Origin of the sequence: Marinobacter flavimaris (assembly GCF_002933295.1) — a bacterium.
Taxonomy (GTDB): Bacteria; Pseudomonadota; Gammaproteobacteria; order Pseudomonadales; family Oleiphilaceae; genus Marinobacter; species Marinobacter flavimaris.
This window is the reverse complement of record NZ_PSSW01000006.1, coordinates 1-230,686: the sequence shown is the minus strand read 5'-3', so window position 1 is coordinate 230,686 and position 230,686 is coordinate 1. Positions and strand designations below refer to the sequence as shown.

Here is a 230,686-nt window from a genome sequence, read left to right as displayed (position 1 = left end):
GATATCCTGGTGATCGACGAGGCCTCGATGGTGGACGTGGATCTTATGGCGTCGGTGTTTGATGCCCTGCCCGCCAACGCCCAGCTGATCCTGTTGGGCGACAAGGACCAGCTGGCCTCGGTGGACGCCGGTGCGGTACTGGGGGAGCTGTGCCAGCGGGCGTTGCTGGCGCATTACACTCCGGAAACTGCCCGGTGGCTGGCCGCCTTGGCCGGAGGCGAGATACCGGAGTCACTGGTGGACGAAACCGGCCAACCCATGGATCAGGCCGTGGCCATGCTGCGCAAGAGCTACCGGTTCCGGGAGGACAGCGGTATCCGCGCCTTTGCCGAAGCTGTGAATACCAATGCGCTTGATAACGCCATGTTGCGCCAGATCCGGCAAGCAGAATTCGACGATGTCATTTTGCTTAACAGCCGGTCGAAAAGTGGGGATACGGAAGACACCCTGGACCTGGTGTGTCGACATGCCATCACCGGCTCACCCGAGGCATTCCGAAATGCCGGGCAGGGCCGGCAAGTGAATGGCCAAAGCCTGCCACCACCCGTTGGTTACCGCCATTACCTCGAACGCTTGCAGAATCATGGCCTGAACGAAAACAGCCCCCGCGAAGACTGGGATGCGATGGCGGTGCAGCTCCTTGAAGCCTTCAGTGACTTTCAGGTGCTCTGTGCCCTGCGCAAGGGCCCCTGGGGCGTAGAAGGCCTCAACGACCGGATCGCAAAGCAGTTACTGGCTGAAAAACTGATCCCGCGGGCCGAGGGCTGGTATGAGGGCCGGCCTGTGCTGATTACCGGCAACGACTACAACCTGGGCCTGATGAACGGCGACATTGGCATTGCCGTCAACGTGCCCTGGGATCGGACCGACACCGGTGAGCCCCGCTATACCCTGCGGGTGGCGTTTCCGGATAGCGACACCGCTGGCGGTATTCGCTGGATCTCGCCCAGTCGTCTGCAGCAGCTGGAAACCGTGTACGCCATGACGGTGCACAAATCCCAGGGTTCGGAGTTCAACCACACCTGCCTGGTCTTGCCGGACCGTTTGAGCCCGGTCCTGACAAAAGAGCTGGTCTATACCGGCATCACCCGCGCCAGAAACTGGTTCAGCCTGATTGTTGGGGACATTCCGGTGCTCAGGGAGGCCGTCTCGCAGCAGGTCTCCAGGGCCTCAGGTTTGGCGCTCGCACTTGTGGAATCTACTGACTAATGGGTATCGCCTCCAGCTACATGTTCTTATATGATCGCCGGGAACTCTCTGACATGCAGTACGTGGAATGCCCTCTCATTCTTTTTATCTTCAGCAAGACGAAGCCTCACGTCTAAAAACCATTCTGGAAGGGACCGGCGCCGGAACCTGGGAATGGAACGTCCAGACGGGGGAGACGATTTTTAATGAGCGCTGGGCGGAAATCATCGGGTATTCGCTGGAAGAACTTCAACCGGTGTCCATTGACACCTGGATGAAGCACGCCCATCCGGACGATCTGGCTCTCTCAGAGCAGAAGTTAACGGCTCATTTCCGCGGCGACTCCGAGTATTACGAGTGTGAAGCCCGCATGCGTCATCGCGACGGCTATTGGGTTTGGGTCCGAGATTATGGTCGCCTCGTCAGTCGGACACTTGAAGGTGAGCCCGAGTGGATTTCCGGAACGCACATAGAGATCTCCAGCAGCAAGCAGTACGAACAGAGGCTGGAGCAAATCAAGGCTGAGCAACAGCAAACGATCCAGCGTTTTGAAAAAATGGCGTCGCTCTTGCCGGGTGTGGTGTTCCAGTTCGAGATCAAACCGGACGGAACCATGACGTTTCCCTATGCCAGTGCCGGCATTGAACGGGTCTATGGCGTGACGCCTGAGCAGGCGCTCGCCGATGGGACTATTGTATTCCAGGCCATTCATCCAGAAGACCGCGGCTTTGTTGAACAGACCATTAACCACTCGAAGAAAAGCGGCGAAAACTGGATCTGTGAATATCGGGTTATAAACGAGGGCGTGGTCAGCTGGGTTCTGGGCCGTTCCAAACCGGAATTCAAGCCGGACGGTACGGTCATCTGGCACGGCGCGATCCTGGATATCACCTCCCAGAAAACGCTTGAAGAAGAGCTCCGACAGACATCAACCACTGACGATCTCACAGGTGCAGCCAATCGGCGTCGCTTCACCGAGGTGCTGTCCTGGGAGTTTGAGAGGCTGAAACGGAACGGCGCCGGCTATGCGGTCGTACTCTTCGATTTTGACTGGTTCAAGAGAGTGAATGATCATTACGGGCACCACGTTGGTGACCTTGTCCTGAGGGAGACTGCCCACCGCATCAAAAATGAACTGCGTACGGGCGACACGCTGGGGCGAATCGGTGGCGAGGAGTTTGCCGTGCTCTTGCCTCAGTGCGACGAGAACAGTGCCAGGCAATTTGCAGAACGCCTTCGCCGATCCGTTGAACAATTGCGGTTCATTGGCTTTGATGAACTGCGGGGCACCATAACCTGCGGCGTTGCCATTTCCGACCGGACTGACGAAAAACCCAGCCAGATTCTGGTACGTGCGGACCAGGCGATGTACCGGGGCAAGGCTCAAGGCCGCAATCAAGTGGTCGTGTTTGACTACAACGATCAGGATTCCGGCTGAATTTCGGTATCCCCGCCATCAGACTGGTGTTGCTGGAACCACAGCCGGGCGTAGTGCCCGTTCCGGGCCAACAAATCCTGATGGTGTCCGCTCTCCACGATTTTTCCGCCCTCCATCACAAGGATGCTGTCCGCATCCATAACAGTGGACAGCCTGTGGGCAATCACTAGTGTTGTCCGCCTTTGGCTCACTTCCTTGAGCGCCGTAAGGATGGCCTGCTCCGAGAGTGAATCCAGGGATGACGTAGCCTCATCCAGGATCAGCAACGGCGGGTTCTTCAGAATCACCCGGGCGATGGCCACCCGCTGTTTCTCGCCGCCGGAGAGCTTGAGGCCACGTTCGCCGACTTTGGTTTCATAACCCTCCGGCAAGCTGTGGATAAAGTCTTCCAGGTGAGCCATTCGAGCCGCCCGGTACACCTCTTCCTCGGTGGCTTCCGGCCGGCCATAGGCCAGATTCCGGTAAAGGGTATCGTTGAACAGCACCGTATCCTGAGGCACCACACCAATCGCCGAGCGCAGGCTGTCCTGGCTCACCTGCCGAATGTCCTGGCCGTCGATCCTTATGGCGCCCTGATCGACGTCGTAAAAGCGGAACAGCAGGCGGGCGAGGGTGGACTTGCCGGCGCCACTGGCTCCCACCACGGCAATCTTGTGGCCGGACGGGATGGAAAAATTCACATCCTTCAGAATCGGGCGGTCCGGTCGGTAAGCAAAGTGGATGTGGTCAAACTGCACTTCGCCCCTATTCACGGCCAGCTCGGTAGCATCCGGAGCATCTTCAATCGCCGGTTTGTCCGCCAGCAGTTTGAACAGGCGCTCGACATTCACCAGTGCCTGCCGGATTTCGCGATAGACAAACCCCAGGGCGTTCAGGGGAATGAACAACTGGAGCAGGTAGGCGTTGATCATGGTGAAGTCACCGAGGGTGATCTCACCACTGGCCACTTCCCGGACCGCCATGGCCATGATCACGATCATCGCCAGACCAATAATCAGTGCCTGACCGGAGTTAAGCGCGGCAAGGGACAACCGGTTTTTCAGCCGGGCCTGTTCCCAGTCGTCCAGATCAACGTCGTATAACTGCGCCTCATAGCGTTCATTGTTGAAGTATTTGACGGTTTCATAGTTCAGCAGGCTGTCTATGGCCCGCGAGTTCGACTGGTTATCCCGGGCATTGGCTTCGCGCACGAATTTGGTCCGCCACTCGGTAATCTTGATGGAAAACACCACGTAGACCACCACGGCCACCAGGATCGCCAACACGTAACCCACGTTGAACACCACGAACAGGATGCCGGCGACCATCAGGATTTCCAGGAGGGTTGGCACAATGTTGAACAGGGTAAAGCGCAGCAGGAAGCTGATGCCGTTGGTGCCCCGCTCAATATCCCGGGCCAGGCCACCGGTCTTGCGGTCCAGGTGGAAGGCCAGTTCGCGCTGATGCAGGTGCTCGAACACCCGCAGGGACACCCGCCGCATGGCCCGCTCTGCCACCCGCGCGAAGACCGCATCCCGAAGCTCGTTGAACAGGGTGGCGCCAAAGCGCAACGCCCCGTAGGCCACTACCAGGATCACCGGGATCCAAAGCAGCATGTCCGCGCCCCGGTTCTGGTCCAGATAGTCGACGATGTATTTCAGGGCGATGGGCGTGGCGACGGTGGCCAGCTTGGCCAACACCAGCAAGGCCAGGGATAAGGCCACCCGGCCGCGGAATTCGGCGAGATAGGGCCAGAGGCCTGAAATGATTTTCCAGTCCGGTTTATGATCTGCCGGGTAATCGTTGTCGGCGTAGGCTCTCAATTCATGTTCCTTCCGCTTCGGAGTAGTCGAGCGCGCGGGTGGAGCAGCTTGCCAGGACACGCTGTAAATACGTCCCTGTACGCTCGGCGAAAGCCATCCCTGGCTTTCGACGGTCCTGGCAAGCTGCTCCACCCGCACGCTCTTGCGTAGCTGTATGATAGGTCTTGTATGGAGTACAAACCGTATTGTTAGCGGAGTCTACAGCACCCCGTATCCAGGAGGCACATCATTAACACTCGTCACCGCAAGGCCCTGAGACTGGTCATCGACTTTATCAGCCCCTATCGCCGGGCCGTCGCAGGTGCCCTGGTGGCGCTGATTTTTACGGCCGGTATTACGCTCGGGTTAGGGCAGGGTTTACGTATTCTTGTCGATCAGGGATTAGCCACCGAGTCGCCGGAGAATCTGGCCAGAGCCATCGGTCTGTTTTTCATCCTGGTATTGGGGCTCGCATTTGGCTCGTTTGCCCGGTTCTATCTCGTGTCCTGGATCGGCGAGCGGGTGGTGGCGGATATTCGCAAGAAGGTGTTTAACCACCTGATTGATCTTCATCCGGGCTTTTTCGAGCAGAACCGGGCCCTGGAAATCCAGTCCCGGTTCACCGCCGATACCACGGTTCTGCAGTCGGTGATTGGCTCCACGGTTTCCATTGCGCTGCGCAATGCCCTGATGCTGGTCGGGGGGTTGCTGCTGCTGTTCATCACCAACGCCAAACTGGCGAGCATTATTCTGCTGGGCTTTCCCCTAGTGATCGCGCCTATTCTGTTCTATGGCCGGCGGGTGCGGGCTCTTTCCCGTTTAAGCCAAGACCGGGTTGCCGATGTTGGCAGTTACGTGGGCGAGAACCTCACGCAGATCAAGACCGTTCAGGCCTTCAACCATCAGCCCCACGACCGCAAATATTTTTCCGAAGTGTCTGAACGGGCGTTCGAGATCGCCCGCCAGCGTATCCGTCAGCGCGCCTGGCTGACCACACTGGCCATTTCCCTGGTGATGGGCGCTGTGGGCATCGTTATCTGGATAGGGGGCCTGGACGTTATTCACGGCCGGATCAGCCCGGGTGAGCTGGCAGCCTTTGTCTTCTACAGTCTTCTGGTGGGTGTTGCTGCCGGCGCCATCAGCGAGGTCATCGGCGAGTTGCAGAGGGCTGCGGGGTCGGCGGCGCGGCTGTTTGAACTGCTGCAGACGGAGCCGGCGTTTGAGCGCAAAGAGTCGACGCTGAAACTGCCTGAACACGTGCAGGGAGCAATCCGGATTGACCGGCTCAGCTTCAGCTATCCGGGGCGGCTGGAACAGCCCGCGCTTACGGATCTTACGCTTGAAGTTAAAGCTGGCGAGACCCTGGCCCTGGTGGGCCCGTCCGGAGCCGGCAAATCCACCCTGTTTGATCTGTTACTGCACTTTTACCAGCCGACAGGGGGCCGAATTCTGATCGACGGTCTCGACACGGCCGAGCTGTCTCTCGATGCCCTGCGCCGGTGTTTTTCACTGGTGCCTCAGAATCCCGCCCTGTTCCATGGCACCGTGGCCGACAATATCCGCTATGCCCGGCCCGATGCCAACCAGGAGGATGTCGAACGGGCTGCGAAAATCGCCCATGCCCATGATTTCATCCAGAGCCTGCCAAAGGGCTACGAGACGCCACTCGGGGATGCTGGCCTGGGCCTGTCCGGTGGCCAGAAACAGCGTCTTGCCATTGCCCGCGCGCTGCTGGCCGATGCCCCGATCCTGTTACTGGATGAAGCTACCAGTGCCCTGGATGCGGAAAGTGAAAACCTGATCCAACAGGCTATGCCGGCGCTCACCGCCGGGAGAACCACCCTGGTGATTGCCCATCGACTGGCCACTGTCCGGGACGCTGACCGTATTGCGGTATTGGACCAGGGACGCCTGCTGGCAGTAGGCAGTCACGAGGAGTTGATGCGCCATAACGCCCTCTATCAGCGCCTCGCAAAACTGCAGTTTCGGGACGATGCCGCCTGAGGGAGACAATAGTCGGTTTGTTTCCTGTGACCGTACTACTTACACTGGTAGGTGAAACTTTCGAACCTGAACCCAGGGAGAATGGCAAAGTGAGCAATAAAGAATTGCAGGCACTCAAAGAACGCTACGTTGCGGCGGGCGCGGCAAGTCCCAACGAACAGTTTGCCGACCATGCAACGAATGCAGAGCTGTGGGATGCAGACGGCAAGCGCATGATCGATTTCGCCGGCGGCATCGGCGTACTGAACATCGGCCATCGCCACCCGAAGGTGGTGGAAGCGGTCAAGGCACAGCTGGACAAGCTGATGCATACCTGCCAGACGGTTATGCCCTATGAGGGCTACGTGAAACTGGCGGAGAAGCTCAGCGGTGTGGTTCCTGTGCGTGGCCACGCCAAGGTAATGCTGGCCAACTCCGGTGCCGAGGCCCTGGAAAACGCCATGAAGATCGCCCGTGCAGCGACTGGCAAAACCAACGTCATCTGCTTCGACGGTGGTTATCACGGCCGGACCTTCTACACCATGGCCATGAACGGTAAGGCAGCGCCGTACCAGACGGATTTCGGCCCCATGCCCGGCACCGTTTATCGCGCGCCTTATCCGGTTCCGTACCACGGGGTCAGTGAAGATGAAGCACTGCGTGGCCTGAAAATGGCCATGAAAGCCGATTCCCCGGCCCGCAACACCGCAGCGATCGTTATCGAGCCGGTGCTGGGTGAGGGCGGCTTCTACGCGGCTCCGACCAGCTTCCTCAAGGAAATCCGCAAGATCTGCGACGAGAACGATATCCTGATGATCGCAGACGAAGTGCAGAGCGGTTTTGGCCGGACCGGCAAGATGTTTGCCATCGAGCACAGTGGCGTTGAGCCGGATCTGATGACCATGGCCAAGAGTATGGCTGATGGCATGCCGATTTCCGCCATCGTCGGTACCGACAAGTACATGGACGCGTCCGGCCCGAACTCTCTGGGCGGCACCTACACGGGCAGCCCGACCGCCTGTGCAGCAGCCCTGGCCGTATTCGACGTGTTCAAGGAAGAGGACATTCTCGGCAAGTCCCAGGCGCTGGGCGAAAAACTGAAGCAGCGCTTCAGCCAGTGGCAGGAACAGTTTGCCCACGTCGACAATGTGCGCAACCTCGGTCCCATGGCTGCGTTTGAGCTGGTGGAAAGCAAGGAAAGCCGTACGCCCAAGCCGGAACTGGCAGCGGCGGTAACCAAGAAGGCGAAGGAGAAGGGTCTGATTCTCCTGAGCTGTGGTATGTACGGCAACACCTTGCGGTTCCTGATGCCGGTCACCATCGAAGACGAGGTGCTGGAAGAAGGGCTGGCGATTGTGGAAGAAAGCCTCAAGGAAGTGGGTGCCTGATCGGCGCTGACGTTCAAGAAGAAACAGAAAAGCCGGGCATAAGCCCGGTTTTTTTATGCCCGTTTGGAAAGCGTCTATTCAGTCAACCCGCCGCTTCTGTGTGCGGTGACGGCGGTTACGTCCACACTTGGATTCATCGTATACTGCCCAGACTACTCCGGCAGTGCCTTCCGGCCTGCTCCAGTTTCACCAATCAGGCTAGAACATGACGTCTCCGAGCTCCGCCAACGTTCCGGACCACAAACCAAGGCCCTGGGTCGACTTGCTGGTCAGCATTATCATTCCATCCGTTATCCTAATGAAGTTCAGTGGCGAAGAACATCTGGGCAGCGTGAACGCACTGGTCATCGGCCTGGCGTTTCCACTGGGCTGGGGGTTGTTCGAACTGATCAAGTACCGCAAGAAAAACTTCATTGCGGTACTCGGTCTGGTCAGTGTCGGGCTGACAGGCGGCATTGGCCTGCTTGAGCTGGATGCGGGTTGGTTAGCCATCAAGGAAGCCGCGATTCCCGCGATCATAGGTCTGGCGGTACTGGCTTCCACACGAACCAAGTACCCTCTGGTACGCACCCTTCTGTATAACCCGAGTGTTCTGGATGTCGATAAGATCCACAAAACCCTTGAAGAACACAATCGGGTTGAGGAATTCGAGGCCCGCCTGCTCAAGGCGAGTTACTTCTTTGCGGGCACCTTCCTGTTTTCATCCATCATGAACTACGTGATTGCTAAATGGATCGTGGTCAGCCCGTCCGGTACCGAGGCGTTCAATGAGGAGCTTGGTCGGATGACCCTGGTGAGCTATCCCATGATCGCCATTCCTTCCATGATTATGATGATGTTGATCTTTTATTATCTCTGGCGCACCATCCGCCGGCTGACCGGGTACACGCTGGAAGAGGTGATGGCACCGCATCTGGCGGAGAAAGAGAGGGAGCGAAACGAATCGTCGGAATCGAGCACCGGTAAATAAAACCTCCGGTGGATCGTTGCCGCACGGGATCGAAAACAAAAAAAGCGGCGAAGGCTTGAAGCCTTCGCCGCTTTTTTTTGTGCCTTTTGGACGGTTGTGATCAGACGTCCAGGTTGGTCACTTCCAGGGCATTGGTCTGAATGAAGTTACGACGCGGTTCGACATCGTCGCCCATCAGGGTTGTGAAGATCTGGTCTGCCGCAATGGCGTCTTCGATCGTCACTTTCATCATGCGGCGGGTCTCCGGATCCATGGTGGTTTCCCACAACTGCTCCGGATTCATCTCGCCAAGACCCTTATAGCGCTGGATATTCAGACCGCGCTGGGCCTCTTTCATCAACCAGTCCAGGGCACCTTCGAACGACAGCACCGGCTGCTTACGCTCGCCACGTTGGATATAGGCGCCGTCTTCAATGAGGCCATCCAGGGTTTCACCCATGCGGGCGATCGCTGCGTACGAGGATGATTCAAAGAACTCATGGCTGAATACATGCTCGTAGGGAATGCCATGCACGTAGATGGTTACCTTCGGCAGGTACAGCGCCCGCTCGGTATCCTTGGTGACCGAGAAGGTGTATTTGGTACCGGTGCGGGTATCCAGGTCCAGGCCATCACCAAGACGCGCAACCCAGCGAGCCACGGAAGCTTCTTCCTTCAGATGCTCAGGCTTGAGCGTGACGTTCTGGAGCATCTGCTCCAGCACCTTTGCCGGGTAGGCCCGGGACAGTCGCCCAATCATGTTCATGACCGCCTGGTAGTCCTTGACCATGGTTTCCAGAGCGGAATCCTTGATCGCCGGGGCTTCCGGGTTCACATAGAGCTGGGCACCTTCCAGAGCGGTCTGGGTGAGGTAAGCTTCCTTGGCCTTCTCGTCCTTCAGGTACTGCTCCTGCTTGCCACGCTTGACCTTGTAAAGCGGCGGCATGGCGATAAAGACATGGCCACGCTCGATGATTTCGCGCATCTGACGGAACAGGAAGGTCAGCAGCAGTGTCCGGATGTGAGAACCGTCCACGTCCGCGTCGGTCATGATGATAATGGAGTGGTAACGCAGTTTATCGGGATTGAATTCTTCCCGGCCGATACCACAGCCCAGAGCCGTGATCAGGGTGCCCACTTCTGCAGAGGACAGCATCTTGTCAAAGCGGGCTTTTTCCACGTTCAGGATCTTACCTTTCAGCGGAAGGATTGCCTGGGTCTTGCGGTCACGGCCCTGTTTGGCGCTACCACCGGCCGAGTCACCCTCCACAATGTAAAGTTCGGAAAGGGCGGGGTCCTTCTCCTGGCAGTCGGCCAGTTTGCCGGGCAGACCGGCGATATCCAGGGCGCCTTTGCGGCGAGTCATGTCACGCGCCTTTCGAGCGGCTTCACGAGCCCTGGCGGCTTCCAGCATTTTGTTGACGATGAGTTTGGCTTCGTTCGGCTGCTCCTGCAGGTACTCCGCAAAACTCTGGTACAGCTCCTGCTCAACCGCGGTCTTCACCTCGGAGGAGACCAGCTTGTCCTTGGTCTGTGAGGAGAACTTCGGGTCCGGAACCTTGACGCTGATGATGGCAGTCAGGCCTTCCCGGGCATCGTCACCGGAGGTCGCAACTTTCGCCTTCTTGCCCAGACCTTCCTGCTCGATATAGTTATTGAGGGAACGGGTCAGGGCCGCCCGGAAGCCCGCCAGGTGTGTGCCGCCATCGCGCTGGGGGATGTTGTTGGTAAAGCAGTAGATGTTCTCCTGAAAAGCATCGTTCCACTGCATGGAGACTTCCACCGCGATACCGTCTTCGCGCTCGCGATTAAAATGGAAAACGCGGTTGATCGGGGTCTTGTTGGAATTCAGATGCTCGACAAAGGCGCGCAGGCCACCTTCGTACTCGAAGACTTCTTCCTTGCCAGAACGCTCGTCGGTCAGACGAATGCGCACGCCACTGTTCAGGAACGCGAGCTCACGCAGACGCTTGGCGAGAATGTCGTAGTGGAATTCAATGTGGGTAAAGGTTTCCGGCGAGGGAATGAAATGCACCTTGGTACCCGATGCGTCGGTCTCGCCGACGGCTGCCAGAGGTGCATTGGGAACACCGTGGGTGTAGGTCTGCTCGTAAACCTTGTTGTCTCTACGAATGGTCAGGGTGAGGGTAGAGGACAATGCGTTCACCACCGAGACACCCACGCCGTGAAGACCGCCGGACACCTTGTAGGAGTTATCGTCGAACTTACCGCCGGCGTGCAGCACGGTCATGATAACTTCCGCAGCCGAAACGCCTTCCTCTTCATGGAGGTCCACCGGGATGCCACGTCCGTTGTCTTTCACGGTTACCGATTCGTCCGGGTGGATAATCACACCAATCTCTGAGCAGTAGCCCGCAAGCGCTTCGTCGATGGAGTTATCCACCAATTCAAAGACCATGTGGTGCAGGCCAGTGCCATCATCGGTATCCCCGATGTACATGCCTGGCCGCTTTCGCACCGCATCCAGCCCTTTCAAGACTTTGATACTGGAGGAATTATAGTTCGATTCACTCATTCGGAAACTCCTGAAGCGTGATAGGCCGGAGCATTCTTTGCTCTTCGCACCGGTCTTATTCTTCCGTCAATTTGCCATGTTCCACGTGGAACAATCTGTAATCCGGTGCATTACCCTCGGGCCAGAGCTGATCCACCATAGGACGCTCAATCGACGTGATAAACACCTGACAACGTAATGCCTGTAACCTGATAGCCAACATGGCGCGATGGCCCTCATCCAACTCGGCGTTAATATCGTCGAGCAAAAAGGTCACCTGCTTGCCCATGTCACTCAACACCATGCCTTGGGCAATCTTCATCAAAATCACCAGGGTTTTCTGCTGGCCCCGGGAGAACGTTTCGGCAACAGGCCTGCCCTGAAACTTCAACCGGATGTCTGCGCGATTCGGACCATACAATGTGTGCCCGACTTTTCGCTCCTGATCTCGATGGTCTACCAGTAATTCTGCCAGCGGCCGACTGACATCCCAGCCCGGGTAATACTCGAGCTTCAGACCTTCGGTCCAGGGTACCTCTACTTCCCGAACCAGCTTTTCAAAAGCCAACTTGAACCGGCCAAAGGTGCCGGCACGGGCCTCAGTAATGCGCTCACTCAGGGTAGCGTACTGATGATCCCAGACACGCATTAAAGCTTCGTCTAGTCTACCATTTCTCAGCGTTTGATTCCGCTGTGATGTCACTCTCTGGCATTGTTGCCAGAGAGATCCAAAGGAAGGTTCCACGTGGAACACTAACCAGTCCAGAAACTGACGCCGCTTCCCGGGTCCACCTGCCACCACATCAAAAACACCAGGATCGATCACAGATACCGGCAGATGCTTGGCGAGGGCAGAAAGACTCCTGACCGCCTCACCATCCACCCGTAACATCGTTTCCTTCTGACCCACATCCCGGGATATTCCCAGGCGATGCACCAGATCGGTCTCGCTGCCATGCCTGCGTGAGTCCAACCCATGATCGAGACCACCAAACACCGTCAGCCGTTGTTCGCCATGACTCACCACTGCCTGGTGTCTGTTCACCCGAAACGAACGGCCCAATCCCAGATAACCGATGGCTTCCAGCACGCTTGTTTTGCCGCTTCCATTTTCTCCGTAAAGCAGATTAAACGACGATGAAAAGCTGATCGGCGCCGACGACAGGTTGCGGAAGTTCTCAGTCTGGAATTTTACAAGCGCCATAGAAAAGCAGACTCGAAGGGGACGAGGGCAGGAACCAACACAAAACCCTTTAACGAAAAAGGCAGCGTTACCTTCCCGTCGGTAACGCTGCCCTAGTGTACAAAAGCCAATCGCTCAAGGCGACAGCCTCAGTGGAGCATGTTCAACCGTTCGTCCATGAACACATCCATTTCTGGTGCAAGGATGTGAACATAGCGATCGAAATACAGGAACTGTTTCAGTAGCAAAGCGAATTCCCTTGGAAAATGCAGGCCATGGCTTTCGCCGATCTTAACCATATCCATCAGGATATGATTAACATCGTCTTCTGCCTGCTCCGCCTCATAGGGAACCTCGTCGGGCACCATTCGGTCCATCTGCTGGTAGAGCCGTCTCAAATCGCTGGCCAGATCATCTACCCGAACCGTCTGGCGGGTAATACCGATGCGGATCATCGCGTCGGCCATTCCCTCGAAATTCCCAACCATAACGGCTGAAATAAAATCGCTCACCGCCTGCCAGGTATCCGGCTTGATACGACCAACAATTCCGAAGTCAATAAAACCAACCCGACCGTCCTTGAGAACCATCAGGTTGCCGGCGTGCACATCCGCGTGGAAAAACTCACATTGGGTCAAACTGGAAAACCAGGTGTTCATGGCGGTGATCAGGGTACGCTCCGGATCACGGGCGTAACCGCGGATACTTTCCAGATCGGTCAGGGACACACCGTGGAACCGCTCCATGGTCAGGATCCGCCGGGTGCTGCAGTGTTCGAACACCCTCGGTACTGCCGCATCTTCATTATGGGTATCGTGCAGAAACTCCCGGAACACCTTCAGGTTGCTCGCTTCCTTGATGAAATCGCACTCTTCCATCATGGTCCGCTGGATTTCCTCGACGATACCGGACATGGAGGTCCAGGACAGTTTTGGCGCCAGAATTTCCAGAATACGGGCAGACAGGTACAGGAAGTTAAGATCGGTTAAGAGAATGTTTTCCACACCCGGCTTCTGAACCTTGATCACCACTTCTTCACCGGAGACCAGACGCGCGGCGTGAACCTGGGCAATCGATGCCGACGCCAGGGCCACCGGATCGATTTCCGAATAGACTTCCTCCAGGGGCCGACCAAGCTCTTCCCGGATAATTCTCTTGATCACACCAAAGGGCAGGTTGGGTGTTCTGTCCAGGCAGTGCTGGAACTCCTCGACATACTCCTTAGGGAAAAACGTCGGGGAGCTGGCAATGAACTGTCCCAGTTTGATGTAGGTTGCACCGAGGGATTCAAACGTCTGCCTCAGCAAGCGCGGCGTTGGAGGGCGATCCCCCCGAAGCCAGTTGATCCCGGTGCGCCCGAGTACCGACACAGTCTGGCCAATCCTGAAGGCGCCTTTGATTCCATTCGTTACGGTACTCATCAATCTCATCTCCTCCTACAGCCTCATGGGCATGACAACATAGAGGCAACGGTTATCGTTTTGCGCCTCTATCAACGCACTGCTGTTCGGATTCGACAGGGTTATTTTTACCTGGTCCTCATCCAGCGCGTTCATGACATCCACCAGATAGCCTACATTAAAACCGATTTGCAGGGATTCGCCCTGATAGTCCACCGGCAGCGCGTCTTCGGCCTGTTCCTGATCCGGGTTGTTGGCAAATACCTGGAGTTCATTGGATGCCAGGTTCAGGCGCACGCCGCGGATGTTCTCGTGGGACAGGATGCCCGCCCGTTGCAGGGTGTTCTTCAAGGTGGCGCGGTCCGCCAGGACGATCTTGTCGCCCCCGCGCGGAATCACGCGATTGTAGTCGGGGAATTTGCCTTCAATCAGTTTCGAGGTGAAGGTATAAGACCCCACCGTCGCTCGCAGGTGGTTATCGCCAATAACCAGGGTCACCGGTGTTTCCACATCATCGAGCAACCGGGCCAGTTCCAGTACCCCTTTGCGCGGAACAATAACCTGACGCAGCTCCGGGCAATTGGTGGCCAGTTCCAGATGTGCCATGGCCAATCGATGGCCGTCGGTAGCTACCGTCCGCACATGGTCCTTGTCCACTTCCAGCAACAGTCCGTTCAGGTAATAGCGCACGTCCTGCTGAGCCATGGCGAACGCCGTGGCATCGAGCATCCGGCCGAGTTCTTTCTGGGGCAATTCCAGACGGAAGCTCTCGTCTTCGTCTTCCACGTTCGGAAAGTGCTCCGCCGGCAGGGTCGACAGGGTAAAGTGGCTGGCGCCACACCGCAGGTGCAACCGATCGCCTTCAAGCGACAACTCCATCGGCGCCTCGTCACCCAGGGCCCGGGAGATATCCGACAGCTTGCGGGCCGGGACGGTAATCCGGCCGGGCTGATCTACATGCACCGGTGTTACCCGCGCCACCAGTTCCACTTCCATATTGGTACCGGTCAGGGTCAGGGTATTGTCCTCGGCCACCAGCAACACGTTGGAGAGCACGGGCATGGTCTGTTTCTTTTCCACCACGCCAGCAATGCTTTGCAGCGGGGTAAGCAGGGATTCACGGCTGATCGTCAGTTTCATGGCACTCAGCTTTCTTTATGTTGGAAGGGTGAATGTTGTTCGCCAACGCCCGGCATCAGGTGGTCAGCAGTCTCATAAAATTCTGATAATCCTCGCGGATGCCCGGATCAGTCTCCTGCAACTCCACGATTTTCTTGCACGCATGCAATACGGTGGTGTGGTCACGCCCGCCAAAGGCATCACCAATCTCCGGCAAGCTGTGATTGGTCAGCTCCTTCGACAACGCCATGGCGACCTGCCTTGGCCGGGTCACCGTTCGAGTCCGGCGCTTGGATAGCAGATCGGCCACCTTGATCTTGTAATATTCCGCCACCGTGCGCTGAATGTTGTCGATGCTCACCTGTTTCTCGTGCAGCGCCAACAGGTCTTTCAGGCTCTCCCGGATAAACGGCGGAGTGATTTCAGAGCCGGTGAAGTGAGCATTCGCTATCACCAGACGAAGCGCGCCTTCTAGCTCCCGAACGTTTGAACGAATCTTCTGGGCAATAAAAAAGGCCGCTTCGCTGCTAAGCTTAACATTGGCCTGATCGGCCTTTTTCATCAAAATGGCAACCCGCGTTTCCAGTTCCGGCGGCTCTACCATCACCGTCAGGCCCCAGCCAAACCGCGATTTGAGTCGCTCTTCCATATCCACAATTTCTTTCGGAAACCGATCGCAGGTAACGATTACCTGCTGCCCGCCTTCCAACAACGCATTAAAGGTATGGAAGAACTCTTCCTGGGAACGCTCCTTGCGGGCGAAGAACTGGATATCATCAATCAACAGCGCATCCACTGAACGGTAATAGCGCTTGAACTCGTTGATGGCGTTAAGCTGCAATGCCTTCACCATATCGGCAACAAAACGCTCCGAACGGAGATAGGCCACCTTCGCCTTGGGGTTACGACGGACAATTTCGTTGCCGATCGCATGCATCAGGTGTGTTTTACCAAGACCAACCCCGCCGTACAAAAACAGAGGGTTGTAGGCTCCACCCGGATTCTCGGCCACCTGCATGGATGCGGCACGGGCGAGCTGGTTGGATTTGCCTTCCACAAAGGTTTCGAAGGTGAACCCCTCGTTGAGGAAGCTCTGGTGTTTGATGTCACCTTCAACCTGAACCGGACGCCGCTGGGTGTCACTCTTCGGGCGCACGGATGGTGTGGATGCAACGGTGGCGGCCACCCCTTTTTCTTCTTCGGTTACCCGGCTGCCGGCCTCTTCCTGAACCTGACCGTTAACGCGGGCAGGTGTTTCCGACCGTTTGACCGGTTCGCCTTCACGGGGTGCGGAACCCACTTTCATATTGACCCGGGGCGCCTGCCCACCGTTCAGATCCTTAAGCACCTCTTCGATACGTCGCAGGTACTTTTCGTTTACCCAATCCATGACAAAACGGTTTGGGGCGAACAGCATCAACTGCCCCTCCCGGTGATCGGACTGCAGGGGCCTGAGCCAGGTATTGAACTGTTGTGCGGGAAACTCGTCCCGGAGTACTTCAAGACATTGATGCCACATACTGTTTGGCACGACAGCCTGCTCCCGATAACCCTGAAATGTCTCTGAACGGACAAGGGACTTCCTGTCCTGTGAGATGACCCCGAATTCTAACCCGACCGGCCCTCCAGTGAAAGGGCTAAAGCCAGTTCATGAACAGCCTGTGGAAATTTATTTCTTTATATTTCAATTTTTTACGAACTTACCTACAACCTTGTGTACAGAAAATTCCTACAATGAAAGTTACCCACAGCCCTGTGTGTACAGCCCGGGTTTAACCCTGTTAGGAACCACGGGATACAACCGGGGATAACTTTGAACCTCGCTTCGAAAACGACTTACCCACATTTCACCCTGCCATCGTCCACAGATCTCAGGGCGCCTTATCAATACCCTTATAAACCGCCCAACGAACTGTTTTTCTGATCTTTTCTTCGCTTATCCACAGAAACCTGCGGTACTAATAACAGTAATAATTAATCCTTAAAAGAATTCTAAAAAGACTTACTGAATTTATTAGCTGACCTGGCTGATTCCGAATTTCGGGCATGCGCACAACCCCCTAGCAATAAGCATTGAATTCCCACCGGTATTTGCATAGAATGCCGCTCCTGTTTTGGCTGTTCATTTTCCAGCCAGTTACTGAATTTCCAACTTACGAATTGTGAGATCATCACCATGAAAAGAACGTTTCAACCAAGCGTCCTGAAGCGTAAGCGCGTTCACGGTTTCCGTGCCCGTATGGCCACTGCCAACGGCCGCAAGGTTATTTCCCGTCGTCGTGCCAAGGGTCGCGCACGTCTGTCCGCGTAAGCTCTGATTGCCTCATGAAGGCTTTGAGTTTCCCGAAATCGCATCGTCTCTTGCGACCTGCTGATTACGGCAAAGTCTTCAACGACGTGCAGCTGAAAGTTCCACACCGGAATTTTCTGATCCTGGCGACACCGAATAACCTCGGTCACGCCAGGATCGGTTTGATCTTCTCGAAGAAAAACCTGAAGCTTGCAGTCCAGAGGAACCGGGTAAAGCGACAGGTCAGGGAAAGTTTCCGTCACCAGACGGATCTGCCCGGCCTCGACCTTGTGGTTCTGGGACGCCAGGGTCTGGTTTCCCTGGACAACCACTCGGTTCGGGCATCCATGGACGACCTCTTACGCCGTCTCAGGAAAAAGTACGCTCAATCTCAGCCATCCCGGGCAGCAACATCGGACACTGTCGATCGAGGAACGGGTTAATGCGCAAGCTTCTGCTTCTGCCCATCCGCTTCTACCAGTATGCAATCAGTCCGCTGATGGCCAGTCACTGCCGCCACTACCCCACCTGCTCTCAATACGCCGTTGAAGCCATAAACCACCATGGCGCATTTAAAGGATTATTTCTCGCAATCCGGCGTCTGTTAAGGTGTCATCCCTGGGCGGAAGGCGGTTATGATCCTGTACCGGGAACGACAGAACCCCGGGCTCCGGAAACCGCAACAGCCTGCGTACACGCTGATCACTCCCATACAACAACCCAGACCAGACAGTAACTCTATGGATATTCAACGCATCGTATTATTTGCCGGCCTGGCTATTGTCAGTTATCTGATGGTGCTTGCCTGGAATGAGGATTACCATCAGCCGCCCGAGACGGCTCAGGTCACTGAATCCCAGCCTTCCCAAAGCGCTGGCAGCATGGCCAATACAGACAATATGGTGCTTCCGGAGGACAGCTCCGCTCAGGTTAATGGCGATGGTGAGTTCACAACTCCGGAGACCGGTCAGGCTGTCGTCAGTTCAACAGAAACCACCACCAGCGTTAGCGATCAGTTCATCACGGTTCGCACCGATGTCTACGACCTGCAGATTGATCGGGTCAGTGGCAACCTGGTGAAAGCCCAGCTGCTCAATTACGACAAGTCCCTGAACAGCAAGGCACCGCTAACCCTGCTGAACAACACCCAGAATCGCCTTTATGTACTTGAAAGTGGACTGATTGGTCGTGATGGCCCGGACAGTCGCAAAAACGGTTCGGCTCCGGTCTACAGTGCTGACGCTGCAAGCTATGAACTGGCGGAAGGCGACAATCAGCTTCAGGTAGATCTGACTTACACCTCTGATAATGGCGTCCAGATCACCAAGCGTTATGAATTTGAACGCAACAGCTACGAAATTGGCGTCAAATATCTGGTTGAAAACCAGTCGAGTGAAGAATGGCAGGCCAATTTCACCGGCAAGATCGTCCGGGATCAGTCCCCGGACCCGACCTCCCAGACCAGCATGGGTATCCAGGCCTTCCTGGGTCTGGTCATCAGCTCCCCGGAAGATCCCTACGAGAAGTTTGATTTCGGAGACCTCCAGGAAAACCAGATCAATCAGTCGGTTACCAACGGCTGGCTGGCCTTCCTGCAGCACTACTTCCTGTCGGCATGGGTACCGGAGCGCGATATTCCCGCCCAGTACCAGACCACGCGCCGTGGCCCGAACTATGTAATGGGCTTTGTTTATCCGGCTACCAGTGTGGCGCCGGGCGAAACCGCAGAGATCGGTGCCCGGGCCTACGTTGGGCCGAAGATCATTGAACGCCTTGAAGGCATGGCTCCGAACCTCGACCGTACCGTTGATTTCGGCTGGTTGTTCTTCATTTCGCTGCCGCTGTTCATCATTCTGGACTGGTTCCATAGCCTGGTTGGCAACTGGGGCGTGTCCATCATCCTGCTGACGGTTCTGGTCAAGGCGGTGTTTTTCCATCTGTCCGCTACCAGCTACAAGTCTATGGCCAAGATGCGGGCCGTTGCGCCTCAGCTGACCCGGCTGAAAGAACTGTACGGAGACGACCGGCAGCGCATGTCCCAGGAAATGATGGCGTTGTACAAGCGGGAGAAGATCAATCCGCTGGGTGGCTGTCTGCCCATACTGGTACAGATGCCGGTGTTCATCTCCCTGTACTGGGTTCTGTTCGAGAGTGTTCAGCTTCGTCACGCGCCATTCATGCTGTGGATTCAGGATCTGTCGGTCATGGACCCGTACTTCATCCTGCCGATTCTGATGGGTGCCAGCATGTTCCTGCAGATGAGTCTGAACCCGACGCCTCCGGATCCGATGCAGGCCAAGATCATGAAGATGATGCCGTTGATCTTTACGGTCTTCTTCCTGTGGTTCCCGGCAGGTCTGGTTCTGTACTGGCTGGTGAACAATATTCTGTCCATTGCCCAGCAGTGGTACATTACCCGCAAGATCGAAGCAGAAATGGCCGGCAAGAAGCACTGACCGGTGCCCGAACCGACCCGGCAAAGGCTCCTGTATGGAGCCTTTGTTGTTTTCAGCCTGTGGAAAAAGCATGAGCCAGAGTTCTGACACCATCGCAGCCATCGCCACCGCACCGGGACAGGCCGGAGTTGGCATTGTTCGTATCTCTGGGCCCAAGGCCCTCGCCATTGCAAAAAAGATGCTGGGGTTTGAGCCGAAACCGCGATATGCCCATTACGGCCCCTTCCATGACAGCCATGGCGAGTTAATAGACGAGGGCATCGGCCTGTTTTTCCCCAACCCCCACTCGTTCACCGGCGAAGATGTGTTCGAGCTTCAGGGGCACGGTGGTACGGTGATTCTCGATCTTCTGCTCCGTGAGGTGTGCAGCCAGGGTGCAAGGCTCGCCCGGCCCGGCGAGTTTTCCGAGCGGGCGTTTCTGAACGACAAACTGGACCTGGCCCAGGCCGAAGCGATTGCCGACCTGATTGAAAGCAGTTCGGAACAGGCGGCCCGCTGCGCGGTTCGTTCGATGCAGGGTGTGTTCTCCAGGCAGATCGAGGATCTGGTGGAGGCGGTCACTCATCTGCGGATCTACGTGGAGGCGGCGATCGATTTTCCCGAGGAGGAAATCGACTTCCTGGCCGACGGCAAGGTGGCCAGTGACCTTCAAAACCTCCTGGAGCGGCTCGGGAAAATCCTGGCCGAAGCCCAGCAGGGGACCATTCTGCGGGACGGCATGAAAGTGGTCATTGGCGGCAGGCCAAATGCCGGGAAATCCAGTCTGCTCAATGCCCTGGCTGGTCGCGAAGCGGCCATTGTTACGGCGATTGAGGGCACAACCCGTGATGTCCTGCGGGAGCATATCCACATCGATGGGATGCCCCTGCACATTATCGATACCGCCGGCCTGCGGGACAGCCCGGACGAAGTGGAACAGATCGGTATTGCCCGGGCCTGGGAGGAAATCCGTCAGGCCGATCGCATTCTTCTGATGGTGGATGCGACTACCACCGAGAAAACCAGTCCCCATGAAATCTGGCCGGATTTCATCGACCAGCTACCGGCCAACGCCCCGGTGACGGTGATACGGAATAAGGTGGACCTCTCTGGTGAAACGGTCGGTATCAGTGCCGAAGATCACCAGAGCGCGCCGGTGATCCGTTTGGCAGCAAAGTCTGCCGAGGGCCTGGAGATACTCCGGGACCATCTCAAACAATGCATGGGGTTTGCCAGCACCACAGAAGGTGGTTTCCTCGCCCGGCGCCGCCATCTTGATGCTCTGGAGCGCGCCCAGGCCCTGCTGATCCAAGGCCAGAGCCAGCTGGAGGGTTTCGGTGCCGGCGAGCTTCTGGCTGAAGACCTGCGTGCCGCCCAGGATAGCCTGGGCGAGATCACCGGGCATCTGACGCCTGATGAGTTACTGGGCAAGATCTTCAGCAGCTTCTGTATCGGTAAATAGCGCTAACCGGTCTTCCGGCGTTCCTCGGAGGTAACTGGCATCAATGCCTCAGTGCTGGTGCGGTTGCCCAGGAAATCCGGGCGCGGTTTGTTGCCGCAGAATGGGGCCTGGAGCTGGTTTTCCACACTGTTATAGACGAAAAACAGGTTGCTGCGCGGCCAGGGCGACATATTGGCATTGGAGGCGTGGAGCGTGTTGCACTCGAAGATGATCAGCGAGCCGGCAGGGCCGGTTGGCGCTTTGATACCGTAGTCATCCGCCATGGCTGCCAGGTCCCGATTGTTGGGAACACCCAGTTCCTGTTTTTTCAGCGACGACTGGTAGTTGTCCTCCGGTGTGCGGCCAACGCAGGGCACAAAGGTCTTGTGGGAACCGGGAATGAGCATCAGGGGGCCGTTGAAAGGCGTGTTGTCGGTGAGGGCGATGGAAAAGCTGACTGCCCGCATCCGTGGCATGCCGTCCTCGGCGTGCCAGGTTTCAAAATCCGAGTGCCAGTCAAAACCCTTGCCGTGGAAACCGGGTTTGAAGTTGATCCGGGACTGGTGGATGTAGGCTTCACTGCCCAGAAGCTGACGCACCATGGCCAGAATCCTGGGATCCCGGGTCAACCGGTCGAATCGGTCCGACAGTTCGTGAATGCCAAAAATCGAGCGGATTCCCTGCTTGCCGGGTTCTGTAATGGTGCCTTCTGAGCGCAGAATGCTTTCATCGTCCTCATAGCCCCGCAAATCCTCCCGGAACTGGCGCACCGAGGCCTGGTCGAGAAAACTGTCGAAGACCAGAAAACCGTCGCGCTCGTACTGTGCCAGCTCAGTCTCACTCAGTGGTCCGTCGGAACGGTCCGAGCCGCTGCTGTGCACCACGGGATCCTGACGTTCAAAGCTTTTGGTGGGGCGTTCCAGGCGGGTGGGATAAAAGTCGTCAGTACGAGTCTCCATATTCGAACCTCCTTACTTTTATTCGAGAAATCAGAACATTTCTATTTAATTCAGTGAGTTAATAACTCCAATGCGGAAATGCACCTGTTAGATGGGTTCAGGCGGACGTATTTCAAGGGCAAAAAAACCCGGGCCGAGGCCCGGGGATAAGGTGTACCGGATACTCTACCCGGTGAAGGCCAGATCTTCGGCGTCGAGCTGCATCAAGTTTTTGCTAGGGCTGAGCATGCTGGTGGCGTGGCTCTGGGCCCGGGGCAGCAAACGTTCAAAATAGAACTCGGTGGTGGCGAGCTTGGCCTGGTAAAAGCCGGTGGATTCCTCACCACCGTTATCGAGTTTATCCACAGCCACCGCAGCCTGACGCAGCCAGATATAGGCCATGGTGACGTAGCCGCTATACATCAGGAAATCGTAGGATGCGGAACTCACCACATCGCGATCCTTGCGCGCCGCGAGCATGATACGGACGGTCAGCAGGTTCCATTGCCCGGTCAGCTTGAGCAGTTCCAGAGCCCAGGGCCGTAGCCGTTTATCGGTGAGATGCTTACGGGCAAAATTGGCAATGTTCAGGGTGAACTCGCGCACCGCGCCGCCCTGGGTCATCAGCAATACTTTTCGTCCCAGAAGGTCCAGCGCCTGGATACCGGTAGTGCCCTCGTACAGGGTGGCGATGCGGGTATCCCTGACAATCTGCTCCATGCCGTGTTCGCGGATGTAACCGTGGCCGCCAAAAACCTGGACCCCCAGGTTGGCCGCTTCGCAGCCGAGTTCAGTGAGAAAGCCCTTCAGAATTGGCGTCAGGAAGCCGAGTTTGTCATCGTACTTTTCCGCCTTTTTATCGTCACCTTCGGTGAATCCCTCGACCATGTGATCGGCCAGCCGGGCCGCGTAATACAGCATGGCCCGACCGCCTTCGGCGATGGCCTTCTGGGTCAGTAACATCCGGCGCACATCAGCATGATGGATCAGGCTGTCGGCGACCTGGTCCGGCTCTTTCTTGCCTGAGAGTGCCCGCATAGAGCGCCGATCTTTTGCATAGGTCAACGCCCACTGATAGGACAGCTCCGCCGGCCCGACGCCCTGAATGGCGGTGCCGATGCGGGCGGTGTTCATGAAAGTGAACATGCAATTGAGGCCTTCATTCTCGGGGCCAATGAGAAAACCGGTGGCGCCATCGAAATTCAGTACACACGTGGCCGAGGCCTTGATGCCCATTTTCTTTTCCAGGCTGCCGCAGACGACACCGTTGCGCTCACCGACATCGCCGTTACTGTCGGGCAGGAACTTGGGTACGATAAAAAGGCTGATGCCCCGGGTGCCCTTGGGGGCGTCGGGCAGACGGGCCAGCACGATGTGGACAATGTTCTCGGTCAGGTCGTGGTCGCCAGAGGAGATGAAGATCTTGGTTCCGGTAAGCCGGTAGCTGCCGTCGACCTGTGGTTCGGCTTTGGTCTTTACCTGGCCCAGATCGGTGCCACACTGGGGTTCGGTCAGGCACATGGTGCCGGCCCAGTGGCCCTCCGTCAGTGGCGCAAGGTAGGTCTGTTTCTGGTCTTCCGTACCATGAAGGAAAATCGTGTTCATGGCCCCCAGGGACAGCCCCGGATACATGGAGAAAGGCCAGTTGGCGGTACCCATCATTTCCTGTTTCAGCAGTCCCATGGACGCGGGAAGGCCCTGGCCGCCGTATTCCTCGGGCGCTGAGAGTCCCTGCCAGCCCCCCATGGCGTACTGCTGGTAGGCGTCCCGGTAACCGGCGGGTGTGGTGACTTCACCGTTGTCCAGTTTGCAGCCTTCTTCGTCGCCAGAGAGGTAAAGTGGGCTTAGCACCTCTTCACAAAACTTTCCGCATTCGCCGAGTATCGCGTCCACGATATCGGGCGTGGCGTTTTCACCGCTGGTCAGGGTGGCGTAATGACCCGGGTAATCGAACACCTCGTTCAGCAGGAATTTCATGTCGCGCAGGGGTGCTTTGTAAACCGGCATAGCGGAATCCTCTGTGTCTTTCTCAACAATCTTGGGTGGGCAACCACCGTTCGTTGCCTTGTGTTTTACGCCAATACCCGGGCACTGCCATTGACGAAAAGCACCGGGCAGACTGTCAGAATGGACAATTGGCCGAGATGACGTAGCAGAGATCGTGGATTCCGGGTAATGATCGCTAAAGAGGGTTTCGGCGTATTTCCTTGCGCCGAGGACCCCCACATATTCCTGTTCAGAGAGTGTAAAAGTCATGCAAAGCCTGTTTACTGAGATATCGAAACGCCTGTCGACACCTATACTCTGGGTATTGTTTTCGGCACTGCTGCTCAGTGGCTGTGCCAGTCCCTCGCTCGAGGACTACGCCGACCGCACGCCAGAGCTGGTCCCTGAAGAGTTCTTTACCGGCGAACTTTCCGCCCGGGGGGTGGTCAAGAATTTTTCCGGTGAGGTGATTCGCACCTTTGATGCGGATATCAGCGCATCATGGGATGACGAGGGCGTGGGCACCCTGGATGAGGTGTTCCGTTTCGATGACGGCGAAGTGCAGACCCGCGTCTGGACCCTGACTCCCGCGGAAGACGGCTACCATGCTGACGCCGGTGACGTGGTTGAACCCGGAACCATGCGTTGGAGTGGCAATGCAATTCACATGAATTATGTGCTCCAGGTGGCCTATGGCGACGGTACCCTGGACGTACGCATGGATGACTGGATGTACCTGATTACGCCCGACACGTTGATCAATCAGACCACCATGAGCAAGTGGGGAATCGACGTGGGCGAGGTGGTTCTGGTCATCCAGAAAAAGTAACAGACGACTAACCTGACCCCGAAATACCTGGAAATCCTATGTGGAAACAGTGGTTGATTGCGTTGGTACTGGTGGCTGTCGCTATCGGCGGCGCCTTTGTGTATCAGAACTTCGATGATGGGACCGCCGCCCAGAGCGGCCGAGAACGCCCCGCCAGCGCCGTTAACACCATGCTTCCGCAGATGGAGGCAGTACGGGATGTGGTCAACGCCGTTGGCAGTCTCAAAGCCCTGAACGCGGTGGAACTGACCACGGAAGTCAGTGGCCGGGTGGTGGAATTGAATCTGGAAACCGGCCGCCGGGTGGGGCAGGGCGACGTCCTGTTGCGGCTTGATGATCGCCAGGCCCGGGCAGACCTGCAGGTGATCGAGGCGCAACTGGCGGATGCCCGCCGACAGCTTGAAAGGGCAGAGCGGTTGCGTTCGAACAACAGTATTTCCCAGTCCCAGGTGGATCAACTGAGAACGTCAGTCGATGTCGCCGAGGCTCAGCGCCAGTCAGCTCAAGTTCGTCTGGAAAACCACCGGATCGAGGCGCCGTTCGCCGGTGTGGTCGGGCTGAGTGACATCAGCGTCGGCGCCTATATTACTGCCGGGACCTCGGTGACTACTCTGGATACCACCGACCGTATGGAACTGGGCTTTTCGATCCCGGAGCGTTTCCTGGGGCAGGTGAGTCTCGGGCAAGAGGTAAGGGGCGCATCGCCGGCCTATCCGGACCAGACCTTTTCCGGTCAGCTGGTGGAGTTGGGTTCCAGGGTCAGTGAGTTGAGCCGTTCGCTGCCTGTCCGGGCACTGATCGATAACCCGGATGGTTTGCTCCGGCCGGGACAGTTCATGTCTGCGACGCTTACACTCCGGCAACGGCAGGCGCTGGTAATCCCCGAGCAGGCGGTGATGATCCGGGGTGATGAACAATATGTGTTTGTGGCTGAAGACGGTGTGGCCCGGCGTGTTTCGGTGAGCCTGGGCTCGCGCATGCCCGGTTTTGTGGAAGTTTCGAACGGTTTGAGCCAGGAAGACCCGGTGATCGTGACCGGTCAGGACCGGCTCAGCAGTGGGGACCGGGTTCGGGTATTGGAAGACGACAAAGCCATTCCCGAGAACCGTTTTATTACGGCCAGGGAGTCGTAACCGGTGGTCCTCTCCGACGTCTCCATCAAGCGGCCGGTGTTCGCTACGGTCCTCAGTCTTCTGATCGTTGTGTTCGGTCTGGCAGCCCTGATGGGCCTGCCGGTGCGCGAGTACCCGGATATTGACCCACCCGTTGTTTCCATCTCTACCGACTACACCGGCGCCGCGGCCGAGGTGGTGGATACCCAGATTACCCAGGTGATCGAGGGTGCCATCAGTGGCATTGAGGGTATTCGGTCGATTGAATCATCCACCGAGCAGGGCGAGTCCCGAACCAGTATTGAATTTACCACCGCCCGGGATGTGGATATTGCCGCCAATGATGTCCGTGATGCGGTGTCCCGGGTGGCCAACCAGTTACCAGACGAGGCCGATCCACCGGTGGTGCGTAAGGCGGATTCCGATGCACGCCCGATGATGTGGGTGACCCTGCGCAGTGATGTCTGGGACAGTGCCGAATTGAGTGACTTTGCCGACCGGGTCCTGGCGGACAGGTTGTCGGTACTCGATGGTGTTGCCGACGTGCGTATTGGCGGCGAACGGCGCTATGCCATCCGGGTCTGGCTGGACCGCGAACGTCTTGCGGCCCGGGATATCACCGTGGCGGAAGTGGAACGGGCCCTGCGTGCCAACAACGTGGAGCTGCCTGCAGGATCGGTGGATTCGTCCACCCGGAATTTCACCGTGCGGGCCGAGGGCCGGCTGTCGAACGTGGAACAGTTCCGGGAGCTTGTGGTTCGCCGGGATGGTAATGATCTGTTGCGCCTGGGCGAGGTGGCCAATGTCCAGATGGGTGTGGAGTCGGATGTGAGCCGCCTGCGCGCCAATGGCCAGACCGCCATCGGCATGGGGATTATCCGCCAGTCCAAGGCCAACACCGTTGCGGTTTCCGATGCCGTCCGCGCCGAGCTGGAGAAGATCCGGGAGACACTGCCACCGGAAGTCACCATCGCGGAAAGCTACGACGAATCCATTTTCATCCGGGCTTCCATCAAGGAAGTGGTCACCACGCTCGCCATTGCGGTGTCACTGGTTATCCTGGTTATCTTCCTGTTCCTGCGCTCCTGGCGGGCGACTCTCATTCCCGCGGTGACCATTCCGGTTGCGGTGATTGGTGCCTTTATCGGTCTGGGCTTCCTGGGTTTTTCCATCAACGTACTGACCCTGCTGGCGGTGATTCTTGCCATCGGCCTGGTGGTGGACGATGCCATCGTGATGCTGGAAAACATCCAGCGCCGGATTGACGAGGGCGAGCCCCCGTTGCTTGCCGCCTACCGGGGCGCGAAGCAGGTTGCCTTCGCCGTGATTGCGACCACTCTGACCCTGGTGGCGGTGTTCGTTCCCATCTCCTTCATGGGCGGCAACATTGGCCGATTGTTTGCCGAATTCGGCTTTACCCTGGCGGCGGCAGTGGTGTTTTCGAGCCTCGTGGCCCTGACCCTGGCGCCGATGCTGTGTTCAAAGTGGCTCAGGCACAGCCCCGAATCGGCAGAAGGTCATCGTCTCTGGGCCGCCAGTGAAAAGGTCCTGAATGGCCTGACCAATGGTTATCGCAGGTTGTTGGAGTTTTCCCTGAGGCAGCCGGGATTGTTACTGGGCCTTGGACTTGTCGGGCTGGTCATTGCCGCCGTGGTGTATCCGAAATTGCCTCAGGAGCTGGCGCCGACCGAAGACCGTGCCGTGATTATCATGCCCACCAGCGCGCCCCGTGGCTCAACGGTGGAATACACCGACCACTACGTCCGCCAGGTGGAAGAGTCATTGCTGCCGTATCTGGATGAAGGCATAGCCAACCGCCTGCTTGCCATCGTCGGGTTCCGTGATGAAGAGGACAACGCGTTCATGATCATGGGCCTGGTGCCCTGGGAAGATCGGGAGATCAAGCAGCAGGAAGTGACCAGCGAAATCCGCAAAAAGTTGGCCGATGTGTCCGGCATTCGAACCGTGGCCGTGAACCCGCCGGGTCTGGGTCAGCGGGGGTTCAGCCAGGCCGTGGAGTTTGTGGTGGCCGGCCCGGACTACGAATCGGTGCAGGCCTGGAGCCAGGAAATCGTGGAGCGGGCCAAGGAAAACCCCAATCTTCAGGACCTGGATACCGATTTCGAGCTGACCCGGCCGGAACTGCGGGTAAACATCCACCGGGAGCGGGCCGCGGATCTGGATATCACGGTAGAAGACGTGGGCCTCACCTTGCAGACCATGCTGGCTTCCAGGCAGGTAACCACTTACATCGATCGAGGCCGGGAATACGATGTAATCATTCAGGCGGAAGACGCCAACCGGGCAACGCCCGAAGACCTGGGCCAGATTTTCCTGCGGCCCCGGGAGGGCGGTAACCTGATCCCATTGCAGGCACTGGTTTCCGTGCAGGAAATCGGCGCCAACCCGGACCTCCGCCGCATCGACCGCCTGCCCGCTGTGGTGATCAGTGCATCTCTGGCGGATGGTTACGACCTGGGTTCGGCATTGACCTACCTGAACAACCTGGCTGTGGATAACCTGCCGCCGGAAGCCCGCGTCAGTTACAAGGGCCTGAGCCGGGAATTCCAGGAATCCTCGGCGGCAATCTACGTTACCTTTGCGCTGGCTTTCGTCATCGTGTTCCTGGTGTTGGCAGCCCAGTTTGAAAGCTGGATACATCCGTTGATTATCATGCTGTCGGTGCCGCTGGCGGTAACCGGGGCTCTCCTGGCGCTCTGGTGGACGGGTATCAGTCTGAACATCTACAGCCAGATCGGCATCATCATGTTGCTGGGGTTGATGGCCAAGAACGGGATACTGATCGTGGAGTTCGCCAACCAGCTCCGGGACAAGGGTTACGAGGTGCGGGAGGCGATTCTCGAAGGCGCCTGTCTGCGTTTCCGTCCGGTACTGATGACTACCATATCGACGATTTTCGGTGCCGTGCCACTGGTCATTGCCACCGGTGCGGGTGCCGAGAGTCGGGCTGCGATTGGTATGGTCATTCTGGGCGGGCTGATTTTCGCCACCACGCTGACCCTGTTCATCATTCCGGTGCTCTACAACCTGTTGGCCCGGTTTGCCAAGTCTTCCAATGCGGTGGAAAAAGAACTGGAACGTCAGGCGTCCGGACAGGCGGGCGGCACGGGATTGGCCGCCGCGCCACAGAAACGCGCCGACGATTTCTGACTGACCGGATGATTACAGGGTGGCCGGGAACTCCAGCTGGCCGCCAAACATCTCATCCGGATGTATGTCGACGCACAAGACCTGTTGCCCCGGCAGCATTGTTGACAGGGTGACGGTACGTTTTGCATCCGGCAGACCGACATAGGGCCGACAGCTGCTGATGTGCTGGGGCCGTTCCAGGGCATTCCGGAAGTACTCCCGGTGGGTCCATTGAGCGCCGGCGGAATGATACAGCGGATTGAACTTTCCGCGATGAATGTCCGGATTGGCGCGGGCAAGGTTGCCTTGCTGGATGCCCTGTGGATTGAGCAGGAAGCAGCGTTTCACGCCATCCACTTCCAACAGCTTGTTGCAGGCGGTGCTGAACGGCAACTCCCGGCTCAGGGAATGGCAGGCTTCGAGAATTTCGAAACGCAGAAGGCGGAAATAACTCTCCTGATCCCGTATGTCCTGGGCTGATGACTCGCTGGAATCGGCAATGATGCGTTTTAGCGCCTGTTCGGTCAGCTCCGGCTCGTGTTGTTTCAGGTTGGACGGCCTTGCGAACAGGAAGCCCTGCAGAAGATCGGCCTCCGTTTGCAGGGCAATGTGAGCCTGGGTGTGGTTCTCGATCCCTTCCAGAAGCACGAGGCTGCCGCTTTCGCGGATCATCTTTACCAGACTCTCCAGCAGCATTCGGGCGCGACTGTTGTTCTCGGCGTTTACCAATAGGCTCCGGTCGAGTTTCACAATCAGCGGATTGATGCGCCACAGGCGCTCAAAATTGGAATCGCCCATACCGAAATCGTCGATAGCGATCTGAAAGCCGTGTGCTTTGGCCTTGAGGATGAATTCCAGAAGTGCGGCTGGGTTGTCGGATGCGGTTTCGACCAGTTCCAGAACCACTTTCTCGGGATCTATTCCGCTACGCTTGCATTGCAGAGCAAGCTTCTCCAGGGAAGCTTCCGGATGGATGCAGGTACCGGGATTGATATTCAGGAACAGCCAGACGGCCTGGGAGCTGGCCGCAAAGTTGTCCAGGTGAAGCTGCAACAGATGCCGGTCCAGCTCCGGTGTCTGGTTGTTTTTTTCGGCCTGTTCGAAAAGCGTAAACGGAGAGACACTCTCATTATTCTTTCTGACCCGGACCAATGCCTCGTAGCCAACCAGTTTTCGATGGGTTGGGCTCAGGATCGGCTGGTAAACAGAACTGAAATCATAGTCGTCGATGATCTTGGGAGTCCTGGATATTTCGGCTCCGCGATAGATGCGCCTTGGAAGTCGGACTACGCTGCTCATGGTCAGGAACCTTTATAGTGCCAATAATCCAGCCATCCTGGCCTGATAAAATAGTGTCTGAACAAGGAGACCAAGCGAATTGCGTACCAGACGGCCAAAAATCAAGCGTTTAAATATGCTTAACCCCGTCAAATAAATGAACATGATTGCCGCTTTCTACGCTACCGCACCGGATCCGGGCAGATTTTCGGTCGCAATGCCGGCAACGCACCAAAACAGGGTTTCTTGATGCCATCGAAAAGTCAGTTCCGTTTGCTTGGCCAACGCCGGTTCCTGCCGTTTTATCTGACCCAGTTCTCTGGCGCTTTCAACGACAATCTGTTCAAGAACGCGCTGCTGCTGCTGATCACCTACAGTGCCGGCGGTTTGATGGGGTTGTCGGTGAATGTGGTGGTTAACCTGGCCGCTTTCCTCTTCATACTGCCGTTTTTCCTGTTTTCGGGTATTGCCGGCGAGATGGCGGATCGCTACGAAAAATCCCGAATCATCCGGAATGTGAAGCTGGCGGAAATTGTCATCATGGCCGTTGCCGCATTCGGACTGTGGTTCGGCTGGTACGAGTTGTTGCTGGTTCTGCTGTTCCTGATGGGTACCCAGTCCACGTTCTTCGGTCCGGTGAAATACGCGATCCTGCCCCAGGTGTTGGCGGACGATGAGCTGGTGGGCGGCAATGGCCTGGTTGGTATGGGCACGTTTGTGGCGATCCTTCTGGGCACCATTGCGGCGGGTCTATTGATGGGCTTTGAGATGGCGGCCCGGCTGACGGCGGTTGCCGTTTTTGTCATGGCGGTGTTCGGCTATCTCGCGGCGCGTCAGGTTCCGGTGACCGAATCCGATGGTTCCGGTGTCAATGTCCGTTTTCGCCCGGTGCTCGAAACCTGGAAACTGATGGCTCTGGCGGCCGAGCGCCGGCAGGTGTTGCTGGCGGTGCTGACGATCTCCTGGTTCTGGTTCCTTGGAGCCGCCTATCTGACCCAGTTTCCCAATTTTGCCCGCACCAACCTCCTGGGTGACGAGACCGTGGTGACCCTGTTATTGGCCATGTTCACGATCGGCATTTCTATCGGCTCCATGATGTGCGAGCGACTCACCAAACACCGCATTACCCTGTCACCCGTGCCCTGGGGCGCCCTGGGGCTGAGCCTGTTCGGAATAGACCTGTATTTTGCGGTGCCGGATGATCCCATGGCCTCCACCTGGTGGACCCTGTTGACCGATCCTGTCTATCTGAGGGTTTTGATGGATCTGGTCGGTATCGGGATTTGCGGCGGTCTTTTCATCGTGCCTCTGTACGCCTTTATCCAGCACGAAACGCCACGGACCAAACGTGCCCGTATCATTGCTGCGCTGAATGTCATTAATGCTTTGTTCATGGTGGTGAGTGCCCTGGCCGGAATTGTGGTGCTTGGTGTGTTGGAGGTAAGCATTCCGGGGTTTTTCCTCCTGCTCTCGCTCCTGAACGGGTTGGTGTTGCTGGTGGTCTGGCGGCTTCGACGAAAAACAGCCGGCAGTTCTGTGGATAATTAGTTGGACAACCTACGGAAAGCCTCTGGATTACTTTCTGTAAAATACAATAAAACAATAACTTAAGTGTTTTTTTAGGGTGATTAATAAGTAGTCTTGCATGTGGATAACTTTCTTGAAAACTTTTCTGAGAAGAGTGATCCAAACCCATGAAAAGCCGTAGGTTTCGGTTTTCCACTATCCATTTAACGCTCGGAAAAGTCCCCTTTGAGCCCTGACCAGGCCACTGCCGCTTTCAACGTGGTTCGTCTCTGGTTAAAATTTGCACATCCTGACTGCAATTTCCCGGGTGAAGCGTTATACTCGCCGCCCGATTTTATCCCCCGATTTCCGAGGTGAGCTGTGGATTTTCCGACCCGTTTCGATGTCATTGTCATTGGTGGTGGCCATGCCGGTACCGAGGCCGCGCTGGCGGCTGCGCGCATGGGTTCCCAGACCCTGCTGCTGACCCACAACATTGAGACCCTGGGCCAGATGTCCTGCAACCCGGCCATCGGCGGTATTGGTAAAAGCCATCTGGTAAAAGAAATCGATGCGCTTGGTGGTGCCATGGCCGAGGCCACGGACAAGGCTGGCATCCAGTTCCGGGTCCTTAACAGTCGCAAGGGACCGGCCGTGCGCGCCACCCGTGCCCAGGCTGACCGTGTGCTTTACAAAGCCGCCATCCGCCATACCCTGGAAAGCCAGCCGAACCTGACACTGTTCCAGCAGGCGGCGGACGATCTGATTGTGGAAAACGACCAGGTGACCGGTGTCGTGACCCAGACCGGTATTCGCTTCAACGCCAGGACCGTGGTGCTTACCACCGGTACTTTCCTGGGCGGCGTTATTCACATTGGTATGCAGCACCATGCCGGCGGCCGTGCCGGTGATGCGCCGGCCAATGCCCTGGCACAGCGCTTGCGGGAACTTCCGTTCAACGTTGGTCGCCTTAAAACCGGCACGCCGCCTCGCATCGACGCCCGGTCTGTGGATTTCTCGGTGATGCAGGAGCAGTGGGGGGATGACCCCACCCCGGTGATGTCCTTCATCGGCAGCCGTAGCCAGCATCCGGAACAGGTTTGCTGCTACGTGACCCGGACTACCGAACAGACCCACGATATTATCCGCAGCGGTTTCGACCGTTCGCCGATGTTTGCCGGCAGCATCGAAGGTGTGGGCCCCCGCTACTGCCCGTCGATCGAGGATAAGGTAAACCGCTTTGCCGACAAGGATTCACACCAGATCTTTGTAGAACCGGAAGGCCTGACCACCAATGAGCTCTACCCGAACGGGATTTCCACCAGCCTGCCGTTTGATATCCAGTTGGCAGCGGTGCGTTCGATTCCCGGTTTTGAAAATGCCCATATCACCCGGCCGGGCTACGCCATCGAATACGACTACCTGAATCCGCAGGACCTGCGCCATACCCTGGAAACCAAGTTTATCCAGGGCCTGTATTTTGCCGGCCAGATCAACGGCACCACCGGCTATGAAGAAGCGGGCGCCCAGGGCCTGCTGGCCGGGATCAACGCTGCCCTGCGGTCGCAGGAAAAAGACGAGTGGTACCCGCGTCGGGACGAGGCTTACCTGGGTGTGCTGGTGGATGACCTGATCACCATGGGCACGTCCGAGCCCTATCGCATGTTTACCAGCCGCGCCGAGTATCGCCTGATCCTGCGCGAGGACAACGCCGATCTGCGTCTGACCGAAACCGGTCGCAAGCTCGGCCTGGTTAATGATGAGCGCTGGCAGAAGTTCAATGACAAGCGCGAGGCGATCGCCACCGAGCGCAGCCGCCTCGAGGCCACCCGGATTCACCCGAATACCGAGGCCGGTGAGCGCGCCAACGGCTTTCTCAAGCAGCCGATGACCCGTGATCAGTCCCTGGCAGAGCTGCTGCGCCGGCCCGAGATTGTCTACAGCCACATTGCCGAGATCGGTGCCGAGAAAGCCGAAGATCCGGTGGTCGCGGATCAGGTGGAAATCGAGATCAAGTACGAGGGTTATATTTCCCGTCAGACGGATGAGATTGAGCGGCTCCGTAAAAACGAGAACACCGCCCTGCCGGTGGATCTGGATTATGACGTCATCGGCGGCCTGTCCAACGAGATCAAGCAAAAACTCAAGACCGTGCGGCCGGAAACCGTGGCTCAGGCCTCACGTATCCAGGGTGTGACCCCGGCGGCGGTGAGCCAGATCCTGGTGCACCTGAAAAAGCGCGACCTGCTGCGCAAACAGTCGGCCTGATCCGCGCCCATGACCAAGTCACTCTGGCACGGCCAACTCCGGGATGGACTGGCCACGATGGGCCTGTCCCTGGATGAGGATCGGCAGGAAAAGCTGCTGGCTTTTCTAGGCCTGCTTAGCAAGTGGAACCGGGCTTACAACCTCACGGCTGTGCGTGATGAGCGTGTGATGGTGTCCCGGCAACTGCTCGACAGCCTGAGCATTCTGCCGTGGGTAACGACGGACCATCTTCTGGATGTGGGCGCCGGCGGCGGCCTGCCCGGTATTCCCCTGGCGATCGCCCTGCCCGAAAAACGCTTTACCCTGCTCGACAGCAACGGCAAGAAGACCCGCTTTCTCAACCAGTGTGTGCTGGAGCTCGGCCTGAAAAATGTCGAGGTTGTTCACGGGCGCGCGGAAGATTGCAATCCTCCGGAACCCTTCAGCCAGATCAGCAGCCGAGCCTTTACCGCGCTCGAGAATCTGGTGAGCTGGTGCGGTGATCTGTTGGCAAATGAGGGTGAGTTCCTTGCCATGAAAGGTCAGTTTCCGGATGATGAAGTGTCTGCCCTTCCGGCTGGCTGGCAGGTAACATCCAGCCATTCCCTGGACGTACCGGGCGCCGATGGCGACCGCCACCTGCTGGTGATCGCCCGGACCGTGAATTCCCGGTAGTTTGGCAGTCCAATTTCTGAACCGGTAACCCATAAACAAGGAGGCAGGACATGGCGCGCGTGATTGCAGTGACCAATCAGAAAGGCGGCGTGGGCAAAACCACCACCTGCGTCAACCTTGCTGCCTCCCTGGCCGCCACCAAGCGTCGGGTGCTGCTGGTGGATATGGATCCCCAGGGCAACGCCACCATGGGCAGTGGTGTGGATAAAAACGCCCTGGAACTGTCTGGCTACGACATGCTGACCAAGCGCGCCAGTGCCGCCGAGGTGATCATTCCCGCCGAGGCTTCCGGCTTCGATATCCTTCCGGCCAACGGTGACCTGACGGCGGCCGAAGTGGAACTGATGAACGAAATTGGTCGCGAACACCGCCTGAGACTGGCGTTGAACACCGTTCGTGATAATTACGATTACATCCTCATCGATTGTCCACCATCGCTCAGCCTGTTGACGGTGAATGCCCTCTCGGCGGCAGACTCTGTGCTGATTCCCATGCAGTGCGAGTACTACGCCCTTGAGGGGTTAGCGGCGCTGATGAACACCGTTGAGCAGATTCAGGAAACGGTCAATCCGAATCTGCAGGTGGAAGGCATTCTGCGTACCATGTACGACCCTCGCAACAGCCTTACCCTGGACGTTTCCGGCCAGCTGAGCGAGTACTTTGGCGACAAGGTGTATCGTGCAGTGATTCCCCGCAATGTCCGTCTGGCCGAGGCCCCCAGCTATGGGGTTCCGGCCCTGAAATACGACCGCGCCTCCAAGGGTGCGATCGCCTACCTGGCCCTGGCCGGCGAAATGGTACGCCGCCACGGTTCAAAAAAGACATCCGCGCCGGTTGCGGTGTAACATACCGCCCTGTCACTCACTTAAGCACAACGATATTCAACGGGAAGAATGACTGACACCATGGCGGCGAAGAAACGAGGTTTGGGTGAACGTGGACTGGGCGCCCTGCTGGCGGGCTCCAAGGTCAATCTTGACCAGGAGCTGAAAGACCACGACGGTGAGCTCCGCGAAGTTCCCATTGATCTGATCCAGCGCGGCCGGTACCAGCCCCGGCGCGACATGGATCCCGCCGCCCTGCAGGAACTGGCAGATTCCATCCGCCAACAAGGCGTGATGCAGCCGGTGGTAGTTCGTCCCATCGCTGAAGGCCGTTACGAGCTGATCGCCGGTGAGCGCCGCTGGCGGGCCACCCAGATGGCCGGCCTGGACAGCATCCCTGCCATCATCCGGGATGTCCCCGATGAAGCCGCCATCGCCATGGCGCTGATCGAGAACATCCAGCGTGAGAACCTCAATCCCATTGAAGAAGCTTTCGCTCTTCAGCGCCTGCAGGACGAGTTTGGCCTGACCCAGGCCCAGGTGGCCGAAGCCGTGGGCAAATCCCGTACGACTATTACCAACCTGCTTCGACTGATCGGTTTGTCCGAAGACGTTCGTATTATGCTCGAGCATGGCGATCTGGAAATGGGCCATGGCCGGGCAATGCTGACCCTGGCGCCGGAACTGCAGATGCAGGTGGCCAAACAGGTGGTGGCCAAATCCCTGTCGGTTCGCCAGACTGAAGCCCTCGTACGACGGGTGCAACAGGAAACACCGGACAGCAAATCCCGGAAAAAGGGAGTGGTGGACCCCAACATTCGCGCGCTCCAGGATGACCTGGCGGAGCGATTGGGTGCACGAGTGTCCATCGATCATGGCCAGCGTGGCAAAGGCAAGCTGGTGATCGAGTACAGTTCCCTCGACGAACTCGACGGCATCCTGGGCCACATCAAATAAAATCGTCGGGGTTTTGTGGGTCGTCCGACCCCCCTACGAAAGTTCGTATCTGGTTACGTACACAACATGTAGTGGTGAAAAACTGAACGGCCGTCTATTTGTGACGAAAATTGCCAAAACCCAGTTATTACGCCGCTTTTGACGGATCAGCCGGTTCCCGGTTTTGTTGATTCGTGCACATTGAACACATATAATCTGCGGCGCTCGTGTCGGTGTATTTGCTTACTTTTTAAACGACATCGACCGAAAAGCACCGTACTTCCGGAACGAACATGACGAAGGCAGCTTCAGGCGGCATTGGCCGTCCACCCATCGCACGATGGTTTGTTATAGAGAGTGTGGTACTTGTCTTCGTCAGCCTGGCGTTTCTCTTGCGAGGCGAGGTTTCCGGTTATTCAGCGCTGCTGGGTGGACTTATCTTTCTGATCCCCCATGGTTATTTTGCGCTCAAGGCATTCCGCTACGCCGGCGCGCGGTCTGCCAAGAAGATCATGACGTCTTTTTATCAGGGTGAGGCCGGCAAGCTCATCCTGTGCGCCATCCTCTTCACGATGGTGTTCAAATGGATTCAGCCGCTTGATATTGCGGCACTTTTTTTAACATTTGCGATCATGCTGGTCACCAACTGGTTGACACCGCTTCTGGCGGGCAGCAATACGCAGCAAAGCTAACTGGACCTGGGAAACCGTTATGGCAGGAAGTGCATCCGAATATATCCAGCATCACCTCCAGAACCTCACCTACGGTAAACTTCCGGCAGGCTATGAGCGTGCCGACGGTACCGTACTTCAAGATGCAACCTGGACGCTGGCTCACACCGGCAGGGAAGCATCCGACATGGGCTTCTGGGCTCTGCACATCGATTCACTGGGCTGGGCAGTCGCCCTCGGTGCCCTGTTCCTGTTTATTTTCCGCTTGGCCGCCAAGCGCGCCACCTCAGACCAGCCCGGCGGGCTCCAGAACTTTGTTGAAGTGATGGTTGAGTTTGTCGATCAGAGCGTCAAGGAAACCTTCCACGGCAAGAACAAGGTGATTGCGCCGCTATCGCTGACCATCTTCTGCTGGGTATTCCTGATGAACCTGATGGACCTGGTGCCGGTAGACTTCCTGCCCCAGCTGTTCCACCTGATGGGTCTGGAATACATGAAGGTCGTTCCGACTACGGATGTAAACGTAACTCTGGGTATGTCCCTGTCCGTATTCGCTCTGATCATCTATTACAGCCTGAAAGTGAAGGGCGTGGGTGGCTTCGTTGGTGAGCTGACCCTGCACCCCTTCTCTTCAGACAACCTGTTCCTGAAGATTTTGCTTGTCCCGATCAACTTCCTGCTGGAAGGCGTGAGCCTGATCGCCAAGCCGATCTCACTGGCGCTGCGTCTGTTCGGTAACCTGTACGCAGGCGAGCTGATCTTTATCCTGATTGCACTGCTGCCGTTCTGGGCACAGTGGGCACTGTCTGTACCCTGGGCGATTTTCCACATTCTGGTTATCACCCTGCAGGCATTCATCTTTATGATGTTGACGATCGTGTACCTGAGCATGGCTCACGAAGACAGTCACTGATCGGACACCATTAAGCCGTAGTTCTAAACCCTAAACCCTTAAACTGAAAAACCTAACTGAAAACTGGGAGTTATCATGGAAACTGTAGTTGGAATGACCGCTATTGCCGTTGCACTGCTGATTGGCCTGGGTGCCCTGGGTACTGCGATTGGCTTTGGTATCCTCGGTGGCAAGTTCCTGGAAGGCGCTGCGCGTCAGCCGGAAATGACCCCGATGCTGCAGGTTAAAATGTTCATCGTTGCAGGTCTGCTGGACGCCGTAACCATGATCGGTGTTGGTATCGCACTGTTCTTCACTTTCGCCAACCCGTTTGTCGGCCAGATCGCCGGTTAATCGAGTCGCCAGAGCCGGGGTTTTGCCCCGGTCAGATGATTCTTAACAAAACAGGCGAGAGGTGAAGACGTGAACATTAATTTGACGATGATTGGTCAAGCCATCGCGTTCTTTATCTTTGTCGTCTTCTGCATGAAGTACGTGTGGCCGCCAATCATGGCCGCACTGCAGGAGCGTCAAAAGAAGATCGCTGACGGACTGGCTGCCTCAGACCGCGCTGCGCGCGATCTGGAACTGGCTCAGGAAAAGTCAGCTCAGGAACTGCGTGAAGCCAAGCAGCAAGCTGCTGGTCTGATTGAACAGGCCAACAAGCGCGCGGCCCAGATTGTGGAAGCATCCAAGGATGACGCCCGCAAGGAAGGCCAGAAGCTGATTGAGCAGGCCAAGGCCGAAATTGAACAGGAGCGGAATCAGGCTCGTGACGCTTTGCGTGCAGAAATTGCCAGCATTGCCGTTGCCGGTGCCGAGAAGATCCTGGAAACCTCTGTCGATGCCTCCAAGCACAACGAGATGTTGGAAAAACTGGCGGCAGAACTTTAAACGACGAGGTTCATCATGGCAGAACTGAGAACGCTGGCCCGTCCCTACGCAAAGGCAGCATTTAGTGCCGCTCAGGAGCATGAACAGCTGGCTGAGTGGTCCAAGGTGCTGACGATCGCCGGGCAGGTCACCGCGAACAAAGACATTCGACAGCTTCTCGCGAATCCGGGTCTGGAAGAGCAGAAGAAGGCTGAACTGATTCTGGAGGTCGCTGAAGATGGCGTCACCGATCAGGTCCGCAACTTTTTCGCTGTACTGGCTGAAAACCGCCGGCTGACTCTTCTTCCTGAGATTGCAGCGCTCTTCAACACGTACCGGGCTGATCTGGAGCGCACTGTTGATATCGAAGTTACCGCGGCTTTCGAGCTGACGGACGAACAGCAACAGAAGCTCGCCCAGGCACTTTCGAAGAAACTCGAGCGGCAAGTGTCACTCGCAGCGTCATTGGACAAGTCTCTGATTGGCGGCGTGATTATTCGCACCGGCGATCTGGTCATTGACGCATCTGTACGCGGAAAGCTGACCAAGCTGGCCGACGCTCTGGGCTCCTGATTTCAGCACAAGGTTTGAGGATATTGGCATGCAGCAACTGAATCCATCCGAGATCAGTGACATCATCAAGAAGAGAATCGAGAAACTCGACATCTCTTCCGAAGCAAAGAACGAAGGTACGATCCTGTCGGTATCCGACGGTATCGTGCTGATCCACGGTCTGGCCGACGTTATGTACGGCGAGATGATTGAATTTGCCAACGGCACGTTCGGCATGGCTCTGAACCTGGAGCGTGATTCCGTTGGTGCGGTTGTGCTGGGTGACTACGAAGATCTGGCTGAAGGCCAGAAAGTTCGTTGCACCGGCCGCATCCTGGAAGTACCGGTTGGTCCGGAACTGATGGGCCGTGTGGTCGACGCTCTGGGTAACCCCATCGACGGCAAGGGCGACCTCGGTACCGACCTGACCTCTCCGGTCGAAAAGGTTGCACCGGGTGTTATCGCTCGTCAGTCCGTTGATGAGCCGGTTCAGACTGGTCTGAAGGCAATCGACACCATGGTGCCGATCGGTCGCGGCCAGCGTGAGCTGATCATCGGTGACCGTCAGATCGGTAAGACCGCTGTCGCCATCGACGCGATCATTAACCAGAAAGACACCGGCATCAAGTGTATCTACGTTGCCGTCGGTCAGAAGCAGTCTTCCATTGCCGCCGTTGTGCGCAAGCTGGAAGAGCACGGTGCCATGGATCACACCATCGTGGTTGCCGCCGGTGCCGCCGATCCTGCAGCGATGCAGTTCCTGGCTCCGTACTCCGGTACCTCCATGGGTGAATACTTCCGTGACCGTGGTGAAGACGCCCTGATCATCTATGATGATCTGTCCAAGCAGGCTGTGGCTTACCGCCAGATCTCCCTGCTGCTGCGTCGTCCGCCAGGCCGTGAAGCATACCCGGGTGACGTATTCTACCTGCACTCCCGTCTGCTGGAGCGTGCGTCCCGTGTTAACGCTGATTACGTTGAGCAGCTGACCAACGGTGAAGTGAAAGGCCAGACCGGTTCCCTGACCGCTCTGCCGATCATTGAAACCCAGGCTGGTGACGTATCCGCGTTCGTACCGACCAACGTAATCTCCATTACCGACGGTCAGATCTTCCTGGAAACCAACCTGTTTAACTCCGGTATCCGTCCGGCGATGAACGCCGGTATCTCCGTATCCCGGGTAGGTGGTTCGGCCCAGACCAAGATCATGAAGAAGCTCGGCGGTAACATCCGTCTGGCTCTGGCCCAGTATCGTGAACTGGCCGCTTTCGCACAGTTTGCTTCCGACCTCGACGAAGCAACCCGTCAGCAGCTTGAGCACGGTCAGCGTGTAACGGAACTCATGAAGCAGAACCAGTACAGCCCGATGTCTGTGGCTGAAATGGGTACGGTTCTGTTCGCAGCCAACGAAGGCTTCCTGGACGACGTTGATGTCGACAAGGTAGTGAAGTTTGAAGCGCAGATGCTCGACTGGATGCGCTCCGAGCAGAAAGACCTCCTCGACAAGATCAACGAGAAAGGCGATTACAACGACGAAATCGCTGCCGGCCTCAAAGCTGCACTTGAGAAATTCAAGACCACTCAGAGCTGGTAAGAAAACGGGCCTGCGGCAATTGTCGCGGGCCGCTTTTCGTAGCAACGAGTGTCTAACTTGAGAAGGCAGTGAGTTATGGCCGTCGGCAAAGAAATACGTAACCAGATTTCAAGCATCAAGAGCACGCAGAAAATCACCAGCGCCATGGAAATGGTGGCTGCGAGTAAAATGCGTAAGGCTCAGGAACGCATGCAGGCAACTCGCCCGTATGCCGACAAGATGCGTCAGGTGATCGGGCACATTGCCAAGGCGAATGCTCAGTACAAGCACCCGTTCATGGTCGAGCGCGAGGTAAAGCGCGTGGGCTATATCGTGGTGTCAACTGATCGTGGCCTCTGTGGTGGTCTGAACATCAACCTGTTCAAAGCGCTTGTCCGTGAAATGAAAGCGTGGAAAGAAAAAGGAGTGGAAACCGATCTGTGCGCCATCGGGCAGAAAGGGGCTTCCTTTTTCCGGAGCTACGGCGGCAATGTCGTCGCGGCGCTGACCCATCTGGGGGACAGCCCGAGCTCTGAAAAACTCATCGGCAACGTCAAGGTTATGCTGGATGCGTTCTCGGAAGGCAAGATCGACCGTCTTTATGTGGTCAGCAACGAGTTCGTCAACACCATGACCCAAAGCCCGAAGGTCGAGCAGCTTCTGCCCCTGCCTGAGAGCGAAGACGAAGAAGAGATCAAGAACCAGTGGGATTATCTCTACGAGCCCGATGCCAGGCAGATCCTCGATGGCCTTCTGCCACGTTTTATTGAATCCCAGGTGTACCAGGGTGTGGTAGAAAATCTGGCATGTGAACAGGCAGCCCGGATGATCGCCATGAAGAGCGCAACTGATAACGCCGGTAGCATTATCGACGAGCTTCAGCTGGCTTATAACAAGGCGCGTCAGGCAGCCATTACCCAAGAGATATCGGAGATTGTGAGCGGCGCCGCTTCGGTCTGATCCGACCCACAATCCAACTGGTTTTATTGACTATCAAGATAACGAGGAACCGAGCATGAGTAGCGGACAAATCGTTCAGATCATTGGCGCGGTTATCGACGTGGAATTCCCACGTGACTCCGTACCCAAAGTATATGACGCACTGCTGCTTGAAGGTGGCGAAACAACTCTGGAAGTCCAGCAGCAGCTGGGTGACGGCATTGTTCGTACCATCGCCATGGGCAGCACCGAAGGCCTGAAGCGTGGCCTGAAAGCAGAAAACACCGGCAACCCGATTTCGGTACCGGTTGGTACCCAGACTCTGGGCCGTATCATGGATGTTCTGGGTCGTCCTATCGACGAAGCCGGCGAGATCGGCGAAGAAGAGCGTTGGGCGATTCACCGTAAGGCACCGGGCTATGCCGATCAGGCAGCGTCTGCGGACCTGCTGGAAACCGGCATCAAGGTTATCGACCTGATCTGCCCGTTCGCCAAGGGTGGTAAGGTTGGCCTGTTCGGTGGTGCCGGTGTTGGTAAAACCGTAAACATGATGGAGCTGATCAACAACATCGCGAAAGAGCACTCCGGTCTCTCCGTATTCGCAGGTGTTGGTGAGCGGACCCGGGAAGGTAACGACTTCTACTACGAAATGAAGGAGTCCAACGTTCTCGATAAGGTTGCCATGGTTTACGGCCAGATGAATGAGCCCCCTGGAAACCGTCTGCGTGTGGCCCTGACCGGTCTCACCATGGCCGAGAAGTTCCGGGACGAAGGTCGTGACGTACTGTTGTTCGTCGACAACATCTACCGTTACACCCTGGCAGGTACCGAAGTATCCGCACTGCTCGGCCGTATGCCGTCTGCGGTAGGTTACCAGCCGACTCTGGCTGAAGAGATGGGTCAGCTGCAGGAGCGTATTACCTCCACCAAGAACGGTTCCATCACGTCCATCCAGGCGGTATACGTACCGGCGGATGACTTGACTGACCCGTCGCCTGCAACCACCTTCTCGCACCTGGATGCTACCGTTGTACTGAGCCGTGACATCGCTTCCAAGGGTATCTACCCGGCGATCGATCCGCTGGATTCCACCTCTCGTCAGCTGGATCCGCTGATCATCGGTCAGGAGCATTACGAAGTGGCCCGTGGCGTGCAGACCAACCTGCAGCGCTACAAGGAGCTGAAAGACATCATCGCCATCCTGGGTATGGATGAACTGTCAGAAGAAGACAAGCTGACTGTAGCCCGTGCCCGTAAGATCGAGCGTTTTCTGTCCCAGCCGTTCCACGTTGCTGAAGTATTCACCGGTTCCCCCGGTAAGTACGTTTCCCTCAAGGAAACCATCAGCAGCTTTAAGGGCATCCTGAATGGCGACTATGATGAACTGCCCGAGCAGGCGTTCTACATGGTTGGTACCATTGAGGAAGCGGTCGAGAAAGCGAAGGAAATGAAGAGCAAGGCAAAGAGCTAATCTGAGCCGACGCATTTGTTTCCGGATCGATCAAAGAGGCAACTGACATGGGTATGACCGTGCATTGTGATGTGGTAAGTGCCGAAACAAAGATCTATTCCGGATTGGTGGAAATGCTGATCGCAGCGGGCTCTGAAGGTGACCTGGGTATTGCCCCGGGTCACACCCCACTGCTGACCCAGCTGAAGCCGGGCCCTATTCGGATTATCAAGCAGGGCGGTGAGGAAGAAATTCTTTACGTGTCCGGCGGGTATCTGGAAGTCCAGCCCAATCTGGTGACTTTGTTGGCGGATACCGCTGTTCGTGCAAAGGATGTGGACGAAGCAGCCGCGCTCGAAGCTCAGAAAGAAGCCGAGAAAGCACTTGCCAACAAGACTGGTGAATTCGAGTACTCCCGTGCCGCTGCAGAGCTGGCCGAGGCTGTTGCCCAGCTTCGTACCATCCAGCAGCTGCGTAACAAAATGCGCTAAGCATTTCCGTTTCGGGTTTGCCGAACACCGAAGCCGCATCCTGAGCGGCTGGAAGACCAACGTGTTGCGTTGGCCGTCCGGCCCTGAAGGGTGCGGTTTTTTTATTTTCAGCATTCAGAGAGTAAACACTCCGGGAGCCTGACTTTTCCATGAGCCCGCTACACGTCGTCATTCTGGCCGCTGGCCAGGGTTCCAGAATGAAATCCGCACTGCCAAAGGTGCTGCATCCGATTGCCGGCCGCCCTATGCTTCATCACGTGATCGACACCGCCAAACAGCTTGGCGCCGAGAGGATCCATACGGTCATAGGTCATGGTGCTGACAAGGTTCGGGAAACCACCGATGAGGCCTCGGTAAACTGGGTCACCCAGAGTGAGCAGTTGGGTACCGGCCATGCTGTGGCTCAGGCCCTGCCGGATCTTCCCGATGACGCCCGTGTTCTTGTGCTTTACGGCGATGTGCCTCTGACTCGTCATGAGACGCTCGACGGATTGGTTGGGACACTTGATGACCACACCCTGGGTTTGTTGACCGTCACCATGGACAATCCCCAGGGATACGGACGGATTGTCCGGAGTGCTGATGGCGACGTGCAGTCGATCGTCGAGCAGAAAGACGCCTCTCCCGAGCAGCAGCAGATCCGCGAAGTGAACACCGGGATACTGGCGGTGTCGGCGAAACACCTGAAAACCTGGTTGCCGACGCTCTCCAACAGCAACGCCCAGGGCGAATATTATCTGACCGACATCATTGCCATGGCGGTGGAACAGGGTCTCCGTATTGCGGTGTCCCAGCCGGAGAATCCCTATGAAGTCCAGGGAGTCAACAATCGCCTGCAACTGGCTGAACTGGAACGCTGGTTCCAGCGCCAGCAGGCTGACCGGCTGATGACAGAAGGAGCGACACTCGCGGACCCCTCCCGGATAGATGTCCGTGGCGAGCTGAGTATCGGCAATGACCTCTGGATTGATGTGAACGTGGTATTCGAGGGCAAGGTCAGCCTTGGCAGTAATGTATCCATTGGCCCCGGTTGCGTCATCAAGGACGCCACCATTGCAGATGGCGCGGAGATCAAGGCCAACAGCGTGATTGAAGGGGCCGTAATTGGCGCCAGCGCCCAAATCGGGCCGTTTGCACGTATCCGGCCGGGCACGGAACTGGCGGCCAACACCAAAGTGGGCAACTTCGTGGAAACCAAAAAGGCCATTGTGGGTGAGGGCAGCAAGATCAACCATCTCAGCTATGTGGGTGATGCCTCACTGGGCCGTAATGTGAATGTGGGTGCAGGAACCATCACCTGTAATTATGATGGTGTGAACAAGTACCGGACGGTGCTCGGCGACGGGGTCTTTGTCGGCTCCAATACAGCCCTGGTTGCGCCGGTTACCGTTGCGGCCGATGCCACCATCGGTGCCGGGTCCACCATCACCCGTGATGTAGCCGACCACGAACTGGCCGTCGCAAGGGGCCGGCAGCGCAATATCGCCGGTTGGGAAAAGCCGAAGAAACACTGATACAAACGATCAACAGACAGGTAGAACAGCATGTGTGGAATTGTAGGCGCCGTTTCGGAAAGGGACGTTCAGGGTATCCTTCTTGAGGGTCTGCGCCGTCTGGAATACCGGGGATATGATTCGGCCGGTATGGCTGTAATCGGTGGCGACCACAGTGTCCAGCGCGCTCGGGAAGTGGGTAAAGTTGCCGCACTCAGCGATGCCATGGAAGCAAACCCTCTCGCGGGCCACCTGGGCATTGCCCATACCCGCTGGGCAACCCATGGCGAGCCCTCTCAGATCAACGCCCATCCGCACATGTCCGGCGACCGGCTGGCTATTGTCCACAACGGGATCATCGAAAACTATCAGGAGCTGCGTGAAGAATTGCGGGCTGACGGTTTCGAGTTTACGTCCCAGACCGATACCGAAGTCGTCGCGCACCTGATTGAGAAACACTACCGCACACTGGGTAATCTCCATGATTCCGTGCGTTCGGCGATCGCCCGTTTGCGTGGAGCCTATGCCCTGGCGGTGGTACACGCCGACGAACCGGAGCACCTCGTGGTATGCCGTGAGGGCAGCCCCCTGGTCATTGGTGTGGGTATTGGCGAAAACTTCATCGCGTCTGACCAGCTGGCGCTGCTGCCAGTGACCGACCGGTTCATGTTCCTGGAAGAAGGCGATATCGCCGATATCCGAAAGGACGCCATTGCCATACTCGATCGCGATGGCAGCCCCGTCGAGCGGGAGGTAACCCGCTTTGAGCACGGCACCGACTCGGCGGATAAGGGCGAGTACCGTCACTTCATGCTCAAGGAAATCTACGAGCAGCCGAAAGTGATCAAGGCCACGATGGAAGGTCGGGTTACCAAGACGCGGGTGCTGGAGCAGGCCTTGGGTACTGAGGCCGCCAACCTCTTGGAGAACGTTCGCCACGTCCAGATCATTGCCTGCGGCACCAGTTACCATGCCGGTATGGTGGCCCGTTACTGGATTGAGGAACTGGCGGGCGTTGCCTGTTCCGTGGAGGTGGCTTCCGAATTCCGCTATCGCAAACACGTGATCCAGCAGGACACCCTGTTCCTCTGTATTTCCCAGTCCGGCGAAACCGCCGATACCCTGGCGGCCCTGCGTCAGGCGAAAAAAGCAGGTTTCCGGGCAGCATTGGCCATCTGTAACGTGCCGGGCAGCTCCCTGGTTCGCGAATCCGACCTGGTGATCATGACCCAGGCGGGACCGGAAATCGGCGTGGCCTCTACCAAGGCGTTCACCACCCAGCTCACGGCTTTGCTGATCTTTACCCTGGCCCTGGCCCGTCATAATGGGCTGCCCGAGGAGCAGGAAGCTGAAATCGTCGAGGCTCTTCACCTCGTGCCTGGCCAAGTCAGCGATGTGCTGGCCCTGGATGGCGAGATCGCCGAGATGTCCAAGGCATTCATGGATAAGAACCACAGCCTGTTCCTGGGGCGCGGTTCCCAGTTCCCGGTGGCTCTTGAAGGTGCCCTCAAGCTCAAGGAAATCTCCTACATCCACGCCGAGGCCTATCCTGCCGGCGAGCTCAAGCACGGCCCCCTGGCCCTGGTCGACAGCGAAATGCCAGTGGTCACTGTCGCTCCCAACAATGACCTGGTTGAGAAGCTGAAATCCAACCTGGAAGAGGTCCGGGCCCGCGGCGGTGAACTGTTTGTCTTTGCTGATAAAAAGGCCGACGTCAAAGCGGAAGAGGGCCTGCACGTGATGCAGATTCCGTCAGTGCATCCGATTACCGCGCCGATCGTGTACACCGTGCCACTGCAGCTGCTGTCCTACCATGTGGCTGTGTTGAAGGGTACCGATGTGGACCAGCCGCGGAACCTGGCCAAGAGCGTCACTGTAGAATAGCCCCGCAGGCCAGCAAGGCCTTGATCACAGAACAAACGTTTTCTTGTATTTCACGATAATGATAATTATTATCATTATCGTGAATAAACAAGGAGAACGTGATGGAATTTCTGTGTCCCAATCACCGCCAACAGTTCGCGGACCTGCCGCTGGAAGAACGCAAAGACCTCTGGCTGTTCTGGATGGAGAATGCCCACGACTGCAGTGAGCAGGGGCAGTGGCGGGATGTTATCTCGCTGGCTGGCAGCGCCTTCGATCTTGCTTGCCTGCACGGGCCGCGGGATGAATCCTGCATGCACATCGAACTGACTCTCTCAGCCATACTGGTCTCCCGGGCCCTTTCCGATCGCGGTGAGCGGGCCGGTATGGACGCGGTGATTCTCCGGGCACTGGAGAGCCTTCAGCACCCGGACCATGCCGCCCCCATCGACGGTTGCTGTGATATCCACGACTGCGTTTCTGTGCTTATAGATCCTTCACGGCACGCAGACTTTTTTGCTGACTACCTGAACTGGCCCTCCTTACCTTTCGTTCCACCGAAACGGGCAACTATGGTACGGACGCTCCATTGACCTCGTAACCGGACAAACACAGGCACAGTTAGCAGACCAGGTTGGATAGGCGTGGAGTGGGCAGGTTGCACACATTCAGTCAGGCAGATTTCGAACGTTTCGGGCAGCTTTACGACATAGAATTTCGGTTTCCGGCCATCCAGGGCGACACCGGAAGTGATGACCGTATCGTTGCCCGGGGTGAGATTGCCGAGTACAGCCTGGCTTCGGGTTTTCGGTTTACGTTTTCTTCGCTTCAGGTGCTCCAGGCGTATGAATCAGTCTCTTCTGGTCATGCGCCGTTGCTTGTGCTGGTCGTTCTGGATGGCACCGTTGAGCTTACCCTCGGGTCGGTCGAACACGTTCTGTCATCGGGTAATGCTGTCAGCATGCAGCTGCACCCGGACTATCCGTTACGGGCGCACCAGCCTGAGCAAGAGCATCTGCAAATTGTGGCACTCGCTTTCGACCCACGCGGCGCAACATTGGACCACGTCTCCTCCAGCTTACAAGACCTGACCATTCTTCCCAGGGTTCCCCTGCGTCAATGGAGTGTGCCCCACCCGTTCGAGGAGTTGCTGCGGACCCATGCACGCCTCACGATGACCGTCGCCCAGAAAAGCCTGGTTTTGGAGGGCCTCGCGCTGCAGCTTGCCGGATTGGGTCTGGCAGGCGACGAGCATGAATCCCCGGATGCTCCGGTGGTTCCGGTCCAGCAACGTCAGCGACTTGAGCTCGTAAGGCAGCATCTGGAGTTCACCCCGGACCATGACCACACCCTAAAGGACCTCGCACAGATGGCTGCCATGAGCCCAAGCGGCTTGCGAGCGAAATTCCGGGCGATGTACGGCGTGCCGGTGTTCGACTATCTCAGAAAATGCCGACTTCGGTTGGCAAAGCATTATCTGGAGCAAGGCTTCAGTGTTGAACAGAGCGCGAACAGGGTGGGTTACACCCACGCGACCAATTTTTCGACGGCGTTTCGCCGAGAGTTCGGCTTTTCTCCCCGACAACGGGCGGCCAATCACAAGAAATAGCATTGCGCATAGGTTTTTTGGCTTCTGGAATACCAAAGCTCGGATCTAAACGACAATAATTCGCATTACACTTAAACTTGTAAAGCGCGTTGTTTGGAGCTGATCAATGAATTCGTTACGTGATAATCGCCAGTACTTACTCCCGTCCGGCCTGGCCTTGGCCATAGCCGGGGTTCTGGCAAGCCCGATACTGTACGCGCAGGAAGCGAATATTACCGAGCTGGATGCCATTGAAGTATCGGCAGATGCCGCCGAACCGAGCGGCACCGCACCGAGTGATGGCTACACCGCAGAGGCGACCGTTACCGGCACGAAAACAACCACCAACGTGGTTGAAACGCCCCAGTCCATTTCCACAGTCACAGCGGATCAGATCGAGGACCAGAACGCGGCCAACCTGGGCGAAGTTCTGCGTTATACAGCCGGCGCCCGAGGCGAGACCTTTGGTTTCGAGCCGCGCACCACGTTTCTGAGAATACGCGGCTTCGATGTGGCCACCAGTGGCTTGTTTCGTGACAACCTGAAACTGGCGAACCCCGGCTTTGCCGCCGGTTACAGCCTGGAGCCCTATGGCGCCGAGCGCATTGATGTGCTCAAGGGGCCTTCTTCCGTTCTGTACGGACAAGCGGGCCCGGGTGGGTTGGTGAACTATGTGTCCAAACGTCCTACTTTCGACACCCGTCGAGAAGTGCGCGTTGAGGCTGGTACCAACGATCTGGTCCAGGGCCATTTTGATATCAGTGGGGCGGTGAACGACAGTGATACCCTCGCGGTTCGCCTGGTGGGCCTGGTTCGCGACAGCGAAACCCAGGTGGATTTTGTCAACGACGACCGAAAGTACCTGGCCCCCAGCCTGACCTGGCAGCCCACGGACGCCACCCGACTGACGGTATTGGCGCACTGGCAGTACGACGATACCCAGCCATCTCAACGTTACCCGTTGCAGGGCACGTTGGAGCCAAATCCGAATGGCCCGATTCCTGACAACCGGTTTACCGGCGAGCCAGGGTACGATGCCTATGAGCGTCGCGAGAGTGCCATTGGTTACGAGTTTGAGCACCGCATCAATGACCAGATAGTTCTGCGTCAGAATGTCCGGGACTACCGTAACGATGTTGACGACCAGACCATCTACACCACCGGTTTGCTGGCGGATCAGAGAACCATTACCCGGTCGCGCTTTGACAGTTTCGGTCGCATTGACGGACTGGTCATGGATAACCAGCTGCAGTTGACCGCTCAGGCGGGCGCGGCAGAGCACACGGTATTGGTCGGCCTGGACCATCAGGATATCGATGTGTCATCCCGGCAGTTCTTTGGGGCCGCCAGTAACCTGGACATCTATGATCCTGTCTATGGGGCGCCTGTCCCTGATGCCCCGTTGTTTAAAGACGAGGACGGACAACTCAAACAGACCGGCATTTACCTTCAGGATCAGATCCGGGTAGACCGTTGGACGGTTTCCCTTGGCGGCCGGTATGACGTGGCCCGTTCCGAGACACTCAATAATCTCACCGGCGCCACAGCTAGCCGGGAAGACGAGGCCTTCACTGGTCGTGCCGGTGCCAGTTACCAGTTCGCGAATGGCTTTGCCCCTTATGTGAGCTACATGGAGTCGTTTCTCCCCACCACAGGTACCGATGCGGCCGGCAACCCGTTCGAGCCCGAAACCGCACACCAATATGAGGTGGGCGTAAAGTACCAGCCCAATACGGACACGCTGGTGACACTGGCCTGGTTCGACCTGACCCGGGAAGACTACCTGACCACCAACCCATCGACCTTCGCCAATGAGCAGAAGGGCGAGGCCAACTCACAGGGCCTTGAGATGGAAGCGCGCACCCGTCTGTTCCATGCGCTGGATGTGATCGCCAGCTATAGCTATACCGACGCCGAGATCACCAAAGCCAGCAATCCGGTGGAAGAGGGCGAGCCGCTGGAATACACACCGGAACATGAAGCGGCCTTGTGGGGAAAATACAGCTTCCGGGGCGGCATGCTGCATGGCCTGGGGCTGGGTGCCGGCGTGCGTTACATCGGCGAGAGTTTTGGCGCGGCGTTCAATGCGGATAATTCTGCCCTGGAAGTACCGGATGTCACCCTGGTGGATGCTGCGATTACCTACGACATTGGCCAGGTGTCGCTGGGGCTGCATGCCCAGAACCTGCTGGACGAACAGTATGTAGCAACGGCTTTCGACAGCTCCGGTACGTATGGCACCCGTCGTGAAGTGACCGGTTCCGTTACTTACCGGTTCTGATTGCATTATCCTCCCGGCGCAGGGACGCGCCGGCTCCGACCCATTTTCTCAACAGACCCTATCAGTGTCCTTCCCCCAGAACATTTGTGTATTTTTTTCACAAAGCGACCTCACAGCCACGCAAATCGGTTAAAATACGCGCGCTACATCTTTGTTGATCAAGTAATACTACGAAGATATCTGTGTTGATCAGCGCCCATTCCCCATTTGCTTGTTAGTAAGACCAAAATCGGTCTTCATTTTGTACCTTTGGCCCATACCCCGGTACGCAAATATCAAGGAAGATGCGGGCCTGCTGGCACACAATACCAATAACCCGTTTTCTCAGAAGATTTCCGTAATGCCCAATACCGTTATCTCCGGCTTTACCCACAACTTCCTTGGCAAGGCGCCCGTCTGGTACAAGCAGGTGATCCTGCTGTTTCTTGTCGCCAACCCGATTGTCATGTGGACCCTGGGGCCCGGAACGGCCGGCTGGCTTCTGATCGCAGAGTTTATTTTTACTCTTGCCATGGCCCTGAAATGTTACCCGCTTCTGCCGGGTGGCCTGCTGGCGGTAGAGGCATTGCTGATTGGCCTGACCACGCCGGATGCAGTGTATCTGGAAGTGCTAACCAACTTCCCGGTGATCCTGCTGCTGATGTTCATGGTGGCGGGCATCTACTTCATGAAGGAACTGCTGCTGGTGACGTTCACCCAGATTCTGGTGGGTGTGCGTTCCAAGTCGGCGTTATCGTTGCTGTTCTGTAGCGCAGCAGCACTGCTTTCGGCCTTCCTCGATGCACTGACGGTTACCGCGGTTATTATTAGCGTGGCGGTCGGGTTTTACGCGGTTTACCACAAGGTGGCCTCCGGCAAGGGCTACCAGCACAAGGACCACAACGCGGGCAGCGATGACGAAGTAATCGAGCTGCACCGTGAAGATCTGGAAAATTTCCGGGCGTTCTTGCGCAGCCTTTTGATGCATGGTGCTATCGGTACCGCGTTGGGCGGCGTTGCCACCATGGTAGGTGAGCCCCAGAATCTGTTGATTGCCAAAGTCGTGGGTTGGGACTTTGCCGGTTTCTTCCTGCACATGGCGCCAGTGAGTTTGCCGGTATTGGCGGCTGGTTTATTTACCTGCTGGGCCCTGGAGAAGCTGCGTTGGTTTGGCTACGGCGGGCGTTTGCCCAAGCCTGTGCGTCAGGTGCTGGAAGAATTTGCGGAGAACGAGCGGACCAAGCGGACCAAGGCTGATCAGGCGGCTCTCTGGGTACAAGCCTTTGCCGCCGCGATCCTGGTGGTGGGCCTCGCTTTCCATCTCGCCGAGGTCGGCCTGATTGGCCTGCTGGTCATCATCCTGATTACCTCCTTTACCGGCGTTACCGACGAGCATCAAATTGGCAAGGCCTTCCAGGAATCCCTGCCGTTTACCTCGCTGCTGGTGGTGTTTTTCGCGGTGGTTGCGGTGATCCACGAACAGCACCTGTTCAAGCCGATTATTGATTACGTGCTGTCGCTTCCGGAAGCCCGGCAGCCTGGCATGTTCTTCATTGCCAACGGCGTGCTCTCAATGATCAGCGATAACGTCTTCGTAGCGACTGTTTATATCAGCGAAGTCAAACAGGCTCTGGATGCAGGGGCCATCAGCTACGAGCATTTCCAGAAGTTGGCAGTTGCCATCAACACAGGTACCAACCTTCCCAGCGTTGCGACTCCCAATGGCCAGGCGGCTTTCCTGTTCCTGCTGACGTCTGCCATAGCGCCGCTGGTTCGGCTGTCCTACGGCAAGATGGTGGTGATGGCGTTTCCCTACATGCTGGTAATGGGCGGTGTTGGTCTGTACATGGTTATCAACCATATTTGACATTATGTTCGGATTTTTGCGGGCGGTGTCAGTGCAGATCTTTCCGGGTCTGTTAATCTTTGGCTAAACAGACCCGAACAATACGGATTCCATGCCCAGAAACTGCCCGGTCCATTCTTCCCGACTCTCTGAAGCCATGCATTTGACCGTTGTCCGGCTTTGGATATTGCTGGTAGGTTTATTATTTACGTCCGCCTCCCTTGGCGCGTCGGAATCCGTAAACAAGACTCTGCGCATTGCCTATGTGGAGTTTCCCCCCATTACCTATCAGGCCAGCGATGGCCGCCCTGCTGGCAGCTTTATAGAGCTTACCCGGAAGATCGCTGTGGAAGCGGGTTACGAGCCGGAATTTCTCTTCTTGCCCATCAGCCGGGTATACCTGTATCTGCGCAACGGTAGAATTGACGTTTGGCCAGGTTCGGCCAACGTTCCTGCCCTTAACGGTGAAGTTCTTGAGACCTGGGTCACTCCCCTCGCGACCCAGCTCAGTGCCTGGTATCTGGAGGGAACCGAACCACTTACACATTTTGATCAACTGCAGGGCAAGACCGTCATCACGATAGGCGGGTACACCTATGGAGGGCTCTTGTACTGGCTGGAGGCGGAAGGTTCGATTGACGTCACCCAGGCTCCAAACTATCGGGCTGCTCTGGAAATGCTCAAGCTTGGCCGAGGCCATTACCTGTTTGGGCATCGGGATCCGGTCGTGGAAACCCTGACCATGCCCAAAGACGAGAAAATCCGTGAATCGGCGATCCGTTTGAGGAATCTGACCTGGCTGTTCTCGCTGGCCAATCCCCGGGCAGCGATCCTGCGGGAAGAGTTCAATGATGCCTACATCCGTCTGGCTGAAAAGGGTGAAGTGCCGCCGATACGAAACCTTGGAGAAAGCTTTGTGATCCCCGGATTTCCCGAGCAATACCGTTAGTAGTGTTCAGGGCTCAGGAATCCGGGTTCAGAAGGATGTCCCCATACCAGGCCGTGGCCTTTTCACCGGTGTTGTCCGAATCCGACATGATGGCAATGCCCACGACCGGTGGCGGTTCCTCGCCAAACGCTTCCCGATAATCGGCCATGATATCCCGCTCCACCGTGACCCATTCGCCGACCTGTTCTGATCCGGAATTCACGGCAATCATCATGGTTTTCTCGGTGTACGGGTTGGGCACAATCTCGCCCTTCGGGAGAGTATTGGCCCAGATGTAGTTGAGGGCATTGCCCGGCAGGGACTCACCGAATAACACCTCGACTGTCTTGCGTTTGGCGCGCTCGAAAAACCCCGCCTTCTCGGGCTGGAACTCGAACGCCACATAGATTCTGGCCGGGTAATCGTCCCCGGACTTTTCCCGGGCATCCCCGTTTTCGAAGACATTCGAGACCTTCCAGCGCCATTGCAGAATCAGCGAATCGGTTGGCTCCAGCCTGACCCGTGCGATCAGTCCCGACGCACCGCCGTCCGTGGTCGCCCGCACGACCTGCTGACCGTATTCGGTTGTCAGTTCATAGCGGCTGAGCTGATCTATCTTGGGGAATTCCAGAGGCTCCCAGCCATCATTCAGGGACTGCATTTCCGAGAAAGGTGTGAGCGGGGATGGTGTCTGTGCCAACAACAGCCCTGACAGGCCCATCAGAACCAGCACTGATAAAAATGTGGCAGTCTTTCTCATCGAGCTTCTCGCTTTCAAGATCACAGTACCCCGATGGACAGACGCTATGAGCAAAAGTGCCCGAGGCCATTACTGGATTGCGAGCAAGCGGATTGCACTGGCTGCGGCCGCCGTCCGGTTTTCTACGCCCAGTTTCCGGAATACCTGCTCCAGGTGTTTGTTAACGGTTCGGGGACTCATATCCAGGATCTGGCCTATCTCCCGGTTGGTCTTGCCGTTCGCGATCCAGAGTAACACGTCGGATTCTCTCAGTGTCAGCTCGAACCGTTGCCGCAGGGCTGCTGTTGCGCTGTTCTGGTTCTGTGGTGTTTTCAGCCGCAGCAGGTATTCCCGGTTATCCACAAGGGCAAGAAACTCTACCGTTCTGTCGATGCCCATGATTTCGACTGGCATGCTGTGGCCCGGCTCGGGACGGTGGCCCAGCCATTCCTCCAGTCTGGCACGTACCTCGGGGAATTCGGGATGCGCTGCGTCGGGCAGGTACTGGCAAACCTGTGGCGTGCCCCACAGCAAGTTCGCCTCGCGGTCCACCGCAAACAGGTTCTGACCGGCCGTATCCAGGGCGCTACGAGCACTGCGGGTCATGCGGGCGTTCGTCAGGTGTACATCCATTCTGGCCAGAAGTTCGGTGGTGTTAATCGGTTTGGTCACGTAATCCACGCCACCGGCGTTGAGCCCCATAACAACGTGCTCGGTATCGCTTAGACCGGTCATGAAGATGATAGGAATATCGGCGAACGCAGGGTTCTCTTTCAATCGACGACAGGTTTCAAAGCCGTCCATATGGGGCATCAAAGCGTCCATCAACACCACATCCGGGGTGATGTTCTGGCTTATCGTAAGGGCCTGGTTTCCTTCCAGCGCAACGAGCACCGTCATACCTGCCTCTTCCATGGCATCGTTGATCATTCGAATGGAGTCGACTGCGTCATCTACGACCATCACGACAGTCTTCCGGTCATTATGAAGCTTCATGTTCGGCTACCTCGAGTAGTTCAAGAATTTTCTCAAACTGGAAATCGTTGGTGAGTCTGGTGAGCTCAATCGCAAAGGGTTCGGCCGCCTCGCCGCTGTGTTTCAGGTCATGCAATGCCTCAAGCAGGCCTTTCCGGTGTCCGATCCGGGCCAGAGTGGCCAGAGCCAGGCGATGCTCCATTTTGGGTAAAGGCAAAACGCCATGGTCGGGTGCTGGAATAGCCGCCATGGGATCCGGGCTCTTATCGAATCGCCAATTGAGATCCAGCACGCTGGCAATGGTGTCGAGCAACAGGTTCAGCCGAACCGGTTTGATGATGTAGCCATCGTGCAGACGCGGTGAGTCTGCGGCGTGGTGGCCCTCGTTAGCGTCGGCAGAGACCATCACGACAGGCATGGTGTGCTTGTGCTGTCGTAGCATTGCCAGGACTTCCCAGCCGCTTTGGCCCGGCATGGACACGTCGAGAAGCACAAGGTCAGGGCGTTCAGCCTCAATGGTTGCCAAAACCTGCAGAGCATTGCCAAGATCGACGATTTCAAAGCCCAGTGGCGAGAGCATGGCCCGCATGACCTGGCGGTGGGACACATCGTCATCCACCAGCAGTACCTTTCGCCGCGAACCGTGGTAACCGTAGATGCGCTTGGCCGGCATTGATATCGAGCGGGGTGTCGAAGAATGCAGGCTTGATAGCATCAGACTGACCCGGAAGACACTACCCTGGCCCGGTACACTCTCCAGCGAGATATCGCCACCCATGATTTCCGTGAGCAGGCGGGTAATGGTCAGACCCAGGCCTGTGCCGGCCCGGCTTTGCCCCGGTGTCCGGATACGTTCGAAGGGTCGGAAGATGCGTTCCACATTCTCAGGGGCTATGCCTTCCCCGGTATCGCGTACGGTGAACTCGGCGACCTGACTGCGATAACGCAGGGTCAGGGAGACGCCGCCCCGATCCGTGTATTTGATGGCGTTGGAGAGAAGATTGATCAGAATCTGGCGCAGCCGCTTCTCATCGGTGGTGACCATTTCCGGAAGCGGGTTGGGGCAGTGGTAATCGAAGGCCAGGCCTTTATCTTCTGCCTGCAGGCGGAACATGGTCACCAGTTGCTCCATCAACAGCTCTATTCGAACCTGATCGCGGTGCAGGTCCAGGCGGCCAGCCTCGATCTTGGAAATATCCAACAGCCCCTCTATCAGATCGGCGAGGTACTCACCGCTGCGGCGAATGACGCCGAGGGCTTCCTTGCGGTGGGAGGGAATGGTCTCGTCGTTTTCCATCAACTGGGCATAGCCGAGGATGGCATTGAGCGGGGAACGGAGTTCGTGACTGATCCCCGTCAAGTAGCGACTTTTCGCCCCGTTGGCGGCCTCCGCCTGTTCCTTTGCCTGCTGAAGAGCCTGGTCGGTCCGTTCGTGGGCGACGATCTCTTCCATCAGGAGGCGATTCTGGCGACGGGACTCTTCCTCGGCCACCACCCGGCTTTCGTGGGCGAGCACGAACAGCCAACAGATCACGCCGGTCACGATCACCAGAATGAAGAACACCTTCCACAGGGTTACCGATAAAAGAATGCCTTCAGCGGGTGAAGCGACCGGCGTCTTGAAATAGATCAGGGACAGCAGCAGGCCGGAAAGGCCGTTGATGAGCACCAGCAGGCTCAGAAAATGCCCGAGCCTTGAGCGCAGACCGGCCAAGACCGGTTTTGGCATCAGGCTCCCGAGAAACTGATTGAGCTGTTCCTGATATCCGGCCCCCGGTTTGCAGGCGTCTGCGCAACGGGCATCGAGTGAACAGCACAGTGAACAGATGGTGCCGTCATACGCGGGACAATGGGTGAGATCTTCCGGTTCGAAGTGATGTTCACAAATCGTGCATTGCACGAGCTGATGGTCAGTAGCGATGGGGACGAATGGCCGTGCTGTGTAGAAACGGCCACCGGTTTTCCAGGCGATCAGAGGCGCCATGATCAGCGCGACTCCCATGGCGATAAAATGGGACAGAGCCTCCGGATAGACGCCCAGTATGCCGGTGTGGCAGATGATTCCTACTACAGAGGCCGTCAGCATGGCACCAACGCCGACCGGGTTGATGTCGTACAGGTGGGCACGTTTGAACTCAATGTGTGCGGGACTGAGCCCCAGTGGTTTGTTGATCACCAGATCCGCCACCAGCGAACCAACCCAGGCAATGGCGACGATGCCATAGAAACCCAGGGTTTCCTCCAGCGCCCGGTAAACACCCAGTTCCATCACCAGCAAGGCAATCGCGACGTTGAAAAACAGCCAGACAACTCGTCCGGGGTGGCTGTGGGTGAGTCGCGAGAAGAAGTTGGACCAGGCGATGGAGCCGGCATAGGCATTGGTAACGTTGATCTTGAGCTGGCAAAGAATGACGAAAATGCCCGCCATCGCCAGGGAGATCTCGGGCGAATGGGTAATGTAATTGAAGGCGATCAGATACATCTGGGTAGGATCAGCCGCCTCCGAGGCGGTAACGCCCTGTTTCAGGGCAAGAACCGCAAGAAAGGAGCCCGCCAGGATTTTCAACATGCCGATCACAATCCAGCCAGGTCCGCCTGCCATAACGGCGGCCCACCAACGTCGCTTTTCCCGGGCATTGCGGGGTTCTGGAATGAAGCGCAGGAAATCCACCTGCTCGCCGATCTGGGCAATCAATGAGAACACCACAGCCGCCGCAGCCCCGAACATAACGATGCTGAAGCCACCGGAATCAACCGGGTTAAGTCCCTCGAACTGTGTCCAGTCGCTGACTGAAGAGGCATCGGCGTAAACAATAAAAACAAAAGGCACCAGTTGGAGAAAAATGAAGGCTGGCTGGGTCCAGACCTGGAACCGGCTGATCGTGGTGATCCCGTGGATTACAAAGGGAATGATCACCACGGAGCAAATCAGGTAGCCGAGAACCAGGGGAACCCCGAACAGCATTTCCAGCGCCATGGCCATGATGGCGGCCTCGATGGCGAAAAAGATAAACGTGAACGAGGCGTAGATCAGCGAGGTGATGGTGGAGCCTATATAGCCAAAGCCGGCACCGCGAGTCAGCAGGTCAATGTCGACGCCATAACGGGCCGCGTAGTAACTGATCGGGATGGCGGTGAGGAAGATCACCAGACTGACGGCCAGTATCGCGGCGACCGCATTGTCGAATCCGTAGTGGAGGGTAATGGAGCCGCCGATGGCTTCCAGTGCCAGAAAGGAGATGGCGCCCAGGGCTGTGTTGCTTACCCGGGCCGCGGACCAGCGCCGGGCACTCTTGGCGGTAAAGCGAAGCGCATAGTCTTCCAGGGTCTGGTTGGCTACCCACTGGTTGTAGCTGCGCCGAACCCGAAAAATATTCTGTCTTGCCGCCATGACTGCCTTGCCTTTGGTGTTTGAGTGCCCCGCGTTAGTGCAGCTTCAAGCTGAAATGCACCGGATGAGAAAGCCGGAACAATATCCGTGCCATAGACCGGTGCAGGAATGTTCTTCTTCTGCATGCCTGCGTTTTTAGCCTGTCCTGTTGGTTACAGGAATGCGTCAAATGACGTAGCGCGCTGGGGCGATTGCCGAATGGGCACCTGTACGGGTGCCGAGCAGAATGATTCTCGTGGGCACTGTGCTTTCGAAGGGAAGCGCGGATCCGGACTTCAAAAACTGCGAGGAATCACCATGGATACGACAGATCAAGCCGCCAACGGGCGGTCGTTCGGTAAGGGACTGGGGCTGAAAAAGAGCCTGATGACGCTGGCGGCTTCCGTCATGCTTGCGACGTCGGCACAGGCGGCAGTGCCGGCCACAGCAGAGGTCAACACGACTGGTCTGGCGGTGACGGATGACACCGTTACGGTCGGCATTCTGCACTCCATCACCGGCACAATGGCGATCAGTGAGATTGGCTCGGTTCAGGCGGAAAAGCTGGCTATTGACCAGATCAACGCCTCCGGTGGTGTCCTGGGCCGCCAGATTGAATTCGTTCAGGAAGACGGCGCCAGTGACTGGCCGACCTTCGCTGAAAAATCCCGGAAGCTACTGCGCCAGGACAACGTTGCTGCGATCTTCGGCGCCTGGACCTCGGCTTCCCGCAAGGCCGTTCTCCCGGTTATCGAGCAATACAACGGCATGCTCTATTATCCCACCTTCTACGAGGGTCTTGAGCAGTCGCCCAACGTGGTCTACACCGGCCAGGAAGCGACCCAACAGATTCTTGCCAGTATCGACTGGGCCGCAGAAACCAAGGGTGCCAAAAGCTTCTATCTGCTCGGATCGGACTACATCTGGCCCCGTACTTCGAACAAGATCGCCCGCAAGCACATCGAGGACAAGCTGGGCCTCAAGGTCTCTGGCGAGGAGTATTATCCGCTGGGTCACACCCAGTTCAACTCGGTGATCAACAAGATCAAGCTGCGCAAGCCGGACGTGATCTTTGCCTCGGTTGTCGGTGGCTCCAACGTGGCCTTCTACAAGCAGATGAAAGCGGCCGGTATCGATTTCACTGATGAGAAGCCCCTTCTGCTGACCATCTCCGTGACCGAGGACGAAATCCGCGGTATCGGCGGTGAGAACGTGGACGGCATCTACGCCTCCATGAAGTATTTCCAGAGCCTCGATAACCCCAACAACAAGGAATTTGTTGCGGCCTTCAAGGAAGCCTACGGCGATGACATGGTCATCGGTGACGTGACCCAGGCGGCTTATCTCGGCCCATGGCTGTGGAAAGCTGCGGTTGAAAAAGCCGGCTCATTCGACATCGACAAGATCCGTGAAGAATTCGCAGGCATTGAGTTCACCAAAGCGCCAGAAGGTTACGTGCGCATCCACGAAAACCATCACCTGTGGTCCAAGACCCGTATCGGCCAGGCTCAACCTGACGGCCAGTACAAGGTTGTCTACGAGACCGAAGAACTGATGGAACCGGACCCGTTCCCGGAAGGCTACCAATAAGCCCGGACTGCTGGCGCCCCCGGGCGCCAGCATCCGTTGCCTCTGAACACAAGATTAAGGGTTTGAAGGGTAAGTTGGTCTAAAGGGGAGTAAGGGTCATGTTTGATGGCTACACCAGCAGTGAGTTGATGTCGATATTTGCCATGCAGGGGTTTGCCGGGCTCTCCCTGTTTTCAGTGTTCGTACTGATGGCATTGGGCCTGGCCATCATCTTTGGTCAGATGGGGGTGATCAATATGGCCCACGGGGAGTTCATGATCCTCGGCGCCTACACAACCTACCTGACATCCGGTTTTTTCCAGTCCTATCTGCCGAGCCTGTTTGGCGGCTACTTCTTCGTCGCCATGGTTCTGGCTTTCCTGATTTGTGCTGCCCTGGGGGCATTCGTCGAATGGCTCATGATACGGCGACTCTATCACCGACCACTGGATACCCTTCTGGCCACCTGGGGTCTGAGCCTGATCATGCAGCAGGCTTACCGATCCATCTTTGGCGCCCGGGAAGTGGGTGTGGACCTGCCCGAGTGGATGATGGGGGCGATCCAGGTGACTGACCTGGTGGAGCTGCCCATCAACGGCTTGTTCGTGATGATCATCGCGCTGTCCATTGCCGTGGGCGTGTATTTCCTGATGTACCGATCCGGCTATGGCAAGAAAGTGCGGGCTGTGGTTCAGAATCGCCCCATGGCTGAAGCCGTTGGTATCAACAGTGCCGGTATCGACCGAGCCACCTTTGCTCTCGGGTGTGGCATCGCCGGCGTCGCGGGTGCTGCCTTCACCATGATCGGTTCCACCGGTCCGTCCTCTGGCCAGGCTTATATCGTAGACACCTTCCTGGTGGTGGTGTTTGGCGGTGCCCAGAGCCTGATCGGCACCATTGTGTCCGCCTTCGGTATATCCCAGGCCCAGTCCACCATGGAGTTCTTCCTCAGTGGTTCCATGGCCAAGGTGCTCACCCTGCTGGTCGTCGTCGGCATCCTGATGCTGCGTCCAGAAGGACTCATGGCCCTCAAGGTCCGTCGCTAGGAGATTGTCATGAAGAGTTCATCCCCATTGAAATGGTTTGCCACCCGCGAGGGACTGTATTTCGTCGCACTGGCCGTGTTGCTGGTGGTGCTTTTGCCACTGGCGCTGGACCCATTCCGCCTGAACATGGTGGGCAAGTACCTGACCTACGCCTTTGTCGCCATTGGCCTGGTGATGTGCTGGGGCAAGGCCGGCATTCTCAGCCTGGGCCAGGGTGTGTTCTTTGGCCTTGGCGGCTACTGTATGGCCATGTTCCTGAAGCTGGAGGCCTCCACTCCGGAGGCCACCGCCATCCAGTCCACCCCCGGCATCCCGGATTTCATGGACTGGAACCAGCTCACCGAGCTGCCCTGGTTCTGGGAACCGTTCCACAGCTTCTCCTTCACCCTGCTTGCGGTGATCGGTGTGCCGGTTCTGCTGGCGTTCGTTATCGGCTTCGCCATGTTTACCCGGCGGGTGGGGGGCGTGTACTTCGCCATCATCACCCAGGCCATTGCCGCAATCCTGACGATCCTGATTATCGGACAGCAGGGCTATACCGGCGGTGTGAACGGCATTACCGATCTGCAGACGCTGAACGGCTGGGACATCCGCACCGATGAGGCCCGGACCATCCTGTACTTTGTCTGTGTTGGCATGCTGTTCCTCTGCCTGTTTGTGGCGCGCCTGGTCCAGAACCGGAAGCTGGGCCGCATCCTTGTGGCCATGAACGCCCAGGAAAACCGAGTGCGTTTTTCCGGCTATGACGTTGCCGCCTTCAAGATCTTCGTGTTCTGCCTGGCAGCGGCTTTTGCCGGCGTCGGTGGTGCCATGTTCACCCTGATTGTCGGCTTCATGTCGCCGTCGTTCATCGGCATCGTCGCTTCCATCGAGATGGTCATCTTCTGTGCCCTGGGTGGCCGGTTGTCCATCCTCGGCGCGGTCTACGGTGCCTTGCTGGTGAATGCCGCCAAGAGTGGCTTCTCGGAATCCTTCCCGGAACTCTGGCCGTTTGCCATGGGTGCGTTGTTTATCGGTGTCGTACTGGCCTTCCCGAACGGTCTGGCCGGCCTGTATCAGACCTACGTCATGCCTCTGGAAGACAAGATCTTCAAGCGCAACAAGGGTGCACAGCTGGAGGCCAAGCCCGCGGAAAAAGCCGCAGAGCCGAAGCCGACCGCTGAGAAGACTCCTGATTACGATCCGATGATCGATTCCTACAGCCCGGAGAAATCGTGATGAGTGCAGCCAAAAGCAAAAGTGGGGATTTCCTGCTGGCGGTCGAAGGCCTGACCGTGTCATTCGATGGCTTCAAGGCCGTGGATGACCTGTCCTTCTACCTCGATCCCAAGGAAATCCGGGTCATCATCGGCCCCAACGGTGCCGGTAAAACCACGGTTCTGGACCTGATCTGCGGCAAGACCAAGGCCACGTCCGGCTCCATCAAGTTTGACGGTAAGGAGCTTACCAAGCTCAAGGAGCACCAGATTGTTCACTCGGGTGTGGGCCGGAAGTTCCAGACCCCGTCCGTGTTCGAGGACCTGACCGTCTTTGAAAACCTTGAAGTGTCCTACCCAAAGGGACACAGCGTGATGGGCGCCCTGGGATTCAAGCGCGACGCGGAGGTGATCAATGCTGTGGAGGAGGTGGCTGAAACCATCTTCCTGACCGAGGCCCTGAATGAGCCGGCTGCATCGTTGAGCCATGGCCAGAAGCAGTGGCTGGAGATCGGCATGCTGCTGATCCAGAAACCGGACCTGCTGATGCTGGATGAGCCGGTAGCCGGGATGTCCGTCACCGAGCGCAAGAAAACCGCCGAGCTGCTGAGGGTGATTACCAGGGACCATACGGTATTGGTGATCGAGCACGATATGCAGTTTGTCGGTGATATCGCTGACCGGGTCACGGTCATGCATCAGGGCAAAGTTCTTTCCGAAGGGTCCATCGAGCACGTGAAATCGGACCCGAAAGTCATCGAAGTCTACCTGGGGCACTGATCATGCTGAGCATCAAACATCATTCGGTGGCCTACGGCCAAAGCACCATCATCGATGACCTCAACCTCGACGTGGCAAAGAACGAAATAGTCGCCGTGGTGGGGCGAAACGGCATGGGCAAGACCACGCTGATGAAATCCCTGGTGGGCATGACCCCCACGCGAGGCGGTGAGGTCAGCCTGGATGGGAACGACCTTTCCGGCCTGAAGAGCTTCCAGCGTGTGCGCGCCGGAATCGGTTTCGTGCCGCAGGGGCGGATGATCTTTCCGACACTGACGGTACGGGAGAATATCGAGACCGGCCTGGCCGCCGTGGGTGAGAAGAAGGTACCCGAGGACCTCTACGAGATGTTCCCGGTACTGAAGGAAATGCAGAACCGGCGTGGTGGCAACCTTTCCGGCGGTCAGCAACAACAGCTGGCTATTGCCCGGGCACTGGCCACCCGGCCCAAGGTGCTGCTGCTTGACGAACCCACGGAAGGTATCCAGCCCAACATTATCAAGGAAATTGCGCAGACCCTTCGGCGCATCCGGGATGAGCGGGGCCTGTCGATTGTGGTGTCGGAGCAGGTTCTGAGCTTCGTGATGGATGCGGCAGACCGGATCCTGGTGATTGAAAAGGGCGCGATTGTGCACGAAGAGAGCCGCGAAGAAGCGGATCAGGACAAGATTGCGAGCTATCTGGCGGTTTAACGAGGAGCAGAACGATGAGACACGGTGATATTTCCAGCAGCGACGATACCGTCGGCGTGGCGGTGGTGAACTACAAGATGCCGCGGCTGCATACCAAAGCCGAGGTGTTGGACAACGCCCGCAACATCGCTGACATGATCAAGGGTATGAAGGTCGGCCTGCCGGGCATGGACCTGGTGGTGTTCCCGGAATACAGCACCATGGGCATCATGTACGACAACGAGGAAATGATGGAAACCGCGGCCACCGTGCCCGGTGACGAAACGGCCATCTTCTCCGCCGCCTGTCGTGAGGCGAACACCTGGGGCGTGTTTTCGCTCACCGGAGAGCGACACGAGGATCACCCCAACAAGGCGCCGTACAACACCCTGGTTCTGATCAACAACGAGGGTGAGGTCGTCCAGAAATACCGCAAGTGTATCCCCTGGTGTCCGATCGAGGGATGGTATCCGGGTGACACCACCTACGTCACCGAGGGGCCAAAGGGCATGAAGATCAGCCTGATCATCTGCGACGACGGCAACTATCCCGAGATCTGGCGCGATTGCGCCATGAAGGGGGCGGAGCTGATTGTTCGCTGTCAGGGCTACATGTACCCGGCCAAGGAACAGCAGGTGATGATGGCCAAGAGCATGGCCTGGGCCAACAACTGTTACGTTGCGGTGGCCAACGCCGCCGGATTTGACGGCGTGTATTCCTACTTCGGCCACTCCGCGATCATTGGCTTCGATGGCCGTACCCTCGGGGAATGCGGTGAGGAAGACATGGGCATTCAGTATGCCCAGCTGTCCGTAAGCCAGATCCGTGATGCCCGTGCGAACGACCAGTCCCAGAATCACCTGTTCAAGCTGCTGCACCGGGGCTACACCGGTGTGCATGCCTCCGGGGACGGCGACAAGGGCGTGGCCGACTGTCCGTTCGAGTTCTACCGTACCTGGGTGATGGACGCCCAGAAGGCGCAGGAAAACGTGGAGGCCATGACCCGGAAGACGGTAGGTACCGCCGAGTGCCCGGTGGGCGAGCTGCCGTTCGACGGCAAGGAAAAATCCGCAGGGGCCTGAGCCCGGGAGGCGTTCATGCCGTTTATCAACGAACGGCTGGAAGCCAATCGGGAAACCATTGAAAAGAACCGGGCCGCCTCAGGCCCGGTTCGTGCTTCCCGGTTCCGCTTCGAGCCCGAGGCCGTGATGGCCAGACTGCGGGAAAATATCGTCGGCCAGGATGAGGCCCTGGCCGCCATGGAATCCATGCTGGTGCGGGTGAAAGCCGATATCGGCGAGGACAACCGGCCGCTGGCGGTGCACCTGTTCCTGGGTCCTACCGGCGTGGGCAAAACCGAAACCGTGCGCCTCATTGCCGAAGCCATCCACGGTAATCGCGATGGGCTGTGTCGTATCGACATGAACACCCTGGCCCAGGAGCATTACGCGGCTGCCCTGACTGGTGCACCGCCGGGCTACGTGGGCAGTAAGGAAGGCCACAGCCTGTTCGATCTGGACAAGGTACAGGGCTCGTTCAGCAAACCCGGCATTGTGTTGTTTGATGAAATCGAGAAAGCCAGCAAGGAAGTGGTGCGCACGCTGCTGAACGTGCTGGACACCGGTCGGCTGGTGTTTCCCTCCGGTAACCGGGAGATCGACTTCCGCAACACCCTGATCTTCATGACCAGCAACGCCGGTGCGCTGGAGGCGGAGACGTATGAGCAGGGCTACCAGCGGGGCTGGCGCCGCTGGCTCGGTTTATCACCCGGCAACGGCGAGGCCATTCGCGATACCGCTCTGCGCCGGCACTTTGACCCGGAATTCCTCAACCGGATTGATCAGATCCTCACCTTCAACCGACTTACCGACAACTGGCTGGAAGCCCTGCTGGACATTGAGCTGGCGGGCCTCAATCGCCGGTTGTCCAAAAAGCACGCCGAGCTGTCGCTGGCGCCTGAGCTGCGAGAAGAGCTGTGCCGTGGCTACGACGCTCGCTATGGCGCCCGGGAACTGCTGCGGGCTTTTCGCCAGCGGCTGGAACCCGCCGTTGCCCGGGCGTTGCTGGCGTATCCGGACTGCCGCCGGTTTGAAGCCGGCCTGCAGGGCAGGACGGTCACGGTGCACCAATACGTCGAATGACGTAGGCACCGGGGGCATTTCGCGAATACCTCACCGGCACGGGATTCCGGATAGTAAAGGCGTTACCTAATCGTGCAAGCCAACACCAAGGAGCGCCCGTTATGGCTGAAACCATTATCAAGATCGATCTGAACAAGTCGGCTTATGAGAACGACAAAATCCACAACCGCTGGCACCCGGACATTCCGCTGGTAGCCACCGTCAAGCCGGGGGACGATTTTATCGTCGAGTGCTACGACTGGACCGGCGGCCAGATCAAGAACGACGACAGCGCCGACGACGTGCGCGATGTTGATCTCAGCCAGGTTCACTTCCTGTCGGGACCGATCGGGGTCGAGGGCGCAGAGCCGGGCGACCTGCTGGAAGTCGACATCCTCGACATCGGCACGTTCGAAGAGAGCCAGTGGGGCTTTAACGGGTTCTTCTCCAAGCAGAACGGCGGTGGCTTCCTGACCGAACACTTCCCGGAGGCCCAGAAATCCATCTGGGACTTCAACGGCATGTTCACCAAATCCCGGCACATTCCCAATGTGGAATTTGCCGGCCTGATTCACCCGGGCCTGATTGGCTGCCTGCCCTCCAAAGAATTGCTGGATACCTGGAACAAGCGTGAAGCCGGACTGGTCGCGACCGATCCGGAGCGTGTGCCGGAACTGGCAACACTGCCCAATGGTGAGACCGCCCACATGGGCCAGATGACCGGTGATGCGGCCAAAGCTGCCGGCGCCGAAGCCGCGCGTACCGTGCCGCCCCGTGAGCACGGTGGCAACTGTGACATCAAGGATCTGTCCCGTGGCTCGAAGGTGTATTTCCCGGTGTACGTGGACGGGGCCGGCCTTTCCGTAGGCGACCTTCACTTTAGCCAGGGCGACGGCGAAATCACGTTCTGTGGCGCCATCGAAATGGCCGGCTGGATTCACCTGCGGGTAAACCTGATCAAGGACGGCGTGAAGAAGTACGGCATCAAGAATCCGGTATTCAAGCCCAGCCCGATCAAGCCCCGTTACGACGACTATGTGATCTTCGAAGGCATCTCCGTAGACGAAGACGGCGGCCAGCATTACCTGGACGTGCATGTGGCTTATCGCCAGGCGTGTCTTAACGCCATCGAATACATGACCAAGTTCGGTTACACCAAGGCTCAGGCCTACGCGATTCTGGGTTGTGCTCCGGTGGAAGGCCACATCAGCGGCGTGGTGGATATCCCGAACGCCTGCGCCACGCTCTGGTTGCCGACGGGCATCTTCGACTTCGACATTAACCCGTCCGCCGATGGTCCGCAGAAGAAAGTCAGCGGGGGCATGGACGTACCGCTGTCGAAAGATAAGGAGTAATCGCCATGCCCGTGTATGACTACAAGTGCCGTGAACATGGCCTCTTTCACACACTGGCCACCATGGAGGATGCGGCCAAGCCGGCGCAATGCCCCACCTGCAAGGCCATGTCGCCGCGGGTGATCGTATTGCCATCCCACATTGCCGCCATGGACCCGGCCAAAAGGGCGGCCGAGGACCGGAACGAGCGGTCCCGGCATGAGCCGGTGTTTTCCACCGCAGACCGAAGGGCGAATGATAAGGAGCACAGTCGCGCCTGCGGCTGTGGCTCTCCGAAACCCGGAAAGTCCATGCTGTTCTACACCGCTGACGGGAAGAAGATGTTTCCCTCCATGCGGCCCTGGATGATCAGCCACTGATTGGCTAAGTTGAGACTGTCACGTGTTTGGCCCCCTCTCCGGGGCCTTTTTTATTGCTTCAGGTTGTCCCTTCCGAATATCGTGTATATAGTGTTTCTATCCTTGGTCAAATACCAGATGTAGTGATCAGTGCGTAACCAACTCGGTCAACGTGTGATCATCTCAGCCATTCTGGTATCGGGAATCCGGTGAGACTCCGGAACTGACGCGCAGCGGTATTGGGGAACAAGCGTGGCATCAAGACACTGGTGAAAGCCGGGAAGTCGCCACACGAGGCCGAATCGAACGATTCACGCCCCTGAGTCCGAAGACCTGCCAGGGATGAAGGAGCCTTACGGCTCCCAACTGCACCTTCGCGACCCAGGGTGAGCAGACCGGTTATGCCCAGCCATTCCCATGGCGAGGTGTGCCCCTGCGTACGCGATGGTTAAAGGAACTCAACGCGTATTCAGGAGAACACTGCATGTCTGCCTCAGCCCTGGCCGAACCCCGGCCAACCTCGCACACGGACACCGAATCCCTTCAGGTCATCAAGCGCAACGGCACGCTTGTGGGCTTCGACCCCTCGAAGATCAGCATCGCCGTAACCAAAGCGTTCCTCGCTGTTGAGGGCGACACCGCCGCCGGTTCCGCGCGTATCAATGACGCGGTACACCGGGTGACCGACCAGGTCATCCAGGCGATTAGCCGTCGCCTGAAGGCCGGTGGCAAGGTGCATATCGAAGACATCCAGGATCAGGTGGAACTGGCCCTGATGCGGGCCGAAGAACAGAAGGTGGCCCGCGCCTACGTCCTGTATCGGGAAGAGCATGCCCGCGAGCGCGCCCGCCATGCGCCGGTTGAGGCGCACCCCCATCTGACGGTGAAAAAGACCAGTGGCGAGATTGCTCCGCTGGATCTGGGCCTGATGAAACTGCAGGTGGAAAAGGCCGCCACAGGGCTGGAGGGCATCGACGGTGATTCCCTGGTGGACGATGCCCTGACCAACCTCTACGACGGCATCGCCGAGGAAGACGTGCTGTCGGCCCTGATCATGACGGCCCGCAGCCGGATTGAGCGGGAGCCGGACTACAGCGCGGTCACCGCTCGTCTACTGCTGGAACAGCTGCGTCTGGAGAATGCCGCCGCGTTGGGCCTGCCCATCAGTCTGCCATTGGCTGAGATTTATCCACAGGCACTGAGCGCCTTTGTCGAAGCGGGAATCCGGTACGAATTGCTGGATGACGCTCTGGCCGCCTTTGATCTGGAGCGCCTGGGTGCCGCCCTTCAGCCGGAACGGGATCTGCAGTTCGGCTTCCTGGGTCTGCAAACCCTGTACGACCGTTACTTCCTGCACTGGAACAAGGCCCGCCTGGAATTGCCCCAGGTATTTTTCATGCGCGTTGCCATGGGCCTGGCCCTGCGCGAAGATGACCCGAATGCCCGGGCCATCGAGTTCTACAATCTGCTGTCGTCGTTTGACTACATGGCGTCCACACCCACGCTGTTCAACAGCGGTACCCGCCATTCTCAGCTGTCCTCCTGTTACCTGACGACGGTGGGCGACGATCTTGAAGACATCTACGGCGCCATCCGTGATAACGCCATGCTGTCGAAATGGGCTGGCGGTCTGGGTAACGACTGGACGCCAGTCCGTGCGCTGGGCTCCCACATCAAAGGAACCAACGGCCAGAGCCAGGGCGTGGTGCCCTTCCTGAAAGTAGTCAACGACACCGCCGTGGCGGTCAACCAGGGCGGCAAACGTAAAGGTGCGGTGTGCGCCTACCTGGAAAGCTGGCACCTGGACATCGAGGAGTTCCTGGAACTGCGCAAGAATACCGGCGACGAACGCCGCCGAACCCACGACATGAATACGGCCAACTGGGTGCCCGATCTGCTGATCGAGCGCATGCGCGAAGACCGTGACTGGACCCTGTTCTCCCCCAGCGATGCGCCGGATCTGCACGACCTGTACGGCAACGCCTTCCGTGAACGCTACGAGCATTACGAAGCCCTGGCAGAGCAGGGCAAAATCAAGCTGTTCAAGAAAATCCCGGCCAAGCAACTCTGGCGCAAGATGCTCACCGTTCTGTTCGAAACCGGCCACCCCTGGATCACCTTCAAGGACCCGTGCAACCTGCGTTCCCCCCAGCAGCACCAGGGCGTGGTGCACAGCTCCAACCTGTGCACCGAAATCACCCTGAACACCAGTGCCGACGAGATTGCCGTGTGCAACCTGGGTTCCGTGAACCTGACGGCTCATATCGCCAACGGCGAGCTGGACGTGCGGCGTCTGGAACAAACGGTGAACACCGCCGTGCGCATGCTCGATAACGTTATCGACATCAACTACTACGCCGTGCCCCAGGCCCGCAATTCCAACCTTAGGCATCGCCCGGTTGGCCTCGGCCTCATGGGATTCCAGGACGCGCTCTATCAACTGGGCCTGCCGTATTCCAGCCCGGAAGCGGTTGAGTTCGCTGACGTTGCCATGGAGCAACTCAGCTACTTCGCCATCCGCGCCTCAGCTTCGCTGGCGGGTGAGCGAGGTGCCTATGAGAGCTATGAGGGTTCACTCTGGCAGCAGGGTATCCTGCCCATCGACTCCATCAACCTGCTCAAAGAGAACCGCCGGGAAGGGGACCTCTCTGTAAACACCAACGCCCGGCTGGACTGGTCGCCGATACGCGAACTGATCACGAGAAACGGCATGCGCAACAGCAACGTGATGGCCATTGCCCCGACGGCGACGATTTCCAACATCGTGGGTGTGTCCCAGTCCATCGAGCCGGCGTACCAGAACCTCTTCGTGAAATCGAACCTCTCCGGCGAGTTCACGGTGGTGAATCCCTCCCTGGTCCGGGATCTCAAGGCCGAAGGCCTTTGGGACAACGTGATGGTGAACGACCTCAAATACTTCGACGGCAGCGTTCAGCAGATCGACCGCATCCCGAATGATCTGAAAGCGCGATACGCCACCGCCTTTGAGATCGACGCAAGATGGCTGGTGGAAGCCGCGGCCCGGCGCCAGAAATGGCTCGATCAGGCCCAGAGCCTGAACCTGTACATGGCCGAGCCCAGCGGCAAAAAGCTGGATGCCCTGTACCAGCTGGCCTGGGAACGTGGGCTGAAGACCACCTATTACCTGCGCTCCCTGGGTGCCACCGGCGCTGAAAAAACCGCTCCGGTTGCCGCGCCCCAACCCCAGGTGTGCAGCATCGACGATCCGGACTGCGAAGCCTGTCAGTAACTGCTTACTTAACGATTTCGAGGCAAAACCATGCTTGATTGGGACGACGAACCAAAAACTGAATCCAAAGCGGCGCATCCCGGCGCCCCGGCACCGGTGAACGTGGACGACAAACGAGTCATCAACGGCGAAACCGACATCAACCAGCTGGCACCGTTCAAGTACCCCTGGGCCTGGGAGTACTTCATGAACGCCAACAAAAACCACTGGACCCCCCTGGACGTGAACATGGCCCAGGACGTTCACGACTACCACCACCGGCTGACCGCGCCGGAAAAACATGTGTACGAGAACGTGTTGGCCTACCTCACCACTTCCGACATCCTCGCCATGCGCAACATCGGCCTGGCGGTGATGGAGAAGATGAGCGCGCCGGAACTGCAGATCTACCAGGCCCGCCAGGTCTACGAGGAAGCCATGCACACCTGGGCCTACCAGCACTGCATCGAAACCCTGAACCTGGACCAGAGCGAGATCTACAACCGTTATCGTGTTGTGCCCGCCATCAACGGCAAGATCCAGATCGCCAACCGCCGGCTGGATGCGGCCATGCGGCCGGACATGAACCTGCGCAACAAGGACGACCTGCAGGAATTCATCATGTCTTACCTGTTCTTCGCGGCGGTGTTCGAAGGCACCTGGTTCTACAACGGCTTCAGCCCCATCTTCGCCCTGCAGCGTCGAGGACTGATGCGAGGCACGGGCGAACAGCTTCAGTACATCCTGCGGGATGAGGCCATGCACTTCTCATTCGGCCTGAAAGTGGTCAACCAGATCGTGGAAGAGGAGAACATCACCTTCGACCCGAAGGCCGTGCGCGAGATGTGGGACGAATCCGAAGCCGCCGAGAAGGCCTATTCGGACTACATCCTGCGAGACCCGATTCTCGGTTATTCGGCCGAGTACCACAGCGAACAGTTCCGATTTGTGGCCAACCGCCGTGCCAGGACGGTACGTCTTGAAGAGCCGTTCCCCGGAGCAAAGAACGTCTCGCCTTGGCTGGATGAACAGGCCACACTGCGCAAGGAAAAGAACTTTTTTGAAACCCGGGTGATTGAGTACCAGACGGGCGCGCAGCTAGAGTGGTAAATTCGGCCGAGCAGCCGGAGTGATATGCCCTGTGTTCGCATGAATCTGTGATCCGAGCAGGGCGTATAACCTTGGGCCTGGCATGAATTTCTTCAGAGGTAACGTTGGTGAACAAACGCAGTCTGAAAGCCCTCATCGCGCTGTGGTGCCTCGTTTGCTCGATGGGGTTGCTGGCTTTGCCGGCTGTCTCCGTGGCAGAGGGTACACTGAAGTTCGCGTTTGCCGACAATTCAAAACCTTACAGTTTCTCTCAGGATGAAAAGGCAGCCGGGCTATTTCCGGAAGTGGTACGGTTAACTTTCAGTTTTATCCCCGACTACGATATGGCGAGCGCGGTGATGCCGTGGTCGAGGGCGCAGTACAACCTCAGGTTGGGGCTGAACGATGGCCTCCTCACCTATCCGTCGAAGGAGCGACAGAACTACGCAGTCTTTTCAGCGGGGCCGCTTTTCATTCAGGATTTTGGCCACCTGGTTTACTCGGCTGAAAACCCCAATAAAGACCTGATCGAATCGGCCTCCAGCTTTGCTGACTTGTCCGGTTTGAAGGTAATCGTCGAAAAGGGCTCTCAATGGGAAGAGAACAATATACCAGGCTATCTGGAGCGTGTTCCCGGTCGGGACAGTGAGACGATGATGCATCTCCTGATGTTCCGGGAAGCCGGGGATTTTCTGGTGCAGCCCGCTGAAGACGCCCGTTTTATTGCAGGGAAGCTGGGCTACACCGAAAACCTGAAGATTCGCAAGGTCGATTTTATTCCAAACTCCATGATCCCTTTCCATCTTGGAGTTTCGCGCCAGCATCCATCCGCTAACGATGTGATCAATCAGGTTGATGCAATCATGCAAAAGCCGGACTTTCAGTCACAATTGACGACTCTGATCAGGAGTTATCGATAAGGCTGCACGGGCTAGCTGCCCGGCATCTTTATGCGGCCTTCACCGCCACCCGGGTACCATTAAACGCCGCATTCCCGGTCAGTGCGTCAATGCGCCCGGAATCAGTGACGTCGTTCATGCTCACGCCGGGTTGTCCCTCGGCGATCGACATGGCGGTGTCCGTCCGGTTATGGCCCCAGCCTTGGGGCATGCTGATCACACCCTCGAACATATCGTCGTCGATTTCCACCGGCAGGTTGATGCTTCCGGAAGCCGACGTAACCGTGGCCAGTTGTCCGTCTTCAAGCCCGATTTTGAGGGCATCTGACGCGTTCATCTGTAACGTGCACGGGTTCTTGCCCTTGACCAGGCGGTGGGAGTTCTGGGTCCAGGTGTTGTGGCTGCGAGGCAGGCGGCGGCTGATCAGCGTGAACGGATAGTCGCTGTTCTCATCTGCCTGCAACAGGCCCGAGGCATCCAGGCGTTTCAGATCCTTCAGGTATAGCTCGGGGGCAATGCGGATCTTGCCGTCCTCGGTCTGGATGCGCTGCGCCAGGCAGGGCTGCAGTGGTCCCAGATCCACACCATGGGGGTTGGCTTTCAGGGTCTCCAGGCTCATGCCCTCTTTTCCGTAGGCGCCGTGTTTCAGGCCCAGATCCAGCATGGCCTCCGGCGTAACACCATCGTCTTCCAGGCCCGTTAACTGCAGGGCCAGATCCCGCAGAATCTCCCAGTCGTGTTTCTGGTTCGGCGCTTTCTCGAACATCGGTTCCGAGAACTTGGCGGTATTGCGAACGGCGAAAGAGTTGAAGAACACATCGAAGTGCGGCACTTCCAGCCCGGTTGTGGCCGGCAGGATGATGTCGGCATGGCGGGTGGTTTCGTTCAGGTAGATATCCACCGACACCATGAAATCCAGGGCATCGAAGGCGTCTTCCAGTCGGGCTCCGCCGGGCGCCGAAAGCACCGGATTGCCGGCGATGGTGATCATCGCGCGGATCTGGCCCTCGCCCGGGGTCAGGATCTCATCAGCCAGGGTAGCGACCGGGAATTCGTTGTTGAAGTAGGGCAGTTTTCGCACCCGGGACTCGTAACGGCCATAGGAACTCGGCTTGCCCTTTTTGTCCCTGACAAGATCAAAGGCCGGCTGGGGGAACATGGCGCCACCGCGGCTATCGAAGTTGCCGGTGAGAATGTTCAATACATTGTTGAGCCACTGGCAGAGGCCGCCGAACGACTGCGTCGAGGCGCCCATGCGGCTGTAGCAAACGGCGCTCTTCGCAGCTGCTATCTCCCGGGCCAGCTCGCGGATGGCCTCTGCGGTCATACCACAGGCTGCCTCCACGGTTTCCGGGCTATAGGGTTTTACGGCCTCGGCCAGTTGCTCCAGCCCGTCGATCCGGTCTTCCAGGTGGCCAAGGGTAACCAGCTGTTCCTCGAACAGGGTGTGGACCATGGCCAGCATGAACAGGGCATCGGTTTCCGGGCGGATAAACAGGTGCTGGTTGGCCTTTCTCGCGGTCTCGGTACGCCGTGGATCAACCACCACCACCTTGCCGCCGCGTTGCTGGATGGCCTTCAGGCGTTTGCCGACGCCAGGGGCGGTCATCAGGCTGCCGTTGGAAACAATCGGGTTGGCACCAATGATCAGCATGAAATCCGTATGGTCGATGTCCGGCACCGGAATCAGCATGCCGGCACCCAGCATGTAATTGGAGGCCACGTGGTGTGGTAACTGGTCCGCCGATGCGGAGCTGTAGCGGTTATTGGTGCCCAGCGCCTTGAAGAACCGCGGCAGCATGATGGCGTTGCCAAAGTTGTGGGCGTTTGGATTACCCAGATAAACCCCGACCGCATCCTGCCCGTGTTCCTGCTGGATGCCGCGAAACCGCGAGGCGATTTCCTCGAAGGCAGCTTCCCAGCTGATCTCCTGCCAGCCGTCCGCGGTGCGCTTCATGGGTGCTTTCAGGCGGTCCTTGTCATTGTAGAAATCCTGCAGTGCAACGGCTTTCGGGCAGATATGGCCGTGGCTGAACGGGTCGTTGCTGTCACCCTTGATGGACAGGATCTCGCTACCCCGATGCTGGATTTCGAGGCCACACATGGCTTCACAGATGTTACAGGTGCGGTAATGAGTCTGGGTGTCGGTCATGGCAAACACTCGGTCCGGATATTGTCGTTATTGGTTCCGGCAGTGTGGCACAAGCCGGCGGAAAATCAGACGGTCATAATTCACATAAAACCGGTCGATCCCGCCAAATAATGTTTCTCTCGGTGCCCGAAAGACAGGCCGGAATTTCATCGTACAATAGCCCCATGGCTAAAACCTTTTACCGTCGGGGCCCGGACCATCGAGCCGGAGCGCCGGTTACCTTTCTCGACGTCCGCCGTCGTTTCCAGTTTCGTACCATCGAGATTGGCCGCTGGGTCACCGAGCCGGAAAAACAGCGCAGTGCGTCGCTGTTCTACGATGCCCTGTGCGATCTGATGACCATTCTTGGCGGCACCGAGTCTCTGGTGTCCCTGCGCGGCACCCTGGCGTTGCAGTACGGCATTGGCGGCCGGCCCGGCGTGTCGGCCCATTACACGCCGGCCACGCGCAGCTTCTCACTGGCCAAGAATGCCGGGCCCGGCAGCATCGCCCACGAGTGGTTTCACGCCTTCGATCATTACATCGGCGAGAAACTTTTCGGCGAGGCCCACAGAGGCCAGTTTGCCTCGAAGCTCTGGCTTGGTCGTGACGACGCTGTGCGGCATCCGCTGAATGATCGACTGCAGGCCTGCTTCAAGGCGATTCTGCTGGACGAAAAAGGCGCAGAGCCCAGCGAGCTCTTCCGGTGCTCGGTGAGGGCGGACAAAGCGGCAGGAATTCAATATTTCAGCTTGCCTGAAGAGCTTTGCGCCCGGGCGTTTGAAGCGTTTGTGCAGGATGCAAACGTGAAGAACGCCTTTCTGGTGAGCGGAACCCGAGAATCCGAAGACGCAAAACTGGGGCTCTATCCGGTTGGCGCGCAACGGGAAAGAGTCAACCGCGCGTTTCACCGTTATTACACGTCTCTTGGCCGGGCGCTTCGCTTGGCAGAGGAGTAAACGTCTCCTCGGCCCGTGACTTGTCTTCCAACATCCAGCCAGGCTTTGAGATCTTCAAGTGAATTCGGTGGGCAGATCCAGTAGCCCTGGAGCATTTCCGCTCCGAGAGATTCAAGGAGGTGTGCCGATTTTTCGGTCTCAATGCCTTCGGCAACCACCCGATAACCCAGGCCCTGGCCCATACTGATGGCGGTTTCCACAATCATCCGGGCGCTGTCGCTGGACTCGATGTCCTGCAGCAGGGTGCGGTCCAGCTTTATTTCGCTGGCGGGCAGCTTCTTCAGGTAGGAGAGTGAGGAGTAGCCGGCGCCGAAGTCGTCAATTGAGAGCTTGAGCCCGATCGCCGTCAATTCATTCAGGGCTTTCAGGCCCCGGTGTGGATCGTCCATGGCCGCGGTTTCGGTGAGTTCGATGATGACCTGTTCCGCCTGTAGCTGATATCGCTTTATGCGGGTTTCAAACAGGCCAATCAGTTCTGGAGAACTGAGATCGCGAGCGGAGATATTCACTGAGATGGTCAGCTCCGGATCAATCTCGTGGAGTGCTTTGAGATCGTTCATAGCCTGATCCACCACCCAGCGAGTCAGGTGTTTGATCACACCGGTTTTCTCCGCCATGGGAACGAAGTCGATCGGTGGCACCCAGCCCCGGTCCGGGTGATGCCAGCGGATCAGGGCTTCCACACCCACCACTTTACCTGTCGCCAGGCTGATTTTGGGCTGATAGTAGAGCTCGGTCTGATTGTGGTGCAGTGCCTCCCGGAGGTCGGACATCAATGTCAGCCGGCTTTCGTCATAGATGTCATCCTTGCGGGAATACAGGCCGGTTTGATAAGGGCCATGAGGCGCCATTTCCATGCCGACATGGGCATTGCGGATCAGCAGAGCGGCTTTCTTGCCATGTTCCGGATAGCTGGCGGCACCGAACCGGGGATTGGGCTCTATGGCGATGTTATCCAGCAACACGGGTTCCGCCAGTTGTTTAAGTGCGTTATCCAGCGACTGGAAGTCGTCTGCCGTTTTACTGACGTTCACCAACAAACCAAAACTGTCGCCAGACAGCTGATATACCCGCTCATCGTTCCCACGCGCATCGACGGTTTGATGAACCATGGGCAGGCCTGAGGCCAAACGGGTCATCTGCTCTGCCATGGCCTTGAGCAAACGTTCGCTACGGTCCAGGCCCAGGGTCCGGTTGATTTCCTTGAGCTGCGTTATCCGGGTAACGCCCACCATGAAGCGGCCGTTGGGGTTCTGCCGCAATTGCTCATCCACCATCCATTCGAATCGGTTCCGGTTTGGTAGCCCGGTCACCGGGTCATGGGTCAGTGCTTCATTCAATTGGGTCTGGGCTTCGTTGCGGGCCTTCTGTTGTTTGAGGATATCGGCCTGAGCCTGGATTTTCTGTTCCCGTTCCCGGTATAGGCGGTCGGCGAGGGCAAGCGTGAGAATGAAAGCCTCGAGCCCGGAGCCGATCTGCATGGCGTACTCGGTAAAGAAATTCTCCGGCAGCAGGCCCAGGGCCCGCCCCGCCGTTGCCGAGACCCCTATCGTAAGAGGTGTCCAGGCGATCGTGAAGAACACCCCGGCCCTGACACCGGCAGCCCAGGCCACAGGGCCGGCCACCAGGAGCAGTGAGAAGAACGCGAACGCGGAAACGGCCGCCACCCGGATACCGGTGTCGTAATCCAGCAGCGGCGCAGATAGGAAAAACAGCATTTCAAACAAGAGCATAGCCTGCAGGGCCCGGTACAGCCTGGGGCTGTTAGAGCGAACCTGGAGGAACTCCATGCAGAAAAGTATCGAAAACATCGCCAGGAATGGCATCGACAGCAGAAGCACATGCGTGTGAAGAAACGGTGCGCCCGGGTAGATGTGCTGAAGTGTATAGCCGCGCACAGCGGCGAAGAACAGGAAGTAGCCGGAAATGGCCAGGGCGTAGTACAGGTACAGCTTTTCTCGCAGGGTCAGGAACACGGCCAGGTTGATCAGGATGATCACTGCCAGACTGCCGTAATAGAAAAAGTGCAGCTTCTGCTCGTTGGCAGCGGCCTCGTAAAAATCATTCTGTTGCCAGATCTGCAGCGGCACCACGATCGTGCCCTGGGTGGCGACCCGGATATAAAGCGTTTTCGAGGCGTCCGGGGCTACATGGAATCGATATAGCATGTTGGGATGGTCGACATCCCTGGGGTAGAAAGAGCGGGTGTCCCCGGTGGCGAATTCTCGGAGCAGGGTGCCGCCGGAGAGCTCGTGAAACACCACGTCATCAAGCTGGGAATAGCCCAGCTCTGCAATCAGAAGCTGGTCGCGGCCGGTCTGGTTTTGCACCTCAACCCGCAGCCAGTAGGCGGAATCGGTAATCCCGAAGGTGGCCTTACCCGATGGATTGGTCTGCCAGGCGCGATCGGGAAGGGCGCGAACATCGGCCAGTTCCGCTTCGGCGCTGGCGTCTTCCCAGTACTGGAAATGGCTTTCAATCGGTTTTTCTGAGGCAAGTGTGACCGGGGCGCTATTCGCATGCGCAAACTGCGACGTGAAAGTCGCCAGACTCAGTAAAAAGATACGCAGAGCAGTGCTGAGGATCACCAACAGTAGACCCCGTTATATCGCCATCAGGCTTTTTTATTTTCCTGATCATCAGCTTAACAGCCTTTCTTCACCGGAAAAGCCGAGAACCAATATTTAATGTAGCGAAATGTCTCATATCTGCAGATTCTCCGCCTTGCCCACCCGTCCTTTTGTGCTCCCCGTAGCCCTCAAGCACCTGTCTCGATAGCGGCCCATCTGCTACGTTGAAAGGAGACATTCATTCCCAAGGAGGCCTCTATGTTCGTCGCTGAAAAAGCAACCGGGCACCTGATCGAAGTTCTGGATACACAGGCGCTGTTTGATCCCCATAGCCAGCAGGTGCGAGGCAGCCTCCATTACGGAGAGGAGGCGCAGGATCCTGAATTGTTTAAAAAAGCCGAACTCGCATTTCCCTCCGGTGAAGCGCTTCCTGTGTGCTGGACAGACCCGGATTACCGTCGCCATAGCTGATATTTGCTTGCCCTTCCTGCCGTCACAACCGCGCCATATCAGAGTGGCGCGAGGCTTCCCTGCTTTCTGATCAGGTTTGAATTCCCCGCCTCGCTTCTGTAAGATTTTTATTAATTGAACGTTCAATTAATAAAAAGCAGGGCTGATTGGTGCTGCTTTTCAACACCGGAAACAAGACGAGTAACCGAAGCCGCCATGCCAAAAGTTGGGGTCAAAGACACACGCAAGCAGCAGCTGATTGAAGCCACCATGCATTCGATTGCCGAGCTGGGCATGCAGAACACCACCATTGTGAGCATCAGCAAACGGGCGGGCATGTCCTCCGGGATTATCAGCCATTATTTCGGCGGCAAGCAGGGTCTGATTGAGGCGGCCCTGCGTTATCTGCTCGATCAACTGGGCAAGGAACTGCGGGAGCGCATGGCCAAGACCGACCGCTCCCCGGAACAGCGGCTCAATTGCATCATCGAGTCGAACTTTTCCGAGTTTCAGCGCTCGGCGCTGGCGGCCAAGACCTGGCTGAGCTTCTGGGCCCGGTCGATGCATGAGCCGGGGCTCAAGCGGCTGCAGAAGATCAACAACGCCCGGCTGTACAGCAACCTGCGATATTCCTTCGCACAGGTGCTTGAACCGGCTGCGGCGACCGAGGCCGCCCGGCAAACCGCGGCAATGATCGATGGGTTCTGGTTGCGCAGTGCCCTGAGCCTGGACCCGGCAGAGAGTTTTGAAGCCGGTGAGCGGCTCTGCAAGAAATTTGTCCACGAGACACTGGCGCAGGCAACCGCCTGAGCCGGGATTGATTCGAACGGCCCACAAGGCCTGAAGACACCGAACTGAGGTTAATTACCGACTATGTCTGCATCTCTTCCTGTTGTTCAGAATTTCGTCCATGGCCGTTTCCTGGCCAACAGCACCGGCGAAACCTTCCCTGTGGTGAACCCGGCCACGGGTCAGGTTATCTACGAAGTGGAAGTGGCGGATGAATCCGTGCAGCAGGCCGCCATTGAAAGTGCCCGCGCCGGTTTTTCCGAGTGGTCTGCCATGACTGCCATCGAGCGCAGCCGGATTCTGCTTCGGGCGGTTGCGCTTCTGAGAGAGCGTAATGATGAATTGGCTGCCGCAGAGGTGCGCGATACTGGCAAGCCCTGGCAGGAAGCAGAAGCCGTGGATGTGGTCACCGGTGCCGATGCGGTTGAGTTCTTTGCCGGCCTGGCACCCTCCATCGAAGGTAACCAACAGGACCTGGGCGGTGATTTTTACTACACCCGCCGGGAGCCCCTGGGCATCTGTGCCGGCATTGGCGCCTGGAACTACCCGATCCAGATCGCCTGCTGGAAATCCGCGCCGGCCCTGGCCTGCGGTAACGCCATGATCTTCAAGCCATCCGAGGAAACCCCCATGGGTGCGGTGAAGCTGGCGGAAATCTTTACCGAAGCGGGCGTGCCGGCGGGCGTGTTCAACGTGGTGCAGGGCGCCGCCGAAGTTGGCCAGTGGCTGACCCACCACCCGGAGATTGCCAAGGTCTCCTTCACGGGAGAAGTGGCCACCGGCAAGAAGGTGATGGCAGCGGCATCCTCCACCCTGAAGGACGTCACCATGGAGCTGGGCGGGAAGTCACCGCTGATCATCTTTGACGATGCGGATCTCGAGAACGCCATTTCCGCCGCCATGGTCGGCAACTTCTACACCCAAGGTGAGATCTGCACCAACGGCACCCGGGTGTTTGTTCATGAAGATCTGTACCCGCGCTTTATCGAACGTCTGCTGGAACGCACCCGCAACAATATCAAGCCTGGCGACCCGATGAATCCGGACACCAATTTCGGCGCGCTCATCTCCGCAAAACACCGGGATCTGGTGCTCGATTACATCGCCAAAGGCCTGTCCGAGGGCGCTACTCTCAGCCACGGCGGTCGGGCCTTCGAGCCGGAGGATTCCAAAGGCGGCTATTTTGTGGAACCCACCATTTTCACCGACTGCACCGATGATATGACCATCGTAAAGGAAGAGATTTTCGGGCCGGTGATGTCGGTTCTCACTTTCCGCGATGAGGACGAGGTAATTGCCCGCGCGAATAACACGGATACGGGGCTGGCCGCTGGCGTATTCACCAACGATATCCGTCGGGCGCACCGGGTCATTCACCAGATTCAGGCCGGCATCTGCTGGATCAACAGCTACGGCGCCTCCCCGGCGGAAATGCCGGTGGGCGGCTACAAACTCTCCGGCATCGGCCGGGAAAACGGACGCGAGACCATCGCGCATTACACCCAGATCAAGTCGGTGTATGTGGGGATGGAAGACCTCGACGCTCCGTTTTAACCCCGAAGGCCACAGAGGAGAACGCGTATGACAGAAAATCGATACGACTACATCATTGTGGGTGCGGGTTCCGCCGGTTGTGTACTGGCCAACCGCCTGACCGAGGACGCGCGCCACCGGGTGCTGCTGCTGGAAACCGGCGGCAGCGACAAGAGCATCTTCATCCAGATGCCCACCGCCCTGTCCATTCCCATGAACACCAAAAAATACGCCTGGCAGTTCGAGACCGAGCCGGAGCCGTTCCTGGACAACCGCCGCATGCACTGCCCCCGGGGCAAGGTGCTGGGTGGTTCCTCCTCCATCAACGGCATGGTGTATGTCCGTGGCCACGCCCGGGATTTTGACGAATGGGATTCCGAGGGCGCTACCGGCTGGCATTACCGCAACGTCCTGCCCTATTTCAGGAAGGCCGAGACCTGGGCCTTTGGCGGCAATGACTACCGGGGCGATAAGGGCCCGCTCGGTGTCAATAACGGCAACAACATGCAGAATCCGCTCTATAAGGCCTTTATCAGGGCGGGTTCCGATGCCGGGTATTTCGAAACCGACGATTACAACGGTACCCAGCAGGAAGGCTTCGGCGCCATGCACATGACCGTCAAGAACGGGCGTCGCTGGTCCACCGCCAATGCCTATCTGCGCCCGGCCATGGAGCGGGATAACCTGACCGTGGTCACCCATGCCCTGGTGCACAAGGTGCTTTTGGATGGACGGGATGGCAAAACCGCCACCGGTGTCCGTTACGAGCAGGGTGGCAAGGTACACGAGGCGAAGGCCGCCGAAGAGGTCATCCTATCGGCCGGCTCGATCGGCTCACCCCATCTGCTCCAGCTGTCCGGGATTGGCAAGCGTGAGGTACTGGAAAAGGCTGGTATCGAGGTAAAGCACGAGTTACCAGGCGTCGGTGAGAACCTGCAGGACCACCTGGAGTTCTACTTCCAGTACCGCTGCAAACAGCCGGTGTCGCTCAACGGCAAGCTGGATTGGTGGAACAAGCTGAAGATCGGTGTTCGCTGGATTCTCCGCAAGGACGGCCTGGGCGCCACCAATCACTTCGAGTCCTGTGGCTTTATCCGGTCCAAGGCCGGCGTCGAGTGGCCCGACCTGCAATATCACTTCTTACCGGCAGCCATGCGCTACGACGGTAAAGAAGCCTTCAACGGAGACGGATTCCAGCTGCACATTGGTCACAACAAGCCGAAAAGTCGGGGCTTTGTGCATGTGCAATCGGCCGACCCGAAACAGGCACCGACCATCCGCTTCAATTATCTGCAGCACGAGGCAGACCGGGAGGGCTTCCGGGACTGTGTGCGCCTGACCCGGGAAATCATCAACCAGCCGGCCATGGACGAGTACCGGGGAGCGGAGATCCAGCCCGGTGCCGAGGTCCAGACCGACGAGGAAATTGATGCGTTTGTCCGCCAGGCGGTGGAGAGCGCCTACCACCCGTCCTGCTCCTGCAAGATGGGCACCGACGAGCTGGCGGTGGTGGACCCGGAGACGCGGGTTCACGGTATCCGGAATCTCAGGGTGGTGGATTCGTCCATCTTCCCGACCATACCCAATGGCAACCTGAATTCGCCCACCATCATGGTGGCCGAGCGGGCAGCCGATCTGATCCGGGGCAGGGAGCCCCTGCAACCCTCTGACGCGCCTGTGGTAATGGACGACCAGTGGCAGACACGTCAGCGACCGGGACAGGCAAAGCGCGCGCTCGCATAGCGCGTCGTCATCCCACCCGGGCGTGCAACGCGCCCGGGGTTTTGCAAGCCCTCAGGATTTCCCTATCAGCGCGACGGTGTTCTGCCGTTTTCGGGCGCCCGATAGGCAAGTCCTGGGTTTGTGTCCGATTCGAAAGAAGCAGCGCTTACCAAGTAGAGGAGGAACACCCATGCTGTTCATTGCAAAGAAACAAAGTAACCGGAGGACCTTATGACACTCTGGTTATCTGCAGGTCTGATCTTCACCTTCGCCGCCATTGTGCTGATTTTGTACAAATGGTGGGACATCCAGTGCATCGGCGTGACGCCCGTCCGCACCTTCACCTTTATCGCCATCCTGTTCACCTCCGGTCTGGATGTGGGGCTGATCATGTTCCCGCTGACCGAGTTCGGTGGCTATGGCGATCTGTCTGCGAACCCTGAGTACGGCTTTGCCAACCCCCTGGCTATCGAGTTCGGGTTCTGGGCGTTCCTGATCTGGGGCTTCTATTTCCTGACCTGTTTTTACTTCGCGATCATTGAGCCGCGGGTGCAGTTCTTTGAGATTCCGTTGGTAAAGGTCGTAAATAACGTGGTGATCATCGGCACCTGTGCGTTTACCGCCTATCTGCTGCTGGTGAATCTGCCCTGGTACCTGCCCATGCTAGGTGATGGCGAATCGGTGGTGCCAGCGTTCTACTTCATTGTATTTGCCTCGATTGCGCTGGCGGTCTATTCCAGCTCCAAGATCAAATATGTGCGCATCCTCAGTCTGGGCTCGAGCCTGTTGTTTATTGCCCTGATCGTGGGCATGTGGTTCCGGGCGTTTGTTATGGGCGCGGGCTCACCGGCAGACTTCTTTGGCACCGCCGGATTGATCGGCGAGTACTTCGCCAACATCCACCAGTTTGCCCTGCCGATCAACGACTACCACGAGTTCTACCTGTTCTGGTGGTTTGCCTGGAGCATCATGATCGGCCAGTTCACCGTCCGTTTCGTGAGCGGTATCCGCACCTGGCAGCTCTTGATTGCCATGCTGGTGGTACCGTCCATCGCCATTGGTGTCTGGTTTACCGTGCTTTACCACTACCACGCGGAAGGCCTGCAGATTGCGGCGTTCACCAATCTCGCCATGATTTCGGTGGGTGTGTTGATGGTGGTGAACTCACTGGATTCGCTGATCCGTCTGTACACAGACAACCTGAATCTCACCGCCCAGCGCCTGGGACGGGTGAACTATGTGGTGTTCAATTTCCTGGCGATGGTTGGTCTGACCATGCTGTTCCAGCTGGATTTCCTGCGGATTCAGTGGGTTGGCGCCCTGGTGATTGCACTGTATTTTGGCTGCTTCGTCTATATCCTGGCGAACAAGCGGGCAGAAGTGGCTGCCATTAAAGCGTCACCGAAAGAAAATATTCTGGACTTTGGAAAGATTGAACTGGCTGGTTAAGACCCCATAAACGGGGTGGCGGAAAAATTCCCTTCAGAAGCCAGAGATAGGTTTTTTCTATCCCTGGCTTGGGAATTATCAATTTTATCCGCATCGCCGATATCCGTACTGTGGGCGCCACAAATTCATTAACTTATGAATCCATCAACAAGGAGTTCTTTAATGGGCATCATTAACAGCGAGATCAAACCGTTCAACGCTACCGCCTTCAAAAACGGCGAGTTCGTTGAGATCAGCGAAGCAGACGTGAAAGGCAAATGGGCGGTATTTTTCTTCTACCCGGCCGACTTCACTTTCGTGTGCCCGACCGAGCTGGGCGACGTGGCTGACAAGTACGAAGAGCTGCAAAAGCTGGGCGTTGAAGTATTCTCCGTGTCTACCGACACGCACTTCACCCACAAGGCATGGCACAGCAGCTCCGAGACCATCGGTAAGATCAACTACTACATGGTTGGCGACCAGAACGGCACCATCACCAACAACTTTGGTGTGATGCGCGAAGGTCAGGGCCTGGCAGACCGCGCTACCTTCCTGATCGATCCGGACGGCGTTATCCAGGCGATGGAAATCACTGCTGAAGGTATCGGCCGTGACGCTGACGACCTGATGCGCAAAGTGAAAGCCGCTCAGTACGTTCGCAAGAATCCTGGCGAAGTATGCCCGGCCAAGTGGAAGGAAGGCGAAGAAACGCTGACTCCGTCACTGGACCTGGTTGGCAAGATCTAAGCTCTCCGAATGGAAAGCTTGGTTACAAAAAACCCCGGAAAATCCGGGGTTTTTTTATGTCTGACGAAAAAGTGAGGTTCAGAGAGCCTCTAGAATGGTTTCGGCGCTGGTCTCGTCCAATCCCTGGGCGTCGATATTCAGCAGCTCAACCTTGCCGTCATTCACGATCATGGCGTAGCGCTGGCTACGAATGCCCATGCCGTTCGCGGTCCGATCCTGGGTCAGATCCAGAGCCTTGGCGAACTCTGCCACGCCATCAGCCAGCATGATGATCTCTTCGGCGTTGTGGGCCTTGCCCCAGGCGTCCATTACAAACGCATCGTTCACTGATGTGCAAACGATGCTGTCGATGCCTTTGGCCCGCAGTTTGTCGGCATTTACCACAAAACCGGGTAAATGGGCGGCTGAACAGGTGGGGGTAAACGCGCCGGGTACGGCAAACAGAACGGCTTTCTTGCCGGCAAAAAGTTCACTGGTACGGACTTTCTCAGGGCCTTTTTCGCCCATTACCTGAAGTTCGATGTCTGGCAGGGTATCACCCGGCTGAATTGGCATTGCTGTGGTCTCCGCTGTTGTCCTTGCTGAAATAGTCGGCACCCCGGGCCTTGAGGCGATAGAACTCTTCAATTACGCCGGCCATCGCCTCGGCACAGTAGGGCCGCAGACCACTTAATACGAGCCGTTTGGTCACTTCGCCCACTGGTGTGTGATCGGCGGTCAGACGGTATTCCAGGAGAACGTTACCCCGTTTACCGGCTGCCTCCAGGGTGGCGTTGTGCAATTCCAGCCCGGGCGAGGGCAGATCCAGATTCTCCAGGGCCAGGCTCATGCTCTCGTACATCACCATGGGGCGATCAGGATTGAACATCACCCCGTTAGACTCCATCAAAGGTTTCAGGGTATGGGGAAAGTTCTTGCCGGAGGCCGCCACATAGGCACGGGTGATGGTCTCGATCAACTCCTCATCCCGGGTTGTCGCGCCACTGCGGGCCACCTCGATATAGACCTTGCCGGCATCGTCACAGACGTCAATGGTGTTTTCGGTTTCAACGAACTTGAGCGGCACATTTTCTCCAAGCAGGCTGCGGAACCGGAAGGTCATATTCTCCGACAGCCCGAACCGAGCAAGCACAATGGCGAAAAGCAGGTCTCCTGGAACGCAGAAACGGCGGGCATCCGGGTCGTGGATGGGATTGAAATCCCCCGCAATTTCCTTGGCGAACTGGCTTGCCTGCAGGGCGGAAATTACGACGTGTCCGTCCTGGACGGAGTGGAAACGGTCTAGAAACATGCTTTGCCTATTCTGGATACCAGAGAATGATGTTGCGACGATATGACAACATCATACTGCGGCAGGCTTTCGGTGGATATGCGCTATTGGTCAAGCCCCGAGCAGCGGTGAATCTGGAGGTATAGCAAAGCCCTATCAAACAGTTTGGGTCAATTAATTTGAGCATTGAGTGGCGGGGCCGTATTGTTGCACCAACTCAACTTAACCACCGTATTTGATTCAAATACTTAGTTCCGAAATTTAAAGGAGAAGTCAGACTATGTTGGATGCCAATATCAAGGAACAGCTCAAGGCCTACATGGACAAGCTGCAGCAGCCGATTGAGCTGGTTGCGGCCTATGACGACAGCAAGAAGTCCCAGGAACTCCGGGAGCTGCTGGAAGAGCTGGAGCCGATGTCTTCCAAGATCAGTCTCCGCACTGAAGAATCCAATGACGTGCGTCGTCCGTCCTTCGCCATCAACCGAGTAGGCACCGATATTGGCGTTCGCTTTGCGGGCATCCCCATGGGCCACGAGTTTACTTCCCTGGTCCTGGCCCTGCTGCAGGTGGGTGGTCATCCCTCCAAGGCGTCCCAGGATGTGATTGAGCAGATTCAGTCGCTGGAAGGTCGGTTCGAGTTCGAGACCTACTTCTCCCTGTCCTGCCAGAACTGCCCGGATGTGGTTCAGGCACTGAATCTCATGAGCGTGCTGAACCCGAACATCACGAACACCTCTATCGATGGGGCCCTGTTCCAGGATGAAGTGGAGCAGCGCGAAGTCATGGCGGTTCCCAGCGTTTACATGAACGGTGAGCCCTGGGGCCAGGGCCGTATGACCCTGGAAGAAATTGTTGCCAAGCTGGACACCAGCTCCAGCGAGAAAGACGCCGAGAAAATCAATCAGAAAGACGCCTTTGAGGTCCTGATCATTGGTGGCGGCCCGGCTGGCGCTTCTGCTGCTATCTACGCTGCGCGGAAGGGCATTTCCACCGGCATCGCGGCCGAGCGTTTCGGTGGCCAGGTGGCTGACACCATGGGCATTGAGAACCTGATTTCCGTACCCTACACCGAGGGTCCGAAACTGGTGGCGGCCATGGAGCAAAACGTCAAGGAATACGACGTGGATATCATGAACATGCAGCGCGCGGAGAAGCTGATCCCGGCGTCACGCCCGGGCATGCTCCACCAGGTAAGGTTGGAAAACGGTGCCACTCTCAAAGCGCGCAGCCTGGTGCTGTCCACCGGTGCCCGCTGGCGCCAGATGGGCGTTCCGGGAGAGGAAGAGTACCGCAACAAGGGTGTGGCCTACTGCCCGCACTGCGACGGCCCCCTGTTCAAGGGCAAGCGTGTTGCCGTAATCGGCGGTGGTAACTCCGGTGTGGAAGCCGCCATCGACCTGGCCGGCATCGTGGGCCACGTGACCCTGATCGAGTTCGGTGCCGAAATGCGCGCTGATGAGGTCCTGCAGAAGAAACTGCGCAGCCTTAAGAACGTGGAAATCATCACCTCCGGACAGACCACGGAGATCACCGGTGAAAACGGCAAGGTAAATGGCCTGAACTACACCGACCGTAAGTCCGGTGAGCAGCACCACATCTCACTGGAAGGTGTGTTCGTGCAGATTGGCCTGGTGCCCAACACCGAATGGCTCAAGGGTGACATCGAACTGAGCCAGCACGGTGAGATCATCGTCAACGATCGCAATGAAACCTCCATACCGGGTGTCTTTGCGGCGGGCGACGCGACCACCGTGCCCTACAAGCAGATCGTGATCTCCATGGGCGAAGGTTCCAAAGCCGCCCTCAGCGCCTTTGACTTCCTGATCCGCAATTCTGTGGACGAGAGCGAAGACGAAGCGGCGTAATCGACTCAACGCCGCCTGATTAGAGAGAAAGGCACCGGAGCGATCCGGTGCCTTTTTCGTTTCCGCTGAACATTCCCTCCCGAACTGAGACATTGGTTACGGATCTATGCTTGTCTGTTACACGACAGCTCGGTAGCTTAGGCCCCGCGAAAGCGAACGTTGCCAGATCGTCCAGAGGGTTGTTCATTACATGAAGTCCTTTCCAGCCCGCTTCCTCATCGGTTTCCTGCTCCTGTTTACAGGTCCTTTGGCAGACGCCGGCACCCGACCAAGCGTTGTTTTTCTTTCCCCGGACGACTCTCGTTTCTGGCAACTGGTGGCCGGTTTCATGGAGGCAGTAGCGGAGGATCTCGAGGTTGACCTGGAGGTTCAATACGATCGGGAGAGTCATCGATTCAGCTACCTTCGCATGGCGAAGGACGTGCTGAGCCGTGAAGAGAAGCCGGACTACCTGCTGTTCATGTGCAAGGAGCATGTTACCGAATCCATGCTCAGGCTCGCGGATGGGGCCGGTGTAAAGACGTTTACCTTCAATACCGATGTGCCTGACGCCGCTCGAGCCAGCATCGGTATGCCCCGAAGTGTCTTGTCGGGCTGGCTCGGCCATCTTTCGCCGGACAATATTGCCGCCGGCCGTTCTCTGGTAACGCTGCTGGGCAAACAGGCCGAACAATTGGGGCTGGCCTCCGGCCCCAGTATTCCCATGGTCGCTCTCTCGGGAACCCTTGATTCGTCTGCCACCAAGGACAGGAATGGAGGGCTGCTGGCGGCTGCGGTCCAGCAGCGCAGCGAGCTTATGCAACTGGTGTACGCCAACTGGAGCGGAGCCCTGGCCCGTGAAAAAACGGAAGTCCTGCTGAAACGCTATCCGGAGACTGTTTCCATATGGAGCGCCAGCGATGGCATGGCACTGGGGGCCATTGAAGCTGCCCGGAATGCCGGCCGGGTCCCGGGGCAGGATCTGCTGGTGGGCAGTGTCGACTGGCAACCCGAAGCCCTGGATAAAATCCGGTCCGGGGAGTTGCTGGTCAGCCTGGGCCGGCATTTCATGGGTGGTGGGCTTGCCTTGCTCCTGCTGCATGATTATCACCATGGCCGGGATTTCGATGATATGTCACCGGATTATGTGTTCCGCTACAAGCTGGAACCGGCAACCCGTGACAATATTGATCAGGTACAGCGCATTGCGGATCCGGAGAATTGGAGCAGTGTGGATTTCCGGCAGTTCAGCCGTGTTGGCGAGACTGAGACTGCGAAGGCCGTGCCTGATCCGGATGCCGTGCTGGATGCGATCACTGGAGCGCTGGCAAGGCAGGAAACGGGCTCGGTAGCGAGCAGAGAATAAGGCCTTCGCGGATTCGAGCAGGCTCTAGGGGCTCGATATATCCTGCACCAGACTGCCTTTCGGAGCTTCAGGCTCCTCTTCTTCGGCAAAGAGATGACTGTAGGCCGCCCGGACACCAGAGACGATAAACTCATGGGGCACGTCGTCGAACAGGCCGTGGTCGTTCACATATTCCATGTGCGCGTGGCCATCCTCGGTGTACTCCTGGAACATGGAATCGTGCACCCCATCGAATTCCAGCGGCTCCACCTTCATCAGCTCGCACAGTTGCCGATTGAACGCCGGCGTCGCCTTCACCCATTGGCCATTCAGGAACAGCTCGATATACCCGTGCATACGGAAAATGTCCGACCGCAGCCATTCGATCAGTTTCGGGCTTGAGAGATGGTTGCGTACATCGGCCAGGCCGAGGCGGCTGGGAACGCCAATCGAGCGAGCTGCCGCGCCCAGGAGAACCGCCTTTGGGATGCAGTAGGTTTCGCCGCTTTCCAGAGCGTAGCTGGCACTGAACGTGTTGGCATCGGTCCGGAATACGTAGGGGTTGTAGCTGATGCTGTCACGAACAGCGAGATAGAGCGCCTTGATCTGCTCCACCGGCTCATCAGGAACTCCCTCCAGCTCTGACTCGATCCAGGCCTGCAGCCGGGGATGGTCATAGTCAAAAAAAGCGGTGGGCTGGAGATAGCGTTCCATAGTCATCAGTCCGGTCTCGGGATCAGACTCTGATCGTGCTCAATTGGCAATGCACAGGCAATGGCGGTTTCCGCCAGAACGATTGGGGAAAGTGCTCAGAGCATGGGGTTTGCAGTCTAAAGGTCCCGCATTAATTCGTAGGTGCACATATTCACCGCTGAGGCCAGGTTCAGGGACTCGATCTGCCCCTGGCCTTGAATGCTGTACGACACCGCCTTCAATTGATTGAGGGCCTCCCGCGGCACGCCCCGGGCCTCGTTGCCGAACAGATAACAGTCGTGTTCCCTGAAGCCCCGGGATGCCATCGAACCGCCATTGAGGTCGAGGCAGGCCAGGCTCTGGTATCGGTCGGGAAGGCTTGTCAGAGCAACGTCGGTTTCAAGAGGGACGTGAAAGAGCGCCCCCATGCTGGCTCGCACTACCTTCGGGTTGAAGGGGTCGACACTGCCCGGGCTCAGCAGACATCGGAAACCGCCGAACCAGGCGAGGGTGCGCAGTATCGTACCGAGGTTGCCGGGGTCCTGAACCTCATGCAGGTAAATCGTTTTTTCCCCGGGCACCGGTTCAGCCGGGCGCTCCGGCATGGGCACCACCGCAAGAATCCCCTGGGGTGTCCGGGTGTCGGCGAGCTGTGCCATCTGGCGATCGCTGATGGCATGGGTTCTGAACGGGCTTTGCCAGTGCTCATAGGCGCTGGTGGCGTAGAGCTCCGAGGCTTCAAGAGCAGGTTGGCGGGCCGCGGCTTTCTGCAGCTCAAGAACCAGGTGCTCGCCCTCAACGAGGTAGTGGCCAAACGACTGCCGGTACTTTTTCTGGTGCAGCTTTTTGATGTCGGCCAGATTCACGAGGGCGGTCTCCCGTCAGGTGGGCTTGGTGGGTTCTGAAAAATCACAGGATGCTGGCCGGATTGTACGTGTGGCCGGCCCGGTTGTCAGGATTTTGCCGCCGCCCGGCGCGGCACGTACAATTAGCGCCTGGTTTTCCCGTTTTGAAGAGACCCCATGGCCCGATCCAAAAGCAGTAACCGCTGGCTTGAAGAGCACGTAAACGACCCCTTCGTGAAACAGGCGCAGGTGGACGGCTACCGCTCACGTGCCAGTTACAAGCTTCTTGAAATCAACAAGAAGGACCGGCTGATCCACCCTAACATGGTGGTGGTGGATCTGGGTTCCGCCCCCGGTGGCTGGTCCCAGGTGGCGGCCAAACTGGTGGGCCACAAGGGCCGCGTGATTGCCTCCGACATCCTGCCCATGGATGCCATTGCCGGCGTGGATTTTATCCAGGGTGATTTCACCGAGAACGATGTGTTCGAGTCGATCATGGCCACCCTGGGCGATGACCCGGTGGACGTGGTGATTTCCGACATGGCGCCGAACATCAGCGGCGTGACCGTTGCCGACCAGGCCGCTTCCATGTACCTGGTGGAACTGGCCCTGGACATGGCAAGCCAGGTACTCAAGCCCAAAGGCAGCTTCCTGGCCAAGGTGTTTCAGGGCGAAGGGTACGATGAGTACCTGAAATCGGTCCGTGCTGTCTTCGACAAGGTTGTGGTGCGCAAGCCGGATTCCTCCCGCTCCCGCTCCCGGGAAGTCTACATCCTCGGCAAGGGCTTCAAGGGCTGATTCAGCCTGCAGCCCGGTCGAACCCCTGCATGACGTTGACCGCATTGACGCCGATGGCATCGACGTCGTAACCGCCTTCCATGGTAAAGACGGTTGGTAGTCCAAGCCGGGCAAGTCTCTGGCCCAGGGTCAGGTAATCGCCGGACGTCAGCTTGAAGAACGAAATCGGGTCTTCTTCGAAGGTATCAACACCCAGGGCGACCACCAGGGCGTCCGGCTGGAATGCCTGGATCCGCTCGCAGGCCTTCTCCAGCCCCTCACTCCAGACGCTGTAGGGGGTGTTGGGCGGGTAGACCATATTCAGGTTGTAGCCTTCGCCGACGCCCTCGCCGGTCTCATCTTCAAAACCGAGAAAATGCGGGAACACCAGGTCCGGATCGCCATGCAGGCTGATGGTCAGCACGTCGTTGCGATCGTAGAAAATCGCCTGGGTGCCGTTGCCGTGGTGGAAGTCCACATCCAGCACGGCGACCTTGCCATAGCCCTGGTCACGAAAGGCCTGGGCCACGATGGCGGCATTGTTGAAGAAACAGTAACCGCCGAACAGATCGGCGTGGGCATGGTGTCCGGGTGGCCGGCACAGGGCAAAGGCGGCACGTTCACCCCCGGCCACCAGTTTCTGGGCGGTCAGGGCCACATTGGCTGATGCCCGGGCGGCTTCCCAGGTGCCGTCTGAAATCGAGGTCTCTGCCGCAAAGCTGTAGTAGCCCAGCCGGCCGTCGATGTCTTTCGGCAGCCGATGGCGCATGCCGCGCCCGGCCCAGACCGCCGGGATGGCTTCCCCTGGTTTGCCGGCCGCCAGCCATTCCTGCCAGCAGGTTTCCAGGAAAGCCACATACTCGGCCGTGTGCACCCGTTTGACGGGTTCCAGACCGAATTCTTCCGGTTCCAGAATCTCTCCAAGGGCCTGATCCTTCACCCGTGCCAGGATGGTTTCGGCACGGGAAGGCTTCTCGTGGGGCTCGATCAGCAGTCCGCCGTCCAGTTCGGTTTTGACATGTCGGCGGCTGTGCAGGGGAGAGAATACGGTTTTCATGGTCGGGGACAGTCCTGGCTCAAAGGTGCGAATTACTTTGGCACACGGTGCTCCGTGGCTCAGTTCCGGTAATTATGACAGGCTGAAGCCTTTTCCGGGGAGAAGGCATTTCCGTTATGGCAACAAACAGATACACCGTTGAACAATGACTGAATTTATCGCGGATATGACCCTCGCCGAGGGGCTGGGCCAGGTGTGCGGTCTTGTTGCGCTGGGTTTCTGCATTGCCGGCTTCGCCAACAAGAACGACGACCGGCTGATGGTGCTGCTGATTTCCGCCAACGTTGCCTTTGCCCTGATGTTTGCGTTTTTCGAGAGCTGGACGGCATCGGCACTGACGGTACTGGTGATCCTGCGCATTACCCTGGCCCGCAAATACCAGGGCAACTGGCCCATCATGCTGGGCATGCTGGCGGTCAATCTGGTGGTTGCCTGGGCGACCTGGAAATCGATCACCGACGTGTTCCCCCTGGCTGCCGCGGTTTTCGGCACCGTTGGCATGTTCATGCTCCGGGGTATTCCCCTGCGTATCATCCTTGGACTGGCAGCACTGGCCTGGATGCTCAACAACATCGTGATCGGCTCCCTGGGTGGCACCCTGGCCGAGGGTATGGTGCTGGTCACCAACATCATCACCATCATCAGGCTCTATCGGCTGCAGAAGAAATACCCCGATTTCACGCCCGGGAGTTGAACGGCGTTGCGGGTCGGCGGTTTCGCATCTCGAGACTGACTGAAACAACCAGGGGCAGGGACCACTTTGGCCAATTCCCGACCAGCGCAGCCTGAGCTATCTTGATTCCAGGCCATTGATTATAAAAAGCGGACTGGAATCCGAGAGGACAGGCAATGAGTAACCAGCATTTCGATGTACTGATCATCGGCGCCGGCGTTTCCGGTATTGGCATGGCGTGTCATCTGAAAAGTGAGTGCCCGGGGAAGTCATTTGCCATCCTTGAGCGCCGACAGTCCCTGGGTGGCACCTGGGACCTGTTCCGTTACCCGGGTATCCGCTCGGATTCGGACATGTTCACCTTCGGCTACAACTTCCGCCCCTGGACTGGTGGCAAGGTGCTGGCGGATGGTGCGTCGATCAAGAATTATGTGGCGGAGACCGCGAGGGAACACGACGTTGAGCGCCACATTCGCTTTGGCCTGGCCGTCAAAACGGCGGACTGGTCGGGCGTCGACAAATGCTGGAAACTCACGGCCCTGAACGAAGAAACCGGCGAAACCGAGCACTACACCGCCAACTTTATGGTCGGTTGTACCGGCTACTACAATTATGATCAGGGCTACAAACCGGACTTCCCCGGCGAAAGTGATTTCCGTGGCCAGATTGTGCACCCGCAGCACTGGCCGGAGGATCTCGACTATACGGGCAAGAAGGTGGTGGTCATTGGCAGCGGCGCAACCGCGATCACCCTGGTGCCGACCATGGCGGAGAAGGCCGCGCATGTAACCATGCTCCAACGCTCACCCACCTATCTGATGCCGTTGCCCTCCACCGACAAGCTGACTCTGGCCCTGCAGAAAATATTGCCCGAGAAAACCGCCTACCGGCTGACCCGGGCCCGGAATATTGCCATCTCCCGTTTTCTATACCAGCGTTCCAGAAAGAGCCCGCAGTTCATGCGTCGGCTTTTCCTGAGCATTATCAAGCGCAAGGTTGGCGACACCGCCGACATGCGGCATTTCACCCCCGATTACAATCCCTGGGACCAGCGCCTGTGTGTGGTGAAAGACGGGGATCTTTTCCAGGCCATGAAAGCGGGCAAGGCCGCCATCGCCACGGATCATATTGATCGCTTCACGGAAACCGGCATCCACCTGAAATCCGGCGAGGAACTCGCGGCCGACATCATCATTCCGGCAACCGGCCTGGATATCCAGATGCTGGGAGGTATCCGACCGACGGTGGATGGTGAAGAAGTGGTGATGAAAGACAAAGTCATCTACAAGAACGTGATGGTGGAGGGCGTGCCCAATGCCGGCATGATTTTCGGCTACACCAACATCTCCTGGACCCTGAAGGTGGATATTGCCGCCGAGTATCTGTGCCGGCTGATGAACCTCATGGACAAGCGGGGCTATCGCACCGTGGTGGCACGGGACACCGAAAACAGTCGCGGCGACGACACCGTCCTGGGGTCCCTCAATGCCGGCTACATCAACCGCGCCGCTGATCGTCTCCCCCGCCAGGGTACCCACGGGCCCTGGAAGTCGTCCCAGAATTACCTGGAAGATGTGAAAATCCTGCGCTTTGAGCCAATTGAGGATGGCTACCTGGAATTCGACGGCAAGCGGACCCACGCAAGCCAAAAAGAATCCGGTGGTTTCCTGCGGCCTTTGCGCTCGGCCCTGTTTGGGACCTGATCATTCAAAGGCCGAACGTATGACGTCCCGGTAGTTGCGGATGCGCTGCACGTAGTGCACCGGCTCGTAGCCACGGGCGTACCCGTAACGGGTGCTGGGGTAGTATCGCTTGTCAGCCTTGAGGGGTAAAACCTCGGTCATTTCCTGCCAGGAGTCCGGATTCTTGTTCAGGGTCCGGGCCAGCGCACGGGCATCCAGCAGATGGCCCCGGCCGATGTTGTAGCTGGCCAGCGCCAGGAAGGTGCGGTCTGGCTCCGGAATGGTCTCTGGCAGGCGGCGGTGCCGGTCGGCCAGGTAACGTGCTCCGCCATCAATGGCAGCCTCCGGGTCCAGCCGGTTGGTCACACCCAGTGATTCGGCGGTTCGTCGGGTCAGCATCATGATGCCCCGGACGCCGGTGGGAGATTTTGCTGCCGGGTCCCAATGGGACTCCTGGTAAGACAGGGCGGCCAGAAGGTCTGCGGGCATCCCGGTTTTGGCCTCGGCTTCCCGGAATTCATCAATGAACTCGGGTAGCCGATCCTCAATCCGACGGTTCAGTGCCCGCAGATCGACAAAATCGAAATCACCGATGTAGGAATAGTAGCGGTTTTCCATCAGGCCGATGGCTTCATCGCCATCCACGCTGTTCATCCACTCGTGGGCATCCGAGCCAAGATCTTCCGAGCCCATGGGCAGGTACCAGCCCAGATTCCGGCCTTCTGTGAGCGTCATTGCCACTTCCAGATGCGGGAAGTGCCGGCGCATTACCTGAACAATGTTGGAATCGGCCACGGTGCAGCCGACGTCCTGTTCCGCGACATCCGAGAGAATCACTTCTGTGGTGCGGTCTGCATCTTCCCGAAACCCGATGCCCGGGTGTTGCTCATTGAGCTTGTTCAGGGTTTCGGCATAGCTGGAGCCGGCAGTCACGACAATATCGGTGCCCGGGATGTCTTCGGGCTTCCGGGGCATGGGGCGTGCATCGCGATGGCAGACCAGTTGTTCGGTAATCTCGGTGTGGGCCGGGCCCCGGGCGAAACGCTCATCCCGGGAGGCCAGATGGGTCAGCCCGGCTGCCGCCAGGTGGGTATTGCCGGATTCCAGCGCAGCCAGAACTTCGCTGGTGGATTCCAGCATGGTCCATTCCACCTCCCAGCCACGCTGTTCGGCGTAGGCGCTGATCAGCGCATGCTCGGGACCGACAGGATTTTCGTGGCGATCCAGGTAATAGGTGGTGGAGCCATTGCGGGTGGCGACCTTGAGAGTCCCGGTTTCCGACGGTGGTTTGAGCTCTGCTGTCGGCTGTGTTGTCGTCTGTTGGCTGTTATTTTCACTGCAGCCGGCGAATACGAGCGGCAGGATAAGAATGCCGGGGGCGAACTTCCATCGGGACATAGCGAGGAATTTCCTGTCTTTTAGGATGATTTCTACGTATAAACGCGTATCTCCTGTAAACCATACTCCTGAATTCCGGAATTGGATCCCCTTTTGGGCCAACAAGGCCCATGAGGATCTCAAGTATCCCGCCAGCGGAGAATGTGTCAGGCTTACCGACCCCTTCCTTATTACAGATCACAGGCGATCGTTGTATGGCCTCCGGTAGAAAAAGTAGAAAACGCGCTCTCTGGCATCCCGCTTTTTGGGGGGCCTGGGCTCTGGTCTTCCTGCTCTGGCTTTTCTCATTTCTTCCCATGGGACTGAAGCAGCGCTTTGGTCGCTGGCTGGGGAGGCTGCTTTCCAGAAAAATGCGATCCCGGGCCAGGGTTGCGGACGCCAATCTCGCCGCCTGCATGCCGGATCTGGATGAAGCAACCCGTCGCCAACTGGTTGAGGATGCCTTTGTGGCCTCGGCGCGTGGCGTTCTGGAAAGCGTTCATGCCTGGTGGCGGGATATGACTCCCTATTGCGAAAGCGCCTCGGTATATGGCACCGAGCACCTCGAAGAAGCGAAACGACGCGGCAAGGGTGTGTTGCTGATCGGTGGTCACTACAGTATTTTTGATTTTGCACTGCCCTTGATTGCCTGCAAGCTCGAGAAGCCGGGTTACATGTATCGCCCCAACAACAACCCGGTGATCGACCGTATGATCGAACGCGGCCGCCGACGCCATTTTGGTATCCGGCCCTTCACCAAGCGTCAGATCAGACCCATGTTGTCGTTTCTTAAGGAAGGGGGGCAGGTCTGGTTCGCCTGTGATCAGGATTTCGGCAACAAGTCGGAGGTGTTTGTGCCCTTTTTCGGGGTCAGTGCCGGCTGTATTACGTCGCCGAGCTACATTGCCCGGGAATCCGGCGCCGCCGTTATCTGCGTGAGTCACCTGCGAATGCCCGATGGCAGTTACCGGGTGGTGTTCTCTCCGATTCAGGAGTCCTTCGGCGAACATCCGGAACAGGACGCCAAAGTCTGGAACCGTTTCATTGAAGCCACCGTTCGCGAGCAACCCGATCAGTACCTCTGGCTGCACAAGCGCTTCAAGAGCAGGCCAGAGGGTGCGGCAGCGATCTACTGAAGCGTTTTAATGCGTAGGGCCTGCTGCTGTTCTATCCTGAAATCTTCAGCAAAGGCTCAGGAGGATACTATGCGCTGCATTCTCAGACTGGTTCTCGTGGCATCAACCCTGTTGTTCGCCACGTTCACTCATGCCGCAGATGGACTGATCGCGGTGAAAAGCGGTCACGATGTCAAAGCGACGGCGGACAAACTCGAGTCTTTGCTGAAGGAGAAGGGCATGACGGTCATGGCCCGGGTTAATCATCAGCAGGGCGCCGAAAAAGCCGGGCTGGCGCTGCGGCCGACCGAAGTGGTTATTTTTGGCAACCCCAAAGTCGGCACGCCACTGATGCAGTGCGCCCAGAGTGTGGCCATTGACCTGCCCCAGAAAGCCCTGATCTGGGAGGATGCCAACGGTGAGGTATGGCTGGGGTACAACGATCCGCAATACCTGAAGGGCCGCCATGACATCGAAGGATGCGATGAGGTGCTCGATAAAGTGAGTGGCGCATTGGGGAATTTTGCCAAAGCGGCCACTCAATAGAGAAAACTCAGGCCACTATCGGGAAATCGAGCCAGGTTCATTCCTCGAGTGTACGGATCTGTTCCAGGCCTCTTGCCAGTGTTGCCCGTGACAGTTCGCCCATGTGGGAATCGATTAATTGGCCCTGGGCATTGTAGAAAAGCGTGGTTGGTAAGCCATTGCTGCCCACAGCCCGGGCCAGCTGAGCCTGATCGTCCCGGTACAGATTGTTCAGGTTCAGACGGTTTTCCTCAAGAAAGGAACGGATGGTTTCCGGCTGTTCCCTCTGGTTGGCAAACACAAAGGCGACATCCTGGTAGATATGCTGGGCCTCCTCCAGCACCGGCATTTCGCGAATACAGGGCGGGCACCAGGTGGCCCAGAGGTTCACCACCAAGGGTTGGCCTGGCGCTAATTGGTCCATGTGGACTGCTTCGCCATTGAGCGAATGCAGCGCAACGTCCGGCATGCCTCGGGCCTGCTGTTCGATCAGTGTGATGGTTCCTGCGGTGGCAGCCCAGAACAGGGCGCCCGTCAGCGCAGCAGTAGCCAGGGGTTTGCGCTGCGCTTCCCTGCGCCAGAGCAGAAAGCCGGTGAAGATGAGGGCGCCGACGACACCCCAGAGCACATCGAAACCGCCGTCCCGGATATCAATGATGCCCAGAAGATCATTCTGGTAATGCTCGAAGTAACTGATAACGAAACCGACACGGGCACAGAGCATCGCTACCACGAAGATATCGGCCACCGATCCGGCTACGGGCACCCTATATTTGCGGCCCAGCACCCCTCCAACCAGCAGAGCCAGGCCGAAGGCGATGACCAGGAGCAGGTGGTCGATGGACAGGCTCAATGGGCCGATACTGACGCTCATTCTTTCAACTCCATGTTGGCTTCCGGTGATCAAAACACTCTGACTTGAGGATGTCCGCCAGGTTCCTTCGGATGCTTATTATAATCACCTATGGCTAATTGCCCGGGCCTCTGTTAATGTGCCCGCATCCTGCCTCTAGGGATTCCGCAGTTTAAGGCTTTAAGCCCGTGCGACCTTTCCATACGACCTGTCAGAGGACGTCACCCCGATAACGGCGCGTGACCGTAGTCGTCTTTTATTCCATGAATGTTCATGGCATCTGCCCGCATTCACCGAGAACGGTGGTCGTGGAGGCAGAATAATCAAGAGTTGATCCAATATGAGTTTTTCTTCACTCGGTTTGTCCGAGCAGCTGGTCCGTGCCACGTCTGACCAGGGTTATGAAACCCCGTCTCCCATTCAGGCCCAGGCCATTCCCGCCGTGCTTTCTGGCCGGGACGTTATGGCTGCTGCCCAGACCGGTACCGGCAAAACCGCCGGTTTTACCTTGCCCTTGCTGCAGCGTCTGGGTGAAAACCCGCGCACCGGCAAAGGCCCCCGCGCGCTGATCCTGACGCCCACCCGTGAACTGGCGGCACAGGTTCACGACAGCGTGAATCTTTACAGCAAATACGTTCCTACCAAGGCCGCGGTGGTTTTCGGTGGTGTGAAAATCAATCCGCAGATGATGAAGCTGCGCAAAGGCCTGGACGTGCTGGTGGCAACACCGGGCCGCCTGATGGACCTGTATCAGCAGAACGCTGTGCGCTTCAACGAAGTGGAAATCCTGGTGCTGGACGAAGCCGACCGCATGCTGGATATGGGCTTTATTCGCGACATCCGCAAGATTCTTGCGCTGCTGCCAGCCAAGCGCCAGAACCTGTTGTTCTCCGCCACCTTCTCGAACGAGATCCGGACTCTGGCCGAAGGTCTGCTGGATAACCCGGTTCAGGTTGAAGTGGCGGCTCGAAACACCTCTGCCGAAAACATCAAGCAGTCTGTCTACCCGGTGGATCAGAGCCAGAAAACCGCCCTGCTGAGCAAGCTGGTGCGTGACAACAGCTGGGACCAGGTGCTGGTGTTTACCCGCACCAAGCACGGTGCCAACCGCCTGACCCAGAAACTGGAGAAGGACGGTATTACCGCCGCTGCCATTCACGGCAACAAGTCGCAGGGTGCCCGCACCCGCGCGCTGGCGGACTTCAAGGCTGGCGAAGTGCGTGTGCTGGTGGCAACGGATATCGCTGCTCGTGGTCTGGACATCAAGCAGCTGCCCCAGGTGGTGAACTTCGAACTGCCCAACGTGCCGGAAGACTATGTGCATCGTATTGGTCGCACCGGCCGTGCCGGTGAGAGTGGTCATGCGCTGTCACTGGTCAGTGCCGATGAAGGCAAAATGCTGGCGGGCATCGAAAGGCTGATCAAAAAGCAGCTGCCGCGCACGGAAGTGGAAGGCTTTGAGCCGACCAACAACCTGCCGCTGAAGCCGAGAGCCAAGGCCGATCCCAGCCGCGCCCGTACCCGCAGTAGTAACGGTGGTGGTAATGGCCGGCCCGGAGGCAAGCCGAAAAGCTTTGGGGACAAGCCAGGTGGCCGCAGTGGTGGCCGGAGCCAGAATGGCGGTGGTCAGCGAAGCCGCTCAGCCCAGCGCCAGAGTGCCTGAGGCAGGTCAGGACAGTTCAGGAAGGCGGGGCAGATGCTCCGCCTTCCTGTTTCTGGCGGACAAAAAAAGGCGGGGCCGGAGGGCCCCGCACAGGAGAGCGCACCTTTCGTCAGCCAACAGACCGTGGCGACTGACGGAGGCACGGGGATCAAAACTTGTAGGACAGGCCTACCATGTAGACTAGGGGATCAATTTCCACATCCACGGTCTGGTTTACAGCTTCAATTTTCGCCTCGGTGTCGATGTCTATCCACCAGACTGCCGCGTTAACACCGATGTTTTCGGTGATCATGTAATCCAGGCCAACTTCCGCAGCCAGGCCGAAGCTGTCATCGAGCTTGATATCGGTGCCTGCAAGAGCGCCGGCGGTTTGTTCATCAAAAAAGACGGTATAGTTCACACCCGCTCCAACATAGGGTTGCAGCTTGCTGCCGCTCGGCATCGGGAAATACTGAAGTGTGATGGTTGGTGGCAGCTGTTTTGTTTCGGCCAGCTTACCAAGACCAGCGAGGTCACCGTCACCTTTAATATCGTGGCTGAAGGGAGTTGCTGCGAGCACGCCCAAACCCAGTTGATCTGTAAGCATATAGCTCAGGGTCAGGCCTAGTTGGGTGTCGTTGTCTACGTCAACTCTTGCGTCGGAGCTGAGGTTGGTAATAGGGTCACTCGAAGCGTCTGGTGCAACTGTCACCACACCAACGCGGCCAATAAAATCACCAGCTTCGTACGCTTGAACAGCCGGCGCCGCAGCCATAACCGCTGCAGCCAGAACACCAAGTTTAAATGTGCGGGACATATCCATCTCCTTAACCTGAATCGTTGATGGCTTCAGATTAGTGGCAGCGGAGAAAGGAAACTTGATTTAGCGCAAGATTGGCCGGGCAGGGGGGCTGGTTTGATCGCAAGATTGACGTAGCTCAAGAAATCGGGCGGCGCCGCGATTACTGCGGAGAGTCAGGCGGAGGTCTTTTGCCTTCGGGCAGACTCTCGTCCGGTACGAACACATCCCGGATGCTCAGGGGGTTGCCATCGGCATTCTGGACTTCCACCGTGTGAATAGGGCGGCCGGTGGCACGGTCGCGCAGGTCCAGGGGTGTCTGGTCCGGGGCGGGATTCCACTTGTCGCCCCACTGGCGCAGGGCAATCACCACCGGGAACAGATCCCGGCCTTTCTCAGTCAGGCGGTATTCAAAGCGGGAGCCGTGTTCGCCCACATCCACCTTGCGCAACACCTCGTTATCCACCAGCCGGGCCAGACGATCGCAGAGGATATTCTTGGCAATGCCCAGTTCCTGCTGGAAGTCCACGAACCGGCGGGTGCCATACATGGCGTGTAGTACGATCAGCAGGGACCACCAGTCACCCACTTCATTGAGGGCACGGGCGACGGAGCAACTGGAGTCATCAAAACGTTTTCTGGCCATGGTGGGAGTGTACTGAATAGGGTTGCATTTTAAAACCAGATTCAATATGGTTGCTTAAAGAAACCAAACTAGTAAGGTTGCACATTACCATGAGCATGAATCTTGGCCCGCTTTTCGAACCGTTTGAACTTCACAACCTCAAGCTGCGTAACCGGGTGGCGATGGCACCGATGACCCGCAACTTCTCGCCTGATGGTGTGCCGGGTGAGGATGTTGTGGCCTATTATCAGCGCCGCGCCGAAGCCGGCGTTGGTCTGATCATTACCGAAGGCACTACAGTAAATCACCCCGCCGCCAGTGGTTATCCCAATGTGCCGGCATTTCATGGTTCCGACGCCCTTCAAGGCTGGAAAAACGTTGTTGATGCCGTGCACGAAGCCGGTGGAGCCATTTTCCCGCAACTCTGGCACGTTGGCGCCGTACGCAAGGAAGGCACACCTCCGGATCCTTCGGTGCCCGGTTACAGCCCATCCGGTCTGTTTGGCCCTGGCAAGCCCAACGGCAAAGCCATGACCAAAGAGGATATTGAGGATGTCGTCACCGCCTTTGCCGATGCCGCCCAGGATGCCAAAGCCCTCGGTTTTGATGGTGTCGAGATCCACGGTGCCCATGGCTACCTGCTGGACCAGTTCCTGTGGGAAGGCACCAACCAGCGGGACGATGAATACGGCGGCTCTATGGAAAACCGCCTGCGCTTCGTGGTCGAAATCGTTGAGGCGGTGCGCCATCGCGTCGGGCCTGATTTCCCGATCATGCTGCGGTTCTCCCAGTGGAAGCAGCAGGATTACGAAGCCAAACTGGTGAACAGCCCTGAGGAACTCGAACGGTTCCTGAAGCCACTGGTGGAAGCCGGTGTGGACATTTTCCACGCCTCTACCCGCCGGTTCTGGGAGCCGGAGTTTGAAGGCTCGGATCTGAACCTCGCAGGCTGGACCCAGAAGCTTTCCGGCAAGCCGACCATGTCCGTGGGCAGTGTCGGGCTGACCGAAGATTTCATCAGCGGCACCTTTGCCAGCAAGCAGGAAGCGGTTGAGAAAGCCGGGATCGATGAGCTGGTGGAGCGGATGAATAACCACGAGTTCGAGCTGATTGCCGTTGGTCGGGCACTTCTGCAGGATCCCGAATGGCTGATCAAGGTGAAAGAAGGCCGGTTGAACGAAGTCGAATCCTTCGCCAAGAAGTCCCTCGCCAAACTGTATTGATTATCCCCTTCGATCGGACGATCGACCTGCCGCAGCGCCTCCCGGCCTGCGGCTTTTTTGTTTCCGGAAACCTGTCGTCTTCGTAATCGCGTCTGCTCAGAGACACGTTATGATGGGTGAAATTCACCCGAATATGAGGGATACGTATGTCGATGATTGGTTCGGTTAAAACGTTGTGCGTGGCTCTGGTGATGGCGGCCATGGTGGGCTGTGCGACTGTCGGCAAAGACTTCGCCACCCACAATGTGGACCAGATCCAGATTGGTGAAACCACGCGGGCCGATATCCAGGAGATGTTCGGCGAGCCGTGGCGCACCGGGATCGAAGACGGCAAACGCACCTGGACCTATGGCAAGTACAAGTGGTCTGCCTTCGGTGAAGCGGAAACCACCGACCTGGTGGTGCGGTTCAACCAGGACGGCACCGTGTCGTCCTACGTGTACAACACCACCGAATAACTCCCGAAGAAAACAGGCGCGGGGCTGCCTTCAGCCCCGCAAGCCTCCTACCAGCTTATCGATGCTTTCCTTGGCATCGCCGAACAGCATACGGGCGTTGTCCTTGAAGAACAGTGGATTCTCCACCCCGGAATAACCGGTGGCCATGCCCCGCTTGAGGATAACCACCTGGTGGGCCTTCCAGACCTCCAGCACCGGCATGCCGGCAATCGGACTGCCCGGGTCTTCGGCGGCGGCCGGGTTCACGGTGTCGTTGGCGCCGATGACCAGCACCACGTCGGTATCCGGGAAGTCATCGTTGATTTCGTCCATTTCCAGCACGATGTCATAAGGGACGTGGGCTTCCGCCAATAGCACGTTCATATGCCCTGGCAGACGGCCGGCCACCGGATGAATGCCGAAACGCACGTTTACGCCCCGTTCCCGAAGGATCTTGGTCATCTCGCTGACGCCGTTCTGGGCCTGGGCCACCGCCATACCGTAACCGGGCACAATGATCACCGACTGGGCGTTGCGCAACTCCTCGCAGACATCATCGGCACTGGATTCGTGCACCGTTTGATCGGCGTCCGCGGCCGCCGAACTGCTGCTGGTCTGGCCGAAGCCACCGAGAATCACGCTGATGAACGAGCGGTTCATGGCCTTGCACATGATGTAGCTGAGGATGGCACCGCTGCTGCCCACCAGGGCACCAACGACAATCAGCAGATCATTGCCCAACATGAAACCGATGGAAGCGGCGGCCCACCCGGAGTAACTGTTTAGCATGGATACCACCACCGGCATGTCGGCGCCGCCAATAGCCATGATCAGGTGAATGCCGAGGACCGAGGCAATGGCGGTCATCAGGATCAGGGCAACGATTCCCAGGGCCATGCTCTCGGTGCCCAGGAACCAGGCCCCGAGCAAGACGCAGACAATGATCGCTGTCAGGTTCATCAGATGCCGTCCGGGCAGGGTCAGCGCCTTGCTGTCGATTCGGCCGTCCAGTTTGCCGCAGGCCACCAGTGAACCAGTGAAGGTAATGGCACCTATAAAAATGCCGACAAACACCTCCACCAGTTTGATGGTGTGCTCGGTACCGGAGGTGGCAATCAACGGCTCGATATAACCGGAAAAACCTACCAATACCGCCGCCAGACCCACGAAACTGTGGAGCAGGGCGACCAGCTGAGGCATCTGGGTCATTTCCACCTTGTTGGCGATGGGAATGCCAATGCCGGCACCGAGCAACACGGCAATGATGATGGCGGTAATGCCTCCGTCTACGCTGGCCAGAGTGGCCCCCACCGCGATGATAATGCCGGCGACGCCGTAGAGATTACCGCGCCGTGCCGATTCCTGGTGGCTGAGGCCACCCAGGCTGAGAATAAACAAGATACTTGCGACCACGTAGGCCACGCTCACCAGTCCTGTGCTCATATCGGGCGCCTCCTACTTGCGGAACATTTTGAGCATGCGATGGGTGACCCGGAAGCCACCGCCCACGTTGATGCTGGCAATCAGCACCGCCACAAACGCCATGATGCCAACGGCAATATTCTCCGCCTGGGCCAGATGCAGAATGGCGCCGATAACGATGATGCCGCTGATGGCGTTGGTAACGCTCATCAGGGGGGTATGCAGGGAAGGGGTTACGTTCCAGATCACCTGCCAGCCAATAAAGCAGGCCAGTACGAACACAGTGAAGTGTTGCAGGAAGCTTTCCGGCGCGTGGGCGCCCACTCCGTAGAGCGCCAGGGCCGTCACCACCAGAAGAACGCCTTTGCCGATCAGGCTGCGACGGTCCGCGTCCTTCTTGGCGGCCGCTTTTGCTTCGGCTGAAGGCTCCTCGGTGCCCGGTGCGGGCTTGGGGCTGACCGGCGATTCCGGTTGTGGCGGCGGCCAGGTTATTTCGTCCTCGTGAACCACCGTCAGGCCGCGGATGACTTCGTCTTCCATGTTCACCAGCGGCGTGCCGTCTTTCTCGGGTGTCAGCTCGGTGAGCAGATGCACCAGGTTGGTGGCGTACAGATCACTGGCCACCTTGGCCATCCGGCTGGGCAGGTCGGTGTAGCCGATCAGGGTAACGCCGTGTTGATGGGCGACTTTGCCCGGTTCGGTCAGTTCGCAGTTACCCCCTCGCTCTGAGGCCAGATCCACGATCACGCTGCCGGGCTTCATGGATTTTACCATGTCGGCGGTGATCAGTTTCGGTGCCGGTTTGCCGGGAATCAGGGCGGTGGTGATGATGATATCCACCTCTTCCGCCTGCTCTGCAAACAGCGCCATCTCCGCCTTGATGAACTCGTCACTCATCTGCTTGGCGTAACCACCGCTGCCGCTGCCTTCCTCGTCACCGAAATCCAGTTCCAGGAACTCGGCGCCCATGCTCTCGACCTGTTCCTTTACTTCCAGCCGGGTATCAAAGGCCCGCACGATAGCGCCCATGCTGTTGGCCGCGCCAATGGCTGCCAGGCCAGCCACCCCGGCACCGATGACCATGATTTTCGCGGGTGGCACCTTGCCAGCAGCGGTAACCTGCCCGGTAAAGAAACGCCCGAAGTGGTTCGCCGCCTCGATCACCGCCCGATAGCCGGCGATGTTGGCCATGGCGCTGAGTGCGTCCATCTTCTGGGCGCGGCTGATGCGGGGCAGGCTGTCGATGGCGAAAGACGTGATCTTTCTGGCGGCCAGCTTTTCCAGCAATTCCGGGTTCTGGGCTGGCCAGATGTAGCTGACCAGAAACGCGCCCTCCTTCATCAGATCCGCTTCGTGTTTGCCCAGTGCCGGATTTTCCATGGGCGCGCGGACCTTGAGGATAAAGTCGGCTTCTTTCCACAGTGAGCTGGTATCGGCTGCGATGGCTGCGCCCACTTTTTCATAGGCGGCATCGGAGTAGTTCGCCGCCTCGCCGGCGCCGCCTTCCACGATCACGTCATAACCAAGTCCGATTAACTTGTGAACAGAAGGTGGCGTGGCGGCCACTCGCCGCTCGTCCTCAAAGATTTCCTTGGGGATACCGATTTTCATTATTGGTTTGCCTCCGGATTTCCCGATTGATCACTTGTTCTGGTTATCTACATACTAGTGCAGGTTGCCAGATCTGCCCGGAAAGCGGATTTATCGGAGGTATATCAGCCCTGCCTCAGGGCGAGGCGTTCGACTTCCGTTTGCGACAGGTGATCAAGCATCGCACCCCGGAACTGCCGGTTGATGAAATGTTCGGTTTCGGTCTGGATGGTTTCGCGCTGGGCGGGTTTCTCGATGTAATCCATGGCCCGGAACAGGATGTAGCGGATGGTCATGCGGGAGACTTCATGAATGGTCTCGGACGGCACGGCGCTCACCAGTTGCCGCTCGATAATGTCTTCGGCCATTTCCCGGGCGCTGGCTTCAAGCTGTGATTCAAGGGCCCGTCGCAGTATCGGGGAGGGGCCGTGGAGTTCCCGCACGGCCACCGTAGTTGCCGCCGGATTGGCCAGGAAGTAGTGGTACACAAACGCCACCGTATCCCGCGACGCCTGTTCGGAAGAATCCGCCATCTGCCGCAGATCCCGGACCCCGGCTTTCATCTCCTCGGCAATGTAACCCAGTACCTGCAGGCCGAATTCATCCAGGCTCTTGAAGTGTCGGTAAAAGGTATTCGGATTCAGCCCCGCCTCCCGGGCAAGCTCCCGCAGTCCCAGCGACGTCAGGCTCCGGGTTTCGGTAATCAGCCGAAGCGCAGCCTGGATGAGTTTCAGCTTTCCGCCGGTTAATCCGTTCATCTTTTCCTCTGCTTTGGAGGTTGGCCGCGTTGGCAGGTATTCCGAAAACCGCTGCAAGTACGTCCATGTACGCTTGCTCTCCGCCATCCCTGGCTCCGAGCATTTTCGGAATACCTGCCAACACGGCCCCCGAACAATGGAAGTGGGCTGCCAGACTTGAGGCGACTGTATGAGGGCGGGCCACTGTGAGTCTGACGGTCGTTTGTGGGAAGGGCTTCCAAAACTGTCTCTCGCCATGGATGGCGAGAGCCAAGCGTCACAGGGATGTGCCGCAAGGAGCGCGTTTTGGAAGCCCTTCCCACAAATGACCAGCCCCCCCCAGCCAGAGCCCGCCGCAGAGGCCAATGATCAGTCACCTGAGGCCAATCACCGAACCAGGAGTATACGGTTGTATACCAAGCTGTGTATACATGTGTCTACCGGCCATGATGACCCGCCGGATAACAACAGACAAGGTCTAGTGTCCCGTTTAGCTGGGGCACTGGGGCCAACGCAGGAGTGCAGCAATGACACAGAACACACAGATCGCCATCATCGGCACCGGATTCTCCGGCCTGGGCATGGCCATCAAACTCAAGGAAGCCGGCTACAACGACTTCGTGATCCTGGAGCAGAGTGACGACATCGGTGGCACCTGGCACCAGAACCACTACCCGGGGTGTGCCTGTGACGTGCAGTCTGCACTCTACTCCTTCTCCTTCGAGCAGAACCCGAACTGGAGCCGGATGTATGCCCAGCAGCACGAGATCAAGGCGTATCTGAAACATTGCGCCGAGAAATACGGGCTGATGAAGCACATCCGGCTGAACACCCACGTGGCGGGAGCGCGATTTGATGAGACCCACCAACGGTGGGTTGTTGAAACCTGTGATAGTCCGACGCTTTGGGCGTACATGCAGGAAAGAGGCGTGAAGCCGGGAGACCGGTTGGATCGAACCGATAAGGGGCTGCCGGAATTCACTACCTTGAGGGCCGATATCCTCGTTTCCGGAATGGGGGGATTGAGCACGCCGGCGTATCCGGAGATCAAGGGGATCGAATCCTTCACGGGCAAGCGTTTCCACTCCCAGGACTGGGATCACGACTACGATTTGCGCGGCAAGCGGGTGGCGGTGATCGGGACCGGTGCCTCGGCCATCCAGTTTGTTCCGGAGGTGGCGAAGCAGGCGGCAAAGGTAGACCTGTACCAGCGCACACCACCGTGGATCATGCCCAAGCCGGACCGTGCCATCCGGCCAGTGGAGAAGCGGCTTTTCCGGATGTTCCCACAAACACTCAATGCGTTCAGGCAGAGTATCTACTGGTCGCTTGAGGCGCGGGTACTGGGCTTTGTGGGCAATCCGCGTATTCTGAAGTTGGGTGAACTGCAGGCCCGCCGGCATATCCGCAACCAGATTCCGGACAAGGCCTTGCGCAGAAAGGTTACCCCGGATTTTCATTTCGGCTGCAAACGGGTGCTGATTTCCAATAACTACTATCCGGCGCTGGCCCAGGACCATGTGGATGTGGTGACCGAGGGTATCCGTGAGGTGCAGGGCAACACCGTGATCGATGGTCAGGGCAACAAGCGGCAAGTGGATTGCATCATCTACGGCACCGGTTTCCGAGCCCAGGACCCGATTCCCGCGGGCATGATCTTTGGCCGTAATGGTCAGGATCTGCTGGATGCCTGGAAGGATGGCGCCGAAGCATACAAAGGCACCACCATCAGCGGTTTCCCGAATTTCTTCATGCTGATGGGGCCGAATACCGGCCTCGGCCACAGCTCCATGGTGTATATGATCGAAAGTCAGATCCAGTACGTGCTGGATGCCCTCCAAAAGATGCGCCGGCAGCAATGGAGCAGCATGGAAGTGAAGCCGGACGCCCAGAGCCGTTACAACGCTTCCATTCACGCAAAGCTTGGTGATTCAGTCTGGCAGACCGGCTGCAAGAGCTGGTACGTGAACGAAAACGGCAAGAACACCACATTATGGCCAGGCTTCACCTGGCAGTTCCGTCAGCAGACACGACGCTTTGATGCGGCTCAATATCTGGTTCGTGCACCAGAATCCGGGGTTAGCGAGCGCGAATCGGCTCTGGCCGTTTAACGGTTGGCAGCGGGGGACTTTCGGGCAGCTTTCGGGCGTGTCCAGGTTGCGTTTTGGCCCTTTTGGCCAATACTGAAAGGATGGTCTTGCCGCTCTCGGCCAAGGATGTCCCCTGATGAAGCTGTTTCACTGTGGCCGATGCGCCAACCTGCTGTATTTTGAAAACAGTCGTTGTACCAGTTGTGGGTCTGGACTGGGCTTTGCCCCGGATGTCATGGACTTGCTGGCTATCGAGCCAAACGATGATGGCACCTGGGCGGCCGTCGCCCGGGGCGACCTCTACAGGCTTTGTGGCAACTATCAGAACCAGGGTGCCTGCAACTGGCTGATCCCTTCTCCGGACGCCCACACCTTCTGTGTCGCCTGCCGACTGAACCGCACCATCCCCGATCTCAGCATTCTGAAGAACAACGATCTCTGGCGGCGTCTGGAGAAGGAAAAGCGGCGTCTGGTGTATTCGGTGTTGCGCCTTGAGCTGCCCTGCGAACCCCGTAATGAGGACCAGTACGGGCTGGCGTTTGATTTTCTGGCTGACCAGCCGGCGATGTTCGACGAACGCGCGAAAGTAAAAACCGGCCACGCAAATGGCGTGATCACCATGAATATTGCCGAGGCAGATCCTGTGGAACGGGAGCGGATGCGCAGCCAGATGGCTGAGCCTTATCGCACTGTTTTGGGGCATTTCCGTCACGAATCCGGTCATTACTACTGGGACATCCTGGTCCGGTCCGGGCCGTGGCTTGGGCCGGTTCGGGAGATGTTCGGTGATGACGCCAGAGACTACAAACAGGCGCTGGACCAGTATTACCAGTACGGCCCGCCGGGTGACTGGCAGAGCTGGTACATCAGCTCCTACGCCAGCAGCCATGCCTGGGAAGACTGGGCCGAGACCTGGGCACACTACCTGCATATGGTGGATACATTAGAGACTGCCTGGCAGTTCGGGATGCGGGTGAATGCCCGCCAGCGCCCGGTAATGAACAGCGAACCAGACCCTGCGTTTGACCCCTACCAGGCCGACGATTTCGATGCACTGATCAAGCACTGGTTACCCCTGACGCTTGCGCTCAACAGCCTGAATCGAAGCATGGGGCATGACGATGCCTACCCCTTCGTGCTTGCGGCTCCGGTGGTGGAGAAACTCCGTCTGGTACACCGAATAGCTCACGGTGGTTAACGAAAGGACCCCAAATGAAAAAGAACAAATCGATAGACTGGAAAAACTACGATCCCAACGAGTTCTACGATGAACTGATTGCTGCCAAGGGCAAGCCCCGGCCTGCGGCCACGGCGATTACCGACTACCTGGGCAATCTTGGTTCCGAGGAAATCCAGGCGCGCCAGCAGGCGGCCGAACTGGCGATACTTGAGATGGGGGTCAGCTTCACTATCTATAGCGAGGGCGAAAATATTGACCGGGCCTGGCCCTTCGACATCATTCCCCGGGTTATTTCGCGTCGGGAGTGGGAAACCATCGAGCAGGGTCTGGCCCAGCGCCTGACGGCCCTAAACATGTTCATCAACGACATCTACAACGACCAGAACATCGTCAAGGACAAGGTCATCCCCAAATATGTGTTCGCCAACTCGAAGAACTTTCGCGAGCAATGTCGGGGGTTCACGCCGCCACTGGGGGTCTGGGCGCACATCTGTGGATCCGACCTGGTGCGGGATAAAGATGGCAAGGTGTATGTTCTTGAGGACAACCTGCGGGTCCCCTCGGGTGTTTCCTACATGCTGGAGAACCGTCAGTTGACCAAACGGGTGTTCCCGGAGCTGTTCGACAAAACCAGCATTCTGCCGGTCGATGACTACACCAACCAGCTGTTCGACATGCTGGCGTCGATTTCGCCCCGGCCTCAGGACCACCCGAAAATTGCGGTGCTCACGCCAGGTATTTTCAACTCCGCCTATTTTGAACATTCCTTCCTGGCTCAGCGCATGGGCGCCGAGCTGGTAGAAGGGGCCGACCTGGTGGTTGGCGAAGATGATTGTGTCTACATGCGTACTGTCGAGGGCCTGGAGCGCGTGGATGTGATTTATCGCCGCATTGACGACGATTTCCTGGACCCGGAGGTATTCCGTTCCGATTCCACTCTGGGCGTGCCCGGTCTGATGCGAGCCTGGCGCAATGGCAAGGTTGGCCTCGCCAATGCACCGGGTGCCGGCGTGGCCGACGACAAGGTGATCTACGCCTTCGTGCCGGACATGATCCGTTACTACCTGGATGAGGAGCCGATCATCCCGAACGTGCCCACCTACATGTGTGTGAACAAGCAGGATCAGGAGTATGTCCTTGAGCATCTCGACGAGTTGGTGGTCAAGCCCGCGAACGAGTCCGGGGGCTATGGCATGCTGGTGGGGCCCCATTCCACCAAGAAGCAGCGCACCGAGTTCGCGCGCCTGATCAAGAAGAACCCGCGCAACTACATCGCCCAACCCACATTGAGTCTCTCTGTGGCCCCAACTTTGTGCGACGAGGGCCTGGCGCCCCGACACCTGGATCTTCGGCCTTTTGTGCTGCAGGGCGTGAGAACCTACGTTACGGCTGGCGGGCTTACGCGGGTGGCGATGCGAAAAGGCTCCCTGGTGGTGAATTCGTCCCAGGGCGGTGGAAGCAAGGATACCTGGATCGTGGACGAGGAGAATTGATGTGCTGTCACGTGTAGCGGAACGACTGTACTGGATGGCCAGATACCTTGAGCGGGCCGAGAACAACGCCCGGATGATCATGGCCTTTAATTCCCTGGCGTTGGACATGCCCCGGGAAACCCAGCTTTCCTGGAAGGGACTGGTGGCCGTGACGGGCATGGGGGCGCTGTTTGACCAGCATCATCAGAAGGCCGATGAGCGCAACTGTGTGAAGTTTCTGATGGCGGATGGCTACAACCCGAGCTCCATTGCCTCCTGCATCAAGGCCGCCCGGGAGAACGTGCGCACCACCCGGGACCAGATTCCAACCGACGCCTGGGAGGTGATCAACGAGCTGTACCGGTACATCCTGGAGAACATAGATCAGGGGGTTGGTAAGCGGGCGAGGTACGAATTCCTCAACGAAATCGTGGGTCGCTGCCAGATGCTCAATGGTTTGCTGGCCGGTTGCATGAGTCACGATGAGGGGTATGACTTCATCCGAGTAGGCCGCAACCTGGAGCGGGCGGACATGGCCACCCGGCAGATTGAAGTGGGCGCCCTGCAGTTCCTCGACGGCTGGGATGGCACCGAAACCTATGGCGGGCTGCTGTGGACCAGTGTCCTGCGTTATCAGAGTGCCTTCCAGATGTACCGTCACAATGTGCGGCGGAAGGTCAGCGGGCCTCTGGTCATTCGTTTCCTGTTGCAGAATGAGCCGTTCCCGCGATCGGTGCTGCACAGCCTCAGCGAAGTCGCGGGCGCTCTCGACCGTCTGCCAAGGAACGAGATTCCGCTCCGCACCGCGTTGCAGGCGGTACGTCACACCCGGGATGGGGACGTGGATGCACTGATCCGCAAGGAGGACGTGATCCTGTTCCTGGAAAAACTGCAGTTAGAAATCGGTGAGCTTCACGACGATATTGCAGAGACGTGGTTTCCTGTCTACGAGACAGCCTGAAACTCCCAATTTTATTCGCCTGTGAGATAGGTTCCATGTCGATTCACGTTGCCCTGAGCCATACCACCCACTATCGCTATGAGCGCCCGATCAGCCTGGGCCCGCAAATAGTTCGATTGCGTCCGTGTCCGCACGGGCGGACGCGCATCCTCAGCTACTCGCTGAAGGTGGAACCAGAGGGTTATTTCCTGAACTGGCAACAGGACCCCCAGGCCAATTATCTGGCCCGCCTGGTGTTTCCGGAGAAAACCGAAGAACTGAAGATCACTGTGGATCTGGTTGCCGAGATGGCCGTGATCAACCCGTTCGATTTCTTTCTGGAACCCCGGGCAGAGACCATTCCGTTTGAATACGAGGAGTGGCAGACGGCAGAGCTGGCGCCTTATTTACAGAAACTACCGGAAACACCGGAATTCCGTAAGTGGATGGCCACCATAGACCGCAAGGAAACTCCCAGCGTGGATTTCCTGGTGGGTGTGAACCAGAGCCTTGCTGACCGTATTGATTACCTGATCCGGATGGAGCCGGGCGTCCAGACCCCGGAGGAAACCCTGAAAAAGGGCTCCGGCTCCTGTCGGGATTCGACCTGGTTGCTGGTGCAGACGCTCCGGCATCTGGGGCTGGCGGCGCGCTTTGTGTCCGGCTACCTGATTCAGCTCAAGGCAGACCAGAAAGCACTGGATGGCCCTTCGGGCGCTGAGGAAGACTTCACCGATTTGCACGCCTGGTGCGAAGTCTTCCTGCCGGGCGCCGGTTGGGTGGGGCTGGATCCGACGTCCGGCCTGTTTGCCGGAGAAGGGCATATCCCGCTGGCCTGCAGCCCGGATCCGTCCTCGGCGGCGCCAATTACCGGCATGGTTGAGGAGTGCGGGGTCGAGTTCGAGCACCAGATGAGCGTTCAGCGCATCTGGGAAGCACCTCGGGTGACCAAACCCTATACCGAGGCCCAGTGGCAACGCATCGTTGGGCTGGGCCATGACGTGGACCAGCGTCTGACAGAACTGGATGTGCGTCTGACCCAGGGCGGTGAACCCACCTTCGTGGCGAATCACGACCGGGACGAGCCGGAGTGGAACACCGAGGCCATGGGCCCCACCAAGCGCAAGAAGGCCATCGAGCTCTATCACCGGATGCGGGATCGCTATGGCGCTGGCGGGTTGGTTCATTTCGGCCAGGGAAAGTGGTATCCGGGGGAGCCGCTGCCCCGATGGTCCCTGAACTGTTACTGGCGCAAGGATGGCGAGCCGATCTGGCGGGACGAGCGCTGGCTGGCGGATGAGCGCATCGAAGGCAACGCAAGCCCGGAAGATGCCCACAGGTTTTTGTCGGCCCTGGCGAAAGAGCTTGGTGTTGATGAAAAACAGCTGTTCCCGGGGTTCGAGGATGCCTTTTATTACTTGTGGCGGGAACGACGTCTACCGGTCAACGTCGATCCTTTCGATGCGAAACTCGAGAATGCCTTGGAGCGCAAGCAGCTTCAGCAGATTTTCAGCCGGGGACTAGATGAGCCCGTCGGCTACGTGCTGCCACTGCGTGTGTCGGAAAAGGAACAGGCCTGGGAAACCGGCCCGTGGTTCCTTCGCAGTGAACGCTGTTACCTGATTCCGGGCGGCTCCCCCATGGGGCACCGGCTGCCTCTGGACAGCCAGCCCTGGGTGGAGGAAGCCGATTACCCCTGGATCCATGAGCAGGACCCGTTTGCGCCCCGTGGCCAGCTGCCGGCCAGCGAGGAAATCCGGCAATGGAACAGCCGGGGACAGACCGGGCAGGCATCGCCGGAACTGGAGCCGCCGAAAAAAGGCAAGTCGGCACCGGAGATTGTCCGAACGGCCCTTTGTGTGGAGCCCCGGGATGGCATTCTCCGTATTTTCATGCCGCCGCTGGAGGAGCTCGAGCCCTACCTGGCATTGGTGTCAGCCATCGAGAAAACCGCTGCCACTCTCCGGCAACCGGTATTGCTGGAGGGCTACGAGCCACCCTCGGACCACCGGATCACCCACTTTCGGATCACCCCGGACCCGGGGGTGATCGAAGTGAATGTGCAGCCCGTTCGGACCTGGGATGAAATGGTAGAGCAGACCGAATCCCTGTACGCCGACGCTTACGAATGCCGGCTCACCTCCGAGAAGTTCATGATGGACGGTCGCCATACCGGCACCGGTGGTGGCAACCATTTCGTGCTGGGTTCGCAAAAGGCAGAAGATTCCCCGTTCCTGAGGCGTCCGGATCTGTTGCGAAGCCTGATCAGCTACTGGCATAACCACCCCAGTCTGTCCTACCTGTTCTCCGGCCTGTTTATCGGTCCCAGTTCCCAGGCGCCGAGAATCGATGAAGCCCGCAATGATCACGTGTTCGAGATGGAACTGGCATTCAGGGAAATGGAGCGGCTGTGTCCGGTGGGCAAAAAGGTCGCGCCCTGGGTGGTGGACCGGCTGCTCAGGGACCTGCTCACGGATGTGACCGGTAATACCCATCGGGCCGAGTTCTGTATCGACAAGCTTTATTCTCCGGACGGCCCGGGCGGGCGCCACGGGTTGCTGGAATTGCGGGCCTTCGAGATGCCGCCCCATGCCCGGATGAGCCTGACCCAGCAACTGCTGTTGCGGGCGCTGGTGGCACGATTCTGGGAGCAACCCTACAAGCCTTCCGGACTGGTTCGCTGGGGCACCGAGCTGCACGATCGTTTCCTGCTGCCGCACTATGTCTGGCAGGACTTCGAGGACGTCATCGACGATATGAAGGCGCAGGGCTATCCGCTCGAGAGCGAATGGTTCGCGCCCCATTTCGAATTCCGGTTCCCCCGGATCGGCGACTACAAGGTCCAGGGCATTACCCTTGAGCTGCGCTCGGCCCTGGAGCCCTGGCATGTCACGGGCGAGCATGGCGCCATTGGCGGCACGGCCCGCTACGTGGACTCCTCGCTGGAGCGTTTGCAGATAAAAGTTCGTGGCGCTGCGCCGGATCGTTACCAGATCACCTGCAATCAGGTGCCATTGCCGCTGCAGGCCACCGGCATGGTGGGAGAGTTCGTTGCAGGTGTGCGCTACCGGGCCTGGCAGCCATCGCAGTGCATGCATCCAACCATTGGTGTGGATGGCCCGCTGGTGTTCGATATCGTGGATACCTGGAACGAACGCAGCCTCGGGGGTTGCGAGTACCACGTAACCCACCCCGGTGGCCGGAATTTCGAGACTCTGCCGGTGAATTCGTTCGAGGCCGAAGGCCGCCGTATGGCGCGTTTCTTCCGGATGGGTCACAGCCCAGGACAACAACCCCTGCGGCCGGTTCCAGAGCATCGGGAGTTCCCGTTCACCCTGGATCTGCGATATCACAAATAACACGCGGGAACTTACCGTTTGATACTGGCCCGGGAGACTGCAAAGCGGCTATGCTTCCAGCTCACTGACCAATGGAGCCTGAATTCACGGTGGCGAAGCAGCATGCAGTAACTGACATCCTCCGCCAGTACCACCCGGTGCCGGATCGGTTCGATGAGCTTGGCTCCATGGGCTCCGGACCGAAGTCGCACTGGCGTCCGTTGTTGCAGCAGCTGAACCTTGAGTCTGTCGCTGGTCTCAACCTCAGGGCTCAGGCGGTTTCCAATGCCATCGCCGAAGATGGCGTAACCTACAACGTCTATGAAGACCCCCGCGGCGATACCCGACCCTGGGAGGTGGATCTGCTGCCGCTGGTGTTGGGCGCCGATGAATGGCAATGGCTCTCGAAAGCCGTCGCCCAGCGTGCAGAGCTCCTGGACAGCGTTCTGGCCGATCTATACGGCGAGCAGTCGCTGTTAAAAGAAGGTCTTATGCCTCCGGCCCTGGTCTACGGGCAGGCGGGTTTCCAGTGGCCCTGCCAGGGGATTCAGCCTGCCGGGGGCCGGTTCCTGCACCTGTATGCCGTGGATCTGGCGCGCGCACCAGACGGCGGTTGGTGGGTAATGGCAGACCGTACCCAGGCGCCCTCCGGCGCCGGTTACGCCCTTCAGAACCGGCTGGTGATTTCCCGGGCGTTCCCGGCGCCATTCCACAACCTGCCGGTAACCAACCTTTCGGAATTCTTCCAGGGTTTCCAGAACAGCCTGGCGGGCATGTCGCCAGCCGGAACCGAGTCACCGCTTTGCGTTCTGCTGACCCCGGGCCGTTTCAACGAAACCTATTTCGAACATGTGTTCCTGGCCCGTTACCTGGGTTTGCCGCTGGTCGAGGGCCAGGATCTGACCGTGCGAGATGACACGGTGTACCTGAAAACGCTTCAGGGCCTGCGGCGGGTACACGCCATTTATCGCCGGCTGGACGATGGCTTCTGTGATCCGCTGGAGCTTCGCGCCGATTCCGTGCTGGGGATTCCCGGGCTTCTGGGAGCGGTGCGGGCAGGCAAGGTGCTGATGGCAAATGCCCTGGGTTCCGGGGTGCTTGAGAGTGCGGCGTTATTCGGGTTTTTGCCGGAGATTTCGAAGAAATTACTGGGCTCGCCTCTGGCTATGCCGTCGGTGGCGTCCTGGTGGTGTGGTGAGAAACCGGCTCTGGATTATGTCATTGAGCACCTGGACGAGCTGGTCATTAAACCGGCCTTCGCGAGCATGCGAATGGAGCCGGTGTTCGGTTACCAGGTGAAAGGTGCAGAGCGGGACGCCCTGATCAAGAAGATGCATGCCCATCCCCATGCCTTTGTCGGCCAGGAGCTCGTCCATCTTTCCCAGGCGCCGGTCTGGAAGGGGGATCCGGAGCAGCCGCTGGCCACCCGGTCCATCGGCCTGCGGCTGTTTGCGGCGGCCACGCCTTCCGGCTGGCGGGTCATGCCCGGTGGGCTGACCCGGGTCGCCATGGATGCGGGTGTGGAAGTCATCTCCATGCAACGGGGAGGGCTGTCGAAGGACACCTGGGTACAGGCTCGCTACACGGCTCCCTCCAAGTCACTGATCAAGAGACGGCTGCAGGTGTCTGACCTGCTCGACGGCGAGCGGGACACGCCCTCCCGGGTGGGGGAAAACCTGTTCTGGATGGGCCGGCACTCGGAGCGGGCGGAGGGAACTGCCCGTTTATTGCGGGCGGCGTTCAACCGTCTGTCGGGCCACGACCAGGCCAGCGAAGAAGCCCTGCTCGGGCTGCAACAGGCAGCCGAACAATTCGGGACCCTTCCGGAGCCTGAAGAAGATGCGGTCCCCGAGCCGCTTCCCGACGCCTTGTTGAGAGCGGTGAGTGACCTGCAATTTCCGGGTTCAATCGCGTCGATTCTTGATGCCCTGCTGTTCAACGCCAGCCAGGTCCGGGACCGTCTGTCTTCCGACAACTGGCACACGCTCAATCGGGTGGGCAAGCCCCTGAGCCCGGCGCCAACCACGCCAGACCGGTCGATTCGGGCACTGAACCTAGTGTTGCTTGATTGCATCTCCCTGGCGGGCTTTGCGATGGATGACATTACGCGGGATGCCAGCTGGGTTTTCCTGGTGATCGGCCGGCGCCTGGAGCGACTGGCCAATCTCTGTACGCTGATTTGCGTGCCCCTGTTCAGCGACCGGTTCAGCCGCCATGCCATGCTCGAGTGGCTGCTGGAAGTGGCCAACTCGGAAGTCACCTACCGCACCCGGTACCGTCGGACACCAGAGCTTCTGGGGGTACTCCATACCCTGGTGATAGACGCAAGCAACCCTCATTCGGTGATGTTCCAGCTGCGCCAGCTGCAGAAGGACCTGCCGGAGATGGGTCGTAAAACCGGTCAGCTGTTTCCGCCGGATCTGAACGAATCGCTGCAGCGGCTGCGAGCGCTTGATTTGCATCCGTTTGAGCGCAAGCGCCCGGACAAAGCCTGTGAAGCCCTGGCGGAGCTATTGTGTGACATCCGGTCGGAGGCCTATCGTGTGTCTGATGAAATTCAGCGGCAGTGTTTTATTCACACCCGGTATTCCGACCGGTCTGTGAACCCGGATTGAGGCACCTGTCATGACATTTGTCCGTTACCATGTGCGTCATGAGACCCTCTACCAGTACGATCAGGTGGTGGGGGAGTCCCACCATTTGCTGAGACTGACACCGCGGGCCCTGCCCTGGCAGCGGAATCTGGAACATCATCTGGCGATTGCACCGGAACCCCCGGTGCGAAGCTCGTTCCTGGACAGTTTCGGCAATCGGATTACCAAGATTGATTTTACCGCGGAACATGAGTACTTACGGATCATCAGCGAATTCTGGGTGGAGCTTCGTGAGCGTCCGAAACCCTCGGCAGCCGCGGCAAAAGTTCCCTGGGAAACCGTCCGCGATAGCCTGCGGTACCGTGCCGACAGGAAGTTCCCGGCGGACCATCTTCAGGCCACGGCGTTCCGGTTTGTCTCCACCAATGTGCCCATTGATTCCCAGTACGCCGCCTATGCCCGGGAGGCGTTCCTTCCGGGGCGCGCGCTGGTAGAGGCGGCTGATGCCCTGATGCGGATGATTCATCGCGATTTCAGTTTCGATGCAACGGCGACGGAAACCTTCACTCCGGTCGGACAGGCGTTCAAGGCCCGTCGAGGGGTTTGCCAGGATTTCTCCCACATCATGATTGCCTGTCTTCGCTCGTTGGGCCTGGCCGCACGTTACATGAGCGGGTATATCCTGACCCATCCGCCCGAGGGCAAGGAGCGCCTTGTTGGAGCCGATGCTACCCATGCGTGGGTGGCTGTGTTCGTGCCGGATTTCGGCTGGCTGGAGCTGGATCCTACCAATGCCCTGAGGCCGGACCTGGAACACATTACCCTCGGCTGGGGCAGGGACTTTTCCGATATCACCCCGATGCGGGGCGTCCTGCTGGGGGGTGGTGGACATGAACCGGAGATTGCCGTGACCGTGGTGCCCGAGGAGGAGTTCGCCTCCCTGTACGGCGACGGCGAAACCTATCTGGAAGAACTATCGACTTAACCGAATCCACCCGTCCGGTTGTGGTTGAGCTTATCCATACGTTCACTTCCTTACGGCGGAGTGCCGCATAGCAAGCTATGCTTGCGGGCTTTCGATGGCACCCGGACGACACGGAATGATTGAAACGTTTTTCTCGACTTACATCAGCAGCACCATTCGCTTCCTGTTCCTGCTGGCGCCTTTTTTCGTAGTGACCATGTTCCTGGCGCTGACCAGGGGCCTGCCAGCAACCGAGAAAACATCGATCATCCGCCGTGCCTGCGTTTCGGCCTTTCTGATGGGCGTGATTCTGTTCTTTGCCGGCCCGCTGTTGTTCAGCGCCATCGGCATTACCCTGAATTCGTTCCGGATCGGTGCCGGTTGCCTGCTGTTTCTGACCGCCATCAGCCTGGTGACCAGTGGTACCCGGAATCACGCCACCGGGCTGCCTGATGAGGACCGTGATGACATTGCCGTTGTGCCACTGGCTATTCCGGTGATGATTGGCCCGGCCACCATTGGTGCAATCATGGTGTATGGCGCCGAGCTTAACCGGGTATCCGAAGTGGCAGGCGGACTCCTGGGATTGGTATCCAGCCTGCTGATCCTCGCGGTGCTGCTGCACCTGTCCGGCTACCTGGAGAAGGTGCTGGGCAAGACCGGCCTGAACATCATGTCCAAGATCAGCGGTCTGATCCTCTCTGCTATGGCGGCTGAAATCGTGTTGACGGGCATTGCGGGTTTCATTGCCTCCACCTAGAGTATCGCGGGACAGGTTTTCGCTGCAGGGTGTCTGATGTCTGCCAATACCATTGAGCACAATCGCAAACGATACGATTTCTCCGGCGTGGAGTCGGTGTGGCTGTTTGGTTACGGCTCGCTGATCTACAAGGTGGATTTCCCCTTTCTGGAGCAGCGCCCGGCGTCGATTCGAGGGTGGGAAAGGCGGTTCTGGCAGGGTTCCCACGATCATCGGGGCACGCCGGAGGCCCCCGGCCGCGTGGTTACCCTGGTAGAAAAGCCAAATGCTGTCTGCAAGGGCATGGCGTTCAGGGTGTCACCCAAAGTGTTCGAGCACCTGGATGTCCGTGAAAAGAACGGCTATCTGCGCCTGAGCATCACGCTCACCTTCGACGATGGCAGCCATGCCGACGGCCTGGTTTACATTGCCACCGAAGACAACGAAGCCTTCCTGGGCCACGCGCCGGACGCGGATATTGCCCGCCAGATCGCCTCTGCCTCAGGCCCCAGTGGCCCGAATGCCGATTATCTCTTGCGCCTTGCAGAGTCCCTGAGGGCAATGGGTGCGGATTGCCCGCACACCTTTGCCATCGAATCCCACCTGCGTGATGAGTTGAGCTAAGTCCGTTTAAGTTTGCTTTAAGGTTCGGGGAGCACACTCACCAGACCTTGAATCACACTTATCCCGGAAAATCCCATGGGCTTGTCCTCAAAACCCACTCTTCACGCGCAGCCGTTTGTGCATAGCGGAACCGGTCGGTTTCAATGGCCTGCAATCAAACCGCATTGGCTGGTGTTGATCAGCGCCTTTGCACTTACCGCTCTGTATAACGTTCCTTTCTACACCGCCCTTGATCGATACGTCGGCTTTGATCAGCCGATGCTGATGTTCAAACTCGCGTTTTTGTTGCTGCTGGTCAACCATCTCCTGATCAGCCTGTTTTCGGCACGATTTATCCTGAAGCCGGTACTGGTGTTTCTGTTTTTAAGTGCAGCGCTCAGTGGGTATTTCATGAACGCGTATGGCGTGCTGATCGACAAGCACATGCTGCAGAACGTGTTCGAAACCGATGTGCAGGAGGCTCGCGGCCTGCTGAGCCTCGGACTGCTTGTGCACATGGCGCTCTTCTTTGTGATTCCGGTTGTGCTGCTCTTCCTGGCACGCGTGAGCTGGCCGGCGGGCCTGAAAAGGGTCACTCACTGGTTGGCCCCGATCATTGTTGATATCGCTCTGATTCTGGTACTGGCGTTGACCAGCTATCAGGAGATGGCTTCAACGTTCCGTAATCACCGCGACATCAAGGATCTTGTGGTGCCGGTGAACAGTGTTGCTGCCCTGGCATCGCTGGGTAGCAAGGTGGCTGCGGCGCAGTTTCCCCAGGAATACCAGCAGGTGGGGCTGGATGCGACGGTTTCTCTCCCGGTTTCCGATCGCGCCAAACCCAATCTGGTGGTTTTCGTTCTTGGTGAAACTGCGCGCGCAGACCATTTTGGTCTGAATGGCTATCAGCGCGATACCACCCCGGAGCTCAGTAAACTGGCCCGGCAATCGGGCGGAACACTGGTCAATTTTCCCCGCGTATCCTCCTGCGGGACCGCAACGGCCTTGTCGGTGCCCTGTATGTTCTCGTGGCTGGGCAGATCGGATTACGATGAAGCCGTGGCCAAGAACAGTGATAACTTCCTGGATGTCATGACCCGCGCCGGCATCGTCAGTACCTGGCTGGATAATAACTCCGGCTGCAAGGGCATGTGTGACCGGATTCCGACCGTTCGTCCGGAGGATACCGACCTTTGCCAGGGCGAGTACTGTGATGATCTGGTGCTGCTGAAGGGTGCCCATCAGCAGCTCGATGTTGCAGAAAACAACGACCATTTCATGGTGTTGCATCAGCTTGGCAGTCACGGTCCCGAGTACTACAAGCGCAGCAAACCGGACCAGAAAAAGTACCTGCCCGAGTGTCAGAGCAATGAACTGCAGAGCTGTGACCAACAGGCCATCATCAACGCCTACGATGACAGTATTCTGGTAACCGATCGCTTGCTTGGGGAAACCGTGCGCATGCTGAAATCCATGCAGGCGGATTACAACACTGCCCTCGTGTATGTCTCTGACCATGGCGAGTCACTGGGCGAGGGTGGCATCTACCTGCACGGTATTCCTTACATGCTGGCGCCGGAGGCCCAGACCCATGTGCCCATGGTTGTGTGGTTGTCAGACGGTTTCCGGATGGATAACCGGATTGATGCCGAGTGCGTCAACCGGATCGCATCGCAACCGTTGAGCCACGACAACCTGTTCTCCTCCATGCTGGGACTGATGAACGTAAAGACCGGGGCGATCGAGCCGTCGCTCAATATTTTCGAGGACTGCAGAACCACCTGAGGCGCTGAACGTTTTCTTCACCTTCTGACAGAAAATACGACACTACCGGCCATTCAAACGTCAAGCTGACGGGGCCTTGCGTAAAGATCCTGCAAAGCAGGCCCCAAGGCACTGACATTCGCTCCCGCTTCGATAATCTGGGTTCAGAGGCATCCGGCACTGGGTCCGGATGCGAGATCTGTCTCTGAGCAGAACGGGAGAATCATCATGAAGCGACTGTTGATCGGAAGCCTGGTAACGGCATTCCTGATGGCATCGGCTCCGGTGATGGCCGGTGACGATGACCGCCGCGGTCATGGCTGGCAACCGCACCATGAGCGGGGGAGTGCGCTACCCCCGGGCCACCAGAAAAAGTTCCTGCAGGCCCACTATCGGGACGACCGTCACCATCGGCACCACCACAAACCACGGCACTACAAGAAGCATCAATGGGACCGGAAGTACCACGATCGCCACAGGTACCACGGTGACAAGCGCGGATGGGGCAAGAAACACAAGCGGGATGTCTATCGCGACAGATACGATCGTCGACGCGACTGGCACCGTCACCATTCGGGCCATTACCGCATCAAACTCGGCTATGGTGACGGATTGCCGCCGGAGGCCCGTATCGGTCGGATTATTCACGACACTCACGTGCTAATTGAATCTTCCCGGCACTGAATGATTCCTCCTGGTTCCGGCGCCCCTGTTGCTCCGGGACCGGGTTGAACCCCCTTGCAGGTTCCTTGCGCCGGTGCTGCAGACCAATGAGCAGCAGGGGCACCACAATCATCAGGCTGCCAGCCAGGAACCACAGGTCGGGCACTTCACCGAACCAGATCCAGCCAATCCCCACGGCCCAGATAAGCCCGGTGTATTCGGCGCTGGTGACCTGGTTGGCATCCACCTGCCGATAGGCCAGCAGTACGGTGATGTTGTAAACGAGAATAAACAGCGCCGAGCCCATGGCACCGATCAGGATGCCAGAATCCCATTGGGCGCCTTCCCACCAGGCCAGTGCACCCGCTGCGGGCAGAATCAGCAGGTAATTCAGGAACAGTTTGTGAACGGTGCTCTGCTGTTTCGGCAGTTTTCGGACCAGCACGGCGTTGATGGCCAGGGCAAAGGCAGAGCCAAGCGCCGCCACGGCCGCCCAGTTGAATTCCACCGGCCGCAGGATGAGCACAATACCGGCAAAGCCGCTGAACACCGCGCTGACACTCAGCGGCGTGAGTTTTTCCCGGAACAGGAATACCGAGAGCACCATCACCAGGATGGGCGCGGCGTAGAACACGGCGTTGGCGGTCGCCAGCGGCAGGTTGGCCAGGGCGACTACCATGCACAGCAGGCCGGCCAGGTGGATGTGGGCCCGGAAGGTGTGGATTTTCAGGCCGGCGAACAGGTTTTTCCGGTCCAGTTGCCCGGCCATTGGCAGCAGGAGTGCCAGGGTGATCAGGCAGCGCAGGAAGGCAAACTGGAACACCGGGGCGCCGGGTTCGAGGAGTTTGATGAACACGTCAGAGATCAATGCCATGGCGTTGCCGATCACCAGCAGCAGGATGGCGCTGTTTACGGTTTTTCCAGACATGTTTTTCTCCTTTGCTCTTCAAGTTCGGGTGCAAGAGCAAATCGAGTGGCTCCCTCCGAAAACCGCTGTGAATACGTCCCTGTACGCTTGCTCTCCGCCATCCATGGCTCCGAGCATTTTCGGAGGGAGCCACACGATCTGCTCCCGTAACATGGAGGGCAGTCTAAGTGGGTGCTAATATCCGATAAAATGATCAATATTCACGTGCTATTAGAAAATTAGATAATGAAGCTGCCACCCCTGAAAGCCCTGCCTGTTTTCGAAGCCGTTGCCCGTCTCAACAGCTTTTCACTCGCTGCCGATGAGTTGGCGGTGAGCCAGAGTGCCGTCAGCCATCAGATCAAGCAGCTGGAAACCTACCTGGGCGAGCAGTTGTTCTGGCGCAGTGGACGGACGCTGTCGCTGACCGATGAGGGCCGGCAGTACCTGGATGCGGTCAGTTCAGCGCTGTTGCAGATTGAGCGGGCCAGTGAGCAGATTCTGGGGCATGAGGAGTCCTTGCTGAGGCTCTCGGTGTTCAGTTCGTTTGCCGTGCGCTGGCTGGTGCCACGGTTGCCGGATCTGAAGCGGTTGCATCCTCAGCTGGATCTGGCGCTGGAGATGAGTAGTGGCAATCCGGTGTTGTCGGACCGGGTTGCAGATTGCTTTATTACCGTTAAGCCTTCTTCGCCGGCATTCAGCTATGAGCTGCTTTACGAGGAGCGTCTGTTCCCCGTGTGCAGCCAGGATTACTGGCAGAAGATACGCCGGGAGCTGGCGTTGGAAGAGGTTGCCGGCGACCCGGCATCGGTGTCGTTAACGCCGGCGATGATGGCGGAGTATCCGTTGCTGTCGACCTACAGCATCTACGACCGTCAGGGTGGGGACTGGGAGGCCTGGTACCGTGAGGCCGGCCTGGCGCTGCCCAGGTCGTGCCGCTTGCTGCATTCGAGTCATATGCTGCTGTCGTTGGAAGCCGCGCGCTTTCACCAGGGCATCGCGCTGACCAACGACTACATGCTCAGCACCCGTAAGGATTCCGGCGACTTCGTGCGCCTGCCCTGCCATTCCGTGATGACGGGCGACATTTTTTATCTTGCGTGGAAAACCAGCCGCCGTCGGGAAAGAGGGATTCAGCTTCTGCGGCGTTGGCTGGTCTCGGAGGCGATCACTTCAGGGCTACGTCCGGAAGAGGTATCCGATTAGCCTGGCAGGAGAGCAGGATGTTACTCCTGCGACGGAACGGAAGCCCGACACTGAGCGTGTGTACACAGAGTTCTCTGGAGTCGACGAGCCATCAAGTTCGTCCCTGATCCATGTTCGAGAGGAGGAATAAGATTATGTACAAAACCCTGTCCGCTGTCGCAATCGTTCTGTTGCTTGGTGCGACCATGCACGTCAACGCTGGCAACCACAGCGATGCATTGCCGCCCGGACTGCAGAAGAAACTCGAGCAGGGTAAGCCGCTGCCCCCTGGCTGGCAGAAAAAAGTGGATATTGGTCGCGGCGACCGTTTGCATCGCGAGCTTTACGATTACGGCGATGTTCGCTACATCGGCGATGGTCGGGAAGAAGTGAGAGTGGAAGACCGCATTTACACGGTCATCAAGGACACTCGGGAAATCATCAACATTCTCGACCAGTAACGGGTCAGTCTTCACCGCCCGACTTATCCGGCGCTTTCGGGCTGAAGGCGCAGCGGTCGGGTTTTATGTCCAACAGTGGCGTGCCGTCCAGACAGTCCAGGCCGCGCACAATCAGCGTTCCCTGTTCTACGCGAACCAGTTTGACCATGGACGTGCCAATCGGATTAGGTCGAACCGGGGAGCGCAGGGCAAAGGTGCCGAAGGTCTGGCCGTCGCTTCTGGGGCTTTGCCGGATCAGATCGCGTCGGCTCTGGTCCAGCCAATAGAGCACTTCGATGGTGTCGTAGTCTTCCAGCCCCTTCAGCCCTTCGTGCCAGACAGGATCCAGAACCAGCTGACACTCCGGGCCTTCTGCATTGCCCTGGCGCGGGCAATCCTTGCGATCGCGCCAGGGAGTCCGGATGGTACCAATGAAGCGCAATGTGGCATCAGAGGCCGGTTCCAGTTCCACTGCTTGCTCATTGGGGCGCAAATCTACAGGATCGCTCATCGACTGATCTGCGCCCTATTTTTCTTCTCTAGGTGGACGTTCAACCACCTTGCGCTTGCCCTTGGCGCACCGAGAGAGTGCTTTCAGGCCATCGGCATCGAAGGCATCAACGCGAATCACATCGTAAAGCGCTTCCAGTGCTTCCAGCAGTTTGTCGCACTCGTCTGCCTTGACCACGCCCTGGGCACAGGCCCAGTCAACCAGTTCCTTGCGCTGATGGCCCATCAGCAAGTCAATGCCGCCCAGTTCGTCTTCATCCCGGTTACGCATGGCGTCATGCAGCCGGCTGCGCATGTCCGCCGTCTCGTTGGCGAGTTTGTAGGCGTTGAGTACCCGCCCGAGCGGATCGTCCGGGTCCATGGTGGTGTAGGCACCGCGACTGATGCGCTGGCGCACCGGGGTGTCCTTGACGATAGATTCTGCGACCTTTGCGCCCAACTTGTCGTCCGGACCGTTCAGGCCAGTGGCGCCCAGCGGGAACACCAGCAAACGCAGGGGCCAGCGCAGGGCCGGCACCGGGAAATTGATGATGGCTTCGCGCATGGAGCCCTGTAGGTCCCGGAGGCAGGTCTGCAAGCACCACTCTACCAATGGCCGCTGGTCATCGGGGTAACCTTCCTCATGCCACTGCTTGATGACGGCGGTCGCGTAATAGAGTTGCACCAGGCAGTCGGCCATGCGCCCTGAAAGGCGTTGCCGGGCTTTGAGGCCACCGCCAACGGTAAGCAGAGTGACGTCGGTCATCAAGGCGAAGGCTGCTGAGAACCGCGCCAGCTGTCGGTAGCTGGACTTAATGTTGCCTTGCCGTGGCACCGATTCGGCCCATCCTTTGGTCAGTCCCAGCAGCAGAGCCCGAAGGGCGTTGCGGGTGGTATGAGCCAGATGCCGATAGAAGATGCCGTCGAATTTCTTCGCCGCCTTGTCTTCATCTTCCATGCCAGCCGCTTCGATTTCCTCAACGATGAAAGGATGGCAGCGGATGGAACCCTGGCCGAAGATCATCAGACTGCGGGTGAGAATGTTGGCGCCTTCGACGGTGATCCCGATGGGCACCGCCTGGTAGGCCCGGGCCAGGAAGTTGCGAGGTCCGGTGATAACACCGCGGCCGGCGACTACGTCCATGGCATGGTTGATGACTTCCCGCATCAGATCGGTGTTGCGGTATTTCAGCACGGCGGACGGTACCGAGGGCCTTACGCCACGGTCCAGCATGCCGGAGGTAAGCAGCCGGGCTGCGTCCATCATGTAGGTGTAGCCGGCGATGGGCTCCAGTGCTTCCTGAACCCCTTCAAACTGGCTGATGGTACGGCCGAACTGTTCCCGGGTGTAGGCGTAGGAGCCGGTGGCCAGGCTGGCCACCTTGCCGGCGCCAGTGCCCAGGGCCGGCAGCGAGATGGAGCGGCCGATGGACAGACATTCCAGCAGCATGGTCCAGCCCTTGCCAAGCATGTCCTGACCGCCGATGACCTGTTCCATGGGGATGAACACATCCGTGCCCCAGGTCGGGCCGTTCATGAACACCGTGTTCATGGGGAGGTGGCGGGCACCGGCGTTGACGCCGTCGGTGTCCTTCGGCACCAGCACACAGGTCACGCCGATCTCATCCGAATCGCCCAGCAGCTTGTCCGGATCATAGACCTTGATGGCCAGGCCAATCAGTGTCGCCACCGGCGCAAGGGTAATGTAACGCTTGTTCCAGGTGACTTTCAGCCCCAGCACTTCCTTGCCATTCCACTGGCCCTTGCAGACGATACCTTTGTCGGGAATGGCACCGGCGTCGGAGCCAGCCACCGGCGAGGTCAGGGCGAAACAGGGAATCTCGTCGCCGCCTGCCAGTCTGGGCAGATAGTGGTGTTTCTGCTCATCGGTGCCGTAGTGCATCAGCAATTCACCGGGGCCGAGGGAGTTGGGCACCATCACGGTCACGGCGGCCGATACGCTGCGGGTGGAAATTTTCATCACGATTTCGGAATGGGCGGTATTGGAGAAACCCAGGCCACCGTCTTCTTTCGGAATTACCAGTCCGAAAAAACCGTTCTCACGGATAAACTTCCAGACCTTGTCCGGCAGGTCGTACTGCTCGTGGGTGATCTTCCAGTCGTCGAGCATGGCGCAGAGCTTTTCCACCGGTCCATCCAGGAAGGCCTGCTCCTCACTGGTGAGATGGGCCGGTTTGGCGTCCAGCAACTTGTTCCATTTTGGCTTGCCGGAGAAGAGCTCCCCGTCCCAATCCACTGAGCCGGATTTCAGGGCTTCAGCCTCGGTGTCCGAGAGTTTTGGAAGTCGGCTGCGCACCCAGCCAAGCAGGGGGCGGCTGAGCTTGTCGAGCCGCAAGTCGCCGGGGATAACCAGAATCAATGCCAGCGCCAGCAGAACACCGCCACAAAGAATGCTGATCAGATGCCATTCATCCTGGAACAGACCCACAACGGTCGCAATGGACATGACCGCAGCGGCTGTGGTGCCGCCTATACCCAGGTAGATCAGCACCAGGGCACTGATCAGCAGAAGTAGAACACTCATGTGAAGACCTCCGTATCGTGAATGCAATCAGCGAGAAACTGACCTTTACCATCGGTCAAAGCCTGACCAGTTGCAAGAGGCGTGGGGGCGGGATGTAAAGATTGATTGCAGTAATGAAAAGCATTGTCAAAAACCCGCAAGTTTCTCTCCATTGATTGATCCAGACTGCAACTTTCGGAGAACACATAGCCTCATTCAATAAAAAGTACCCGGAGCCTAATGATGTTTAGCCAGCTCACCGTTGCGAAACGCCTTGCCCTTGGCTTTGGTCTGATTCTGTCGCTGATGATTGCCATAAGTCTGGTTGGTAATCATCGGGTCGGTTTTATCGACAGGACCCTGACCGACGTGGGTGATGGCGCCGCCGTGAAGCAGCGCTACGCCATTAACTTTCGGGGCAGTGTCCATGACCGGGCAATAGCCATTCGCGATGCAGTACTGGTTGAGAACGACCGGGAGCTACAACGGCACCTCGCGGACATTGAGCGTCTTAAGGGGTTCTATCGGGATTCCGCCGGCCCGATGGATAGGATGTTCCGGGAAGAAGGCGCTAACAGCCGGGAAAGGGAGCTCCTGGCAGCGATCAAAGAGATCGAGCGCAGGGCCCTGACGCTGACCGACGACCTCCTCGAGCTTCGCCTGGCGGGAGAGATCGACCAGGCCCGGGCATTTCTGCTCAGCGATGTCTCTGGCGCTTACTCGGAGTGGTTGAAACGGGTAAATGCCTTTATTGATTACCAGGAAGAGGTGGTTACAGGTGGCGTGGATGAGGTTCGCGAGGCAGCGAGTACATTCAATGCGTTGAACCTGGCCGTCACCGGTCTCGCGGTGGTTCTGGGTGCCCTGGTGGCACTGGTGATCATTCGCCGATTGAAGAAGATTCTTGGCGGTGAGCCCGAAGACGTTGCCCGGGCCATTCGTCAGCTGGCCGATGGTGAGTTGGACCAGGAGCTCCGGACACGGTACCCGGATAGCGTGATGGGCGCGCTGCAGGACACTGTGGAGCGATTGGGCGGCATTATCCGGGAAGTAGGGTCTGCCGCTGAAGAGCTCTCCACTTCCTCCTCTGAACTTGAAAGCACTTCGGATAACAACAGCCGACAGATACGTCTCCAGGCGACCGAGGCGGAACAGATGGCCACGGCGGTGAACCAGATGGCCGCCACGGTGAACGAAGTGGCGGGTTTTGCCGCCAGCGCGGCAACCGCCACCCAGAAAGCCGACATCGAAGTGGAGAGCGGTAATCGCGTGGTGCAGGAAACCGCGGCCTCCATCGGAGAGCTGGCGGAAACCCTGGAGCAGGCAACACAGACTGTGCAGCGCGTGTCCCAGGACAGCGCCAATATCGAAAAGATCATCGAGGTGATCAACGCCATCGCCGAACAGACCAACCTGCTGGCGCTGAATGCTGCGATCGAGGCGGCACGCGCCGGCACCCATGGACGAGGATTCGCTGTCGTGGCCGACGAAGTACGGTCGCTGGCATCGCGGACCCAGGATTCCACCCGGGAAATTCAGGAGATGATTGGAAACCTGCAGGCGGGCGCCGGCCAGGCGACCGAGGTTATGGAAAGCAGTCGGGAGCTTGCCCGCACCACGGTGGACAAGACCAGCGAGGCGGAAGCTGCTCTGGCCCGGATTCGTCATGAGGTGGGTGCCATCAACGACATGAATGCCCAGATCGCCAGTGCCTCGGAAGAGCAGAGTTCCGTTGCAGAAGAAGTTAACCGCAATATCAGCCGCATCCATGATGCCACGGTGGAGACCTCAGCCGGTTCCGAGCAGGTGGCCGGGGCAAGCCGGGATCTGGCCGTGCTTGCCGGTCAGCTGCGTTCGCGGGTCAGTGTGTTCCGGTTCAAAGGCTGAGGCCGGAGATCAGCAGTGCCAGGGTCGCCAGCAGCACCGCGACGTTGGTGCCGAGGAGAGAGTTGAGCTGTTCGGGGCGGTTGAGCGCGCCGGGCAGCTTGACGCTTATCCAGATCGCTGCCGGCAGAGGCGCAAACGCGAGAGCGGTCCACAGCGGTAACCAGCCAATCCAGATCGCCGAGCCCAGAATCCCAAAGCTGCCCAGCAGCAAAAGCGCAACCAGGCGGGTGGCGGCTTTCTTTCCAAGAGTAATCACCAGATGTCGGCGCCCGACTTTCCGGTCCGCGTCGGCATCCGGTATCTGATTGATCAGCAGCAACTCACTGACGAGCAGCAGGCCGATGGTGGAAACGGTAAGGGCCGTTGCGTCCAGCCGGGCCCCAAGGGCAATCAGACTGCCCAGAATCATCACCGGTCCGAACCCCAGCCCCGGAGCCAGCAGGCAAATCAGCGGCGAACGGGTAATCCAGCGGGTATACGTGAGCACCAGCACCACGCCGGCCGCGCCGAGCACCAGCATTGGCAGGCCCCGGAGCCAGAGAAAATACAACCCGATTGCGACAACCAGTCCCAGTGTGCCAAAGGCGGCCAGCAGGACTTGCCGGGCGGCGGTGGGAACCTCCGGCAAGGCACCACTGCCGCCGGAGAATGGCGTGCGACGGGTAATCAGATCCAGCCCGGAGGCAAAGTCTTCGTACTCATTGAGCAGATTGACGGCGGCATGGGCCAGCAGGGCGCCAATCAGGACGAGCAGGGTATTGAGCAGGGCCGGAGGCTCGCCCTGGTGCCAGGCTACCGCCACGCCAAGGCCGGCACACAGCGGTGCGAGTACCAGGAAATTGGGTCGGGAGGCGCGCACCACCGCAACGGTTTCAGACATCGGGTCCTTCCTCGGCTAACAGAGCGGTTAGTGGGGCAGATGCTCAGACGTAGCCGGCGGCAAACACCAGACCGAGCACAACCGGCATAACCACAAGACTGCCCAGATTGCTCAATAATACCAGCGAGGCGACCTTGTGTGGCTCCTGCCGATACTGTTCCGCCACCATGTAATTGAGTACGGCCGGAGGCAAGGCTGCAAATACCCACAGCGCCGCCACCTGCATCCCGGGAAGATCCAGAACCGCAATCATCGGCCATGCAAGGATCAGACCGCTGGCGGGACAGGCGATGGCGCCCAGCATACCCAGTTTCCAGTCACTGAAATCGATATCAAGCATGCGCACGCCAAGGGCAAAGAGCATCAGCGGTATGCTCACACCACCGAGCATGTTCAGGGTTTCCAGCAGCCATTCCGGCAGGGTCACGCCCCCGAGATTGACCGAGAGCCCGGCAATACTGGCAAATACGATGGGCAGCTTCAGGCGTTTTACGATGGAGGTATGGGGGGCGAGCATGTACAGCCCCACCGAAAAGTGCAGCAGCATTTCCACGATGAATAGCACAATGGCCGCCGGCAGGGCCTCATCGCCGAAGGCCAGTACCAGCAGCGGAAGACCCATATTGCCGGAATTGTTAAACATCATCGGTGGCAGAAAGGTCTTCAGGTTCAGCTTCAGAACCCTGGCCAGCGGATACAGAACAATTCCTGATCCGAGCACAACCACCGTGGCGGCCAGTGCAAGCTGGGCGTAGTTCTGCAGCGGAGCCTGCTGGTCAGCAAGAACAGCGAAGACCAGCATGGGCACAAACAGTTCCATGTTGAGAACGTTCAGTCCCTGGATGTCGGGCGTCCGGTAGCGGCCATAGAGTGCGCCGCAACCGGCGATCAGAAACACCGGCAACATGGTGGACAGAATCTGGCCAATCATTGAACAGGCTCCGGGGAATGTTTGGAAGTTTTTATTGGATAAACCGTTAGGTTCGCAAGTATCGCCCTGCTTGGGCAAGTGTTTATCGACGATGTTCGACCAAAGCCGGATATGGACACGGTGGCGACATCGGCAGCCGACGGTTGCGATGGCCGTTCGGGCCCACCACAATACCGTTTTCCAATGTTGTTATCTGCCCTGGAGAGTCCCTGTGTCCAGCCCGTTTGATCAGCCGGTTTCCCGGGAACACACCTGTTCCGTCAAGTTTGATGCCCGCAAGGCGGTTTTTGGCACCGAGGATGTTATCCCGGTCTGGGTGGCCGATATGGATTTCGCGGCACCGGAGGCTGTCACCCGTGCGTTGAGGGAGCGGGCGGAACATCCGGTTTATGGCTACACCCTGTTTCCGGACAGTCTTTACCAGTCGATGATCGACTGGTTTGCCAGTCGCCATGACTGGGAGATCCGGCGCGAGTGGATACTGATGGCGCCCGGCGTGGTGCCATCGATCAACGCCGCGTGCATGGCCTACGCGGGACCCGGTGAGGGCGTCATCATCCAGCCGCCGGTTTATCCGCCGTTTTTCAGTTCGGTGCGGCACAGTGGCCGGGTGGTGATCGAAAACCCCTTGGTGCCGGAGGATCCGGACACCGGAGACCCGGGCCACTACCGCATGGATCTTGATCACTTGGAGCAGTGCGCAGCCCGCCCCGATGCCCGGATCCTGCTGCTGTGCTCGCCCCATAACCCGGTTGGCCGGGTTTGGTCGGAGGAAGAACTGACGGCGGTGCTGGATATTGCTCGCCGGCACCGGCTGGTGGTGGTCTCCGACGAGATTCATTGTGACCTGACCTTCACGGATAAACCCCGCCACACCATGCTGGCGAAGCTGGCCGGTCCTGAAGATGCACTGGTAACGGCGGTCGCACCGAGCAAGAGTTTCAACATGCCCGGCCTCGGCCTGTCGGCTCTGGTTATTCCCGATGCGGACCGGCGCAAGGCAATGAAGGACGTGTTTGAATCCATGCATCTGCCCCAGTGCAATCCGTTCAGTATTGCCGGGTTTGAGGCCGGCTACCGCCATGGTGCCCCCTGGCTGGACGATCTGATGGCCTATCTGCAGGCCAGCCGGGACTATGTGGTGGAGGCTGTTGGCCAGCGCCTGCCCGCCATTCGCGTGTCCGCTCCGGAGGGCACCTATCTCATGTGGCTGGATTGCCGCGAACTGGGGCTTGACGATGCCGGCCTGAAACGCTTTTTTGTCCGGGAAGCCCGTGTGGGCATGAACCCCGGACTCTCCTTTGGCGACCCGGGCAGTGGCTTTATGCGCCTGAACATCGGCTGCGCCAGATCGGTTCTGGAAGAGGTCATCGGCCGCATTGAAGCGGCTCTCTAGTCAGTTGCCCGTTCCTCGTTACTGTTGGCCTTCCAGGGAACAATGATCCTCCACCAGTTGCCAGCGAGGAGGCTTGTTCATGCCGGGCATGTCACCATTGGTTGCCCGGATAGCCTCCCAGATCTGACCGCCGTGGGTGACCAGGCTGCCAACCGTGTAGCTTCTGGAAAATAGCCACGGGTCCGGTCTTACGCACATGCCGGAAGACGTCTCGCCCCGTTTGCTCTTGCCGACGGATTGGCCGGCCTCGGTGCCTTTCTGGCCGTCTCCGGTCCGGGTTTGGTCAACCGGTTGCTTACGGCCCTCGCAGTCCGGCACAGAATCCAGTTCTTTCCAGTCGAACGTAATGCCGGGCTCCAGGCCCTCGTGCAGTTCGCGGGACTCATACCAACTGCCTTTGTGAAAGACCGCTGCACCGGCTGGATAATAGCGGGTAGGCACCCACTTTGACTCTTCGGGATCACAGGGTTCCGCTGCAGCCGGCGCCGACAGGCCAGCGGCCAACAGGACCAGAACCAGGCAAAAGAAGCGGTGAGAGTTTCCTGGCACAGGTTTAATCATGGGGGTCTCCTTTTGCTGAGCGTTCCGGGGTTGGGTAGTGGGTGTGTTTCCGGGTCTGCGTGGCCAGCACCAGCCCGGCCAGGATCAGTGCCCCGCCGATAACATGAAACAGTCCGAGGGACTCGGCCAGGAAAATGCCTGCAAGAATCGAGGCAAAGACAGGCGTCAGGTACATAAAGATGGCCGCTCTGGCCGGGCCAATTTTATGCACACCGTGGTTCCAGAATCCATAGGCCAGGATCCCCGGGAAGATCGCGAAGTACAGAAGTGGCATGGCGGTGGTTTTTGACAGCTCGAAGCCTCCGGAGAAGAAAATCAGATCTGTCAGGTAGAAGGGCAGCACAACCATCGTGCCCAGAAGAATTTGCGTGGTCAAAAAGGTCAGTGCTGGCAGAGGCACTGCCTGTCGTCTCAGTAGCACCGAGAACAGGCCCCAGCTGAATACTGCCGCCACCATGATCAGATCGCCTGGTTGGGCCTGGAGACTGGTCAACACCGAGAGGTCGCCACGGGCAATCACGGTAACGATGCCGGTAATCGCCAGCGCGATTCCCAACGCCTGAATCGGCCGGGTCCGGTCGCCGAGCAGGATCCAGGCAAGCAGAGCGACAAAAATGGGAATGGTGGCGTTGATCAGGGCAATGTTGGTCGCGGTGGTTGTGGTGGCCGCCAGATACAGCAGGGTATTGAAGGCTCCCACACTGAAGGTCGCCAGTGCCAGCATGGAACCGAAGCGCTGGCGGATAACCTGGCGGTGGCGCCAGATACCGGGAAGCCCGAAGGGCAGCAGGATAGCCAGGGCGATCACCCAGCGCCAGAAGGACATGGATAACGGCGGGATGTTCTCGACCGTACCCCGGGCCACCACGGCGTTGCCGGCCCAGAATAGCGGGGTGAGAACCAGCCCGATGTAGGCCAGGCCGGGAATACGTGATAAAACGCCGGCGTTCTCGGAAGACACAAAGGCTCCTCTGGGTTGGTGATGCCCGAAAAAAGCCTAGCATACTACTCTCCGGGAACTTCTGCCTCCGTACCAATGTGGTAGGCGGCGAAACCGGCCATCACGACCTGGTCCACGGCCATACCGATCACACGGCCATCACTGGTGGACCGGATGGGGTGCTGGGCGTTGGTGATCGGGTCGGAGACGTAACCGAGAATCTCACCTTCCGATACATTGGCCCCCAACTCAATTTCGCTGAACAGGATCCCGCCGTGATCGGCCCGGATCCAGTCGGAATCGTAGTAGACCGGTTCCGGATCGCCCCACACGAACATTCTGGAGATCATGCCCTGGCGCTCCATCAGGCTGGTGAGGCTGTTAACGCCGGCGCTGATCTGATGTTGCTGGATACGGTGGGATTCGCCCGCTTCCAGGGTGACCGTTCGAATGCCGGCCTCCACGGCGGCCGTGCGTAACATGCCAGCAGATCCCGAGCTGTGGACCACCGCCATGCGGTCAAAGCCGCGGGTAAATTCCGCCACATCCGGATTGTTCATGTCGGCGCGAAGTTGTGGCAGATTGGTTCTTTTCAGGGAGCCGGTATGGATGTCCACCAGCATGTCGCATTTGCGAATCACGTTTTCGAACAGTGAATGGGCAATCCGGTCCGCCAGGCTGCCGTTGGGGCTGCCCGGGAAATGCCGGTTGAGATCCCGACGATCGGGGAGGTAGCGGCTGCCCTGCTGGAATCCAGGCAGGTTTACAATCGGCACGCCTACCACCGTGCCCGAGAGCTTCTCGGGGTTCAGGTCGTACATGGTCTGGCGGATGATTTCGATGCCGTTCAGCTCGTCCCCATGGACGGCGCCGGTGAGGCACAGGGTGGGGCCGGCGTTGATGCCGTTAACCACCAGTACCGGCGTGGTCTGGGACAGACCGGCAATCTGGATGCCTGGCGTCCAGGCCAGGCGGGTAGACGTGCCCGGCATGACATCGTTGTCGAGCAGGGTGAATACCTTGCCCTCGCGAATTTCGGGTTCGGGTTGCGGCTCAGGTTCGGCCACGGCTTCGGTTGCCATCACCTCGGATTCGGCGGCATCCGCATCCGTGTCGGCCGGCGTTGACACCTGGGCTTCCGGTGGCGGTGCTACCTGTTTCAGATCGATATTCGGCGCCACTTTCCGTGACGCTGCTGAGGGCGTATCGACACCGGCACCGCCCCGTGGGGCTTCCGGTTTCCGGGATTTGTGTTCCTGCCCTTTGGTCTGCAAGGGAGCCGACTGCTCAACGTCCTCGACGCTTTCGTCCTCGGCCAGCTCGGCAACCAGCACTTCGGATTTTTTGCTGGCCTTTGCCGAATCGGTTTCGGCCAAAAGCGGTGCCGACAGCCAGGGTATCACCAGGCCGATCAGCAGGATCCGGGGGGACGGTTTTTTAAGCCGCTCGAACAGCATATTTCCTCACGGTTCGTCAGTGTGCGCTCAAGGATAGAGTGCCTCTGTCGGTCATGAATACCGCTGTGACAAAGGTTTAATGCCACTTTCATGAAATCCGGGCAAGTTATAACGAACCCTGTTATACGCTGGAAAAGCGATTAACAATATGGGTGTTTTGCGAAATCCGGTGTGCTTTCGTTACTCCCGCGTTAGCTCTCGTGTATGGCATGCCAGAGGTCGCCCTCCCGGAACGCCCGGTGCTCCGCTTCCAGTTTCAGCAAATGCGCCAGGGCTGACCGTGCCGCCAGGCCGTGGATGGCCGCCGGAACATCGTCATAGGCTTTGGCGGTAAGGGCTTTAAGATCCACGGGAGAAAGGGCTTCCAGCGCACGGGCCACCTTGTGTTCGCGCGAGAGGCGGTGGGTAATCAGGAAATCGATCACCGCTTCGGGATGCCCCATCAGGAACCCGTGTGCCGGCGCAATGTAACGTACAGACTCTGCCAGCAACTCGTAGAGCGACTCGATATAGGCCTTCATGTCGCCGTCCGGCGGATTAATGACCACCGTTGAGCCCTGCATAATGTGGTCACCGGAGAACAGCAGCTGCTGGTCGACCAGCAGAAAACACAGGTGGTTCGACGCATGGCCCGGGGTATGCAGCACCTTCAGGACCCCGGCTTCGGTCACAATCAGATCACCGTGCTCCGGTTCATCGTCGGCCCGGAACGTCTGGTCTTGGCCGGCACCCGGGGGTGCCGGCCAACCGAATACCCGGCAACCGGTGCGCTCTTTCAGGGCGGCAACGGCCGGCGAATGGTCCTGATGCGTGTGGGTTACCAGAACCTGGTCAATCACACCACCGGTCACCTCCAGAATCCGCTCGATATGGGATTCGTTGGCGGGGCCGGGATCAATCACCGTAAAGCGTTCATGGCCCAGAATGTAAGTGTTGGTACCCGGCCCCGTCATCATGCCCGGGTTGGGCGCCGTCAGACGGACGACCCGGGCGGCAACCTCTACCGCCTCACCCGGAATAATCTCCGCCCGGGTGGAGCCTTCGCCCTCCGGATCCAGCTTCGCCGCCTCATCGTAGGCCGGAGCACCCGGTTCCAGCGTCACCGGCTTGCCCTTTTTCATCGCCGGCCAGGGCTTACTTGGATAGGGCTCCGGCGGATTGGCATGGGCGTAGCGCATCAGCGCTTCAGTGGTGTCGAAATCACTGAGCACCCGCAGCGTCCGGATAGTCGGCAACCCCAGCAAACACTGGCCCTTGCGATGGTCCTCAAGGGCCTGCTCCGGCCTGATCCAGACATGATCAATGGTTTCGATCCCGTCGTGCCCGGCCAGTTGTCCTTCAGGAGCCGGCGTCACGAAAAACCGTGTATCGAAACGCCGTGGCGGCCCCGGCGGCGTGATCCAGTGGCCGAGATAGGCGAGCCGGTCCAATGGAATCGCCAGGCCGTGCTTTTTGCACAGACTGGCCAGAGACAGATCGCCGTCGAACACCGACTTCCGATCCGCGTGGGCCGGATGATCCCCGGCGATTGGATTGCCCTGCTTGTCCACCGCAACCAGAACGCCGGACTCCTCGAAACACTCCCGAACCGCCGCCAACATATAGTCCGCGCCGCCCTCATCGACGCTCATGATCTGACTGATCTCGGCGTCTACGGTGCCGATTATATGATCCTGGCCGTGAGTTTCATTTTCCTCGACCCTCCCTCCGGGGAATACAAAATAGCCGGGCATAAACACGGCGTCCCAGGTACGTTGCAGCAGCAGGACTTCAAGGCCGTCGGCCGTATCTCGAACCAGAACCAAGGTGGCAGCAGGGCGAATATCCATAGGACTCCAAATACGATCTTTTTTATTCAGTGCGCGAACAAAGTACGAACGACGGCTGGGAAAGGCCTTCCAAAACTGTCTGTCGCCATGGATGGCGACAGTCAAGCGTCACATGGACGTGCCGCAAGGAGCGCGTTTTGGAAAGCCCTTCCCTGCCGTCGCTCCACCAAAACCATCGGCGCGGAGGTCTCATAGCAAGATAACCGATTTGGGACTGGGCGTCTTGAGATGAACACTAAAGTTGAACAGCGTATGATTTGCCCCAACATATCTAGTGAAAACAGGAACCCCCGTGGCCCGAATCAAACTCTCCTTCCCGGACGACGTCTTCTGCTTCGAAACCAGGATGCCCGTCAGAATCACCGACATCAACGGCGCCAACCACCTCGGCAACGACGCCCTCATCTCCATGCTCTCCGAGGCCCGCGCCCAGTTCCTGGTCAGCTATGGCATCCAGGAAGCCAGCAAGGACGGCACCGGCATTATCGTCACCGACCTGGCCACCATGTACCAGTCCGAGTCCTTCTTCCCGGAAATGCTGCGCTTTGAAGTGGGTCTGATGGACTTCAACAAGTATGGCGGGGATTTCGTATTCCGGGTCACCAAGGCCGAGAGCGGCCAGCCGGTGGCACTGGCGAAGTATGGCTTCGTCTTCTTCAACTACCACCGCAAGGAAGTGGTGCCGGTGCCCGAGAGTTTCCGCTCACGCTTTGCCTGAGGATATCTCGGCCTTAAGGCGCGTCATGCCGGCACGGTAAAAGCTGTAAGCCATGGCGCCTGCAAACAGATTGCCAACCAGGGCACCGCTCATAAGCCCGTAGACGCCGTTGATCTGGCTACCGATCCAGAGCAGGGGCAGGAAACACAGGAACAGGCGCAGGGTGGAAACCAGAAGGGCCCGCATCGCCAGGCCGAGGGCATTGCACACCGACACCATCAGCATGCACACGCCCAGACCGCTGTAACTGAGCGGTACCCGCACCAGATAACCGGCGAGAACCTCCTGAACATCACTGTCGCTGGAGAACAGTTCCGACACCAACCCGGAAGCGACCACCCAGGTCAGGCCAATGGCCAGTTGCCAGACCACCACAAACCGGACCGCAAGACGTACCAGTTTACGAATCTGCTCGATATCGCCGGCACCCAGCATGCGGCCAATCATCGGCGGCATCGACATGGTCAGGGCGAGCACCACCACAATGGAGAAAAATTCCAGGCGGGTACCCAGACCCCAGGCGGCGACGGCAGCGGAGCCAAAGCCGGCCACAAGGGCCGTCGCCAGCATGGCCGAGACAGCCGGCATCAGCTGGCTCACCATGGCCGGGGCCATAATGCCGTTGAGCTGTTTAAGGGCCTTCCAAAGGGCAAGCTCGCGCAGGTCGAACCGGATCCAGTGGCGTTTCAGAAGTTTCGGATAGATCACCAGACAGCCTATTCCGAACGAGGTAATGGTCGCCCAGGCGGCGCCGGGCAGTCCCCAGCCGAAAACAAAGATGTAGAGCGGGTCCAGGGCGATGTTGGTCAGGCTCGTGGCCACCATCATGTACCCGGGCAGTTTGGTATCGCCGTGGGAGCGGCACACGCTGTAACCGAAGTACAGGAACGCGCCGGTCCAGGCAGCCATCAGCCAGGGAACCCAGTACTGCCGGACCAGCGGCAGCAGTGAGTCTTCAGCGCCCAGGGCGGTCATGATGTGGCTTTGCAGGAACCACAGCGCCATGCAAATGACGAAAACGAGGCTGCCGCCCACGGTAATGATCAGGCCGCCCAGCCGGAAGGCGCGCAATTCATCGCCGGCCCCCAGCGTGCGGGATACGATCGCTGTGGTGGCGATCCCCAGACCCACCTGAAGGCCGATGATGAGTTGCTGCATCGGCAAGGTGAAACCCAGGGCTGCCAGCGGATCACGACCCAGCTGACCCACGAAGGCACTGTCGGCCAACTGGAAGGTCATCAGGGACAGCACCCCGAAGAGCATGGGCCAGGTCATGCTGTAGAGCTGGCGGGCCAGGGATGGGTTTTGGGTGGTGGTCTGCACGGGGTGTTGTGGGCCTTCGGTTAGGATTCGGGCTTTGGGCGGGGATTCTAACAGGTTCTGGTTTTGGAGCATGCAGTCGGCTGGGTGCGGGCTTCTGAAACACGCTGTGAATACATCCCTGTACGCTCGGCTCCGCCATCCATGGCTCCGCACGGTTTCAGAAGCCCGCCCCCATCCAACTACCCCGAAAACCGGTGATATGTCCGGTGCTCAGGGCGATAAGAAGCGTTACAGCACCTTCAGCGCTGCATCGTAATCCGGCTCATCCTTGATCTCATCAACCAGCTGGCTGTGGATGACCTTGTCGTTCTCATCCAGTACGACCACCGCCCTGGCGCAGAGACCGGCGAGGGGGCCATCCTGAATGGCGACGCCGTAGTCCTGCTGGAAGCTGTAGTTCCGGAAGGTCGAGAGGGTTTCGACGTTTTTCAGACCTTCGGCGCCACAGAAGCGGGCGGCTGCGAAGGGCAGGTCGGCAGAGACTACGAGGACCACGGTGTTGTCCAGGCTGCCGGCTTTTTCGTTGAACTTACGGGTAGACGCGGCGCAGACGCCGGTGTCGATGCTCGGGATGATGTTCAGGATCTTGCGCTTGCCGGACCAGTTGTCGAGTTTGACTTCTTCCAGCCCGCTGTTGGTCAGGGTAAAGGGAGGCGCGTTGTCGCCTGTTTCGGGAAATTTACCGCTCAATTCAATGGGGTTGCCGTCCAGGTTAACGCTGCTCATGGTATTTGCTCCTCGGTGTCTGGTTTAGAGTCTTACGTACTCTGTGTAGACCACTTTGGATGATTTTGCCTGTTGGCTTTGGCGGTTGGGCTGATGCGGGAGGGCTTTCCAAAACACGCTCCTTGCGGCACGTCCCTGTGACGCTTGGCTGTCGCCATCCATGGCGACAGACAGTTTTGGAAAGCCCTCCCGCATCAGCCTCCTAGCATCAGAGTCTTTTCCCCTGAGGCCATTAGACTTCAATTACTGGTTATTGATTGTGGTTCGAAACCTTTCGCAGGATAACGCTGAACCAGCAGCAGATAACAGGCCATCGCGAGTGCTGCGCAGGCGGCGATGATCAAGGCCATTACCAGAGAGGTGCCATCGTGCAGGTGGCCGACGAGCATGCCGGCAACAGCGGCGACGGCCATCTGGGTGAAGCCGAACAGGGCCGAGGCGGAGCCGGCCATGGTGGGGAAGTTCGCCAGGGCGCCGGCCATGGTCTGGGGCAGGACCATCCCGGTGCCGATCATGAACAGGGCCTGGGGCAGAATGACTGCCCAGACGTTGAACACTTCACTCAGTGCCAGCACGGCCATAAGGCTGCCGCCAGCCACAGCAATGATCAGGCCGCGTACAAGGATCTGGTCCGGCACCAGGCGACGGCCGAGACGGACGGCGGTCAGGTTGCCGACAATATAACCGGCCACCATACAGGCGAAGTACAGGCCGAACTGCTCGGTCGGTACGCCCAGGAAATCGATCAGGACGAACGAAGAACCGGACAGGAACGCAAACAGTCCGGAAAAGATCAGCGCGTTGGTCAGGGTGTAGCCCACGAAGCTGATGTCCTTCGCGATGGTCCGATAGTTCCGCAGCAGGCTGCCGATTTTAAGGGATTGGCGATGTTCCGGGCGCATCGGCTCGGGAATACCGAAGGCCACAACCACCGCCATCACCAGGGCGTAGCCACCCAATGCAAGGAACACCGATGACCAGCCGAGGCTGGCGGTCAGCAGACCGCCAATGGTCGGTGCAACGGCAGGCGCCAGTGCCATGATGCTGGCAAGGATCGCCAAGATCTTGGCAGCTTCGCGGGGCGTGTAAATATCCCGAATCGCCGCCCGACCCAGGACCGGGCCGGCAGAACCACCAAGCGCTTGCAGGAAACGGCACAGAATCAGCGTTTCGATGTTCGACGCCAGGGCACAGCCAATGCTGGCAATGGCGAAAAGCACGAAACCACCAATCATGATCGGCTTGCGACCAAAGCGATCTGCCAACGGACCGCAAATCAGCTGAGCAATGGCAAAGCCGACCATATACAGACTCAGCGTCAGCTGAACCTGATCGGTACCGGTGCCAAAGTCTGAACCAATCTGAGGCAGTGCCGGCAGATACATGTCCGTTGCCAGCGGCCCAAGGGCCACAGCGGCGGCAAGAAGTATCGTTGTCCAGACACTGGTCAAAGTCAGCATGTGTTTCCTAATGCGTTTTCAGAGAGTTACCGAAAGAGTAACGACAGGTCAGGTTGGGAAAGGCTTTCCAAAACTGTAGAGGGCCAAGGATGGCCCGAAACAAGCGCACATGGATGTGCTCGTAGCGTGTTTTGGAAAGCCTTTCCCAACCTGGCCGACCGCCGAGTAATGGCAGTCTAGGTGAGAGGAGGTAAGAAGATAACGCCAGCAAAGCTCATACAACCTATGAGCAAAACTAATTGATTAACTTTTAAGACCGTTGAGGGTAGCGGCAACGGCATTCACCTGGTTGCGCAGCCACTTGTGGGCGGGATCGTTCTGATTGCGGCGGTGCCACAGCATTAGCAGGGTAAAGGGTTTGAAATCAAAAGGTAGCGGAACCCAGGCGAAGTCCCGGAGTAAGTGTTTGCTCATGCCCTCCGGGGCCGTAGCAAGCATATCTGTTCCGCGGAGGAACTCCGGTAGGCCGGAGAAGTTGGAGACCGTCACCACATTGCGACGAACCAGACCACGGGTGTCCATGGCGGTTTCCACAGTCGGTTTTTCGCCGGTGGCGAACAACAGGGCAATGTGGTCTGCCTTAAGGTATTCCGGCAGATCCGCTGGCGGTTTCCGGTGTTCAGGATCATAGAACACCACCATGCGATCGGCCATCAGGCCCCGCTGCATAATGTCCGTCGCCTCCGGCGCGTGGGGAGAAATCACCAGATCACAGACATCCTTCCGCAAAAGGTCTGCCCGAGGAATGCCAGATGGAATCACCTGAAGGCTGATGCCCGGAGCTTCCTGCCGCAACGTTCGCACCAGGCCCGGCAAAAGCAGGTCCCGCTGGTAGTCATTGGCAGCAATCGTGAAGGTGAACTCTGCCGTGGCGGGACTGAACGGCGGGCCCGAGGACAGCGACTGCAGGTCATCCAAAATCTGGCGGATATGGGGCCCGGCCTGAAGTGCGTAGCGGGTTGGCACAATGCCGCGCCCGGACTTCACGAACAGGGGGTCGCCCAGGGCCTGGCGCAGACGTTCCAGCGTGTGACTCACCGCAGACTGGGTAACGCCCAGCCTGACTGCCGCGCGGGACACGCTGCCTTCATCAAGCACCGCCAGAAAGGTGCTGAGGGCCCGGAAATCCAGGTTGAATGTATCAATCGGGTTCATGAATGGCAGTGTAACCCGATGCCTGCGGTGGCGCTACGGCGCCTCGCCTGATTCGTTTGCCTGAATGAATGTTCCAACAGCCTCTGCCAGATCGTCGAACCAGGGGTTGTAAGTCAGCCGGCTGGTATACACCGGACGCTCCGTGTCGTGCCAGGCACTGAACCAGAGATCTTCCTCCGGCAACTGCCGGCAACCCTCCAGAGAGATGTTATTCGGTTCCAGGCATCGCTGCAGTGGCGCGCCCAGGCCATAGAGTTCGTTGTTCGGAGCAATCAGCAGCGACTGGTGCGAGAACTCCAGGATATTGGCGTCAGGCAGATAGCTGTTCAGAAAACGGATGCGCTCATCGGCCTGCGCCTCGGGCCAGGGCGTGCGGGTATCCCGAAAGATCACCATGGCGTTCCCGGGGTTGCTGAACCGTTCCCTGAACTGCGTGACGAGAAACTCGAGATTTATCACCGAGTCTGCCTCCGTGGCAGCCAGGAACAAAGGCATATCGATACTTTCTTGCTGAATTATCCGGCCCTGGGCCGCCGATATGACGTCGCCGATCTGACTGCCGGCGTTGAAGGAAAACGACTCGTACTTCACCGGATTAAGTTCGGGCTCCTTCTCTACAAAATCAGCAAACACGTCGGCGATGGGCGCCAGCCAGAGGTAGTCCCGCAAACCGTTAAGCTGCCAGGCCGGTGCAACCGCAATCAGACCCGCCGGTCGAGGACCGGTCTCTGAAAGCGCGTAATCTGTGGCCAGTGCCCCGCCCAGAGAAAAACCGCCAATAAACGCCCGATCCACCTCCTGCGACAGGGCAATAAAGTGATTGCGTACCTGTTCGCGCCAGACCTCGGCGCTGGCCGTCACCATATCGCCGGGCCGGGTGCCATGTCCCTGCAGCAACAGCGTCCGGACTTCAACGCACTGATCCGCCAGGTAACGGGCCAGATCCCGGAACACAAAGGGTGAATCGCTCAGGCCGTGAACCAATAGGATCCCGGCACGATCCCCGGAGCTGCAACCTGCCGCCGGTGCCAGCCGGTACGGCAGGTTCCACTGCACCTGCTGCTCCCGCTCAAACCCGTAAACCGGCACCAGATTGGTATCGACATAGGCTTTGACAGATTCCACGTAGCGGTCGAAGTCGGTAACCGGCTCGGCGCCCAGGGTTGAGGGCCCGGGGCTGTAGAGTTGAGTGCTGGTGGCGCAGGCGGCAGTGGCGGCCAGCACCAGTAAAACAAGTAAAGTCCTGAGGATAGTCATAGCCGGCGTGTGGGTTTCGCCCCTTTGGTATTTACCGTCGTCATTGCTGACTGTGTTGAGTGATCGTTCAAATCCCGATACTGTGACTCCAGTATATGACCCCGAACCCCCTTCCGGATGAGGAGCCCCACCGATGACCATGACCCTCGCTTTCGACGTCTACGGAACCCTGGTTGACCCCATGGGCATGTCCCGCCTGCTGGCGGAAGACGCGGGCGACAGGGCAGAAGCCGTGGCCGCGCTGTGGCGGGAGAAGCAATTGGAGTTCTCGTTTCGCAAGGGCCTGATGAAAGTCTACGAAGACTTCGGTATCTGCACCCGACAAGCCCTGCGCTACGCCATGGCCACCCATAAACTGACCCTGTCCGAAGAGCGCGAAAACGCCCTGATGGCAGCCTACCTGTCTTTGCCCGCGTTCGAGGACGCGTTGCCGGCGTTAAAGAGTCTCAGAGGCGAGTACCCGCTGTTCGCATTCTCCAATGGTGGTTATCCAGCACTGGAGAAAGTGCTCGGGCACAACGACTTGCTCGACCAATTTGAAGGCCTGGTATCGGTAGACGATATCAAGAGTTTCAAACCTGATCCTGCCGTTTACACCTATGCCCGGCGCGCAACCGGTTCCTGGGAAAAACCCCTGTGTCTTGTGTCCAGTAACGCCTGGGATGTGATTGGTGCACGAGCTGCAGGATTACTCGCAATCTGGGTACAGAGGGATCCGAACAAGGTATTTGAAGACTGGGGGATTCAACCCTCAGCAGTGATCAACAGCCTTTCAGAACTGCAGGAAACACTGAAAAACCTCTGAAGTAAGAGGAGGCAGGTGTCGGGGAGGGCTTTCCAAAACTGTCTGTCGCCATGGATGGCGACAGTCAAGCGTCACATGGACGTGCCGCAAGGAGCGTGTTTTGGAAAGCCCTCCCCGACACCTGCCGGCAAACTCCAAACTCAAAAACTCAGTCCGACCGAAAAGCGAGCCAATCCGCCAACTCCAGCCAACTCTGACGAGGCGCCTTACTCCCCGCAAGAATGCCCATATGACCACCCGGCACAACCCGGAACGTCTTGTCCGTAGAGCTCACATGATCCATCACCCGCTTGGCCGCACCCGGCGTCACCAGCGTATCGTCGCCCCCGGCGATGGCCAGTAAGTTGGCACTCACATTATCCAGCCTGGCAACATCTTCACCGATCTGGATCTCACCTTTTGACAGCTGATTGTCGATCCAGACCCTCACCACCGTGTCCTGAATGATCCCGCCGGGGTAGGCCACCATACGGTCCAGAAACGCCGACGTGGTGGCGTGGTTGGTGACAAACTCCCGGTCACCCAGACGGATGATCAGTTCCCAGTAACTCATCACGCTGGCAATCGGATTGGTCAGCTTGAACCCGATGGTATTGGCCCAGCCGGGGGTATGAAACCAGTGAGGTTTCACATCGTGAAGCCGGAACCCGGTGCGTTTCCGCACAAACCCGGCCACATCCGCCATGCGCTGATTCACAAGCCCCAGGATCCCGGATGCATGGCTGTCGATCGGCGAGCCCAGCACAATGGCATTGCGCACATGTTGATCGTTGCTGAGCGCGGAATAGAACAGCGTGAACATGCCACCCATACTCCAGCCATGCAGCGACAACTCCTGTTCACCGCTATGCTCCCGAACCCGGTTCAGGTAGGCCGGCAGCAACTCGGCCACATAGGTATGCAGGTTGTAGTGACTGTGTTCCCGCGTGGGCATGCCCCAGTCGATCAGATAGACCTCAAATCCCTTGGCACGCAGAAACCGAACCAGACTGCGCTGGGGAAACAGATCGTAGATCAGCATATTCACCGCCAGGGGCGGCACGATCACAATCGGTGTCTTATGGGCCGTGCGCTCAACCGCAATGGTCTCGCCTTCCAGCTCGATGAAATCCTCGGCCAGTGGTGGGTAGTAACGCAGGCTGACCAGACCATCGGTATACAGGGTTTCAAACGGCGTCTGCCCGGCCTGCACCAGACTGGCGGCCCGGAACACCCGGTCGAAAGCGTTGCCGGCATAAAGGGCCGTTTGCCGGGTAACGCCTGCCGCCCGGTCAGCGGCGGATTTGAAGAGATTGGGCATGGGAATGTCCATGGAGAATTTGACGCTCACTATACGGATTACCGAACTTCTACTGTCCCGTCTCGCAGGCCAGACATCGAGATTATCCATGGTGAGGCGCAAATCACCATGGCAGAAGTGTCCAAACCGGTGGGCAAACCGGTCACTTCAGGCCACTGCCCAATGCGGTCTGTGGTTGCTATCATTAGCCCCTATTTGGAAACAATAACCAGAAACAGGACCGCCATGCTCAGCTTTCTCCCTGCCCCCGTCATCGGTGTACTCAATTCTATCCTGTTGGGAATCAACACCCTGTTCTGGTGCATCCTGCTCTACATCCCGGCCATTCTCAAACTCATCATCCCCATCCAGGGCTTCCGGGTCCTGTGTACTCGGGTCATCATCTGGATCGCGGAAGCCTGGGTTGCCTGCAACACCGGCTGGATGAAGCTGACCCATGGCACGAAATGGGATGTGAAAGGTGCCGAAAACCTCCAGCGGGAAAGCTGGTACCTGGTGCTGGCCAATCACCAGAGCTGGGTGGATATCTTCGCCATGCAGCGGGTGTTCAACCATCGGGCGCCGTTCCTCAAGTTCTTCCTCAAGCAGCAGCTGATCTGGGTGCCGGTGATCGGCCTCGCGTGGTGGGGTCTGGATTTCCCGTTCATGAAGCGCTACACCCGGGAATACCTGATCAAACATCCGGAGAAGCGGGGCGAGGATCTTCGGTCAACCCGCAGGGCCTGTGAGAAGTTCCGGTACACCCCGGTGAGTGTGATGAACTTTGTCGAAGGCACCCGGTTTACCCAGGCCAAACACGACAAACAGAAGTCGGCCTACAAGCACCTGCTGACGCCCAAGGCTGGCGGTGCCGCCTTCGTGCTCGACGCCATGGGCGATTCGATCCAGACCCTGGTGGACGTGACCATCGCCTATCCGGACGGAGCACCCACCTTCTGGGAATTTATCTGTGGCCGGGTCAAGGAAGTCAAAATGGAAATCCACACCGTTGATATCCCGGAGCATCTGAAAGGCCGGGACTACTCAACGGATGCAGAGCACCGCCGGAACGTGAAAAACTGGCTGGGGGATCAGTGGCAGGCGAAGGATGAACGGCTGGAGCGGATGCTGGCCCGGTAATTACCGGGCATCAGCTGTCGGAGTCGTCTTCCACTTCATCCGGGTGTTCCTGCTTGTAGCGCTCCCACTCTTCCCAGTCGTGGGGCGTCCCCGCATGGGGCCGGCGCAGGTGCTTGGCGTGCTCCATGGCGTTGTGGCGCAGGCTGTGGTCCCGCTCTTCCTCTTCCTTGTCAAAACCGTACTTTTTCAGAAATTCGTCAGGGCTGATGGGCATGGCGCACCTCCATCAAAGGAATATGTCCTTGTAAGTACGATGCGCCTGCCCGTGTGGTTTTTCAACCGTCGTCGGAGCCGGTCCCGGTCGGGATCTCCTGTGCTTCCACCAGCTTGAAGTTGATCTGCCTGCGTTCTTCGTCCACGCCTGCAAAGCTTACCGTTACCGGCTGCTCCAGCTGGAAGATTCGGCCGTTCTTGTTGTGGATCAGGCGAAGAGTGACCGGGTCAAAGCTGTATTTGCCATCCAGATCCTTGCAGCTGACGAACCCTTCCAATCCGTTGGCATCCAGCCGTACAAAGAAACCGGCGGGCACCGTGCGGCTGATCACACCGCTCATGGGTTCTTCGCCGAGTGTTTTGGCAAAGTCACTCTTGAGCCAGGCTTCCAGACTGTTTGCCGCCTGACGGGCGCGGATCTGTGCAGCCTGCAGGGCCTCGAGTTGATCCTCGGTCAAGGCCTTCATGGGGGTGTCCCACAGCGCCGACTTGATCAGCCGGTGGACATAGAAGTCCGAGAACTTGCGCAGTGGCGAAGTAAAGGTGGTGTAGGCGTCCAGGCCCATACCCTGGTGAGGCGCGGGCTTGAAGCTCAGTTCGGCCCGGGCCAGCTGGCGGGACAGTATGGCTTTGACCGGCACCTCGGCTTCCAGGGCATCGGTTTCTTTCATCAGTTTCCGGAAGCCTTCGGCCTGATGGGCATCAACCCCCGAGAGATGTGGTGCGTGGCTGTCGATCAGTGCCCGGATGTTGTCGGCGCGATCATCCCGTAGCCCGGGGTGCTGGATAAACAACCCTGCAGTCTGGTTGGCGAGGAAGTCTGCGGCGCAGCGGTTGGCGGCGACCATGCACTCTTCCACCAGCCGATGGGCTTCATTCTGGACGGACGGTTCAATCAGCCGGATGCGTTTGTTTTCATCGAGCCGGAGGCGGAATTCCGGCCGGTCGCCGCTCAGCAGCGCATGTTCACTGCGCCATTTCCTGAGTGCTGTCGCTGCCTGGTGCAACTGGTCCAGGCTGTTGGCAACGTCGTCCGGAAGTGCCTTGATCTCATCGTCCTCCCGACCTTCGATCAGGTTTGAGACGAGCTCGTAGCTGAGCTTGCCCTTGGACTGGATAACCGCCTGGTGAAAGCTGTAGTCGCCCAGGCTGCCATCGTTGTTAACCTGAAGATCACATACCAGAGCCAGCCGCTTCACGTCTGGCATCAGAGAGCACAGGCGGGTGCTGATGCTGTCAGGCAGCATGGGCAGGGGTTCGCCCGGGAAGTAAATGGCGGTGGCGCGATTGAACGCCTCCTGCTCCGCGGGGCTGTCGGTTTCGATCACAGCGGTCGGGTCGGCAATGGCGATCGACAGCGTCCAGCCGGTGGCGTTGGGTTCGGCCAGCAGGGCATCGTCCATGTCCTGGGTGCCCGGGCTGTCGATGGTCACATACGGGCGATCCGTGCGGTCTTCCCGCCCGGCTTCCCGGGATTCGATATCACTCTCACTGAGGCTGTCGGCCTGTGTACGCACCGCGTCCGGCCAGGTGTCGGCCAGATCAAAGGTAGCCAGGGTGAAAGAGCGTTCAATACCGGGTTCTCCCGCCTTGCCGATTACCCGCAGTACCTTGGCCTGGCCCTTGCCATCCTTGATCGGATGCTTGTGAATCTGACAGTAGAGGTAATCGTCCTGCTGGGCGTTCATTCGCTCTTTGGGGGGAATGAAGATCCAGCGGTTGATGCCCGGGGTTTCGGGCACCACGAAATGGCCTTTGCCTTTCACCAGGTAACGGCCAACAAAGGTGTTCAGGCGGGTTTCCAGCAGTTCGTCCACAACACCCTGGGTTTTGCCTTTCTCAACCTCCTGCTCGGTGACATTCACCCGGTCCCCGGGCAGCACCTTCTGCATTTCCTCGGGTGGCAGGAAGACATCCCGGCCTTCGTCGAGCGCAACAAATCCGAAGCGGCCATTGGTGGCTTTGACTGTTCCGGGAAAAACCACCTTGTTGTCCTTGATATCCGATTTCAGCTGGCGCAACTGGCTGAGGGCGTCGGCATTGAGCATGAAGTAACCTGGCTGGTAAAAAAAATGAATGATGGGGCGGAGTATAACGGTTATGGCGGTATGAGTCAGACCCGTTACGCGGGGTTAATCTCCGGGTCTTCCGAGGTGGTAATACAGACCCGGTTGCGCCCCTCATCCTTGGCCTGATAAAGCGCCCGATCCGCTTGACGAAGAATGGTATCGGTGCTGTCACCCGGCAGAGCAAAGTAGCCACCAACACTGACGGTGACCTGGGTGCCGGTTTTGCGGCTCTCCTGTTCCACGGATTCCCGGATGCGGAGGGCGATACGGTGTAGTGTCTCTGGATCGCAGGGCGACAACAGGACCACGAACTCGTCCCCACCCCAGCGTCCCGGATGGTCGTAGGGGCGCACGCCGGCTTTCAGCCACAGGGCAACCCGGCACAGGATCTGATCGCCGGCCTGATGGCCCAGGTTGTCATTGATGCTCTTGAAATGGTCAATGTCCAGCCAGATCACGCCAAAGCCGGTCTCCTGGCGGCGGGCCCGCTGGATTTCCTCATCCAGCACTTCGTCCAGGCCGCGACGGTTTTTCAGGCCGGTCAGGGGATCGACGCGGGCCAGTCGGTTCAACTCATCCGTTCTTTGAGCGACTTTTTCTTCGAGTTCCCGGGTAGAGTGGCCGAGGCTCTGGGTCATTTTCTCGAAATGATCCGCCAGCCAGCCGATCTCATTATCCGGTTTATCCAGCCGCGGCAGATCGAAGCTGCCCTCCCGGACTTTTTCCACGGCGTGTTCCAGGCTCATGATGGGCTTGAGAATCCGGGACTGGATAATCAGGTGGAACAGCACCAGTGTGACCAGCAGTGTGCCCAGGAATACCGCCACCAGCGGCCACAGATAGCTGGTTGGCAAGAGTGTATTGAGGTCAAGCAGGGTGATCTCAAACCAGCCAATCGCCGGCAGGAAGGCAACCCCGGCCAGATGCTTGCGGCCATCCACCGTCACGAAGCCGCTTTCCACCTGGCCGGCCTGGTCCCCCGGCTTCTTGAGAAGCTGCAACATACCGAGAATCTGCTGCTTGTCCTGGGGATCATCGAACAGCAGGTCGATGGTGTTCTTCTGGCCTTCGGGTTTGATGATGCTGGCGAAGTCGATGTAGTTCCGGTCGCGATAGAGCTGGATGGCGCCATTGTAATCCACGAACAGGGTGGTGATGCCCTCCTGACCGATGTCGACAATATCCTGCAGAAAAGCATCCAGACTCAGACCGGTTCCGACCATACCGACAATTTCGCCGGCCTCATCGCGCATCAGCACATCAATCCAGAGTTTGGTAACACCCAGCTCGGTATCCGGATTTACGTTGAGGTGGAAGTCGCGACCTTCTTCTATGAGCTGGAAAAACCAGGCGTCATCCGGCTTGTCTTTATCCAGCACATATCGGAACTGGTTACCGGCGTATTCGTTCTCCTCGTTGTTGTAGTAATAGTGGGCATTGTTGACGAGGGCAACGAAGTAGTTGTTGTCCCGGAAATTGGAACGAAAACTCTCCATCTGGCGGATGGCTTCAGCTTGGAGTGCGGTGTCATCCGGATTAGCGGCCCAGTTGATCAGGGCGGAGGAACTGGCCATCTGTTTGGCCAACCCGATTTCCCGCTCCAGGGACTGCAGCAGGCGGGCGCTGTCGTAGCGAACCTGTATTTCCGCGACCTGTTGGCCCCAGCGTTCGATGATGCTCTCGGACAGCTCCCGGTAGGCCAGCCACGAAGCCACGGAAGCCACGATGATGAGACTGGCGGCCAGGCCAAGGATGCGGGTTTTAAGGCTCAACGAGTATCCCTCTCGGATTTTTCTGGGTTTCTGGGCGCCAATGATAGAACACTGGTTAACCAGAGTGTAGAAAAAACAGACAGGGACTGGCAGGAAGCGGGAGGAAAAGGAGGCCGCAAGGGCCGATAAATACCGGCCCTTGCCTGGTTATTGGCGTTAATTGTGCTCGGAAAAGATCCGGGTCTGTCCCGCCTCGTTAAACAGGATGACCTTGTAATGATCTTTCCGGTCGCCCATTTCCATGCCGGGTGACCCCATGGGCATCCCGGGCACGCTGAGGCCGGTGGCCTGGGGTGCTTCGCTGATCAGGCGCTTGATGTCCTCGGCTGGCACATGGCCCTCGATGACGTAGTCACCCACGAATGCGGTATGGCAACTGCCAAGACCGGCAATCAGGCCTGCGTCGGCCTTGATCCTGCCCATATCGTTGGTGTTGGTCGCCTCCACCTCGAAGCCATTTTCTTTCAGGTGATCTATCCAGTCATCACAGCAGCCGCAGGTCGGGGATTTGTAAACGTGGATGCTCTGGGCTGCGCCGGCTGCCAGCGCCGTGGTGCTGAATCCCAGGGCTGCCATCAGGCCAAAAGCCAGGGTGTGTTTTTTCATGGCAAGTACCTCAGTGGTGATGTTGATGTTTACTTGAGCCTGTGTCGTCAGAACCGGAAAGCCAGAACCACCAGACGATGGCTGCCATCAGGGCAAGACCTCCGACGTTGACCAGCATTGTTTCCATCAGTTCCGCTCCTGTTGCTGTTTCGGATCACTGTTGCTGTCGTTCTGTTCCGGACGGTGACTGGTTCGGAACAACCTCAGACGGTTGGCGTTCGAAACCACCGTCACCGAAGACAGGGACATGGCAGCGCCGGCCAGTATCGGACTCATCAGTATTCCCCAGACAGGGTAGAGCAGGCCGGCGGCCACCGGAATACCCATTGTGTTGTATACGAACGCGCCAAACAGGTTCTGGTGAATATTTTTCACCGTGGCCCGGGAGATCTCGATGGCATCGGGCACGCCGTGGAGCGAGCCTCGCATCAGCGTGATGCCGGCGCTCTCAATGGCCACATCCGTGCCGGTGCCGATGGCAAAACCGACGTCCGCCGCCGCCAGGGCCGGAGCATCGTTGATGCCGTCGCCGACCATGGCGACTGTGTGGCCCTTGCCGCGCATTTCACTGACCACCTCGGCCTTGTCTTCAGGCAGCACTTCCGCGCGATAGTCATCGATGCCGGCTTTTTTCGCGATGGCCTTTGCGGTGGCGTCGACATCGCCTGTGACCATCATCACCTTGATGCCAGCCTTGTGAAGGCGCTGGATGGCAGCCTTGGAGTCCGGTTTGATGGCATCGGCAACGCCAATGACCCCCAGAGCTTCGGTGCCCAATGCCAGAAACAGGGGCGTGCCGGCTTCTTGGGTAATCGAGTGGGCGGCATCGTCCAGATCGCCCAGCGCAACGCCCTGGTCTTCCAGCCAGCGGCGGTTGCCCAGACGCACGGGCTTGCCGTCGAGTTCACCTTGCACGCCTTTACCATTCAGGGCCTCGAAACCGGTCAGCTTCTCCAGCTGAACGCTTTTTTCTTTGGCCTTCGCCAGAATCGCCTCGGCCAAAGGGTGTTCGGAGTGTTGTTCCAGCCCCGCCGCGAGCGCCAGCAGGCGTTGCTCTTCACCGTCGCTGGCATGAACCCGGGTAACTGCCGGATGACCTTCGGTGATGGTGCCGGTTTTATCGAGTATCACCAGGTCCAGCTTACCGGCGGTCTGCAGCGCATCGCCCTGGCGGATCAGGGCGCCGTATTCCGCCGCCTTGCCAACGCCAACCATCACCGACATGGGCGTGGCCAGGCCCAGGGCGCAGGGGCAGGCGATGATCAGCACCGTGGTGGCCGCCACCATCATATGAACCACCGCCGGTTCCGGCCCGACGTTGTACCAGACCAGCGCCGCCACGACGGCAATCAGCATCACGGTGGGCACGAACACCGACGAAATCTTGTCCGCAAGCCGTCCAATGGCAGGCTTCGAGCCCTGGGCTTTTTTCACCAGCTTGATGATTTGAGCCAGCGCGGTGTCACTGCCAACCCGGGTGGCCTCGTAGACAATCGAACCATGGGTGTTGAGGGTGCCGGCAGACACCTCATCGCCTTCCGATTTGCTCACCGGCATGGGCTCACCGGTGAGCATGCTCTCATCAATGCGAGTAGAGCCTTCGGCAATCACGCCATCGACCGGCAGTTTCTCACCGGGTCTTACCCGGATGTGGTCGCCCTTGAGAACCTCCTCTACCGGAATGTCCTGCTCTTCACCATCCCGAATCACCCGCGCGGTTTTCGCCCGCAGGTCCAGCAACCGGCGCACCGCCTCCGATGTCTTGCCTTTGGCCCGAAGCTCCAGGGCCTGACCCAGGTTGATCAGGCCGATGATCATCGCCGAGGCCTCAAAGTAGACATGGCGAGCCATCTCCGGCAACGCGCCGGGAATACTGGTGACGACAATGGAATAAAGCCAGGCGGTGCCGGTACCCAGGGCAATCAGGGTGTCCATGTTGGCGTTATGGTGCCGGAATGCCTTCCAAGCACCGGTGTAGAAGTGTCGTCCGGTAGCGATCATTACCCCAAGAGTGAGAATGCCCAGGTTCAGCCAGGTGAGCTGATTGGCATCCGTCACCATCATGGTGTCGAAACCCATGCCGTAGACCATCAGCCCAAGACCCAGGCTCAGACTCACGGCCATCTTTATCAGCAGTGTCTTGTACTGCTTCCGGTCTTCCTCCTGCTTGCGTGCGTCCGCTTCGTCCTCGTCCTCGATCACGCTGGCGCCATAACCGGCATTTTCTATTGCCTTCACCAGCGCCTCGGGATCGGCATCACCCGTGGCCGTGGCGGTATTGTCCGCCAGGTTCATGTGGGAATGGCTGATACCGGAGACCGACATCAGGGCCTTCTCAATGGTGTTTACACAGGAAGAACAGGTAGCACCGGTCACTGACAGATGAATCTGCCCGTCCGCACCGGCTGCTGCCCCAGAACCAGTCGGAGCAGAATCTGCCTCGGTTGCCTGATCTTCAGAGTCGTCGGCGGTATCGGCCTCATCCTCATTCCCTGAAGAACAGCAACTGGCCGGCTCGGCGTCTTCCTGGAAAGGCTCGGCCGGGTAGCCGGTCTCGGTGACAATCCGAGCCGCCTCATCAGCATCCACGCCCTCCGGCAGGTCCACGGTCTGTTTTTCCAGATCGACCTCAACCAGCTCAGCATCGCCTGTCAACGGCTCCAGGGCGCTGCGAATCTTCTTCACACAGCCCTGGCAGGAAGCCCCGGAAATGCTGAGAGTGGTTTGTAAAACAGGTGTGTCAGTCATCCAGAATCACTCCTCGTTCTGTTCAGTTGCCCCGCAACAGGGCGCCGGATCATCCCAGTGTTCGATCAACCGGCAAATGGTATGGCCATCGGGCGTACCATCCGGCATGTCCTGCCAGGCGGCCAGCGCAGCGGTCATCCGCTTGCGCAACTGCTGCAGCTCCCGAATCTCCCTCTCAACCTCCGCCAACCGATGCTGAAACACATCCCGAACCATCGGACACGGCGAATGATGATCGTCCGCCTGATCCAGGATCTGTCGTATCTCAGGCAACGAAAATCCCAGCTGCCGCGCCTTACGGGCAAACCGAAGCCGTCGAAGATCCTCGGCATCGAACTGCTGGTAGTTGTTGTCCGGGTTACGGGTCGGTTTGAGCAGGTTCTCGCGGGTGTAAAACCGGACCGTACCCACCTCAGCACGGCAAACTCCAAACCAATTAAGAATAGAGTAAAACCTGTGAGCAACTCACAGGTCAAAGGTTTTCTTGAGGAGGGAAAATCGAAGGACGGCTATCAATCCCGCGAGCGAAGAAACGTACCGCAGGTCTTGCACTGATCCGGCGCCATCAGCTTCGCCTGCCAGCCAATCTTGTGGCCACAAGCCGGACACGCCAGCTTCAGCTGCAGAACAATAATCGGCGTGATCAGCGCAGCGATCAGAACACCCAGGGGGCCCCAGCTTTCACCGCTGGACAACCCAAGCTGACTGCTGAACACTAGAATGACGGTCAGCGCCACAAACGCGAAAATGAAATAGTTCCGGTTCCAGCGTTCCCACTGGCGAATTTTATCGTCCTGCTCCGGAGTCAGGTATTGCGCGGCCATAGAATCTCACCTGAAGGATTTACCCGTATCTTGGGGACGGGCCGCGGCAATTACAATCCGGAATCGGCCGTAATGCCCGCCACCAGAACACCGGAAGCCAGGGCCTTCTCAAGGTCGGAAACCGGAATCGGTCGGCTGATTAAATAACCCTGGGCAAAGTTACACCGGTGATTCTTCAGGAAACTCAGCTGCTCCTCGGTTTCCACACCCTCGGCCACCACCTCAATACCCAGGTTGTGAGCCAGGTTGATCACCGCCCGGGTGATCACCGCATCGTCATGGCGTTCCGTGACTTCCGTGATAAACGAGCGGTCGATTTTCAGCAGGTCGACCGGGAAATCCCGAAGGTAACCGAGCGACGAATAACCCACCCCGAAGTCATCAATGGCAAGGTGAACACCCAGCTGGTGCAGACGGGAAAGCTGATTCAGGTTGTGCTCGATGTTCTGGATGAAGATTTCCTCGGTGAGCTCGACCTCCAGGCGATTCGCCGGCACATTCTCCGCCGCCAGGGCTTCCCGAATGTGGTCCACCAGATCCTCGTCGTCCAGCTCCCGGCCCGAGAGATTGACCGCAATGCGCAGGCCTTCCTGGGGAGTGCCTTTCCACGCCGCCAGCTGCCGACAGGCCGCCATGACCACCCAGCGCCCGATATCGGTGATCCGACCGCTCTCCTCCGCCAGCGGAATAAATTCCACCGGCGGCAGAAGACCGCGGCGGGGATGGCGCCAACGGATCAGCGCCTCGACGCTCTGGATTTCACCGGTGTTCAGGTTCAGCTGGGGTTGATAGAAGAGCACGAATTCGTTGTTGGCCAGGGCCTGGCTCAGATCCTTGTCCAGTTCAAGACGCATGACTTCCCGTTGCTGCATGCCCTCGGTATAGAACTGATAGGTATTCCGGCCCTGTTCCTTGGCCCGGTAGAGGGCAATGTCGGCATTGCGCAACAGCGTATCCGCATCCAGACCGCTCTGCGGGTACACCGCTACACCCATTGTGGCGGTAATGCTGTGGGACTGTCCCTGAACATCGAAGGGCTGGTCGAAGCACTGTTTGATCTGGCCCAGCAGGTGAATGATGTCGTCAATGTCGTCCACCTGTTGCTGGCAGAACATGAACTCATCGCCCCCGGAGTAGGCCACCAGCAGGCGTTCATTGCTGAGGCGGTTCAGCCGCTCGGACACCTTGATCAGCAGTTCATCCCCGAACTGGTGGCCGAGGGAGTCGTTGAGGGTCTGGAAACGGTCCAGGTCCAGCATCACCAGGGCAACCTGGCGCATCTGGCGATCGGCAATGTTCAGGGTGTGGGACAGGTCTTCCATGAAGAACCGACGGTTCGCCAGGCCGGTGAGGGTGTCGGTGGATTCCAGTCGCGCCAGATCTTTCTGAATGGCGGTGCGCTGCGCGATTTCCTGATCCAGTTCCCGGCGGGTCTTCAGCAGCGCGCGGTTGCGCTTGAGAATGAGCTGTACCAGCAGCGTGGTCAGACTGGTCAGCAGACCCATCAGCAAAAGGGTTGCAAAGGTCATCCCCGGCCAATAGCTGTACTGGCTTTCCACCCATTCAGTGGAAGGGCGCAGGGTCAATGTCCAGTCCAGGGTCGGCAAATTAACGTCCTGGGTCTGGGCAAAGTCGCGACTAACCGGCTGGGACACGTTCAGTTCATAGCTCACCTCGCCGGCCTCGCGAATCTCGACCCGGAAGGATTCCAGAACCCGCTCGGTGAGAAGCTGGCGCGCCAGCACTTCCATTCTGAACACGCCCGCTATAAAGCCATTATTCTCGGGGCCGGCACCCACCGGTGCATAGATCACCATGCCCTTGCCGCCCTGGCGCAAATTAATGATACCGGAAAGATCCCAGCTGCCGGACTGTTTCGCCCGTTCCAGTGCCTGGCGCCGTTCCTCGTTGAAGGCGACGTTGTAGCCGATGACCTCTTCGTTGTCGGTAATCGGCTCCAGCCACCGGATAATGAAATCGTAGTCAATCCACTCAATGGCCTGGTAAACGCCGAAGTCGTCGAGGTAGTTGCGGGCATCCCGCCGCCACTCCTGTTTGGTTTTGGCAGGGTCTGCCTCCAGGCGTTTGGCCATGCGCCGGATGGCTTCGGCGTGGATCAGAAATTCCCGCTCCAGGTGGTTGGCCATGGCCCGGGCTTCGTTGGTCAGGTTTGCTTCTATCTGACGTTTGTCCTGCTGTACCAGCCCGTAGCGCAGGCCGGCTGCCAGACCCAGGAAAACCAGAAAGATCACCACCGGAAACAGCGGGCTCAGCAGGCCCGAGACAACAGGTTTGGGAGGTGATACAGGTTGTTCCACAGGTTACTCCGTGACTTTAAACGGTGGTACCGGGCAGTCGGCAGCACCAGCGCAATTATGAAGCATTTCTACCGGCCACCGCCATCAGTTGCTTGATTCGGTCCCGAAGCGAGACTCCAAAGGCGCCGTCGGACAGTGGCCGTGCAATTTCCGGAGAACCCTCGTCAGGTTCGGAACCCGTGCCTCCCAGGTCGATGATACGCGGGGTGACTGGCTGCTTGTCGCCATTGAGCAGCACCTCCACCTTTGGTTTCAGCTTGCGCCGGGGGTGGGTCGCCAGGACGATGGCCACTTCGCCCGTCGACAGCTCGACCAGGCTGCCGGGCGGATACACGCCAATCATCCGTATGAAGGCTTCCACCATGGAAGCGTCGAACTGTTGGCCGCGGTTACGGAACAGGATGCGAATGGCTTCGGAGGCCGGTAGCCCATCCCGGTAACACCGGTCGCTGGTAATGGCATCGAAGGCGTCGACGATGGAAACCAGACGGGCGAAACGGCTGATCTGCCACTCCGCCAGCTGTTCAGGATAGCCGCGACCATCCATGCGTTCATGGTGGTGACGGGAGACATCGCTGATAATCGGATCCAGATTGACATCAGCACAAAGCAATTCGTAACCCAGCGTTGTGTGCTGTCGCATGATGCTGTGCTCTTCTGGCGTCAACGGGCCGGGTTTATTGAGGATCTCGTCGGGAACCCTGAGTTTGCCAAGGTCGTGCAGCAGACCGCACATGCCCACGGTCTCCAGGTCTTCGTCCGGCATGCCCAGGAAGCGGGCAAAGGCGACACAGAATATAGCCACCCTGAGGCAATGCTCTGCGGTGTAGGCATCCCGGGACTTTATCCTGCTCATCCAGAACATGGCGCTTGCGTTGGCTTTCACGCTGTCGACGCACTCCCGGATGATGGGGCGGGCGCTCTGGAGGTTGAGGTCATTGCCGGCTTCAATCTGTCGGGTGACTTCTTCCACAAAGGCCTGGGTCCGGCTCCAGGTTGCGTGTGCCCTTGGGAGTTCCTGCTGGAGAGAGCAGGTTTCCGGCAGCGGTTCGCTGGTGCGACGCTTGAGTAGCGAGATCTGATCGAGCACCGGGTTCAGGCGTGATTCTTCATCCTCCACCAGAACCCACTCACAGTACTGCCGCAGAATCTGCGCCTGGTTGTCATCAGTCAGGGTGAAGCCCTGAAACAGAACCGGCACCTGAGTCCAGGGCCGGTCCAGGCTCACGACGCGCATGCCGGGCTGGAGAAGGTCCACCGGTAAGCGCACCCGCTGGAGAGTCGAAACAGGGGAGTCCGAATGAGTTGCGAGCGCCGACGGCGCCGAGACGGAATGTCGGTGCTGTTTGCTGGATTTACGTCGGAACCACATGGCTCTACCAGTCTTCTGTTTTATGTCCGGTGATTATGTCAGACCTGACAGACCGGTTACAGAAGAGTGCTGGAAGTGTGACGCAGTTCCTGATGCAGATCGGGTATCAGGCGTTTCCGGAAACTCTGGCAATCCCCAGCCGGGGAATTTCCTGCTTGGGGCAACGGTCCATCACCACGGTCAGCCCCGAGGCTTCCGCTCGCGCCGCCCCTTCATGGTTGATGACGCCAATCTGGAGCCAGACCACGGGGATTTTCAGATCGATGGCCTGGTCGATAATCGCATCGGTGCGCTCCGGCGCCAGGAACAGGTCAACCATGTCCACCGGTTCGGGAAGGCTTCGGAGGTCGGCGTATACCGTTTCACCGAGCACGGTCTGACCTGCCAGGCGGGGATTGACCGGTAGGATTCGGTAGCCCTGGGACTGCAGGTACTCCATGACCTCATGGGAAGGCCGGCTGGTCTTTTCACTCGCGCCGACAAGGGCGATGGTCCTGACAGTGGTCAGGATGTCACGCAACTGTTCCGGGCTGGTACTGGGCATGATGCTGGCGAAACCTCGCTGGATTAACGGTGTGCCTGCAGACAGACAGACACGGACTCCGCGTAGCGTAGCGCGTGGGGCTTGTCGATTTCCACCTCGGCCCACTGGACCGCCTCGTGTTCCATGACAATGGTCAGGACCTCGTGGGTCAGGCGTTCCAGCAGGGCGAAGCGATTGCCATCCACGTGGTGAATGATCTGCTTGGTGATGGTGCGATAGTTGAGGGCGGCAGAGATTTCATTCCGGTTTACCGCCTCAGAGGCATCGTAAGTCAGCGCGACGTTAATCAACACGTCCTGCTGATTATTGATTTCTTCTTCCTTGATGCCGATGTAGGCCCTGAGAAGAAGATCCTTGATGCGGACTTTTGCCAGGTGATTCCCGTTGACGTCTGTCATGCGCCCTCCCTCGGGTCAGATAGTTCAGCGATTGTTACTGATCAGCGTCAGAAACTCTGTGCGGGTCGCCTGGGATTTGCGGAACTGCCCCAGCATCATCGAGGTTTTCATGCGGGAATTCTGTTTCTCCACGCCCCGCATCATCATGCACATGTGCTGGGCTTCGATGACAACGGCCACGCCCTTGGCGCCCGTGACGCTCTCAACAGCTTCGGCAATCTGTCGGGTCAGGTTTTCCTGGATCTGCAGACGGCGGGCGTACATGTCGACGATGCGGGCAAACTTGGACAGGCCCAGTACCTTGCCAGCGGGCAGGTAGGCAATGTGGCACTTGCCGATGAACGGCAGCATATGGTGCTCACACATGCTGTAGAGTTCGATATCCTGAACCACGACCATTTCATCCATGGCCGATTCGAATACCGCATTGTTCACCAGGTCGCCAAGGTCCTGCTGGTACCCGCACGTGAGGAACTGCATGGCCTTGGCCGCGCGCATTGGAGTGTCTTGCAGACCCTCGCGATCCGGGTCTTCGCCCAGGCCATCGATGATGGCACGGAAGTGCCCTGAGAGGTCGTCAAGGAGTTTACTCATAGTCTTTTCCGGTTAGCAGTGTCTTACGAGGGCCAAAGCTTAAGGCAATTTGCCCGCCATCTCTACGCTTTACGCAGGCATCGTCGGAAAAGACCACTTTGGCCGCCACGCCCAATGGTATGGGCGGTGGGGCTATGGCAGTGGCGGCCGGTTTGTTCTACAGTTTCAGGCTATCAATGTTCGTCGGGGACAATGCATGGATGAGGTGATGCCGACCGTTGGTGGGGTTTCCGCCGCGGGGCGCGAGGAAGGCACCCTAGAAGGGTGGCAACATGGAGGTAAGTGGTTCAGTTTCGAGGGACATGCCATCTTCAGCCGGATGGCAGGCTCGGGAGAACCGCTGGTGCTGATCCATGGATTTCCCACTGCCAGCTGGGACTGGAATCGACTCTGGCCGATGCTGATTCAGCAGCACAACGTGCTGGCCCTGGACATGCTGGGCTTTGGCTTTTCCGATAAACCCGCCGATTACGATTACAGCATTGAAGACCAGGCGGATCTGTTTCAGGGCTGGATTGAGGGTCTGGGTCTGCCGTCCGTGCACCTTCTGGTTCATGACTACGGGTGCAGTGTTGCCCAGGAGCTTCTGGCGAGGGAGCAAGAGGACCTGCTGCCATTCCGGATTGCGAGTGTCTGTTTCCTCAACGGCGCCCTTTTCCCCGAGGTCCACAATCCCCTGCTTATTCAGAAGCTGCTGGGGAGCCCCTTTGGCGGGCTGATCAGCCGAGGCCTGACCCGACGCAGTTTCGAGCGAAACTTCCGCCGGTTATTCGGAAGCCAGAATCCGCCTGATCGACAGGATATGGAGGATTTCTGGCACCTGCTGACCTACAACAACGGCCGGGGCATCCTGCATCATCTGATCCAGTTCATGGAAGAACGACGCTGTCACCGCAACCGGTGGGTTGGCGCGCTGCAGAAGGCAACGCAGCCGATGCGATTGATTTCGGGTACCGCCGATCCGGTCTCGGGTGCCGGCATGGTCAGACGCTACAGGGAACTGATGCCCGATGGTGATGTGGTCACCCTCAGGAATATCGGGCACTACCCCCATCTGGAGTGCCCCTGGGAAGTTTTCAGTGCCTATCGGGAGTTTCGCAAGCGCTGCGAGGGATAACCCCCGGGGCGGGCTTTCCTTAGCCCGATGCGGAATCGGGCATATCCTCGGCACCCCGGCCTACAACCGGTAGCGGCCGGGCCGCGTTGACGACCTGGTTGCGACCCCGGGATTTTGCTTCGTAAAGCGCCTGGTCCGCCCGGTTCAGCCAGACTGACCAGGTCTCACCCTTGCTGACCTCGGCGACACTGGCACTGGCGGTTACCTTGATATCTTCCAGGAATGGCCGTGCGCTGATGCTGGTCAAAAGCTGATTCGCCAGCACATCGGCATCTTTCTGGCGGGTTTCCGGCAGAACGATCATGAACTCCTCACCACCAATCCGGAACAGCTGATCGCTCTCGCGCAGGCGGGATCTCAGGCGCAGTGCCATTTCCGTGAGCACCTTGTCGCCGGCCAGATGACCCCACTGATCGTTGATCGTCTTGAAGTAGTCAAGGTCCAGCAGAATCAGGCTGGAGACCCGCTCATACCGCTCCCGCATCTGAATCTGACCGTTGAGGATGTCAGCCAGTTGCGAACGGTTCAGACAGCCGGTCAGGGGATCGGTGGTTGCCAGTCGCGTGAGTTCCTGCTGAAGCTTGCCCACCAGCCAGGCGAAAATCATGGCAAACAGGCACGTGAGGCCCAGCGAAAAGGTTATCCGCCAGAAGTCGGCCTCGGGAAATCGTAAAAAGGACACGACGGCCATAACGACAACGAAAACAATGTTACTTCCAATCGCCTCCCTGAGCGGTAGTAAAAAGAACAGGGCCGTGGCCGCCGGGTAGGCCCAGTACAGGCCGGCATGGCCATTGATGTGTGTCGAGTAGGCGGCACTGACCACGGCGAGCAGTGGAAACAGACGGCCTTTGAGGAAGTAGGTGCCCCGGAACCTCAGGAATGCGATAACCAGAAGGGCGTTCGTGCAGAACAGGACCAGTACCGCGGAAAGCAGATAATGGGATTGCTGCCATTGCACCAGAACCAGGGGCGCTACGGCGATAAATGCCCAGAAATGCAGGTGATAAACCAACTGGCGCTTGAAACCCAGCACCGCGAGTGTCGGGTTGGTGGCAAGGGTGGAGGGTGGTACCGAAAAATTCACAGCATACTCCCGCTGTTTGAGTCGTATCCGCCCGCGTCCGGTGCCGGGACAGTCTTGAAGTCTAGCATGGCCGTTCATTTAATGAAGCAGACAGCGCCGTTTATGACCACCATTAGTTTTGTTCAGTTGGCCGCGCCTTGTCCACTTCGTTAAACTCCGCGGGACTGATTCAGGGACACGCCCAGGGACCATCCTATGACTGCTATTCACATCCGAGAACCGGCTCTGACGATCCGGGCAGGCCGGCGCGCGATGCAGCGCCTCAGGGAAACGCCGCTGTCGCCCGAGGATGTGCATGTCATTCCGGGTGCTGCCGGTGGCCCCAAGGCTCTGGGAATAAGTGGCCTGGATAAAGCCATTTTCGGTGACTGGTTGCCAAGGGTTCCCCAGGAGCGATCATTGATCGGCTCGTCGATCGGCAGCTGGCGTTTTGCCGCCGTGGCTTCCTCCGATGACCCGAAAGCCCAGCTTGCCCGGCTGGCGGAACTTTATACCGCACAACGCTTTGCCAAGGGTGTCAGCGCTGAGGAAGTGAGCCGCAAGAGCGTGCTGTTTCTGGAAGAGCTGCTCGGTGGGCGGGAAGACGCCATTCTGAACCACCCATGGTACCGACTGAACGTTGTGGTCGTTCGCAGCCTTGGCATGCTGGCGGAAGACGCCCGGGGCCGGCTGGGGCTCGGCCTTATGGGCGCGATCAGCGCCAACATGGTCAGTCGTCGTCATCTGGGCAGGTTCATGGAGCGGGGGATCATCCATGACGCCCGCCTGAAAGCGCCTGTGTCCAAACTGGTGGATTTTCCCAGCCACGAGGTTGCGTTTAACCGCGATAACCTGTTGCCTGCTCTCCTGGCCTCCGCATCTATCCCCCTGGTGATGTCCGGTGTCCGCAATATCCCCGGCGCGCCCGAGGGTGTCTATCGAGACGGTGGTTTGCTGGACTACCACCTGGATCTGCCTTACCAGCAGCCTGGCGTGGTGCTCTACCCGCATTTCACCGATAAGGTGGTTCCCGGCTGGTTCGACAAGTCCCTGCCCTGGCGGCGGGGCGACGCCTCCCGGTTGCAGGACGTGCTGCTGGTTGCGCCATCAAGAAGCTATCTGGAGTCCCTGCCTGACCGCAAGCTCCCGGACCGGAAGGATTTCGAGCGCTATGCCGGTGACGATGCCGGCCGGGAACGGGCCTGGCGTTCGGCGATTGCCGAGAGTGATCGCCTTGGCGATGAGTTTATGGAACTCACGGAAACCCGGCGCCTGCCCGATGTCATCAGGCCGCTCTGAACACAGGGCTTCCGAAAGAGTGACTATACTGGTGCAGTAAAGTCACGAATCGGGGAATACGTTATGTCGGATGAAAAACCGGTGGTCGCCAGCAAGACACCGTTCTCTGTGATGGTTGAGGCGGGCAAGAACTACTTCTGGTGTGCCTGTGGCCGCAGTGGTAGCCAGCCATTCTGTGACGGTTCCCACAAGGGGACCGGGATAACCCCGATCAAATACGAGGCGGAGAAGAAAGAGTGGGTGTGGTTCTGCGGGTGCAAGCAAACCGGTAACGCCCCTCTCTGCGATGGCAGTCACAAAGCGCTCGAGTAGAGCGCCATTCGCTGCAGGGTGCTCACCCTGAAGCCCGAGAGGCCGTGAACCGGGTCTTTCAGTGCCCGAACCCTGAGTACTACTGGAATCTCCGTCTCCTGGTCACGATGGACCAGGGAAAGGTCAACGCGTTCAATGGAACTGTCACTGCGGGCGGCCGCGAGAGCTCGCCGGAAATTGTCCCGGGACGCCGGTGCAATAAGTTCCTCCAGGGGCTGGTTGACCAGGTCAGCGGGTGCCTGGTCCAGAAGTTCGGCGATTTGCGGTGAAACAAAACCGATCCTGCCTCTTTCGTCCAGTTCCCATATGACCGCACCGGACAGGGCCACCAGATCCCGGCTCCGTTGCTCACTATCGTTCAGTGCCCGCCGAAGTATCGATTTTTCGACCTGAAAGTTGGCGATCTGATGGTCAGCACCAATTTCTCTCTGTTCCAGACCACGAATGTGAAGTGTTTGCCGGTGTAGCCGTCGGTTCAGCACCAGGGTGAGGGCGGCCGCGAACACCGACAGGGCTGCACCGGCGATCCAGACGGTTCGTCGGGAGGCTTGGGCGACCGCTTCAAGTCCCTCTGGCGACGGTACGGTCGTGAGTATCCAGTTCTGATCCATTGGCGAAACTTCGGTACGCAGCGCCCGTGTCGGGTCCACCGAACCGTTGGTGCCCAGTTCCAACAGCGGCATCTTGGTATGTCGTTCGAGGGTGTCGATGCGCAGTCCGAGAGAATCCGGCAGGGTGTCACTGAACAAGGCCTGGAGCCAGGCAGACACGGGTTGGTTGTGGTCGCCCACCATAGACTGGTCCGGAACGTTGGCCAGCAGATGATTCACCAGGGCCTGATGCTGGGCGTGATATCGCGCTTCGGCAAGCGCCATGGCCCGACGCGCTTCAATGTTTGCAGTAATTCCGGTTACCAGCAGGCCGGCGGCGACCAGAAGCAGGGGAATCCAGATTCCTGGCCATAAGACCGGTCTGCGGAAACGGGCTGGAGTCGAGCTTTCCATGCCGGGCGTCCTTTGCGGCTGGGTCTGTACCCTCAGAACAGACCGACGTTACTCCTATACTCTAGTCCAGCTCATGAAGAGAGGGAAATGCTCAGGTCCGGACTTTGCCAGCTGCGCCGTAGACCAGCAGGAATACGGCAAAAGCCGTGACAACAACGGAAGGGCCGGCCGGTGTGTCCAGGTGCCAGGACAGACTCAGACCGCCGCTCACCGCGACAAACCCGAATCCGACGGCCATGGCTGCCATGATTTCCGGATTGTGGGCCAGGCGCCTGGCGGTTGCCGCAGGAATAATCAGCAGTGCGGTAATCAGCAGCACGCCCACGATTTTCATGGCTACCGCAATGACCAGTGAGAACATCAGCATCAGAACGAGGCGAAGCCGCTCTACGGCAACACCCTCCACCCGGGCGAGTTCTTCGTGAATCGTGCTCATCAGCAACCCCTGCCAGAGCACGGCAAGGAGGATAATGATCAGTGCCGCGCCGCCGTAGATCCACAGCAGGTCTTCACGGCTCATGGCCAGCAGATCCCCGAACAGAAGGCCGGTCAGATCGACACGGACATCCGGCATGAAGCTCAGGGTTACCAGCCCTATGGCCAGGGCGCTGTGGGCCAGTATGCCCAGTAGGGTATCGGTTGCCAGAGTCCGGGTCCGTGACAGGAGTACCAGTGCCATGGCCAGCACCACACAGGTGATGATCACACCGAGGTTCAGCGGTACGCTGATCAGGAAGCTCAGGGCGATGCCGAGCAAGGCCGAGTGCGCCAGGGTATCGCCAAAATAGGCCAGTCGTCGCCAGACCACGAAACAGCCCAATGGACCGGCTACCAGGGCCACGCCGAGTCCGCCGATCAGGGCGCGCCAGAAGAAATCGTCCAGAATCGCGTCAATGATGGGCATGGTCACACTCCGTGTGTCTGCCCTCGACAACATCCCCGTGCAGATCGTGGCTGTGGTTGTGGTGATGGTGATAGACCGCGAGGGACTCTGCCACGGGGCGACCGAATGTCTCGATGAAAGCCGGGTCGTGGGAGATGTCCTCGGGGTAACCGCTGCAGCAGACATGCTGGTTCAGGCAGATAACCTTGTCGGTTGCTGCCATGACCAGGTGCAGGTCGTGGGAGATCATGATAACACCGCAGTTCAGGTCATCCCTTAACTGGCGTATCAGATCATACAATGACGCCTGGCCATTGATGTCGACGCCCTGGGCGGGTTCATCAAGGACCAGAAGGTCCGGTTTGCGGGCCAGGGCCCGAGCCAGCAACAGCCTCTGCTTCTCTCCCCCGGAGAGGTGGTGTACAGAGGAATGCAGCAGGTGTCCGACGCCGGTTCGGGCAAGGGCAGACTCACATTCTGTGAGGGACCGGCCGCTGAGCAGCATGAACCGTTTGACGCTCAGGGGCAGTGTGGCCTCCAGCGTCAGATGCTGCGGGACGTACCCGATCACCAGGTTCTTTTTCAGGGACACCAGACCCTCAGACACTTTCTGGATGCCCAGTACGGCCTTGATCAGTGTCGTCTTTCCTGCCCCGTTTGGACCAATGATGGTGATGATGTCGCCACGGTGAATCTTCAGGTTGACCTGATCAACCACGGGGCGTTCGTCAAACCGGACAGTGAGGTTCTCCAGGGTGACCAGAGGATCAGTCATGGCCCGGCTCCGACTGGCATCGGGGGCAAAGGCCGGCAATTTCAAGCGTCGTGGTCTCGGCCCGGAAGCCTTCGCCGGATGCGGCTTTACGAACCTCTGTTGAAACCTCTGGAGCGGTCAGTTCGAGCACATTGCCGCAGGCGCGACAGATCAGAAACATGCCGGTGTGGCTTTCACCCGCGTGGGTACAGCCGATAAAGGCGTTGAGCGACGCGATGCGGTGCACCAGCCCATGCTGCTGAAGGAAATCCAGTGCGCGGTAAACGGTGGGCGGCGCAGCGTTATGACCATCGGACGACAGTTCCGCCAGCACGTCGTAGGCGCCCAGCGGCTTGTGGGACTGCCAGATCAGTTCCAGAACTCGTTCCCGGATGGGCGTCAGTCGGGCATTCTGCCGCTGGCAAATGGTCCGGGCGTCAGTCAGGGCCTGACTGACACAGGCATCGTGGTTGTGAGGCCGGTAGGGAATAGCACGGGCAGACATGGTCGCAATCCTGCAAAATTTGAAACATTATAACATTTGCAGGGCTGTCTGCCATGTCCGGCAGTGGCACGGGTCAGTGTCGGGACTTTACAACCAGGGATTCCAGAAATTCCAGATTCGGGATCCAGGCATGCTCACCTTCAACCTCGACCTGCATCAGATCCGCCGGCCCCGGTTCACCCTCCAGCTTCCTGACCTGGTCTTCCGCCAAACGGGCCTGGCTGGGAATGCCCTGGGTAACCAGTGCCATAAACGGGACTTCCTTGTGGTGATCGCCAATGGTGTTGAGGACCACGATGCGGCCCCGATTATCGCCCGGAACGGTGAGGGCGCCGCCGTTGGCCGCGTCGTATGAAATCACCGGAAGTTGCAGGCCCCGCCAGTCAAGGTAGCCAACCAGCCATTCCGGCGTGTTCGCGCCGGCATCAGCGCTGGCATAGTCGACCACTTCCGCAATCGAGACGTTGGGCAGCAACAGTTGCCGTCCGCTCATGGGAATCATGACGCAGGAGAGGGATTGGCTGTTGTCATTCATTGCGTGTTACCTCAGGCGGAGTCCCGTTTCTGCCGGCTCTTGAGCAGGCAGGATTCTTCGATGGTTTTTACCAGTTCCCGTGCCAGCTGCTCCGGGGTGCCACAGAAACCGCTGCAACCGGTGGCGGCGACGGATTCGGGCATAGAGCTGTTGCCGCAGCTTGTGCTCTCCTGGACCCAGATCCGGCTACCGTAGGCTTTCAGTAAAGGCGCTGCAATAGCGCCATCATTACCCATGCCGGAAAAAAGAATAGCATGGCAGCGCTGGCCGTAATGATCCGCGACGTTAAGCAGGACCTGATCAATGGAAGGGCCATAGGGCCCCGGCCAGGCATTGCTGGTTTCGGTGAGGGCTCCGTGCTCTTTCAGCTTCCATTCGTGCTCCACCGGCATCAGCACCACATCACCATTCTTGACCCGATAACCTTCCTCGGCTCGCTTGAGCTGGTAATGGGCGTGGCGACCCAGTACCCGCGTAAGAACCTCTGTGAAGTTACCATCTATGTGCTGGGCGTAGATGAAGCCCACGGGCAGATTCGGCGGCAGGTGGTCCAGAAACGTCTTAACCGCCGCCGGCCCTCCCAGTGAAGCGCCCAGAATCCAGACTTCCTCGGCCACCGAACCGGGTACGGCAGGCGTTATCCAGTGAGGAAGTCCCGGCGATGGTGCTGGTGCCGGCGTTTCCTGCTCCAGTTCTGTCAGAGTGGCTTCTGAGTCCAGCTCTTCCAGATGTCCCAGTTGCTGCTCAAGTTTGCCCAGTAAACGTCGTTCCCAGCGAAAATACTCGGTACTTCCCGGCTTGGGTGCTTCATCCAATCCGAACAGTACCGGTGCGTCGGTATTTTCAAGCAGGTGATCGAACAGTAACGGGTGATCTGCCTCGTCTTCGAGGGTAACCAGCCAGAGGCTGGCATCCGGGAACTCCGGGTAGCCCAGCAAACGCTCGGGATCCCCGGAAAAACGCACCTCCAGACCGAACTTTGATGTCGCGGCCTGCAGTCGGTGTCGCTGCAGAACCACATCCGAGACGATCCCGACCCTTGGCCGGCCAGTCTGGCCGGCCATCACTGACGTCCGGTCAGCCGCTCAATAGTCTCAAGCAACTCGGTTTCCTGGAACGGCTTGCCGAGATACTCGTTCACACCAATAGCCAGCGCGCGTTCTCGGTGTTTCTCGCCGGTCCGTGAGGTGATCATGCAGATCGGAATTTCCCGCAGGCTGTCGTCGTGGCGCACGAAGCTGGCAACCTCGAAACCATCCATCCTCGGCATTTCGATATCCAGCAGGATGATGTCCGGTTTGTGATCCTGCAATTGTGCGACCGCGTCCAGGCCGTCTTTGGCAGTGATGACTTCCATGCCGTTGCGCTCCAGCAGTCGTGAGGTAACCTTCCGTACGGTAACCGAGTCGTCCACCACCATGACCACGGTAGCCTGCTCCTCGTACCGTGCAGACTCCCGGGCTTTCTCGAGATTGGCCAGGCGCTGGCGCTCGGACAGGATGTCGGAACGGATCATCGCAGGCAGGTCGAGAATCACCACCACGTTCCCGTCACCCAGGATGGTGGCACCGGACACACCGCGCACCGAACTGAACTGCGGGCCAAGGGATTTAACAACGATCTCCCGGCTGCCCATCAGGTTGTCCACCTGCAGGGCCATGGGCTGCTCAGCGCCGCGCACCAGAATCACCGGCAGCGGCAGGGCCTGCCCCTGCAGCTTCGGATGGTGATCGCTGTTCAGCAGGCTGCCCAAATATTGGAGCCGGTATTCCTGGCCGGCGTATTCGTACATCGGCGCGTCCGGCTTGTAGTATTCCTCAAGCTCGTAGGTGCTGACCCGGACAATACCCTCGATGGTGTTCAGCGGGATCGCGTAGAAATCCTCGCCGGTGGACACCATCAGCGCCCGGTTGACGGAAACCGTGAACGGCAGGCGAACCGTAAAGGTGGTTCCGCGGCCAACGGCGGAATCGATGTCGAGGCTGCCGCCAAGCTGTTTGATCTCGCTGGCAACGACGTCCATGCCCACGCCGCGGCCGGAAATCTGGGTCACTTGTTGGGCGGTGGAGAAGCCGGGTTGCAGGATAAACTGCAGGATTTCCCGCTCGGACAGATCCTCGTCTTCCCGCAGCATGCCCTGACGGATCGCCTTGTCGCGAATGACCGAAGAGGGAATGCCGGCGCCATCGTCGATCATCCTCAGGACAACGTCGCCACCTTCGCGGGTCAGTGACAGTGTGACTTCGCCGGTCTCCGGCTTTCCGGCTTGCTTACGGTCCGCCGGGCTTTCAATGCCATGGTCCAGGGCGTTCCGGAGCATGTGCTCCAGGGGCGCGATCATGCGCTCCAGGATGTTCCGGTCCATTTCGCCTTCGGCGTTGCGGACATCGAAGTCGACTTTCTTGCCAAGTTCGCCGCTGATCTGGCGAACGATGCGCCGTAGACGGGGCACCATGGAGGCGAACGGAATCATCCGGGTCTTCATCAGACCCTCCTGGAGTTCCGTGTTGATCCGGGACTGCTGCACCAGCAGGGTTTCAGTGTCCCGTACCCGGTCAGACAGGGTTTCCCGCAGGTCTGCAAGGTCCGAGGAGGACTCGGTCAGAGCCCGGGACAGCTGCTGGATGGAGGAGTAGCGGTCCATCTCCAGCGGGTCGAAGTCGTCGCCGTAATCCGGTCCGTGTTCTTTCTCGGCACTGAACAGGATCTGGGCTTCGGTCTCGATTTCCATCCGGCGTAGCTGCTCACGCAGACGCTCGATGGTTGCGGCCATTTCGTCCAGGGTATGGCCAAAATCGCTGGTCTGCTGCTCAAGCCGGCCACGGGTAATACTGGTTTCACCCGCCAGATTGACCAGCTCATCCAAAAGCGGCGCGGACACCCGAATGGTCTCCTGGGCCGCCCGCTGTGCCTCGGCCGCCTGTTTGCGAACCTTGGCCGGCGATTTCCCGGGCTTGGGTGCCGGTGCTACCGGTTTTTCTGCCTGGGCGGGAGGCGTCGGCTCTTCAGGCTTTTTCGGTTCCGGCGCGGCCGGGGCTGGCGCAGGCTGTTCGGCCTTTGCCGAGGGCACACCCATGCCGGACTCATAACCCTTACGGATGTCGGCAACCAGGGCGATGATGGCGTCGTGATCTTCGGTAATGGCCTGCCACTGGGACTCATCCGGGGCATTGCCGCCAAGGTCGATTAGACGGGTCTCAAAGGCGTGGGCCCTGTCGCCAAGCTGGGTCAGCTGGGAGAGGCGGGCGCCGCCTTTCAGCGTATGCAATGCACGCTGGGCTTCCTGGTTGAAGGTGTGGTTTGCCGGCTCCTTGCGCCAGTCATCGAGCAGCTGCTCCAGCTGGTCTATGATTTCACCGGCTTCCTCCAGGAAGATTTCCAGTACTTCCGGATCGATCGCTTCCTGTTGGGACTCTTCTCGGGGAGCAGCGGTCTCTTCGGCGGCCACTTCGTGGGCCACCCGGAAGTCCTCAATCAGGTCCGCATCGGGCTCGGGCTTGCTGCCCTGTTCCAGGCTGTTGAGCATGGTCTTCAGGCTGCCCAATGCCCGGTCGCTGAGCTTCAGCAACGTCTTCTGGTTATTGGACCCGGAGATGAGGGGATCCAGAGCGTCGGACCAGGCTTCTGCCAGGTTGGCAATCGGATCGACGTCAGAAAGCCGTGCGCCACCCTTGAGGGTATGCAGTTCCTGCTGCAGCTGGGTCAGTCCGGTCAGTTCCTCCGGCTCGTCGCGCCACTGGTCCAGACACTCGCTAATGGCGTCGTAGATTTCCAGGCCTTCGTCCAGGAAGATGCCGATCAGGTCATCATCGCTGGCCTGTGTCAGAGTCTCGCTGAGGTCGGGGGCATCTGCTGACTCCTCGGGGGGCGCCTCGGCAATTTCGGCCCCTGCCGGCTGTTCCGGCTCTTGTACACGATCATCGGACGGCGCCGACTCGCCCCGAAGGATGGACTGGACGCGAGCGACCAGCTCCTCCGCCGGTGGGCAAGGCTTCTGCGTCGCCACCTGCTCAACCATTTGCGCCAGCCGGTCATGGCAGGCGAACAAGAGGTCGTTCATGGCGTCGCTGGCTTCCAGCTGCCCCTCCGCAACCTTTTCAAACAGGTCTTCGAGCACGTGGGTCAGGTCGCCAATGGCCTCAACGCCAGCCATCCGGGCGCCACCCTTGAGCGTGTGAACATCCCGTTGCAGTTCCGCGGCAATGCTCCGGTCCGACGGGTCTTCGGTCCAGGTGTGCAGGGCGCTGCCGGTAGAGTTGATCAGGTCGTAGGCTTCTTCCAGGAAAATGCCGACCAGCTCCGGATCCAGGTGCGAGAGATCGGCAACACCGTCTTCCACCTCGCCGGTTTCCGCGGTTTCTGAATCGGAATCGACGGGTTCCTCGACTTCCGGGAGCGGGGCCTGCTCTTCGTCGTTGAAATCCGGTTCTGCTTCTTCAGGGCTCGCAACATTGGTGACCGGGCGTGTTCCGGTGGCGCTGTCGATGTACGCCTGGATTTCGCCAATCAGATCCGGCGCAGGGCGCGGTGGCTCCTTGGCTTCAAGGTTCTCGACCATGCCCGCAAGCCGATCGTGGCAGCGGAACAGCAGATCTGAGAGCTCATCATTGATCGATAGCCGCTGCTCGGTCAGTCCCTCAAACAGGTTTTCCAACTCGTGGGAAAGATCGCCTACGGCAGGAATGTCGGCCAGGCGTGCACCACCCTTAAGGGTATGCAGATCCCGCTGCAGCAACCGAAGGATATCCAGGTTTCCGGTATTTTCGCTCCAGCTCTGCAGCGCTTCGGCGGTGCTGTCGATGAGGTCGCGGGCCTCTTCCAGGAAGATCTCCGCAAGCTCTTCGTCCATGTCATCATCGGATTCGGACATTTCCGGCAGCGGCGGTTGTTCGGCCGCCGCTGGTTCTTCATTTGCCGGTACTTCGGTTTCATCCATCTCAAAGCTGAGATCGATTTCCTCGAGTTCACCGGTGAATTCCTGCTCGAAGGCGTCGGGCTCCTGGATTTCTGTGCTCGGAGCCCGTTTCAGGTTTTCGAGCGCGGTAACCATGTCGTCGCTGGATTCCGTGGCAAGCCCGGCAGCCACCTGATCCATCATGTTGATTAGCTGTTCGTGAGCTGCCCGAACGGTCTCGAAAAAGGTTTCGTCCGGCGCTTCATCGTGTCTGGCGGCTTCGTCGTAGGTGTCTTTCAACGCGCTTGAGAGCGCGGCAACGTCGCTGAGCCCGGCTTCTGAGGCGCCGGAGGTCAACTGCTCCAGCTCGGAACGCAACGGGTTCAACGACTCCATCTCGCCGGGATTGTCCGCCCAGTGGTCGAGAATCCGGTCAGCATCCAGAACGATGTCGAGGCCTTCGTTCAGGAACAACTGAACCAGCCGTGACGGTGCCTGCTGCGGATGCTGGCGCGGAGCTTCCTCGCTGTGGCCGCGGAGTGTCTCTTCCGTCAGTTGGTCCAGCTTCTCGAGGAAGGCTTCGGTGCCCGGCAGCGAGGCCTGTGGATTTTCACGGATCTGGGCCAGGCCCTGGGTCAGGAAATCGCAGGCGGATTCGATCAGCGAGAGCACGTCGCGGTTGGCCCGCTTGTTCTGTGCCCGGGATTCCTTGACGAAGCGTTCCAGTGGTGTGATTACAGCAGCAATGGGTGCGATGCCGGCGGTATGGGCGCTGCCTTTGAGTGTATGCAGGGCCCGGGAAAGATCATCGGTGTAGGTAACCGTGGTCTTGTCTCCGGCTGCTGACAGGAAATCCTTCAGCGTCTGCAGATGGGTCTGGGTTTCACTTTCAAAAATATCCAGCAATACCGGGTCGACCGCATCCTCTTCAGTCGTCTCGATCTCTGCGTCTGCAGCGGTGATCTCATCTTCCGCTACGGTTTCGGAGCCGTCCGATTCGGCCGCCGGCATCATGCTGGCATCGGGAATCTCACCGCTGGCCAGGGCGTTGGCGCGGGCTTCGAGGTTGGCGGTATCGAAGGAAGCCGCACGGCGCTTCTCGAAATCGTCGACCAGGGCCGGCAGGCTGGCAGTGACATCCTCCAGAAGACTGGCGATGTCATCGTTCATGAAGATGCTGCCGTCGATAACGCGGTTCAGCATGTTTTCCACGGACCAGGCCAATTCGCCAACAACCAGCGCGCCGACCATACGGCCACTGCCTTTCAGCGTGTGGAAGGCACGGCGAACTTCTGACAGAGCGCTGCGGTCATCGTGCTGGCGCAAAAGCATTGGCAGGTATTCGCGAATGGTGTCCAGCACCTCACCGGCTTCTTCGACGAATATTTCAAGTATTTCATCGTCAATCAGGTCATCGTCATCGGCGGACTCATCCGACACGGCCTCAACGGTGGCTTCTTCAACGATGGATTCCGGGGTTTCCTGCTCTTCTTCTCCCGAGTCGGCGACGGTGTCTTCGACCTCGGGAATGTCCTGCGCCGTCACGGCATCGTCGTCGGTGCGACGGGTGGTTGCCATGGCCTCGGCCCGGTTGATGAGCTCCTCCACGTCGCCTGCGGTCTGGCCGTCCTTGAATTCACGGATCAGTGACGGAATGCGGGCATTGACCTCGTCCACCAGGGTGAACATGTCTTCGGTGGGGCGAATGGTCTGATCGATCACCCGATTCAGCAGGTTTTCCACAGACCATGCCAGCTCGCCGATACTGGTCGCGCCCACAAGTCGTCCGCTGCCCTTGAGCGTATGGAAAGCACGACGAACTTCGGTCAGAGCCTCACGGTCGTCGTGATTCTGGCGCAGACGGGGATAGAATTCATGAATGGTCTCGAGAACCTCTTCGGCTTCCTCAACGAAAATGCCAAGAATTTCGTCGTCCAGGAGCTCCGAATCCGAGCTTTTGGCCTCTTCCGGGGCGGTCGAAACGCTGGCTTCGTCCTGCTCGTAAGACGGTTCAGCGACGGTCTCTTCATGGGCCGTGGTTTCAGTCCAGGTGGGCTCAGCCCCGACCGGGAAGCCGAGGGAAGCGAGACTGTCCTCGGCCACCCGCAGAATCGAATCGTTTTCACCAATCCCCTCAGCGAGGCGCTCCAGGTAATACTCGATGCTGGTAACCGCATCGGCCAGGATGTCGAGCTGCTTCCAGTCAGGAACCTGCTTGCCGTCCAGCAGCACATCGCTGATGTAGCGCTCTGCCGAGGCCAGCATGCTTGCAACCCGGTCCAGCGGAATCAGGCTGAGGCCGCCGCGAATGCTGTGCAGCAGGCCGGGGACATGCTCGATTTCCCGGGTATCCCATTGCGAGGCAATGAAATTGACGATGGCGGATTTCACCTGCTCCAGAGTGTTCCGTGATTCCCGCAGCAACGCGCCGCTGGCCTCGCCCAGTTCCCGGGAGCCAAGGTTAATCGGTGTATCGGAGGTTTCGTCAGCGGACGACTCCTGCTGACCTTCGCTGTCCAGGCCGGCGAGACTGGCTTCGACGTAAAGCAGTGCGCCGGCGATATCCATCAGCGTGCCATCGTCAACCAGCTCGGCCTGGGCGCTGAGTTTCTCAACCAGTTCGACCTGCTCGGTGATCACTTTCCGCGGTATGCCCAGACCCAGTACAGCCAGGGTGTTGGCCACCTGGCGCAGACCCGGCAACAGGTCGTCAAGCTCACTGTTCTGGCGGAGCTCTGAGCGGACAAACAGATCCAGCTGATCCTTCAGTTTCGCCAGCTCTTCATTGAGCGCGCCGACAACGGAATGGATGGCGTCCCTCCCGGGGCCGGAGACACGGGTTCGGGCGGCATCAACATCGTCTTCTGACGGCAGTGCCTGGTTCAACTGGTAGGCATCCCGCAGGGCACTGACCTGGGGTGAATCCAGATCCCGCGCACGGGCAACGTAGTAGAGCAGGTGTTTGAGCAGCGCTTCCGGTGCCGGTTGCTGAAGGATATCGGCGTGCTCATCGGTCAGTCGGCGTATTTCACTGTCCAGCTCCCTGAGCAGGGATTTCACCGCCGCATTTACCGGGTTTACGTGTGCCTGAAGTGTTTCCACAAACGCACTGGCCGCTTTCCAGAGCTCGCCCCGGGGCGTTTTCTGGCACAGACGGACCAACCGTTGAATAACCTTCTGCATGTACTCGAAATGGGCATCGAGATCCGCTTCCCGGATAACACCGGCCAGCGCAAACTGGTACATCTGACGCAGCTTGCGGATGTGGCCCAGGACTGTGGGGTCCTGCAGGCGCTGGGAGACCTTGCCGGTCACGCTGATTCGCGAGGGGGCCAGGTCCGGTTTGAACAACGAGGTATCAGACAGCAGGGATTCGCCACGGGCGGCCCGGAGGTCGTTAAGCAGTGGCAGCAGCACCATCGGGAAATCGTCCTGGCTGCTGGCCAGATGCTCGAGGTACTGGGGCAACTGCAGGATGGCCTGCATCAGGACTTCAACGGCTTCGTCGGTATTGGCAACGGTTTCGTTGAGCACGGCCTGGGTGAGCTTTTCCATCTCCTCGGTGAGCAGGGCTGCACCGTAGAGCTCGACCATTTGCAGGGTGCCATGTACCTGATGGAGATAATTCAGGCAGAAGCGCAGGCGCGCGGTGTCGTCACGATTCTCGACATACGCTTCCAGTGCATGCTGACCCTGGGTCAGCGTGTCCTGTATCTCTCCCCGAACCCAGTCGAGGGCGATGCTGTCATGGTGATTGCCCATAACCACTCCGGTTATTCTTCGTCAGTCTGGCGTTTGATCCACGCCAGCACATGTTCCGAGGGGACTCTCTGTAACCCTGGAGGCTGCCAGTCGGTCAGCTCTCCCTGGCCCAGTACCAGCAACCCCCCGGGCGCCAGCCGCTCTGCAAGTCGCTTGACAATTTCCCGCCGGCGCCAGCGGCGGAAATAAATCAGCAGATTCTGGCAGAAGATAATGTTCATCCCGTGCATGGGTGCTTTATCCAGGTCCAGAACATTGAGTCTGGTAAAGCACACCCTGTCGCGGATGCTGTTCACGATTTCTACGGTGTTCCGCTCGGCCGGGCGGAAATACCGTGCTTTCATTTCCTCGTCCATTCCCAGCAGTTTGCGGGGATTGAACTGACCGTTCCGGGCCTTCTCGATCACCGGCTTGCTGATATCAGAGCCGGTGACACCGAACAGAGGCTGCAATGCCAGCTGCTCCATGCATTCATTCAGCACCATGGCCAGGGTGTAGGGCTCTTCCCCGGTGGAGCATCCGACACTCCAGGCCTCCAGGGGGCGCTTTTTCAGCTGTTCCCGCGGCCGTGTCAGGACATAGTCGGATACCAACCGGAAGGCGTCGGGATCCCGGAAGAACCGGGTTTCCTGGACAGTGAGCCGGTCCACCAGCGTTGACCATTCCCTGATTGCATCCGGCCCGGATACGATCTTTTCGTAATAGGCCTGATAGCTGCTGCAGCCGATTTCCCGCATCCGGATGCCAAGGTTCGTTTCCAGAAACGAACGGCGCTCGGACGACAGGGTGATCCCGGTTCGGTGTTCCAGCAGGGTTTGCCACTGGCTGAACTGCGCCTCGTCCATATCCGGAAGTCGACGCAGTGACCAGATGCCCTCGGCAGGTGACAGGTTGTTATGCATTTGCGCCATAAACCGTCAACAGCCCTGGAACGGAAATCAGCCCACCACCGGAACGTCGCTGTCTTCCTCTTCCTCGTAATCCGCCGCTTCTTCTTCCGGCAGAGTAAAGCCGGCAACGGAGGAGCGAAGCTCGGACGCCATTTCTGCCAGGTTACCGATAGACTTCGCAGTCGCGTTGGTACCGGAAGACGTCTGGGACGTGATTTCCTGGATAACGTTCATGGTGTTGGAAATGTGCGCCGCCGACGAAGACTGCTGACGTGCAGCGTTGGAGATGTTCTGGATCAATTCCGCCAGAGACATGGATACGTTCTCGATTTCCTCGAGGGCGATACCCGCGTCCTGGGCCAGACGGGCACCACGGACCACCTCGGCGGTGGTGTGTTCCATGGAGATAACGGCTTCGTTGGTGTCCGACTGGATCGTCTTAACCAGCGCTTCAATCTGCTTGGTCGCTGCAGAGGAGCGTTCCGCCAGTCGCTGTACTTCGTCGGCAACAACCGCGAAGCCCCGGCCAGCGTCACCGGCCATGGAGGCCTGGATCGCCGCGTTCAGGGACAGGATGTTGGTCTGGTCGGCGATGTCGTTGATCAGGGATACGATGTCACCGATTTCCTGGGAAGATTCACCCAGACGCTTGATCCGTTTGGAAGTTTCCTGGATCTGCTCACGGATGTTGTCCATGCCACGGATGGTGTTCTGTACCACTTCCGCGCCTTTCTTCGCGATCGCAACCGACCGCTCTGCAACCGCGGAGGACTCGGCAGCGTTCGACGATACCTGGTCGATGGACACGGCCATCTCGTTCACCGCGGCGGAGGCGCCGGCGATTTCCTGGGCCTGGTGCTCGGAAGCATCGGCAAGATGCATCGCAGTGGCCTGGGTTTCCTGAGCCGCTGACGCTACTCGTACGGCAGTACCACGAATCGCCTGTACCAGTCCGCGCATCTGGTCGATCGCGTAGTTGATGGAGTCGGCGATGGCACCGGTGAAGTCCTCGGTTACCGTGGCCTCGGTGGTCAAGTCACCATCAGCCAGGTCGGCCAGTTCGTCCAGCAGTCGCAGGATCGCGTTCTGGTTCTGCTCGTTCTGCTCTTGCGTAGTAGCCAGTCGGGCCTGGGCTTCGCGGTACAGGGCCAGACCGATAAACACAACAATGGCAACCATGGCGGCCAGGATCGCGAAGGCCAGGGTCGGGCTGACCAGACGTGAGCCGGACTGGGTCCGGAAGTTCTCGGCCAGTACAGACAGTTCGGAAAGCAGGATCTCGGAATTCTGGAAGATGTCGCTGGCAGCAGTACGAACCTTGAAGAGGTCGGGAGAGGCTTCAAGGATTGCGTCTACGTTCTGGGAAACGAACTGGAACAGTTCATCGACAGCTTCAAGGCCGTAGATGGCGTCTTCGTCATTTACCTGGGAGATCCCCATGGCCGGGTTGCCGTTCAGCTGGCCTTCAAGCACTCGGCCGAACAGGCTTGCGTCACGACCGAAACGGTCCGCGGCAATAACCGCGTCTTCGTCACCGGAGAGTACGTTGTTAACCGAGCGAACAATCCGCTCCGCCAGGAGTGACTGACGCTGCGCCAGTGCGATCTGTTCGGCGGGTGCGTCGTTGTCGAGCAGGATTTGTACGATATCGTCGTACTCAACCTGCAGCTGCGGAATGGTTTCGTTCAGAGTCCGGGCAACCTCGTGGAGACCGAGCACCGCATCCTGGGTGGAGAGGATGCTGTCGGCGTTTTCCCGCACGGTGTTCCAGTTTTCCTGAACGCCACTCTGCTGGGCCAGTTCACTCGGCGGCAGACCGGTTTCCGGATTACCCTCGGTTACGTTGGTCCAGAGCTGCTGGAATTCGTCACGGGAGCGGCGCAGCTGGTTGAAGGCCTCGGCTGTACCGCCGGCAGCCTCGGTCGCGTTCTTCGCAATCTCCTGAGAGAGCACCCTCAGTTCGGCGGTGTTGGCGATGTATTCCTGATCGTTCTGGCTGTCTGTATTGATAATGAACAGCACCACAACGAGCAGGATAGTGAGTGCGATCAGCGCGGCGATCAGGCCGGCAACCAGCTTGTTGCCTCCCTGTCCCATACTGAGTCTTCCGGCTCTGTTCTTCATTTTCTGGCTCCCGGCCTCTTCAAGAAATTGGCAAGTTTGTTTTTTCGGGTTTCAGGCGGTCAGGGTGATGTTCCTGCCATTGTCACCACCCTTACCACTGTGCGACGTCAAGAAATCGTTCGTCCTCGAGCAGGTCGACGGCTGAAAACACTTTCCAGACTTCCTCGTTGCGTTCATAACCGCCTGAGACAAACGGTCGAACGTTTTCAGGCACGCCCTCGGGCGAATCCTTGAAACTGTCAGTTGCGAAATACTGCATGCCCAGCACACTATCGACTACCAGCCCGCTGAAAATGTCACCCTGCTCTACCACCAGCACGCGCCGTTCCCGCTGGCTACGGGAAGAGCGGGGAATATCGAAAAAGCCGGCAAGATCAACCAGGGGCAGGAGGCGGCCGCGAACATTGGCCGCGCCAAGCAAAAACGGGCGAACCCCCGGTATATGGGTAAACCGGGGGACGTGGAGGATTTCAGTGACTTCGCCCATGGGGGCAACATACCGTTCGCCTGCGAGAACGAAGCCGATGCCGTTCCACAGTTCAACGGCTTGCTGTTGTTCCGGCAGGCCGGCAGCCAGCGACCGGCTGCGCGCGGCGATATCCGTCAGAACGGCAAAAGGGGCGGCCTGGGCGGACATGCTTACTCCACGGTTGGGGATCAGGCAATCAGACTGTTGATTGTTTTGATCAGGTCGTCTTCGTTAACCGGCTTGACCAGGTAACCCTTGGCGCCCTGTCGGGTGCCCCAAACGCGGTCAGTTTCCTGATCCTTGGTGGTTACGATGACGACCGGGATGGACGCGGTTTCCGGGGCGCGGGTCAGTTGGCGGGTTGCCTGAAAGCCGTTCAGGCCGGGCATAACCACATCCATCAGAACCAGGTCCGGGGTCTCTGCACGAGCCTTGGCAACGCCGTCTGCGCCGTTGTCAGCTGTAAGCACCTCGTGCTTATGCTTTTCCAGGATCGTGGAGATTTTCTTAACCTCGGTAGGGGAATCGTCAACAATAAGAATGCGGGCCATGGTTTCCTCGATAGTTCTTGGGGTCAGCAGGTTTACTGTTCCGCCTGTGGAACATACTGGCGGATGGTATTAAGCAGCTCATCCTTACTGAACGGTTTGGTCAGATACTGGTCCGAGCCGACGATACGGCCCTTGGCCTTGTCGAACAGACCGTCCTTGCTGGAGAGCATGATAACCGGCGTCTTTTTGAAGGAGGAATTGTTCTTGATAAGTGCGCAGGTCTGGTAGCCGTCCAGGCGGGGCATCATGATATCGACAAAAATGATGTCCGGCTGTGAATCGGCAATCTTGGCAAGAGCGTCAAAGCCGTCAGTCGCGGTGATGACCTCACAGCCGACCTTTTTCAGAAGGGTTTCTGCGGTGCGACGTATGGTTTTACTGTCGTCGATCACCATGATCTTCAAGTTCTCGAAGTTGTCATCCATTGTCCAACTGCCTTGCGCTCAGCGACTGTCGTTATTTTAAAACGGGGGTTTTAACACAAACCTTAAGGTTCTTCTATAAACCCCGCTCATTTATAGATTATCAATGGCCGGATAAAAAGTATTAGTTTGTGACCAAATGTACTACTGCCCGCAACGTCACGTAACTGACTGAGGATTTCTCCGGATGCATTTGCAGTTCGGGTACAATACCATCTGATTTCAAAGCATAGCACTTAATGTCTGGTCCGCTCTGCAGACCGGTTCGTGTTTTTAACCCTCAGGAGTGCAGGAACGCCCATGACCGTCAGACTCGGGATCGTGATGGATCCGATTGAAGATATCCACTTCAAGAAAGACAGCTCACTGGCCATGTTGCTGGCTGCCCAGAAACGCGGTTGGGAAATCGAGTACATGGAGCTCCCCGACCTGTACCTGGACGGTGGCCGTGCCATGGCGCACACCCGTGACCTGACTGTGCACATGGATCCGGAAAACTGGTACGGCTTCGGGCCGTCCCAGGACCGGGCGCTGGGAGATCTGGATGTCATCCTCATGCGCAAGGACCCGCCGGTAGACCGGGAGTTCCTGATGGCCACCTATATACTGGAGGCGGCCGAGCAGCAGGGCGCTCTGGTGGTCAATCCGGCGTCCACGCTGCGTGACTGCAATGAGAAGCTGTTCGCCACGCAGTTTACTGACCTGACACCGCCACTACTTGTCAGCCGTTCGGCTAGTCGCTTCCGTGAGTTCTACGCCGAACACGGCGATGTCATCATGAAGCCGGTGGACGGCATGGGCGGTCATTCGATCTTCCGTATCCGGGAAAACGATTTCAATCTCGGTGTCATCATCGAAACCCTCACCAACTATGGCACGCACCAGGCCATGGCCCAGAAATACATCCCCGAAATCAGCGATGGCGACAAGCGCATCCTGCTGATCGACGGTGAACCGGTACCCTATTCACTTGCGAGAATACCCTCCCATGGCGAGAATCGGGGCAATCTGGCCGCCGGCGGCCGGGGTGAAGGTCGTGAACTGACCGCGCGGGATCGTGAGATCTGCGAACGCGTTGCCCCGGTGATCAAAGAGAAGGGCCTCATTTTTGTGGGCCTGGATGTCATCGGTGACTACCTTACCGAAATCAATGTCACCAGCCCGACCTGTATCCGGGAACTCGATGCGGCCTTCGGGATCGATATTGGTGGCTTATTGATGGACGCGATTGCGAAGCGTCTGGGCCAGGCATAATCCGGTGATGGCGGCCGGGCAGGTATAACGACAGGATCCATATCAGGAATGGCAGTTCAGGTAAGCGACTTCGACCGGTTTTCCTTCACCCTGTTTATGGCGCTGGCGGTGCACGCCATCGTGGTGCTGGGAATCACCTTTGCGCCTGAACCGCCCCGTTCCTCTGCCCAGACCATGGAAATCACCCTGTCCCAGTTTGACGATGAGGAAGCTCCGGAGAAGGCGGATTTCCTGGCCCAGACCAGTCAGAAGGGCAGTGGTACCGAGGAAGAGGTTCGGGAAATGACCACCCCGCAGCCGGCGGAGGTGAGCCAGCCGCAGGTGGCACAGGTTCAACCCGAGCCTCCTGCGCAAACCGAGCCGCAGCCGCGTCAGGAAAAGCAGGTCGTTCAGACCGAAAGTTCTTCCAGTCAGAAGGTTCGCCAGCCTGAAGAGCGCACCAGGCCGGAAGAGGAGCCTCTGCCGGTTCGCGAGAAAAAGAGCCTGATGGAGCGCAGCCTGGAAATTGCCAGCCTTGAGGCCCGATTCGATGCCCAGCAGCAGGCCTATGCCCGCAAACCCAGGGTGATGCGGGTAACCGCCGCCTCTACGCTCAAGTCCACCAACGCCTGGTACGTTCAGAACTGGGTGAGCAAGGTAACGCGGGTGGGGAATATCAACTACCCGACCGAGGCGCGCAATGCCGGAATCTATGGCACACTGCGAATGCTGGTGTCACTCAAGAAAGACGGCACCATTAAAGAGGTGGCGATCCTGCAGTCTTCCGGCAGCACCGTCCTGGATGATGCTGCCATCCGTATAGTCAGGATGGCCTCACCTTTTGCACCATTTCCGGACGAAATGCGGAAAGAGGTGGATGAACTCGAAATCATACGTACCTGGTCCTTCCAGCGTCGGGGGCTGACATCCGGATGACAGCATCAAAACACTCTCCCCATAGCTTGCGCCACCAGTTCCTGGTGGCATCGCCCTATCTCGCTGATCCCCGTTTCCATGGCGGCGTGATCTACATTTGCGAGCATTCTGACGACGGTGCCCTGGGGTTAATGATCAATCAGCCGCTGGACATCCACCTTGGTGAAATTCTGGAACAACTGGACCTGCCAGGCGGCGAGCTGGATCTGCCGGTATTCAGCGGTGGTCCGGTGCAGCCGGAACGCGGCTTTGTGCTGCATCCCCCAGGCACCAGCTGGCAGAACACGGCGAAGGTCACCGACGATGTTCTACTGACCACATCCCGCGATGTATTGGCAGGCATTGGTCGTGGCGAAGGTCCCGACGAGTACCTGGTGGCATTGGGCTATTCCGGCTGGAGCGAAGGGCAACTGGAAGAGGAACTGGGCAGCAACGCCTGGCTCACCTGTCCGGCCAACACCGACATCCTGTTCCGTACTCCCTGGGAAGAGCGCTACAAGGCGGTGCTGCAGCTGATCGGCATTGATCTCAATCAGCTCAGCGAGTCGGTCGGTCATGCCTGAACCGGCCAGCCGTCGCGTCATGGCGTTCGATTTTGGCACCCGCCGTATTGGCGTAGCGGTCGGTCAGGAGTTGCTTGGATCCGGCCAACCGGTGGCTCTGATTCCTGCCCGAGACGGTATCCCCGATTGGCAACAGATTGAGTCCCTGCTCGAGGAGTGGCGTCCGGACCTGGTCGTGGTCGGTTTGCCCCTCAACATGGACGACACCGAAAACGATATGTGTGCCCGGGCGCGCAAATTCGGCAAGCGCCTGCATGGGCGCTACCACGTGCCGGTCGAGATGGTGGACGAGCGGCTCACCAGCTTCGAGGCCAAGGGTGAAGTGATGGCCGCCGGAGGCAGTCGTGATTTTGGTCGCCACGGAGTGGATGACCGGGCCGCGGTGCTGATCCTGGAAACCTTTTTTCAACAGTGAGGACCGAATGACGGCATTGCTTGATATTGATCAGTTGCTTGACCAGATGGAAACCGGGCTGCGTCAGGCGCTCGAGCAACGGGGCGTGCAATCCCCGGTCCTGATCGGTATACGGACCGGAGGCGTCTGGCTGGCCGACGTGCTGAGCAAACGCCTTGGCATCGAAGAGCCGTTCGGCGAACTGGACATCTCCTTCTACCGCGATGATTTCAGCCGCATCGGCCTGAATCCCCGGGTGAAACCCTCGAGTCTGCCCTTCGATACCGAAGGCCGTGACATCATCCTGATTGACGATGTCATCATGAGCGGCCGGACGATCCGCGCCGCCATGAATGAGATCTTCGATTATGGCCGTCCAGCCAGTATCATACTGGCCACCCTGATTGACCTCGGTGCCCGGGAACTGCCCATCCAGCCGGATGTGGCTGGCAAGACAATGGCGTTGGAATCCCATCAACGCGTCAAACTGCGTGGCCCCGACCCGCTCCGTATCGAGCTTCAGGAAGCCGGACAATAAACCTCCGAATCGGATAACAGGCGACCCATGACCGCGAACGACTCTTCCCCGCACCACTTGCAGCTGACCCGGGATGGTCAGTTGCGGCATTTCCTCACTCTCGACGGTCTGGATCGGGCGCTGCTGACCGACATCCTGGACACGGCGGACTCCTTTATCGAGGTCGGTGAGCGAACCATCAAGAAAGTGCCACTGCTTCGCGGGCGAACCGTGGTAAACCTGTTTTTCGAGTCCAGCACCCGAACCCGCAGTACCTTTGAGCTGGCGGCCAAGCGCCTCTCTGCGGATGTGCTCAACCTGGATATCAGCACCTCGGCCACCTCCAAAGGCGAATCCCTGTCTGACACGCTGCTCAACCTGGAAGCCATGGCCAGCGACATGTTCGTGGTCCGGCACTCCCAGAGTGGTGCGCCGCATTTTATTGCCGAGAGCGTGACGCCCGGCGTCGCCATCATCAACGCTGGTGATGGTCGCCACGCTCACCCGACGCAGGCCATGCTGGATATGCTGACGATTCGCCAGCACAAGGGGCGTTTCGAGGGCCTCAAAGTCGCTATCGTTGGCGACGTGCTGCACTCCCGAGTGGCCCGCTCCCAGATCCGGGCTCTCAACGAGCTGGGTGCGGAGGAAGTTCGCGTCATTGCCCCGGGAACCCTGCTTCCCAAAGACGTGGAAAGCCTCGGCTGCACGGTGGAATACGACATGACCCGCGGGATGAAGGATCTGGATGTGGTCATCATGCTGCGACTGCAGAAAGAGCGGATGGAAGGCGCATTGCTGCCCAGCGAGCGCGAGTTCTACCGGCTCTACGGCCTGAACCAGCAAAAACTGGCGTTGGCCCATCCGGAATGCATCGTTATGCACCCGGGGCCGATCAATCGGGGCGTTGAAATCGAATCGGCGGTTGCCGACGGACCACAGTCGGTCATTCTGAACCAGGTGACCAACGGCATCGCCATCCGGATGGCGGTCATGTCCATGGCCATGGGTGGCCAGGTTTCAGAACGGCAGCAGAAATTGAGTGAGAGGGGCCAGGCATGAGCAGTGTCAACACATCCGGAACCAGCCTGAAGATTACCGGAGGCCGACTGTTCGATGGTCAGGGCCCGGAGCAGCAGAATACCGCGCTGCTGATCCGGGATGGCCGTATTGCCGCGATGGGCGAAGCTGCCGCCCGGGCACAGGCCGACGAGACAATCAGTGCAGAGAACGCTGTCATAACGCCGGGGTTTGTCGATCTTTGCTGTAACCTCCGTGAGCCGGGCAATGGTCAGAAAGGCAATATTGCCTCGGAAACTCTCGCAGCGGCTCATGGCGGTTTCACGACGGTCTGCGCTTCGCCGGAAACCTCGCCGGTGAACGATTCCAGTGCCGTCACCCACCTGATCCGGGACGGCGCCGCCAGCCGGTCGCCGATCCGGGTGTTGCCCATTGGTGCCATCACCCGGGGTCTGGAGGGTGATTTGCTCAGCGACATGGCGGGCCTGGCCTCGGCGGGTTGTGTCGCTGTGGGTAATGGCTCCCGGGGCGTGCGCAACGCCCGCATCTTGCGCCGCTGCATGGCCTACGCCCAGACCTTTGGTTTGACGGTAATGTTCAGTCCCGAGAACCAGGCCCTGGCTGCCGACGGCTACGCCCACGATGGCCTGGTAACATCTCGCCTGGGCCTGCTCGGTATTCCGGAAGTGGCGGAAACCGCTGCGGTGATGGAAATGCTGTTGCTGGCGGAGGAGACCGGGGTACGGTTGCATCTGAGCCAGCTCTCCTGTGGTCGCAGTGTTGAAATGCTGGCTGAAGCCCGCCGCCGCGGCATTGCGGTAACCGCCGATGTGGCCATGCACCAGCTTGTGTTCACCGAGGAGGCCCTGGCCGGTTTCGACAGCCGCTTCCATGTTCGGCCTCCTCTGCGCGGCGAGGGTGATCGGAAGGGGTTGATAGCCGGTGTTCGGGACGGCGTGATTGATGCCATTGTCAGTCAGCATCAACCTCACGATACCGCCGCCAAGCAGGCGCCCATGGCAGCCACCGAGCCGGGACTGTCGAGCATTGAGAGTGTGCTGTCGCTGGGGCTGGAACTGGTGGAGATGAATGAGCTGGCACTGCCTGATCTGATTCGCGCGCTGACCAACGGTCCGGCTTCCGCGCTGGGCAGAACAGCCCGCCTTGCCGAGGGTGAAATCGCTGATGTCTGTGTGTTTGATCCTGATGCCTTCTGGACACCGAACTCGAAAACACTGGTTTCAGCCGGTCGCCATGCGCCGGTGACCGATCGCGAACTGCCGGGTGTCGTCCGGCTCACTCTCAGTGAGGGTCGAAAGGCCTGGCCAAAGCCGGCAATCTGAATCCGGCTCAGGCGACAAAGTGCGGCAGGGGTTGCGGAACCTCTGTCGACACCATCACAGAATCCTCCCTTTTTGCTGAAAAACCCTTGATGGCAGGCACCTGTGCCAACGTATTCTTGTAGCCGTCGCCCTATGGTCGACCAAGGAAAGCGTGGCCTGACCGGTTCATTTTCACAGACCGGCGCCCGACAATAATAATCAGGAGTCATCCCGTGAAATCAGCAAACCTCCCCCAGCGGGTAGCTTTGGCAACTGCCCTCTGTGCCAGTCTGGTATTCCCCTCGATGGGGCAGGCACAGGCGCAGGCGCAGAACGAGCCTCTGGAACGCAGCTTTTGCGTTTTTGACCCGGTTGGTGCCAATGGTCCCCTGTTTGCCATCACCAAAACCTTCCAGCCGGTTGCCCTGAAAAACGGCATCAAGCTGGACCTTCGCGCCTACACCGATGAGAAGGTGGCCGCCGAGGACTTCAAGGCGGGCCAGTGCGACGCCGTGCTGCTTACTGGCACCCGGGCCCGGGAATTCAACAAGTTCACGGGCAGCCTTGAAGCCATGGGCGCAGTGCCCGGCGAAGAGGAAATGCGGCTGCTGTACAACACCCTCAGCCAGCCCAAAGCCCGGCCGTTCCTGATTGATGGTCCCTACGAGGTTGCCGGTGTATTCCCCGGGGGCGCCATTTACCTCCACACCCGGGACCGCAACATCGATTCTGTTGAGAAACTGCAGGGCAAACGGATTGCAACCCTCGATTACGATCAGGCATCCGTGCGGATGGTTCGCCATGTGGGGGCATCTGTGGTGGGGTCCAATTCCGCCAACTTTGCCGGCAAGTTCAACAACGGTAGCGTGGACCTGGCCTATGCTCCGGCCGTCGCCTACACACCACTGGAACTTTACAAGGGCGTTCAGCCCAACGGTGCGGTGGTCAAATATGCCCTCGGGTATATGAATTTCCAGGTAATCATCCACCGTGACCGGTTCCCGGATTCCGCCGGCCAGATGGTGCGTGACCAGGCCATCAAACGCATAGACGAGGCCTACGAGATTATTGCCCAGGCAGAGGCTGAAATTCCGGAAGACGTCTGGATGCAGCTGCCCCAGGAAGACACCGCTGAATACGACAAGATGCTGCGCAAGGTGCGTCTCTCGTTGCTGGAGGACGGTGTATACGATGAGCGGGCTATCAAGTTGATGAAAGCGATTCGGTGCCGGGTAGATGCCACTCGCTCTGAGTGTGCTTCCGTCGCCGGAACCTGAACCAGGGGTAAAGCAGGCCCGCAGCTGCGGGCCTGTGCCTGACTAGCGGATTTCGTCTTTGAGCGCCTTGCCGGCCTTGAAGCCTACGGTTTTGCTGGCAGGGATGCGAATGGTCTCGCCGGTTTGCGGGTTTCGTCCATCACGCGCTTCGCGGCTGCGGATGTTGAAAGTGCCAAAGCCGATCAGGGTGACATCCTCGCCACGGGAGGCGGCGGCCGATACCTGGTCGGTAAATGCGGTAATCACTTCGCTGGCCTTTTCCCGGGTCAGCCCGGTGCGGTCGGCAATGGCCGCGGCGAGTTCAGGTTTGCGCATCGGATACTCCTTTTATTGTATTTCTGCGGGTTCGGTCTGTACTGGCCGGAATCACAACGACTCTCGGTTGCTCCAATCTATAGCGGCTCGCGGCCCATTGTGCAAACCAAGGGGTGGCATAGGTGTGTGTAAATTGGCGTCATTTGCGGCATCGGTCGCATAAAAACGGGGCCTCCTGCGCCACAATGCGTGCCTGGTTACAGACTGTAACAAACCGGTTTCTCCGCCAGAGTCCGGGCCGTGCGATTGCAGCAGGGCTGCATCAGAACAAAAAACGCAAAAGGTGAAGAAGGTATGACCCATTTCCGGAATCCCTCCCGCAAGTCGCCGTTTTCCGCGCGTCGAGTGCGTAACCTTGTGGCGGCTTTCACGGCCAGTTTGGTCCTTGGCGGCTGCAGCGCGGTGAATCACGTGATGTACAAGACCACCGGGGATGTGATGCAGGGCTTCTCCAGGGATCACACGGTGCCTTTTCTGATGGAAAGCAACGATCTGGCCATGGGGTGCGCCATGAGCGAGGCGACTGCGCCACTGCTGATGTCCTTCGGCCGCGTTACCAATGAGCCGGCCCAGTTGGCGGTGATGCTCTACCTCAGTGCCGGCGGCTGCGCCGAAGAAGAGGCCAGGGAGCACGAGCTGGCCGCACTTGCCGCCCTGAATGCCATGAACGGCAATGAGGCCGAGGATGCCATGATCCAGCAGAAGCGCGCACATAGCGTTGCTGCCCGGCGCTATTACAAGGCCTGGCAGCACCACAATGCCCATTACGGCAATCCTGCCGATGGCGAATGCCCGGATTTTGATGACGACATGGACGAGTTCATCTACATGGCGGGTCTTCTTTCCGGCCTCCAGGCGCTTAATGCCCAGATTCAGTCCACCTCGTCCATTGGCGTACCGGCGAACGTTGGCTCCATTGCCGCCCGGGCCACAAGCTGCCTCGATAATGAAAAATGGTGGGGTGCGCCCATGGCATTGCGGGCAACGGTGTGGGCGATGATTCCGGGTGCCCAGCCCGAGGGTGAGAACGCGTTTGAACGGCTGGCCATCGCCGACGATCAGGGCGAGGTTGCGGGTGTGCGTTTGCCCCACGTGTTCCACGCCATCGCGGCCCTGAACAAGGGAGACGAAGCCATGGTCCGTTCGGTGATCCGGGATCATGCCGAATCGATCGAGACTACGCCGGCCAATGAGCAGTGGCGGTTCGTGGACGCCATGGCCACCGATATGATCGTCGCGGTTTCTGACCGTCTCTGGGTTGAGAACACCGGGCACCGTACACCCATGGGGCAGCTGGGCAGCTTCTGGGATGACCAGGCGGAAGCCGTTGAAACCATGGATCTGGACGATCTGCTGTAACCACTCCCTATCCAGAGTAATCAGTTATGTCGAAGGGCGGTTTTCATCGTAGCGGGCTGGAGTGGTTTTCATCGCTGCCCGCCTGTCTGTTATTGCTTGCAGTGGTCATTTTCTCCACGAGCAGCGACATCCACAACCAGATGCTTCGGGGCGGTGAACAGCTCTGGAGTGGCTATTACAAGTTGCGGATGGATCCGGTTCAGCCCACCTGCGACCCGACTCGGGATATCGACGCGGCGGTTGCTGAAGAAATGGCGGCGGATGCCGAGACGGATGACCCGATGGCCGCGTTGCTGGGGGCCGAGGAAAAAGACCCGGCTGACGTCCGGCTTGCCATCGAACGAGCGGTTGCTGACTGCCGCGAGGCCCACCAGAATTTCGAAAATCTCAGTGAACAGCTGACACCAGGGGTGAAAGCCTATCGGGCCATCGAACTTTTTATTGCTGACCTGATCGCCTTTGGCCTGGAGTCACAGCGTTTCATCCTCGTGATCCTTGTCATGCTGTGCGCGGTCACGGCGACCCTCACTCGTCATCATATCGCCATGCGTGCCATGGAAACCCGGCTGGATTACACGGTCTCCCATACTCTTCAAACCATCGCCAATGCCATGCTGCTGGGGTCGAGCGCAATCTTTCGCCAGTCCAGCCTTGGTTCAGACACGGCGGTCTCGTCCGAAGAGTTGTTGCTGCACAATTTCTGGATTATCGGTTTCGCCTGCCTCACGTTGGCCAGCCTCTACCGGCTGTTCCGGGTGCCTGATGATCTTGAGGAGGGCGGCAGCCTGAACAAGGCCTTCCTGGCCGTTCCGCTCTATACCGTGATGTGTCTGATCTCCGGCACCTATTTTGCGCTGATCGGACACGCGTCGGGGATTGGTATCTATCTCGGAAAGATGATGGAGCTGTCCGACATGTTCCTGAATGTCGGTCTGTATGTGTGGGTGGGCATGATGCTCAAGCAGACCCGCCTGGCCACCCTGGTGTTCAATGTCTTCCGGCCCTGGCGCATGCCGCCGGAAATGCTGGCGGTTGTAGCGGTTCTGGTGGCGGCCGTGCCAACGGCCTACACCGGCGCTTCCGGCATTTTCGTGATCGCGGCCGGCGCAGTGATATACAGTGAGCTGCGTGCCGCCGGTGCCCGGCGGCATCTGGCCCTGGCGGCGACCGCTATGTCCGGTTCCCTGGGCGTGGTTTTGCGCCCCTGCCTGCTGGTGGTTGTCATTGCTTACCTGAACCGGGAAGTCACCACTGATGAGCTGTTTGGCTGGGGCATCTGGGTGTTCGTGCTGACCGCCACCATGTTCGCGATCGTGGCCCTCAGTGTGAACCGACAGAGTGAATTCAACCTGGCGCCCTCTGCTGAAGCCTTCCCGGCCATGACGCAGGCGCTCAAACCCCTGATTCCCTACGTTCTGGTCATCGCTGCCATGGTGCTGTTTTACCGGCTGGCGCTGGACGTGAGCATGGATGAATTCTCGGCGCCAAGGCTGCTGCCGGTGATCATGCTGGCAATCCTTGTGTACGAGCATGTCAGCCTGAAAAACCGGTCAGGAAAAGCCTCGGGAGAGATCAATCATCAGGGCCTGGAGCGAAGTCTCCGCGGCGCCACAAACGATACGACGGCGGAAATTGGCGCGCTGCTGCTGTTGCTGGGGCTGTCGGTCAGCATCGGTGGTGTGATCGAGCGGGCCCACCTGATGGAGGCTTTCCCGCAGTCGTTCGACAGTGCCTGGTCGGCCATGCTGCTGATGGTGGTAATCCTGGTGATCCTGGGCATGATCATGGACGCATTCGGTGCCGTGATCCTGGTGACCGCCACGGTTGCCACGATTGCCTATTCCAGCGGAATTCATCCGATCCATTTCTGGATGGTGACCCTGGTGGCATTTGAACTCGGCTACCTGAGCCCGCCGGTAGCCCTGAACCATCTGCTGACCCGGCAGGTGGTTGGAGAGGCGGAAGTGCTGGCGGCGCAACAGGAAACGGGGACTTTTTATCAGCGCCATGAGCGTATCATTATGCCGCTGATTGCCATGGGGATTTCGCTGGTTCTGGTGGCCTTCATACCCCTTATTTTCTACGCGTGAGGTTCGGGTGTTGGCTCTCTGTCTAATGGCGACGCTCGATCAGTTCCCTGAGCGGTGCGGGAAGAAGGCGTCGCAACCGGTTTGAAACGGGCTGTTCGTGCCGTTGCCACAGAATGCCCAACCACACGATCGCCAGACCAATCAACGTAAGCGCAATTGGAAACAGAAGGCTGTTCTCGAAAACCTCGTAGGCAAGATAGCCAAGGTACCCGGCGACTCCCAGACCGCCGAAGACCACGAATACCCGCCGGCCCAGAATGGCCCCGGTGAAAATCATGCCAATATTCACCATGCAGTAGAACAGCTTGCTCCATTCGCTCTCAGACTCCATCAGGGAAAGTCCGCTCCAGAAAGCCGTGACACCGAATATGTATAACCAGAACGCAAAGTCGCGGCTGCTCTGATTTCGGATATCCACCCAGAAAGCCAACAGGGCGATCAGGAGTCCGAACCACAGGGAGACCCATTTCCTGAGTTCCCAGGCAACGTACTCCTCACCGAACAGGAAGGGAGCCAGATCCATACTCATGTACCAGAGCGTCACGGCCACCGGCATGACCAGAAAGGGCAATCTGTAGCGCCACAGCATGACTGCGCCTGAGGCCAGTGTAGCCAGTTCCATGAATAACCAGCTCCAGTCGATGTAGCGGTGGTAGTCCCGGTATTCATGGCCGCCCGACCACCAGCCCATGCCGGCCTGAAACCCGAAAACCGCGAGTGGAGTAAGGACAACGACAAAAGTGGCAGTGATCCCGGCAGGAATTTTCAGGTCCAGCCGCTTCAGGAAAAACTCGGTGAGCCAAAGGCCTGCGCCGGCGTAGATCAGGGCAATCAGTAGCAGACCCCATCCACCAAGGCTTTCCCACGAGAGGGTCATGAACAGGCTCATGGCCCCGATTGCAATCAGCCCGCCGAAGTAATAAAGGATGTGGGTGAAACGGAAAGAGGGTGTTTGTTGCTGCTGTTCTGAGAGGAACGTCCAGAGTTGGTCAGCCTGTTCGTCCGTTATGATCTCTTTGCCTGCGGCTTGATCGAGAAGACTGCGCTTCAGTTCCATGAATGCTTCCCCACGAATAACCCTCCTTGTTGGAACCGGTTCAGCTCACCGATTGCCCCACATCTTCGACACCGCGGCATCCGAGCCCAACGTCCCGACCACCAGGGACACGCCACCAATACCGAAGAAAACAAGCACGGGAATCAAGGCGCCTGCCTTACCGGTGTAAACGAGCATAGCCGTCGACACCGTCGCCAGAACGAGGAACAGGACGCCCACCACATTCAGCACGGTGCGGTGCGAATCTTTGTAGCTGGGCCCAACTTTTCCGGATTCCAGTGGTTTGAGAATAAACGAAAAGAGCTGGCGTAGATGCTGTTTCATGAAGCCATTTCCTGGAGTGTGTTGGGCTATCATACAAAAAAAGCGCCGTGCTTTCGCAGGGCGCTTTCCTTACTTGCCGTAATCGACTCAGCTCAGCTTCGGACCGGCCTCGACGATCGAATCTGCCACGTCGAACTTCTTGAAGTTCTCGACGAACTGGGCGATCAGTTCCTGGGCCTTGCCATCGTAGTAGTCCGGGCTTACCCATGTGTTGCGCGGGTTCAGCAGCTCGGTGTCCACGCCCGGAACATGCTTGGGCACGTCCAGGTTCAGGGTTGGCAGGTGTTCGGTTTCCACGTCGTCCAGGTCGCCATTCTGGATTGAGGCGATGATGGCGCGGGTGGTCGGAATGCTGAATCGCTGGCCTTCACCGTAAGGACCGCCGGTCCAGCCGGTGTTGACCAGGAAGACCTTGCTGCCAAACTCGTCCATCCGCTTCATCAGAAGCTCGGCGTAAACGCCGGCCGGACGGGGGAAGAAGGGCGCACCGAAGCAGGTTGAGAAGGTGGACTTCAGCTTTGAGGAGGAGCCCATCTCGGTGGAGCCAACCAGAGCGGTATAGCCACTCAGGAAGTGGTAAGCGGCGCCTTCGCGGCTCAGGATGGACACGGGCGGCAGGACGCCGGTCATGTCGCAGGTCAGGAACACGATGTGAGATGGCTCACCGGCGCGGTTCTCGATCACGCGCTTTTCAACGTGCTCAAGCGGGTAGGCGCAGCGGGAGTTTTCGGTGAGGGATACGTCGGTGTAATCCGGCTCACGGGTCTCAGGGTCGATGGTCACGTTCTCGACAATGGCACCGAAACGGATGGCGTCCCAGATGATCGGTTCATTTTTCCGGGTCAGGTCGATGCACTTCGCGTAGCAGCCACCTTCGATGTTGAATACGGTGCCCGGGCCCCAACCGTGCTCGTCGTCACCGATGAGGAAGCGGTGCGGATCGGCGGAGAGGGTAGTCTTGCCAGTGCCGGACAGGCCGAAGAACAGGCAGGTTTCGCCGTCTTCACCGACGTTGGCCGAGCAGTGCATGGGCAGCACGTCTTTTTCCGGCAGCAGGAAGTTCTGCACGGAGAACATGGCTTTTTTCATCTCGCCGGCGTAGTGCATGCCAGCCAGCAGAACCTTGCGCTTGGCAAAGTTGATCATCACGCAGCCGTTGCTGTTGGTGCCATCGCGCTCGGGATCGCACTCGAAGTTGGCGGCGTTCAGGATCTGCCATTCCTGCTTGTCGGCCGGGTTATAGCTGTCCGGACGGATAAACAGGTTTCGGCCGAACAGATTCTGCCAGGCGGTCTCGGTCGTCATTTTGACCGGCAGGTAGTGCTCCGGGTCGGAACCAACATGAACGTGAGACACGAACTGGTCTTTCTCGGCGATGTAGGCTTCAACACGATCCCAGAGGGCGTCGAATTTTTCAGCGTCGAAAGGACGGTTGATCGGACCCCAGTGGATATCGTCCGAGGTGCTGGGCTCCTCGACAATATAACGGTCCTTGGGAGACCGGCCCGTGCGCTCACCGGTTTTTACGACCAGGGAACCGTTGGATGCCAGCTGGCCTTCTTCACGCGCCAGTGCCACCTCAACCAGTCGTGCTGTACTCAGATCACTATAAGTGTTGCTCACTTCGACCTCGCCCTCGGGATGTCTTAGTGATTGCTCAGGCCGCTTCCTAAAATTGACGGAAATCTGAGCAATCGGGTCAATTCAGGCGCGCTATTATGCCAGAGACGCCGGTAAAAAACGACTGCCCGGGAAGCCTTGCTATCAGCGGGTTCCCGGCTAATCGAACGTGTTTCTAGTGTAGCGTATGACCGGTGAAAAGATGATCAATATCATTTCTATCGAAGCGATAGTGAGCATGACAGAACTGGCAGTCCATTTCGATAGAGCCCTCTTCCTCGAGGATGCTGTAACACTCCTCGCGGCCGATGGCTTCCAGGGCACCGAGGGTACGCTCCCGTGAGCAGCTGCACTGGAAGGCGACCGGTTCGGAGTCAAACAGGCGTACGGTCTCCTCATGGAACAGGCGGTGAAGCAGGGTTTCGCTGTCCAGCTCCAGTAATTCGGAGGCTTCCACGGTTCGGGCCAGATGGTTTACCCGGTCCCAGAGGTCTTCATCCTCCTCTGTGGCGCCCGGCAGGCGCTGTAGCATCAAGCCGGCGGCGCCGTTTTCGTCGGCAAACAGGAACAGGCTGGTGGGAATCTGCTCCGAGCGATCAAAGTATTCCTCAAGGCAGCCGGCGAGTGTCTCCTGATCCCGGGGTACAACGCCCTGATAACGGTTGCCGCGGTTGGGCGTGATGGTAATAGCCATCCGACCCTCGCCGAGCAGATCGTGGAAGCTGTCTTCGCTGACCGCATGCTCATCAAAGCGGGCCAGGCCGCGGATGTGTCTGTCGTGGCTGCACTCGGCCATTAATGTGCGCAGAGGCCCTTCCCCCTGGGCCTGTACCGACAATGTACCCTCAAACTTCAGGGTGCTGCTCATCAGGATGCTCGCCACCAGTGCTTCTCCGAGGAGTTCCCGGACCGTGTCCGGGTAGGGCGCCTGGCTGCCGATTTCCTGATAGCTGTCCGCTAGCTGAACCCAGGCTCCCCGCACCTGGCTGTGTTCAAAGATAAAGCGCTGGAACTGGTCGCGGGCTGCCATGTTGTGTCTCCTGAATGCTGAATGCCGGTCGTTGCACGTTTGACTGAGGGCGGGGATGTAATAAAGGGTTCAGAGGCCGTTCTGTTCGCGAAAGCGCTGAATGTCCCTTCGGTCTTTCTTTGAGGGGCGTCTGGCCGGAGGAAGCTGCGCTGCCTGCATAGTTTTACGCTGCCAGGCCATTTCCTCGCGTTTCTTAACGCTGTCTTCGGTTTCGTGGTAGAGCTTCTGAGCTTCGGGTGCACCACGGCGCCGGTCGCTGATGTCATCAACAATAATGATTTTTTCCTGCCAGCCCAGGCGCAACGTCAGCTTTGCGCCGGCTTCCACCAGCCTGCCGGGTTTGCATCTCTGGCTGTTGTAGTGGACCTTGCCACCCTCGATCGCTTCCTTGGCCAGGGAGCGGGTCTTGTAGAATCGGGCGGCCCAGAGCCATTTATCGAGTCTTACACGTTGGTCGTCAGCGGTTGATGCCGTCATGTCTCCTCACCTGATGGGCTTGTAGCCCAATTATAACCCTGTCATCGGCCGGATGGCAGGGGCGACCGCTGGCGAAGCGCGGGGAGAATTTCATCGAAGTGATGAATACAGGGTATTTCCGGGTGCTGCTCCCGGGCTTCTTGCTGGCTGTCCGGCGCCAATACGGCCAGACATTGGGCAATGCCGGCCGCCAACGCACTTTCCAGCACCGGAAAACTGTCGTCGACCATCAGGGTGCTTTCGGCCTGGTAAGGCGTTACTCGCTGGAGGTCCTGCCAGAACGAGGGATCTTCCTTGGGCTTGCCCAACTGGTGGCTGGAAACAATGGCATCCACCCGTGTATCAAGGCCGGTTCGTTTCAGCTTCAGGGCCAGGGGGTCGGGGTGACAGTTGGTGACAATCACCGAGTGAAGCCCGGCTTGTCGGAGGGCATCGAGAAAATCCGTGACGTGGGGGCGGTAACCGATCCGGTCACCTACCTCTGCTTTCAGCCCCGTGATGTCGAGGGACAGCCGCTCGCTCCAGTAATCGGTGCAATACCAGTTCAGTGAGCCGCGCTCGGCCATGATCATCGGAATCAGGCGGTCTTTCGCTTCCTGGGGGTGGAGGTCGTAGTGCTCGGCGTACCTTGCCGGCAGATGCTCGAGCCAGAAGTGGTTATCGAAATGCAGATCCAGCAGTGTCCCGTCCATATCCAGGAACACCGTGTTAAGCGAGGACCAGTCAACCATAGAGAAAAACAGCCTGAAGAATTTTCTTCAGGCTGCCGGAGTTCGCTCGTCGGGGCAAGCCGTGATAGTACGGAGGCGCGCCCGATGGAGCCGGATCAGTTGCTGGTCTGGACCGTCTCGGGTTTCTTGCCGGTACGGGTGCAGCCCAGGCAGCGCACGAAGGTCGCCTTGGCCGGGCCCATTACCAGAACTTCCCCTGCTTCATCAGCGTTGCCGCCCAGCAGGGAGAAGGGCAGGGAGACCAGGTAGACAGCGCTGCCCACGATGGTGGTAGCCAGCAAGGCCGGGCGAACAAAAATCGCATCACCGGTCATTGCCAGTGCCGACGGGGTTTCGTCCACGGCCTGGGCGTGCCCGAGGGATGAGAATGCCAACAGGCAGGCCGCCACAGTGGCTACCAGGGTGCGGGAAATCTTGCGGGTCATCTTACTGTCTCCTGAGCTTTAGTGGCCCTGAAAGGGTACTGCTTTAAAGAAAAGCAAACCCGGATCGTATCAACCGGATACCATCCTATTGTAAACCGTGGGCGTTAATCCTCTGTTAACTATGAATCATATTTGCGCATTTTCAAACGATTTTTCGTTGCAGAATGTGCGATCTGGTAAGCGTTCAGCGCTGGCAACGGGGACAGTAAACCGTTGAGCGATTGTTCATCCGGATTTCCTTCAGTGGTGCCCCGCATTCCTTGCAGGGCTGGCCGCCCCGGCCGTACACCAGCAGGGACTGGGCAAAATAGCCGGGCTTGCCATCACTGTTTACGAAGTCCCGAAGGGTGGTTCCGCCCATCAGAATGGCGGCGCTGAGCGTTTCCCGGATGGCTTCGGCCAGCCTGTGATAGCGGTCGAGGCTGACTCTCCCGGCCTTGCGCCGGGGATGAATGCCCGATTTGAACAGCGCTTCATTGGCATAGATGTTACCGGCACCCACGACCACCTGATTGTCCATTATGAACGATTTCACCGGTGTGTTTTTGCCGCGGGAGAGCCGGAACAGATGCGCACCATTGAATTCCGGGGCCAGGGGTTCCGGCCCCAGGTGGGTGATCAGCGGGTGCTCTTCGGCGGAATCAGCCCAAAGCCAGCAGCCGAATCGGCGTGGGTCGTTGAATCGAAGGATGACGCCGGACTGTAATGCCACGTCGATATGATCATGGGTCAGGGGAGGGGTATTGTCAGTAATGATGCGCAGGCTGCCGGACATGCCAAGGTGAACAATCACCGTGCCCCGGTCCATGTTCAGGAACAAATACTTGGCCCGGCGGTCTACACTTTTAATCACCTGACCTTCCAGTTTCTCGCCCAGATCGGCCGGAACAGGCCAGCGCAGACTGCCGTTGCGGACTGTCACTCGGGTTATTGTCTCGCCTTCGCAGTGGGGTGCTATACCCCGTCGGGTCGTTTCTACTTCGGGCAGTTCAGGCACGGGCGGGAATCTCCGGTGGAAAACGGCTAAGTGTAATCAGTAACAATTTTGCATCCAAATGCTGTTGTTGTGGCTTACAGCTGTACGCTAAAGTGTGAAGGTTGGCCTCGCGCCAAAGATATTGATTTTGAGGATTTGCTATGTGGTTTAATGGTCTTCTTGACCTGTCGGTGATGCAGGTCATTCTGGTCACCCTCGGAATGACACACGTCACGATTGTCAGTGTAACGCTCTACCTGCATCGCCATTCGGCGCATAACTCGCTGGACCTGCATCCGGCCTTGAAACACTTCTTCCGGTTCTGGCTCTGGTTAACCACTGCGCAGAACACCAAGGAATGGACCGCCATCCATCGTAAACACCACGCCAAGTGCGAAACCGAGGAAGATCCCCACAGCCCGGTCGTCTTGGGTATTCGCAAGGTACTGTTCCAGGGCGCCGAACTCTATGCGGAATCGGCGACGCCCGAAACGCTCGAGCGCTATGGCCAGCGGACACCGGAAGACTGGGTGGAGCGCAATGTTTACAGCCGCTACAAGATGCTCGGCATCGCGTTGATGGCGGTAATCAACCTGGCCCTGTTTGGCGTTCACGGTATCTGGATCTGGGCGGTGCAGATGATGTGGATTCCAGTCTGGGCTGCCGGAGTGGTCAACGGTATCGGCCACTGGATGGGTTACCGGAACTACGAATGTGCCGATAACGCCCGCAATATCAGCCCACTGGGTTTTCTGATTGGCGGTGAAGAGTTGCACAACAACCACCATACCTATCCCAACTCCTCCAAGCTGTCTCGCCGCTGGTTCGAGGTGGATATCGGCTGGGGCTACATCCGCCTGTTCCAGTTGTTCGGACTGGCCAAGCCCAAGGGTTATCGACCCATTGCCCACCATGTGCCGGGTAAACTGGAGGTGGATGTGGAAACGGTTCAGGCCATAGCCAATAACCGGTTCGATATCATGCGCCAGTACCGTAAACGTGTCATGGAGCCGGTCCTGCGCCAGCAGAAGTCGCTGATGGACGATGAGATCCGTCCCCGTTACCGGAAGCTCAAGCAACTGCTCTCCCGTGAGATCACACTGATTCAGCCGAAGGAGAAGGAAACCCTCGAGTCTGTGCTGGAGCGCAATGCGGTGCTGCGCCAGATCTATGAGAAGAGCCACGAGCTGCAGGCGCTCTGGCGTCAGCGTGGGCTCAAACCCCAGGACAAGCTGAACGCGCTGATGGAGTGGTGCCGTGAGGCGGAAGCCAGCGGTATCCGCTATCTGGAAGAGTTCGCCGAGCACCTCCGGGCCTACTCGCTGCGCCCTTCGGCCTGATGCCGGGTTGAGAATCGACGTAAACCTGCTTCGGCGGGGAATCCGGGGCCAGATGAAAGCGTTCATCTGGCCCTTTTTTATTCTGGCCCGGAAACAACCCGGAACAGGGAGTAGGTGACCTGTCCCGCACTCTTTTGCCTGTGCAGCTGCCAGGAAACGGGCACAGAAGGCGTTGGCAGCTCGCTCTCGTGTTCCATGTAAACCCAGCCGCCGGGTTTGATCCACGCCTGTTGTTCCAGCAACGGAAACAGCTTTTCGAGCCAGCCCTGGCGAAACGGCGGATCCATGAACACGATATCGAATGGCGGCCGGTTTCTCTGGGCCAGATAGCTTTCGACGTCCGAACACACCACTTCGCCGTTGTCGGATTTCAACAACCGGAGGTTGTCCCGCAGTGCTTTGGCCAGAGCTGGCGTGTGGTCCACGAGGGTGGCCTGCCCGGCACCCCGGGAAAGAGCCTCTAGCCCAAGCGCGCCGGAGCCGGCGAACAAATCGAGGCAGTCACTGCCGGCAAGGTGGAAGGCAAGCCAGTTGAACAGGGTTTCCCGGGTGCGCGCGGGGGTGGGTCGAACGCCACCGGCGTCCGGAAAGCGCAGTTTCCGGCTGCGCCAGTCGCCGCCAATGATTCGCAGCTCACCGGTGCCGCTGCCTTTGCCAGCCGGAGCCGCCTCGCGACCGGCTGGGGATCTCGTCTGGTGAGACCTGCTTGCGGATTGTCTGCGCGCCATAGCCGCCGCTCCACGGAAATATTCGGTTCAGGATATGTGCCTGCATCTTACCGGAAACGTTTACGGTCGCGATAATCGGAGCGACCCTCACTTCACCGGGACAGTCTGCTAGAATACCGGCTTTCTTTGTCCCGCCCATTCAGACTGATGGATTGATTTTTATGACGGCAGAGTGGATTTCAATCGGCCTCCTGGCCCTTCTTGTGCTCGTATTTGTCCTGGATATCGTCGGCAACCGTAGCCGGGCACCACGCCCCAAGCCGGTGCCGCAGCGCAAGCCCGAGGTTTCCAAAGGGCCGGCACCAGAGCCGGAAGAGGGCGAGATTGAAGCGCCTGCCGCAGAGCCACAACCAGAGCCGGTGGCTGAGCCGGAACCGACCCCAGAGCCCGAGCCCGCGGAAGAACCGCAGAAAGCACCGGAACCGGAGCCTCAGGTCAGCGTTTTCGAGCGCATCAAAAAGGGGTTGGGCAAAACCCGGGCAAGCCTGACCGGTGGCTTGTCCGACATGTTCTCGCTTGGCAAGAAAATCGATGAGGAACTGCTGGAGGAAATCGAGACTACGCTACTGATGGCAGACGTCGGCGTAACCGCCACTTCTGAAATCATCGACTCACTCACCGACAAACTTGAGCGCAATCAGCTCAAGGACGGCGAGGCCCTGCGAAAGGCTCTGAGGGATGAACTGCATGGTCTGCTGAAGGATGTCACCAAGCCACTGCAGATCGACTCCGGCAAGACGCCTTACGTGATTCTCATGGTGGGCGTAAATGGGGTGGGCAAGACCACCACCATCGGCAAGCTCACCAAGAAATTCCAGAACGAAGGAAAATCGGTCATGCTGGCAGCCGGCGATACCTTCCGTGCCGCTGCGGTTGAGCAGCTGCAGGTCTGGGGCGAGCGCAACAAGGTTCCGGTGGTGGCGCAACACACCGGCGCTGACAGTGCCTCGGTGATTTTCGATGCCATCCAGTCGGCCAAGTCCCGTGGTGTTGATGTGGTGATTGCCGATACTGCCGGCCGCCTGCAGAACAAGGACAACCTGATGCAGGAGCTGGAAAAGGTGGTCCGGGTTATGAAAAAGCTGGACGAATCCGCACCCCACGAGGTCATGCTGGTGCTGGATGCAGGCACCGGCCAGAACGCCCTGAGCCAGGCGCAGGTGTTCCAGCAGGCCGTCGGCGTCAGTGGCATTACGTTAACGAAACTGGACGGCACGGCCAAAGGCGGTATCGTGTTTGCCATCGCCCGTCAGTTGCAGTTGCCCATCCGGTTTATTGGTGTCGGCGAGCAGGTGGACGACCTGCGCAGTTTTGATGCCGAAACCTTTGTGGACGCCCTGTTTGACGAATAGCCCGGAATCCAGCCGCGCGGAAGCCGCCCATGATTGAGTTTCGCCAGGTCACCAAGCGTTACGACAGTGATCACACCGCTCTGCGACAGGTCAATTTTGGCCTGGAACGCGGCGAGCTGGCGTTCCTGACCGGCCATTCCGGCGCCGGCAAGAGTACCCTTCTGAAGCTGATCATGGTGATGGAGCGCCCCAGTGCCGGTGAAGTGGTGGTTGGGGGGCAGGTTCTGAACCGTTTGCCCCGACGCCAGATTCCCTACATTCGTCGTCACATTGGCGTGGTCTTCCAGAACCACCAACTGTTGTTTGATCGCACGGTGTTCGACAACGTCGCCATGCCACTGGAAGTCATGGGCGCCTCCCCCAGAGATACGGGTCGCCGCGTGCGCGCGGCCCTGGACAAGGTGGGTTTGCTGCAGAAGGAAAAAATGAACCCGATACAGCTCTCTGGCGGGGAGCAGCAGCGCGTGGGTATTGCCCGGGCGGTGGTGAACAAACCCCCGGTGCTGCTGGCGGATGAGCCCACGGGTAACCTGGACCCGGCTCTGTCTGCGGACATCATGAATCTGTTCGGGCAGTTCAGCCAAGTGGGTGTGACCGTGTTGATCGCAACCCACGACATCGCCCTGATCAACGAGATGGGGCGTCGAACGCTGAAGCTGGATCATGGCCGTCTGGTGGCCGGCGGCACGCCAGTTCTCGGGGGAGGTGTCCATGGCCGCTGATCCCCGCAAGAAAGCACAGTCTACCCGCGGCGCCAACCAGGCTCGCGCGCCCTGGCGTGAGCAGGCAGAAAGTTATTTCATCCATCACCGCAAGGTCGCCAGGGACAGTGCCAACCGCCTTTTGCATACACCGGTGGCGAGTCTGATGACGTGGACGGTCATGGGGGTTGCCCTGGCGCTGCCAGTGGCATTGCTGTTGCTGCTGACCAGTCTTCAGGGAGTCAGCGCAGGCTGGGAGAGCAGCGCCCGGGTGACCGCCTATATCGAGTTGGATGTGCCTCTCGAACGAGCCCGAGTGCTGGGTAACGAGATTTCCGGAGACGGCCGGGTGGCAGGTGTTGAGCTGGAGGATCGCGACCAGGCGCTTGCGGAGTTCCGCGCTTCATCGGGCCTGGAAGATGCTCTGGACTATCTCGAGGATAATCCGCTGCCACATACCCTGCTGATTACCCCGGAAGAGGGCGCCCGGTCCACTGAGGGTGTTGAGGGGTTGGTGCGGTTTATCGAGGGCATGGAAGGCATAGAGCGGGTTCAGGTAGACCTGGGCTGGTTGCAGCGGCTGAACGCCATGACGGATCTTCTTGCCCGTGCTGTCTGGGCGTTGGCGATCCTGCTTGCGGCGGCGGTTGTGCTGGTGATCGGCAATACCGTACGGCTTTCAATCGAGAGCCGTCGGGACGAGATTCTGGTTGCGAAGCTGGTGGGCGGAACAGACAGCTTCGTTCGCAGGCCCTTTCTGTACACCGGCGCCTGGTTCGGGCTCGGTGGTGGGATTGTTGCCCTGATATTACTGCAATTGTCACTTTGGTGGCTCAGCGGGCCCATAGAGCGGCTGGCAGGCCTGTACAGGAGCGACTTTTCCCTGGATGGGCTGCACATTGATGGCGCCCTGGCGTTGATAATTGTTTCGATGCTGCTAGGCTGGCTAGGCGCTTGGGTGGCCGTGAAGCGTCATCTGGATGACATGGAGCCGGGTGATATTGCCGGAGGAGCATGATCCGAATAACGGGAAAACCGTATTGAAGAGACAGCTTCTATTGGCGTAAGTTGTTAGATAGTAAAGCCACGGTGAATTTCCCAGATAGTTGTTTTATAACGTTTTACTGGGAATTTCGGGAACTTTCAGGGTTCTTGGCGGTCTAAAGGGTAATTGATATATTTAGGGCCGTTGGGTTCGGAGGTTAGAGCATGGGTACGAGTTTACAACTGGTTGACAGACTGGTTCCGGGTCAGAATCTCGAGTCTTATATTCAGGCTGCGAGCCGCATCCCGGTGCTCACAGTTGACGAAGAGCGGGAGCTGGCTGAACGGCTCCATTACGAGGGCGATGTGGAAGCCGCCCGTCAGCTGGTTATGTCCCACCTGCGCTTCGTGATTCACATTGCCCGGAGCTATTCCGGCTATGGCCTCGCTCAGGCGGATTTGATTCAGGAAGGCAACGTTGGCCTGATGAAGGCGGTCAAGCGCTTCAATCCGGAATACGGTGTGCGGCTGGTGTCTTTTGCGGTGCACTGGATCAAGGCAGAGATTCACGAGTTTATCCTGCGTAACTGGCGGATTGTTAAAGTGGCCACCACCAAGGCCCAGCGTAAGCTGTTCTTTAACCTTCGCAGCCAGAAGAAGAAGCTTGCGTGGCTCAGCCATGATGAGCTGAACGCTGTTGCCGAGGATCTGGGTGTCGAGCCCAGGGTTGTCCGCGAAATGGAAGGCCGGCTGGCGTCTCAGGATACCGCCTTTGACGGTCCTCAGGACGACGATGACGACAACGCCTATCAGGCGCCTGCGTACTATCTGGAAGACGCTCGCAGCAACCCGGCGACCCAGCTTGAGAACGCGGATTGGTCGGACGATTCCAATGGCCGGCTGATGCAGGCTCTGGGGCAATTGGATGAGCGCAGCCAGGATATTCTCCGGGAGCGCTGGTTGTCTGAAAGCAAGTCGACCCTGCACGAGCTGGCCGACAGGTACGGCGTCTCGGCCGAGCGTATACGGCAGCTAGAGAAGAATGCGATGAAGAAGATTCGCATGCAGATGTCAGAGGTGGCCTGAGTTATTGGCTAGCCACTGAGTACCTGAGTCGTAAAAAACGCCACCACCGGTTCCGGTTGGTGGCGTTTTTGTTTGTATAATCGGAAACTTTACCTTGGGGGCAGAAGCGATTGGGTGGGCCTTTCCAAAACACGCTGTGAATACGTCCATGTACGCTCGGCTCCGCCATCCATGGCTCCGCACGGTTTTGGAAAGGCCCACCCAATCCCTTCTCGAACCTTTGTGCAAAGGCCTGAAAAATGACTGATAAGCTCCCTAATATCGCATTTCTTGGCATCGGCCTGATGGGCGCGCCCATGACCCGTAACCTCCTGAACGCGGGCTTTCCGATGACCCTTTGGAACAGAACGGCCAGCAAGTGCGAGCCCTTTGCTTCTGAAGCAACCATTGCCAAATCCCCGGCGGAGGCGGTTGCCAATGCCGATGTGGTGATCACCATGCTGGAGAACAGCAATGTGGTGGAGCAGGTGCTGGTCGCCCAAGGCGCGATTGATGCCCTGAAGCCGGGCGCGCTGGTGATTGATATGAGCTCAATTCAACCTTCCGTGGCCCGGCGGCATGGCGAGTTGGTTGCAGAGCAGGGCGCTGGGTATGTGGATGCGCCGGTGTCCGGGGGGACTGTGGGCGCGGCTGAAGCCCGCCTGAGTATCATGGCGGGTGGCTCGGAAGCGGATGTGGATCGCGCCCGGCCGGTGTTCGAGGCGCTCGGCAAGTGCACGCGGATTGGTCCTGTTGGCGCGGGGCAACTGGCGAAGCTGGCCAATCAGGCTATTGTTGGTATCACCATTGGTGCTGTGTCCGAGGCGCTTTTGCTGGCGGCGAAAGGCGGTGCCGATCCTGCCGCTGTGCGGGAAGCGTTGCTGGGCGGGTTTGCCGGTAGCCGGATTCTGGAGCTCCATGGCCAGCGGATGATCGACCGGGAATTTGCACCCGGCGCGCCGGCTCGGATCCAGCTAAAGGACATGCGGATGATTCTGGATGAGGCCCGTGCGGAAGGGTTGACCCTGCCCCTGGCTCAACAGACGCACAATGAATACCTGTCGCTGGTGGCCAATGGCCACAGTGATGTCGACCACAGTGGCCTGTTGCTGGAGCTGGAGCATCTGAACGGTGCCCTGCTTGGCTCCCTTGGCCGCGGACCGAAGGAGTAAACACGCCATGCCCCGTTTTGCTGCCAATCTGTCCATGCTGTTCACGGAAGTGGACTTTCCCGAGCGCTTTGCCATGGCCCGGGCCGCGGGTTTTGAGGGCGTGGAATACCTGTTCCCCTATGCCTACCCCAAAGAGCGACTCGGCCAGATGCTGAGCGATAATCAGCTGACTCAGGTGCTGTTCAATCTGCCGCCCGGTAACTGGGACGCCGGTGAACGGGGCATCGCCTGCCTGCCGGACCGGGTTGAGGAGTTCCAGGCCGGCGTGGATCAGGCGATCGACTATGCCAAAGCCCTTGGCTGCCGGCAGCTGAACTGCCTTGCGGGGCTGAAGCCGGCGAACGTTTCCGATGACATTGCCTGGCAGACGTTGGTGAGTAATGTCGCCTGGGCAGCGGGCAGGCTGGCTGACGAGGGTATCACCCTGTGCCTGGAAGCCATTAACTCGCGCGTGGATATGCCAGGCTTCGTACTGGATACCTCCGGCAAGGTGCTCGCACTGATCGAGGAAATCGACGCGGACAACGTGCGCCTGCAGTACGACCTTTACCATATGCAAATCATGGAAGGGGATCTGGTGCGCTCCATGGAGTGTCTTTTGCCCTGGATCGGCCACATTCAGTTTGCGGACAACCCGGGGCGACATGAACCCGGCACGGGGGAGATTAACTTTTCGAATGTTTTTGCGGCCATCGATGCCATGGGATATGACGGCTGGGTAAGCGCGGAATACCGGCCTACCGGGGCAACCGGTGACAGTCTAGGCTGGTTTCCGGGGAAAGCCTGACCGTCGCCATTGGCGACACCCTCTTACAAGATCGTAACTGGCCGGGTTGCCAACTTCTTCGTACCCTTGTCGTTACTGTAATCCGCTATCGGGAGGAGAGCCGGTGAAAGCGCTGGTAATCGAAGACGATCAGGACGTTGCAAATTATCTTGTCAAAGGGCTGAAGGAATCCGACTTCGTGGTCGACCATGCAGCCGATGGCAAGGAAGGCATGATGATGGCGGCCAGCGAGGATTACGACATCATGATTGTAGATCGCATGCTGCCGGGAATGGACGGTCTGTCCATTATCAAAACCGTGCGTGCGACCGGAAACCAGGTGCCGGTTCTGATTCTCAGCGCCCTGGGTGATGTGGACGACCGCGTGGAAGGTTTGCGTGGCGGCGGCGATGACTACCTCACCAAGCCGTTTTCATTCACCGAATTGTTGGCCCGTATCGAATCCCTGGTGCGCAGAAATCGGCAGTCGGCGGAAACCGAGACCGTACTGCGGGTCGCCGATCTCGAAATGGATCTGCTTGCACGCACGGTAAAGCGGGCCGGCCAGAATATTGATGTCCAGCCGCGGGAGTTCCGTCTGCTGGAGTACCTGATGCGTAATGCCGGCCAGGTGGTCACCCGGACCATGTTGCTGGAGAAAGTCTGGGATTACCATTTCGATCCCCAGACCAACGTCATCGACGTACACATCAGCCGGCTGCGAGCCAAGATCGATAAGGAATTCGATACACCCTTACTGCAGACCATCCGGGGTGCAGGGTACATGTTACGTGAAACTGCTTAGCCAGCTCAGGACCTCGTCCTTCCAGCTAGCCCTGCTGTACATGGTGGTGTTTGCCACCTCGGTATTTCTGTTACTGGCCTTTATCTACTGGCGTACGGCGGGCTTCATGACCGCCCAGACCGACGAAACCATTGAAGCGGAAATCGCCGGTCTGGCGGAGCAGTATCGTGGCCGAGGCGTGAATGGCCTCATCACCATCATCCGTGAGCGTGTTGCCCGCGACCCCAACGCCAAATCTATCTATCTGCTGACCACCGACGACTTCCTGAAGCTGGCCGGCAATATAGAGACCTGGCCGGAAGGCAGCCGTTCAGAGAGCGGCTGGATCAACTTCACCCTGAACGAATCCGTCGGCTGGACCGGGCCCGAACGCCTCGCCCGTGCCCGGATCTTTGAGGTTCAGGGTGGCTTGCGCCTGCTGGTCGGGCGGGATGTCGACGAACTCACTAACCTCAAGCGGGTAATTGAAACCGCCATCAACTGGGGTATGGGGATCACCCTTGCCCTTGCGCTGCTTGGTGGCTTCCTGATGAGCCGCAGTACGACCCGGCGTATCGAGGTTATCAACAACACATCACGTCGGATCATGAACGGCCACCTTTCCCTGCGGATACCAACCCGTGGCACCGACGATGATTTCGACCAGCTGGCGGAAAACCTCAATCAGATGCTGGACCGGATTGTGTATCTGATGGAGGGCATCCGGCACGTTTCCGACAGTATTGCCCACGATTTGCGCACGCCCCTGACCCGACTCCGCAACCAGCTTGAAAACACGCTGATGTCGGTGGATAACGACGAGGCGAGGGAGCAGGCCGGCCGCGCCGTGGCGGAGGCCGATCAGCTGCTGGCCACCTTCAACGCATTGTTGCGCATCGCCCGCCTGGAAACCCGTGGTAATACCGCCGACATGAAACCTGTGCCGCTGGATGAGTTGGTCACCGATGCCTGTGAGCTCTATGAGGCCTTGGCTGAGGATAAGGACCAGTCGTTCGAGCAGGGCCTGGAAAGCGGAGTGATGATCGAGGGCGACCGCGACCTTCTGTTCCAGATGGTCAGCAACCTGATTGATAACGCTATCAAATATACGCCGGAGCATGGCGTTATAGGCGTATCTGTTCGGCGCGAGGGTGCCGATGCGGTGTTTGAAGTCCGGGACAGTGGAATCGGTATTCCCGATGCCGAGAAAGACCAGGTCTTCCAGCGGTTTTACCGGGTAGGCAAGAGCCGTTCTTTACCGGGTAATGGTCTGGGCCTGAGCCTTGTGAGCGCTGTTGCGGAAATACATCAGGGCCGGATTGTCCTGAGCGATACGCATCCCGGAGAGGCGTCGCCGGGGCTGACCGTGGCTGTGAAGATTCCCGCCTTTACCGAAGCCCGCAAACGCATTCGCGCGGCCCAGGCGGAACAGCCGGCAGATTCAGCGGCCGGGGAAACCCGGGCCGCCTCTCAATCAACCGGCGTAAATACTCACTGACTGGCGCGAAACCGGTTGATCCTCGACAGCACCGGGGCAACCAATGCATCTCTGCGCGACTCGATTTCGTGAGTAATCCTTTCAACCTGGGAGCGGCGACGGTTCACGCGTACCTGAATGCTGTCCCATTCACCTTCCAGGTGCTTCTGCTCTACCGCCAGAAAAGCCGCAATGTTGTGGCGGTTGATCTTGCCGGTAATCCCGTACTGGTCCAGCCGGTAGCCTATGGCATCCACGCCATTAAGCGCCAAGTTCAGCAGGGTCTGAGTGTTCATATTGGTATCTCCGTGAATGGAAGCGGTAAAAATCTGTATGACGCTAACGCTATGCTCAGGACCTAGAGTGTGCAACCTAATTCCGACTTCGCGGGTCTTCATATTCCCTGACCAAAAGGTAATTCCTCGGCCACTCCGGTGTAATCCAGGCTGTGCATAATGGAAACTGTAGCTTTGGAAGCCTGCACGATTTGTTGCTTGCTTCTCCCTCCAGCACAGCGCTAGCCTTACCCCGTTTTTACGGGGTTTTTTTATGCCCTTCCCATTTCTGATTCCCATCTGGCAGAGGACGTTGCAAAACCAATGACCCAGGTTCCCGGTAATGGCGGCCCCCGCCCGCGATACATCACGCCGGAAGGCGAGCGGGCCTTGCGTGATGAATTGCAGTATCTCTGGAAGGTAAAGCGCCCGAAAGTCACCCAGGCCGTGCGTGAAGCCGCCGCCCTTGGCGATCGGTCCGAGAATGCCGAGTACATCTACGGCAAGAAGCAGTTACGGGAAATCGACCGGCGGGTGCGTTTCCTCAGCAAACGCCTGGAAGAGCTTACCGTGGTTGACCGTTTGCCGGATGACCGGGACAAGGTGTTTTTTGGCGCCTGGGTGACGGTGGAAGACGAGGACGGTGATGAGCAGACCTATCGGCTGGTCGGCGCGGACGAGTTTGATCTGAACAAAGGCTACCTCAGCATCAACTCACCCCTGGCCCGGGCCCTGATTGGCAAACGCCTGGACGATGAAGTGAGCGTTCGCACCCCGGAAGGATGGAAGTCGGTGTTCGTGGTTGGTATCCGCTATCAGGCACCGGCCGACCACAAGTGAATAATGTCACAAAATTGGCGAGTGCCCGGGCAGGTTGTGTGATTTGTCGATAGACTGATCAAAATTTGTCAAAACTGTACGCAGACAGGATAGTCTGTTGGGGAAAAGCCATGGGTATGCGTGGAAACGCCAGGAGCGTTCAGAGCAGGGTGGGCACACCGCTGGTGTTGGCGGGGCTGCTAGTGGTTCCGGTTTATACGGGCGGCGCGTTTGCGCAGGGCGACGGTGAGGACAGTGCGTTTCAGTACGAGGAGCGCTCGACCATCGACACCATCCCCCTGAGTTCCATGGAAGAGGAGACCCTGGCCAACACGGTGATCGAAGGTGGTTTGACGGCCCCGGCTGCGGGTGTGCCGCTGAAGCCCCGGGTTGAGGACGATTTTTACCTGGATCCGCTGGGCCTTCGCCCCGGTGACAGCCGTACCGACCTTGGCCGTTCCCAGATTCCGGTGGAGTTCCGGTTCAGCAATCCCAAATCCATTCCCGGGCAGACCCACAGCAACAACTACGTGATCCGTCCACCCGAGAACCGCACCTACGACGCTCTGAACATCAATATGAACGAGCGCTGAGGCAGATTATCAGGCTGCGGCGCAGCCGTTGTCCCCGGCGGACGTCTTACCCAGTACATCCTCATAGAAAAATGTCAGGGCCTGGCTGGCCTGATTAAACCGCGCCCGGGATACTCGCATACCATTGGTGAGGTACTCCAGAAACCGCTGGCGGTCTTCGTTGGCAAGCGCATCCGGATCTTTCAGATCGCTAAACAGCACGAATCGGGTGATCCAGTGGAGGTAGGTTTGCTCTGAGCGGTGATTGAGCTTGTGCTTGTGGATTGCGTCCTTGACCCGGCCCACAAGGCCTGGCTGGGATTGTTCCAGCGCCTCGGTGATGTCCATAAATTACTCTTCCTGATGAATTTGTATTGTTATTTTGCGCGCATCTTATGACAGGCAATTTACGAGCGCAAAGCAAAATTCAGGAAGATTGACTCTGGTCATTTTATGACCAGAGTCTGGGCTGGAAACACGATTACTTCACGGCTTCGAGTTTGTCGATGTACTTCTGCATGGCCTCATCGCTGGACATGCCTTTCAGCTTCTCCCAGGCATCAAACTTGGCGCGGCCGACAAAATCCATCATGCCCGGACGCTTGCCGGACACATCGCCCTCGGTGGCCTGTTTGTAGAGGGCATAGAATTCCAGTTTCATCTCGTTGGAGGGTTTGAAATCGCCCTCGGCAGTCTGGATGTAGTTGACGGCTTCGTCGAAGCGGGTTTTCAGGTCACTCATATCCGATTCCTCTATCTGGCTTCTGTTTCATAAAGTGCCCTCACCTCAGCGATGTGGGGCCGCACTGCCTCAATATCCCTGACGGGGGCGTTGCGAGCCATTTCACTGGAGCTGATGGCACCTTCCATCATTGTACGGATGTTTCGCATGTCGGCTTCAGGCAGACCCTCTTCAAGTGAAGCCATGTAGCTTTCCATTGCTCCTGTATCAACTGCTGGCTGGCCTTCCATGTCGATTGCCATGTACGCCGTGAAAATACGGTCGCCAATCCGGCTCCACTGTTCGAGGTTCTCGAAGCCGTGACTCTCAACCACGTTACTGACCTTTTTGAGAGTGGGTGGATGGTTGCTGAGTTCGTCTACGAAACCCGAATATACGCTGGTGAAATCCATATTCCAGTCTTCATCATCGTCTGAGAAGTCTGTTGCCTGGTTTCCCGCAATTTGGTCAAGAAGATTAGTGACTTCTTGCTGGCTGGCCATAAACGATTTAATGGTAGAGCTTTTGAGGCTGTCGGCCATGGCTGGCATGACCAGCAGCCACAGCGTAAATACCATTGAAAGTTGAAGGCAACGGCGGTGGATATCCGTGCGAGGTGCATGGGTGTGCATCGAAAGTTCCTTCTTTCTGTGGATGTGTAGTTCTCGTCCTTTACGAGCCGGAGAGCAAAACCGGCGCGAGAGGATAATCTACAATATTTCCCCATCGCCAGAAAGCTGGCCCTTCCTTAAACACGCCCCATGTCTCAGAACTCTGCTCCAGCCAGATCACTGCTTTGCTCGAATGGGAGCGTGGTGACATGATGTGCCGTGCCGCTGCCCGGATCGGCAGCCTTTCTTGACGCTGAATAAGGAATGTTCATGTTTCTGAGAGTGCTTTTCCTACTGACGTTTTCTCTTTTTGCTCCATTAGTGATCGCCGAAGAGCCAGACCATCCGCTCCTGACTCGCTATCCAGGTGCAGAAATCGATGAGTGGCTTTATACCGAATACGAGAAAGTCGACCTGCCAACGGGGCCCCTAGACGCTGGAGGCAATTTGCACATCGATACCCTGGTTGGTGATCTCACAAGAATAGTTTACGAAATTGAGAGTGTTTCCACGCTGAAGGTATTCGAAAACTACAGAGGTGCACTCAAGGAATCGGGTGCACAGTTGGTATCGGTTTGTGAATTGGATGAGTGTGGAGATAAGGATTCAGGCCTGCATGAGCTTGCCGCGAGCGTGGCTGGTGTCAGCTACTTCGGCAGTAACTTTTATCGTAAACCGTATTTCCTCCGGGCAAGCCTCTCTGGCGCGCAGGGCATGGTGCATGTCGGCCTTTTCGTGGGAGGTTTTGACGGTGACGTGAGGGTGCAGCAGGTCGTTGTAGAAGAGGTGCCCCGCCAGAACACCCTGATTTCCGTTTCCGAAGAGTACCTGTCTCGCGCGCACAAGGATGCGGCCACTGGAGATCAGCGAACAGCCGAAGAGAAGAAGCAGGATCACCCCATGATGGCGCGATACCCAGGCGCCCGACTTTACCGATCCCGAACGGTTGAGTACGAGAAAATGTCGCTTCCTCTCACCGTTCTGAACTCCGAGGGGGTCGCGTCTGAAAACCTGGACCTGACTGGCGATATCACTCAACACTCTTATCAGATAGAGAACGTTTCAACGCTGAAGGTGTTTCAAAATTATCTCGAGGCGATCGAAAAGCTCGGTTTTACGTTGGAGTATGCCTGTGAAAAGGCTGAATGTGGTGGAGACGATGCTTCGGAAGCGTTGGGCGAGCGTCTTGCAGTCACCGGCGATGTTGAGAATTATTTTCGAGACCCTCACTACCTGATTGCCAGCCGTGAGGTTGCGGAAGGGCGCGTTGTGGTCGGAATATACGCGGGTGGGTTTGAAGGCGAAGTCTGGCTGCAGCAGGTTGTCATTGAAGAGACGGGCACTGAGAACGACCTGATTGAGGTCAATGCGGATCAGCTCTACCAGGAAATCGAGCGATCAGGTAAAGCGCTTGTTTATGGAATCTATTTCGATACGGATTCAGCTGAAGTAAAGGAAAACTCCGCTGAGGCCCTGGAGGCTATTTCGGAACTGATGACTTCCCACCCCGAGCTGGATCTATACGTAGTGGGGCACACGGATGACACTGGAGAAAGCGACTATAACCTGAGCCTTTCCGGCCGACGGGCGGCTTCGGTTGCCGAGGTGCTCACCGCCCAGTACTCGGTAGAGAGTGGACGACTGGCCGCGGCCGGCGTTGGGCCTTATGCTCCGGTGGCTGGTAATGAGTCGAAAGAAGGGAAACGTCTTAATCGGCGTGTCGAGCTGGTTCGCAGGCTTTAATGATGTTGCGCCCTCGGGCCAAAACAGCAAGCACGCCGAAGAACTGGCTAATGTGGTTAAGTTCTCGGTTTTTTAATAAACGTGAACGGAATATTGACGGTTTAGAGATGGCAGAGTAGTCTTCTTCCAAGCTGATCAGGACGTCAGCAGGCTAACACATGGAAGTGAGTCGAGTTTTGCCCTTACGGATTAGGGTATCTTACCTTACGGTTTTCTCTTCGCACTGTTCCCCCAATAGCCCCTCGTGTGTCACGGATTATGTCGGCCGCAAAGCCTTGGCAATGGATCCGTAATACCGCTGCTACTGACTGGCTGCCTAATGGACTAATGGTTTTTCAGGGAGATTTTTATGCAATCGGTAAGAATTCGCCGCATTCGCGGTCAAGGCATGACTGAATACATCATCATCGTGGCACTCATCGCTGTTGCGGCTATCGGCGTTTATCGTCTGTTCGGCGATACCGTCCGTCAGCAAATGGCCGGTTTGGCCAATGAGCTTTCGGGCGAATCTGGTAAGAGTGCCAGGGACGCGGCAAAAACCTCTGCAGATAATGCGGAGACGGCAGCCAAGACCAAAAAAGATCTGTCCAATTACTACGACGGGAATCAAAAGTAGAGGCTGCTGCGATATATTCGGGGCTGTCAAGGCAGTCCCCGACCATCATAAAACTTCTTCGGGGATTTATTATGAAGGCTGCGCGATTACTGATCGCCATTGGCATCTTGGTTTCATCATCTGCTGTGGCAGAGCCGTATGCGCAGTGGGGTGTTTTTGCTGATGGCACGCCACTCTCGGAAATCGATGCGAGCGTTAAAATGCCCTCAGCCTCGGATGTTCCGATCCCACTCGCACCAGGTGGCGTATTTGTTGGCGGTGGTGGAGATTCCGACTGCACGATCGGAATCAGAAGCAAGCAATCAGTTGAACAAGTATGTACTTTCTATCGCTCAGTATTAGATTCATCAATCTATCAGAGAGTTGAAGATCTGGAGATCGAAGGGCATCCCAGTTGTGCCATTTATGAACACGGGGATGTAAAAAATGGTGCCGGAGTCTGGGTTTTCGAGAGTACAGATCCACTTTTTGTTATTAATGGCAGCACTTTGATCCATGTGAACTATCAATCAGAAGATGGAAAAGCATGCGATGTCTGATGTGTTGTTATGTGAAAAAAAAAGCCTCAAGAACCGATCTTTAGCTAACATAAATTCTTTGAAACAACGCGGGAGTATCCTCGTTTATTATCTCTCGTTGTTGGCTTTATTGGCGCTCATTATTAGTTACTCGTTCAATGCTAGTCGTATTTCTTCAGAGAAGACTCGGTTGCAAAATACATCCGATGCTGCGGCATTCAGTGTGGCAACGGTTGAGTCCAGAGATCTTAACTTTAAGGCTTACACCAATAGGGCTATGGTTGCCAATCAGGTCGCCATCGCGCAATCGATCAGCATAGTTTCTTGGGCCAGGTTTATTGATCGATTTGTGAGCAACCTGTCTCATATAACAAGTTTTTTCCCGCCTCTTCGGGCAGTTTTCGCGGGGATCTCAAGCGCTGTTTCATCGGCAGTTCGAGGGTTGGATAGCGCGATCAACGTAGTTATTTTCGGTATCAATTTTCTAGAGCAACAACTCAGCAACGCTCAACAAATACATCATCTCGGCACAGTACTAATGGCGCGAGAAATATTTACTAATGTTGTTAAAAAAAATGATCCCGATGTTGATCGGTCAATTACCCTTCAGCACTCATTGTTTATTCAAAGATATCTTAAGAACCATGAGTCTTTCACTCAGAGGTACAGCCCGGAAAAAGTCACAAGGACATTGAGATCTCGCAGCCGGCAGAAGTACACCGAAAATAAAAACCGTATGGATGAGTTTCGTTCGGTGACTTTGCGTTCAAGGGACGGGTTCTCCAGAAACAGAACCTACAATTGGATGGGAACGGTCTACATTCCGTTTGATTTCCGAGTCAAGATACAGAAAACCGGTGGCAGTGAACTGACCGGGAGCTCCAGGAAGCCGGATGAACACGGCAACTATTACACTTGGTCAGCGATGGATACTATGGCTTTTCATGGAAGCTATTATCGTTGCAGTTGGACAAGTGGATGCGGTTGGCGCTCCTGGCGAGAATTCTTGCCTGTCGCCTGGGGGGCTGCGGCCACTGGTGGGGAGCGACCATTTGATTTTTTCAGGGGATTGGGTGGCCGAAACCGCTACGCGAACTCCTATAGAGTGAACCGTTGGGCCTCTCGTTTGGCGGCATTGGAGTTCAATCGAAATGGATCGACTGGTGTCTTTAATGGCTTGCGTGCTTTCTACGATATCAAAGAGGACGGTCTGATCAGTGAAGCACCAGGCGTCGCAGTACTATTGACGAAACCTCACGGAAACAGTGGCGTCAGGACGTCCAAGTACACCGACTTTGGCAGCGGCTCCAGCAATCTCGATGTTGAGGGCGCTGGTGGATTGCATAAAAACAGATTGTCTGCATTGAGTCAGGCCGTCCCTTACTTTTCTCGGCCGAATGGCATAAACGTTTTTCGCCGATCAGATCGTTTGAGGGAATACGGCAACCTCTACAATCCGTTTTGGCAGCCACGCCTGTCTAAGCTTGAGGATAAGAACCGGATGTTACGGCTGGCGGCAACCCTTCTATAGTTTTTGAGAATCTTCAATGTCAGGGAGTGACATCGATGAAAACAACAGAATGCCGAGGGCATAGGGATCAATCAGGGCAGGCCTTGGCCGAGTTTCTTGTTGTGGCAGGTTTTGTACTAGTGCCCCTGGCCCTTGGAACCGTTTTCCTGATGAAAATCGGCAATACCCAGCACGAGATGCAGGAAGCGGCTCGATACGCTGCCTGGGAGCGTACAGTATGGTCGCCGGCTGGAAATAGCCCACATCAAAAAGTGAACACTGTTGTTCTGAACGAGACGGTTGCGCGAGTTTTGGGCGAGCCCGAACGCCCCATCGATAGTCGTGAAGATGGCCGAACGGTTGCCCCAAGCGGCCGTCAACTTGACCCTATGTTGAGTGTAAATATGGGGGCAGGCATTCGGCGACCGGTCTTCAAGGAGGAGTCTGGCGCTCTACAGGCTTTTTCGTTCAGTGACGCCAAAGCTGCCAGTGGTGGCGTCGCAGGGGCACTCGGCAAAGTTGTCGCCTTCGGTTTGGATCTCAATGAAAAAGGGCTCCAGACATCCACATTAACCTGGAAGCATGATTGGATTCCTGCACTGGATTTCGGCTGGCAAGCTATTTCGAGCAGCAGCACAAATACGCTCCTCACCGAAAGCTGGAATGCGGGTTCCCCCGCGCGCATTGAGGATTCGATTGATGGCATCGTTGCAACCAGTCTGGTTTCAAATCTTGGTATTGCGTCAGCCTTGGGTAAGCTGTCTGGTTTGGCGCGATTTAAAGATTTCAGAAAACTGGAACTGGGGAAGATCGATGTGGATAGATTACCGTGCCACCGCTTAGCGAAGGCTAGGGGGCGGCAGTCATGTTGATCAGACAACTCCCTCTATCAGGAAGCCTTTACCGAACGTGGGTTTATCGGGCACTGAGAACAGTGGTTATCTGGGGTGTTCCAGCTCTAGTGTGGATGCCAGCATCAGCAATGGAATGGCCTGAGTTTCCCTCTCCGGAAAGTGTCAGCGTAGTCATTGTGGGCGAGGATATGCGTATCAACGGCCTGCCAACAAAAATCTGGGAGTTCTCCACTGCTCAACCACCTGAGGAGGTACTGAGTTACTATCGTCGAGAATGGAAAAAACCGGCGGTCCCCGACAGCCCCGGGTTTATCGAAGAGGAAGCTGGAGGTTGGCAGGTTATCAGCCGATCGGAGGATCCATACCTCTACACAGTTCAGGTCGTGGAATCGTCAATGGGATCTTCAAAAGGGTTTCTTGCGGTATCCAGGCCGATGGAATTGGTCGGTTATCAGGCGGATGGTTTTGCCAAGCCCGCGGGATCGGAAATTCTGTCAGATGTGTTTTCTGACGATGCCGGCAAGCGCGGGCGAGTAATACAGTTCAAGAACTCCCAGTCGATCGAAGCGAATTACAATTTCTACCGGAATCGCTACTTAGCCGATGGCTGGGCAGAGCTCTCGGAATTGCCGGCGGATAGAAATAAGGCTTTGCTGCTGATGAATAAAGGCAGCGGTGAAATCAGTATCGTTTTCAATCGGTTTGAAAATGAGAGTTATGGGGTATTGGTGGAAAGCTATGACTAAGCGTTGGGAGCACAGGATGCTTCGTGGCAAATGCTTAGCCGACCGGAAATTTTTTCGTTCAGATCAGTCTGGGGCTTCAACCGCAGAATACCTCGTTGTCATGATTGTGACAGTGGCAATGTTGTTTGTGCCGATACCGGGTCAGAATGAATCTGTGATGGAAATGATGATCCAGGGATTCAAGGATAGTCATCACCATTACGTCTGGGGTATGTCTTACCCATTGTAGAAGGGAATATTTCGTAGTTTGCCAAGGATGGAACTGTTTAATGGCTGGTTTTCTTAAAACAGGCGGCCTAGTGCTGCTCGCTCTGCTTTTTGCCGGACTTGCCGGTTGGGGCACACTCTCTTACCTAAACACTCGTGAAGCGGAATTGCAGCAAGCCGCTGCATCAATGGATGGGCCGTCCGTTGAAGTGGTGGTTGCCAGTACGGCTGTCAGTCCCGGTGAATCGATCACCCTCGATAATATGGCCATCGCCGATATTCCACAGAAATACTTGCCTCAGGACGCGATAGCTCCTCAAGAGTTCGAGTTATACGCGGAGAAGACCATTCTTGTTCCTCTCGACCCCGGGCGACCTTTGCTGAAGTCCTACATCTCAGGCCTGAGTCATCAATCCAGTTTTTCCGCGCAGCTAAAAAAGGGTTGGCGGGCTATGACGTTGCCTGTCGATGAACTCAATGCCGTGGCCGGAATGCTCGAAGCCGGCGATTTTATTGACCTGGTGATTTCAGGTGAGCTGGAGGGAGCAAGTTCTGACTCTAAAGACTATGTGCTCCGACGCCTGATGGAAAAAGTCCAGGTTTTGGCAACAGGCACCATGACAAGAATTGACGCCAAATACGCCAAGGCCAATGGTGTTTACCCGGAGGAGCCATTCTTTGGAACCATCACGATTGCTGTTCCCGCTTATCTGGTCACCGAAATTCTTATGGCTCGCGAAAAGGAAACGCTCAATATCCTTTTGCGTCATCCGAACGATCAGAGCGTTGCATCCTACCCGGGTGGATCCAGAGGCTTGAAGTCGGATGCGGCAGGAATCGAAAGCATCGGGGGGAAAGCGGAGAACGGTTTGCTTGAGGCTCGATATGAAATGCTCGAGCCAGGTGAATCCAACGGTGGCATTGATCGATACCGGTTGGCTCAGAAATTCCGAGGCAGTGTCGGTTCGGTTCTCAACCAGCATGCAATTGTGTCGGAGTGACAAGGATGTTTGACATGATAATCAACCTGGAAAAGCTGTTAGCCCGAAGATTGCTGCTGGTATTAATTCTCGGATTTCAGGTTTCTTCTCTTACCGCAGCCGAAACGACCTATGTATCAATGTTTGTCGGTCAAGTGCGTGTCTTTGATCTGGCAAACGTGAAAAGAGTGGCTGTTGGAAATTCCGACGTCGTTAATTATCGGGCACTGGATAACGGCCAATTGCTTTTTATTGCCGATGGTGTCGGCGAGAGCACGGTGGAAGTCTGGACGGCCGGTGAGCGAAGGACACGATTCGTTGTGACGGTTTTCCAGCAAAACCTCTCCCGAGCCTTGAGGGCTGCGCGGGAATTTGCAGAGAGGATCCCCAATCTTCGACTGGAGCAGGTAAACGGAGTTTTGATCTTCGAGGGCGAGATTTCTCCTGAGGACAGAGAAAGAGTCACCCAGCTTTCAGCTGCGTTACCGGGAAGCCTCGATCTGACTACGGAAAAAGCGTTCACCATGAAAGACATGGTGTTGATGAACGTGCAGATCATTGAGGTAAATCGTAAAGCAGCCGAGCAACTTGGTATCCGCTGGGGCCAGGTTGCGGCGGGGCCATCGGTAGGACTGTACGCGCCGTTTGGGACCAATTCACGGTTTGCCGTTTTTTCTCCCGATGCAAATGATTTTTCTGAGGAGATTCTTACTGCGGTCGGTGGCGCCGGAGTAGACAGTTTCTATGGCTATGCCGGCCTGAGTAGTGGTCTGGGTTCCCAGATTGATTTAATGGCAGAAAGCGGCGAAGCGTCGATTCTCGCCTCTCCCAAGCTGGTGACCCGAAGTGGGGAGTTAGCGGAATTCAACTCTGGCGGTGAGCTCCCCTATCAGACGATTGATGAGTTGGGCCGGCCTGTCATCCAGTTTCGCTCCTACGGGATCGCCCTTGAAATCGAGCCTGTAGTCGATGGAGAGGGCAACATCATGACAAGCATCGCCGCGGAGGTAAGTTCCATAGATCGTGCTAATCAGGCGGGAGACACGCCTGGTCTGTTGACCAGAAACGTTGCGAACGTCATTAACGTCAAGGCCGAAGAAACCATCGTTATCTCCGGTTTGGCGGCCGCCAACACCTCTGACCAGTCGACAAAAATGCCCTTTCTTGGAGACATTCCTTTTCTCGGCGCGTTGTTCCGATCTACCGAAACGATTGAGGAAAAAACGGAAATTGTCATGTTTGTGACTCCGCAGCTGATATCAGCGGACAGCCAGAAGAACAGGGAGCTGTTGGAACTGGGGCGCCGGATGTCCAAACCCTGGGCGGATGGAAAACTGAACGAATCGTTGATGGATTAAGCCATGTTCGAGATACAGGTAGCTTCAAAGAGGGGCAAGGTTCTTCAGAAGGTCCACTGCGCAGAGGAGAAATGCCGAATTGGACGCGACCGCGACAACATGATTGTTCTTCAGGGACGGAAGGTCGGTGGAGTACATGCCTGGCTTTCAGAGCGAGAAGAAGGCGTTTTTATCGAAGATAACTTTTCAAGAACCGGTGTAATCGTAAATGGTGCCAAGGTTTCCGTTCATGGCCCCATAAAGCTTGAGGACTCGATAGTAATCGGAGATTACGCTCTTCAGGTTATCAGCAAGCGATCTCAAGGCAGTTCTGCTTGCGAGACTGCCGGCATAAGCCAGCAAACCGGATTGTTCTCACCGGTTTCCGCAAACAAATCCGAGTCGGAAGCAGTCTCTAAGTCCAGTGTCTCTGAGCACGAAGAACTCTATGCGACCTGGCGGGTCTGCGTTCGAGACCGGCTCGTTAAGCTCCTTGATCTGCGACGGATTGATGTTAATAACCTGAGTGACGGCGAGCTGCGAGCGGTTATCGGGGAAGCAATTGATCGAATTGTTAATGACGCAGAGGACCTGCCTCTGGAAATCGACCCTGAAGAACTTGCCAGGCAGTCTCTTGCAGAGGCTGTGGGGCTGGGGCCACTGGAAGAATTACTCGCCGACGACTCGATAACAGAAATCATGGTTAATTCGGCCGATCAGCTGTTTTTTGAACAGAATGGACGCTTGAAAAAATCCAATGTGACATTCAGCGACGACAAGGCAGTCATCAGTGCAATTGAAAGAATCGTCGCTCCATTGGGACGGAGGATTGACGAAAGTTCGCCAATGGTGGACGCAAGGTTGGCAGATGGATCACGAGTAAACGCCGTGATCCCTCCCCTCGCATTGAAAGGGCCGAGCATCACTATCCGTAAATTCGCCAAGGAAAGATTGAGAGCTCAAAACCTTATTGATTTCGGATCCGTCAGCGCTGCGATGATCGAGTTCATCGAGATTGCGGTGAAAGCTAAAAGAAATGTGATTATCTCGGGTGGCACCGGATCGGGCAAAACCACTCTGCTTAATGTGCTGTCGAATTTTATCCCTGATTCTGAGCGAATCATTACGGTCGAGGACGCGGCCGAGTTGAGTCTGGTTCAGCCGAACCTTGTGGGCCTGGAGGCAAGACCTGCTAATCAGGAGGGTAAGGGCGTCGTTTCCATCCGGGATCTGGTCAAGAACTGCCTGCGAATGAGGCCAGACCGGATCGTGGTGGGAGAGTGCCGGGGCGGGGAGGCGCTGGATATGTTACAGGCCATGAATACCGGCCATGACGGATCACTCACAACGATTCACTCCAATTCTCCGCGTGACTGCGTATCAAGGCTCGAAGTCCTGGTGATGATGAGTGGCTTTGAGATGCCGTTGGCTGCTATCCGTGAGCAAATCTCTTCGGCAGTAAATATTATCGTGCAGCAAACCCGGTTCTCCTGTGGTAGTCGAAAAGTGACATCGATTACCGAAGTGACCGGTATAGAGGGGAATACGGTTCAGTTGGCGGAAATCTTTCGCTTCCGCCAGACAGGTTATGGAAGTGATGGGAAGGTCAGAGGGGTGTTCGAAGCAACGGGTCTTATTCCGGAGTTCTACGAAAAGCTGGCAGAACAGGGAGCCCGTGTTGACCTGTCGATTTTCGATCGACGGCCGGAAAATCATCAAGAAAAGGAAGTCAGGCATGTCTGACACCGTATTGGTTGCCGTTTTTGCTTCCTCACTGCTAGCCCTTCTGCTCGCGGCTATCTGTTTTTATTACATTAAAATTGGTGTCCAGCGATACGAAGAGAGATTCACTGAGGCTGCACGAGCAAACCTTTCAGACCTGTTCATTTTTATCGATCCCAAGAAGCTTTATATCGCAAACATCGTTTCGCTTTTGCTGGTATTCATTATTGCCTGGTTGGCTAGCGGAGCCATTGTAATTGCCCTGATTGCAGCGACTGCTGGTGCCTGGTTCCCGAGTTGGTTGTATGGATTCTTCCGTTCACGACGGCGCAACCAGTTTTTGTCCGATTTGCCGGACTTTCTTCTTGCCCTTGCAAACAGCATGCGGGCCGGGGGCAACATGTCCACCGCTCTGGACACTGTTCTCGCCGAGATATCGGGACCGATCAGACAGGAGTTCGGCCTGCTCCAGAAAGAACTGCGAATGGGTACAGAGTATCCGGTCGCGCTGGATAATCTCTGTGATCGGATGCCTCTGCAGGAATTGGTCCTGGTGACATCAGGTATCAAGATATCCCGGGAAATTGGAGGACAACTGTCCGATACGCTTGAGCGACTTGGGCAGACGATTAGACGGAAACTTGAAATGGAGGGGAAGATCAGGGCGCTCACGGCACAGGGGAAATATCAGGGAATTGTGATGGCAGCACTTCCTCTGTTTCTTGCCTTGATCATCTATCACATTGAGCCATCAGCCATGTCCAGATTATGGACAGATCCCGTCGGATGGGGAGTTTGCGCCGTCATCATCGTTTTCGAACTCCTCGGATATCACTTTATTAAAAAAATCATAACCATTGATGTCTGAGGCCCAGATAATGACTCTCATGAAATCGATGTTGTTTGTCGCCGCCTTCCTGGCAGTCGCGTTCTTCATTCTCGCGATACGAAATATCAAATCGTCTGTTCCGGACTCCCAGCGTGATTACATGGACCCTTTACCAGCCGGCTTGCGGGTCATGTGGCCTGTGGTGAGGGTTTTTGCGTTCTATCTGGGGGAGCGTTTTCCTACCGATGTCCTTGAATACTATTATCGGCAGATGCGTCGGTCAGGCGTTGCTTACTTGATGACGGCGGATGAGTTTGTCGGGCTCAAGATTCTTGCGGCCATTTCTGCGTCTGGTGTTTTTGCGTTGATGATGTGGCTTCTGGAGGCGTTTACCCCTTTTTACCTGCCTCTCGCATTTATTGTGGGGTGGGTTATGCCTTCTCTTTCCCTCAGGGACCGGCGCAAGAAACGAGAAACAATGATATTGAAGCAACTGCCAACCTTTCTGGATTTTTTGACAATGGCGGTCCAGGCCGGAATGAACCTTTCCGGCGCAATGACCCAGGCAATCGAGAAAGGGCCTGCAGGGGCATTAAAACTGGAGCTTGAAAAGGTCATGCGGGACATACGGGCTGGCATGCATCGGGTGGATGCACTCCGCGCGCTGGCAGAAAGACTGGAGTTGAAGGAAATAACCAGTTTTGTAACCGCAGTTGCACAGGCAGAGAAAACAGGGAGTAGCTTGGGCGAAACGTTAAAGATTCAGGCGGATCAGCGTCGAGTGGAGCGGTTTCAGCGCGCGGAAAAGATGGCAATGGAAGCGCCGGTCAAACTGATCTTCCCTTTGGTGGCATTTATATTTCCGATGACATTTATCGTACTCGGGTTTCCGATTGCGATGAAATTTTTATATGAAATGTAATGCCGGTTTCAAAGGGCTTTACCCGGCGAGCCGAAGAGAAACTTGTGTTGTTTGACGCTACGTATCGAAGATCCACGTTGGAGTCCGGGAATGGCTATTGCATAACGATCGGTCATGCCGACACTTGGATGAAACGACTCATGGGTTTCAAGAAAGAAGGTTTAGCGAGAACGATCGATGGCCTCCTTATATACCCGTGTTCCTCAATACACACGATTGGCATGACCTTTGAAATCGACGTGTATTTTCTGGATAAAAAACGTCGCTTGATTCGCAGTTACTTCAACGTGCGGTCCGGACGTTGCTTGTTTGTCCCGGGTGCAAAATATGTATTGGAATTAAAGGCGGGTGAAGTCGTATCGCCGGTTCTAAAAGTTGGCGAATACTTGAATTTTGAACAGTAAAGGTCCTGATATGGGTTTAAAAGCCAGTGTGCAGAAGTTTCGTCTTCTTATTTTGGGGGTAATGTTTCTCGTTGCGGGCTGCGCATCCACGCCCGGAAAGAAAGAGAACTCAGAATTTGCTTTCTGGTTGGAGAAAGCAGCTGCCCAGTACGAGACGGGATTGCTCACTGAGGCTGAGGCGTCCTACCGGAAAGTGTCTCGGATCCGACCCGATTCTTATGAGCCGTGGCTTCGGTTAGGCAATATTTATGTGCGGACTGGCCAATTGGAGGCGGCGGTCAGGATGTTTGAAAAATGCACAGAGCTACGTCCGGACGATATTCGTGGCTGGAGCAACCTCTCCTTGACGAGGCTCAAGCAGAGTCTTGCTGTTCTGGACAACGCACAGCATTACTTTCCGAGTGATACACCTGGTTCCGCAATACTGGCTCGTTCCCGGGAAGCACTGATTGAACACTTGGTGAAATAGGGCGGGAAGCGCAACCATGAAGAGACAAGGACGTCACTTCAAGCAACAAGGTTCTTTCATCATAGAGAGCGTGTGGTTGTGGCCAATTCTGCTCATGCTAACGCTTGGCATAATTCAGATGGGCTTCCTCTATAACGCCAAGTCCACTATGAACAATGCGACTTTTCAGGCTGCGAGAGAGGGCTCGATCACCCACGCAAATAAGGCTGCAATGGAAAAAAAACTGGCCGAGGCCATGGCCCCGTTATATCTGAGGGATGCCACCTACTCGGAACTGATTATCAGGCGAACGTCTTTGTATGCAGCGATGAAGGTACCCGCAGCGCCAATCGGTAAGGTGGACATTATTTCTCCGACCAAGGCCATTTATAAAGAGTTTGAGCGAGCCCAGCACTACCTCGATAACAATAGGCGAGAGAGACGAATCAAGCAGATGCCAAACGATAATCTCAACGTGCGAAGCGCTTCGGAGAAGGTTGTGAAGGCAGGGACAGGCACTGTGAGAATTAATCTTCAGGATGCGAATTTGCTAAAGATTCGTGGGCATTGGTGCTACGAAATGATTGTGCCATTTGTAAATTATCTTATTTATCAGACCTATGCGAGCCTACCAGGCGCTAAAAACCCTCACTGGAGGGCGTGCAGAGCATTATCCCTCATAAATAGCTCATATTATCTGCCTGTCAGCGCTATGAGTGTGGTTCGAATGCAAACGCCAATCCGCTGGTAGTCTTTGGGCGCGCATTTTTAAAAGGAGTTTCTTTCATGAAATGGATCATTTTACTCAGGCTCTTTCCAGCAATCGCGTGTTTGTTTTCTGTGCCCCCCAGCTCAGCTGCGTCGATATCAAGCCAACTATATAAAGGCTTGGATGGTGCGCATGAATACTCGAGGCAGCAGACAGACTTTGGTCAATACGAGCTCGTGCTGGGCACGTTGAATTACCTGTACCCAAGTTCGCCTGGTGAGACTGAAGGTTTCAAGGCAGATAAATCCAGAATTTACGAAGGAAAAATCGATAGAAGGGTTCTGGATCTCCCATCCCATATTGGCTCTTTGACCGCGTTCAGCCTGGCTGAAAAGGTTCTTCGAAAAGAGGGTTATCGGATCGCGTTTTCTTGTGAAGGTAGCTCATGTGGCTCGATCAAGGGATGGAGCGTCTTTTATCCCGATCAAGCAGATGGGGCGCAATCGGATCAGTTCTACATATCCGCTACCTACCCTGAACATGGGCCATTGGAACGCGTTTTTTCCGCCCACATTTCCAGAATCGGTAAAAGTGTGCGGGTTACATTTGATGAAGTGACGTTGCTCGTGGACATTGAACGATCTATCCAGAACTACGCAGACTCGGTCTTGGCGCATTGGTCAAAGAGCGATCTCGGTCAGAAATTACCTGTTCCAGGGTATGGGTTGGGTAGCCATGAGCTGACAGAAACGATGAAGCTCAAGTTCAGAGCCATTGCCAAGATTATCGACAGCGAATCTCATTTCGCTGTCAGATTGCTGGGATACACAGACCCACTGGGTGAGGAAGCGCAGAATGAAAAACTTTCGTTCGATCGCGCAAAATCGGTCGCCGATTTCCTGTTTGCGTTGGGAATATCAAGCGGTTCTGTGAGCTTTGAAGGGCGAGGCGTCTTCAATGATGCAGGGAAACGCGCATCAAGAAAAGCTGCCCCGGAACATCGAAAAGTAATAGTAGTCGCATACCCAAAAAAGGAAGTAGGTAGTTTAGATTAGCTTTTTATGTGTGATTTTTGGTGCAAGGGGTTTTTATAACCGATTTGAACGTCTGGAAACACACTACTAAGAATATAATTGAGATCTTTGGTATCTTGCGCTTGCCGGCATTCTTTGAAGCAAAGTTGAACATTATTGCAGCAAGAATCAACAACCACATAAAACTGATCAACATGGAATGCTAGGTTTTGGTCGAAAAGGAGCTTCTGTGAAATCAATGGTAATCTTAATATTGCTTATCCCCCTCTCCGCAAACGCAGGCGTCTACAAATGGGTTGACGCCAATGGCCAGACCCATTTCGGAGACCGTCCACCGGCTAAAGCGGCATCAAGCGAAGTTAAAGTTCACTCCGCCCCGGCCAGCGTAGATGCGGGTGCCAGGGAACGGCATCAGAAGATGACCGATTTTCTGGATCAGCAGCAGGAAGAGCGTGAGGCGCGGCAGGCGGCGAATGCCAAGGCTGAAGAGAAAGCGGAGAAGCAAGCCGAGCTGTGCAGAAAGCTTCGGGCGCGCCTCAAGTTTCTTGCCAGCGTTTCGACCTTCTACAACATCAACGATCAGGGCGAGCGGATTTATGTCAATGAGGCCGAGAATACCCGTATTCGTGAGGATTTCCGGGAAAAGGTGAGGAGCACCTGCGGAAACGACTAATACGCGGATGCTGACCAGGGGCGGAAAGGAAAGTCTGACCTCTGTAGGAAAAAGCAACTGAGAGCAAAGGAATTGCCATGCCGTTTCGATTGTTCAGCGCCGCGCTGCCGGTGCTGATTTCCCTTCTGTTTTCCCCCGTGGCGGTAGCGAAACAGCCCGAGCTGACACTCGCCAACGTGTATCAAAAGGGCATGCCGCTGGACGGCTACTGGGTCAGTGAAAAGCTCGACGGGGTGCGAGCATACTGGACTGGCGAGCGATTTCTTTCCCGTGGCGGTCATGAGTATCGGGCACCCGGTTGGTTCACCAGAGGGTTTCCGGCACGTCCCCTGGACGGTGAGCTCTGGATTGTCAGCAACAGTGCTAAAAGTCCGTAAATTGTCAGGATAGATTGTCCTCCCGACCCGCATGGCCTTTTCTTGAAGGTGACGAAACCTGAAAGGAAAAGACTCATGCAAAGCCGAGAGGACTT

201 protein-coding genes, 1 pseudogene and 1 riboswitch (1 of these 203 cut by a window edge) are annotated in these 230,686 nt (G+C 57.9%); of the genes and pseudogenes, 122 read left to right on the top strand and 80 right to left on the bottom strand.

Going from position 1 to position 230,686, the window contains the following annotated elements; genetic code table 11:
• Positions 1-1,209 carry the 3' portion of an exodeoxyribonuclease V subunit alpha gene (recD, locus tag MDHKLMBL_RS13175; RefSeq protein ID WP_104270976.1) on the top strand. It extends 1,065 nt beyond the left edge of the window, so the window shows 1,209 of its 2,274 coding nt (coding positions 1,066-2,274); the start codon falls outside the window, past its left edge; the stop codon is at positions 1,207-1,209.
• A gap of 67 nt (positions 1,210-1,276) precedes the next feature.
• On the top strand, positions 1,277-2,626 hold the full coding sequence (locus tag MDHKLMBL_RS13170) for a sensor domain-containing diguanylate cyclase (protein WP_104270975.1): 1,350 nt from the start codon (positions 1,277-1,279) through the stop codon (positions 2,624-2,626).
• On the opposite strand, the gene MDHKLMBL_RS13165 is transcribed toward MDHKLMBL_RS13170, so the two are convergent.
• Positions 2,611-4,428 carry an ABCB family ABC transporter ATP-binding protein/permease gene (locus MDHKLMBL_RS13165; protein WP_104270974.1) on the bottom strand — a complete coding sequence of 606 codons (1,818 nt, stop codon included), beginning with the start codon at positions 4,426-4,428 and terminating at the stop codon, positions 2,611-2,613. The genes MDHKLMBL_RS13170 and MDHKLMBL_RS13165 overlap by 16 nt on opposite strands.
• 252 nt (positions 4,429-4,680) lie before the next feature.
• On the opposite strand from MDHKLMBL_RS13165, the gene MDHKLMBL_RS13160 reads away from it, so the two are divergent.
• The 3 genes from MDHKLMBL_RS13160 (at position 4,681) to MDHKLMBL_RS13150 (ending at position 8,748) form a co-directional block, all read left to right on the top strand.
• Entirely contained in the window at positions 4,681-6,411 is a 1,731-nt protein-coding gene (locus tag MDHKLMBL_RS13160; RefSeq protein ID WP_104270973.1) for an ABC transporter transmembrane domain-containing protein, read from the top strand.
• 89 nt (positions 6,412-6,500) lie between these two features.
• Positions 6,501-7,778 carry a 4-aminobutyrate--2-oxoglutarate transaminase gene (gabT, locus tag MDHKLMBL_RS13155; protein WP_053115502.1) on the top strand — a complete coding sequence of 426 codons (1,278 nt, stop codon included), beginning with the start codon at positions 6,501-6,503 and terminating at the stop codon, positions 7,776-7,778.
• A gap of 205 nt (positions 7,779-7,983) precedes the next feature.
• The gene (locus MDHKLMBL_RS13150) at positions 7,984-8,748 is read left to right on the top strand and encodes a VC0807 family protein (protein WP_008176596.1); all 765 of its coding nucleotides are present in this window, start codon (positions 7,984-7,986) and stop codon (positions 8,746-8,748) included.
• Positions 8,749-8,848: 100 nt separating this feature from the next.
• On the opposite strand, the gene gyrB is transcribed toward MDHKLMBL_RS13150, so the two are convergent.
• The 5 genes from gyrB to dnaA form a co-directional block, all read right to left on the bottom strand.
• On the bottom strand, positions 8,849-11,263 hold the full coding sequence (gyrB, locus tag MDHKLMBL_RS13145; RefSeq protein ID WP_008172535.1) for a DNA topoisomerase (ATP-hydrolyzing) subunit B: 2,415 nt from the start codon (positions 11,261-11,263) through the stop codon (positions 8,849-8,851).
• 55 nt (positions 11,264-11,318) lie between these two features.
• Positions 11,319-12,446, bottom strand: coding sequence for a DNA replication/repair protein RecF (gene recF / locus MDHKLMBL_RS13140; RefSeq protein ID WP_104270972.1), 1,128 nt, complete (start codon positions 12,444-12,446; stop codon positions 11,319-11,321).
• Positions 12,447-12,574: 128 nt separating this feature from the next.
• Positions 12,575-13,846 carry an ABC1 kinase family protein gene (locus MDHKLMBL_RS13135; protein ID WP_008172537.1) on the bottom strand — a complete coding sequence of 424 codons (1,272 nt, stop codon included), beginning with the start codon at positions 13,844-13,846 and terminating at the stop codon, positions 12,575-12,577.
• A 15-nt stretch (positions 13,847-13,861) separates the two neighbouring features.
• Positions 13,862-14,965 (bottom strand): DNA polymerase III subunit beta, encoded by a 1,104-nt coding sequence (gene dnaN, locus MDHKLMBL_RS13130; protein WP_008172539.1) that lies wholly within the window; start codon positions 14,963-14,965, stop codon positions 13,862-13,864.
• A 55-nt stretch (positions 14,966-15,020) separates the two neighbouring features.
• On the bottom strand, positions 15,021-16,475 hold the full coding sequence (gene dnaA / locus MDHKLMBL_RS13125) for a chromosomal replication initiator protein DnaA (protein ID WP_104270971.1): 1,455 nt from the start codon (positions 16,473-16,475) through the stop codon (positions 15,021-15,023).
• A 645-nt stretch (positions 16,476-17,120) separates the two neighbouring features.
• Between dnaA and rpmH the strand changes: the two genes are divergently transcribed.
• The 5 genes from rpmH (at position 17,121) to mnmE (ending at position 21,131) form a co-directional block, all read left to right on the top strand.
• Positions 17,121-17,255 (top strand): 50S ribosomal protein L34, encoded by a 135-nt coding sequence (gene rpmH / locus MDHKLMBL_RS13120; protein ID WP_008172542.1) that lies wholly within the window; start codon positions 17,121-17,123, stop codon positions 17,253-17,255.
• Positions 17,256-17,269: 14 nt separating this feature from the next.
• Positions 17,270-17,677, top strand: a complete 408-nt coding sequence (rnpA, locus tag MDHKLMBL_RS13115; RefSeq protein ID WP_104270970.1) for a ribonuclease P protein component — start codon at positions 17,270-17,272, stop codon at positions 17,675-17,677.
• A complete protein-coding gene (gene yidD, locus MDHKLMBL_RS13110) occupies positions 17,677-17,970 on the top strand; it encodes a membrane protein insertion efficiency factor YidD (protein WP_104270969.1) in 294 nt (97 codons plus the stop codon). Before rnpA ends, yidD begins: the two co-directional genes overlap by 1 nt.
• 4 nt (positions 17,971-17,974) lie before the next feature.
• Positions 17,975-19,690, top strand: coding sequence for a membrane protein insertase YidC (gene yidC, locus MDHKLMBL_RS13105; RefSeq protein WP_104270968.1), 1,716 nt, complete (start codon positions 17,975-17,977; stop codon positions 19,688-19,690).
• A gap of 70 nt (positions 19,691-19,760) precedes the next feature.
• Positions 19,761-21,131: a tRNA uridine-5-carboxymethylaminomethyl(34) synthesis GTPase MnmE gene (gene mnmE / locus MDHKLMBL_RS13100; protein ID WP_104270991.1), complete on the top strand. Its 1,371-nt coding sequence runs from the start codon at positions 19,761-19,763 to the stop codon at positions 21,129-21,131.
• A gap of 2 nt (positions 21,132-21,133) precedes the next feature.
• Here the strand turns inward: mnmE and thpD are convergent, their stop codons facing one another.
• Both thpD and MDHKLMBL_RS13090 read right to left on the bottom strand, forming a co-directional pair.
• Positions 21,134-22,069, bottom strand: coding sequence for an ectoine hydroxylase (gene thpD, locus MDHKLMBL_RS13095; RefSeq protein WP_104270967.1), 936 nt, complete (start codon positions 22,067-22,069; stop codon positions 21,134-21,136).
• Positions 22,070-22,234: 165 nt separating this feature from the next.
• Positions 22,235-24,055: an acyl-CoA dehydrogenase C-terminal domain-containing protein gene (locus MDHKLMBL_RS13090; RefSeq protein WP_104270966.1), complete on the bottom strand. Its 1,821-nt coding sequence runs from the start codon at positions 24,053-24,055 to the stop codon at positions 22,235-22,237.
• 247 nt (positions 24,056-24,302) lie between these two features.
• Here MDHKLMBL_RS13090 and MDHKLMBL_RS13085 point away from each other — a divergent pair, with 247 nt between their 5' ends.
• Genes MDHKLMBL_RS13085 through MDHKLMBL_RS13075 form a run of 3 tightly spaced genes read left to right on the top strand, consistent with a single transcriptional unit; the run spans position 24,303 to position 29,146 of the window.
• Positions 24,303-24,863: a DUF3833 domain-containing protein gene (locus MDHKLMBL_RS13085; protein ID WP_008172557.1), complete on the top strand. Its 561-nt coding sequence runs from the start codon at positions 24,303-24,305 to the stop codon at positions 24,861-24,863.
• A gap of 38 nt (positions 24,864-24,901) precedes the next feature.
• Positions 24,902-25,996 carry an efflux RND transporter periplasmic adaptor subunit gene (locus MDHKLMBL_RS13080; RefSeq protein ID WP_104270965.1) on the top strand — a complete coding sequence of 365 codons (1,095 nt, stop codon included), beginning with the start codon at positions 24,902-24,904 and terminating at the stop codon, positions 25,994-25,996.
• 3 nt (positions 25,997-25,999) lie between these two features.
• Positions 26,000-29,146 carry an efflux RND transporter permease subunit gene (locus MDHKLMBL_RS13075; protein WP_104270964.1) on the top strand — a complete coding sequence of 1,049 codons (3,147 nt, stop codon included), beginning with the start codon at positions 26,000-26,002 and terminating at the stop codon, positions 29,144-29,146.
• A gap of 12 nt (positions 29,147-29,158) precedes the next feature.
• On the opposite strand, the gene MDHKLMBL_RS13070 is transcribed toward MDHKLMBL_RS13075, so the two are convergent.
• Positions 29,159-30,424, bottom strand: a complete 1,266-nt coding sequence (locus tag MDHKLMBL_RS13070) for an EAL domain-containing protein (protein ID WP_104270963.1) — start codon at positions 30,422-30,424, stop codon at positions 29,159-29,161.
• A 228-nt stretch (positions 30,425-30,652) separates the two neighbouring features.
• Between MDHKLMBL_RS13070 and MDHKLMBL_RS13065 the strand changes: the two genes are divergently transcribed.
• The 21 genes from MDHKLMBL_RS13065 (at position 30,653) to MDHKLMBL_RS12965 (ending at position 54,031) form a co-directional block, all read left to right on the top strand.
• Positions 30,653-31,951 carry an MFS transporter gene (locus MDHKLMBL_RS13065; RefSeq protein ID WP_062783728.1) on the top strand — a complete coding sequence of 433 codons (1,299 nt, stop codon included), beginning with the start codon at positions 30,653-30,655 and terminating at the stop codon, positions 31,949-31,951.
• Positions 31,952-32,290: 339 nt separating this feature from the next.
• A complete protein-coding gene (gene mnmG / locus MDHKLMBL_RS13060; protein WP_008172567.1) occupies positions 32,291-34,177 on the top strand; it encodes a tRNA uridine-5-carboxymethylaminomethyl(34) synthesis enzyme MnmG in 1,887 nt (628 codons plus the stop codon).
• 9 nt (positions 34,178-34,186) lie between these two features.
• Positions 34,187-34,831: a 16S rRNA (guanine(527)-N(7))-methyltransferase RsmG gene (rsmG, locus tag MDHKLMBL_RS13055; protein WP_104270962.1), complete on the top strand. Its 645-nt coding sequence runs from the start codon at positions 34,187-34,189 to the stop codon at positions 34,829-34,831.
• 50 nt (positions 34,832-34,881) lie between these two features.
• Positions 34,882-35,676 (top strand): ParA family protein, encoded by a 795-nt coding sequence (locus MDHKLMBL_RS13050; RefSeq protein WP_008172572.1) that lies wholly within the window; start codon positions 34,882-34,884, stop codon positions 35,674-35,676.
• A 60-nt stretch (positions 35,677-35,736) separates the two neighbouring features.
• Positions 35,737-36,612, top strand: coding sequence for a ParB/RepB/Spo0J family partition protein (locus MDHKLMBL_RS13045; RefSeq protein ID WP_039881967.1), 876 nt, complete (start codon positions 35,737-35,739; stop codon positions 36,610-36,612).
• Between the two features lie 272 nt (positions 36,613-36,884).
• Positions 36,885-37,283, top strand: coding sequence for a F0F1 ATP synthase subunit I (locus tag MDHKLMBL_RS13040; protein WP_008172578.1), 399 nt, complete (start codon positions 36,885-36,887; stop codon positions 37,281-37,283).
• Positions 37,284-37,302: 19 nt separating this feature from the next.
• On the top strand, positions 37,303-38,175 hold the full coding sequence (gene atpB, locus MDHKLMBL_RS13035) for a F0F1 ATP synthase subunit A (RefSeq protein WP_008172580.1): 873 nt from the start codon (positions 37,303-37,305) through the stop codon (positions 38,173-38,175).
• A 75-nt stretch (positions 38,176-38,250) separates the two neighbouring features.
• Positions 38,251-38,508 carry a F0F1 ATP synthase subunit C gene (atpE, locus tag MDHKLMBL_RS13030; protein WP_012138088.1) on the top strand — a complete coding sequence of 86 codons (258 nt, stop codon included), beginning with the start codon at positions 38,251-38,253 and terminating at the stop codon, positions 38,506-38,508.
• A gap of 69 nt (positions 38,509-38,577) precedes the next feature.
• A complete protein-coding gene (locus MDHKLMBL_RS13025) occupies positions 38,578-39,048 on the top strand; it encodes a F0F1 ATP synthase subunit B (RefSeq protein ID WP_008172587.1) in 471 nt (156 codons plus the stop codon).
• 15 nt (positions 39,049-39,063) lie between these two features.
• Positions 39,064-39,600: a F0F1 ATP synthase subunit delta gene (locus tag MDHKLMBL_RS13020; RefSeq protein WP_008172588.1), complete on the top strand. Its 537-nt coding sequence runs from the start codon at positions 39,064-39,066 to the stop codon at positions 39,598-39,600.
• 28 nt (positions 39,601-39,628) lie between these two features.
• Positions 39,629-41,173 carry a F0F1 ATP synthase subunit alpha gene (gene atpA, locus MDHKLMBL_RS13015; protein WP_008172590.1) on the top strand — a complete coding sequence of 515 codons (1,545 nt, stop codon included), beginning with the start codon at positions 39,629-39,631 and terminating at the stop codon, positions 41,171-41,173.
• A 75-nt stretch (positions 41,174-41,248) separates the two neighbouring features.
• Positions 41,249-42,112 (top strand): F0F1 ATP synthase subunit gamma, encoded by an 864-nt coding sequence (atpG, locus tag MDHKLMBL_RS13010; protein ID WP_008172593.1) that lies wholly within the window; start codon positions 41,249-41,251, stop codon positions 42,110-42,112.
• Positions 42,113-42,167: 55 nt separating this feature from the next.
• Complete coding sequence (gene atpD, locus MDHKLMBL_RS13005) at positions 42,168-43,562, top strand: F0F1 ATP synthase subunit beta (RefSeq protein WP_008172594.1); 1,395 nt, start codon at positions 42,168-42,170, stop codon at positions 43,560-43,562.
• Positions 43,563-43,609: 47 nt separating this feature from the next.
• Positions 43,610-44,032, top strand: coding sequence for a F0F1 ATP synthase subunit epsilon (locus tag MDHKLMBL_RS13000; protein WP_008172596.1), 423 nt, complete (start codon positions 43,610-43,612; stop codon positions 44,030-44,032).
• A gap of 149 nt (positions 44,033-44,181) precedes the next feature.
• Positions 44,182-45,546 (top strand): bifunctional UDP-N-acetylglucosamine diphosphorylase/glucosamine-1-phosphate N-acetyltransferase GlmU, encoded by a 1,365-nt coding sequence (gene glmU / locus MDHKLMBL_RS12995; protein ID WP_053113388.1) that lies wholly within the window; start codon positions 44,182-44,184, stop codon positions 45,544-45,546.
• Positions 45,547-45,576: 30 nt separating this feature from the next.
• A complete protein-coding gene (gene glmS / locus MDHKLMBL_RS12990; RefSeq protein WP_008172600.1) occupies positions 45,577-47,409 on the top strand; it encodes a glutamine--fructose-6-phosphate transaminase (isomerizing) in 1,833 nt (610 codons plus the stop codon).
• Between the two features lie 101 nt (positions 47,410-47,510).
• Positions 47,511-47,981: a hypothetical protein gene (locus tag MDHKLMBL_RS12985; protein ID WP_008172602.1), complete on the top strand. Its 471-nt coding sequence runs from the start codon at positions 47,511-47,513 to the stop codon at positions 47,979-47,981.
• Positions 47,982-48,037: 56 nt separating this feature from the next.
• Complete coding sequence (locus MDHKLMBL_RS12980; RefSeq protein ID WP_104270961.1) at positions 48,038-48,997, top strand: helix-turn-helix transcriptional regulator; 960 nt, start codon at positions 48,038-48,040, stop codon at positions 48,995-48,997.
• Between the two features lie 106 nt (positions 48,998-49,103).
• Positions 49,104-51,257, top strand: coding sequence for a TonB-dependent siderophore receptor (locus MDHKLMBL_RS12975; protein WP_104270960.1), 2,154 nt, complete (start codon positions 49,104-49,106; stop codon positions 51,255-51,257).
• A gap of 340 nt (positions 51,258-51,597) precedes the next feature.
• A complete protein-coding gene (gene nhaB, locus MDHKLMBL_RS12970; protein ID WP_053115500.1) occupies positions 51,598-53,103 on the top strand; it encodes a sodium/proton antiporter NhaB in 1,506 nt (501 codons plus the stop codon).
• Positions 53,104-53,194: 91 nt separating this feature from the next.
• Complete coding sequence (locus MDHKLMBL_RS12965) at positions 53,195-54,031, top strand: substrate-binding periplasmic protein (protein WP_053113354.1); 837 nt, start codon at positions 53,195-53,197, stop codon at positions 54,029-54,031.
• A 13-nt stretch (positions 54,032-54,044) separates the two neighbouring features.
• Here the strand turns inward: MDHKLMBL_RS12965 and MDHKLMBL_RS12960 are convergent, their stop codons facing one another.
• The 3 genes from MDHKLMBL_RS12960 to MDHKLMBL_RS12950 all read right to left on the bottom strand — a co-directional run bounded on the left by MDHKLMBL_RS12960 (position 54,045) and on the right by MDHKLMBL_RS12950 (position 59,115).
• Positions 54,045-54,731: a DUF3047 domain-containing protein gene (locus tag MDHKLMBL_RS12960; RefSeq protein ID WP_053115499.1), complete on the bottom strand. Its 687-nt coding sequence runs from the start codon at positions 54,729-54,731 to the stop codon at positions 54,045-54,047.
• A gap of 108 nt (positions 54,732-54,839) precedes the next feature.
• A complete protein-coding gene (locus MDHKLMBL_RS12955; protein WP_053113353.1) occupies positions 54,840-55,745 on the bottom strand; it encodes a response regulator transcription factor in 906 nt (301 codons plus the stop codon).
• Complete coding sequence (locus MDHKLMBL_RS12950) at positions 55,732-59,115, bottom strand: ATP-binding protein (RefSeq protein WP_053113352.1); 3,384 nt, start codon at positions 59,113-59,115, stop codon at positions 55,732-55,734. Before MDHKLMBL_RS12950 ends, MDHKLMBL_RS12955 begins: the two co-directional genes overlap by 14 nt.
• 297 nt (positions 59,116-59,412) lie before the next feature.
• Between MDHKLMBL_RS12950 and urtA the strand changes: the two genes are divergently transcribed.
• The 12 genes from urtA (at position 59,413) to MDHKLMBL_RS12890 (ending at position 73,407) form a co-directional block, all read left to right on the top strand.
• On the top strand, positions 59,413-60,684 hold the full coding sequence (gene urtA, locus MDHKLMBL_RS12945; RefSeq protein WP_014578807.1) for an urea ABC transporter substrate-binding protein: 1,272 nt from the start codon (positions 59,413-59,415) through the stop codon (positions 60,682-60,684).
• Between the two features lie 98 nt (positions 60,685-60,782).
• Positions 60,783-61,709, top strand: a complete 927-nt coding sequence (gene urtB, locus MDHKLMBL_RS12940) for an urea ABC transporter permease subunit UrtB (RefSeq protein ID WP_014578806.1) — start codon at positions 60,783-60,785, stop codon at positions 61,707-61,709.
• Positions 61,710-61,718: 9 nt separating this feature from the next.
• Complete coding sequence (urtC, locus tag MDHKLMBL_RS12935; RefSeq protein ID WP_104270959.1) at positions 61,719-62,927, top strand: urea ABC transporter permease subunit UrtC; 1,209 nt, start codon at positions 61,719-61,721, stop codon at positions 62,925-62,927.
• Positions 62,927-63,685, top strand: coding sequence for an urea ABC transporter ATP-binding protein UrtD (urtD, locus tag MDHKLMBL_RS12930; protein WP_053113350.1), 759 nt, complete (start codon positions 62,927-62,929; stop codon positions 63,683-63,685). Before urtC ends, urtD begins: the two co-directional genes overlap by 1 nt.
• Positions 63,686-63,687: 2 nt before the next feature.
• Positions 63,688-64,377, top strand: coding sequence for an urea ABC transporter ATP-binding subunit UrtE (gene urtE / locus MDHKLMBL_RS12925; protein WP_014578803.1), 690 nt, complete (start codon positions 63,688-63,690; stop codon positions 64,375-64,377).
• Positions 64,378-64,391: 14 nt separating this feature from the next.
• Positions 64,392-65,438, top strand: coding sequence for an aliphatic amidase (locus MDHKLMBL_RS12920; protein ID WP_053113349.1), 1,047 nt, complete (start codon positions 64,392-64,394; stop codon positions 65,436-65,438).
• A gap of 15 nt (positions 65,439-65,453) precedes the next feature.
• The gene (locus MDHKLMBL_RS12915; RefSeq protein WP_104270958.1) at positions 65,454-66,497 is read left to right on the top strand and encodes an AAA family ATPase; all 1,044 of its coding nucleotides are present in this window, start codon (positions 65,454-65,456) and stop codon (positions 66,495-66,497) included.
• A 101-nt stretch (positions 66,498-66,598) separates the two neighbouring features.
• A complete protein-coding gene (gene fmdA, locus MDHKLMBL_RS12910) occupies positions 66,599-67,831 on the top strand; it encodes a formamidase (RefSeq protein WP_014578800.1) in 1,233 nt (410 codons plus the stop codon).
• 5 nt (positions 67,832-67,836) lie between these two features.
• Positions 67,837-68,190 (top strand): FmdB family zinc ribbon protein, encoded by a 354-nt coding sequence (locus MDHKLMBL_RS12905; protein WP_041645822.1) that lies wholly within the window; start codon positions 67,837-67,839, stop codon positions 68,188-68,190.
• A 155-nt stretch (positions 68,191-68,345) separates the two neighbouring features.
• A riboswitch (cobalamin riboswitch) is annotated at positions 68,346-68,524 on the top strand.
• Between the two features lie 129 nt (positions 68,525-68,653).
• A complete protein-coding gene (locus MDHKLMBL_RS12900) occupies positions 68,654-71,419 on the top strand; it encodes a ribonucleoside-diphosphate reductase subunit alpha (protein ID WP_104270957.1) in 2,766 nt (921 codons plus the stop codon).
• Positions 71,420-71,449: 30 nt separating this feature from the next.
• Complete coding sequence (locus MDHKLMBL_RS12895; protein WP_104270956.1) at positions 71,450-72,508, top strand: ribonucleotide-diphosphate reductase subunit beta; 1,059 nt, start codon at positions 71,450-71,452, stop codon at positions 72,506-72,508.
• 107 nt (positions 72,509-72,615) lie between these two features.
• Complete coding sequence (locus tag MDHKLMBL_RS12890) at positions 72,616-73,407, top strand: substrate-binding periplasmic protein (RefSeq protein WP_104270955.1); 792 nt, start codon at positions 72,616-72,618, stop codon at positions 73,405-73,407.
• Between the two features lie 28 nt (positions 73,408-73,435).
• Here MDHKLMBL_RS12890 and MDHKLMBL_RS12885 read toward each other — a convergent pair whose 3' ends face one another.
• Complete coding sequence (locus MDHKLMBL_RS12885) at positions 73,436-75,538, bottom strand: molybdopterin-dependent oxidoreductase (protein ID WP_104270954.1); 2,103 nt, start codon at positions 75,536-75,538, stop codon at positions 73,436-73,438.
• Positions 75,539-75,702: 164 nt separating this feature from the next.
• Between MDHKLMBL_RS12885 and MDHKLMBL_RS12880 the strand changes: the two genes are divergently transcribed.
• Complete coding sequence (locus tag MDHKLMBL_RS12880) at positions 75,703-76,476, top strand: CLCA_X family protein (RefSeq protein ID WP_104270953.1); 774 nt, start codon at positions 75,703-75,705, stop codon at positions 76,474-76,476.
• On the opposite strand, the gene MDHKLMBL_RS12875 is transcribed toward MDHKLMBL_RS12880, so the two are convergent.
• Positions 76,434-79,064: an EAL domain-containing protein gene (locus tag MDHKLMBL_RS12875; protein WP_241956230.1), complete on the bottom strand. Its 2,631-nt coding sequence runs from the start codon at positions 79,062-79,064 to the stop codon at positions 76,434-76,436. The genes MDHKLMBL_RS12880 and MDHKLMBL_RS12875 overlap by 43 nt on opposite strands.
• Positions 79,065-79,304: 240 nt before the next feature.
• On the opposite strand from MDHKLMBL_RS12875, the gene MDHKLMBL_RS12870 reads away from it, so the two are divergent.
• The 6 genes from MDHKLMBL_RS12870 to ahpC all read left to right on the top strand — a co-directional run bounded on the left by MDHKLMBL_RS12870 (position 79,305) and on the right by ahpC (position 85,715).
• Positions 79,305-79,517: a hypothetical protein gene (locus MDHKLMBL_RS12870; protein ID WP_053113332.1), complete on the top strand. Its 213-nt coding sequence runs from the start codon at positions 79,305-79,307 to the stop codon at positions 79,515-79,517.
• Between the two features lie 195 nt (positions 79,518-79,712).
• On the top strand, positions 79,713-80,306 hold the full coding sequence (gene betI / locus MDHKLMBL_RS12865) for a transcriptional regulator BetI (protein ID WP_104270952.1): 594 nt from the start codon (positions 79,713-79,715) through the stop codon (positions 80,304-80,306).
• Positions 80,307-80,369: 63 nt separating this feature from the next.
• Complete coding sequence (betB, locus tag MDHKLMBL_RS12860) at positions 80,370-81,839, top strand: betaine-aldehyde dehydrogenase (protein WP_104270951.1); 1,470 nt, start codon at positions 80,370-80,372, stop codon at positions 81,837-81,839.
• A gap of 27 nt (positions 81,840-81,866) precedes the next feature.
• Positions 81,867-83,561: a choline dehydrogenase gene (gene betA, locus MDHKLMBL_RS12855; protein WP_104270950.1), complete on the top strand. Its 1,695-nt coding sequence runs from the start codon at positions 81,867-81,869 to the stop codon at positions 83,559-83,561.
• A gap of 210 nt (positions 83,562-83,771) precedes the next feature.
• Positions 83,772-84,989 (top strand): choline transporter, encoded by a 1,218-nt coding sequence (locus tag MDHKLMBL_RS12850; RefSeq protein ID WP_104270949.1) that lies wholly within the window; start codon positions 83,772-83,774, stop codon positions 84,987-84,989.
• A gap of 162 nt (positions 84,990-85,151) precedes the next feature.
• Positions 85,152-85,715, top strand: a complete 564-nt coding sequence (gene ahpC / locus MDHKLMBL_RS12845; protein WP_008172630.1) for an alkyl hydroperoxide reductase subunit C — start codon at positions 85,152-85,154, stop codon at positions 85,713-85,715.
• Positions 85,716-85,793: 78 nt separating this feature from the next.
• Here the strand turns inward: ahpC and MDHKLMBL_RS12840 are convergent, their stop codons facing one another.
• Both MDHKLMBL_RS12840 and MDHKLMBL_RS12835 read right to left on the bottom strand, forming a co-directional pair.
• The gene (locus MDHKLMBL_RS12840; protein ID WP_053113330.1) at positions 85,794-86,270 is read right to left on the bottom strand and encodes a peroxiredoxin; all 477 of its coding nucleotides are present in this window, start codon (positions 86,268-86,270) and stop codon (positions 85,794-85,796) included.
• Positions 86,251-87,006 (bottom strand): DUF3581 domain-containing protein, encoded by a 756-nt coding sequence (locus MDHKLMBL_RS12835; RefSeq protein ID WP_053113329.1) that lies wholly within the window; start codon positions 87,004-87,006, stop codon positions 86,251-86,253. Before MDHKLMBL_RS12835 ends, MDHKLMBL_RS12840 begins: the two co-directional genes overlap by 20 nt.
• Positions 87,007-87,265: 259 nt before the next feature.
• Here MDHKLMBL_RS12835 and ahpF point away from each other — a divergent pair, with 259 nt between their 5' ends.
• Positions 87,266-88,852 carry an alkyl hydroperoxide reductase subunit F gene (gene ahpF, locus MDHKLMBL_RS12830; RefSeq protein WP_104270948.1) on the top strand — a complete coding sequence of 529 codons (1,587 nt, stop codon included), beginning with the start codon at positions 87,266-87,268 and terminating at the stop codon, positions 88,850-88,852.
• 190 nt (positions 88,853-89,042) lie between these two features.
• Positions 89,043-90,197 carry an ABC transporter substrate-binding protein gene (locus tag MDHKLMBL_RS12825; RefSeq protein ID WP_104270947.1) on the top strand — a complete coding sequence of 385 codons (1,155 nt, stop codon included), beginning with the start codon at positions 89,043-89,045 and terminating at the stop codon, positions 90,195-90,197.
• 24 nt (positions 90,198-90,221) lie between these two features.
• Here the strand turns inward: MDHKLMBL_RS12825 and MDHKLMBL_RS12820 are convergent, their stop codons facing one another.
• Positions 90,222-90,890, bottom strand: a complete 669-nt coding sequence (locus tag MDHKLMBL_RS12820) for a transglutaminase-like domain-containing protein (protein ID WP_008172637.1) — start codon at positions 90,888-90,890, stop codon at positions 90,222-90,224.
• A 116-nt stretch (positions 90,891-91,006) separates the two neighbouring features.
• The gene (locus tag MDHKLMBL_RS12815; RefSeq protein ID WP_053113325.1) at positions 91,007-91,735 is read right to left on the bottom strand and encodes a TrmH family RNA methyltransferase; all 729 of its coding nucleotides are present in this window, start codon (positions 91,733-91,735) and stop codon (positions 91,007-91,009) included.
• A 156-nt stretch (positions 91,736-91,891) separates the two neighbouring features.
• On the opposite strand from MDHKLMBL_RS12815, the gene rlmE reads away from it, so the two are divergent.
• Positions 91,892-92,512, top strand: a complete 621-nt coding sequence (gene rlmE, locus MDHKLMBL_RS12810) for a 23S rRNA (uridine(2552)-2'-O)-methyltransferase RlmE (RefSeq protein WP_053113324.1) — start codon at positions 91,892-91,894, stop codon at positions 92,510-92,512.
• A 1-nt stretch (position 92,513) separates the two neighbouring features.
• Here rlmE and MDHKLMBL_RS12805 read toward each other — a convergent pair whose 3' ends face one another.
• The gene (locus tag MDHKLMBL_RS12805; protein ID WP_104270946.1) at positions 92,514-93,548 is read right to left on the bottom strand and encodes a histone deacetylase family protein; all 1,035 of its coding nucleotides are present in this window, start codon (positions 93,546-93,548) and stop codon (positions 92,514-92,516) included.
• Between the two features lie 145 nt (positions 93,549-93,693).
• On the opposite strand from MDHKLMBL_RS12805, the gene MDHKLMBL_RS12800 reads away from it, so the two are divergent.
• Both MDHKLMBL_RS12800 and MDHKLMBL_RS12795 read left to right on the top strand, forming a co-directional pair.
• Complete coding sequence (locus MDHKLMBL_RS12800) at positions 93,694-94,242, top strand: YgjV family protein (RefSeq protein WP_053113322.1); 549 nt, start codon at positions 93,694-93,696, stop codon at positions 94,240-94,242.
• Between the two features lie 155 nt (positions 94,243-94,397).
• Positions 94,398-95,924 (top strand): flavin-containing monooxygenase, encoded by a 1,527-nt coding sequence (locus MDHKLMBL_RS12795; protein WP_104270945.1) that lies wholly within the window; start codon positions 94,398-94,400, stop codon positions 95,922-95,924.
• Here the strand turns inward: MDHKLMBL_RS12795 and mltF are convergent, their stop codons facing one another.
• Positions 95,925-97,301: a membrane-bound lytic murein transglycosylase MltF gene (mltF, locus tag MDHKLMBL_RS12790; RefSeq protein WP_104270944.1), complete on the bottom strand. Its 1,377-nt coding sequence runs from the start codon at positions 97,299-97,301 to the stop codon at positions 95,925-95,927. It abuts the gene before it with no gap.
• 194 nt (positions 97,302-97,495) lie between these two features.
• Here mltF and MDHKLMBL_RS12785 point away from each other — a divergent pair, with 194 nt between their 5' ends.
• Both MDHKLMBL_RS12785 and MDHKLMBL_RS12780 read left to right on the top strand, forming a co-directional pair.
• A complete protein-coding gene (locus MDHKLMBL_RS12785) occupies positions 97,496-98,416 on the top strand; it encodes a lysophospholipid acyltransferase family protein (protein ID WP_008172651.1) in 921 nt (306 codons plus the stop codon).
• 69 nt (positions 98,417-98,485) lie between these two features.
• Positions 98,486-98,941: a DUF302 domain-containing protein gene (locus tag MDHKLMBL_RS12780; RefSeq protein ID WP_104270943.1), complete on the top strand. Its 456-nt coding sequence runs from the start codon at positions 98,486-98,488 to the stop codon at positions 98,939-98,941.
• A gap of 37 nt (positions 98,942-98,978) precedes the next feature.
• Here the strand turns inward: MDHKLMBL_RS12780 and MDHKLMBL_RS12775 are convergent, their stop codons facing one another.
• Complete coding sequence (locus tag MDHKLMBL_RS12775; protein WP_104270942.1) at positions 98,979-99,794, bottom strand: TlpA disulfide reductase family protein; 816 nt, start codon at positions 99,792-99,794, stop codon at positions 98,979-98,981.
• A 319-nt stretch (positions 99,795-100,113) separates the two neighbouring features.
• On the opposite strand from MDHKLMBL_RS12775, the gene MDHKLMBL_RS12770 reads away from it, so the two are divergent.
• Positions 100,114-101,436 (top strand): DEAD/DEAH box helicase, encoded by a 1,323-nt coding sequence (locus MDHKLMBL_RS12770; RefSeq protein ID WP_104270941.1) that lies wholly within the window; start codon positions 100,114-100,116, stop codon positions 101,434-101,436.
• Between the two features lie 148 nt (positions 101,437-101,584).
• On the opposite strand, the gene MDHKLMBL_RS12765 is transcribed toward MDHKLMBL_RS12770, so the two are convergent.
• The gene (locus MDHKLMBL_RS12765) at positions 101,585-102,232 is read right to left on the bottom strand and encodes an OmpW/AlkL family protein (RefSeq protein WP_104270940.1); all 648 of its coding nucleotides are present in this window, start codon (positions 102,230-102,232) and stop codon (positions 101,585-101,587) included.
• 145 nt (positions 102,233-102,377) lie between these two features.
• Positions 102,378-102,860, bottom strand: a complete 483-nt coding sequence (locus tag MDHKLMBL_RS12760) for a winged helix-turn-helix transcriptional regulator (protein ID WP_008172663.1) — start codon at positions 102,858-102,860, stop codon at positions 102,378-102,380.
• 89 nt (positions 102,861-102,949) lie between these two features.
• Here MDHKLMBL_RS12760 and MDHKLMBL_RS12755 point away from each other — a divergent pair, with 89 nt between their 5' ends.
• On the top strand, positions 102,950-104,062 hold the full coding sequence (locus tag MDHKLMBL_RS12755; RefSeq protein WP_008172665.1) for an NADH:flavin oxidoreductase: 1,113 nt from the start codon (positions 102,950-102,952) through the stop codon (positions 104,060-104,062).
• Positions 104,063-104,214: 152 nt separating this feature from the next.
• Positions 104,215-104,520, top strand: coding sequence for an outer membrane protein assembly factor BamE domain-containing protein (gene bamE / locus MDHKLMBL_RS12750; protein WP_053113314.1), 306 nt, complete (start codon positions 104,215-104,217; stop codon positions 104,518-104,520).
• Positions 104,521-104,550: 30 nt separating this feature from the next.
• Here the strand turns inward: bamE and pntB are convergent, their stop codons facing one another.
• The 3 genes from pntB to MDHKLMBL_RS12735 all read right to left on the bottom strand — a co-directional run bounded on the left by pntB (position 104,551) and on the right by MDHKLMBL_RS12735 (position 108,269).
• Positions 104,551-105,942 carry a Re/Si-specific NAD(P)(+) transhydrogenase subunit beta gene (gene pntB / locus MDHKLMBL_RS12745; RefSeq protein WP_053113313.1) on the bottom strand — a complete coding sequence of 464 codons (1,392 nt, stop codon included), beginning with the start codon at positions 105,940-105,942 and terminating at the stop codon, positions 104,551-104,553.
• 12 nt (positions 105,943-105,954) lie between these two features.
• Positions 105,955-107,532, bottom strand: a complete 1,578-nt coding sequence (locus tag MDHKLMBL_RS12740) for a Re/Si-specific NAD(P)(+) transhydrogenase subunit alpha (protein ID WP_008172671.1) — start codon at positions 107,530-107,532, stop codon at positions 105,955-105,957.
• Between the two features lie 104 nt (positions 107,533-107,636).
• Complete coding sequence (locus tag MDHKLMBL_RS12735) at positions 107,637-108,269, bottom strand: TetR family transcriptional regulator (RefSeq protein WP_039881970.1); 633 nt, start codon at positions 108,267-108,269, stop codon at positions 107,637-107,639.
• A 506-nt stretch (positions 108,270-108,775) separates the two neighbouring features.
• Here MDHKLMBL_RS12735 and MDHKLMBL_RS12730 point away from each other — a divergent pair.
• The 11 genes from MDHKLMBL_RS12730 to MDHKLMBL_RS20815 all read left to right on the top strand — a co-directional run bounded on the left by MDHKLMBL_RS12730 (position 108,776) and on the right by MDHKLMBL_RS20815 (position 124,616).
• Positions 108,776-110,359, top strand: a complete 1,584-nt coding sequence (locus MDHKLMBL_RS12730) for a flavin-containing monooxygenase (RefSeq protein WP_104270939.1) — start codon at positions 108,776-108,778, stop codon at positions 110,357-110,359.
• A 115-nt stretch (positions 110,360-110,474) separates the two neighbouring features.
• A complete protein-coding gene (locus MDHKLMBL_RS12725; RefSeq protein WP_053113311.1) occupies positions 110,475-111,536 on the top strand; it encodes a zinc-binding metallopeptidase family protein in 1,062 nt (353 codons plus the stop codon).
• Between the two features lie 14 nt (positions 111,537-111,550).
• Positions 111,551-113,011, top strand: a complete 1,461-nt coding sequence (locus MDHKLMBL_RS12720; RefSeq protein WP_053113310.1) for a circularly permuted type 2 ATP-grasp protein — start codon at positions 111,551-111,553, stop codon at positions 113,009-113,011.
• A 1-nt stretch (position 113,012) separates the two neighbouring features.
• A complete protein-coding gene (locus MDHKLMBL_RS12715) occupies positions 113,013-113,951 on the top strand; it encodes an alpha-E domain-containing protein (RefSeq protein ID WP_008172676.1) in 939 nt (312 codons plus the stop codon).
• Positions 113,952-113,986: 35 nt separating this feature from the next.
• A complete protein-coding gene (locus MDHKLMBL_RS12710; protein WP_104270938.1) occupies positions 113,987-117,289 on the top strand; it encodes a transglutaminase family protein in 3,303 nt (1,100 codons plus the stop codon).
• Between the two features lie 167 nt (positions 117,290-117,456).
• Entirely contained in the window at positions 117,457-119,883 is a 2,427-nt protein-coding gene (locus MDHKLMBL_RS12705) for a circularly permuted type 2 ATP-grasp protein (protein ID WP_439116279.1), read from the top strand.
• 10 nt (positions 119,884-119,893) lie between these two features.
• Positions 119,894-120,847: a transglutaminase family protein gene (locus tag MDHKLMBL_RS12700; RefSeq protein WP_104270937.1), complete on the top strand. Its 954-nt coding sequence runs from the start codon at positions 119,894-119,896 to the stop codon at positions 120,845-120,847.
• A gap of 115 nt (positions 120,848-120,962) precedes the next feature.
• A complete protein-coding gene (locus MDHKLMBL_RS12695; RefSeq protein WP_008172684.1) occupies positions 120,963-121,586 on the top strand; it encodes a MarC family protein in 624 nt (207 codons plus the stop codon).
• A 36-nt stretch (positions 121,587-121,622) separates the two neighbouring features.
• A complete protein-coding gene (locus MDHKLMBL_RS12690; protein WP_092030729.1) occupies positions 121,623-122,189 on the top strand; it encodes a gamma-glutamylcyclotransferase in 567 nt (188 codons plus the stop codon).
• A 75-nt stretch (positions 122,190-122,264) separates the two neighbouring features.
• Positions 122,265-123,953: a phosphoethanolamine transferase gene (locus MDHKLMBL_RS12685; RefSeq protein WP_082220551.1), complete on the top strand. Its 1,689-nt coding sequence runs from the start codon at positions 122,265-122,267 to the stop codon at positions 123,951-123,953.
• Between the two features lie 207 nt (positions 123,954-124,160).
• Positions 124,161-124,616 carry a hypothetical protein gene (locus MDHKLMBL_RS20815; protein ID WP_146083415.1) on the top strand — a complete coding sequence of 152 codons (456 nt, stop codon included), beginning with the start codon at positions 124,161-124,163 and terminating at the stop codon, positions 124,614-124,616.
• On the opposite strand, the gene MDHKLMBL_RS12675 is transcribed toward MDHKLMBL_RS20815, so the two are convergent.
• Entirely contained in the window at positions 124,573-125,523 is a 951-nt protein-coding gene (locus MDHKLMBL_RS12675; RefSeq protein ID WP_104270935.1) for a DMT family transporter, read from the bottom strand. The two genes, MDHKLMBL_RS20815 and MDHKLMBL_RS12675, sit on opposite strands and share 44 nt — an antisense overlap.
• A 225-nt stretch (positions 125,524-125,748) precedes the next feature.
• Between MDHKLMBL_RS12675 and MDHKLMBL_RS12670 the strand changes: the two genes are divergently transcribed.
• Together MDHKLMBL_RS12670 and MDHKLMBL_RS12665 are read left to right on the top strand one after the other, a co-directional pair.
• Positions 125,749-126,708: a LysR family transcriptional regulator gene (locus tag MDHKLMBL_RS12670; protein WP_104270934.1), complete on the top strand. Its 960-nt coding sequence runs from the start codon at positions 125,749-125,751 to the stop codon at positions 126,706-126,708.
• Between the two features lie 134 nt (positions 126,709-126,842).
• The gene (locus tag MDHKLMBL_RS12665) at positions 126,843-127,148 is read left to right on the top strand and encodes a hypothetical protein (protein ID WP_104270933.1); all 306 of its coding nucleotides are present in this window, start codon (positions 126,843-126,845) and stop codon (positions 127,146-127,148) included.
• Between the two features lie 4 nt (positions 127,149-127,152).
• Here MDHKLMBL_RS12665 and tsaA read toward each other — a convergent pair whose 3' ends face one another.
• A complete protein-coding gene (gene tsaA, locus MDHKLMBL_RS12660; protein ID WP_104270932.1) occupies positions 127,153-127,638 on the bottom strand; it encodes a tRNA (N6-threonylcarbamoyladenosine(37)-N6)-methyltransferase TrmO in 486 nt (161 codons plus the stop codon).
• A gap of 15 nt (positions 127,639-127,653) precedes the next feature.
• Complete coding sequence (locus tag MDHKLMBL_RS12655; RefSeq protein WP_104270931.1) at positions 127,654-130,161, bottom strand: acyl-CoA dehydrogenase; 2,508 nt, start codon at positions 130,159-130,161, stop codon at positions 127,654-127,656.
• 222 nt (positions 130,162-130,383) lie between these two features.
• Here MDHKLMBL_RS12655 and MDHKLMBL_RS12650 point away from each other — a divergent pair, with 222 nt between their 5' ends.
• On the top strand, positions 130,384-132,027 hold the full coding sequence (locus MDHKLMBL_RS12650) for a methyl-accepting chemotaxis protein (protein WP_104270930.1): 1,644 nt from the start codon (positions 130,384-130,386) through the stop codon (positions 132,025-132,027).
• On the opposite strand, the gene MDHKLMBL_RS12645 is transcribed toward MDHKLMBL_RS12650, so the two are convergent.
• Positions 132,017-132,907: a prenyltransferase gene (locus MDHKLMBL_RS12645; RefSeq protein WP_053113291.1), complete on the bottom strand. Its 891-nt coding sequence runs from the start codon at positions 132,905-132,907 to the stop codon at positions 132,017-132,019. The two genes, MDHKLMBL_RS12650 and MDHKLMBL_RS12645, sit on opposite strands and share 11 nt — an antisense overlap.
• A gap of 43 nt (positions 132,908-132,950) precedes the next feature.
• Positions 132,951-133,838 (bottom strand): AEC family transporter, encoded by an 888-nt coding sequence (locus tag MDHKLMBL_RS12640; RefSeq protein ID WP_008172703.1) that lies wholly within the window; start codon positions 133,836-133,838, stop codon positions 132,951-132,953.
• Between the two features lie 211 nt (positions 133,839-134,049).
• Between MDHKLMBL_RS12640 and MDHKLMBL_RS12635 the strand changes: the two genes are divergently transcribed.
• A complete protein-coding gene (locus MDHKLMBL_RS12635; protein WP_053113290.1) occupies positions 134,050-135,234 on the top strand; it encodes a MalY/PatB family protein in 1,185 nt (394 codons plus the stop codon).
• Between the two features lie 18 nt (positions 135,235-135,252).
• On the opposite strand, the gene MDHKLMBL_RS12630 is transcribed toward MDHKLMBL_RS12635, so the two are convergent.
• The 4 genes from MDHKLMBL_RS12630 to MDHKLMBL_RS12615 form a co-directional block, all read right to left on the bottom strand.
• Positions 135,253-135,795 (bottom strand): carbohydrate-binding protein, encoded by a 543-nt coding sequence (locus MDHKLMBL_RS12630; RefSeq protein WP_008172708.1) that lies wholly within the window; start codon positions 135,793-135,795, stop codon positions 135,253-135,255.
• Positions 135,788-136,756 (bottom strand): DMT family transporter, encoded by a 969-nt coding sequence (locus MDHKLMBL_RS12625; protein ID WP_104270929.1) that lies wholly within the window; start codon positions 136,754-136,756, stop codon positions 135,788-135,790. The genes MDHKLMBL_RS12630 and MDHKLMBL_RS12625 overlap by 8 nt, the downstream gene beginning before the upstream one ends.
• 44 nt (positions 136,757-136,800) lie before the next feature.
• The gene (locus MDHKLMBL_RS12620) at positions 136,801-138,192 is read right to left on the bottom strand and encodes a succinylglutamate desuccinylase/aspartoacylase family protein (RefSeq protein WP_104270928.1); all 1,392 of its coding nucleotides are present in this window, start codon (positions 138,190-138,192) and stop codon (positions 136,801-136,803) included.
• A gap of 191 nt (positions 138,193-138,383) precedes the next feature.
• A complete protein-coding gene (locus MDHKLMBL_RS12615; protein ID WP_104270927.1) occupies positions 138,384-140,021 on the bottom strand; it encodes an MBL fold metallo-hydrolase in 1,638 nt (545 codons plus the stop codon).
• 292 nt (positions 140,022-140,313) lie between these two features.
• Between MDHKLMBL_RS12615 and MDHKLMBL_RS12610 the strand changes: the two genes are divergently transcribed.
• Complete coding sequence (locus MDHKLMBL_RS12610; RefSeq protein WP_008172718.1) at positions 140,314-140,739, top strand: thioesterase family protein; 426 nt, start codon at positions 140,314-140,316, stop codon at positions 140,737-140,739.
• Here MDHKLMBL_RS12610 and MDHKLMBL_RS12605 read toward each other — a convergent pair.
• The 5 genes from MDHKLMBL_RS12605 to MDHKLMBL_RS12585 all read right to left on the bottom strand — a co-directional run bounded on the left by MDHKLMBL_RS12605 (position 140,725) and on the right by MDHKLMBL_RS12585 (position 146,660).
• Positions 140,725-142,062, bottom strand: coding sequence for an MATE family efflux transporter (locus MDHKLMBL_RS12605; protein ID WP_014578720.1), 1,338 nt, complete (start codon positions 142,060-142,062; stop codon positions 140,725-140,727). The genes MDHKLMBL_RS12610 and MDHKLMBL_RS12605 overlap by 15 nt on opposite strands.
• 228 nt (positions 142,063-142,290) lie before the next feature.
• Positions 142,291-142,788 carry a thiol peroxidase gene (tpx, locus tag MDHKLMBL_RS12600; protein WP_014578719.1) on the bottom strand — a complete coding sequence of 166 codons (498 nt, stop codon included), beginning with the start codon at positions 142,786-142,788 and terminating at the stop codon, positions 142,291-142,293.
• A gap of 239 nt (positions 142,789-143,027) precedes the next feature.
• The gene (locus MDHKLMBL_RS12595) at positions 143,028-144,248 is read right to left on the bottom strand and encodes a Bcr/CflA family multidrug efflux MFS transporter (RefSeq protein ID WP_104270926.1); all 1,221 of its coding nucleotides are present in this window, start codon (positions 144,246-144,248) and stop codon (positions 143,028-143,030) included.
• A gap of 243 nt (positions 144,249-144,491) precedes the next feature.
• On the bottom strand, positions 144,492-145,403 hold the full coding sequence (locus MDHKLMBL_RS12590) for a LysR family transcriptional regulator (RefSeq protein ID WP_008172727.1): 912 nt from the start codon (positions 145,401-145,403) through the stop codon (positions 144,492-144,494).
• Between the two features lie 33 nt (positions 145,404-145,436).
• A complete protein-coding gene (locus MDHKLMBL_RS12585; protein ID WP_104270925.1) occupies positions 145,437-146,660 on the bottom strand; it encodes an alpha/beta hydrolase in 1,224 nt (407 codons plus the stop codon).
• A 133-nt stretch (positions 146,661-146,793) separates the two neighbouring features.
• Between MDHKLMBL_RS12585 and MDHKLMBL_RS12580 the strand changes: the two genes are divergently transcribed.
• A complete protein-coding gene (locus MDHKLMBL_RS12580) occupies positions 146,794-147,465 on the top strand; it encodes a haloacid dehalogenase type II (protein WP_104270924.1) in 672 nt (223 codons plus the stop codon).
• A 148-nt stretch (positions 147,466-147,613) separates the two neighbouring features.
• On the opposite strand, the gene MDHKLMBL_RS12575 is transcribed toward MDHKLMBL_RS12580, so the two are convergent.
• On the bottom strand, positions 147,614-148,765 hold the full coding sequence (locus MDHKLMBL_RS12575) for an alpha/beta fold hydrolase (RefSeq protein WP_039881962.1): 1,152 nt from the start codon (positions 148,763-148,765) through the stop codon (positions 147,614-147,616).
• Positions 148,766-148,990: 225 nt separating this feature from the next.
• On the opposite strand from MDHKLMBL_RS12575, the gene yihG reads away from it, so the two are divergent.
• Positions 148,991-149,884, top strand: a complete 894-nt coding sequence (gene yihG, locus MDHKLMBL_RS12570; protein ID WP_039881963.1) for a 1-acylglycerol-3-phosphate O-acyltransferase, YihG family — start codon at positions 148,991-148,993, stop codon at positions 149,882-149,884.
• Between the two features lie 10 nt (positions 149,885-149,894).
• Here yihG and MDHKLMBL_RS12565 read toward each other — a convergent pair whose 3' ends face one another.
• The 12 genes from MDHKLMBL_RS12565 to folE all read right to left on the bottom strand — a co-directional run bounded on the left by MDHKLMBL_RS12565 (position 149,895) and on the right by folE (position 163,342).
• The gene (locus MDHKLMBL_RS12565) at positions 149,895-150,098 is read right to left on the bottom strand and encodes a hypothetical protein (RefSeq protein WP_008172739.1); all 204 of its coding nucleotides are present in this window, start codon (positions 150,096-150,098) and stop codon (positions 149,895-149,897) included.
• A 61-nt stretch (positions 150,099-150,159) separates the two neighbouring features.
• Positions 150,160-152,145 carry a ribonuclease R family protein gene (locus tag MDHKLMBL_RS12560; protein ID WP_053113280.1) on the bottom strand — a complete coding sequence of 662 codons (1,986 nt, stop codon included), beginning with the start codon at positions 152,143-152,145 and terminating at the stop codon, positions 150,160-150,162.
• A gap of 74 nt (positions 152,146-152,219) precedes the next feature.
• A complete protein-coding gene (locus tag MDHKLMBL_RS12555) occupies positions 152,220-153,938 on the bottom strand; it encodes a diguanylate cyclase (RefSeq protein ID WP_008172742.1) in 1,719 nt (572 codons plus the stop codon).
• Between the two features lie 156 nt (positions 153,939-154,094).
• Positions 154,095-154,544: a DUF411 domain-containing protein gene (locus MDHKLMBL_RS12550; RefSeq protein ID WP_008172744.1), complete on the bottom strand. Its 450-nt coding sequence runs from the start codon at positions 154,542-154,544 to the stop codon at positions 154,095-154,097.
• A 126-nt stretch (positions 154,545-154,670) separates the two neighbouring features.
• Positions 154,671-157,292, bottom strand: a complete 2,622-nt coding sequence (locus tag MDHKLMBL_RS12545; RefSeq protein WP_053113278.1) for a heavy metal translocating P-type ATPase — start codon at positions 157,290-157,292, stop codon at positions 154,671-154,673.
• 6 nt (positions 157,293-157,298) lie between these two features.
• Positions 157,299-157,703: a MerR family transcriptional regulator gene (locus tag MDHKLMBL_RS12540; RefSeq protein WP_199185511.1), complete on the bottom strand. Its 405-nt coding sequence runs from the start codon at positions 157,701-157,703 to the stop codon at positions 157,299-157,301.
• Between the two features lie 101 nt (positions 157,704-157,804).
• Complete coding sequence (locus tag MDHKLMBL_RS12535; protein WP_008172753.1) at positions 157,805-158,116, bottom strand: hypothetical protein; 312 nt, start codon at positions 158,114-158,116, stop codon at positions 157,805-157,807.
• A 50-nt stretch (positions 158,117-158,166) separates the two neighbouring features.
• Positions 158,167-160,434, bottom strand: a complete 2,268-nt coding sequence (locus MDHKLMBL_RS12530; protein WP_241956229.1) for a bifunctional diguanylate cyclase/phosphodiesterase — start codon at positions 160,432-160,434, stop codon at positions 158,167-158,169.
• Between the two features lie 55 nt (positions 160,435-160,489).
• Complete coding sequence (locus MDHKLMBL_RS12525) at positions 160,490-161,806, bottom strand: cyclic di-GMP phosphodiesterase (RefSeq protein WP_053113276.1); 1,317 nt, start codon at positions 161,804-161,806, stop codon at positions 160,490-160,492.
• Positions 161,807-161,912: 106 nt separating this feature from the next.
• The gene (locus tag MDHKLMBL_RS12520; protein WP_053113275.1) at positions 161,913-162,350 is read right to left on the bottom strand and encodes a CoA-binding protein; all 438 of its coding nucleotides are present in this window, start codon (positions 162,348-162,350) and stop codon (positions 161,913-161,915) included.
• A gap of 23 nt (positions 162,351-162,373) precedes the next feature.
• A complete protein-coding gene (folX, locus tag MDHKLMBL_RS12515; RefSeq protein WP_053113274.1) occupies positions 162,374-162,748 on the bottom strand; it encodes a dihydroneopterin triphosphate 2'-epimerase in 375 nt (124 codons plus the stop codon).
• A gap of 24 nt (positions 162,749-162,772) precedes the next feature.
• Positions 162,773-163,342, bottom strand: coding sequence for a GTP cyclohydrolase I FolE (folE, locus tag MDHKLMBL_RS12510; protein WP_008172758.1), 570 nt, complete (start codon positions 163,340-163,342; stop codon positions 162,773-162,775).
• A gap of 196 nt (positions 163,343-163,538) precedes the next feature.
• Here folE and MDHKLMBL_RS12505 point away from each other — a divergent pair, with 196 nt between their 5' ends.
• Positions 163,539-164,459: an alpha/beta fold hydrolase gene (locus tag MDHKLMBL_RS12505; protein WP_008172759.1), complete on the top strand. Its 921-nt coding sequence runs from the start codon at positions 163,539-163,541 to the stop codon at positions 164,457-164,459.
• A 19-nt stretch (positions 164,460-164,478) separates the two neighbouring features.
• Here MDHKLMBL_RS12505 and MDHKLMBL_RS12500 read toward each other — a convergent pair whose 3' ends face one another.
• Entirely contained in the window at positions 164,479-165,546 is a 1,068-nt protein-coding gene (locus tag MDHKLMBL_RS12500; RefSeq protein WP_014578682.1) for a GGDEF domain-containing protein, read from the bottom strand.
• A 195-nt stretch (positions 165,547-165,741) separates the two neighbouring features.
• Here MDHKLMBL_RS12500 and MDHKLMBL_RS12495 point away from each other — a divergent pair, with 195 nt between their 5' ends.
• Both MDHKLMBL_RS12495 and MDHKLMBL_RS12490 read left to right on the top strand, forming a co-directional pair.
• The gene (locus MDHKLMBL_RS12495; protein ID WP_104270922.1) at positions 165,742-166,824 is read left to right on the top strand and encodes a patatin-like phospholipase family protein; all 1,083 of its coding nucleotides are present in this window, start codon (positions 165,742-165,744) and stop codon (positions 166,822-166,824) included.
• A gap of 63 nt (positions 166,825-166,887) precedes the next feature.
• Entirely contained in the window at positions 166,888-167,136 is a 249-nt protein-coding gene (locus MDHKLMBL_RS12490; RefSeq protein WP_008172764.1) for a CDGSH iron-sulfur domain-containing protein, read from the top strand.
• Here the strand turns inward: MDHKLMBL_RS12490 and MDHKLMBL_RS12485 are convergent.
• The 12 genes from MDHKLMBL_RS12485 to pilG all read right to left on the bottom strand — a co-directional run bounded on the left by MDHKLMBL_RS12485 (position 167,118) and on the right by pilG (position 183,932).
• Complete coding sequence (locus MDHKLMBL_RS12485; protein WP_104270921.1) at positions 167,118-168,140, bottom strand: PAS domain-containing protein; 1,023 nt, start codon at positions 168,138-168,140, stop codon at positions 167,118-167,120. The genes MDHKLMBL_RS12490 and MDHKLMBL_RS12485 overlap by 19 nt on opposite strands.
• 91 nt (positions 168,141-168,231) lie before the next feature.
• Positions 168,232-169,044 (bottom strand): metal ABC transporter permease, encoded by an 813-nt coding sequence (locus MDHKLMBL_RS12480; RefSeq protein ID WP_092030767.1) that lies wholly within the window; start codon positions 169,042-169,044, stop codon positions 168,232-168,234.
• The gene (gene znuC / locus MDHKLMBL_RS12475) at positions 169,031-169,798 is read right to left on the bottom strand and encodes a zinc ABC transporter ATP-binding protein ZnuC (RefSeq protein WP_092030769.1); all 768 of its coding nucleotides are present in this window, start codon (positions 169,796-169,798) and stop codon (positions 169,031-169,033) included. The genes MDHKLMBL_RS12480 and znuC overlap by 14 nt, the downstream gene beginning before the upstream one ends.
• Positions 169,791-170,282, bottom strand: coding sequence for a Fur family transcriptional regulator (locus MDHKLMBL_RS12470; RefSeq protein WP_014578678.1), 492 nt, complete (start codon positions 170,280-170,282; stop codon positions 169,791-169,793). Before MDHKLMBL_RS12470 ends, znuC begins: the two co-directional genes overlap by 8 nt.
• A gap of 73 nt (positions 170,283-170,355) precedes the next feature.
• Positions 170,356-170,817 carry a chemotaxis protein CheW gene (locus MDHKLMBL_RS12465; protein ID WP_008172769.1) on the bottom strand — a complete coding sequence of 154 codons (462 nt, stop codon included), beginning with the start codon at positions 170,815-170,817 and terminating at the stop codon, positions 170,356-170,358.
• Between the two features lie 11 nt (positions 170,818-170,828).
• A complete protein-coding gene (locus MDHKLMBL_RS12460) occupies positions 170,829-171,881 on the bottom strand; it encodes a chemotaxis protein CheB (RefSeq protein WP_092030771.1) in 1,053 nt (350 codons plus the stop codon).
• Positions 171,881-179,473, bottom strand: a complete 7,593-nt coding sequence (locus tag MDHKLMBL_RS12455) for an Hpt domain-containing protein (RefSeq protein WP_104270920.1) — start codon at positions 179,471-179,473, stop codon at positions 171,881-171,883. The genes MDHKLMBL_RS12460 and MDHKLMBL_RS12455 overlap by 1 nt, the downstream gene beginning before the upstream one ends.
• Positions 179,474-179,484: 11 nt before the next feature.
• On the bottom strand, positions 179,485-180,384 hold the full coding sequence (locus tag MDHKLMBL_RS12450) for a CheR family methyltransferase (RefSeq protein WP_039881965.1): 900 nt from the start codon (positions 180,382-180,384) through the stop codon (positions 179,485-179,487).
• Between the two features lie 27 nt (positions 180,385-180,411).
• Entirely contained in the window at positions 180,412-182,487 is a 2,076-nt protein-coding gene (locus MDHKLMBL_RS12445) for a methyl-accepting chemotaxis protein (RefSeq protein WP_053113269.1), read from the bottom strand.
• 91 nt (positions 182,488-182,578) lie between these two features.
• On the bottom strand, positions 182,579-183,124 hold the full coding sequence (locus tag MDHKLMBL_RS12440) for a chemotaxis protein CheW (protein ID WP_008172777.1): 546 nt from the start codon (positions 183,122-183,124) through the stop codon (positions 182,579-182,581).
• A gap of 20 nt (positions 183,125-183,144) precedes the next feature.
• Complete coding sequence (gene pilH / locus MDHKLMBL_RS12435; RefSeq protein WP_011787171.1) at positions 183,145-183,507, bottom strand: twitching motility response regulator PilH; 363 nt, start codon at positions 183,505-183,507, stop codon at positions 183,145-183,147.
• 32 nt (positions 183,508-183,539) lie between these two features.
• A complete protein-coding gene (gene pilG, locus MDHKLMBL_RS12430; RefSeq protein ID WP_008175635.1) occupies positions 183,540-183,932 on the bottom strand; it encodes a twitching motility response regulator PilG in 393 nt (130 codons plus the stop codon).
• A 297-nt stretch (positions 183,933-184,229) separates the two neighbouring features.
• On the opposite strand from pilG, the gene gshB reads away from it, so the two are divergent.
• From gshB to MDHKLMBL_RS12390, 8 genes are all read left to right on the top strand, one after another.
• A complete protein-coding gene (gene gshB / locus MDHKLMBL_RS12425) occupies positions 184,230-185,183 on the top strand; it encodes a glutathione synthase (RefSeq protein ID WP_014578672.1) in 954 nt (317 codons plus the stop codon).
• Between the two features lie 48 nt (positions 185,184-185,231).
• The gene (locus tag MDHKLMBL_RS12420; protein WP_014578671.1) at positions 185,232-186,098 is read left to right on the top strand and encodes an energy transducer TonB; all 867 of its coding nucleotides are present in this window, start codon (positions 185,232-185,234) and stop codon (positions 186,096-186,098) included.
• Positions 186,095-186,661, top strand: coding sequence for a YqgE/AlgH family protein (locus MDHKLMBL_RS12415; protein ID WP_039882120.1), 567 nt, complete (start codon positions 186,095-186,097; stop codon positions 186,659-186,661). Before MDHKLMBL_RS12420 ends, MDHKLMBL_RS12415 begins: the two co-directional genes overlap by 4 nt.
• Complete coding sequence (gene ruvX / locus MDHKLMBL_RS12410; protein ID WP_008175643.1) at positions 186,654-187,076, top strand: Holliday junction resolvase RuvX; 423 nt, start codon at positions 186,654-186,656, stop codon at positions 187,074-187,076. The genes MDHKLMBL_RS12415 and ruvX overlap by 8 nt, the downstream gene beginning before the upstream one ends.
• Positions 187,077-187,083: 7 nt before the next feature.
• Positions 187,084-187,593, top strand: coding sequence for a bifunctional pyr operon transcriptional regulator/uracil phosphoribosyltransferase PyrR (gene pyrR / locus MDHKLMBL_RS12405; RefSeq protein ID WP_008175647.1), 510 nt, complete (start codon positions 187,084-187,086; stop codon positions 187,591-187,593).
• Positions 187,594-187,620: 27 nt separating this feature from the next.
• Positions 187,621-188,634 carry an aspartate carbamoyltransferase catalytic subunit gene (locus MDHKLMBL_RS12400; protein ID WP_008175649.1) on the top strand — a complete coding sequence of 338 codons (1,014 nt, stop codon included), beginning with the start codon at positions 187,621-187,623 and terminating at the stop codon, positions 188,632-188,634.
• On the top strand, positions 188,631-189,935 hold the full coding sequence (locus MDHKLMBL_RS12395) for a dihydroorotase (protein WP_008175650.1): 1,305 nt from the start codon (positions 188,631-188,633) through the stop codon (positions 189,933-189,935). The genes MDHKLMBL_RS12400 and MDHKLMBL_RS12395 overlap by 4 nt, the downstream gene beginning before the upstream one ends.
• A 284-nt stretch (positions 189,936-190,219) precedes the next feature.
• On the top strand, positions 190,220-191,191 hold the full coding sequence (locus MDHKLMBL_RS12390) for a putative solute-binding protein (RefSeq protein ID WP_273068832.1): 972 nt from the start codon (positions 190,220-190,222) through the stop codon (positions 191,189-191,191).
• Positions 191,192-191,233: 42 nt separating this feature from the next.
• Here MDHKLMBL_RS12390 and MDHKLMBL_RS12385 read toward each other — a convergent pair whose 3' ends face one another.
• Positions 191,234-191,506 carry an HU family DNA-binding protein gene (locus tag MDHKLMBL_RS12385; protein ID WP_008175654.1) on the bottom strand — a complete coding sequence of 91 codons (273 nt, stop codon included), beginning with the start codon at positions 191,504-191,506 and terminating at the stop codon, positions 191,234-191,236.
• 294 nt (positions 191,507-191,800) lie between these two features.
• Between MDHKLMBL_RS12385 and MDHKLMBL_RS12380 the strand changes: the two genes are divergently transcribed.
• The gene (locus MDHKLMBL_RS12380; RefSeq protein WP_104270988.1) at positions 191,801-192,865 is read left to right on the top strand and encodes a hypothetical protein; all 1,065 of its coding nucleotides are present in this window, start codon (positions 191,801-191,803) and stop codon (positions 192,863-192,865) included.
• A 26-nt stretch (positions 192,866-192,891) separates the two neighbouring features.
• On the top strand, positions 192,892-194,955 hold the full coding sequence (locus MDHKLMBL_RS12375; protein WP_104270919.1) for a TRAP transporter large permease subunit: 2,064 nt from the start codon (positions 192,892-192,894) through the stop codon (positions 194,953-194,955).
• Positions 194,956-194,977: 22 nt separating this feature from the next.
• On the opposite strand, the gene MDHKLMBL_RS12370 is transcribed toward MDHKLMBL_RS12375, so the two are convergent.
• The 8 genes from MDHKLMBL_RS12370 to mutM form a co-directional block, all read right to left on the bottom strand.
• The gene (locus tag MDHKLMBL_RS12370; RefSeq protein ID WP_104270918.1) at positions 194,978-196,012 is read right to left on the bottom strand and encodes a DUF2157 domain-containing protein; all 1,035 of its coding nucleotides are present in this window, start codon (positions 196,010-196,012) and stop codon (positions 194,978-194,980) included.
• 45 nt (positions 196,013-196,057) lie between these two features.
• A complete protein-coding gene (locus MDHKLMBL_RS12365) occupies positions 196,058-196,336 on the bottom strand; it encodes a hypothetical protein (protein ID WP_053113264.1) in 279 nt (92 codons plus the stop codon).
• A gap of 87 nt (positions 196,337-196,423) precedes the next feature.
• Positions 196,424-197,959 (bottom strand): phosphoenolpyruvate carboxykinase, encoded by a 1,536-nt coding sequence (locus MDHKLMBL_RS12360; RefSeq protein ID WP_008175663.1) that lies wholly within the window; start codon positions 197,957-197,959, stop codon positions 196,424-196,426.
• A 172-nt stretch (positions 197,960-198,131) separates the two neighbouring features.
• Complete coding sequence (gene hslO, locus MDHKLMBL_RS12355; protein WP_008175666.1) at positions 198,132-198,986, bottom strand: Hsp33 family molecular chaperone HslO; 855 nt, start codon at positions 198,984-198,986, stop codon at positions 198,132-198,134.
• Between the two features lie 69 nt (positions 198,987-199,055).
• Positions 199,056-199,463: a ribosome-associated heat shock protein Hsp15 gene (gene hslR, locus MDHKLMBL_RS12350; RefSeq protein ID WP_008175667.1), complete on the bottom strand. Its 408-nt coding sequence runs from the start codon at positions 199,461-199,463 to the stop codon at positions 199,056-199,058.
• A 41-nt stretch (positions 199,464-199,504) separates the two neighbouring features.
• Positions 199,505-200,194, bottom strand: a complete 690-nt coding sequence (yrfG, locus tag MDHKLMBL_RS12345; RefSeq protein WP_008175670.1) for a GMP/IMP nucleotidase — start codon at positions 200,192-200,194, stop codon at positions 199,505-199,507.
• 95 nt (positions 200,195-200,289) lie between these two features.
• Complete coding sequence (locus MDHKLMBL_RS12340) at positions 200,290-200,619, bottom strand: hypothetical protein (RefSeq protein ID WP_008175672.1); 330 nt, start codon at positions 200,617-200,619, stop codon at positions 200,290-200,292.
• A 184-nt stretch (positions 200,620-200,803) separates the two neighbouring features.
• Positions 200,804-201,616 carry a bifunctional DNA-formamidopyrimidine glycosylase/DNA-(apurinic or apyrimidinic site) lyase gene (gene mutM / locus MDHKLMBL_RS12335; RefSeq protein WP_104270917.1) on the bottom strand — a complete coding sequence of 271 codons (813 nt, stop codon included), beginning with the start codon at positions 201,614-201,616 and terminating at the stop codon, positions 200,804-200,806.
• A 140-nt stretch (positions 201,617-201,756) separates the two neighbouring features.
• Here mutM and MDHKLMBL_RS12330 point away from each other — a divergent pair, with 140 nt between their 5' ends.
• Positions 201,757-202,935, top strand: a complete 1,179-nt coding sequence (locus tag MDHKLMBL_RS12330; protein ID WP_104270916.1) for a DesA family fatty acid desaturase — start codon at positions 201,757-201,759, stop codon at positions 202,933-202,935.
• A 77-nt stretch (positions 202,936-203,012) separates the two neighbouring features.
• On the opposite strand, the gene rsmD is transcribed toward MDHKLMBL_RS12330, so the two are convergent.
• Positions 203,013-203,663: a 16S rRNA (guanine(966)-N(2))-methyltransferase RsmD gene (gene rsmD / locus MDHKLMBL_RS12325; RefSeq protein ID WP_008175679.1), complete on the bottom strand. Its 651-nt coding sequence runs from the start codon at positions 203,661-203,663 to the stop codon at positions 203,013-203,015.
• Positions 203,664-203,824: 161 nt separating this feature from the next.
• Between rsmD and ftsY the strand changes: the two genes are divergently transcribed.
• The 8 genes from ftsY to MDHKLMBL_RS12285 all read left to right on the top strand — a co-directional run bounded on the left by ftsY (position 203,825) and on the right by MDHKLMBL_RS12285 (position 211,985).
• On the top strand, positions 203,825-205,015 hold the full coding sequence (gene ftsY, locus MDHKLMBL_RS12320; RefSeq protein ID WP_008175681.1) for a signal recognition particle-docking protein FtsY: 1,191 nt from the start codon (positions 203,825-203,827) through the stop codon (positions 205,013-205,015).
• 29 nt (positions 205,016-205,044) lie between these two features.
• Entirely contained in the window at positions 205,045-205,737 is a 693-nt protein-coding gene (gene ftsE, locus MDHKLMBL_RS12315; RefSeq protein WP_104270915.1) for a cell division ATP-binding protein FtsE, read from the top strand.
• Positions 205,727-206,734, top strand: coding sequence for a permease-like cell division protein FtsX (gene ftsX, locus MDHKLMBL_RS12310; RefSeq protein ID WP_104270914.1), 1,008 nt, complete (start codon positions 205,727-205,729; stop codon positions 206,732-206,734). Before ftsE ends, ftsX begins: the two co-directional genes overlap by 11 nt.
• Before the next feature lie 191 nt (positions 206,735-206,925).
• A complete protein-coding gene (gene rpoH / locus MDHKLMBL_RS12305; protein ID WP_008175688.1) occupies positions 206,926-207,786 on the top strand; it encodes an RNA polymerase sigma factor RpoH in 861 nt (286 codons plus the stop codon).
• A 239-nt stretch (positions 207,787-208,025) separates the two neighbouring features.
• Complete coding sequence (locus MDHKLMBL_RS12300) at positions 208,026-208,937, top strand: NAD(P)-dependent oxidoreductase (RefSeq protein ID WP_008175690.1); 912 nt, start codon at positions 208,026-208,028, stop codon at positions 208,935-208,937.
• 7 nt (positions 208,938-208,944) lie between these two features.
• Complete coding sequence (gene hyi / locus MDHKLMBL_RS12295) at positions 208,945-209,724, top strand: hydroxypyruvate isomerase (RefSeq protein WP_008175692.1); 780 nt, start codon at positions 208,945-208,947, stop codon at positions 209,722-209,724.
• A 103-nt stretch (positions 209,725-209,827) separates the two neighbouring features.
• Positions 209,828-210,508 carry a winged helix-turn-helix domain-containing protein gene (locus tag MDHKLMBL_RS12290; RefSeq protein WP_008175694.1) on the top strand — a complete coding sequence of 227 codons (681 nt, stop codon included), beginning with the start codon at positions 209,828-209,830 and terminating at the stop codon, positions 210,506-210,508.
• Entirely contained in the window at positions 210,495-211,985 is a 1,491-nt protein-coding gene (locus MDHKLMBL_RS12285) for a HAMP domain-containing sensor histidine kinase (protein ID WP_053113260.1), read from the top strand. Before MDHKLMBL_RS12290 ends, MDHKLMBL_RS12285 begins: the two co-directional genes overlap by 14 nt.
• Here MDHKLMBL_RS12285 and MDHKLMBL_RS12280 read toward each other — a convergent pair.
• Positions 211,979-212,260 carry a hypothetical protein gene (locus MDHKLMBL_RS12280; RefSeq protein ID WP_008175698.1) on the bottom strand — a complete coding sequence of 94 codons (282 nt, stop codon included), beginning with the start codon at positions 212,258-212,260 and terminating at the stop codon, positions 211,979-211,981. The two genes, MDHKLMBL_RS12285 and MDHKLMBL_RS12280, sit on opposite strands and share 7 nt — an antisense overlap.
• 303 nt (positions 212,261-212,563) lie before the next feature.
• Between MDHKLMBL_RS12280 and greB the strand changes: the two genes are divergently transcribed.
• Entirely contained in the window at positions 212,564-213,079 is a 516-nt protein-coding gene (gene greB, locus MDHKLMBL_RS12275) for a transcription elongation factor GreB (protein WP_053113259.1), read from the top strand.
• A 110-nt stretch (positions 213,080-213,189) separates the two neighbouring features.
• Positions 213,190-213,651, top strand: coding sequence for a hypothetical protein (locus MDHKLMBL_RS12270; protein WP_053113258.1), 462 nt, complete (start codon positions 213,190-213,192; stop codon positions 213,649-213,651).
• Between the two features lie 9 nt (positions 213,652-213,660).
• On the opposite strand, the gene MDHKLMBL_RS12265 is transcribed toward MDHKLMBL_RS12270, so the two are convergent.
• The 3 genes from MDHKLMBL_RS12265 to MDHKLMBL_RS12255 form a co-directional block, all read right to left on the bottom strand.
• Positions 213,661-213,978: a site-specific integrase gene (locus MDHKLMBL_RS12265; protein ID WP_053113257.1), complete on the bottom strand. Its 318-nt coding sequence runs from the start codon at positions 213,976-213,978 to the stop codon at positions 213,661-213,663.
• A gap of 133 nt (positions 213,979-214,111) precedes the next feature.
• Positions 214,112-214,372, bottom strand: a complete 261-nt coding sequence (locus MDHKLMBL_RS12260) for an acyl-CoA-binding protein (RefSeq protein ID WP_053113256.1) — start codon at positions 214,370-214,372, stop codon at positions 214,112-214,114.
• 11 nt (positions 214,373-214,383) lie between these two features.
• Positions 214,384-214,983: a hypothetical protein gene (locus tag MDHKLMBL_RS12255; RefSeq protein WP_104270913.1), complete on the bottom strand. Its 600-nt coding sequence runs from the start codon at positions 214,981-214,983 to the stop codon at positions 214,384-214,386.
• A 249-nt stretch (positions 214,984-215,232) separates the two neighbouring features.
• Here MDHKLMBL_RS12255 and MDHKLMBL_RS12250 point away from each other — a divergent pair, with 249 nt between their 5' ends.
• The 17 genes and pseudogenes from MDHKLMBL_RS12250 to MDHKLMBL_RS12170 form a co-directional block, all read left to right on the top strand.
• On the top strand, positions 215,233-216,705 hold the full coding sequence (locus MDHKLMBL_RS12250) for an OmpA family protein (RefSeq protein WP_158254287.1): 1,473 nt from the start codon (positions 215,233-215,235) through the stop codon (positions 216,703-216,705).
• 349 nt (positions 216,706-217,054) lie between these two features.
• The gene (locus MDHKLMBL_RS12245; protein ID WP_104270911.1) at positions 217,055-217,321 is read left to right on the top strand and encodes a Flp family type IVb pilin; all 267 of its coding nucleotides are present in this window, start codon (positions 217,055-217,057) and stop codon (positions 217,319-217,321) included.
• 71 nt (positions 217,322-217,392) lie between these two features.
• Entirely contained in the window at positions 217,393-217,860 is a 468-nt protein-coding gene (locus MDHKLMBL_RS20810) for a hypothetical protein (RefSeq protein WP_146083414.1), read from the top strand.
• Positions 217,853-219,370 (top strand): pilus assembly protein TadG-related protein, encoded by a 1,518-nt coding sequence (locus MDHKLMBL_RS12240; protein ID WP_158254286.1) that lies wholly within the window; start codon positions 217,853-217,855, stop codon positions 219,368-219,370. The genes MDHKLMBL_RS20810 and MDHKLMBL_RS12240 overlap by 8 nt, the downstream gene beginning before the upstream one ends.
• 35 nt (positions 219,371-219,405) lie before the next feature.
• Entirely contained in the window at positions 219,406-220,221 is an 816-nt protein-coding gene (locus tag MDHKLMBL_RS12235; RefSeq protein WP_104270909.1) for a TadE/TadG family type IV pilus assembly protein, read from the top strand.
• A gap of 110 nt (positions 220,222-220,331) precedes the next feature.
• Positions 220,332-220,949 (top strand): hypothetical protein, encoded by a 618-nt coding sequence (locus tag MDHKLMBL_RS12230; RefSeq protein WP_104270908.1) that lies wholly within the window; start codon positions 220,332-220,334, stop codon positions 220,947-220,949.
• Between the two features lie 269 nt (positions 220,950-221,218).
• Positions 221,219-222,157: a Flp pilus assembly protein CpaB gene (cpaB, locus tag MDHKLMBL_RS12220; RefSeq protein ID WP_104270906.1), complete on the top strand. Its 939-nt coding sequence runs from the start codon at positions 221,219-221,221 to the stop codon at positions 222,155-222,157.
• Positions 222,158-222,171: 14 nt separating this feature from the next.
• Positions 222,172-223,494: a type II and III secretion system protein family protein gene (locus MDHKLMBL_RS12215; protein WP_158254285.1), complete on the top strand. Its 1,323-nt coding sequence runs from the start codon at positions 222,172-222,174 to the stop codon at positions 223,492-223,494.
• A gap of 3 nt (positions 223,495-223,497) precedes the next feature.
• Positions 223,498-225,216, top strand: a complete 1,719-nt coding sequence (locus MDHKLMBL_RS12210; protein WP_104270904.1) for a TadA family conjugal transfer-associated ATPase — start codon at positions 223,498-223,500, stop codon at positions 225,214-225,216.
• The gene (locus tag MDHKLMBL_RS12205; protein ID WP_158254284.1) at positions 225,209-226,063 is read left to right on the top strand and encodes a type II secretion system F family protein; all 855 of its coding nucleotides are present in this window, start codon (positions 225,209-225,211) and stop codon (positions 226,061-226,063) included. The genes MDHKLMBL_RS12210 and MDHKLMBL_RS12205 overlap by 8 nt, the downstream gene beginning before the upstream one ends.
• A 10-nt stretch (positions 226,064-226,073) precedes the next feature.
• The gene (locus MDHKLMBL_RS12200) at positions 226,074-226,946 is read left to right on the top strand and encodes a type II secretion system F family protein (RefSeq protein ID WP_241956228.1); all 873 of its coding nucleotides are present in this window, start codon (positions 226,074-226,076) and stop codon (positions 226,944-226,946) included.
• Positions 226,946-227,350, top strand: coding sequence for a DUF192 domain-containing protein (locus MDHKLMBL_RS12195; protein ID WP_104270902.1), 405 nt, complete (start codon positions 226,946-226,948; stop codon positions 227,348-227,350). The genes MDHKLMBL_RS12200 and MDHKLMBL_RS12195 overlap by 1 nt, the downstream gene beginning before the upstream one ends.
• 10 nt (positions 227,351-227,360) lie before the next feature.
• The gene (locus MDHKLMBL_RS12190) at positions 227,361-227,819 is read left to right on the top strand and encodes a tetratricopeptide repeat protein (protein ID WP_104270901.1); all 459 of its coding nucleotides are present in this window, start codon (positions 227,361-227,363) and stop codon (positions 227,817-227,819) included.
• Positions 227,820-227,835: 16 nt separating this feature from the next.
• On the top strand, positions 227,836-228,549 hold the full coding sequence (locus MDHKLMBL_RS12185; RefSeq protein ID WP_104270900.1) for a TadE family protein: 714 nt from the start codon (positions 227,836-227,838) through the stop codon (positions 228,547-228,549).
• 35 nt (positions 228,550-228,584) lie between these two features.
• Entirely contained in the window at positions 228,585-229,562 is a 978-nt protein-coding gene (locus MDHKLMBL_RS12180) for an OmpA family protein (RefSeq protein ID WP_104270899.1), read from the top strand.
• A gap of 217 nt (positions 229,563-229,779) precedes the next feature.
• Entirely contained in the window at positions 229,780-230,214 is a 435-nt protein-coding gene (locus MDHKLMBL_RS12175) for a DUF4124 domain-containing protein (protein ID WP_241956227.1), read from the top strand.
• 77 nt (positions 230,215-230,291) lie between these two features.
• A pseudogene (locus MDHKLMBL_RS12170) lies at positions 230,292-230,564 on the top strand (DNA ligase); the annotation flags it as partial.
• Positions 230,565-230,686: the final 122 nt, after the last annotated feature.

Excerpts from the sequence above, each read along its gene's own strand:
- rsmD (WP_008175679.1), bottom strand. The coding sequence starts at position 203,663 with ATGGCGCGCAGACAATCCGCAAGCAGGTCTCACCAGACGAGATCCCCA.
- hyi (WP_008175692.1), top strand. The coding sequence starts at position 208,945 with ATGCCCCGTTTTGCTGCCAATCTGTCCATGCTGTTCACGGAAGTGGAC.
- rsmG (WP_104270962.1), top strand. The coding sequence starts at position 34,187 with ATGACCAAGTCACTCTGGCACGGCCAACTCCGGGATGGACTGGCCACG.
- MDHKLMBL_RS12175 (WP_241956227.1), top strand. The coding sequence starts at position 229,780 with ATGGTAATCTTAATATTGCTTATCCCCCTCTCCGCAAACGCAGGCGTC.
- greB (WP_053113259.1), top strand. The coding sequence starts at position 212,564 with ATGACCCAGGTTCCCGGTAATGGCGGCCCCCGCCCGCGATACATCACG.
- folX (WP_053113274.1), bottom strand. The coding sequence starts at position 162,748 with ATGACAGACGTCAACGGGAATCACCTGGCAAAAGTCCGCATCAAGGAT.
- mltF (WP_104270944.1), bottom strand. The coding sequence starts at position 97,301 with ATGTCCCGATGGAAGTTCGCCCCCGGCATTCTTATCCTGCCGCTCGTA.
- fmdA (WP_014578800.1), top strand. The coding sequence starts at position 66,599 with ATGGCTGAAACCATTATCAAGATCGATCTGAACAAGTCGGCTTATGAG.
- MDHKLMBL_RS12615 (WP_104270927.1), bottom strand. The coding sequence starts at position 140,021 with ATGGATATTCGCCCTGCTGCCACCTTGGTTCTGGTTCGAGATACGGCC.
- MDHKLMBL_RS13135 (WP_008172537.1), bottom strand. The coding sequence starts at position 13,846 with ATGAGTACCGTAACGAATGGAATCAAAGGCGCCTTCAGGATTGGCCAG.
- MDHKLMBL_RS12400 (WP_008175649.1), top strand. The coding sequence starts at position 187,621 with ATGACCGCGAACGACTCTTCCCCGCACCACTTGCAGCTGACCCGGGAT.
- MDHKLMBL_RS12560 (WP_053113280.1), bottom strand. The coding sequence starts at position 152,145 with ATGCTCAATGCCGACGCCCTCAGCCAGTTGCGCCAGCTGAAATCGGAT.
- thpD (WP_104270967.1), bottom strand. The coding sequence starts at position 22,069 with ATGGAGACTCGTACTGACGACTTTTATCCCACCCGCCTGGAACGCCCC.
- MDHKLMBL_RS12770 (WP_104270941.1), top strand. The coding sequence starts at position 100,114 with ATGAGTTTTTCTTCACTCGGTTTGTCCGAGCAGCTGGTCCGTGCCACG.
- MDHKLMBL_RS12330 (WP_104270916.1), top strand. The coding sequence starts at position 201,757 with ATGTGGTTTAATGGTCTTCTTGACCTGTCGGTGATGCAGGTCATTCTG.
- MDHKLMBL_RS12650 (WP_104270930.1), top strand. The coding sequence starts at position 130,384 with ATGTTTAGCCAGCTCACCGTTGCGAAACGCCTTGCCCTTGGCTTTGGT.
- cpaB (WP_104270906.1), top strand. The coding sequence starts at position 221,219 with ATGGCTGGTTTTCTTAAAACAGGCGGCCTAGTGCTGCTCGCTCTGCTT.
- MDHKLMBL_RS12850 (WP_104270949.1), top strand. The coding sequence starts at position 83,772 with ATGACACTCTGGTTATCTGCAGGTCTGATCTTCACCTTCGCCGCCATT.
- MDHKLMBL_RS12730 (WP_104270939.1), top strand. The coding sequence starts at position 108,776 with ATGACACAGAACACACAGATCGCCATCATCGGCACCGGATTCTCCGGC.
- MDHKLMBL_RS13020 (WP_008172588.1), top strand. The coding sequence starts at position 39,064 with ATGGCAGAACTGAGAACGCTGGCCCGTCCCTACGCAAAGGCAGCATTT.
- MDHKLMBL_RS12720 (WP_053113310.1), top strand. The coding sequence starts at position 111,551 with ATGAAAAAGAACAAATCGATAGACTGGAAAAACTACGATCCCAACGAG.
- ftsX (WP_104270914.1), top strand. The coding sequence starts at position 205,727 with ATGGCCGCTGATCCCCGCAAGAAAGCACAGTCTACCCGCGGCGCCAAC.
- hslO (WP_008175666.1), bottom strand. The coding sequence starts at position 198,986 with ATGGCAGCCCGCGACCAGTTCCAGCGCTTTATCTTTGAACACAGCCAG.
- MDHKLMBL_RS12365 (WP_053113264.1), bottom strand. The coding sequence starts at position 196,336 with ATGAAACAGCATCTACGCCAGCTCTTTTCGTTTATTCTCAAACCACTG.
- MDHKLMBL_RS12460 (WP_092030771.1), bottom strand. The coding sequence starts at position 171,881 with ATGGCCGGCCAGACTGGCCGGCCAAGGGTCGGGATCGTCTCGGATGTG.
- MDHKLMBL_RS12645 (WP_053113291.1), bottom strand. The coding sequence starts at position 132,907 with ATGTCTGAAACCGTTGCGGTGGTGCGCGCCTCCCGACCCAATTTCCTG.
- urtE (WP_014578803.1), top strand. The coding sequence starts at position 63,688 with ATGCTGAGCATCAAACATCATTCGGTGGCCTACGGCCAAAGCACCATC.
- glmS (WP_008172600.1), top strand. The coding sequence starts at position 45,577 with ATGTGTGGAATTGTAGGCGCCGTTTCGGAAAGGGACGTTCAGGGTATC.
- MDHKLMBL_RS12840 (WP_053113330.1), bottom strand. The coding sequence starts at position 86,270 with ATGCCAATTCAGCCGGGTGATACCCTGCCAGACATCGAACTTCAGGTA.
- dnaN (WP_008172539.1), bottom strand. The coding sequence starts at position 14,965 with ATGAAACTGACGATCAGCCGTGAATCCCTGCTTACCCCGCTGCAAAGC.
- betA (WP_104270950.1), top strand. The coding sequence starts at position 81,867 with ATGACAGAAAATCGATACGACTACATCATTGTGGGTGCGGGTTCCGCC.
- MDHKLMBL_RS12210 (WP_104270904.1), top strand. The coding sequence starts at position 223,498 with ATGTTCGAGATACAGGTAGCTTCAAAGAGGGGCAAGGTTCTTCAGAAG.
- MDHKLMBL_RS12260 (WP_053113256.1), bottom strand. The coding sequence starts at position 214,372 with ATGAGTGACCTGAAAACCCGCTTCGACGAAGCCGTCAACTACATCCAG.
- yidC (WP_104270968.1), top strand. The coding sequence starts at position 17,975 with ATGGATATTCAACGCATCGTATTATTTGCCGGCCTGGCTATTGTCAGT.
- MDHKLMBL_RS12670 (WP_104270934.1), top strand. The coding sequence starts at position 125,749 with ATGAAGCTGCCACCCCTGAAAGCCCTGCCTGTTTTCGAAGCCGTTGCC.
- MDHKLMBL_RS12725 (WP_053113311.1), top strand. The coding sequence starts at position 110,475 with ATGAAGCTGTTTCACTGTGGCCGATGCGCCAACCTGCTGTATTTTGAA.
- MDHKLMBL_RS12905 (WP_041645822.1), top strand. The coding sequence starts at position 67,837 with ATGCCCGTGTATGACTACAAGTGCCGTGAACATGGCCTCTTTCACACA.
- MDHKLMBL_RS12580 (WP_104270924.1), top strand. The coding sequence starts at position 146,794 with ATGACCATGACCCTCGCTTTCGACGTCTACGGAACCCTGGTTGACCCC.
- MDHKLMBL_RS12595 (WP_104270926.1), bottom strand. The coding sequence starts at position 144,248 with ATGCTGACTTTGACCAGTGTCTGGACAACGATACTTCTTGCCGCCGCT.
- MDHKLMBL_RS12870 (WP_053113332.1), top strand. The coding sequence starts at position 79,305 with ATGTTCGTCGCTGAAAAAGCAACCGGGCACCTGATCGAAGTTCTGGAT.
- MDHKLMBL_RS12695 (WP_008172684.1), top strand. The coding sequence starts at position 120,963 with ATGATTGAAACGTTTTTCTCGACTTACATCAGCAGCACCATTCGCTTC.
- urtC (WP_104270959.1), top strand. The coding sequence starts at position 61,719 with ATGAAGAGTTCATCCCCATTGAAATGGTTTGCCACCCGCGAGGGACTG.
- atpE (WP_012138088.1), top strand. The coding sequence starts at position 38,251 with ATGGAAACTGTAGTTGGAATGACCGCTATTGCCGTTGCACTGCTGATT.
- atpD (WP_008172594.1), top strand. The coding sequence starts at position 42,168 with ATGAGTAGCGGACAAATCGTTCAGATCATTGGCGCGGTTATCGACGTG.
- hslR (WP_008175667.1), bottom strand. The coding sequence starts at position 199,463 with ATGACGGCATCAACCGCTGACGACCAACGTGTAAGACTCGATAAATGG.
- MDHKLMBL_RS12780 (WP_104270943.1), top strand. The coding sequence starts at position 98,486 with ATGCGCTGCATTCTCAGACTGGTTCTCGTGGCATCAACCCTGTTGTTC.
- MDHKLMBL_RS12395 (WP_008175650.1), top strand. The coding sequence starts at position 188,631 with ATGAGCAGTGTCAACACATCCGGAACCAGCCTGAAGATTACCGGAGGC.
- MDHKLMBL_RS12245 (WP_104270911.1), top strand. The coding sequence starts at position 217,055 with ATGCAATCGGTAAGAATTCGCCGCATTCGCGGTCAAGGCATGACTGAA.
- MDHKLMBL_RS12215 (WP_158254285.1), top strand. The coding sequence starts at position 222,172 with ATGATAATCAACCTGGAAAAGCTGTTAGCCCGAAGATTGCTGCTGGTA.
- pilH (WP_011787171.1), bottom strand. The coding sequence starts at position 183,507 with ATGGCCCGCATTCTTATTGTTGACGATTCCCCTACCGAGGTTAAGAAA.
- MDHKLMBL_RS12415 (WP_039882120.1), top strand. The coding sequence starts at position 186,095 with ATGACAGCATCAAAACACTCTCCCCATAGCTTGCGCCACCAGTTCCTG.
- rpoH (WP_008175688.1), top strand. The coding sequence starts at position 206,926 with ATGGGTACGAGTTTACAACTGGTTGACAGACTGGTTCCGGGTCAGAAT.
- znuC (WP_092030769.1), bottom strand. The coding sequence starts at position 169,798 with ATGACTGATCCTCTGGTCACCCTGGAGAACCTCACTGTCCGGTTTGAC.
- MDHKLMBL_RS12920 (WP_053113349.1), top strand. The coding sequence starts at position 64,392 with ATGAGACACGGTGATATTTCCAGCAGCGACGATACCGTCGGCGTGGCG.
- atpG (WP_008172593.1), top strand. The coding sequence starts at position 41,249 with ATGGCCGTCGGCAAAGAAATACGTAACCAGATTTCAAGCATCAAGAGC.
- MDHKLMBL_RS13150 (WP_008176596.1), top strand. The coding sequence starts at position 7,984 with ATGACGTCTCCGAGCTCCGCCAACGTTCCGGACCACAAACCAAGGCCC.
- ruvX (WP_008175643.1), top strand. The coding sequence starts at position 186,654 with ATGCCTGAACCGGCCAGCCGTCGCGTCATGGCGTTCGATTTTGGCACC.
- MDHKLMBL_RS13170 (WP_104270975.1), top strand. The coding sequence starts at position 1,277 with ATGCCCTCTCATTCTTTTTATCTTCAGCAAGACGAAGCCTCACGTCTA.
- MDHKLMBL_RS12195 (WP_104270902.1), top strand. The coding sequence starts at position 226,946 with ATGCCGGTTTCAAAGGGCTTTACCCGGCGAGCCGAAGAGAAACTTGTG.
- MDHKLMBL_RS12900 (WP_104270957.1), top strand. The coding sequence starts at position 68,654 with ATGTCTGCCTCAGCCCTGGCCGAACCCCGGCCAACCTCGCACACGGAC.
- MDHKLMBL_RS12690 (WP_092030729.1), top strand. The coding sequence starts at position 121,623 with ATGTCTGCCAATACCATTGAGCACAATCGCAAACGATACGATTTCTCC.
- MDHKLMBL_RS12675 (WP_104270935.1), bottom strand. The coding sequence starts at position 125,523 with ATGTCTGGAAAAACCGTAAACAGCGCCATCCTGCTGCTGGTGATCGGC.
- MDHKLMBL_RS12885 (WP_104270954.1), bottom strand. The coding sequence starts at position 75,538 with ATGACCGACACCCAGACTCATTACCGCACCTGTAACATCTGTGAAGCC.
- MDHKLMBL_RS12700 (WP_104270937.1), top strand. The coding sequence starts at position 119,894 with ATGACATTTGTCCGTTACCATGTGCGTCATGAGACCCTCTACCAGTAC.
- MDHKLMBL_RS13050 (WP_008172572.1), top strand. The coding sequence starts at position 34,882 with ATGGCGCGCGTGATTGCAGTGACCAATCAGAAAGGCGGCGTGGGCAAA.
- tpx (WP_014578719.1), bottom strand. The coding sequence starts at position 142,788 with ATGAGCAGCGTTAACCTGGACGGCAACCCCATTGAATTGAGCGGTAAA.
- yidD (WP_104270969.1), top strand. The coding sequence starts at position 17,677 with ATGCGCAAGCTTCTGCTTCTGCCCATCCGCTTCTACCAGTATGCAATC.
- MDHKLMBL_RS12775 (WP_104270942.1), bottom strand. The coding sequence starts at position 99,794 with ATGAGCGTCAGTATCGGCCCATTGAGCCTGTCCATCGACCACCTGCTC.
- MDHKLMBL_RS12420 (WP_014578671.1), top strand. The coding sequence starts at position 185,232 with ATGGCAGTTCAGGTAAGCGACTTCGACCGGTTTTCCTTCACCCTGTTT.
- MDHKLMBL_RS12230 (WP_104270908.1), top strand. The coding sequence starts at position 220,332 with ATGGAATGGCCTGAGTTTCCCTCTCCGGAAAGTGTCAGCGTAGTCATT.
- ahpF (WP_104270948.1), top strand. The coding sequence starts at position 87,266 with ATGTTGGATGCCAATATCAAGGAACAGCTCAAGGCCTACATGGACAAG.
- MDHKLMBL_RS12520 (WP_053113275.1), bottom strand. The coding sequence starts at position 162,350 with ATGCCCAGTACCAGCCCGGAACAGTTGCGTGACATCCTGACCACTGTC.
- MDHKLMBL_RS13090 (WP_104270966.1), bottom strand. The coding sequence starts at position 24,055 with ATGCCGGTTTACAAAGCACCCCTGCGCGACATGAAATTCCTGCTGAAC.
- MDHKLMBL_RS12265 (WP_053113257.1), bottom strand. The coding sequence starts at position 213,978 with ATGGACATCACCGAGGCGCTGGAACAATCCCAGCCAGGCCTTGTGGGC.
- MDHKLMBL_RS12640 (WP_008172703.1), bottom strand. The coding sequence starts at position 133,838 with ATGATTGGCCAGATTCTGTCCACCATGTTGCCGGTGTTTCTGATCGCC.
- MDHKLMBL_RS12880 (WP_104270953.1), top strand. The coding sequence starts at position 75,703 with ATGGCTAAAACCTTTTACCGTCGGGGCCCGGACCATCGAGCCGGAGCG.
- recF (WP_104270972.1), bottom strand. The coding sequence starts at position 12,446 with ATGGCGCTTGTAAAATTCCAGACTGAGAACTTCCGCAACCTGTCGTCG.
- MDHKLMBL_RS12665 (WP_104270933.1), top strand. The coding sequence starts at position 126,843 with ATGTACAAAACCCTGTCCGCTGTCGCAATCGTTCTGTTGCTTGGTGCG.
- MDHKLMBL_RS12710 (WP_104270938.1), top strand. The coding sequence starts at position 113,987 with ATGTCGATTCACGTTGCCCTGAGCCATACCACCCACTATCGCTATGAG.
- MDHKLMBL_RS12575 (WP_039881962.1), bottom strand. The coding sequence starts at position 148,765 with ATGCCCAATCTCTTCAAATCCGCCGCTGACCGGGCGGCAGGCGTTACC.
- MDHKLMBL_RS12760 (WP_008172663.1), bottom strand. The coding sequence starts at position 102,860 with ATGGCCAGAAAACGTTTTGATGACTCCAGTTGCTCCGTCGCCCGTGCC.
- atpA (WP_008172590.1), top strand. The coding sequence starts at position 39,629 with ATGCAGCAACTGAATCCATCCGAGATCAGTGACATCATCAAGAAGAGA.
- MDHKLMBL_RS12965 (WP_053113354.1), top strand. The coding sequence starts at position 53,195 with ATGCCCAGAAACTGCCCGGTCCATTCTTCCCGACTCTCTGAAGCCATG.
- MDHKLMBL_RS12955 (WP_053113353.1), bottom strand. The coding sequence starts at position 55,745 with ATGAAGCTTCATAATGACCGGAAGACTGTCGTGATGGTCGTAGATGAC.
- mnmE (WP_104270991.1), top strand. The coding sequence starts at position 19,761 with ATGAGCCAGAGTTCTGACACCATCGCAGCCATCGCCACCGCACCGGGA.
- betB (WP_104270951.1), top strand. The coding sequence starts at position 80,370 with ATGTCTGCATCTCTTCCTGTTGTTCAGAATTTCGTCCATGGCCGTTTC.
- glmU (WP_053113388.1), top strand. The coding sequence starts at position 44,182 with ATGAGCCCGCTACACGTCGTCATTCTGGCCGCTGGCCAGGGTTCCAGA.
- MDHKLMBL_RS12765 (WP_104270940.1), bottom strand. The coding sequence starts at position 102,232 with ATGTCCCGCACATTTAAACTTGGTGTTCTGGCTGCAGCGGTTATGGCT.
- MDHKLMBL_RS12270 (WP_053113258.1), top strand. The coding sequence starts at position 213,190 with ATGGGTATGCGTGGAAACGCCAGGAGCGTTCAGAGCAGGGTGGGCACA.
- MDHKLMBL_RS13040 (WP_008172578.1), top strand. The coding sequence starts at position 36,885 with ATGACGAAGGCAGCTTCAGGCGGCATTGGCCGTCCACCCATCGCACGA.
- MDHKLMBL_RS12590 (WP_008172727.1), bottom strand. The coding sequence starts at position 145,403 with ATGAACCCGATTGATACATTCAACCTGGATTTCCGGGCCCTCAGCACC.
- MDHKLMBL_RS13000 (WP_008172596.1), top strand. The coding sequence starts at position 43,610 with ATGGGTATGACCGTGCATTGTGATGTGGTAAGTGCCGAAACAAAGATC.
- MDHKLMBL_RS12820 (WP_008172637.1), bottom strand. The coding sequence starts at position 90,890 with ATGGAACGCTATCTCCAGCCCACCGCTTTTTTTGACTATGACCATCCC.
- MDHKLMBL_RS12445 (WP_053113269.1), bottom strand. The coding sequence starts at position 182,487 with ATGAAGAACAGAGCCGGAAGACTCAGTATGGGACAGGGAGGCAACAAG.
- MDHKLMBL_RS12465 (WP_008172769.1), bottom strand. The coding sequence starts at position 170,817 with ATGAATGACAACAGCCAATCCCTCTCCTGCGTCATGATTCCCATGAGC.
- MDHKLMBL_RS12250 (WP_158254287.1), top strand. The coding sequence starts at position 215,233 with ATGTTTCTGAGAGTGCTTTTCCTACTGACGTTTTCTCTTTTTGCTCCA.
- MDHKLMBL_RS12480 (WP_092030767.1), bottom strand. The coding sequence starts at position 169,044 with ATGCCCATCATTGACGCGATTCTGGACGATTTCTTCTGGCGCGCCCTG.
- MDHKLMBL_RS12835 (WP_053113329.1), bottom strand. The coding sequence starts at position 87,006 with ATGTTTCTAGACCGTTTCCACTCCGTCCAGGACGGACACGTCGTAATT.
- MDHKLMBL_RS12495 (WP_104270922.1), top strand. The coding sequence starts at position 165,742 with ATGACTGCTATTCACATCCGAGAACCGGCTCTGACGATCCGGGCAGGC.
- MDHKLMBL_RS12975 (WP_104270960.1), top strand. The coding sequence starts at position 49,104 with ATGAATTCGTTACGTGATAATCGCCAGTACTTACTCCCGTCCGGCCTG.
- MDHKLMBL_RS12535 (WP_008172753.1), bottom strand. The coding sequence starts at position 158,116 with ATGGCCGCGCAATACCTGACTCCGGAGCAGGACGATAAAATTCGCCAG.
- MDHKLMBL_RS12825 (WP_104270947.1), top strand. The coding sequence starts at position 89,043 with ATGAAGTCCTTTCCAGCCCGCTTCCTCATCGGTTTCCTGCTCCTGTTT.
- MDHKLMBL_RS13085 (WP_008172557.1), top strand. The coding sequence starts at position 24,303 with ATGCAAAGCCTGTTTACTGAGATATCGAAACGCCTGTCGACACCTATA.
- urtD (WP_053113350.1), top strand. The coding sequence starts at position 62,927 with ATGAGTGCAGCCAAAAGCAAAAGTGGGGATTTCCTGCTGGCGGTCGAA.
- MDHKLMBL_RS12375 (WP_104270919.1), top strand. The coding sequence starts at position 192,892 with ATGTCGAAGGGCGGTTTTCATCGTAGCGGGCTGGAGTGGTTTTCATCG.
- MDHKLMBL_RS12380 (WP_104270988.1), top strand. The coding sequence starts at position 191,801 with ATGACCCATTTCCGGAATCCCTCCCGCAAGTCGCCGTTTTCCGCGCGT.
- urtA (WP_014578807.1), top strand. The coding sequence starts at position 59,413 with ATGGATACGACAGATCAAGCCGCCAACGGGCGGTCGTTCGGTAAGGGA.
- MDHKLMBL_RS12960 (WP_053115499.1), bottom strand. The coding sequence starts at position 54,731 with ATGGGCCTGTCAGGGCTGTTGTTGGCACAGACACCATCCCCGCTCACA.
- MDHKLMBL_RS12235 (WP_104270909.1), top strand. The coding sequence starts at position 219,406 with ATGAAAACAACAGAATGCCGAGGGCATAGGGATCAATCAGGGCAGGCC.
- MDHKLMBL_RS12455 (WP_104270920.1), bottom strand. The coding sequence starts at position 179,473 with ATGGGCAATCACCATGACAGCATCGCCCTCGACTGGGTTCGGGGAGAG.
- tsaA (WP_104270932.1), bottom strand. The coding sequence starts at position 127,638 with ATGAGCGATCCTGTAGATTTGCGCCCCAATGAGCAAGCAGTGGAACTG.
- MDHKLMBL_RS12550 (WP_008172744.1), bottom strand. The coding sequence starts at position 154,544 with ATGAAAAAACACACCCTGGCTTTTGGCCTGATGGCAGCCCTGGGATTC.
- MDHKLMBL_RS12985 (WP_008172602.1), top strand. The coding sequence starts at position 47,511 with ATGGAATTTCTGTGTCCCAATCACCGCCAACAGTTCGCGGACCTGCCG.
- MDHKLMBL_RS12200 (WP_241956228.1), top strand. The coding sequence starts at position 226,074 with ATGACTCTCATGAAATCGATGTTGTTTGTCGCCGCCTTCCTGGCAGTC.
- MDHKLMBL_RS12915 (WP_104270958.1), top strand. The coding sequence starts at position 65,454 with ATGCCGTTTATCAACGAACGGCTGGAAGCCAATCGGGAAACCATTGAA.
- atpB (WP_008172580.1), top strand. The coding sequence starts at position 37,303 with ATGGCAGGAAGTGCATCCGAATATATCCAGCATCACCTCCAGAACCTC.
- MDHKLMBL_RS12525 (WP_053113276.1), bottom strand. The coding sequence starts at position 161,806 with ATGTGGTTCCGACGTAAATCCAGCAAACAGCACCGACATTCCGTCTCG.
- MDHKLMBL_RS13065 (WP_062783728.1), top strand. The coding sequence starts at position 30,653 with ATGCCATCGAAAAGTCAGTTCCGTTTGCTTGGCCAACGCCGGTTCCTG.
- MDHKLMBL_RS12490 (WP_008172764.1), top strand. The coding sequence starts at position 166,888 with ATGTCGGATGAAAAACCGGTGGTCGCCAGCAAGACACCGTTCTCTGTG.
- MDHKLMBL_RS12545 (WP_053113278.1), bottom strand. The coding sequence starts at position 157,292 with ATGACTGACACACCTGTTTTACAAACCACTCTCAGCATTTCCGGGGCT.
- MDHKLMBL_RS12440 (WP_008172777.1), bottom strand. The coding sequence starts at position 183,124 with ATGTCCGCCCAGGCCGCCCCTTTTGCCGTTCTGACGGATATCGCCGCG.
- pyrR (WP_008175647.1), top strand. The coding sequence starts at position 187,084 with ATGACGGCATTGCTTGATATTGATCAGTTGCTTGACCAGATGGAAACC.
- ahpC (WP_008172630.1), top strand. The coding sequence starts at position 85,152 with ATGGGCATCATTAACAGCGAGATCAAACCGTTCAACGCTACCGCCTTC.
- urtB (WP_014578806.1), top strand. The coding sequence starts at position 60,783 with ATGTTTGATGGCTACACCAGCAGTGAGTTGATGTCGATATTTGCCATG.
- gyrB (WP_008172535.1), bottom strand. The coding sequence starts at position 11,263 with ATGAGTGAATCGAACTATAATTCCTCCAGTATCAAAGTCTTGAAAGGG.
- pilG (WP_008175635.1), bottom strand. The coding sequence starts at position 183,932 with ATGGATGACAACTTCGAGAACTTGAAGATCATGGTGATCGACGACAGT.
- MDHKLMBL_RS12950 (WP_053113352.1), bottom strand. The coding sequence starts at position 59,115 with ATGGCGGCAAGACAGAATATTTTTCGGGTTCGGCGCAGCTACAACCAG.
- MDHKLMBL_RS12190 (WP_104270901.1), top strand. The coding sequence starts at position 227,361 with ATGGGTTTAAAAGCCAGTGTGCAGAAGTTTCGTCTTCTTATTTTGGGG.
- MDHKLMBL_RS12795 (WP_104270945.1), top strand. The coding sequence starts at position 94,398 with ATGAGTAACCAGCATTTCGATGTACTGATCATCGGCGCCGGCGTTTCC.
- MDHKLMBL_RS12450 (WP_039881965.1), bottom strand. The coding sequence starts at position 180,384 with ATGGCGCAAATGCATAACAACCTGTCACCTGCCGAGGGCATCTGGTCA.
- bamE (WP_053113314.1), top strand. The coding sequence starts at position 104,215 with ATGATTGGTTCGGTTAAAACGTTGTGCGTGGCTCTGGTGATGGCGGCC.
- MDHKLMBL_RS12255 (WP_104270913.1), bottom strand. The coding sequence starts at position 214,983 with ATGCACACCCATGCACCTCGCACGGATATCCACCGCCGTTGCCTTCAA.
- yihG (WP_039881963.1), top strand. The coding sequence starts at position 148,991 with ATGCTCAGCTTTCTCCCTGCCCCCGTCATCGGTGTACTCAATTCTATC.
- MDHKLMBL_RS12180 (WP_104270899.1), top strand. The coding sequence starts at position 228,585 with ATGAAATGGATCATTTTACTCAGGCTCTTTCCAGCAATCGCGTGTTTG.
- folE (WP_008172758.1), bottom strand. The coding sequence starts at position 163,342 with ATGAGTAAACTCCTTGACGACCTCTCAGGGCACTTCCGTGCCATCATC.
- MDHKLMBL_RS13070 (WP_104270963.1), bottom strand. The coding sequence starts at position 30,424 with ATGAGCAGCGTAGTCCGACTTCCAAGGCGCATCTATCGCGGAGCCGAA.
- pntB (WP_053113313.1), bottom strand. The coding sequence starts at position 105,942 with ATGAGCACAGGACTGGTGAGCGTGGCCTACGTGGTCGCAAGTATCTTG.
- MDHKLMBL_RS20815 (WP_146083415.1), top strand. The coding sequence starts at position 124,161 with ATGAAGCGACTGTTGATCGGAAGCCTGGTAACGGCATTCCTGATGGCA.
- MDHKLMBL_RS12735 (WP_039881970.1), bottom strand. The coding sequence starts at position 108,269 with ATGAACGGATTAACCGGCGGAAAGCTGAAACTCATCCAGGCTGCGCTT.
- MDHKLMBL_RS12740 (WP_008172671.1), bottom strand. The coding sequence starts at position 107,532 with ATGAAAATCGGTATCCCCAAGGAAATCTTTGAGGACGAGCGGCGAGTG.
- MDHKLMBL_RS12390 (WP_273068832.1), top strand. The coding sequence starts at position 190,220 with ATGGGGCAGGCACAGGCGCAGGCGCAGAACGAGCCTCTGGAACGCAGC.
- MDHKLMBL_RS13080 (WP_104270965.1), top strand. The coding sequence starts at position 24,902 with ATGTGGAAACAGTGGTTGATTGCGTTGGTACTGGTGGCTGTCGCTATC.
- MDHKLMBL_RS12895 (WP_104270956.1), top strand. The coding sequence starts at position 71,450 with ATGCTTGATTGGGACGACGAACCAAAAACTGAATCCAAAGCGGCGCAT.
- MDHKLMBL_RS12565 (WP_008172739.1), bottom strand. The coding sequence starts at position 150,098 with ATGCCCATCAGCCCTGACGAATTTCTGAAAAAGTACGGTTTTGACAAG.
- nhaB (WP_053115500.1), top strand. The coding sequence starts at position 51,598 with ATGCCCAATACCGTTATCTCCGGCTTTACCCACAACTTCCTTGGCAAG.
- ftsE (WP_104270915.1), top strand. The coding sequence starts at position 205,045 with ATGATTGAGTTTCGCCAGGTCACCAAGCGTTACGACAGTGATCACACC.
- MDHKLMBL_RS12705 (WP_439116279.1), top strand. The coding sequence starts at position 117,457 with ATGGGCTCCGGACCGAAGTCGCACTGGCGTCCGTTGTTGCAGCAGCTG.
- MDHKLMBL_RS12240 (WP_158254286.1), top strand. The coding sequence starts at position 217,853 with ATGTCTGATGTGTTGTTATGTGAAAAAAAAAGCCTCAAGAACCGATCT.
- MDHKLMBL_RS12340 (WP_008175672.1), bottom strand. The coding sequence starts at position 200,619 with ATGACCCGCAAGATTTCCCGCACCCTGGTAGCCACTGTGGCGGCCTGC.
- MDHKLMBL_RS12800 (WP_053113322.1), top strand. The coding sequence starts at position 93,694 with ATGACTGAATTTATCGCGGATATGACCCTCGCCGAGGGGCTGGGCCAG.
- MDHKLMBL_RS12585 (WP_104270925.1), bottom strand. The coding sequence starts at position 146,660 with ATGACTATCCTCAGGACTTTACTTGTTTTACTGGTGCTGGCCGCCACT.
- MDHKLMBL_RS12655 (WP_104270931.1), bottom strand. The coding sequence starts at position 130,161 with ATGAGTGTTCTACTTCTGCTGATCAGTGCCCTGGTGCTGATCTACCTG.
- MDHKLMBL_RS12620 (WP_104270928.1), bottom strand. The coding sequence starts at position 138,192 with ATGCTGTTCGAGCGGCTTAAAAAACCGTCCCCCCGGATCCTGCTGATC.
- MDHKLMBL_RS12280 (WP_008175698.1), bottom strand. The coding sequence starts at position 212,260 with ATGAACACTCAGACCCTGCTGAACTTGGCGCTTAATGGCGTGGATGCC.
- MDHKLMBL_RS12485 (WP_104270921.1), bottom strand. The coding sequence starts at position 168,140 with ATGGAAAGCTCGACTCCAGCCCGTTTCCGCAGACCGGTCTTATGGCCA.
- MDHKLMBL_RS13045 (WP_039881967.1), top strand. The coding sequence starts at position 35,737 with ATGGCGGCGAAGAAACGAGGTTTGGGTGAACGTGGACTGGGCGCCCTG.
- MDHKLMBL_RS12630 (WP_008172708.1), bottom strand. The coding sequence starts at position 135,795 with ATGATTAAACCTGTGCCAGGAAACTCTCACCGCTTCTTTTGCCTGGTT.
- MDHKLMBL_RS12300 (WP_008175690.1), top strand. The coding sequence starts at position 208,026 with ATGACTGATAAGCTCCCTAATATCGCATTTCTTGGCATCGGCCTGATG.
- MDHKLMBL_RS12505 (WP_008172759.1), top strand. The coding sequence starts at position 163,539 with ATGGATGAGGTGATGCCGACCGTTGGTGGGGTTTCCGCCGCGGGGCGC.
- MDHKLMBL_RS12370 (WP_104270918.1), bottom strand. The coding sequence starts at position 196,012 with ATGGAACTGAAGCGCAGTCTTCTCGATCAAGCCGCAGGCAAAGAGATC.
- MDHKLMBL_RS12805 (WP_104270946.1), bottom strand. The coding sequence starts at position 93,548 with ATGAAAACCGTATTCTCTCCCCTGCACAGCCGCCGACATGTCAAAACC.
- yrfG (WP_008175670.1), bottom strand. The coding sequence starts at position 200,194 with ATGGTTGACTGGTCCTCGCTTAACACGGTGTTCCTGGATATGGACGGG.
- gshB (WP_014578672.1), top strand. The coding sequence starts at position 184,230 with ATGACCGTCAGACTCGGGATCGTGATGGATCCGATTGAAGATATCCAC.
- betI (WP_104270952.1), top strand. The coding sequence starts at position 79,713 with ATGCCAAAAGTTGGGGTCAAAGACACACGCAAGCAGCAGCTGATTGAA.
- ftsY (WP_008175681.1), top strand. The coding sequence starts at position 203,825 with ATGACGGCAGAGTGGATTTCAATCGGCCTCCTGGCCCTTCTTGTGCTC.
- MDHKLMBL_RS12385 (WP_008175654.1), bottom strand. The coding sequence starts at position 191,506 with ATGCGCAAACCTGAACTCGCCGCGGCCATTGCCGACCGCACCGGGCTG.
- rpmH (WP_008172542.1), top strand. The coding sequence starts at position 17,121 with ATGAAAAGAACGTTTCAACCAAGCGTCCTGAAGCGTAAGCGCGTTCAC.
- MDHKLMBL_RS12755 (WP_008172665.1), top strand. The coding sequence starts at position 102,950 with ATGAGCATGAATCTTGGCCCGCTTTTCGAACCGTTTGAACTTCACAAC.
- MDHKLMBL_RS12685 (WP_082220551.1), top strand. The coding sequence starts at position 122,265 with ATGGGCTTGTCCTCAAAACCCACTCTTCACGCGCAGCCGTTTGTGCAT.
- MDHKLMBL_RS12785 (WP_008172651.1), top strand. The coding sequence starts at position 97,496 with ATGGCCTCCGGTAGAAAAAGTAGAAAACGCGCTCTCTGGCATCCCGCT.
- MDHKLMBL_RS12205 (WP_158254284.1), top strand. The coding sequence starts at position 225,209 with ATGTCTGACACCGTATTGGTTGCCGTTTTTGCTTCCTCACTGCTAGCC.
- rlmE (WP_053113324.1), top strand. The coding sequence starts at position 91,892 with ATGGCCCGATCCAAAAGCAGTAACCGCTGGCTTGAAGAGCACGTAAAC.
- MDHKLMBL_RS12470 (WP_014578678.1), bottom strand. The coding sequence starts at position 170,282 with ATGTCTGCCCGTGCTATTCCCTACCGGCCTCACAACCACGATGCCTGT.
- MDHKLMBL_RS20810 (WP_146083414.1), top strand. The coding sequence starts at position 217,393 with ATGAAGGCTGCGCGATTACTGATCGCCATTGGCATCTTGGTTTCATCA.
- rnpA (WP_104270970.1), top strand. The coding sequence starts at position 17,270 with ATGAAGGCTTTGAGTTTCCCGAAATCGCATCGTCTCTTGCGACCTGCT.
- MDHKLMBL_RS12185 (WP_104270900.1), top strand. The coding sequence starts at position 227,836 with ATGAAGAGACAAGGACGTCACTTCAAGCAACAAGGTTCTTTCATCATA.